Below are 230686 nucleotides of genomic sequence, written 5' to 3'. Positions count from 1 at the left end.
AAGATCACCGACGGTGACAAGCTCGCCGGCCGTCACGGCAACAAGGGCGTCATCTCGAAGATCCTGCCGATCGAGGACATGCCGTTCCTGGAGGACGGCACCCCGGTCGACATCATCCTCAACCCGCTGGGTGTCCCGTCCCGAATGAACCCGGGTCAGGTCCTGGAGATCCACCTCGGCTGGCTCGCCAGCCAGGGCTGGAAGGTCGAGGGCAGCGAGGACTGGATGGAGCGGCTGAAGGCCATCGGCGCCGACGAGGTCGCCTCCGGCACCAACGTCGCCACCCCGGTCTTCGACGGTGCCCGTGAGGACGAGATCTCGGGTCTCTTCGAGGCGACGATCCCGAACCGCGACGGCAACCGGATGGTCCAGCCGTCCGGCAAGGCGCACCTGTTCGACGGCCGCTCCGGTGAGCCGTTCCCGGACCCGATCTCGGTCGGGTACATGTACATCCTCAAGCTCCACCACCTGGTCGACGACAAGCTGCACGCGCGTTCGACCGGCCCGTACTCGATGATCACGCAGCAGCCGCTGGGTGGTAAGGCCCAGTTCGGCGGCCAGCGCTTCGGTGAGATGGAGGTGTGGGCGCTGGAGGCTTATGGCGCCGCGTACGCCCTCCAGGAGCTGCTGACGATCAAGTCCGACGACGTGACCGGCCGCGTGAAGGTCTACGAGGCCATCGTCAAGGGCGAGAACATCCCCGAGCCCGGCATTCCCGAGTCCTTCAAGGTGCTCATCAAGGAAATGCAGTCGCTCTGCCTCAACGTGGAGGTGCTGTCCTCGGACGGTATGTCCATCGAGATGCGTGACACGGACGAGGACGTCTTCCGCGCGGCGGAGGAGCTCGGTATCGACCTGTCCCGGCGCGAGCCGAGCAGCGTCGAAGAGGTCTGACGGGTTCGCCGGCCGGATCCCGTATCCGGCCGGCTCTCCCCGGACCCGTTCAGACCATTGCTGAAGTGCCCCATCTACTCGCTGACGCGAGGGGCTCGAACCCCCGAAAGAGGGATTGACGACAAGTGCTCGACGTCAACTTCTTCGACGAGCTGCGGATCGGCCTTGCCACCGCGGACGACATCCGGACCTGGTCGCACGGCGAAGTGAAGAAGCCGGAGACCATCAACTACCGCACGCTCAAGCCCGAGAAGGACGGACTCTTCTGCGAGAAGATCTTCGGTCCGACCCGGGACTGGGAGTGCTACTGCGGCAAGTACAAGCGTGTCCGCTTCAAGGGCATCATCTGTGAGCGCTGTGGCGTGGAAGTCACGCGCGCCAAGGTGCGCCGTGAGCGGATGGGCCACATTGAGCTGGCCGCTCCCGTGACCCACATCTGGTACTTCAAGGGCGTCCCGTCACGCCTCGGGTACCTGCTCGACCTCGCGCCGAAGGACCTGGAAAAGGTCATCTACTTCGCCGCGTACATGATCACGTTCGTGGACGAGGAGCGCCGCACGCGCGACCTCCCGTCGCTGGAGGCGCACGTCTCCGTCGAGCGCCAGCAGGTCGAGAACCGGCGTGACGCCGACCTCGAAGCCCGCGCCAAGAAGCTCGAGACCGACCTGGCCGAGCTGGAGGCCGAGGGCGCCAAGGCCGACGTGCGCCGCAAGGTGCGCGAAGGCGCCGAGCGTGAGATGAAGCAGCTGCGCGACCGCGCGCAGCGCGAGATCGACCGTCTCGACGAGGTGTGGAACCGCTTCAAGAACCTCAAGGTCCAGGACCTGGAGGGCGACGAGCTGCTCTACCGCGAGCTGCGTGACCGCTTCGGCACGTACTTCGACGGCTCGATGGGTGCCGCGGCGCTGCAGAAGCGCCTGGAGTCCTTCGACCTGGACGAGGAGGCCGAGCGCCTCCGCGAGATCATCCGTACCGGCAAGGGCCAGAAGAAGACCCGTGCGCTCAAGCGCCTCAAGGTCGTCTCCGCGTTCCTGCAGACCAGCAACAGCCCCAAGGGCATGGTGCTGGACTGCGTGCCGGTCATCCCGCCGGACCTGCGTCCGATGGTGCAGCTGGACGGTGGCCGCTTCGCGACCTCCGACCTGAACGACCTGTACCGCCGTGTGATCAACCGCAACAACCGCCTCAAGCGTCTCCTTGACCTCGGTGCCCCCGAGATCATCGTGAACAACGAGAAGCGGATGCTCCAGGAGGCCGTCGACGCGCTGTTCGACAACGGCCGCCGCGGTCGTCCGGTCACCGGTCCCGGCAACCGCCCGCTGAAGTCCCTGAGCGACATGCTCAAGGGCAAGCAGGGCCGTTTCCGTCAGAACCTGCTCGGCAAGCGCGTCGACTACTCGGCCCGTTCCGTGATCGTCGTCGGCCCGCAGCTCAAGCTGCACCAGTGCGGTCTGCCGAAGGCCATGGCGCTGGAGCTCTTCAAGCCGTTCGTGATGAAGCGCCTGGTGGACCTGAACCACGCGCAGAACATCAAGTCGGCGAAGCGCATGGTCGAGCGCGGCCGTACGGTCGTGTACGACGTGCTCGAAGAGGTCATCGCCGAGCACCCGGTGCTGCTGAACCGTGCGCCGACCCTGCACCGTCTGGGCATCCAGGCCTTCGAGCCGCAGCTGGTCGAGGGCAAGGCCATCCAGATCCACCCGCTCGTCTGCACCGCGTTCAACGCGGACTTCGACGGTGACCAGATGGCCGTTCACCTGCCGCTCTCCGCGGAGGCGCAGGCCGAGGCCCGCATCCTGATGCTGTCCTCGAACAACATCCTGAAGCCGGCCGACGGTCGTCCCGTCACCATGCCGACCCAGGACATGGTGCTCGGTCTCTTCTTCCTCACCACGGACGAGGAGGAGCGCGAGATCAAGGGCGCGGGCCGGTCCTTCGGCTCCACCGCCGAGGCGACCATGGCGTTCGACAACCGGGAGCTCTCGCTCCAGGCGAAGGTCGACATCCGCTTCCCGGTGGGCACCATCCCGCCGCGCGGCTGGACCCCGCCTGCCGCCGAGGAGGCCGACACGGACGGCACCGCCGTGCCGTGGCAGCAGGGCGACCCGTTCCGGCTGCGGACGACCCTGGGCCGGGCGCTCTTCAACGAGCTGCTGCCCGAGGACTACCCGTTCGTCGACTACCCGGTGGGCAAGAAGCAGCTCTCCGAGATCGTCAACGACCTGGCCGAGCGCTACCCCAAGGTCATCGTGGCGGCGACGCTCGACAACCTGAAGGCGGCGGGCTTCCACTGGGCGACCCGTTCCGGCGTCACCGTGGCGTTCTCCGACATCCTCGGTCCGCCGGAGAAGCCGCAGATCCTGGAGCGCTACGAGGGTGAGGCGCTCAAGGTCCAGAACCAGTTCGAGCGCGGTCTGATCACCAGGGACGAGCGCACGCAGGAAATGGTCGTCATCTGGAACAAGGCCACCAACGAGGTGTCCGAGGCCATGCAGGCCAACTTCCCGCGGACCAACTCGATCTTCGTCATGATCGAGTCCGGTGCGCGAGGAAACATGATGCAGATGCGTCAGATCGCCGGTATGCGTGGTCTGGTGGCCAACGCCAAGAACGAGACCATCCCGCGTCCGATCAAGGCGTCGTACCGTGACGGTCTGACCGTTCTGGAGTACTTCATCGCCACCCACGGCGCCCGTAAGGGTCTGGCCGACACCGCGCTGCGTACCGCCGACTCGGGTTACCTGACCCGTCGTCTGGTGGACGTCTCGCAGGACGTGATCATCCGCGAGGAGGACTGCGGCACCGACCGCGGTCTGAAGCTGCGGATCGCCGAACGCGGTGCCGACGGTGTGCTGCGCAAGGCGGAGGACGTCGAGACGTCCGTGTACGCGCGGATGCTCGCCGAGGACGTCGTCGTCGACGGCAAGGTCATCGCGCCGGCAAATGTCGACCTGGGCGATGTCCTGATCGACGCCGTCGTGGCCGCCGGGGTCGAGGAGGTCAAGACCCGCTCGGTCCTGACCTGCGAGTCCGCGGTCGGCACCTGTGCCTTCTGCTACGGCCGCTCGCTGGCCACCGGCAAGCTGGTCGACATCGGTGAGGCGGTCGGCATCATCGCCGCTCAGTCCATCGGTGAGCCCGGTACCCAGCTGACGATGCGTACCTTCCACACCGGTGGTGTGGCCGGTGACGACATCACCCAGGGTCTGCCCCGAGTCGTCGAGCTCTTCGAGGCCCGTACGCCGAAGGGTGTCGCCCCGATCTCCGAGGCCAAGGGCCGGGTGCGGATCGAGGAGACCGAGAAGACCAAGAAGCTCGTGGTCACCCCGGACGACGGCAGCGACGAGACGGCGTTCCCGATCTCGAAGCGTGCCCGTCTGCTCGTGGGCGAGGGCGACGCGGTCGAGGTGGGCCAGAAGCTCACCGTGGGTGCCACCAACCCGCACGACGTGCTGCGCATCCTCGGCCAGCGTGCGGTCCAGGTCCACCTGGTCGGCGAAGTCCAGAAGGTCTACAACTCGCAGGGCGTGTCGATCCACGACAAGCACATCGAGATCATCATCCGGCAGATGCTCCGCCGTGTGACGATCATCGAGTCCGGCGACGCGGAGCTGCTTCCGGGCGAGCTGGTCGAGCGGTCGAAGTTCGAGACCGAGAACCGTCGTGTGGTCACCGAGGGCGGTCACCCCGCCTCCGGCCGTCCGCAGCTGATGGGTATCACCAAGGCGTCGCTGGCCACCGAGTCGTGGCTGTCGGCGGCGTCCTTCCAGGAGACGACCAGGGTCCTGACCGACGCGGCGATCAACGCCAAGTCGGACTCCCTGATCGGCCTCAAGGAGAACGTCATCATCGGTAAGCTCATCCCGGCCGGTACGGGCCTGTCCCGCTACCGCAACATCCGGGTCGAGCCGACCGAGGAGGCCAAGGCCGCGATGTACTCGGCCGTCGGCTACGACGACATCGACTACTCGCCGTTCGGCACCGGCTCCGGCCAGGCCGTTCCGCTGGAGGACTACGACTACGGTCCGTACAACCAGTAGGCAGTACACGTCGAAGGGCGGTCACCTCACCGAGGTGGCCGCCCTTCGGGCGTTCCGGGACCGCTCAGGCGGCACCCAGGCGTTCGGTCACCATCGCGTGCAGCCGGTCGAGGCCGGTCTCGACGAGTTCCGGGGACAGGGAGCTGAACGACAGCCGCAGCCGGTTGCGGGCCTCCGGCCGCGGGTCGAAGTGGCTCATCGGTGACCACAGCACCCCGTGCCGCCGTGCGGAGTGCTCCAGCAGGGCGTCGTCGGCCGGGAACGGCACGTCGACGACGACGAAGAACCCGCCCGACGGCCGGTTCCAGCGGACCCCGGTGGCCGGCGGGAAGTGGCGGGCGAGACCGGCCAGCAGACGGGACAGGTTGTCCTGATAGACCTCGCGTTCGGCCCGGTTGGCCGCCACGAGGCTACAGCCGTGCTCCAGCAGCTTGCCGCCGATGACCGCCTGGGCCACCGGCGGGGTGTTCACCGTGACCATGCCCTTGATCTTGGCCAGCTCGTCGGCGAGCAGGCCCACCGAACCGTCCGCGCGCACCACCTCCTGGTCGGCCACCACAAAGCCGACCCGGGCCCCCGGCAGACCGGTCTTGGCGAACGAGCCCAGATAGACGACGCGCCGCTCGGTGTCGAGCGCCTTGAGGGTGGGCAGGCGGCTCCCGTCGTGGAAGAGGCCGTACGGGTTGTCCTCCAGCAGCAGGAGCCCGTGCTCCCGGGCAGCGTCCAGCAGGCTCCGGCGGGTGGCCAGGTCCATCCGCACCCCGGAGGGATTGGCGTAGTCCGGGATGACGTAGAGGGCGCGGGGCCGTCGTCCCTCGCCGCGCAGTGTGTCCACCGAACGGGCCAGGTCGTCGAGGTCCACGCCGAGCGGGCCGTCCGCCACCGGGACGGTCGGCAGCTCGGCCGTCCGGGCCGCGCCGACCGCCCCCACATACGTCGGGGCGACCGTGAGCAGGACATCCCGTTCGTCCACCCGCAGTGCCCGCATGACCAGGAACATCGCCTCCTGGCAGCCGACCGTGACCACCACTGATTCGAGGTCGTCGAGGTGGATGCCCTCGTCCACGGCCAGCGAGCGGGCGATCAGCTCGGGGATGATCCCCTTGGTCCTCCCGTACTGGAACAGGGTCCGGTTGACCTCCTCGGCCGACATGCCGCGCTCGGTCGCCAGATAGGTGCGGTAACGCTCCAGGTAGCGTGCTAGTGCGGCGGAGTCGAACGTCCCCTCGTACGGGCGGCCGGGGGCGAAGGACACCGCGTTCGGGTACCGGTTGGCGATCTCGTTGAGGAAGTTCATCGAGTCCATCAGCGGTTCGACCAGCGAGCCGTGCAGCTGCGACGCGTGCAGGCGCACTCCGGGTACCGCCACCGTGGCTCTGGTCATCGCGTTCCCTCGGTCATCGCGTTCCCTCCGTGCCGCGGGCCAGGCCAGGGGCGTGGGCCGGTGTCGGGCAGCCGGCCAGCAGCATCGCGTGTTCCAGCTCGTCCCTGACCTGGTCGAGCACCGCGCGGACGCCCGCTTCGCCGTCCGTCGCCAGCCCCCACAGCACGGGGCGCCCGAGCAGGACGCCGCGGGCGCCGAGGGCCAGGGCGCGCAGCACGTCCGTACCGCCGCGCACCCCGCTGTCCAGGAGCACCGGCAGTCTGCCCGCGACGGCGGACGCGACGGCGGGCAGTGCGTCGGCGCTGCCGATCGCCCCGTCGAGCTGCCTGCCGCCGTGGTTGGAGACCACCAGCAGGTCGACGCCCGCGTCGGCGGAGCGCCGGGCGTCGGCGGGGGAGAGGACGCCTTTCAGCGCCAGCGGCAGTGAGGTGAGCCCGCGCAGCCACTCCACGTCCTGCCAGCTCAGCGCCGGGTCGAAGACGGCGCTGGTGTGCCGGGCGACCGCGGAGCCGGTGTCATCCGCTGTGTGCGCGGTGGCGGAGTGCGGGCCGTCGCCCAGCAGGGCGGCCGACACGGAGCCGGGCAGCGCGAAGCCGTTGCGGGCGTCGCGCAGGCGCCGTCCCATCACGGGCACGTCGACCGTGAGCATCAGTGCCCCGCACCCTGCCCGCTCGGCGCGCCGGACCAGCTCCGCGGTGCGGGCGCGGTCCTTGAGCCAGTACAGCTGGAACCAGGTGCGGGCCCCGGTGGCGGTGATCTCCTCCAGCGGGCTGCTGCTCATGGTGCTGATCACGTACGTGACTCCGGCGGCCGCCGCCGCACGGGCGGCGGCCACCTCGCCCTCGGGGTGAAGGAGCCTCTGGTACGCCATCGGGGCCACGGCGGCCGGTATCGGCCACGGCTCACCGAGGACCGTGCAGCCGGGGTCGGCCGCCGCGCAGCCGGTCAGCGCGCGGGGCACCAGGGCCACCTGGTCCAGAGCGGTCCGGTTGCCCGCCAGGGTGAGTTCGTCGCCGCTGCCGCCCGCCACGAAGTCCCAGACGTCCGGGGCCAGAGCCTCGCGGGCCGCGCGCTCGATGTCCGCCAGGCTCCGGACGGCGGCCCCGGGGCCGGTCAACGGGACCGGCCCGCGGACTGTTCCGCCTCCACGGCCTCGTACAGGGCCTTGATGTTGCCGCTGCCGAAGGTGGTGGCGCCGCAGCGCTCGACGACCTCGTAGAAGAGGGTGTTCCGCGGGTGGGTGGAGCGGGTGAAGATCTGGAACAGCTGGCCGCCATGGTCCTCGTCGGCCAGTACGTGGGCGGCGCGCAGTTCCGCGAGGTCGTGCCGGGCCAGGGTGATGCGGTCGGCCAGCCGGTCGTAGTAGGCCCCGGGGGTGGTGAGGAACTCCACGCCCCGCTCGCGCAGCACGGCGGTGGCCCGCACGATGTCGCCGGTCGCGAACGCGACGTGCTGGACGCCGGAGCCGTCGTTGTCCTTGAGGAAGCGGTCGATCTGGCCGGGGGCCGCGGTGGCGTCCGGTTCGAGCAGGGTCAGGGTGACGTCCCGGGCGGCGTTCTGCACCACCTGGGAGTCCATGGCCTGGAGGCCGACGACGATGCGCTCGGTGAAGGTCTGCTCGAAGCCGAGGGCGGTGCGGTAGAAGCGCACGACCTCCTCCAGCGAACCGGAGTCCAGGCAGACGGCGAAGTGGTCGGCGCCGGTCAGGCCGGTCGTGGAGGCGGGGGTGCCGGGCAGCGCCCCGAACCCGGGGATCCAGCGGCCCTCGATGCCGGACGGCGGGGTCACGAAGGTGTGCCCGACATCCCCGAAGACCCGGACGGCGGCGTGTACGGCACCGTTCTCCTCGATGGGTGCGCTCCGGTCGCGCGCCCCGTGGGCGAGCGAGGAGGCGTGGGCGGCGCGCACGTGGCGGGTGCGCAGGGCGAGGTCGGCGACGCCGTCGCCGCGGGCGCGGACGAAGAGGGAAGCGGGGTGGTCGGCGGCCAGCCCCTGGGTGAGCACGATCGCGGTCCGGCCGATGCCGAGGGCGACGGAGCGGTGGGTGCCCTCGGCGGGCTCGTGGACGGCGAGCCGGTGGCCGCCGTACTGCTCGGTGAAGGCGGCCTCGGCCGCGGCCAGGTCGGCGACGTACCACTCGATGTGATTGAGGGTGATGTCGTCGAAGGCGGTGGTCAGGGGGCGTTCGGACACGGTCGGCCTCTTTCTGCGGTCTCGGCGGGCTGTTATTTCGCTTCCAGTACCGAGAAGGGGGAATCCGGTACGGCGGTGGTCGACGCCACGGAGAAGTCGGCTTGCCTGAGCAGAGCGGCGAACTCGCCGGCGGTGCGCTCGCGGCCCCCGGTGAGCACCATCATTCCGATGTCGCTCCAGGCGCTCGGGTGCCACCGGCCGTCCTCGGGGACGAGCATCTCGACGATGAGCAGACGGCCGCCGGGGCGCAGGGCCGCGCGGCTGTTGCGCAGGATGCGCAGGGTCTGCTCGTCGGTCCAGTCGTGCAGGACGCTGCACATGAGGTGGGTGTCGGCGTCGCCGGGAATCCGCTCGAAGAAGTCGCCCGCGATGACGCGGCAGCGGTCGCCCAGGGCCTGGATGCGCGGGGAGCCGCTGACCGCCGCGACGGTGGCGGGGCGTTCGAAGAGGAGTCCGGTCAGATGGGGCGCGGCGCGCAGGACCCCGTCCAGGACGAAGCCGTTGCCGCCCCCGATGTCCATGACGACGGAGCAGTCGGACCAGTTGGGGACGGTGGCGAGGCCCGGGTACAGCCGTCCGGCCCGCTCCTCCATGCGTTGCAGGAAGGCGCTGTTGGCCTCCGCGTGGTCGTTCTTGTGGTCGAAGAACGCCCCGCCGAGCGCTTCGTCGAAGACCGAGCGGCCGGTGCGCAGCGTGTCGGCGCCCCGCAGCCAGGCGCGCTGGGAATCGGTGTTCAGCAGCGAGGCGCGCACGCTGCCGGGGGCGTCGGCCCGCAGCCGGGCGCCCGTCGCGGTGAGACGGAAGACCCGCCGCGGCTCCTCCACGACGACGCCGACCGTGGCGAGGGCGCGCAGCAGCCGGTACAGGGCGTCGAGGTCGGTGCCCGCGGCATCGGAGAGGTCGGCGGCGGACCGGGCGCCGTCCGCCAGCAGGTCCGCCAGGCCCAGTTCGGCCGTGATGCGCAGGACGTGCGGGAGCACGGCGACGCAACTGTCGTCGGCCAGGCTCAGATAGTCGTCGAGGAGCGTCTCGGGCAGGCTTCGGGGGGAGGTGTGGTCGTCCGTCATCGGCCGGCGCTCTCCATGGCGGAGACGAGGCTCGCCGGGCGCATGTCCGTCCAGTTGGCCTCGATGAAGTTCAGGCATGCCTCGCGGGTGTCCTCGCCGTGCGCGGTGGTCCAGCCCGCGGGCACCTCGATGAAAGCGGGCCACAGGGAGTGCTGGTTCTCGTCGTTGACGAGCACCAGGAAGCGGCCGTCGGCGTCCTCGAAGGGGTTGGTCATGACGGGTTCCTCTCGTGTGTCGGACGGGGGGTGCGGGTGATGGTCAGCTGTGGCGGGCGGCGCGCCGGGCGGTGGTCTCGCGCAGCCGGTCCGCGAGGGCCCGGCCGATGACGCCCAGCGGTTCGGGCCGGGACATCGAGCCGTGGTCGCAGGCGACGTCGATGCCGGTGATGCGGCCCCCGATGTGCTCCCGCCAGTCGTGGACGGTGGGCCAGCCGGGGCCTCGGCCCTCGGTGGCGGTGAAGAACAGCAGGTCGCCGCCGAAGGGGCGTGGTGCGAGGGCGCGCTGGATACGGGTGTTGTTCCGGAAGACCCGGACGATCGCCGTCAGCCGGTCGCGGTCGAACTGGCCGAGGGCGGATTCGGCGGCGCGCAGGGCGGCCAGGGTCCGGTCCAGGTCGGGCGGCCCCTCCCCGAGGTCCTCGGGCCGTAGTCCGGCGTGGGCGAGGAGCCCGGTGAGGACGTCCTCCAACCCCGGGGTGTGGGCCTCGGCACCCTCGAAGCGGGGGTAGGCGTCCATGACGGCGAGCAGGCCGACCTCTTCGTCCCGCTCCTCCAGCAGACCCGCCATGGTGTGGGCGATCAGTCCGCCGAACGACCAGCCGAGCAGGTGATAGGGGCCGTGCGGCTGCACCGACCGGATGCGGTCCACGTACTCCTCGGCCATCTCCCGGGCGGTACCGGGCAGCGGTTCGGCGGAGGTGAGTCCGCGCGCCTGGAGGCCGTGGACCGGGTACTCCCGGCCGAGGTGGGTGAGGAGTCCGGCGTAGGGCCAGCTGAGTCCGGCGGCAGGGTGGACGCAGAACAGCGGCGGGCGTTTGCCCCCGGCGCGCAGCGGCAGCAGCGGGCCGAGCCCGTCGTCGTCGGCGTAGGCGGCGCCCAGCTGTTCGGCCAGGCGGGCCGGGGTGGGGGCCCGGAACAGCGCCTGGACGGTGGTGTCCGTGCCCAGTACCTCCCGGATGCGGCCGGTCAGGCGGGTGGCGAGCAGGGAGTGCCCGCCGAGTTCGAAGAAGTCGTCGTCGATGCCTGCCCGTTCCACTCCCAGCACCTCCGCGAACAGGCCGCACAGCACCTCCTCATGGGGCGAACGGGCGGCACGGCCCGGTCCGGCGGCGGGCCGCCCGGGGGCGGGCAGGGCGGCACGGTCCAGCTTCCCGTTGGGGGTCAACGGCAGAGAGGGGAGAGGGACGATGGCGGACGGGCGCAGTGGTTCCGGCAGGTGCGCGGCGCAGTGCGCCGCGAGGGCCGCCTCGTCGGGCGGGCCGCCGTCCGCGGTGACCGCGTAGCCCACGAGCCGGGGCCCGGCGGGCGGGTCGTCGCGGACGACGACGACGGCCTGGGCCACGGAGGGGTGGGCCGCCAGCACGGCCGCGGTCTCGCCCGGCTCGATGCGCTGCCCGCGCAGCTTCACCTGGTCGTCGGCGCGGCCGGCGAACTCCAGGGTGCCGTCCGGGCGGCGGCGGGCCAGATCGCCCGTGCGGTACAGCCGGTCGCCGGGCCTGCCGTAGGGGTCGGCCACGAACCGTTCGGCGGTCTGGCCGGGCCGGCGCAGATAGCCGCGGGCCAGCTGCACCCCGCCGAGGTACAGCTCACCGACCGCGCCGGGGGCGGCGGGCCGCAGTGCCGAGTCCAGGACGAGCGCCCGGGTGTTCCACACCGGCCGCCCGATCGGTACGGCCCCGGTGCCGATGCCGGGCGGGCAGGGCCAGGCGGTGACGTCGACGGATGCCTCGGTGGGCCCGTACAAGTTGTGCAGAGGGACGCCGAGCAGCCGGCCGGTGCGGTTGACGAGGTCGCGGGGCAGTTCCTCGCCGCTGGCGATGATCCGGCGCAGGACGGCGGTGCAGGCCGCGGCCCGGACGGGTGGCTCGCCGTCCGGGCCGGCGGGGCCCAGGGCATCGAGGAAGGCGCCGAGCATGGACGGGACGAAGTGGGCGGTGGTCACCCCGAGGCGCTCGATCAGGGCGGCCAGGTAGTGGGGGTCGCGGTGCCCGTCCGGTGCCGCCAGCACCAGCTGCGCGCCCTCCGCCAGCGGCCACAGGAACTCCCACACCGAGACGTCGAAGCCTGCCGGGGTCTTCTGGAGGACCCGGTCGTCGGCGGTGAGGCCGTAGGCGTGCTGCATCCAGCGGAGCCGGTTGACGATCCCCCGGTGCGGGACGAGGACGCCCTTGGGGCGGCCGGTCGACCCGGAGGTGTAGAGGAGGTAGGCCGGGTGGTCGGGGAGCAGCCCCGCCGTGCGCCAGGGGGCGGGGCCGTCGGCCGGGCCGTTCGCGTCCACCGGGATGCGGGGGAGGCCCGGGGGCAGGGTGTCGCCCCCGTCGCCGGGCGGGGTGACGACGGCGACGGGCCGGGCCTCGTCGAGGAGCAGGCCGAGGCGCTCGGCCGGGTGGCCCGGGTCCAGTGGCAGGTAGGCGGCACCGGTCTTGAGGACGGCGAGCAGCGCGACGACGAGTTCCGGGGAGCGGGGGAGCGCCAGGGCGACGATCTTCTCGGGCCCGGCGCCGCCGGCCGCCAGCACCCGGGCGAGCCGGTCGGCGCGCTCGTGCAGGGCGGCGTAGTCCAGCGTGCCGTCCTCGAAGCGGACGGCGATCGCGTCCGGGGTGCGGGCCGCCTGGCGCTCCAGGATCTCCGGCAGTGTCCCGGCGGGCAGGTCGCGGACGGTGCCAGTGCCGCCGGACAGTTCCCGGGCGCGCTGGTCCGCGCCGCCGGGGTCGGCCGCCGCCAGCGGGGCGTCGGCCCCGGCCGGGAGCGCGGTGAGCAGCCCGGCCAGCCGGTCCAGCACGGAGCGTGCGGTGTCGGTGGTGAACAGGTCGGTACGGTGGCCGAGGTTGAGCACCAGGCGGCGGCCGGGCAGCACCACCAGGGTCAGCGGGTAGTGGGTCGCGTCCTTGACGTCGATGGCGTGGACCGCGGCCCGGTCGCTCTCCGCGCGCAGCGCCGAGGCGTCCATCGGGTAGCTCTCGAACACCATGAGGGTGTCGAAGAGGGTGCGCAGCCCGGTCGTGCCGACGACCTCGCTCAGCGGCAGGTGCTGGTGGCCCGTGAGGGCCGCCTGTTCGGACTGGAGCCGGTTCAGCAGGGCGGCGACCGGCTCGGCGGGCCGCAGCCGCACCCGTACGGGCACGGCGTTGATGAACAGCCCGATCATGCCGTCCACGCCGGGCACCTCCGGGGGCCTGCCGGAGACGATGGCGCCGAACACCACGTCGTCCTGCCCGGTGAGATGCCCCAGCAGCACTCCCCACGCCGCCTGCACCAGGGTGTTGAAGGTCAGACCGCGCGAGCGGCACAGGGCGACCAGGGCGGTGGTCTCCTCCTCGGACAGCTCGGTGCTCACCGTCCCGGGCAGCGCGCGCTGCGCCGGGGGGTTCGCCGGGGCCAGCAGAGTGGCGGAGTCCACGCCGTCCAGCGCCTCACGCCACGCCGTGCGCGCGGCGTCCCGGTCGGCCGCGGCGAGCCACTGGAGGTAGCCGCGGTACGGGGCGGGCGCGGGCAGGCCGGTGTCCTCGCCGCCCGCCGCGTACAACGCGAGCAGTTCGCGCACCAGCAGCGACACCGACCAGCCGTCGACCAGCATGTGGTGGTACGTCAGGACGAAGCGGGCGCGCCCCTCGTCCAGCCGGACGAAGCGGCAGCGCAGCAGCGGGGCGTGGGCCGGGTCGAAGCGGCGTACGCGGTCCTCGTCGGCGAGGGCGCGCAGCCGCTTCTCCCGCTCCTGCGGGGGCGCCGCGCCCAGGTCGGTCTCGGTCCAGGGGACGGTGGCCGTGCGGGGCACGACGAGCACCGGCCGCCCGGACCTGCTGAGCCGGAACGCCCCGCGCAGCTGGGGGTGGCGGCGCAGCAGGGCGGCGACCGCCGCGTGCAGTGCGACGGGGTCTGCGGGGCCGTCCAGGTCCAGGGTGAGCTGGACGTTGTAGACGTCGGTCGTGGCGTCGGCGCCGCCGCTGCCGCCCGCGTAGAGGGCGTGGAAGAGCAGTCCCTCCTGGAGGGGGGACAGGGGCAGGATGTCCTCGACCCTGGACTTGCTCATCGGCTGGGCTCCTCGTCGTCGAGTCCGTCCTCGAAGAGGTCGAATTCGTCCTCGAACATGTCGATGTCGTCCTGGCTCAGCGATTCCAGGGTCAGATCGGAGGGGGTGGCGGAGACGGTTCCGTTCCGGTGCGCGTGGGTCAGCAGCCCTTCCAGGGCGCGGAACCAGCCGTCCGCCAGGTCCCGGGCGTCCGCCTCGGTCAGCAGTTCGCCGGGCCAGGCCAGCCCGATGTCCAGGACGGGCCCCTGTACGCCGTCGTGCACCAGGGCGGTGATCTCCAGGGCGTGGGCGGCCGGCTGCTCCGGGTCGGCGCCGCCGCCGAGCGCGTCGGCGTCCCCGGTGAGCTGCCAGGGGGCGGCGGGACCGGCGGGGCCGCCGGACGCGGCGGCGAACCGGCCGAGGTAGTTGAACCCCACTTGAGGGGCGGGGAACCGTGCCAGTTCCGTGCCCGGACCGGGGGCCAGATAGCGCAGGACGCCGTAGCCGACGCCGCTGTCCGGGACGGCCCGCAGTTGCTCCTTGACCCGGCTCAGGGCCCGGCCGAGGGTGAATCCGCCGGTGGCGATGTCGGCCGGGTCGAGATCACCGACGTCGAGCCGGACGGGGTAGATGCTGGTGAACCAGCCCACCGTCCGTGACAGGTCGGCGCCCGTGTCGCCCTCCTCGCGGCCGTGGCCCTCCAGATCCACGAGGACGGTGCCGGACCGCTCGCCGGTCAGCCGGGTGCGCCACTCGGTCAGCGCCACGGCCAGGCCGGCCAGCAGCACGTCGTTGACGCGGGCGCGGAAGGCGTCGGGCACGGTGGCCAGCAGCGGCTCGGTGATCCGGGCGGGCAGCCGGGCCGTCCAATGGCGGGTGGTGGCGGAGGTGTCGCGGCCGGGGTCGAGGGCGCGCCGGGTCAGCAGCGGGTCGCCGCCGGACACCTGCGTCCGCCAATAGGGGAGTTCGGCCAGGAGCGCGGGGTCCTCGGCGCGCCGCTTGAGCAGGTGCGCCCAGTGGCGTACCGGTGTGCCGGTGGGCAGCGGGCGCGGGGTCCGGCCCGCTTCCAGGTCCTCCCAGGCCGCGTTCAGGTCGGGCAGCAGGATGCGCCATGACACGGCGTCGACGACCAGGTGGTGGAGGACCAGGGCGAGCCTGCCCGTCCGGTCCGGTCCTGAGTCGAACCACACCGCCTGGAGCATCACGCGCCGGCGGGGCGCCAGCCGTCCGCACGCCTCCTCGACGTGCTCGCGGATCAGGGCCGCCGGGTCCGCGCCGGGGCCCCCGGGGACCGCCACGCGCCGGACGAGGCCGTCCGCGGCCACGCTGCCGGGCTCCGCGATGTCCAGGTGCCAGGTGCCGTCCGTGACACGCAGCCCGGTCCGCAGGGCGTCGTGCTGGTCCAGCAGGGAGCCCAGCATCGTGGTGAGCCGCGCCAGGTCCAGGCCGGGCGGGGTGTGCACGACGGCGTACTGGCTGAACCGGTCCACCGGGCCGCCGCGTTCGGCCAGCCAGTGCACGATGGGCGTCGCCGTGAGCGGGCCCGAGGCCGGGAAGGCGGGCAGGCCGGCGGCGCCGGGCGCGGCGGCGCCGGCCTCCGCGACCCTGGCCAGCCCGGCGATCGTCGGGTACGCGAAGACATCGCGCACCTGAAGGGGGAGTCCGGCGCGGCGGGCCGCGCCCACCAGCTGGATGGAGCTGATGCTGTCCCCGCCCAGTTCGAAGAAGTTCGCCTCGGCCCCGGCGTTCCGTACGCCGAGGACATCCGCGAACACCTCGGCCAGGGTCTGTTCGGCGGGGGTGCGGGGTGCCGTCGCCGCTTCGGCGGCCTCGGGGGCCGGGTCGGGCAGGGCGCGCTGGTCGAGCTTGCCGTTCGCGTTCAGAGGCAGGCTCTCCAGGACCACGACGGCGGCGGGCACCATGTAGTCGGGCAGCCGCTCCGCGAGCCGGGCCCGCACCTCGGCGGGGGCGGCCTCGGCACCGGGGCGCGGCACCACGTACGCCACGAGCCGCTGCTCGCGGACCACCACCGCCGCGCGGGCCAGCTCGGGGAGGCGGCCGAGGGCGGCCTCGATCTCCCCCAGCTCGATCCGGAAGCCCCGGATCTTGACCTGCTGGTCGGCGCGGCCCAGGTGCTCCAGCGTGCCGTCGCCGCGCCAGCGCCCCAGGTCGCCGGAGCGGTACATGCGCGTCCCCGGGGAGCCGTACGGGTCGGCGGTGAAGCGCTCGGCGGTGAGCGCCGCCCGCCGGAGGTAGCCGCGGGCGAGGCCCGCGCCGGAGACGTAGATCTCCCCGGTCACACCGGGCGCGGCGGGCCGCAGCCGGTCGTCCAGGACGTACAGCCCGAGGTCGCCCAGCGGGTGTCCGACCGGGCTGCCGACGACGGCCGGGGCGTCCTCGCGGCCCATCCGCAGGGCGGTGACGTGCACGGTGGTCTCGGTGATCCCGTACATGTTGACCAGGACCGGCGCGTCGTCGGGGTGCCGGGCGTACCACTCCGCCAGGCCGCGGGGATCCAGCGCCTCGCCACCGAAGACGATGTGGCGCAGCGCGAGGCGGCGGCCGGTGGCGGGGTCGTCGCGGTCGGCCCCCGCGAGCAGATGGAAGGCCGAGGGGGTCTGGCTGACCACCGTCACCCGCTCGTCGGCCAGCAGCCGCAGGAAGTCCTCGGGCGAGCGGGTGACCTCCGTGGGGACGACCACCAGGCGTCCGCCGTGCAGCAGGGCGCCCCACAGCTCCCAGACGGAGAAGTCGAAGGCGTAGGAGTGGAAGAGGGTCCACACGTCCGAGGGCCCGAAGTCCATCTCACGGCGGGCGGCGGTGAACAGCCGGACGGCGTTGGCATGGGTGACCACCACGCCCTTGGGGCGGCCGGTGGAACCCGACGTGTAGATCACGTACGCCGCGTGGCCGGGGAGCAGCGGCGTGCTCCGGTCGGCGTCCGTGACCGGGGTGTCCGGCCAGGGCGCGGCCGGGTGCGCCAGCTCCTCGACGAGCCGTACGTCCGGTGCCGGGGGCAGGACGGGCCGGGTCGCCGCGTCGGTCAGGACCAGCACGGGGGCACTGTCCTCGATCGAGGAGGCCAGCCGTTCCGCGGGGCTCGCCGGGGACAGCGGGAGGTAGGCGCTGCCGGACTTGAGTACCGCGAGGACCGCGACGACCAGGGCGGTCGACGGGGGCAGGGCGAGGGCGACGATCCGCTCGGGCCCGGCACCGTGGGCGATCAGCGCCCGAGCGAGCCGGCTGGAGCGGGCGTCCAGCTCGCGGTAGGTGAGCCGGTCCTCGCCCAGGGACACGGCCTCGGCGTCCGGGGTGCGCGCCGCCTGGGCGGCGAACCGGGACGCCAGGGTGGCGGACCCGGGCGCGGCGGCCGGGCGGCCCGCGCCGCCCCACCGGTCCAGGACGAGCGCCCGGTCGGCGTCGTCCAGCACGTCCAGAACGCCGATGGGCCGGTCCGGGGTGGCCACGGCGGCCGCCAGCAGACGGACCAGGGTGGCGGCGGCCCGGTGGGCGGTGGCCGCGTCGAACAGCTCCGTGCTGTATTCGAGGCTGCCCTCGATGCCCGCGGCCTCGCCGTCGCGGTCGCGGGTCTCGTGCAGATGGACGGTCAGGTCGAACCGGGCCACCTCTACCGGCACCGGCTCGGCGTCGATCTCCAGGCCGGGCAGCTCCAGCGCGGCCCCGGGGGTGTTCTGGAGCGCCAGCATCACCTGGAACAGCGGCTGCCGGGCGAGCGAGCGGCCCGGGTTGACCGCGTCCACCACCCGCTCGAAGGGCACGTCCTGGTGGGCGTAGGCGGCCAGGTCGGTTTCCCGCACCCGCGCCAGGAGCTGGGCGAACGACGGGTCGCCTGAGGTGTCGGTGCGCAGCACCAGCGTGTTGACGAAGAAGCCGATGAGGTCGTCGAGGCCCTCGTCGTTGCGGCCGGCCACCGGGGTGCCCAGCGGTACGTCGGTGCCCGCGCCCAGCCGGGTCAGGGTGGCCGCCAGTGCGGCGTGCGCCACCATGAACAGCGTCGCCCCGTGCCGCCGGGCCAGTGCGGACAGACCACGGTGCAGCTCGGCGTCGATGCGCAGGGGCACCCGGGCGCCGCTGCCGCCCGCCACCGCCGGACGGGCCCGGTCCACCGGGAGCGGGATCTCCTCGGGCAGGTCCGCGAGGGTGCGCCGCCAGAAGGCGAGCTGCTCACCTGCCGGGGTGTCCGGCTGTTCTGCGTCGCCCAGGAAGTCCCGCTGCCACAGGGCGTAGTCGGTGTACTGGACCGGCAGCGGCTGCCACGAGGGGGCGCGCCCGTCCCGCCGCGCGGCATAGGCGTGCGCCAGGTCCCGGGCCAGCGGGGCCAGGGACCAGCCGTCCCCGGCGATGTGGTGCAGCAACAGCACCAGAACGTGTTCGTCCTCGGCCACCGTGTGGAGGACCGAGCGCAGGGGTGCCTCGGTGGCCAGGTCGAACGGGTGGCGGACCAGATCCGCCAGCCGTCCGGACAGCTCCGCCTCCGGGATCCGTACGGTCTCGAAGGACGGGCGCACGTCCTGGAGGATCCGCTGCGCGGGCGTCCCGTCGGCCTGCCGGGGGAAGACCGTGCGCAGCGTCTCGTGGCGTTCCATCAGGTCGCCGACCGCCGCGCGCAGCGCCTCGGGCCGGACGTCGCCGCGCAGCCGCAGCGCCAGCGGGAAGTTGTACTCCGCGCTGGAGCCGGTCAGCTCCGCCAGGAACCACAGCCGCTGCTGGGCGAAGGAGAGCGGCAGCGTCGCGGGCCGGGGCATCGGGACGAGCGGGGCCCTGCCACCGCGCGACCGGTCCACCAGCCGCGCCAGGGCCGCCACGGTCGGCGCCTCGAACAGGTCGCGCACCTGGAGCTCGACGTCCAGGGCCGAACGCACCCGGCTGAGCAGCCGCACCGCGAGCAGGGAGTGCCCGCCGAGGTGGAAGAAGCCGTCGTCGATGCCGACCGAGGGCAGCCCGAGGACCTCCGCGAACAGCTCGCACAGGATCTCCTCGCGCGGGGTGCGCGGGGCGCGGTGGGTCAGCAGCGCGGCGAGGTCGGGCTCCGGCAGCGCCGCCCGGTCGATCTTGCCGTTGGCGGTGAGGGGGAGCGCGTCCAGTACGACGAACGCCGTGGGCACCAGGTGGGCCGGCAGCCGCGTCCGCAGCCGGGTGCGCAGGAGTTCGGTCAGCGATCCGGTGTCGCGGTTCCGGGCGGGGGAGTTGGCGAGCGGACCGGTGGCGCCTCCCGGCTCGTAGAGACCGTGCGGCGGGTCCGCGGTGTCCAGGACCAGGTCCAGGCTGCCGTCGGTGCCGGTGCCCGACCAGGTGAGCGCGGTGGCGTAGCCGTGCCGCGCGCCCAGCTCCCACAGCTGTTCGGGGTCGGGGGCGCTCTCGGTGTCGGCGGGCGCGTGCAGCAGGGCTCGGGCCTCGGCCGGGCTGCCGTCCGCCTCCAGCAGTCCGCGGGCCGCGTTCTCGCCGCGCAGGCGGCCGTTGGGGATGCCGGTGACGCGCAGCCGGGCCGGGCGCTCGGCGTCCAGGTGGCGGGCGAGCGCCCGGGTGCCGTCGAGGTCGGCACCCCAGGCGAGCCGCTGCTCCGGTGCCGGTTCCGGCGGGGGAGCGGTGTGCAGGACGACGTCGTAGCGGTGGCGGCTCAGCTCGTTGTGCCGGACGGCCCGCTTGATCCGGATGTCGGCGTGCCCGAACGGCCGCCCGCCGCCGCAGAGCCCGGCGAAGAAGTCGGGGTCGACGAGGAGTTCCTTCTCCGCCAGCACGCTCTGGTCGGTGAACTGGCGTACCTGTGCCGTGTCCTCGGCGTCGGTGAGCCGGGTCAGCGACACGGCGGTGCGCAGCGTGCGCATGGTCCGCAGGTTGCGGACGTCGCCCAGGAACAGCCGCCCGCCCGGAGCGAGCAGCGAGGCGGCCCCGGTGAGCACGTTGCGCAGATAGTCCGCGTCGGGGAAGTACTGGGCGACCGAGTTGATCACGATGGTGTCGAACAGGCCGGCGGGCAGCCCCTCGGTCACGTCGGCGGCCTGGGCCCGCAGGGTCACCTTCCCGGCCGTCGCGGGATCGGCGGCCAGCCGCTCGCGCAGCGTCGCGACGGCCGTGGGGGACAGGTCGGTGCCCCAGTAGCTCGCGCAGCCCGGCGCGACCTCGGACAGGATCAGCCCGCTGCCGACGCCGATCTCCAGCACGTGCCGGGGGCGCAGCGCGCGGATGCGGTCGGCGGTCGCCCGCTGCCACTCGCGCATGTCGTCCAGCGGGATGGGCGCGGCGTCGTAGCTGCTGTTCCACCCGGCGAAGCCGCCCTCGCCGCTTTCGGCGGCCCCGGTGTACTGGGTCTCGAAGGCCGAGCGCCAGTCGTCGAGCTGGCGGCGCGCGCTGTCGGCCCCGGTCGCCGCCTCCGTGCGCACCACATAGGCCACCACCCGCCCGGTGCGCGGCACCACGACAGCCCGGTCGACCTCCGGCAGCGCCGTCAGCGCGGCCTCGATCTCGCCGGGCTCGACGCGGAAGCCGTTCACCTTCATCTGGTGGTCGACGCGCCCCAGGAACTCCAGGCCGCCGTCCCGCCGCCAGGCGGCGAGATCCCCGGTGCGGTACATCCGTGTGCCGGGCGGGCCGTAGGGGTCGGCCACGAACCGGTCGGCGGTCTGCCCCGGGCGGCCCAGGTAGCCGCGCGCCAGTCCGGCCCCGGTCAGGTACAGCTCGCCCGGCACACCCGGCGGGACGGGGGAGAGCCGGTGGTCGAGGACGCGGACGCCCGCCCCGGCGACGGGGGTGCCCATCGGCGGTGTGACGGCTCCGGCGAGCGGGCCGGTGGCGGTGGCGCACACCGTCGCCTCGGTGGGGCCGTAGGCGTTCACCATGCGGTGCCGCGCGGACCAGGTGGCGACCAGATCCGGCGGGCACGCCTCACCGGCCACGACGAGGGTGCAGCCCTCGGGCAGCGAACCCGGCTCCAGCACGGCCAGCGCCGAGGGCGGCAGGGTCACGTGGGTGATGGCCCGCTCCGTGAGCAGCGCCGCCAACGGGGGCCCCGGCAGCAGCCGTTCGGCGGGGGCGAGGACCAGGGTGGCGCCGGACAGCAGCCCCATGCACACCTCCCAGAACGCGGCGTCGAAGCTGGGGGAGGCGAACTGGAGGACCCGGCTGCCGGGCCCCGCCCCCAGCCGCTCCCGCTGGGTGGCGAGCAGGCTGTGCACGCCCCGGTGGGTGACCAGCACACCCTTGGGGCGGCCGGTGGAGCCGGAGGTGTAGATGGCGTACGCCGTCCGGTCCGGCACGGCCGCCACGGCGGGCGCCGTGTCCGGGTAGGTGCCGAGGTCCGCCGGCAGCTCCGCCAGCACCACGGCCGGGCGGGCGTCCTCGATCATGTAGGCGATGCGGTCCCGCGGGTAGGCGGGGTCGACGGGCAGATAGGCCGCGCCGGCCTTCCACGCCGCGATGATGCCGACGACCAGTTCGACGGAGCGCGGCATCCGCAGCGCCACCAGCGACTCCGGTCCGACACCGCGTCCGGCCAGCCAGTGGGCCAGCCGGTTCGCGGCGGTGTCCAGCTGACGGTAGGTCAGCGTCCGGTCCTCGTGGACCAGGGCCACCGCCTCCGGGGTGCGGGCCGCCTGCTCCTCGAACAGCTCGGCGGCCGTGCGGGGCCGGGCCGCCACCGGGCCCGCGGCCCGGTCGCCGGTCAGCAGCTCGGCCCGCTCGGCGGCGGACAGGACATCCACGGAGCCGATCGGAAGGCCGGGGTCGGCGGCCACCGCCGCCAGCAGCCGCACCAGCCGCTCGACGAGAGTGTCGACCGTCGCCCGGTCGAACAGGTCGGTGCTGTACTCCACGACGCCGTCGATCCCGGCGGGCCGCCCCTCGGCGTCGCGGTGCTCCATCAGGCTGAGCGCGAGGTCGAACTTGGCCACCTTGGCGCCGGGCGCGTCCAGCGCCACGTCGATCCCCGGCAGCCGCAGCTCCTCCAGGGGGACGTTCTGGAGCGCCAGCAGCACCTGGAACAGCGGCTGCCGCGACAGCGAACGCTCCGGGTTGACGACCTCCACGAGCCGCTCGAACGGGATGTCCTGGTGGGCGTAGGCCGCCAGATCCGCTTCCCGGACCCGGGCCAGGAGCTGGGCGAACGACGGGTCGCCGGAGGTGTCGGTGCGCAGCACCAGCGTGTTGACGAAGAAGCCGACGAGATCGTCGAGGGCTTCGTCGGTGCGGCCCGCGATGGGGCTGCCGATCGGCAGGTCGGTGCCCGAGCCGAGCCGGGTCAGCAGGGCGGCCAGCCCGGCCTGGAGCACCATGAAGAGACTGGCCCGCTGCTCCTGGGCCAGCGCCGCGAGGCTGCCGTGCAGGTCCGGCGGAATGCTGACGGGCGCCTCGTCGCCCGCGAAGGAGACCTCTGCCGGGCGGGTGCGGTCGGCGGGCAGCGCGATCTGCTCCGGCATCCCGGCGAGCGCGGTCCGCCAGAAGTCGATCTCCCGTGCCGCGGTGCTCCGCGGGTCGTCCTCGGAGCCCAGCAGCGTGCGCTGCCACAGTGTGTAGTCGGCGTACTGGACGGGCAGCGGGGCCCAGGCGGGCGCCCGGCCCTCGACGCGCGCGGTGTAGGCCGCGGCGAGGTCCCGGTTGAGCGGGCCCATCGACCAGCCGTCCCCGGCGATGTGGTGCAGCAGCAGCATCAGCACGTGCTCCCGCGCGCCGAGCCGGAACAGCGTGGCGCGCAGCGGGGTGTCCGCGGCCAGGTCGAACGTGTGGCGGGCGGCCCGCGCGACGGCCTGCTCCAGCTCGCCGGGCGCCAGCGCCACCACGTCCAGCGGCGGCGCGGCCGCGTCCGGGTCGAGTATGCGCTGCTCGGGCACGCCCGCTCGCTGAGGGAAGACGGTCCGCAGCGACTCGTGCCGGGCCACCACGTCGGCCAGCGCGGCCCGCAGCGCCGCCTGGTCGAGGGCGCCGGTCAGCTGGACGCTGCGCACGATGTTGTACGTCGGGCTCGGCCCCTCCAGCTGGTGCAGGAACCACAGCCGGTTCTGGGCGAAGGAGAGCGGTACGGTCGCCGGGCGCTCCACGGGGGTCAGGGCGGGGCGGCCGGTGGTGCCGGGCTCCGTGTCCTCCAGGGCGGCGAGCGCGGCGGGGGTGCGGTGTTCGAACAGCGCGGCGATGGTCAGCTCGATGCCGTGGGTGGTGCGCACCCGGCTGACCAGACGGGTGGCCAGCAGCGAGTGCCCGCCCAGCGCGAAGAAGTCGTCGTCCGGGCCGGCCGAGGGCAGGCCGAGCACCTCGGCGAAGGCCGCGCAGAACCGCTCCTCCGCCCCGGTGCGCGGGGCGCGGGCGGCTGGGGCGGCCGCCGCGGGGGCGGGCAGCGCCTGCCGGTCGACCTTGCCGTTGGCCGTCAGCGGCAGCCGGTCCAGCACCAGGACGGCGGCCGGAACCATGTAGTCGGGGAGTGTCGCGGCCAGGGCGGTGCGCAGCGCGGCCGGGTCGAGTACGGCGCCGGGGGCCGGCACGGCGTATCCGACGAGCTGCTTGTCGCGGGCGCGCGGCTCGCGGACGACGACGCAGGAGCGGGCCACTCCGGGCAGCCGGGACAGGGCATGCTCGATCTCGCCCGGCTCGATGCGGAAGCCGCGGATCTTGACCTGCTGGTCGGCGCGGCCGACGAACTCCAGGGTGCCGTCGGGGCGGCGGCGGGCGAGGTCCCCGGTGCGGTACATCCGGGAGCCGGGCGGGCCGAACGGGTCGGCGGTGAACCGCTCGGCGGTCTGCGCCCGGCGGCCCGGATAGCCGCGGGCCAGGCCCGCCCCGGCGAGGTACAGCTCCCCGGTCACCCCGGCCGGGACGGGCAGCAGCCCGGCGCCGAGGACGTGGGCCCGGCCGCCGTCCAGCGGGTGGCCGATGGGCAGCGGGGAGGGGACGGGGACGGCCGCGTCGATGGCGTACCGCGTGGCGCCGAGGGTGGTCTCGGTGGGGCCGTAGAGGTGGCGCAGCGCGGTGTCCGGGCAGCGCAGCCGGACCCGCTCCAGGGCCGACGAGGAGACCAGGTCGCCGCCGGTCCACACCTCGCTCAGCCCGGCGAACGCCTCGGGCGCCTCGTCGGCCAGCAGCCCGAACAGGCCGGCGGTCACCATGAAGCAGGTGACGCCCTCCTCGGCGAGCAGCCCGCGGTAGGCGTGGACGTCCAGCTCGCCGGGGGGTGCGATGACGATCCGGCCGCCGGTCAGCAGCGGCATCCACAGCTCGTAGGTGGAGATGTCGAAGGCGTACGGGGAGTGCAGCAGCACGCTCTCCCCGGGGCCCGAGCGCCAGCAGTCGTCCAGCGCCAGGGCCAGCACGTCCTCGTGCGTGATCCCGATCGGCTTCGGCTCACCGGTCGAGCCCGAGGTGTGCATGACGTACGCCAGCCGGCCGCCGTGCCCCGGGGCGGCGGCGGGAGCGGTGCCCGGCGGCGCCGGCAGGTCCTCCCACGGCTCGTCCACGACGATCTCCGCCGCGTCGTGCGCGAGGGCGAAGCGGTCGCGCAGCACCCGGTCCGTCAGCAGCACCGCCGCGCCGCTCTCCTTGCAGACCAGCTCCATCCGCTCCACGGGGTACCCGGTGTGCAGGGGTACGTAGGCGCCCCCGGCCTTCAGGATCGCCAGGGTCGACACCACCAGCTCCACCGAGCGCTCCTGGAGGACCGCCACCGCGGTCTCCGGACCCACGCCCAGTGCGGTCAGCCGGCGGGCCAGCCGGTCGGCGCGGCGGTCCAGCTCGCCATAGCTGAGGTGCAGCCCGCCCAGGCTGACGGCGACGGCGTCGGGGCGGGCCGTCACCTGCCGGGCGAAGGCGTCCTGCACGGTCCCGGCCGGCGGGTGGTCCGGGCGGGCGGGGGCGGTGAACCGCTCCGCGAGCCGCGCGGACTCGCCGGGCGCCAGCAGGTCGAGCCGGGAGAACGGGCGGCGCGGGTCACGGCCCGCCTCCTCCAGCAGCCGTCGCAGCCACTCCATCAGGTCCGCCGCCCGGCCGGGCTCGACCAGGTCTGTCCGGTACACCAGCCGGAAGCCCAGCTCGGCGCCGGGGATCGCGGCCAGGGTGAGCGCGTAGTGCGTGGAGTCGCGGCTCTGCGCCCCCGCGATGCGCAGTCCTCCGGCGGCGGGCAGGCTCGCCCGGTCCAGCGGGTAGTTCTCGAAGACCAGCAGCGAGTCGAAGAGGTCGCCGACGCCCACCGCGCTCTGCACCTCGGCGAGGCTGACGTGCTGGTGCTCCATCAGCGCGGACTGCTCGGCCTGGAGCCGGGCGGACAGCTCCACCAGGCTCTCGGCGGGGCCGACGCGCAGCCTGACCGGCACGGTGTTGATGAACAGCCCGACCATCGACTCGATACCGGTCAGCTCCGGCGGGCGCCCGGAGACGGTCGCGCCGAACACCACATCGCCGCGGCCGGTGAGTCTGCTCAGCAGCCCGCCCCAGACGCCCTGGACCAGGGAGTTGAGGGTCAGGCCGTGGCGGCGGGCCTGGTCGGTGAGCGCGCTGGTCGCCTCCTGGGAGAGGCAGAACTCCAGGCTGCGGGGCAGCTCCCGCACGGGCCCCTGGGTACCCGTCGTGACCCGGGTCGGCTCGTCCACCCCCTCCAGCGCGGCCCGCCAGGCGTCCAGGGCCGCGCTCCGGTCCCGCCCCGCGAGCCAGGCCAGATAGGTGCGGTAGGGCACGGCGGGCGGCAGGGCCGCCCCGTCCGAGGGGTACAGCTCCATCAGTTCGCGCAGCAGCACCGACAGCGACCAGCCGTCCAGCAGGGCGTGGTGGTGCGTCAGGACGAAGAGGTGGCGGTCCGGGCCGAGCCGGGCCAGCGTCACCCGCATCAGCGGCGGGACGGCCGGGTCGAAGCGGCGGCCGTGGTCCTCCTCGGCCAGCTCCGCCACCGCACGCTCCTGCTCCCCGGGGGCGAGTGCCGAGAGGTCGGCCTCCCGCCAGGGCACCTCGACGGAGGCCGGGATCACCTGCACGGGGCGGCTCACCTCGCGCTGCCAGAAGCCCGCGCCCAGGTTGGGGTGGCGGGCCACCACCGCGTGCAGCGCCCGGCGCAGGGCGGCGGCGTCCAGCGGCCCGTCCAGATCGAACCGCAGCTGCACGTGGTACGCGTCGGCGGCGTCCTCGTCGTACATGCCGTGGAACAGCAGACCCTCCTGGAGCGGGGTCAGCGGCAGGATGTCCGAGATCGCCGGTCGCTGCGATTGCGTCATGGGGTCCTCCAAGCGGCCTCGAGGCGGTCGATCTCGTCCTGGCTGAGCGTCACCAGCTCCAGGTCGGACGGCGTACGGCCGCCCGCGTCGGCCTTTTCGGTGTGGCGCACGAGGGCGCCGAGTGCGGTGAACCACAGGCCGACGAGGTCGCGTGCCGCGTCCTCGGTGAACAGCTCCCCGGGCCAGGAGCAGGAGGCGAGCAGCCGGGGCCCGCCGGGTTCGTCGCGGGTCAGGCAGTTCACTTCCAGCGAGTGGGCGACGGGCATCGCGTCGTCCGCCCCGCCGGAGAAGGAGTCCCCTCCGGCCGCGAGCGACCAGTCGGCCCCGTCGCCCGCGCCGAAGCGCCCCAGGTAGTTGAAGCCGATGTCGGGCCGCTCGAAGCCGCGCAGTGCCGCGGACGCCGTCTCGTCGATGTACCGCAGCAGGCCGTAGCCGATGCCGTGGTCGGGCACCTGGCGCAGCTGCTCCTTGACCGCCTTCAGGGCCGTGCCGAGCGCCTGGCCCGCGGCGGTCACCTCGCTCCAGGTCACCGGGCCCGGGTCGAGGCGCACGGGGAAGACGCTGGTGAACCAGCCGACGGTGCGGGACAGGTCGGCGCCTTCGACGGCGTCCTGCTCGCGCCCGTGCCCCTCCAGTTCGAGCGTGGTGGCGCTGCCCCCGCCGCGGCCGTGCCGCCGCCGCCACTCCGCGACGGCCAGGCCGAACGCGGTGAGCAGGACGTCGTTGACGCCGGCGTGGAAGGCCGCGGGCACCGTGGTGAGGAGGGGGGCGACCACGTCCTCGCCGAGGGTCAGGGTCAGCGAGCGCAGCGTGCCGTGCGTGTCCCGTGCCGGGTCCGGGCGGCGCCCGGCCAGCGGCGGGCCCGCCTCGGCGAGCACGGCTTTCCAGTGAGGCAGTTCCGCGGCCCTGCCGGGGCCGCGCGCCTCGTCGGCCAGCAGCCGGGCCCAGCGCCGGAAGGAGGTGGTGGACGGCTGGAGGCGGACGGGCCGGCCCGCCGTCGCGTCCTGCCAGGCGTGCGCCAGGTCGGTGAGCAGGATGCGCCACGACACCCCGTCGACCACCAGGTGGTGCACGACCAGCAGCAGCCGTCCTGGCAGCAGTGGCCCGCTGTCGAACCAGACCGCCTCCACAAGCCGCCCGGACCAGGGGTCCAGCCGGTTCGGGGCCGCCGCGGTCCGCTCGGCCACCAGCACGTCCAGCTCCCGCGGTGTGCGTCCGCGCACGTCGACGTACTCCAGCAGCCGCCCGGCGGGCACGGCGGGCTCGTCCGTCACATGCCAGCGCCAGCCGTCCTCCGCGGCCGTGAGCCGGGAGCACAGCATCGGGTGCTGGGCGAACAGCGCGTCCAGTACGGCGGTGAGCCGTCCGGTGTCCGCACCGGCCGGGGTCGTCAGCAGCATCGACTGGTGGAACCCGTCCACCGGGCCGCCCTGCTCGTGCAGCCACGCCACGATCGGCGTCAGCGGCACCTGGCCGGTCGGCACGTCGTCGGCCCGCGCCTCGGTGGCGGTGCCCGTCCTCGCGACGGCGGCCAGACCCTCCACCGTGCGGTGCCGGAACACATCGCGCGGGCTGATCACCAGACCGGCCCGCTGGGCCCGGCTGACCAGCTGGATCGACATGATGCTGTCGCCGCCCAGGTCGAAGAAACCGATGTCGGCGCCGACCTGTTCCAGCCCCAGCACCTCCGCGAACAACGAGCAGAGCAGCTCCTCGGCCGGGGTGCGCGGCGCCCGGCCCGCGGCGGGCGACAGCTCGTCGGGCACCGGCAGCGCCCGCCGGTCGATCTTCCCGTTGGCGTTGAGCGGAAGCTCCGGCAGGACCAGCACGGTCGCGGGCACCATGTACTCGGGCAGCGTCTCCACCAGTCGGCCGCGCAGCGCCACCGGGTCCAGGACGGACCCCGCGGCCGGCACCGCGTAACCGGTGAGCGTCCGCACGCCGGGCCGGTCCTCGCGCAGGACGACCGTGGCACGGGCCACCGCCGGGTCGCGGATCAACGCGGCCTCGATCTCGCCCAGTTCGACCCGGAAGCCGCGCAGCTTGAGCTGGCCGTCCGCCCGGCCGAGGAAGACGAGGGATCCCTCGCCGTTCCAGTGGACCAGGTCGCCGGTCCGGTACATCCGGGAGCCCGGCACCCCGCGCGGGTCGGGGACGAACCGCTCGGCGGACAGGCCGGGCCGGTGCAGGTACCCCCGGGCCAGACCGGCCCCCGCGAGGTACAGCTCGCCGGTCACCCCGGGCGGCACCGGCCTCAGCCGCTCGTCCAGGACGTAGGCCCGGGTGCCGTCGAGGGGGCGGCCGATCGGCACCGCCTCCGCGCGCCGCGCGCCGAGGGCGCGCAGCGGCTGGGCGGTGGCGAAGGTGGTGGTCTCGGTGGGGCCGTAGACGTGCACGACCTCTGCCCCCGGGCAGGTGTCCAGCACCCGCCCGATGGCCGCGGCCGACGCGAACTCCCCGCCCGTCCACACCTCCCGGACCCCGCGCAGCGCGTCCGGGTACTCCTCGGCGAGCACGTTGAACAGGGCGGTGGTCAGGAACACCGAGGTGATGTGCTGCTCGACCAGGATGTTCCGCAGCACCTGCGCGTCCAGCTCGCCCGCCGGCGCGACGACGACCCGGCCGCCCTGGAGCAGCGGCACCCACAGCTCGTAGGTGAACGCGTCGAAGGCGTGCGGCGAGCGCAGCAGCACGTGCTGCTGGGCCCCGCCCTGCCAGGCATGGTCCGCGGTCAGCTCCAGCACGTTGCGGTGGGTGACGGCGACGCCCTTGGGCGTACCGGTGGAGCCGGAGGTGTACATGACGTAGATGAGCTGATCCGGGTCCGCGGCCGGGACGGCGGCGCCCGGCAGCGCCGGCTGCTCCTCCACCCCGGCCCGGGGGACGTCCAGTTCCCCGGCCGCCGCCCGGCACGCGCGGTCGGTCAGCACCAGCGCGGCCCCGCTCTCCGCGACGATCCCGCGCAGCCGCTCCGCCGGGGCGGTCTCCTGGAGCGGTACGCAGGTGCCGCCGGACAGCGCGACGGCCAGCGTGGCGACCACCAGATCGGTGGACCGCTCCATCAGCAGGGCGACCGGCGTCTCGGCCGCCACCCCGCGCTCCACCAGCAGCAGCGCCAGCCGCCGGGCCCGGTCGGCCAGTTGCCGGTACGTCAGGTCCGCGTCGCCCTCGGTCACCGCGATGGCGTCCGGGGTGCGGGCCGCCTGCTCCAGGAACCGGTCCGCCACCGTGGCGTCCGCGTCCCGGACGGGGGCGCCGCCCGTCCCCCAGTCGGACAGCAGCCGGTCCCGCTCCTCGGGCGCCAGGATCTCCAGCTCGGCCACGGGCCGGTGCACGGCGGTGGTCGCCGCGTCCAGGAGCCGTATCCAGCGGTCGGTGAACGTCCGCACGGTCGCCGCGTCGAACACGTCGGTGCTGAACTCCACGTGCCCGTCGAGCCCGGCCGGGCGCCGGTCCTCGTCGAACCGCTCGTACAGTGCGAGCGACAGGTCGAACTTGGCGCTCCCCGCGTCGACCGGCACCTCCGTGGCGGTCAGGCCGGGCAGGTCCAGGGCCTTTTCGGGCACGTTCTGGAGCGCCAGCATCACCTGGACGTAGGGCAGCCGGGACAGCGAGCGTTCGGGACCGGCCATGTCGATCAGCCGCTCGAAGGGGATGTCCTGGTGCTCGAAGGCGGCGAGATCCGCCTCCCGCACCCGGCCCAGCAGTTCGGCGAAGGTCGGGTCGCCGGACACATCGGTGCGCAGCACCAGGGTGTTGACGAAGAACCCGATCAGGTCCTCCAGCCCCTCCTCGGTGCGGCCGCCCACCGCGGTGCCCACGGAGACGTCGGTGCCGCCGCCGAGCCGGGACAGCAGGGCCGCGAGGCCCGCGTGCAGCACCATGAAGGGGGTCACCCGGTGCGTGCGGGCGGTCTCGGCCAGCCTCCGGTGCAGACCGGCGCCGATGCGGAAGGACGCCAGCTCGCCGCGGTGGCTCTGGGCGGCCGGGCGCGGCCGGTCGGTCGGCAGGTCCAGCTGCTCCGGCAGCCCGTCCAGGGCGCGGCGCCAGAAGTCCAGCTGGAGCGTGGCGGGGGCCTGCGGGTCGGGGTCGGCCAGCAGCTCGCGCTGCCACAGCGCGTAGTCGGCGTACTGCACCGGCAGCTCGTCCCAGTCCGGCGCCCGGCCCGCGGCCCGCGCCGCGTAGGCGGTGCTCAGATCGCGCGCCAGCGGCGCCAGCGACCAGCCGTCGCTGGCGATGTGGTGCAGCAGCACCAGGAGAACGTGGTCCGCCTCCCCGAGCGTGAACAGCGTGGCGCGCAGGGGAACGTCGGTGGCCAGGTCGAACGGATGGCGGGCGGCGGCGGTCAGCGCACCGGGCAGCCGCTCTTCGGTGGTACGGGCCCGGCGCAGCTCCACATGGACGGCGTCCGCCGCCAGGATGTGCTGGTACGGCAGCCCGTGGGTGTCCGGGAACAGCGTGCGCAGGCTCTCGTGCCGGGCCACCAGGTCGGCGAGGGCCGCGCCGAGCGCCGCCGCGTCCAGCGCTCCGCGCAGCCGTACGGCGTAGGGGACGTTGTACGTCGCGCCCGGCCCGTCCAGCCGGGACAGGAACCACAGGCGCTGCTGGGCGAAGGAGAGCGGCAGCCGCTCCTGCTCCGCCGGTGCGTTGCCGCCGGTCACCGCGTGCTCCCCTCGGACGCGTGGTCCTCCGTGCCGGTGCCGTCGAGCGCGCGCAGTGCCCCGGCGACGACGGCCCCGACCGCCCCGAGCGGTTCGGGCTGGCTCATGTGCTCGTGCCTGCTGGCGATCTCGTGGACGTCGACGGGCCCCTGGAGGTGGGCGAACCACAGCTCCTCGGCCGTGCGCTCCAGCGGCTTTCCGTCCGCGCCCAGCGTCGGGCGGAAGAAGAGGGTCCGGCCGTGGAAGGAGCGGGGCCGGTGCTCGATGAGCAGCTTGAGGTTGTTCTTGTAGATGTCGATGAGGGCCAGCAGGTTGTACTCGCCGAACAGGGCGAAGGGGCTGTTGCGCTCGCGCAGCACGGTGGCCACGAACTTCGCCTCCAGCGTCTTGCCCTGGAGGGTCGACATGTCGTAGCCGGTCGACTCCACCGCCGCCGCGAAGAACTCCTGGTCGGTCGGGATCGGGTGGTCGGCCGTGTCGATCGGGTAGTCGCCCATCACCGCCAGCAGCGCGACCTCCTCGCCCTGCTCCTCCAGCAGGACGGCCATGGCCTGGGCGACCACACCGCCGAAGGACCAGCCGAGGAAGTGGTAGGGGCCCTTGGGCTGCACGGCCCTGATCTGCTCCAGATAGTCGGCGGCCATCGCGTCGATCGTCGGCGGCATCTCCTCGGGCCGGGCCAGATTGCGGGGCTGGAGGCCGTAGATCGGGTGGGTGGCGTCCACGTGCTTCATCAGGCCGGAGTAGATCCAGCTCGGCCCGCCGATCGGATGCAGGCAGAACAGCGGGTCGCCCTCGCCGCGCGAGCGCAGCGGGATGAGCACGTCGAACGCCGACTCGGAGGTGTCGACCCCGGTGCGCTGGGTGATCCCGGCGACCGTGGGGTGATCCACCAGGGTGCGGAACGACAGCTCGATGCCGAGCGTTTCGCGGGCCCGCACGATCAGCTGGTTCGCCAGCAGCGAGTGGCCGCCCAGGTCGAAGAAGCCGTCGTCGATACCGACCGAGGGCAGCCCGATCAGCTCGGCGTACAGCTCGCAGAGGATCTCCTCCTGAGGGGTGCGCGGACCCCGGCCGCGCACCACGGCCTCCGGCTCCGGCTCGGGCAGCGCCCGCCGGTCCACCTTGCCGTTCGCCGTCAGCGGCAGTTCCGCCAGCGCCACCAGTGTCGTGGGCACCATGTGGTCGGGGAGCGTGGCCGCCAGTGCGCGGCGCACCGCCACCGGGTCGATGCCGTCCTCCCCGGCGGGTACGGCGTAGGCCACCAGCCGGTCGTCGCCGGCCGGACCGCGCCGTACGGCGGCGACCGCGGCGGCCACCGAGGGGAGGCGGGTCAGGGCCGCCTCCAGCTCGCCCAGCTCCACCCGGAAGCCGCGCACCTTGACCTGCTCATCGGTGCGCCCCAGGAACTCCAGGTCGCCGTCGGCGCGCCGGCGCACCAGGTCCCCGGTGCGGTACATCCGGCCGCCCGGTTCCCCGAAGAGCGCGCCGAAGGCGTCGGCCACGAACCGCGTCGCGGTGGTGGCGGGGGCTCCGTGGTAGCCGGAGGCCACTCCGCCGCCGCTGATGTACAGCTCGCCCGCGGTCCCGTCCGGCACCGGACGCAGCGCGCTGTCCAGGACCTGGACGCGGGTGTTCGCCAGCGGTCGCCCGATCGCCGGGGCCCGCTCCTCGCCCGCCCGCACCTCGTGGGCGGTGGACCAGATCGTCGTCTCGGTGGGCCCGTAGACATTGACCACCCGGCGGGCCGCCGCGGTGAGACGTCCGGCCAGGGGGCCGGGCAGCGCCTCGCCGCCGACCAGGACGGTCAGCCCGGCCAGGCAGCGGGGGTCCTCGGCCAGGATCTCCTGCCACAGGGTCGGCGTGGCCTGCATCGCGGTGATGCCGGACTCCCGCAGGGACCGCGCCAGCTCCGCGGGCCTGCGCACGTGGTCCTCGGGGGCCAGCACCACGGTGGCCCCGGCGAGCAGCGGCAGGAAGAGTTCCAGGCCGCTGATGTCGAAGGCGACGGTGGTCACGGCGAGCAGCCGGTCCGTGGGCCCCAGCGGCACCTGCGCGGCCATCGCCGCCAACAGGCTGTCCAGGTTGGCCCGGGAAACGGTGACGCCCTTGGGCTTCCCGGTGGAGCCCGAGGTGTACAGCACGTAGGCGGGCAGCGCCGGGTCGAAGGGGGCCGCGTCCGGCTCGGCGGCCGGGGCCGTGGCCAGTTCGGCGACGAGCGCCGGGTCGTCGAGCAGCAGCCGCGCCCCGCCGCCGGGGATCGCGCCCGCCACGCGGGAGACGGTGACCAGCAGGACGGGTTCGGCGTCGCTCAGTACGTCCGCGGTCCGGCCGGCCGGGAAGGTGGGGTCGACGGGCAGGTAGGCCGCCCCGGTCCGCAGGACGGCCAGCAGCGCCACCGGAAGGTCGGTGTCGCGCGGCAGGGCCAGGGCGACGGTCCGGCCGGGCCGGGCGCCCCGGGCACGCAACACCTGGGCCAGTCGGCCCGCCCGCTCCTCCAGCTGCGCATAGGTCAGCCGCTCGTCCCCGGCGGCTACGGCCACCGCGTCGGGCGTGACGGCCGCCCGCCGCCCGAGCTGCTCGGACAGCGGTACGGGGGCGGCCCCGGGGGCTCCGGCGTGCCCGGCCAGGACGGTCCGTTCCTCCTCGGCCGGGGTCAGCAGCCCGATGCTGCCCACCGGCCGGTCGGCGTCGAGCGCCGCGAAGGTCTCCAGGAAGTGGGCGAAGCGACGCGCGTGTTCGGTGATCTCGTCCTCGGAGTACGCGTCGGCGTTGCCGTCCACCTTGATCTCGATGACTCCGGCGCGGCTGAACACGTTGATCGCGAGGTCCTCGACGGGGCCGTTCGACAGGTTCCTGGTCTCGGCGGCGCACGGGCCCAGCCCGAGATGGCCGTCGAGTTCCTGGATGTTCACGACCGGGCCGAAGAAGCGGCGGTCCGTGCTTCCCAGGCCGAGGTCCCGGCGGAGTTCCTCGGAGCGGTAGCGATGGTGGCGCAGTACCGTGCGCATCTCGCGGGCGGTGGCCGTGACCACGGCGCCGACGGAGGCGCCGGGCGCGACCCGCAGCCGCAGCGGGACCATGTTGGTGAGCATTCCCGGGGTGCGCCGGGCGGTGTCGCTGGTGCGGCCGTGCACGGGGAGCGTGAGCAGCACCTCGTCACTGCCCGTCAGCCGCTGGACGTACGCCCCGGCGGCCGCGGCGACCACCTGCGCCCAGGAGGCGCCCAGCCGTTCGGCCGAGTCGTGCAGCAGGCGGGCGCGCTCGGCGCGCAGCGTGGCGCCGCCGCGGTGGAAGGCGCGGACGACGTCCGTGGGGCGGCGGGCGAGCACGGTCGGGGTGAAGCCGCCGGCGAAGTAACCGGCCCAGAACTCCCGGGCGGCCGTCCGGGAGTCCGACGCGTGGTAAGCCGCGTCCTCGGCCAGCAGCGGTTCGACGGCCAGCTCCGGCAGGGTGGTCCGCGGCCCGCCGGAGAGCAGCGCGGTATAGGTCTCGGCGACCCGGCGGGCCATCAGCCAGACGGCGAACCCGTCGAGGACGATGTGGTGGTAGAGGTGGCACCACAGGTGCCGGTCGTCCGCCGTCCGCAGCAGGGTGGAGCGCAACAGCGGCTCGTCCGAGGCGAGATCGAAGGGACGGGCCACCTCCGCGCGCAGCAGGGCCCGCGCGGCGGCCTCCGGATCGTCCTCGCCGCGCAGATCGATCACCCGCGTCACCGGCTCCCCGCCCGGCGGCCCGACGAACTGGCGCGGCCCCTCACCGGTCGCCACCACCCGGGTCCTGGCCGCCTGCGCCGAGGCCACGACGTGGTCCACGGCCCGCACGAACAGCGCCGCGTCGAGCGGCCCCTGGATGTCGACGCAGTCACCGGCGGTGTACGCCGGGCTGTCCACGTCGAGTTGCTGGGCGAACCACACGCCTGCCTGGGCGGCCGAAAGAGGCAGGGAGTTGGACATGCGACACCTCGGTCAGACGAATGGATGGGTGATGCGGCCCACCATAGGCAGGCAATTCATTTCCGATAACCCCCTACAGGGTCCACAGTGAGGTGACGAGTCAATCCCTTATGGGGCCCCTTAGGGGGGTGGGGAGAGGGGGTTCGGGGATGCGCCGGAATTGCGTTGGTAAATGACGTGACCGGACCGGGAAAAAGGCGCGATCGAGCCTGAGGAAAATCCTGTCCGGGCCTGCCGGAGGAAAATCAGGGGGGCGGCACAGGGGGGTTGACTGGGATGGAACGCCTTTGACATAAAAGCTTTTCCGGCCGACCTATTCAGCACAGGCCGGCCGTCCGCCCGGTGTGCTTCGATGAAGGGGCTGTCCCGCCATGACCGAACCCATAACCGACAGCGAGGTGCCGGCCTACCCGCTGTGCCCGATGGACCGTCTGGACGCCTACCCGGTCTACGACCGGCTGCGCGCCGAGGAGCCGCTCACCAAGGTGCGCCTCCCGTACGGCGAGCCGACCTGGCTCGCCACCCGCCACGCGGATGTCCGGGCACTCCTGATGGACCAGCGCTTCAGCCGCGAGGCAGGACTGAACAAGGACGCGCCGCGCTTCGCCCCGGGGCCGTACGCGTACAGCATCCCCTTCATGGACCAGCCGGTGCACACCAACGCGCGCAAGCTGGTGGCACGGGCGTTCACCAAGAAGCGGATCGAGGCCCTGCGGCCGCACGTCCAGCGGATCGCCGACGAACTCATCGACAGCCTGGTCGAGCAGGGCCCCGGCGCGGACATCGTCGACATCATCGCGCGCCCCCTGCCGGTGGCCGTGAACTGCGTGCTCTACGACGTCCCCGAGGAGGACCGCGCCGACTTCCTCGGCTGGTCGGTGGGGTTGCTGTCCACCACCAACGCGCCGGTCGAGGACTTCGTCGCGAACTTCACCAACCTGCTCGCCTACACCACCAAGCTGATCGACGAGCGCCGGGAGAAGCCGGGCGAGGACCTGGTCAGCTCCCTGGTACAGGTGTGGGACGCGCAGGACGACTTCCCGGCGGAGGAGCTGCCCAACCACGTGGTGGCCCTGCTGCTCGGCGGCCACGAACCCGTCGCCGCCCACCTGGCGAACTCCCTCTACACCCTGCTCGAACGGCCCGAGCACTACGCGCAGTTGCACGAGCGGCCGGAGATCATGCCGACCGCCGTCGAGGAACTGCTGCGGTTCGTCTCCATCGGGGACGTGTTCGGCTTCGGCAGCTACGCCACCGAGGACATCGAGCTGGAGGGCGGCACCGTGCGCGAGGGCGAGCCGATCCTCGCCCTGCTGGCCTCCGCCAACCGCGACGAGAGCGTCTTCGAACGTCCGGACGAACTGGACCTGACGCGTGAGGTCAACCCGCACGTCGCCTTCGGCCACGGCCCGCACTACTGCGTCGGCGCCTGGCTGGCCCGGCTCGAACTCCAGGTCGTCCTGAGCACGCTGGCCCGGCGGCTGCCCTCCCTGCGGCTCGCCGAGGGCGACCGCACGGACTGGTGGTACGACATCACCACCGTCATCCGCGGCCTGAAGAAGATCCCGGTCGAGTGGTGACGCGGGGCGCCCGGATCAGTGGCCTGGGCGGCTACCGGCCCGCCCGGTCGGTGACCAATGAGGAGATCGCGGCGCGGACCTCCCTCACCGCCGACTGGATCACCGACCGGACAGGACTGAGGACCCGGGGCCACGCCGACGAGGGCGAGACGATCGTCGCGATGGCCGCCGAGGCGTCCGCCGCCGCCCTGCGCGACGCCGGCGTGGCACCCGCCGGCATCGGTCTGGTCATCCTGGCCACCCAGACCCCGGAGAACCTCATCCCGGCCGGGGCGCCGGAGCTGGCGACCCGGCTGGGCTGCGAGGGGGCCGGGGCCTACGACCTCAACGCGGCCTGCGCGGGCTTCACCTACGCGCTGTCCTCCGCCGCCGACGCGGTCCGCCTCGGCCATGTGGAGCACGCCCTCGTGGTCGGCTCCGAACGGCTCACGGACTGGACGACCCCCGCCATCGAGGACGTCTACGCGATGCTCGCCGACGGGGCCGGGGCCGTGGTCGTCTCCCGCTCCGCCGAGGACACGATCGGACCTCCGGTCTGGGGCAGCGACGGAGCCCGCAAGGACGTCCTCGCCGTGCCGGACGGGGAGCGGTACATCACGATGCGGGGCCGGCTGGTCTTCAAGTGGGCCATCGACTGCCTGCCGCCCGCCGCCCGGCTCGCCTGCGAGCGGGCGGGCACCACCGTCGAGGAACTCGACTGGCTCGTCATGCACCAGGCCAACCGCAGAATCCTGGACGCCGTCGCCAAGGACCTCGGCATCGACCAGGACCGGGTGGCCCGCGACATCATCGACGCGGGCAACACCTCGGCGGCGTCCATTCCGCTGGCCCTGCTCGCCCTGCGGGAATCCGGCGCGACGAAATCCGGGGACAGCGCTCTATTCCTCGGTTTCGGCGCCGGACTCACCTACGCGGGCCAAGTCGTAAGAATGCCCTGAAGGGAAAGAAATGTCTTCTGACGAAATCCGCACCGGAATCGACGAACTCATCCGCGAACTCGGAACTCCCGCCGGGGAGATTACCTCCGCCACGAGGTTCCGCGAGGATCTCGCCATGGACTCGCTCACGACCATCGAACTGTTCACCGCGGCGGAGCGGCGTTTCGGCATGGTGATTCCGGACGAGGAGGTCGGCAACATTCACACGGTCGGCGAACTCCGGAGCTTCGTCGCACGGGAGGCCGCCGCCTGACACGGCCCCGCCGGCCGGGCCCGCCGCCGGAGCCTGCCGCCCGCCGGGGCCCGCCCGCCGGGGCGGGCTCCGGCGGGCGGGCCCTCAGCAGGAGAAGACCTCCGTCAGCTCCCCCCGGCGGGTGAGGGCCAGCTTGCGGTAGACCTTCGTCAGATGCTGCTCCACCGTGCTCGCCGTGACCCGCAGCTCCGAGGCGATCTCCCGGTTCGTCCGCCCCCGGGCGGCCAGCTTGGCGACCCGCTCCTCCGCACTGGTGAGCGCGGCTCGTACCTCGTGGCCCGGGGCCGTCCGGGCCGGGTACACGGACGGCACCGGCCGCGTCTTGGGCAGCAGCCTGTGCGGCGCCGGCCGCGTACCGCAGCGGGCGGCCGGCTCACGCGCCTGGTCCGCGGCGGGCTGCCCGTCCGCCGCGGCCCCCCGCGGCAGACCCTCCCCACTCAGTTCGGCCAGGGTCTTCGCCAGCTCGGCGCGGTCCCCACACGCCCCCAGCGCCGCCGCGGACTCCTCCAGCAGCCGTTCCCGCTGCTCGCCCGACGAGACCGCCGCCAGCATCCGCAGGGCGGTGCCCCGGGCCCGCGAGGGCCCCGGCCCCGCCAGGGCGAGCTGCTCCTCGGCCAGCCACCGGGCCTCGGCGGGACACCCGAGCGCGAGATACGCCTCGGCGGCGTCGCTGCGCCACGGCGCCAGCGCGGGCAGGTCGAACCGGCCCTTGCGCATGATCCGCCCGCAGGTCAGGAAGTCGTCCAGCGCCCCGTCCGGCCGCCCCGCCAGCAGCTCGAAGTGCCCGCGCGCGTGCAGGTACAGCGGCCCCAGCAGGGTGTCCATCAAGGTGTGCGGCACCGGTCGCCCGGCCAGCTCCGCCGCCGCGTCGAGGTTGCCCGCCGCGACCGCCGCCCGCAGCGCGAGGACCAGCGGAATGCTCGCCCCCAGCGGCCAGTACTGACCGGGGATCAGCCGCATCGCCTGCCGGGCCAGCCGGTCGGCAGGCACGAGATCGCCGTGGCGCAGCGCGATCTCCGCCCGGATCAGGGTCAGTACGAGCCGCCGCCCGGCCAGCCCGCTCTCGTCCTCCCCCTCCAGCAGCCGCTCGCACCAGTCGGCGGCCCGCTCCGTGCGGCCCGCCAGGATCAGCGTGACCAGCGCCGTACCGACCGCTTCGAGCGCCGGGACGCCTGTGCCCAGGCCGAACAGCGCCGCGTCCGCCTCCTCCGCCGCGGCCTGCCGGTCCCCCGGACCCAGCAGCGCGCGCAGCGCACCGACCGCCCGCAACCGAGGGTCGGGGTGCGTCTCCGTGCTCGACGCGACGTCCTCGCGGCCGTTCTCGTCGTCCGGGAGCGCCGGGTACCAGGTGCCCAGCGAGAGCCGGGAGAACCGCAGGCGCAGCGCGGTCTCCGGGTCGGCCACCGTGCGCGCCGCGTCCAGCGCGGGCAGCACCGCCGCCACCTCGTCCAGTCGCCCCGACATGAACAGGTGCCGCAGGATCAGCGGCAGGTGGGCGGGCGCGACCCGGTCGTGCCGCAGCGGCCGGGTCAGCCGGTGCACCCGCCGCGCGGTCGCGAACGGGTTCACCCACTGCTCGTGGTGGGCCAGCCGCATCACCAGCTCGTCGCGGCGCCGCGCGTCCCCGCACGCCCGCGACGCCAGGTCCAGGAAGGCCGCGGCGTGGTCCGGGCGGCCCAGGGCCGCGGCCTCGTCCGCCGCCTCGTCCAGCACCCGCTGGGCCCACTCCTCCTCGGCGTATCCCGAGGAGAGCAGGTGCAGCGCCACCGTCGTGGACGAGGCGCCGTCTTCGTCCAGGGCGCGGGCGGCCCGCCGCTGGAGGTCGGTGCGCTCCCGCTGGGTCAGATCGGCCAGCACCGCTTCCCGCGCCGCCGTGTGCCGGAACCGGGAGCCGGTGACCAGCCCCGTCCGCTCCAGTGAGGCGAGCGTCCGCTCCACCGCGTCGTCGCCCCGGTCCAGGATCCGGGCGATCAGCTCCGGCGAGGCCGAGTCGCCCATGACCGCCGCGACCCCGGCGACATCGCGGGTGGCGGGCTGGGCGCGGTGGACGCAGTAGCGCACCGCCTGCTGGTAGGCGCTGCCCACCGCGATGCCGCCCGGCCGGTGCGCCTCGGCACCCGCCGCCCGCGAGTCCTGGAGCAGCGCCCGGGTCAGCAGCGGGTTGCCCCCGGTGATCGCGTGCACGACCGCCGCCGAGGGCCGGGCGCCGTCCGCCGCCCACCCCGCCAGCAGCGCGTCGACCCCGGCCACCGAGAGCGGCCCGACCGACAACTGACGGTAGTGGGGCTGGCCGAGCAGCCCGGCGCGGAACAACGGGTGCACGGTCTCCGGCCCGGCCCGCTCCGCCAGCACGATCATCAGCCGCGCCGCCCGCGAGCGGTGCGCCAGGTGCAGCAGGAACTGGAGCGAGGGCACGTCCGCGAACTGCACGTCGTCCACGAGGAGCAGGACCGGCTCCTGCCGCGCCGGCCCGAGGACCACCTCGCACAGTCCGTCCAGGATCTGGCCCGGGATGTGGCCGATCGCCTCGGAGCGGAGGTCCGAGGAGTGTGCGGCCGCCGCGCGGCCCTCCGCGAGCAGCCGGTCCGCCTGCACATGCCGGGCCGGTGAACCGGCCTTGGCGAGCAGCTGCGAGAGCATGTCGAGCGGCGCGACCTCACTGGCCCGCAGGCACTGCGCCGTCAGCACCACGGCGCCCGCGTCCGCCGCGAAGTCAGCCATTTCGTAGAGGAGTTCGGTCTTCCCGGCGGTCGGCGGACCGGTGACCAGGACCAGCGCCCCAGCCCCTTCCAGGGAGCGGGTGAACAGCTCCCGCAGAACTTTCAGCTCGTCGTCCCGTTCGAACAGGTTCATGCGTGTGGACTCCCCCGGTTCAGCCAAAGAAGTGATTCGCCGGGGCGGCGGCCACGCGGGCCGCCGCCCCGACCGGCGTCAGCCGTTGTTGCGACCCGCGCGACCCCGCAGAGCGGGCCGTCTGGCCGGGGCGGTGCCGCCCAGCCGCTCGGCCAGCGCCGCCACGGTCGGAGCCTCGAACACCGTCCTGATCGTGATGTCGGTCTTCAGGTCCGCCCGGATGCGGCTCACCAGGCGGGTTGCCAGCAGCGAGTGGCCGCCGAGGTCGAAGAACGCGTCGTCGATGCCGACGCCCTCCACCCCCAGCAGCTCCGCGAACAGCCCGCAGAGCCTGCGCTCCCGCTCGTCGCGCGGTTCCCGCCCGGCCACCGGCAGATAGTCGGGCGCGGGCAGCGCCCGGGTGTCGAGCTTGCCGTTGGTGGTGAGCGGCACCCGCTCGATCACCATGACCGCCGAGGGGATCATGTACTCGGGCAGTCGCCCGCGCATCCCCTCGCGCAGCGCGGCCGGTTCGGGCCGGGCACCCGGGGCGGGCACCACGTACCCCACGAGTCTGCGGTCGCCCGGAGTCTCCTCGCGGACGCTCACCACCGCCTGTGCGACCTCGGGGAGGCCGGTGAGCACCGCCTCGATCTCACCCAGCTCGATACGGAAGCCGCGGATCTTCACCTGCTGGTCGGCCCGGCCGACGAACTCCAGTCCGCCCGCCCGGTTCCGGCGCACCACGTCGCCGGTCCGGTACATCCGGGTGCCCGGTGCGCCATAGGGGTCGGCCACGAAGCGGTGGGCGCTCAGGCCCGCCCGGTTCAGATAGCCCCGGGCGACCCCCGCCCCGGCGACGTACAGCTCCCCGGCCACGCCCGGCGGAACCGGGGTCAGCCGGTCGTCCAGGACGTAGCAGGCCAGGTCCGGGATGGCGCCGCCGACCGGGCCCGTGTGCCCGGCCGCCGCGGCCGACTCCCGGTCCAGCCGCAGGTGGGTCACGTGCACCGTGGTCTCGGTGGTGCCGTACATGTTCACCAGCTCCGGCGTGCGCGGATGCCGCTCGTACCAGCTCGTCAGCCGCGACGGGTCCAGCGCCTCACCGCCGAAGACCACCGTGCGCAGCGCCAGCCGGTCCCCGGCCTCCGGCCGCTCCCGGTCGGCCTCGGCCAGCTGGTAGAAGGCCGACGGTGTCTGGTTGAGCACCGTCACGCCCTCCTCGGCCAGCAGCTCCAGGAACTGCTCCGGCGCCCGGCTGACCTCGTGCGGCACCACGACCAGCCGGCCGCCCCACAGCAGCGCCCCCCAGATCTCCCAGACGGAGAAGTCGAAGGCCGCCGAGTGGAACATGGTCCACACGTCGTCGGGGCCGAAGGAGAACCAGTGCCGCGTCGCGTCCAGCAGCCGCACCACGTTGCGCTGCGGCACGGACACGCCCTTGGGCGCTCCCGTGGAGCCCGAGGTGTAGATGACGTACGCGGGGTGGTCCGGCAGCAGCGGGCCCGTACGGTCGGCGTCCACCGGATCGGTGGCCGGGCCGTCGTCCCACGGGCGCCCGCCCGGCGGCCCGTCGACCAGCACCACCTCGGCCGTGTCGCCCGCGGGAAGCCCCGCCGCCTCGTCCCGGCCCGCCAGCAGCAGGGCGAAGGCGGCGTCGGAACTCATGTGCGCGATCCGGTCCGCCGGATACGCCGGGTCGATCGGGACGTACGTGCCCCCGGCCTTCACCACCGCCAGCATCGCCACGGCCACCTCCGCCGTACGCGGCAGCAGCAGCCCCACCCGGACCTCGGGCCCGACCCCGCGGCCGATCAGCCAATGGGCGAGCCGGTTGGCCCGCGCGTTCAGCTCCGCGTAGGACAGGCGCTCGCCACCGCCGACCACCGCGACCGCGTCCGGAGCCCGCCGTACCCGCTCCTCGAACCGCTCGGCCATCGTCGCCGCCGGGGCCGGATCGCCCGGCGGCAGCACCAGCCGCTCGCGTTCGCCCGGCAGCAGCACGTCCACCGCTCCGATCGGGCGGCCCGGGTCGGCCGCCGCCGCCCGGAGGAACCGAATCCACCGGGCCACCAGCTCCCCGACGGTCTCCGGGTCGTACAGGTCGGTCGCGTACTCCGCCATGAGGGTCATACCGGCCGGCCGGCCCTGCTCGTCGCGGTTCTCGGTGAAGGAGAACCACAGGTCGTACCGGGCCCGGTCGGTGCCCCCGAACTCCGGGCGCACCTCCAGTCCCGGCAGGTCGAACACCGCCTGCGGGGCGCTCTGCCAGGCCAGGCAGACCTGGAACAGCGGGTGGTACGCGGTGGACCGCTGCGGGTTCAGCCGCCCCACCACATGGTCGAAGGGGACGTCCTGGTGGGCGAAGGCCGCCAGACCGGTCTCCCGCACCCGGGCCACCAGCTCCGCGAACGACGGGTCGCCCGATGTGTCGGTACGCAGCACCAGGGTGTTGACGAAGAGGCCCACCAGCTCCTCCAGCACCTCGTCGTCCCGGCCCGCCACCGGAGCCCCCAGCGGGATGTCCGTCCCGGCGCCCAGCCGGGTGAACAGGGCCGCGGCGGCCGCCTGCACGACCATGAACACGGTCGCGTCCAGCGTCCGGGCCAGCTCCACCAGATCACGGTGCAGCCCGGCGTCGAAGGCGAACCACGCGGTCCGGCCCGCCTGCGAGGCGACGGCGGGCCGCGGCCGGTCCACCGGCAGCGCCAGGCACTCCGGCAGCCCCGCCAGCCGCTGTTCCCAGTAGGCCAGCTGACGGGCGTGCGGGCTCCGCGGATCGTCCGCGTCACCGAGCAGGGAGCGCTGCCACACGGCGTAGTCGGCGTACTGCACGGGCATCGCGGGCCATGCCGGTGCACCTCCCGCGAGCCGCGCTCTGTAGGCCGCGGCCAGATCTCGCGACAGCGGCGCGAACGACCAGCCGTCCCCGGCCGTGTGGTGCACCAGGATCAGCAGCACCCGCTCCCGCGGTGCCCCCTCCACCTCGAACAGCACCGCGCGCAAGGGGAGTTCGGCGGCCAGATCGAACGCGTACGCCGACGACCCGCCCACTTCCCCGGTCAGCTCGTCCGCCGCCACCCGCCGGATCTCCAGCGACACCGGCACCGCACCGGCCGGCACGATCCGCTGGTGGGCCTCGCCACCGGCCGAGGAGAACACCGTGCGCAGCGACTCGTGGCGCGCGCTCACATCGTTCAGCGCCGCCTCCAGTGCCCGCGTGTCCAGCGTGCCGGTCAGCCGCAGCACCAGCGGCATGTTGTACGTCGACGAGGAGCCGTCCCGCTCGTGCAGGAACCACAGCGCCTGCTGGGCGTAGGAGAGCGGCAGCACCTCGGGGCGCTCCGCGGGCACCATGCGCGCCCGGCCCGGCCCCGCGGCGGCGCCGGCCATACCGGCGATCCGCCGCGCCAGACCGGCCGCCGTGGGCTCGTCGAACACCAGCCGCGTCGGCAGCTCCAGGTCCAGCAGGGCGCGAATCCGGCCGGTCAGCCTGCTCACCGACAGCGAGTGACCGCCGAGGTCGAAGAAGTCCTCGCCGATACCGACCCGGGCCAGCCCCAGCACTTCGGCGAAGAGGCCGCAGAGGATCTCCTCGTACGCGGTGCCCGGCCGCTGCCGCCCCACCGGCACGAGACCGGCACCGGGCAGCGCCGCCCCGTCCTCCTCGGACGCCGGAGGCAGGGGCACCACCACAGCCGGCACCAGCGCCGCGGGCAGCCCGCCCCCGGCCCCCGACCCGGCTTCCGCCCCGGCGCCCGGCGCCGGGACGACGTAGGCCACCACCCGGACATCGGTGTCGCCCACCTGCCGGGGGACGACGAGTGCCTGGTCCACGGACGGATCGTCCAGCAGCGCGGTCCGCACCCGTTCGAGGAGTTCCCGCACCTGCCCGTCCGGGCTCCCGGGCCCCAGCGGATGGGCCCGCCCGGCGCCCGGTGCCACGGCACCGGCGGCCACCGGGCGCGGGCGGGCCGCCAGCGAGCGCGCCACCGGCAGCACCGGGCCCGCGGCCAGCGCGACGGTGTCCAGATGCGCCAGCGTCGTCACCGGCAGCGGGCAGGCCAGCGCCGCGTCGAACAGCTCCAGTGCCCGCGCCGGCGCCATCGGGGTCAGCCCCGCCCCGCGCAGCGCCGCGCGCTCCGCCGCGCCCAGGTGTCCCGTCATCCCGCTGTCGTTCTCCCACAGCCCCCAGGCGAAGGAGGCGGAGGGCAGCCCGAGCGCGCTCCTGCGGTGGGTCAGCGCGTCCAGGAACGCGTTGGCCGCCGCGTAGTTGGCCTGACCGGCGCCGACCAGCACGCCCGCCACCGACGAGAACGACACGAACGCCGAGACCCCCAGGTCCCGGGTCAGGGAGTGCAGCAGCCACGCCGCGTCCGCCTTGGGCCGGAAGACCCGCTCCAGGTGGCCGGGGGTCAGCTCGGCCAGTACGGCGTCGTCGAGGACGCCCGCCGCGTGGACCACGGTCCGCAGCGGCCGGTCCGCCGGAATCGCCGCCAGCAGCGCGGCAAGCGCCGTCCGGTCGGCCACATCGCAGGCCGCCACCGTCACCCGCGCGCCGAGCCCGGTCAGCTCCGCGCGCAGCTCGGCCGCGCCCTCCGCCGCCGGACCGCGCCGGCCCGCCAGCACGAGGTCGCGCACCCCGTACTCCGTGACCAGGTGCCGCGCCACGATGCCGCCCAGCACTCCGGTGCCGCCCGTGACCAGCGCCGTGCCCGACGGGTCGATCACCAGCCCCGGGGACGCCTCGCGGGCGTCCGCCGCGACCCGGTGCAGCCGGGGTACCAGGAGCCGGTCCCCGTGCACGGCCAGCAGCGGCTGATCCTGCCGCAGGGCGACCGCGGCGGCCGTCGCCACCCGCTCCCCGGTCAGGTCCGCCGCGTCGGCCACGTCGACCAGGACGAACCGGTCCGGCTGCTCCATCTGCGCGGCCCGCAGGAAGCCCCAGCCGGCCGCTCCGGCCAGGTCCGCCACATCGTCCCCGGGGGCCGTGGCCACGGCTCCCCGGGTCAGGAACACCCAGCGGGTGCGGGCCAGCCGGGGCTCGGCGGCCTCCCCGTTCACCAGCTCCAGCAGCCGCCCGGTCAGCTCCCTCGCCGCGGCGGCCTCGTCCGTACGACCGGCGCCGCTCCCGTTCCCGGTACCGGCAGACGCCGGGGCCCCGTCCCCGAGAGACGATGAGGCCAGCGGCACGAGCACCGCCTCGGGCACATCGGCCCCGGCCGTGACCGCCGCGCGCAGCGCGCCGGGGTCCGGGTAGCGCACGGCCCCGGGCGGTACGGGCGCATCGCCCAGCACGGCCCACCGCACCTTGTCCGGTACGGGCGCCGGGGCCAGCGGCACCCAGCGCGTGTGGTGCAGCGGTCGCGTGCCACCACGCGGGCGCACCGGCCGGGCCGCCCGGACCGCCACCCGGTCGATGCTCAGCACCGGATCGCCCACCGCGTCGGCGGCCACCACCCGGAACGTGTCAGGACCGGCGGGGGAGACCCGCACCCGCAGGGTGGTCGCCCGGGTGGCGTACAGGCTCACCCCGTCCAGCCGGACGGCCTCCCGGAGGTGTCCGGTCGACACGACACCACCCCCCGGGGCCTCCGCGCACAGCCCCAGCACACCGGCCATGAGCGCCGGGTGCAGCCCGAACCCGTCGGCCTCCGCCTCCGCCTCCACGGCCAGCGTCAGCTGCGCGTACACCGTGTCGCCCACCCGCCACGGCCCGGACACCGAGACGGGCCCGTCCGCCGCGGCGTTCTCCGAGTTCTCCGTGATCTCCGTGATCTCCGTGATCTCCGGGTTCTCCGTGTTTCCCGTGTTCTCTGAGTTCTCCGTGTTCTTCAGGTTCTCCAGGGCGGGGGAGCGGTCCGCCGGGGGCCACTCGTCCAGCCCCGTGGCCGCCGGCCCGGCGGGCGGCTCGGCCAGGAGCGCCCGCGCGTGCCGGACCCAGCCGGTGGACGGCGGGGCCCCGGCGGGCCGCGCGTGCACCCGCACCCGCCAGTGGCCGTCACCGTCGAGCGACGAGGTGACCCGCAGGTCGAGAGGGGCGCCGGGGGCCGCGGCCAGGGGTGCTTCGAGAGCGAGGCGCGCCACGTGCCCGGGAACCGCCGGAGCGCCGTGCTCGGCGGCGGCCAGGACCAGTTCGACCAGGGCGGCGCGCTGCCCGGCGGCCCCGGGCAGCGCGTCCGCGTCCACCCGGCCCGTGTACACCCAGCCCTCCCCGCCCGGCAGGTCGACCGCCGCGCCCAGCAGCGGATGCGCGGCCTCGCGCAGGCCCAGGGCGGCCGCGTCCGGTGTGGCGGGCCGCGGCCGCAGCCAGTACGAGGAGCGCTGGAACGCATAGGTGGGCAGCGCGGTGCGGGTGGTTCCGCCGGACAGCTCCGCCCAGTCGACCCGCACGCCGTCGGCGTACAGCCGCGCCGCGTTCAGCAGGAACTGCTGCCAGGCGTCGTGATCGCGCCGCAGTGTCCCCACGACCGTGCCCGGAACGCCCGCCGCCGCGAGGGTGTCGCGCACCCCGGCCGAGACCACGGGATGCGGGCTGACCTCGACGAACGTGGTGGCACCCGACGCCGCCAGCTCCCGTACCGTCTGCTCGAACAGCACGGGACTGCGCAGATTCTCGTACCAGTAGGCGCCGTCGAGAGCGGTGCTGTCGATGAGCCCGCCCCGCACGCTCGAATGGAACGCGACCTCACCAGGACGCCCTGCCACATCCGCCAGAGCGGCGAGCAGCTCCTCGCGCACCGGCTCGACGTGCGCGGAGTGCGACGCGTAGTCCACGTCGACCCGGCGCGCCTCCACCCCGTCCCGGCGGCAGTCGGCGAGCACCGCCTCGACCGCGTCCTCGTGGCCCGCCACGACGACGCTGCCCGGACCGTTGTACGCCGCCGCCGTGACGGCGCCGCCCAGTCGGTCCAACCGGGCCAGCACCTCCTCGGCGGGCAGCGGAACGGACGCCATGGCCCCGCTCCCGGCCAGCCGCCCCAGCGCCCGGCACCGCAGCGCCACGACCTTCGCGGCGTCCTCCAGCGACAGCGCCCCGGACACGCAGGCCGCCGCGATCTCGCCCTGGGAGTGGCCGACCACCGCGTCCGGCCGCACCCCGCAGGACCGCCACACCTCGGCCAGCGCCACCATGACCGCCCACAGCGCGGGCTGCACCACGTCCACCCGCGCCAGCGACGGCGCACCGGTCACGCCCCGCAGCACGTCCAGAAGCGACCAGTCGGTGTACGGCTCCAGTGCCCGCGCGCACTCCTCGATCCGGTCCCGGAAGACGGGCGAGCCCTCCAGCAGCTCCCGGGCCATACCCGTCCACTGCGAGCCCTGCCCGGGGAAGACGAACACCGTGCGCCCCGGCCGGGCACTCCGGCCCTCGGACGGCAGCACCGCACCGGCCTGACGTTCACCCGCCGCGAGCGCCTCCAGCGCCGCGAGCAGCTCATCGCGCCCGGAGCCGACCACGGTGGCCCGGGAGGCGAAGACGGTACGGGTGGTGGCCAGCGAGTACGCCAGGTCGGCGGGGGCCGGCGCGGCCTCGGCCAGCAGGGCGGAGCGCAGCCGCCGCGCCTGCCCGGCGAGCGCCGCCGGGGTCTTCGCCGACAGCGCGAGCCCCACCGGCCCCCCGGCCGGTGCGGGCCGCCGGGTGCGGGCGGCCACCGGGGGCGCCGCCACCACGGGCGGGGCCTCCTCGACGATCAGGTGGGCGTTCGTCCCGCTGATCCCGAAGGACGACACCCCCGCGCGCCGGGGCGTGCCCGACTGCGGCCACGCCACCGGCTCGGAGAGCAGGGACACCGCCCCGGAGGTCCAGTCGACGTGCTCGGTGGGCCGCTCCGCGTGCAGGGTGCGCGGCAGCAGCCCGTGCCGCAGCGCCATCACCATCTTGATCACCCCGGCCACCCCCGCGGCGGCCTGGGCGTGTCCGATGTTGGACTTCACGGAGCCCAGCCGCAGCGGCCGGTCCGCCGGGCGGTCCTGCCCGTAGGCGGCGAGGAGCGCCTGCGCCTCGATCGGGTCGCCCAGCCTGGTCCCGGTCCCGTGGGCCTCCACGGCGTCCACGTCGCGCGCGGTGAGCCCCGCGTCCGCGAGGGCCGCCCGGATCACCCGCTCCTGGGAGGGGCCGTTCGGCGCGGTCAGTCCGTTGGAGGCGCCGTCCTGGTTGACGGCCGAACCCCGGATCACCGCCAGCACCGGGTGGCCCTCGCGCCGGGCTCGCGACAGCGGCATCAGCAGGAGCAGGCCCACGCCCTCGGCCAGCCCGAAGCCATCGGCTCCGTCCGCGAACGCCTTGCACCGGCCGTCCGGGGCCAGCCCGCCCAGCCTGCTGAATTCCTTGAACATGCCGAGACTGGACATCACGGTCACGCCGCCCGCGAGGGCGAGGTCGCACTCGCCCCGTCGCAGCGACTGGACGGCCAGGTGGAGCGCGACCAGAGAGGAGGAGCAGGCGGTGTCCACGGTCAGCGCGGGGCCCTCCAGCCCGAGCACGTAGGCGATCCGGCCGGAGAGGACGCTCGTGGCGTTTCCCGTGAGCACCTGGCCTTGGTGGGCGGACCCGCTGTCGAGCCCGGGACCGTAGTCCATGGCCATGGCTCCGACAAATACTCCGGCCCGCTCGCCGGCCCACTCGGAAGGCAGGATTCCGGATTGTTCGAAGGTCTGCCAGGCCGTTTCCAACAGCAGTCTCTGCTGCGGGTCCATTGACTCCGCTTCACGCGGACTGATACCGAAGAACTCCGCGTCGAATTGATCCGCGCCCTTGAGCAGACCGGCCCCGCGTTGATAGTAGCGATCTGATTCCGACGGGTCCATTGAATATTTACCGGCGACATCCCAGTACCGGTCGGTGGGGAATTCGGCTATCACGTCGGCACCCTCGGCGACCAGCCGCCAGAGATCCTCCGCGCTTTCCGCGTTTCCGTCCTTGCCGGGATAGCGGCAGGCCATGGACACGATCGCGACCGGATCGTCCGACGCGCCCCGGTCGGCCGCCGCGGACACGCGCCCGGCGGACCGGGAGGCGGTCCCCGGACGCGGTGCGGACAGCCGGTCCGTGAGGTGCTCCGCCAGGCGGTACGGCGTCGGATGGTCGAAGACGACGGTGATCGGCAACGGGATGCCGAGCGCCCGCGCCAGCCGGTTGCGCAGGGACACCGCGGCCACCGAGTCGAAGCCGAGATCCCGGAACGGCGTGTCCCCGTCCAGCAGCGACGGGTCCGCGAGTCCGGCGGCCGCCGCCGTCTCGCGGAGCACCGCGTCGGCCGGATCCGCCCGCAGCGCCTCCCCGGACGGCCCCGCCGGCCCGGCCGCCAGGGCCGCGGACCGAGGCTCGGCCCCGCTCTCCGGCGCGCTCTCCGGCGCCGGGAGTTCCAGCGCCGCCCCGCGCTCCGGGTACAGGACCTCCGGGTCCGGCTCCACCCCGTCCACGTACAGCTCACCGAGCGACAGCAGGAACCGCGCCGGCCCGTCCTGGCCGCGCTGGACCGAGGAGCGCACCACCGCGCCGGCGCCCGCGCTCTCGACGGTTTCCTGCATGGCGGCCGTGAGCACGGGATGGGGGCTGATCTCCAGCAGCACCTCGTGACCCGCCCCGAGGGCGGCCCGCACGGTCTCCTCGAACCGGACGGTGCCGCGCAGATTGGTGCACCAGTACTCCGCGTCCGGCCGGGCGTCCGCCCACTCCCGCGCGTACACCGAGGAGTAGAACGGCACCCGGGGCGCCTGCGGCCGAAGCCCCGCCAGATCGGCCCGCATACGCGGCACGATGCCGTCGATCTGCTCGGAGTGCGCGGCCAGGCCCACGTCGATGACCCGCGCGCGCACCCCTTCTCCGGCCAGCGCGGTGACCAGGTCGCGCGCCTCCCGCGGCGGGCCGGCGACGATCACGGAGGAGGGGCCGTTGACGGCGGCGACCACCAGGCGGCCTCCCCACCGGGCCAGCCGGTCGCGCACCAACTCCTCGGAGGCCAGCACGGAGACCATGTCCCCCCGGCCCACCAGCGTCGCCTGCGCCTGGCTCCAGCGCGCGGCCACCCGGGCGGCGTCCTCCAACGGCAGGGCTCCGCTCACCGCCGCCGCGGCCACCTCGCCCAGACTGTGTCCGATGACGGCGGCGGGCTCCACGCCGTGCGCCCGCCACAGCTCGGCCAGCGCCACCATGACCGCCCAGAGCGCGGGCTGCACCACATCGACCCTGTCCAGCGCCGGGGCCCCGGGCCGCTCGCGCAGCACGTCCGTCAGCGACCAGTCCACCACCGGGGCGAGCGCCCGCTCACAGTCGGCGATCCGCGCGCGGAACACCTCCGAGGACTCCAGCAGGTCCGCGGTCATCCCGGGCCACTGAGCACCCTGGCCGGGGAAGACGAAGACCGGCCGCCGACCCGGCCGGCCGGTGCCGCGCACCAGCCCGGCCGCCGCCCGGCCCGCGGCCAGGTCCCGCAGCCGCTCCAGCAGTTCCTCGCGCCCACGGGCCACCACGGCCGCGCGGTGCGGACCGTCCGAGGGCAGCAGCGCCAGCGCCCGGCCCACGTCCGCCGGGTCCCAGTCGGACAGCGTTGTCAGGTGCGCCGCGATCGCGTCGGCGTGTCTCGCTAATGTGGCGGAACCAGTCCCGGATATGAACCATGAGTGTAAAGAGCTGGGAGTCACAGTCATTATCATCCTGCATTCTCGCTCTGTGGGATGGGCGTAAAGAGTCGAGTGGCTCGCGGAGGACATCAGCGCGCGAAGGTGCGGTGAGAATGAACCTCAGGACCGTGGATCAGGGTGATTTCCTGTCCGAAATTTGCCACCTGGTCCGCTTTCCCTCCCCGTGATTCTGCCGCGCACCGCAGGAACGCTATCAGCCACATCACAGATGTGCGGGTGTGATCAAGTTAATGTTTAGGCCCGCTATTCCTTCGTCAATGCGTATCTGTGCATCTCGCCGCCGTTCTCATGGGAGGTCGCCGCCGATTCCCTTCCGGTCCGCTCCGGCGTCTCCCGGCCCGCCGGCGACGACCCGCTCCACTGAGCCGCGTCGCGCCCCCGTCGCCCGCCGTTCACCAGGGGGACGTCCGGCGTGTCGGGGGGCCCGGCATTTGTTTTGACCGGAGTCCATGAGGTAGGTACGCTCAGACCTTGTGCCTGGGGTGTGCCTGGGCTCCTGTGCGTGTCCTCAACCGCACGCGAGCTTGAGCACCGGCCACCGTGATCTGTCCCCTCCTCGCCCCCGGGCGAGGCTGTGCAGCATTCGACACACCCGACCGCGTGGGTCGGAGGTGTTCCAGGTTAGTTTCACTGACGGCACACAGAAACCGGAGAAGTAGTGCCTACGATCCAGCAGCTGGTCCGGAAGGGCCGGCAGGACAAGGTCGAGAAGAACAAGACGCCCGCACTCGAGGGATCCCCTCAGCGCCGCGGCGTCTGCACGCGTGTCTTCACGACCACCCCGAAGAAGCCGAACTCGGCCCTCCGCAAGGTCGCGCGTGTGCGTCTGACCTCCGGCATCGAGGTCACGGCCTACATTCCGGGTGAGGGACACAACCTGCAGGAGCACTCGATCGTGCTCGTGCGTGGTGGCCGTGTGAAGGACCTGCCGGGTGTTCGCTACAAGATCATCCGCGGCTCCCTTGACACCCAGGGCGTCAAGAACCGCAAGCAGGCCCGCAGCCGCTACGGCGCCAAGAAGGAGAAGTAAGAATGCCTCGTAAGGGCCCCGCCCCGAAGCGCCCGGTCATCATCGACCCGGTCTACGGTTCTCCTCTTGTCACGTCGCTGATCAACAAGCTTCTGCTCAACGGCAAGCGTTCCACCGCCGAGCGGATTGTGTACGGCGCCATGGAAGGCCTCCGCGAGAAGACCGGCAACGACCCGGTCATCACGCTGAAGCGCGCGCTTGAGAACGTCAAGCCCACGCTCGAGGTCAAGTCCCGCCGTGTCGGTGGCGCCACCTACCAGGTGCCGATCGAGGTCAAGCCCGGTCGCGCCGCCACCCTCGCTCTGCGCTGGGTCGTGGGTTACTCCCGCGCCCGTCGCGAGAAGACGATGACCGAACGCCTCATGAACGAGCTGCTCGACGCCTCCAACGGTCTCGGCGCCTCGGTCAAGAAGCGTGAGGACACGCACAAGATGGCCGAGTCCAACAAGGCCTTCGCGCACTACCGCTGGTAGTCGCTACCCACATCGAGACCGAGAGAAGATTGAGCCTTATGGCCACCACTTCGCTTGACCTGGCCAAGGTCCGCAACATCGGGATCATGGCCCACATCGACGCGGGCAAGACGACGACCACCGAGCGCATCCTGTTCTACACCGGTGTGAGCTACAAGATCGGTGAGGTCCACGACGGCGCTGCCACGATGGACTGGATGGAGCAGGAGCAGGAGCGCGGCATCACCATCACGTCCGCCGCGACGACCTGTCACTGGCCGCTCGACGACGTCGACCACACCATCAACATCATCGACACCCCGGGTCACGTGGACTTCACGGTCGAGGTGGAGCGTTCGCTCCGCGTCCTCGACGGTGCCGTCACCGTGTTCGACGGTGTCGCCGGTGTGGAGCCGCAGTCCGAGACGGTATGGCGGCAGGCCGACCGTTACGGCGTGCCCCGTATCTGCTTCGTGAACAAGCTCGACCGGACCGGTGCGGAGTTCCACCGCTGCGTCGACATGATCAAGGACCGCCTCGGCGCGGTTCCGATCGTCATGCAGCTTCCGATCGGTGCCGAGGCCGACTTCAAGGGCGTCGTCGACCTCGTGACGATGAAGGCCTTCGTCTGGTCCGCCGAGGCCGCCAAGGGCGAGATGTACGACGTCGTCGACATCCCGGCCACGCACGTCGAGGCGGCCGAGGAGTGGCGCGGGACGCTGCTGGAGACCGTCTCGGAGAACGACGACGAGCTGATGGAGCTGTACCTGGAGGGCACCGAGCCCACCGTGGAGCAGCTGTACGCGGCGATCCGCCGTATCACCATCGCCTCCGGCAAGTCGGACGGCACCACCGTCACCCCGGTGTTCTGCGGTACCGCGTTCAAGAACAAGGGTGTGCAGCCGCTGCTCGACGCGGTCGTGCGCTACCTGCCGACCCCGCTCGACGTCGAGGCCATCGAGGGCCACGACGTGAAGGACCCCGAGCTGGTCGTCAAGCGCAAGCCCTCCGTCGACGAGCCGCTGTCCGCGCTGGCCTTCAAGATCATGAGGGACCCGCACCTGGGCAAGCTCACCTTCGTCCGGGTGTACTCCGGCAGGCTGGAGTCCGGCACCGCGGTGCTGAACTCGGTGAAGGGCCGCAAGGAGCGCATCGGCAAGATCTACCGTATGCACGCGAACAAGCGTGAGGAGATCGAGTCGGTGGGCGCCGGCGACATCGTCGCCGTCATGGGCCTGAAGCAGACCACCACCGGTGAGACGCTGTGCGACGAGAAGAGCCCGGTCATCCTGGAGTCCATGGACTTCCCGGCGCCGGTCATCGAGGTCGCGATCGAGCCCAAGTCCAAGGGCGACCAGGAGAAGCTGGGTGTCGCCATCCAGAGTCTCGCGGAGGAGGACCCCTCCTTCCAGGTGCACAGCAACGAGGAGACCGGCCAGACCGTCATCGGCGGTATGGGCGAGCTTCACCTCGAGGTGCTGGTCGACCGTATGCGGCGTGAGTTCAAGGTCGAGGCGAACGTCGGCAAGCCGCAGGTCGCCTACCGTGAGACGATCCGCAAGACCGTCGAGCGTGTGGACTTCACGCACAAGAAGCAGACCGGTGGCACCGGGCAGTTCGCCAAGGTGCAGATCATGATCGAGCCCATCGAGGGTGGCGACACCTCGTACGAGTTCGTGAACAAGGTCACCGGTGGCCGTATCCCGAAGGAGTACATCCCTTCGGTGGACGCCGGCGCGCAGGAGGCCATGCAGTTCGGCATCCTCGCGGGCTACGAGATGACCGGTGTCCGCATCACGCTGCTCGACGGTGGCTACCACGAGGTCGACTCCTCGGAGCTGGCCTTCAAGATCGCCGGTTCGCAGGCGTTCAAGGAAGGTGCCCGCAGGGCGTCTCCGGTGCTCCTTGAGCCGATGATGTCCGTCGAGGTGACCACGCCCGAGGACTACATGGGCGATGTCATCGGTGACATCAACTCCCGGCGTGGCCAGATCCAGGCCATGGAGGACCGGGCCAACGCCAAGGTCGTCAAGGGCCTGGTGCCGCTGTCGGAGATGTTCGGCTACGTCGGAGACCTCCGCAGCAAGACCTCGGGTCGCGCAAGCTACTCGATGCAGTTCGACTCCTACGCCGAGGTTCCCCGGAACGTCGCCGAGGAGATCATCGCGAAGGCCAAGGGCGAGTAACTCTTCCGAGTCCACGCTTTAGGCTTGTCACCGGCACGTCCCAGGGCAGTTCCGCCGGATCCACCAGATCATGGCGGGGCCGCCCCGGGGGCCGGCATCCCAGCAAAGATCACCTGGCGCCGATGAGTAAGGCGTACAGAACCACTCCAGGAGGACCCCAGTGGCGAAGGCGAAGTTCGAGCGGACTAAGCCGCACGTCAACATCGGCACCATCGGTCACATCGACCACGGTAAGACGACCCTCACGGCCGCCATTACCAAGGTGCTGCATGACGCGTACCCGGACCTGAACGAGGCCTCGGCCTTCGACCAGATCGACAAGGCTCCTGAGGAGCGCCAGCGCGGTATCACCATCTCCATCGCGCACGTCGAGTACCAGACGGAGTCGCGTCACTACGCGCACGTCGACTGCCCCGGTCACGCGGACTACATCAAGAACATGATCACGGGTGCGGCGCAGATGGACGGCGCCATCCTCGTGGTCGCCGCCACCGACGGCCCGATGCCGCAGACCAAGGAGCACGTGCTCCTGGCCCGCCAGGTCGGCGTTCCGTACATCGTTGTCGCCCTGAACAAGGCCGACATGGTGGACGACGAGGAGATCCTCGAGCTCGTCGAGCTCGAGGTCCGCGAGCTGCTCTCCGAGTACGAGTTCCCGGGCGACGACCTGCCGGTCGTCAAGGTCTCGGCGCTCAAGGCCCTTGAGGGCGACGCCGAGTGGGGCAAGACCGTTCTCGACCTGATGAAGGCCGTTGACGAGTCCATCCCGCAGCCCGAGCGCGACGTCGACAAGCCGTTCCTGATGCCGATCGAGGACGTCTTCACGATCACCGGTCGTGGCACCGTCGTCACCGGTCGTATCGAGCGTGGTGTCCTGAAGGTCAACGAGACCGTCGACATCGTCGGTATCAAGACCGAGAAGACCACCACCACGGTCACCGGCATCGAGATGTTCCGCAAGCTGCTCGACGAGGGCCAGGCCGGTGAGAACGTCGGTCTGCTCCTCCGTGGCATCAAGCGCGAGGACGTCGAGCGCGGCCAGGTCATCATCAAGCCGGGTTCGGTCACGCCGCACACCAGCTTCGAGGCCCAGGCCTACATCCTGTCGAAGGACGAGGGTGGCCGTCACACCCCCTTCTTCAACAACTACCGCCCGCAGTTCTACTTCCGTACCACGGACGTGACCGGCGTGGTGACCCTCCCCGAGGGCACCGAGATGGTCATGCCGGGCGACAACACCGTCATGACGGTCGAGCTGATCCAGCCCGTCGCCATGGAGGAGGGCCTCAAGTTCGCCATCCGTGAGGGTGGCCGGACCGTCGGCGCCGGCCAGGTCACCAAGATCAACAAGTAGTCGCTGATCTGACCTGGTAGCTCCTCGGAGCATCCAACAGGGGCCCCGCACCCCGTCCGTGAGGACGGCGGCGCGGGGCCCCTGTGCTTTTCCCGCTCACTGGGCGACCGCGAAGACGCCCCGCCGCCAGGCCGGTTCACGCAAGCTTCATCGGGTGCGCTTCCCGTCGCACGGCCGGGTGGGGCTGGACTCGGGGGCCGTCACCGCTCTCGCGGTCAGTGAGCGCGGCGTACGACGCGAACGTGTCCGTGGACGAGGTCCGGGTCAACGGCGAGCGGCGGAACGCCTCGTGGGCCGGCGGCTCACCCGTACGGTCCGGCGGTTCGCTCTCCTTCGCGCTGAAGGATGAGCCGAGCACGGGCTGGGCCACCGCGCCCGGCGGGCTGCCCCGCCCATAGCGCCGCGCCTGCGGTGGTGCAGGGGGCCGGGGCCCGCACGCCCCGGCCCCCTCGTGCGATGCGGAGACGTCCGGCAGCGGCCCCGCAGGGCCCTTCCGGCGCCGTTCCGCGCGCCCCTTTCCGGAACGGCGGGCCGGGCCGCTGATTCATCCGTGCCGGGGTGGGGTACCCTTTCCGGCCGCGATTGGCCAGGGCCAGGGCCCCTATGGCACACTGTTCAGGTTGCTCGGTTGAGTGCCGATGCTGCGCGCCTCCCGCCGGGAGGACCGGAAGCGAGTCCCACAGTACTCGTCGTCCCAACTGCCCTCCGGGGCAGCGCTGGGACGGACGTACGGGAATCTTCCGGGAAGCGTGAGCGGGGCTCCGGCCAGGCGCCCGGTGGCTGATCGCGTATCGCGGTCCGGCCCTGGCTCGCGGTCTTACGACCGCACCCCTTGGCAGGGAAATTCCTTCGGGAGATTTTCATTGGCGAGGATGCGACACGCCCGACCGCGTGGGTCGGAGCGAGGAGCGGAGCTACCGGGTTCCAGAGCGTTACGAGAGACAGGACTACGAAGCAGCCATGGCGGGACAGAAGATCCGCATCCGGCTCAAGGCCTACGACCACGAGGTCATCGACTCCTCGGCGAAGAAGATCGTCGAGACGGTGACGCGTACTGGTGCGTCGGTCGCGGGCCCGGTGCCGCTGCCCACTGAGAAGAACGTGTACTGCGTCATCAAGTCGCCGCACAAGTACAAGGACTCGCGCGAGCACTTCGAGATGCGCACGCACAAGCGCCTGATCGACATTCTCGACCCGACGCCCAAGACCGTTGACTCGCTGATGCGCCTGGACCTTCCGGCCGGCGTTGACATCGAGATCAAGCTCTGAGAGGCGCGGAAGAGATGGCAAAGCAGATCAAGGGTGTCCTGGGCGAGAAGCTCGGCATGACCCAGGTCTGGGACGAGAACAACCGTGTCGTCCCGGTGACCGTCGTCAAGGCCGGGCCCTGCGTTGTTACCCAGGTCCGTACGAATGACTCCGACGGCTACGAGTCGGTCCAGATCGCCTTCGGCGAGATCGACCCGCGCAAGGTGAACAAGCCCCTCAAGGGCCACTTCGCCAAGGCCGACGTGACCCCCCGCCGCCACCTGGTGGAGCTCCGCACCTCCGACGCCGCCGAGTACACGCTCGGCCAGGAGATCACCGCCGCCACGTTCGAGTCCGGCGTCAAGGTCGACGTCACGGGCAAGAGCAAGGGCAAGGGCTTCGCCGGTGTCATGAAGCGTCACAACTTCAAGGGCCTCGGCGCCGGTCACGGCACCCAGCGCAAGCACCGCTCTCCCGGCTCCATCGGTGGCTGCGCCACCCCGGGCCGTGTGTTCAAGGGCCTCCGCATGGCGGGCCGTATGGGCAACGAGCGGGTCACCACCCAGAACCTGACCGTTCACGCCGTTGACGCGGAGAAGGGCCTGCTCCTGATCAAGGGCGCGGTTCCTGGTCCGAACGGCGGCCTCGTCCTGGTCCGTACCGCGGCCAAGGGGGCCTGAGGTAACTGATGAGCACCGTTGACATCCTTTCGCCGGCAGGCGACAAGGCCGGGACCGTCGAACTCCCCTCGGAGATCTTCGACGCGAAGGTCAGCATCCCGCTGATCCACCAGGTCGTCGTCGCCCAGCTGGCCGCTGCCCGACAGGGCACGCACAAGACCAAGACCCGCGGCGAAGTCCGTGGCGGTGGCAAGAAGCCGTACCGCCAGAAGGGCACCGGCCGCGCCCGTCAGGGTTCGACCCGCGCTCCGCAGTTCGCCGGTGGTGGCGTCGTCCACGGCCCCGTGCCGCGTGACTACTCGCAGCGGACCCCCAAGAAGATGAAGGCCGCCGCCCTGCGCGGTGCCCTCACCGACCGGGCCCGTCACTCTCGTATCCACGTCGTTTCCGGCCTGGTCGAGGACGCGGTGTCCACCAAGGCCGCCAGGACCCTGATCGGCAAGATCAGCGAGCGCAAGAACGTGCTCCTGGTCGCCGAGAGGTCCGACGAGGCCGCGTGGCTGTCCGCCCGCAACCTGCCCCAGGTGCACATCCTGGCGCCGGGCCAGCTGAACACGTACGACGTGCTCGTCTCCGACGACGTGGTCTTCACCAAGGCCGCCTTCGAGTCTTTCGTGTCTGGCCCCTCCAAGGCCGCTGAGACCGAAGGGAGCGAAGCCTGATGGCCGAGATCACCAGCAAGACCTTCGACGACCCGCGTGACGTTCTCGTCAAGCCCGTGGTGTCCGAGAAGAGCTACGCGCTGCTCGACGAGAACAAGTACACGTTCATCGTGTCGCCGACCGCCAACAAGACCCAGATCAAGCAGGCCGTGGAAGCGGTCTTCTCGGTCAAGGTCACCGGGGTCAACACGATCAACCGCCAGGGCAAGCGCAAGCGCACCCGCACCGGTTTCGGTAAGCGCGCGAACACCAAGCGCGCCATCGTGACCCTCGCTGAGGGCGACCGTATCGACATCTTCGGCGGCCCGACCTCCTGACGGAGGTCGAGACGTCCAGGATCCGGAATTCTTCCGAGGACTGAGAGACAATGGGTATCCGCAAGTACAAGCCGACGACCCCGGGCCGTCGTGGCTCCAGCGTCGCCGACTTTGTCGAGATCACGCGGTCCACGCCGGAGAAGTCGCTGGTCCGCCCGCTGCACAGCAAGGGCGGCCGTAACAACGCCGGTCGTGTGACCGTTCGCCACCAGGGTGGTGGACACAAGCGCGCCTACCGCGTGATCGACTTCCGTCGTCACGACAAGGACGGCGTGCCGGCCAAGGTCGCGCACATCGAGTACGACCCGAACCGCACCGCGCGCATCGCGCTGCTGCACTACGCGGACGGCGAGAAGCGCTACATCATCGCGCCGCGTGGCCTGGCTCAGGGCGCGCGTGTCGAGAACGGTCCGGCCGCCGACATCAAGCCCGGCAACAACCTGGCGCTGCGCAACATCCCGGTCGGTACGACCATCCACGCCATCGAGCTGCGGCCCGGCGGCGGCGCGAAGTTCGCCCGTTCCGCGGGTGCCTCCGTGCAGCTGCTGGCGAAGGAGGGCTCCATGGCCCACCTTCGTATGCCGTCCGGTGAGATCCGGCTGGTCGACGTCCGCTGCCGCGCCACCATCGGTGAGGTCGGCAACGCCGAGCAGTCGAACATCAACTGGGGCAAGGCCGGCCGTATGCGCTGGAAGGGCGTACGCCCGACCGTCCGCGGTGTCGCGATGAACCCGGTTGACCACCCGCACGGTGGTGGTGAGGGCAAGACCTCCGGTGGACGCCACCCGGTCAGCCCGTGGGGTCAGAAGGAGGGTCGTACTCGCTCGCCGAAGAAGGCAAGCAGCAAGTACATCGTCCGCCGCCGCAAGACGAACAAGAAGCGCTAGGAGCGGGTTTAGATGCCGCGCAGTCTCAAGAAGGGGCCCTTCGTCGACGACCACCTGATCAAGAAGGTGGACGTCCAGAACGAAGCAGGCACCAAGAACGTCATCAAGACCTGGTCCCGTCGCTCGATGATCGTCCCGGCCATGCTGGGCCACACGATCGCGGTGCACAACGGCAAGATCCATGTCCCGGTGTTCGTCACCGAGTCCATGGTCGGCCACAAGCTCGGCGAGTTCTCGCCGACTCGCACCTTCCGCGGCCACGTCAAGGACGACCGGAAGTCGAAGCGCCGCTAACGCGGGGTGACTGACTATGACTTACACCGAAGGGACAACCATGGAAGCCAGGGCCCAGGCGCGGTACATCCGCGTCACGCCCATGAAGGCCCGCCGCGTGGTGGACCTCATCCGTGGCATGGATGCCACGGAGGCTCAGGCGGTCCTGCGCTTCGCCCCGCAGGCCGCGAGCGTGCCGGTCGGCAAGGTGCTTGACAGCGCCATTGCCAACGCCGCGCACAACTACGACCACACCGACGCCTCTTCGCTGATCATCAGCGAGGCGTACGTGGACGAGGGCCCGACCCTGAAGCGGTTCCGTCCGCGTGCCCAGGGCCGTGCCTACCGGATCCGTAAGCGGACCAGCCACATCACCGTGGTCGTCAGCAGCAAGGAAGGAACCCGGTAATGGGCCAGAAGGTTAACCCGCATGGGTTCCGGCTCGGTATCACCACGGACTTCAAGTCCCGCTGGTATGCCGACAAGCTGTACAAGGACTACGTCAAGGAAGACGTCGCCATTCGTCGCATGATGACGAAGGGCATGGAGCGGGCCGGCATCTCCAAGGTGGAGATCGAGCGCACCCGCGACCGCGTCCGCGTCGACATCCACACCGCACGTCCGGGCATCGTCATCGGCCGCCGCGGCGCCGAGGCCGACCGCATCCGCGGCGAGCTGGAGAAGCTGACCGGCAAGCAGGTCCAGCTGAACATCCTCGAGGTCAAGAACCCCGAGGTGGACGCTCAGCTGGTGGCCCAGGCCGTCGCCGAGCAGCTGTCCTCGCGTGTCTCCTTCCGTCGCGCCATGCGTAAGAGCATGCAGTCGACGATGAAGGCCGGCGCCAAGGGCATCAAGATCCAGTGCGGTGGCCGTCTCGGCGGCGCCGAGATGTCCCGCTCGGAGTTCTACCGCGAGGGCCGCGTGCCCCTGCACACGCTCCGTGCGAACGTCGACTACGGCTTCTTCGAGGCCAAGACGACCTTCGGCCGTATCGGTGTGAAGGTCTGGATCTACAAGGGCGACGTCAAGAACATCGCCGAGGTGCGCGCCGAGAACGCCGCGGCCCGCGCCGGCAACCGTCCGGCCCGTGGTGGTGGCAACGACCGTCCCGCCGGCCGTGGTGGCCGCGGTGGCGAGCGTGGCGGCCGTGGCCGCAAGCCGCAGCAGAACCCGGCAGCCGAGGCCCCCAAGGCCGACGCCGCCGCTGCTCCGGCCGCTGAGGCGACGTCCTCTTCTACCGGCGGAACGGAGGCCTGACCGACATGCTGATCCCCCGTAGGGTCAAGCACCGCAAGCAGCACCACCCGAAGCGCAGCGGAATGTCCAAGGGTGGGACGCAGGTTGCGTTCGGCGAGTACGGCATCCAGGCGCTGACCCCCGCGTACGTGACGAACCGTCAGATCGAGGCCGCTCGTATCGCGATGACCCGTCACATCAAGCGTGGCGGCAAGGTCTGGATCAACATCTACCCGGACCGTCCGCTCACCAAGAAGCCCGCCGAGACCCGCATGGGTTCCGGTAAGGGTTCCCCGGAGTGGTGGATCGCGAACGTCAAGCCCGGCCGGGTGATGTTCGAGCTGTCCTACCCGAACGAGAAGATTGCGCGTGAGGCGCTTACCCGCGCTGCTCACAAGCTTCCGATGAAGTGCCGGATCGTTCGGCGCGAGGCAGGTGAGTCGTGATGGCGGCCGTGACCAAGGCGTCCGAACTGCGCGAACTGGGCAACGAGGAGCTTCTCGCGAAGCTTCGCGAGGCCAAGGAAGAGCTGTTCAACCTCCGCTTCCAGGCGGCGACGGGTCAGCTCGAAAACCACGGGCGGCTGAAGCTCGTGCGCAAGGACATCGCGCGGATCTACACCCTGATGCGTGAGCGCGAGCTGGGCATCGAGACGGTGGAGAGCGCCTGATGACTGAGAGCAACGTGACCGAGACCAACGCCACGACCGACCGCGGCTTCCGCAAGACCCGTGAGGGTCTGGTCGTCAGCGACAAGATGGACAAGACCGTCGTCGTCGCTGTCGAGGACCGCGTCAAGCACGCGCTGTACGGCAAGGTCATCCGCCGTACGAACAAGCTCAAGGCGCACGACGAGCAGAACGCCGCCGGCATCGGCGACCGCGTCCTCCTGATGGAGACCCGGCCGCTGTCCGCCACGAAGCGGTGGCGCATCGTCGAGATCCTCGAGAAGGCCAAGTAACCCCTCCGAGGGGGTTTCCCCTCGGAACAGTTCCGCCAGGCTCGGTGGGGCTCCATGAGCGACGTACGCAAGTCGACTTGCGGAGCCCCGCCGGGAACCGGCAGACGATCAGGAGATAGACGTGATCCAGCAGGAGTCGCGACTGCGTGTCGCCGACAACACGGGTGCGAAGGAAATTCTCACCATCCGTGTTCTCGGTGGCTCGGGTCGCCGCTACGCAGGCATCGGTGACGTCATCGTCGCCACCGTCAAGGACGCGATCCCCGGTGGCAACGTGAAGAAGGGTGACGTCGTCAAGGCGGTCATCGTTCGCACCGTCAAGGAGCGCCGCCGTCCGGACGGCTCGTACATCCGCTTCGACGAGAACGCCGCCGTCATTCTGAAGAACGACGGCGACCCTCGCGGCACCCGTATCTTCGGCCCGGTGGGCCGTGAGCTGCGCGAGAAGAAGTTCATGAAGATCATCTCGCTCGCGCCGGAGGTGCTGTAAGCATGAAGATCAAGAAGGGCGACCTGGTTCAGGTCATCACCGGTAAGGACAAGGGCAAGCAGGGCAAGGTCATCGTGGCCTACCCCACGCAGGACCGTGTTCTCGTCGAGGGTGTCAACCGGGTCAAGAAGCACACCAAGGCCGGCCAGACGGCTCGCGGTTCGCAGACCGGCGGCATCGTGACCACCGAAGCCCCCATCCACATCAGCAATGTTCAGCTGGTCGTGGAGAAGGACGGCAAGAAGGTCGTCACCCGCGTCGGCTACCGCTTTGACGACGAGGGCAACAAGATCCGCGTTGCCAAGCGGACCGGTGAGGACATCTGATGACTGCGACCACTACCGCGCCGCGTCTGAAGCTGCGCTACCGCGAGGAGATCGCCGGAAAGCTGCGTGAGGAGTTCTCGTACGAGAACGTCATGCAGATCCCCGGCCTCGTCAAGATCGTGGTCAACATGGGTGTGGGCGACGCCGCCCGCGACTCCAAGCTGATCGAGGGTGCCATCAAGGACCTCACCACGATCACCGGCCAGAAGCCGTCCGTCACCAAGGCCCGGAAGTCCATCGCGCAGTTCAAGCTGCGCGAGGGTCAGCCGATCGGCTGCCACGTCACCCTCCGCGGTGACCGCATGTGGGAGTTCCTGGACCGTACGCTGTCGCTCGCGCTGCCGCGTATCCGTGACTTCCGCGGTCTGTCCCCGAAGCAGTTCGACGGCCGTGGCAACTACACCTTCGGTCTCACGGAGCAGGTCATGTTCCACGAGATCGACCAGGACAAGATCGACCGGGTCCGGGGCATGGACATCACCGTGGTCACCACGGCGACCAACGACGACGAGGGTCGTGCCCTCCTTCGTCACCTCGGCTTCCCGTTCAAGGAGAACTGACCGTGGCGAAGAAGGCTCTGATCGCTAAGGCCGCCCGCAAGCCGAAGTTCGGTGTGCGCGGTTACACCCGCTGCCAGCGCTGCGGCCGTCCCCACTCCGTCTACCGCAAGTTCGGCCTGTGCCGTGTGTGCCTTCGTGAGATGGCCCACCGCGGCGAGCTGCCGGGCGTGACCAAGAGCTCCTGGTAGTCCTGCTTTTCTCAGGACCACCCGAAGCTCTCGGTAAGCAATGTGGTTGGTGGGAGCCCTCCTTCACATGCCGTAGGCTTGTGGGGTTGGGCGCCCGCCGTCCATTTAAGACTTACTACGCCGTAGGTCCCCGCACCGCACCCGTCCCGGCTCTGATCGGGGAGAGGGATGGCGCATACAGGAAACCCCGGCGAGAGAGGCCGAAGGCCAATTCATGACCATGACTGATCCCATCGCAGACATGCTCACGCGTCTGCGCAACGCGAACTCGGCGTACCACGACGACGTCGTGATGCCGCACAGCAAGATCAAGTCGCACATCGCGGAGATCCTCCAGCAGGAGGGCTTCATCACCGGCTGGAAGGTCGAGGACGCCGAGGTCGGCAAGAACCTCGTCCTGGAGCTGAAGTTCGGCCCGAACCGCGAGCGTTCGATCGCCGGCATCAAGCGCATCTCCAAGCCGGGTCTGCGTGTGTACGCGAAGTCCACCAATCTGCCGAAGGTTCTCGGCGGCCTGGGCGTGGCCATCATCTCCACGTCCCACGGTCTCCTGACCGGCCAGCAGGCCAGCAAGAAGGGCGTAGGTGGGGAAGTCCTCGCCTACGTCTGGTAGTCGGGAACGGAGGAATAGCTCATGTCGCGAATCGGCAAGCTCCCCATCCAGGTTCCCGCCGGTGTGGACGTCACCATCGATGGCCGTACGGTCGCGGTGAAGGGCCCCAAGGGTTCCCTCTCGCACACCGTTGCCGCGCCGATCGAGGTCACCAAGGGCGAGGACGGCATCCTTCAGGTGCTGCGCCCGAACGACGAGCGTCAGAACAAGGCCCTGCACGGCCTGTCCCGCACGCTGGTGGCGAACATGATCACCGGCGTGACCCAGGGATACGTCAAGGCGCTCGAAATCAGCGGAGTCGGCTACCGCGTCCAGGCGAAGGGCTCCAACCTGGAGTTCGCCCTGGGCTACAGCCACCCGATCCTCATCGAGGCCCCCGAGGGCATCACCTTCAAGGTCGAGTCGCCCACGAAGTTCACCGTCGAGGGCATCGACAAGCAGAAGGTCGGCGAGGTCGCCGCTAACATCCGCAAGCTGCGGAAGCCCGACCCGTACAAGGCCAAGGGCGTCAAGTACGCGGGCGAGGTCATCCGCCGCAAGGTCGGAAAGGCGGGTAAGTAAGCCATGGCATACGGTGTCAAGATTGCTAAGGGCAAGGCCTACAAGGCCGCTGCCATCAAGCGTCGTCACATCCGCGTTCGCAAGCGCATCTCCGGTTCGCCGGAGCGTCCGCGCCTGGTCGTGACGCGTTCCAACCGCCACATGGTCGCTCAGGTCATCGACGACATCGCGGGCCACACGCTCGCGTCGGCGTCGACCCTGGACACCTCGATCCGTGGTGCCGAGGGCGACAAGAGCGCCCAGGCCAAGCAGGTCGGATCCCTGGTCGCCGAGCGCGCCAAGGCCGCCGGCGTCGAGGCCGTCGTGTTCGACCGCGGTGGTAACCAGTACGCAGGGCGCATTGCCGCTCTGGCTGACGCCGCCCGCGAAGCCGGGCTGAAGTTCTAAGCCCCGGTTCCGGAGCTAGCGGACGTAACAGAGAGAGGTAAATCCAATGGCTGGACCCCAGCGCCGCGGAAGCGGTGCCGGTGGCGGCGAGCGGCGGGACCGGAAGGGTCGCGACGGTGGCGCTGCCGCCGAGAAGACCGCTTACGTTGAGCGCGTTGTCGCGATCAACCGCGTTGCCAAGGTTGTGAAGGGTGGTCGTCGCTTCAGCTTCACCGCGCTGGTCGTGGTGGGCGATGGTGACGGCACCGTGGGTGTCGGTTACGGCAAGGCCAAGGAGGTGCCGGCCGCCATCGCCAAGGGTGTTGAGGAGGCCAAGAAGCACTTCTTCAAGGTCCCCCGTATCCAGGGCACCATCCCGCACCCGATCCAGGGCGAGAAGGCCGCGGGCGTCGTCCTGCTCAAGCCGGCTTCCCCCGGTACCGGCGTGATCGCCGGTGGCCCGGTGCGTGCCGTGCTGGAGTGCGCGGGCGTGCACGACATCCTGTCGAAGTCGCTCGGCTCGGACAACGCGATCAACATCGTGCACGCGACCGTGGCGGCCCTCCAGGGCCTGCAGCGTCCCGAGGAGATCGCGGCCCGCCGCGGTCTGCCCCTCGAGGACGTCGCCCCCGCGGCTCTGCTCCGTGCGCGTGCGGGAGCGGGTGCGTAATGGCCCGTCTCAAGATCACGCAGACGAAGTCGTACATCGGCAGCAAGCAGAACCACCGCGACACCCTGCGTTCGCTCGGCCTCAAGCGGGTCAGCGACACGGTTGTCAAGGAGGACCGCCCCGAGTTCCGCGGCATGGTGCACACCGTCCGCCACCTCGTGACCGTTGAGGAGGTCGACTGACATGGCGGAGAACAACCCGCTGAAGGTCCACAACCTCCGTCCTGCCCCGGGCGCCAAGACCGCCAAGACCCGTGTGGGTCGTGGTGAGGCGTCCAAGGGTAAGACCGCAGGTCGTGGCACCAAGGGCACCAAGGCCCGCTACCAGGTTCCGGAGCGCTTCGAGGGTGGGCAGATGCCCCTCCACATGCGTCTCCCGAAGCTCAAGGGCTTCAAGAACCCGTTCCGCACCGAGTACCAGGTCGTGAACCTGGACAAGCTCTCCGCTCTCTACCCCGAGGGCGGCGAGGTCACGGTGGCCGATCTGGTCACCAAGGGCGCGGTGCGCAAGAACAGCCTCGTCAAGGTCCTGGGCCAGGGCGAGATCTCCGTGGCGCTGCAGGTTTCGGTTGACGCCGTCTCCGGCTCCGCCAAGGAGAAGATTGCCGCCGCCGGCGGCACCGTCACCGAGCTCGTCTGAGACAACTCGATGGCCTGAACATCCGACCGGGGATGCCTCTCAAAAGGGGCATCCCCGGTTGGTCGTTCCAAGGGGGGCACTGTCGCCGGTAAGGTGGCGTGCATTGTTGCTGTACTGAAGCCGGGGGCTCGCCCCCGGACCCCCGCCGCGCGGTGTGTCCGCAGGGGTGCCCCGCGCGGTTCCGCTTGTTCCGTATCCGTCGATCCTCAATACCGTCACCTCTGACGCAGTAGCGCGGGGGTCGCAGGAGGCACCGTGCTCACCGCGTTCGCCCGGGCGTTCAAGACGCCCGACCTGCGCAAGAAGCTGCTCTTCACACTCGCCATCATCGTGCTGTACCGGCTCGGGGCACATGTCCCGGTACCGGGCGTCAGTTACGAGAATGTCCAGACGTGTGTCGACGCGGCCCAGAAGGGCAATAACAGCCTGTTCGGTCTGGTGAACATGTTCAGCGGCGGGGCGCTGCTGCAGATCACGATCTTCGCGCTCGGCATCATGCCGTACATCACCGCGAGCATCATCCTGCAGCTGCTGACCGTGGTCATCCCCAGGCTGGAGGCCCTCAAGAAGGAAGGGCAGTCCGGTCAGGCCAAGATCACGCAGTACACCCGTTATCTGACGGTCGCCCTCGCCGTGCTGCAGGGCACCGGCCTGGTCGCCACCGCCCGTAGCGGCGCGCTCTTCAGCGGCTGCCCGGTCGCCTCGGAGATCGTGCCCGACCAGTCGATCTTCGTCACCGTCACCATGGTGATCACCATGACCGCGGGTACCGCGGCGGTCATGTGGCTCGGTGAGCTCATCACCGACCGGGGCATCGGCAACGGCATGTCCATCCTGATGTTCATCTCGATCGCCGCCGGCTTCCCCGGCGCGCTGTGGGCCATCAAGGAGAGCGGCACGCTCGCCAAGGGCTGGATCGAGTTCGGCACGGTCATTCTGATCGGCTTCGTGATGGTGGGCCTGGTCGTCTTCGTCGAGCAGGCGCAGCGCCGGATCCCCGTGCAGTACGCGAAGCGCATGATCGGCCGCAGGTCCTACGGCGGTACGTCCACGTACATCCCGCTGAAGGTGAATCAGGCGGGTGTGATCCCCGTCATCTTCGCGTCGTCGCTGCTGTACATCCCGGCGCTCGTCGCGCAGTTCTCCAGTGGGAACTCCGCGTGGAAGACCTGGATCGAGGCGCACTTCGTCAAGGGTGACCACCCGTACTACATCGCCACGTACTTCCTGCTGATCGTGTTCTTCGCCTTCTTCTATGTGGCCATCTCCTTCAACCCCGAAGAAGTCGCCGACAACATGAAGAAGTATGGTGGCTTCATCCCGGGTATCCGGGCAGGTCGACCTACAGCCGAGTATCTGAGCTACGTGCTCAACAGGATCACTTGGCCGGGCTCGCTGTATCTGGGTCTGATTGCTCTCGTCCCGACGATGGCGTTGGCAGGCTTCGGCGGTGCGAACCAGAACTTCCCGTTCGGCGGGACGAGCATCCTCATCATCGTGGGTGTGGGTCTGGAAACCGTGAAGCAGATCGAGAGCCAGCTTCAGCAGCGTAATTACGAAGGGTTCCTCCGCTGATGCGAATCGTCCTCGTCGGGCCGCCCGGTGCCGGCAAGGGAACGCAGGCCGCGTACCTCGCCAAGAACCTGAAGGTCCCGCACATCTCCACGGGCGACCTCTTCCGGGCCAACATCAGCCAGGGCACGACCCTCGGCAAGCTGGCGAAGTCGTACATGGACGCCGGGAACCTGGTACCCGACGAGGTCACCATCGCGATGGCCCAGGAGCGGATGGCCCAGCCGGACGCCACGGGCGGCTTCCTGCTGGACGGCTTTCCGCGCAACGTCTCGCAGGCGAAGGCGCTGGACAAGGCGCTGGAGACGGACGGCGTGAAGCTGGACGCGGTGCTGGACCTGGAGGTCCCGGAGGACGAGGTCGTCACGCGGATCGCGGGGCGCCGGGTCTGTCGCAACGACAGCGCGCATGTCTTCCACGTCACCTACAGCCCGCCGAAGAAGGAGGGTGTCTGTGACATCTGCGGCGGCGAGCTGTACCAGCGGGACGACGACTCCGAGGAAACGGTGCGGACCCGTCTCGAGGTCTACCACACACAGACCGAGCCGATCATCGACCACTACCGGGCCCAGGGCCTGGTGGTGACGATCTCCGCGCTCGGCAAGGTCACCGAAGTGACCGAGCGCGCGATGGCGGCGCTCGAGCGGGGCCGGGCCGCGTAGCTCCCGGGCCCCAGCAGTGCAGCACCACCAGTACGGCCGTGGCGTCCCTCGGGCACCACGGCCGTACTGTTGAGCGGTCCGCGTGCGGCGGACGTATCAAGCGGTGCGTATCAAGCAGTGCGTATCAAGCCGTACGTATCGAGCAGTGCGTAGCGAATCAGTCACAGTCAGGTGGAAGGCACAGGCATGGTGCAGATCAAGACCCCCGAGCAGATCGCGAAGATGCGCGAGGCGGGACTGGTCGTCGCCGCCGTGCACGCGGCCACCGGCGCGGCGGCGGTGCCCGGCGCCACCACCAGGGACCTCGACCAGGTCGCCCGCAAAGTACTGGCCGAGCACGGCGCCAAGCCGAACTTCCTCGGGTACGGCGGGTTCCCCGCGACGATCTGCACCTCGGTCAACGAGGTCGTCGTCCATGGCATCCCGGACGACACGACCGTCCTCAAGGACGGCGACATCATCTCCATCGACGCCGGCGCGATCATCGACGGCTGGCACGGCGACGCGGCCTTCACGGCGTTCGTCGGCACCGGTCACGCTCCGGAGCTGGTCGAGCTGTCCCGGGTGACCGAGGAGTCGATGTGGGCCGGGATCGCGGCCATGCGGGCCGGCAACCGGCTGGTGGACGTGTCCCGGGCGATCGAGACGTACATCCGGCGCCAGCCCCGCCCCGGTGGCGGCAAGTACGGGATCATCGAGGACTACGGCGGCCACGGCATCGGCACCGAGATGCACATGGACCCGCACCTGCTGAACTATGTCTCGCGCAAGCGCGGCAAGGGCCCGAAGCTGGTTCCCGGCTTCTGCCTGGCGATCGAGCCCATGGTCTCGCTCGGTACGCCGCGTACGGAGGTGCTGGAGGACGAGTGGACGGTCATCACGACCGACGGGACCTGGTCCTCGCACTGGGAGCACTCCGTGGCGCTGACCGAGGAGGGCCCGCTGGTCCTGACCGCCCCCGACGGAGGCAGGGCGAAGCTCGCCGAGCTGGGCATCACCGCGGCTCCCGATCCGCTGGCTTAAGAATCTCCCTCGGTGGGCAAACTCAACGGATTCGTCTTTTCGAGTGCGCTCCCGTAGACTGACGCGTCGGCTCTGGTGTACCCGTGTGTCTTCATGCGGCTGCCAGAATCGATCAAGGTAGCCGATTCGAAGGGCGAAGCGTGGCCAAGAAGCAAGGTGCCATCGAAATTGAGGGCACCGTGATCGAGTCCCTCCCGAACGCCATGTTCAAGGTGGAGCTGCAGAACGGTCACAAGGTCCTCGCGCACATCAGCGGCAAGATGCGGATGCACTACATCCGAATCCTCCCCGATGACCGGGTTGTGGTGGAGCTGTCTCCGTACGACCTGACGCGTGGCCGGATCGTCTACCGATACAAGTAGATCTTGCAGACATCCCTCACGGGGTGCCCGCACTGACCCGGAGAACCTCAATCCCATGAAGGTCAAGCCGAGCGTCAAGAAGATCTGCGACAAGTGCAAGGTGATCCGCCGTCACGGCCGGGTCATGGTCATCTGCGACAACCTGCGCCACAAGCAGCGCCAGGGCTGACGCAAGACCACCTGCCTCTCGCAGTACTTCGCGCGACGCGAGCAAACTCGTAATGACGCAGTGTCCGGCTCCCACACGGTGGGACCGACACCTCCGGCGGAGGCCGGGGACCTGGATGCGTGCGGTGTGTATGCCGTACGGCCGGGACGACGCTGTGGAAGACCTCCGACATCATCAGGAGCCATGAATGGCACGCCTCGCAGGCGTTGACCTCCCGCGCGAAAAGCGCGTCGAGGTCGCCCTCACCTACGTCTTCGGTATCGGGCGCACCCGGTCCAAGGAGACTCTCGCCGCCGTTGGCGTCGACCCGAACATCCGCGTCCGCGACCTCGCCGAGGAAGACCTCGTCAAGATCCGCGAGTACGTGGACGCCAACCTCAAGACCGAGGGTGACCTCCGTCGCGAGATCGCCGCCGACATCCGCCGCAAGGTCGAGATCGGCTGCTACCAGGGTCTGCGTCACCGCCGTGGCCTGCCGGTGCACGGACAGCGCACCAGCACGAACGCTCGTACCCGCAAGGGCCCGCGTCGCGCCATCGCCGGTAAGAAGAAGCCGGGCAAGAAGTAGTCCTCAGCGGACGCTCATCCGCGGTCTTCGCTGTAGGACCGACCACCTCCCTGTAGGAGAAATAGATGCCCCCCAAGGGTCGTCAGGGCGCTGCCAAGAAGGTGCGCCGCAAGGAAAAGAAGAACGTCGCTCACGGGCACGCCCACATCAAGAGCACGTTCAACAACACGATCGTCTCGATCACCGACCCCTCGGGCAACGTGATCTCCTGGGCCTCCGCCGGCCACGTCGGCTTCAAGGGCTCGCGCAAGTCCACCCCCTTCGCCGCGCAGATGGCCGCCGAGTCGGCCGCCCGCCGCGCGCAGGAGCACGGCATGCGCAAGGTCGACGTCTTCGTGAAGGGTCCCGGCTCCGGCCGTGAGACCGCGATCCGCTCGCTCCAGGCCACCGGCCTGGAGGTGGGCTCGATCCAGGACGTCACCCCCACCCCGCACAACGGCTGCCGCCCCCCGAAGCGCCGCCGCGTCTGACCCCTTCCCCCCTCGCCGGGGGAACGGCTCGCGGGCGGTACGGCGCTTCGGTGCCGTGCCGCCCGTACCCTTGTTCTGTTGGCATCAAATAGCGGGTGCCAAGACTGGAGGACCGAAACATGCTTATCGCTCAGCGTCCCTCGCTGACCGAAGAGGTCGTCGACGAATACCGCTCGCGGTTCGTGATCGAGCCGCTGGAGCCGGGCTTCGGCTACACGCTCGGCAACTCGCTCCGGCGTACGCTCCTCTCCTCGATCCCCGGCGCGGCGGTCACGTCGATCCGGATCGACGGTGTCCTGCACGAGTTCACCACCGTGCCGGGCGTCAAGGAGGACGTCACCGACCTCATCCTGAACATCAAGCAGCTGGTCGTCTCCTCGGAGCACGACGAGCCGGTCGTGATGTACCTGCGCAAGCAGGGTCCCGGCCTGGTCACGGCCGCTGACATCGCCCCGCCGGCCGGTGTCGAGGTGCACAACCCGGACCTCGTCCTCGCGACGCTGAACGGCAAGGGCAAGCTGGAGATGGAGCTGACCGTCGAGCGCGGTCGCGGCTATGTCTCCGCCGTCCAGAACAAGCAGGTGGGCCAGGAGATCGGCCGGATTCCGGTCGACTCCATCTACTCGCCGGTGCTCAAGGTCACGTACAAGGTCGAGGCGACCCGTGTCGAGCAGCGCACCGACTTCGACAAGCTGATCGTCGACGTCGAGACCAAGCAGGCCATGCGGCCGCGCGACGCCATGGCGTCCGCCGGCAAGACACTGGTCGAGCTGTTCGGTCTGGCGCGCGAGCTCAACATCGACGCCGAGGGCATCGACATGGGCCCGTCGCCGACGGACGCGGCGCTGGCCGCCGATCTCGCCCTGCCGATCGAGGAGCTCGAGCTCACCGTCCGGTCGTACAACTGCCTCAAGCGCGAGGGCATCCACTCCGTGGGTGAGCTCGTGGCGCGCTCCGAGGCCGATCTGCTCGACATCCGTAACTTCGGTGCGAAGTCGATCGACGAGGTCAAGGCGAAGCTGGCCGGCATGGGCCTGGCCCTCAAGGACAGCCCGCCCGGATTCGACCCGACCGCCGCGGCGGACGCCTTCGGCGCCGACGACGACGCGGACGCCGGGTTCGTGGAGACCGAACAGTACTGAGGTTCCGGGGCCGGGGCGGTACGGCCCGGACCCGGGTGATTGCGCTTCCGCGGGGCAGCCGCCCCGCGGGAACTGACACCGGTACCTGATACGGCCGGTGCAGACACAAGGAGATACACATGCCGAAGCCCGCCAAGGGTGCCCGTCTGGGCGGCGGCGCCGCGCACGAGAAGCTGCTCCTCGCGAACCTCGCGAAGTCGCTCTTCGAGCACGGCCGCATCACCACGACCGAGGCCAAGGCCCGCCGCCTGCGCCCGATCGCGGAGCGTTTCATCACCAAGGCGAAGAAGGGCGACATCCACAACCGTCGCCTGGTGCTGCAGTCGATCACGGACAAGAGCGTCGTCCACACGCTCTTCACCGAGATCGCCCCGCGGTACGAGAACCGCCCCGGTGGTTACACGCGTATCACCAAGATCGGCAACCGTCGCGGCGACAACGCCCCGATGGCGGTCATCGAGCTGGTCGAGGCCCTGACCGTGGCGCAGCAGGCCACCGGTGAGGCCGAGGCGGCGACGAAGCGCGCGGTCAAGGAAGACGCCCTCAAGAAGGACGAGGCTCCGGCCGAGACCGTCGAGGACGCCAAGCCGGCCGCCGAGGCCGAGTCGGAGTCCAAGGACGCCTGAGCGTTCTGACGACTGACGGACGGGTCCGCTCCCTGAGGGGGGCGGGCCCGTTCCGCGTGGAGAGGACGGACAGGTGGGTCAGGTGGGTGAGGTGGGCCAGGTGAGCGCCGGCAGCGCGGACGTCGAGGGCGCGGCGCCCGGACACGTACGGATACGGCTGGACCTGTCGTACGACGGCAAGGACTTCTCCGGCTGGGCGAGGCAGCGGACCCGGCGGACCGTCCAGGGCGAGATCGAGGACGCGCTGCGTACGGTGACGCGGTCCTCGCGTACGTACGAGCTGACCGTCGCGGGGCGTACGGACGCGGGCGTGCACGCGCGCGGGCAGGTCGCGCATGTCGATCTGCCGGACGACGTGTGGGCCGAGCACCGGGAGCGGCTGCTGAGGCGGCTCGCGGGGCGGCTGAGCCACGACGTACGGGTCTGGCGGGTCACCGAGGCGCCCCCGGGCTTCAACGCGCGGTTCTCGGCGGTCTGGCGGCGCTACGCGTACCGCGTGACCGATCATCCCGGGGGTGTGGATCCGCTGCTGCGCGGTCATGTGCTCTGGCACGACTGGCCGTTGGACGTGGCGGCGATGAACGCGGCGTCCGCCGGGCTGCTCGGCGAGCACGACTTCGCGGCGTACTGCAAGCGGCGCGAGGGCGCGACGACCATCCGTACGCTCCAGCGGCTGGAGTGGGAGCGCGACGCGCACGGAGTGATCACCGCGACCGTGCGGGCCGATGCCTTCTGCCACAACATGGTGCGCTCGCTGGTGGGCGCGCTGCTGTTCGTGGGCGACGGACACCGGCCCGTGGAGTGGCCGGCGAAGGTGCTCGCGACGGGGGTGCGGGACTCGGCGGTGCATGTCGTACGGCCGCACGGGCTCACCCTGGAGGAGGTCGGCTATCCGGCCGACGAACTGCTGGGCGAGCGGAACCGTGCGGCGCGCAACAAGCGGACGCTGGGCGCGAACCTGAACGGGTACGCGGACGGCGGCGGGGACGCGGGCTGCTGCTGAGGCCGGCCGCCGGACCGGCCGCCGGGGTCAGCTGCTCCGCAGCCGTCGGGCCAGGCGGCGCAGCGGTCCCGGTGTACGGGACTGCGGGGCCGGCGCGGGTGCGGGCTCCGGCGCGGGGACCGCGACGCGCAGGGACAGATCCTTCCGCGGATTCGTCCAGTACGGCGTGACGCGGCGGTCGGGCGCGGTGGGGTGCGGTACGGGCGTGAGGCGCTCGGGCACCTCGGGCCCGCGCCGCGAGCCGAGCCGCGCGGACTTCGTCCAGCCGAGCGCGGTGAGGCGCACGGACAGATCCCAGACGCCGTCGCCGAGCGGCGCGCCGTCCAGCGCCGTGGCGAGGTCGAGCCGGGCCGTCCCGGCGACGCTCAGCACGCCTTCGGGGCGGAAGACGGTGGTCTTCGTGGGCAGCCGGTACTCGGCGCCGCTGGCGCGCTCGCGCAGGACGAGCACGACGGACGCCTTGGCGGGGGAGGCGCCGCCGGTGAGCGGCTCCCGGGCGAGACGGTCCCGCAGGGCCGGGGAGAGACCGGCAGGGGCGAGGGCCTCCCGGTCCGTAGCGCCGCCGGTGCCGGTGCCCGTGCCGCCGCCCGTGCCCATGTCGGCGCCGGTGCCGGTGTCGGTGACGCCCAGAGGGCCGTCGGCGCCGTGCAGCTCGCCGGTGAAGGCGATCCGCAGACAGCCGCCGCCGTCCAGCCACGAGAGCGCGTCCAGCCGGGCGTGGCAGACGACCGAGGACTCCCACGCGGCGAGCGCCACCAGATCGTCGAGCCGGTCGTCGGTGATCAGCCCGACCGCCACCCGGCGCGCGGCGGGCAGACCTGCCACCGACGTCTCGGAGATCCCGTCCACGACGACCCCGCGGATCGCCCGGAACAGCTCGCGCCGGGCGTCCTCGTCCAGGTCCAGCAGGCGTGAGCCGCTCAGCCGGTCCAGGATCTCCACGCGCAGCCAGCGCCGGTGCAGCCGGTCGCGCGCCGCCCCGGGGCCGACGAGCCCGTCGACGGTCTTCAGCAGGGCGCGCAGCCCGGTGTAGAACTCCCCGGGCGGTACGGCGGGGCCCGCGCCGCCCGGACCGTAGTGGTAGCAGACGTAGCCGCCGAGGACGGCGGTACGGCCCGCCCGGAGGGTGGCCTCGGCGGTGAACGCCTGCTCCGCCAGCTGAGATCCGCCCGCGGCGAAGCGCAGCCCGTGCCTGTCGAGGAAGGCGCGGTGGAACAGCTTGTCGGCGGTGAGGCTGTCGGCCAGCGGGTCCTTGGCGAGGGTGGCGCGCGGCCGGTCCCGTACGAACAGCTCGCGGGGGACGGGCCGGCCCTTGCCCGCGAGCTTGCCGGCGACGATGTCGGCGTCGTGCTCGATGCCGTACGCGTACATCCGCTCCAGGGCTTCCGTGCCGAGCCGGTCGCCGGGCTCCATGTACAGCACGTACTCGCCGGTCGCGCCGTCGGTCCCGGCGTTACGGGGATCGGTGCCCGGCGCCGCGTCCGCCACGGTGATCACCTCGACGGCGTCCGCCGGAAGGGTCTGGGCGGCCAGTGAGGCGAGGGTGGCCTCGACGGCCTCCGGCGTGGCTCCGGCGGTCGGTACGACGACGCTGACCTTCGGCGGCCGGGGGCCGGGCTCCGCGTCGGTCGCCCGTACGGTCAGGGTCAGCCCGTCGTCGGTGAGGGCGCCGGTGATCTCGTGCCCGCCGAGGATCCCGGGGGCGGGCAGGGACACCTCCCCGGGGGCCGTGCTCCCGCCGAGGCGTGTGTACCGGTCGAAGCCCGCGCCCGTCAGCCTGATCCGCACCTCCCACACGCCCTCGGCCAGGGGCGCGCCGCCCGCGCCGCGCAGCGGGTCGATGGCGACGGTGCCGTGGACGACGGGCCGTACGAGCACGGTGCCCTCGGGCGAGGGTCCTGCGGGTCCTGCGGGTCCTGCGGGGCCGTCCGGGGCGGGTTCCGGGGCGGGTTCCTCCTCCAGGACGAGCGAGGTCTCGCACGCGGGGAGCCACACATGCGCGGTCTCCGCGTGGCGCAGCAGCACATCGGCCTTGAAGGACTTCAACTCGTCGGTCACGTCGACGGGTTCGGACAGGACCCCGTCGGTCAGGGCGGGCGCGAGGACGTACCGGTCCCCTCGCCGGGCCAGCAGCAGACCGGACCCGTCGTGGGCGCCGCCGGGGCCGGGTTCGCCCGCGAACCGGGCGGTGAACGACGCCGTGAACCGGTCGCGGCTCCAGCCCGCCCGCTCGATCGCGCACCGGGCGCTCAGATCCGTCTGTCTGCGGGTGAACTCGGTCAGTTCCGCCGGTCTGTTCTCCCGGAGCAGGCCCGATCGGGTCCGCTGTACGGCGGCCAGCCCCGTGTGCACGCCGTCCGTCATGAACTCCTCGGCCAGCTCGCGCACCACCTCGAACGGGTCGTCCCGGAACGGCGGGTCGACCAGCAGGCCGCGCGGCGGCTCGCCCAGCCGGTGCAGCATCTCCACCCGGTAGAAGCGGCGCAGCAGCCGGTCGCGCTCGGGCCCCGGCTCGGTGCCCGCGACGACGGTCGCCATGACCTCGCGGAGGTTCCCGTAGTAACGGCGCGGGTCCATGGCGGCCGTACCGGCGTTCTCGGCGTCCTCACGGGCCCAGTACGCGTAGCAGACGTAGTCGCCCAGTACGGAGACCACGGACGCCTTGAGATAGGCGCGGACCATGAAGAGCTGGTCCTCCAGGATCCAGGGCCCCTCGGGGTGCGCGATGCCGTGCTCGCGCAGGAACGCGGTGCGGAACATCTTGTGCGGGGTGAGGCTGTCGATCAGCGGCGCGTTCCGTACGGTGCAGCTCTCCCGGGTCCGGGTCATCAGACCGTACGGGACGCCCCGGCTGCGGAAGTTGCTGGCGACCTTGCCGATGACGATGTCGGAGTCGTTGCGCGCGGCCATGGCGTACAGCCGCTCCAGCGCCTCGGGCGCCAGCCGGTCGTCGTGGTCGGCGAACTGCACATAGCGACCGTTCGCCCGCTCCACGCCGATGTTGCGCGGCTTCCCCGGCCAGCCCGAGTTGGGGATGCGTTCCATCCGGAAGTGGCGGTGCTCGGCGACCAGGGCCGCCAGCCGCTCCGGGGTCGCGTCGGTCGAGCCGTCGTCGACGAAGAGCACCTCGAACTCGTCGCGGGGCAGGGTCTGCCCCAGCAGCGAGCCGACCAGTGGCTCGATGTGGATTCCCGAGTTGTACGTCGGTACCACCACGGTGACTTTGACCGCCATCCACCCCACGCCCTCTGAACGTTCACCAGCGCCACACAATCCGCGCTGACTGTACCCAGCGCGGAGCGCCCGCGAGACCGAAGCCGGTGCGGGCGACGCGGCGTACGGGCGGCGGTTACGGGGCGACGGAGAGGGTGTCGGGGGTGGTCCAGGGGGGGGCGACGGGCCCGGTTACGGGGCGACGGGCGCGGTGGCCGCGGCCGATGCCTGGGCCCTGCCCCGGGCGAGGATCTGGCGGAAGGCGAACTCCGCGATGTCGTCCCCGGTGGTGAAGACGTCCTTGTCCGAGGGGGTGACGTTCTTGCCCGAGGTGAAGCCGCCGACCGTGAAGTAGACGTACCTGCCGTACGAGTTGGTGGTCTTGCGGCAGATCGAGGGGGCCCGGCAGAAGGTCGGGACACCGGCGCCGGAGAGCGAGGCGATGCCGCCCTTCGCCTGGTCCTTGGCCTTCAGCGCCAGCGCCTCCGTCTCGAAGACCGCGACGCCGACGGTCACGGCGACCCCGCCCTTGCTGTACGTGGCGCGGATGACCTGGTCGCAGCTGTTCGAGGCGAGGATCGAGCCGAGCGCGCCCTGTGCCGCCGCAGCGCAGTTGGTGGTGCGGGCCGTGGCGCCCTTCGCGTAGGCGCGGTCGCTCATCGTGACCTTGTCGCCGGGGAAGAGGGTGTCCGCGCTCAGCGGCGCCTTGTCCTTGTCGGCGCTGGAGACGTAGTCCTTCGGGTTCGGCGGCGGCAGCGGCTCGACCGAGGAGAAGGTGGGCTCGGCCTCGGGACTGCGGTCCGGCAGATCGGTGGGGGTGGGCAGTTCGTTGGCGGTGTTCTGCGTACCGCGGTCGTTCCCGCCGTTCATGGAGACGACGGCGGTCGCCACGATCGCGGCTATCGCGCCGGTCGCGAGCACGCCGCCACCGATCATCAGCCAGCGTTTGCGGCGGGTACGCGCGGCGGAGGCGTCCGCGAGAGCGGCCCAGTCCGGTGTCTGTGTGCCGTGCGGGTCATGGTCCGGTGAACCGGGGCCGCCCCAGGAGGGCCCCCCTTGCCCAAAGCTCATGACGGGAGTTTAGACCGCCCGGCGACCGGGAAACCGCGCGGGAATCGGAAAAGGATTGGGCTCCGGCGCGACCTGCACGGACAATGCGGGACATGGGACATGTCGAGGCCGCGCATCTGGAGTACTACCTTCCCGACGGGCGGGTGCTGCTCGCCGACGCCTCGTTCCGGGTCGCCGAAGGGTCCGTCGTCGCTCTCGTCGGGGCCAACGGCGCCGGCAAGACCACGCTGCTGAGACTGATCGCGGGGGAGCTCCAGCCGCACGGCGGCACGGTCACGGTCAGCGGCGGGCTCGGGGTGATGTCACAGTTCGTGGGGTCGGTACGGGACGAGCGTACGGTCCGTGACCTGCTGGTCTCGGTCGCACAGCCGCGCCTGCGGGAGGCCGCGGCGGCCGTGGACGCGGCCGAGCACGGCATCATGACGGTCGACGACGAGGCCGCGCAGATGCGGTACGCGCAGGCGCTCAGCGACTGGGCGGAGGCACACGGCTACGAGGCCGAGACGGTCTGGGACATGTGCACGACGGCGGCGCTCGGCGTCCCGTACGAGAAGGCGCAGTGGCGCGAGCTGCGCACCCTGAGCGGCGGCGAGCAGAAGCGGCTCGTCCTGGAGGCCCTGCTGCGCGGGCCCGATCAGGTGCTGCTCCTCGACGAGCCGGACAACTATCTGGACGTGCCGGGCAAGCGGTGGCTGGAGGAGCGCCTGAAGGAGACCCGTAAGACGGTCCTCTTCATCTCCCACGACCGGGAGCTGCTGGCCAGGGCCGCCGAGAAGATCGTGAGCGTGGAGCCGAGCCCGGCCGGTTCCGACGTGTGGGTGCACGGCGGCGGGTTCGGTACGTACCACGAGGCACGCAAGGAGCGCTTCGCGCGCTTCGAGGAGCTGAAGCGGCGCTGGGACGAGGAACACGCCCGGCTGAAGGCGCTGGTGCACCGGCTGCGGCAGCAGGCGGCGATCAGCCCCGACATGGCCTCGCGCTACCGGGCGATGCAGACGCGCTTCAAGAAGTTCGAGGACGCGGGAGCGCCGCCGGAGCCGCCGCGTGAGCAGGAGATCTCCATGCGGCTGCGCGGCGGCCGTACCGGCGTACGGGCCGTGACCTGCGAGAACCTGGAGCTGACCGGGCTGATGAAGCCGTTCTCGCTGGAGATCTACTACGGCGAGCGGGTCGCGGTCCTCGGGTCGAACGGCTCCGGCAAGTCCCACTTCCTGCGGCTGCTGGCAGGCGAGGACGTACGGCACACCGGCCAGTGGAAGCTGGGCGCGCGCGTCGTACCGGGCCACTTCGCGCAGACCCACGCCCACCCCGAGCTGCTGGGCCGCACGCTGGTCGACATCCTGTGGACGGAGCACGCGAAGGACCGCGGCGGCGCAATGAGCGTGCTGCGCCGGTACGAGCTGGAGCGCCAGGGCGACCAGCCCTTCGACAAGCTCTCGGGCGGCCAGCAGGCGCGCTTCCAGATCCTGCTGCTCGAACTGCGCGGCACGACCGCGCTGCTGCTGGACGAGCCGACGGACAACCTGGACCTGGAGTCGGCGGAGGCCCTCCAGGACGGTCTTGAGGTGTACGACGGGACAGTGCTCGCGGTCACCCACGACCGCTGGTTCGCCCGCTCCTTCGACCGGTATCTGGTATTCGGCTCGGACGGGGTCGTACGGGAGACGCCGGAGCCGGTGTGGGACGAGCGCCGGGTGGTACGGGCGCGGTAGGCGCGGGGGCCGACGGCCGCGGGCCTCGCGGGCGCGGGCCCCCGTTTTGACCCGTACGGGGCAGCGACGGTATTCTTCTGGTTCGTTATGCGTATTGGCTTGGTCGTTCTCACGCGAGGGGCCCTTACGCCGGTCCACCGGGCCGATGGACAGCGGTAGGTGCGCGGGTTGCGTCCCCGAAGCACCACCAGGGCTGTCGTGATCGTCCGGGTGGTCCCTGTACAGGACCCGTCTCCTCACCCCTGAGGGGCTGGGGGAGACCCCATCACTGAAGAAGCGAAGGCATACGACCGTGCGTACGTACAGCCCCAAGCCCGGCGATGTGACGCGCCAGTGGCACATCATCGACGCGCAGGACATCGTCCTGGGCCGTCTGGCGACCACCGCCGCCAACCTTCTGCGTGGTAAGCACAAGCCGATCTACGCGCCCCACGTCGACACCGGTGACTTCGTCATCATCATCAACGCCGACAAGGTGCACCTGTCCGGCAACAAGCGGACCCAGAAGCTGGCGTACCGCCACTCCGGTTACCCGGGTGGTCTGCGTTCCGTCCGCTATGACGAGCTGCTCGCCAAGAACCCCGAGAAGGCCGTCGAGAAGGCCATCAAGGGCATGATCCCCAAGAACTCCCTGGGCCGTCAGATGATCTCGAAGCTGAAGGTCTACTCGGGCGACCAGCACCCGCACGCTGCGCAGCAGCCGGTGCCGTTCGAGATCACCCAGGTCGCGCAGTAGTTCCGGCCACCCCCTAAGACGAAAAGAAATCTGAGGAGCATCGTGGCCGAGACCACTGCAGAGACCCCCGTCGAAGCGCCTGAGGCGGAAGAGACGTACGCCGAGGTGACGACCTTCGAGTCGGAGACCCCGGTCGAGGGTGAGTACACCTCCGAGTCGCTGGCGTCCCGCTTCGGCGACCCGCAGCCGGCGGCCGGCCTGGGCCGTCGCAAGAACGCCATCGCCCGCGTCCGGATCGTCCCGGGCACCGGCAAGTGGAAGATCAACGGTCGCACCCTTGAGGAGTACTTCCCCAACAAGGTGCACCAGCAGGCTGTCAACGAGCCCTTCAAGGTGCTTGAGCTCGACAACCGCTACGACGTCATCGCCCGTATCTCCGGTGGCGGCGTCTCCGGTCAGGCCGGCGCCCTGCGTCTCGGTGTGGCCCGTTCGCTGAACGAGGCGGACGTGGACAACAACCGCGCCCCGCTGAAGAAGGCCGGCTTCCTGAGCCGCGACGACCGCGCGGTCGAGCGCAAGAAGGCCGGTCTCAAGAAGGCCCGCAAGGCGCCGCAGTACAGCAAGCGCTAAATCGCTCGCTTGCCGGTACCGGCATTACGGCCTCTCCGGCCGGTCTGTACGGCATTCGAACGCCCCGGCGGCACTCCGTGCTGCCGGGGCGTTCGTTTTATTGGTTACTCGGGCGTATAAAAGCATCAGGCGCTCAAAACTTTGCATGGGTTTGCGTTTTCGAAATCTTTTCGCTCGGGGCGATGTCGGTGATTGCCGGCTCCGGGTGTTCTCGGAGGGAGAGCTGTGGGACGACTCTTCGGCACGGACGGCGTGCGCGGTGTCGCCAACGCCGATCTGACGGCTGAGCTGGCGCTCGGCCTTTCGGTCGCGGCGGCGCATGTGCTCGCCGAGGTGGGGACGTTCGAGGGGCATCGGCCCACGGCGGTGGTCGGACGCGATCCTCGGGCGTCCGGTGAATTCCTGGAGGCCGCCGTCGTGGCGGGACTCGCGAGCGCGGGCGTGGACGTCCTGCGTGTCGGTGTGCTGCCCACCCCCGCGGTGGCGTATCTGACCGGGGTGCTCGGCGCCGACCTGGGCGTGATGCTCTCGGCGAGCCACAACGCCATGCCCGACAACGGCATCAAGTTCTTCGCGCGCGGCGGGCACAAACTCGCCGACGAGCTGGAGGACCGTATCGAGGCCGCCTACTACGAGAACACCGTGCACCGCACCGGCGCCCCCTGGGAGCGGCCGACGGGTGGCGGAGTCGGCCGGGTCCGCTCGTACGACGAAGGTTTCGATCAGTACGTGGCACATCTGATCGCGGTGCTGCCGAACCGGCTCGACGGGCTGAAGGTCGTCCTGGACGAGGCGCACGGCGCGGCGGCCCGGGTGTCGCCCGAGGCGTTCACCCGCGCCGGCGCCGAGGTCATCACGATCGGCGCCGAGCCGGACGGGCTGAACATCAACGACGGATGCGGCTCCACGCATCTCGGCCAGCTCAAGGCCGCGGTCGTCGAGCACGGCGCCGACTTCGGCATCGCGCACGACGGCGACGCGGACCGCTGCCTGGCCGTGGACGGCGCGGGCGAAGAGGTCGACGGCGACCAGATCCTCGCCGTGCTGGCCCTCGCGATGCGCGAGGCGGGCACACTGCGCGGCGACGCCGTGGTCGGGACGGTCATGTCCAACCTCGGGTTCAAGATCGCGATGGAGCGCGAGGGCATCCATCTGGTCGAGACCGCGGTCGGTGACCGCTACGTACTGGAGTCGATGAAGGAGCACGGCTACGCCCTCGGCGGCGAGCAGTCGGGCCATGTCATCGTCCTAGACCACGCCACCACCGGCGACGGCACCCTCACCGGCCTGATGCTCGCGGCCCGGGTCGCCGCGACGGGCCGTACGCTGGCTGACCTCGCGGGCGTCATGCGACGGCTGCCGCAGGTGCTCATCAACGTGCCCGACGTCGACAAGTCGCGGGTGACGACCTCCGCCGAACTGGCGTCGGCGGTCGCCGAGGCCGAACACGAACTGGGCTCCACGGGCCGCGTCCTGCTGCGCCCCTCGGGCACGGAGCCGCTGGTACGGGTGATGGTCGAGGCGGCGGACATCGACCAGGCGCGGTCGGTGGCGAGCCGGCTGGCGGACGCGGTGAAGTCGGCGCTCGGCTGAAGGCGCTGAGCCGATGCGGTGAGGTGCTCCGGCGGCCCGGACCCACGGCGGGTGCGGGCCGCCCGGTTCCGGGCCGCCTCGGTCCGGGGCGGGTCAGGACCGTACGCGGTGGTCCGGGGCCGGGTCAGGAACGTACGCGGTGGTCCGTGGCCGTACGCGGAGGTCCAGGGCCGGTCAGGGGCGTACGCGGCGGACGCCCGTACGCCGTATGCGTCCCCGCTGTGTCGCCCACAGCGCCTTCTGGGTGAGCAGCGTGAGCGTACCGGCGGCCACGATGCCCGCCAGGTTCAGCAGGAGCTGGCTGGTCGAGCCCCACACCTGGGTGAAGTCGCCGTAGCCGAGGGCGACCGCCGCGTTGGCCGCCGCCGGGACCGTCGTCACCGAGATGGCGACCCCCACCAGCGCGCCCGACTTCGCGGAGGTCAGCGAGAGCATCCCGGCCACGCCCGCGAGCGCCGCGACCACCAGTGAGAACAGGTCCGGGTTCCAGATGAACGAGGTGTTCGGCCGGTCGGCCTCCAGCATGGATTCCGTGAAGAGCCCGAAGCCGTCCATCACCAGCCCGAAGACGGTCGTCAGCCCCATCGCCACCGCGAACCCGGCGATCAGCGCGACCAGCGAACGCCACGCCAGCAGCGGGGCGCGCTGCACCAGCGCCGTACAGATCCCGGCCAGCGGGCCGAACTCCGGACCCACCGCCATCGCGCCGACGATCAGGATCGCGTTGTCCAGCACCACACCGCACGCCGCGATCATCGTCGCGAGGGAGAGGAACGCCAGATAGGTGAGGGAGAGCGAGGACTCCTCGTGGGTCACGTCCTCCAGCTGCTCCCACAGCACGGCGTCGGCGCCCTCGCCGGGCGCCTCCTCCTCCGCCTCGTCCGCCCGTTTCGACAGCGACAGATCGATGTTCTCCACCGAGATCGAACCGGACTCGTCGATCCCGAGGGCGCGCAGGTCCACGAGCAGTTCGTCACACGCCTCGCGCGCCACATCGCACATGACCAGATCGCCCCGCGGATCGCGGGAGGCCCCGGGCACGACGACGAGATGCGCGGTGCCGACGGTCCGCTCCACGGCCTGTACGACCTCGTCGGTGCGGCCGGCCGGTACGAGCAGACGCAGATGCAGCACGCTGACCGCCCCTCAGCTCTTCGGATCCTTCAGAGTTTGCGCAGTGACAGCCGCTGGACCTTGTGGTCGGGCCCCTTGCGCAGGACCAGTGTGGCGCGCCCGCGCGTGGGCGCCACATTCTCCAGGAGATTGGGCTTGTTGATGGTCCGCCACATCGTCCTGGCGTAGTCGAGCGACTCCTCCTCGGAGACCTGCGTGTACTTCCTGAAGTACGAGGCGGGGTCCTGGAAGGCCGTCTCGCGCAGCTTGCGGAAGCGGTGGAGGTACCAGGTCTCGATGTCCTCGGCGCGGGCGTCGACATACACGCTGAAGTCGAAGTAGTCGGCGAGACCGACCCTGGTCCTGCCGTCCTTGCCCGGCAGCGCGGGCTGGAGGACGTTGATGCCCTCGACGATGAGGATGTCGGGCTGCCGTACGGTGAGCAGTTCGCCGGGCACGATGTCGTAGATCAGATGCGAGTAGACCGGGGCCGTGACCTCGTCCTTGCCCGCCTTGATGTCCGCGACGAACCGGGTGAGCGCCCGGCGGTCGTACGACTCCGGGAAGCCCTTGCGCGACATCAGTCCACGGGCCTTCAGCTCCTTCATCGGGAGCAGGAAGCCGTCGGTGGTGACGCGTTCGACCCGCGGGTGCTCCGGCCAGCGCGCGAGCAGTGCCTGCAACAGCCGGGCCACGGTGGACTTCCCGACGGCGACACTGCCCGCCACGCCTATGACGAACGGCGTACCGCGCTGGGCGCCGTGCCCGTTGCCCGCGTCCCCGAGGAAGGTGTTCAGCGCGCCGCGCAGCCCCGCCGTGGCCTGCACATAGAGATTGAGCAGCCGGGAGAGCGGCAGATAGACGTCCCGCACCTCGTCGAGATCGATGACGTCGCCGAGCCCGCGCAGCCGCTCGACCTCCTCGGCGGAGAGGGGCAGCGGCGTCTTGTCGCGCAGCGCGCTCCACTCGGCCCGGCTGAGGTCGACGTAGGGGGTCGGCCCGTGCTCGGCCCGTCGTGGGGCGCTCGGTGGCGGCGAAGTGATCACCCCGCCATTGTCGGGGGTGCGGGGACCCCGTGGGTGGTGTGCTAGGTCACGTGGTCCGGGGGAGTACGAGGCGCATACGCCCGCGCACTGTCCGGTCCACGAAGATCGACCGGACAGCACCTAGGCTGCCGACATGTGCGGAATCGTGGGTTACGTCGGCGGACAGTCGGCGCTTGATGTGGTCATCGCGGGCCTCAAGCGGCTTGAGTACCGGGGGTACGACTCCGCCGGAGTCGCGGTACTCGCCGACGGCGGGCTGGCCGCGGCGAAGAAGGCGGGCAAGCTCGTCAACCTGGAGAAGACGCTGGTGGAACGGCCGTTGCCGAGCGGCACCACCGGGATCGGGCATACCCGGTGGGCCACGCACGGCGGCCCGACCGACGTCAACGCCCACCCTCATCTGGACAACGCGGGACGTGTCGCCGTCGTACACAACGGCATCATCGAGAACTTCGCCGCGCTCCGCGCCGAACTGGCCGGGCGCGGCCACGACCTGGAATCGGAGACCGACACCGAGGCCGTGGCCCATCTGCTCGCCGAGGCGTTCTCGTCGTGCGGCGATCTCGCGGAGTCGATGCGGCAGGTGTGCCGGCGGCTGGAGGGCGCCTTCACGCTCGTCGCCGTACACGCGGACGAGCCGGACGTGGTGGTCGGCGCGCGCCGTAACTCCCCGCTGGTGGTGGGCGTCGGGGACGGCGAGTCGTTCCTCGCCTCGGACGTCGCCGCGTTCATCGCCCATACGCGCTCCGCCATCGAACTCGGCCAGGACCAGGTCGTCGAGCTGCGCCGTGACGGCGTGGTGGTGACGGACTTCGACGGCGCGCCGGCCGAGGTCCGTGCGTACCACGTGGACTGGGACGCGTCCGCCGCCGAGAAGGGCGGCTACGACTACTTCATGCTGAAGGAGATCGCCGAGCAGCCCAAGGCGGTCGCGGACACCCTCCTCGGACGGATCGACGCCGAGGGCTCGCTGACGCTCGATGAGGTACGTATCCCGGCGGCCGTGCTGCGCGAGGCGGACAAGGTCGTCATCGTGGCGTGCGGGACGGCTTTCCACGCCGGGCTGATCGCGAAGTACGCCATCGAGCACTGGACGAGGATGCCCTGCGAGGTGGAGCTGGCCAGTGAGTTCCGCTACCGGGACCCGATCCTGGACCGGCGCACGCTGGTGATCGCGATCTCGCAGTCCGGCGAGACCATGGACACGCTGATGGCGCTGCGGCATGCCCGGGAGCAGGGCGCGAAGGTGCTGGCCATCTGCAATACGAACGGTTCGACCATCCCGCGGGAGTCGGACGCGGTCCTCTACACGCACGCGGGCCCCGAGGTCGCCGTCGCGTCGACCAAGGCGTTCCTGACCCAGCTCGTGGCCTGCTATCTGGTCGCGTTGTATCTGGGGCAGCGGCGCGGTACGAAGTGGGGCGACGAGATCAGGGCCGTCATCCGGGACCTGTCGCGGATCTCCTGCGAGGTGGAGCGGGTCCTGGAGACGATGGAGCCGGTACGGGCCCTGGCGCGCTCGCTCAAGGACAAGCGGACGGTGCTGTTCCTGGGCCGGCACGTGGGCTATCCGGTGGCCCTGGAGGGCGCGCTCAAGCTCAAGGAGCTGGCGTACATGCACGCCGAGGGGTTCGCGGCCGGTGAGCTGAAGCACGGCCCCATCGCGCTGATCGAGGAGGATCTGCCGGTGGTGGTGGTCGTACCCTCGCCGCGTGGCCGCTCGGTGCTGCACGACAAGATCGTGTCGAACATCCAGGAGATCCGGGCCAGGGGCGCGCGCACGATCGTGATCGCGGAGGAGGGGGACGACGCGGTGGTGCCGTACGCGGATCATCTGATCCGTATCCCGGCGACGCCGACGCTCCTTCAGCCGCTGGTCGCGACCGTGCCGTTGCAGGTGTTCGCGTGCGAGCTGGCGACGGCGCGCGGCAACGAGGTGGACCAGCCGAGGAACCTGGCGAAGTCCGTGACCGTGGAGTGAGCGTGGAGTGCATACGGCCGACGGCCGGACAAGGAGGATGAGTTGATCATCGGGGTGGGGATCGACGTCGCGGAGATCGACCGGTTCGCGGAGTCCCTGCGGCGGACACCGCAACTGGCCGGCCGGCTCTTCTCGGAGGAGGAGCTGCTGCTGCCGAGCGGCGAGCGGCGTGGAGTGGCCTCCCTGGCGGCGCGGTTCGCCGCCAAGGAGGCCGTGGCCAAGGCGCTGGGCGCGCCGGTCGGGCTGCGCTGGACGGACGCCGAGGTGTGCGTGGAGGACAGCGGGCAACCGCGGCTGCGGGTACGGGGGACGGTCGCGGCGCGCGCCGCGGAGCTGGGCGTACGGAGCTGGCATGTGTCGCTCAGCCACGATGCGGGGGTGGCGTCGGCCGTGGTGATCGCGGAGGGTTGAGGGTAGGCGGGCGCACGCCGGCGGGCAGCGGTGGGCGGCGACAGCGGGCGAGGGTGGAAGGGCTGGTCGAATGCGTACTGCGTACAGCGTCGAGACGGTACGGAACGCCGAACGGGAGCTGATGGCACGGCTCCCGGACGGCGCGCTCATGCAGCGCGCCGCCGCGGGTCTCGCCGCCGCCTGCGCGGGCCTGCTGCGGGATCTGCTGGGGCGGGTGTACGGGGCGCGGGTCGTCCTGCTCGCCGGCAGCGGGGACAACGGGGGTGACGCCCTCTACGCCGGGGCCCGGCTGGCCCGCCGGGGCGCCGCCGTCACCGTCGTGGAGCTGGCCCCCGGCCGGACCCACGAGGGCGGGCTGACGGCGCTGCTCGGCGCGGGCGGACGCGTCGCCGACGACCCCTTCGACGTACTGGCCGCCGCCGATCTCGTGCTGGACGGCATCACCGGCATCGGCGGACACGGCGGGCTGCGCGCCGACGCGGTGCCGGTGGCTCGGGCGGCCCGCGGCTCCGGCGCGGTGATCGTCGCCGTCGATCTGCCGAGCGGGGTCGAGGCGGACAGCGGGGAGGTGACGGGGGAGGCGCTGCGCGCGGATGTGACGGTGACGTTCGGTACGTACAAGCCGGGCCTGTTGATCGACCCGGCCAAAGAACACGCGGGCGCGGTACGGCTCGTGGACATCGGCCTCGCGCCGCATCTGCCGTCCGTGCCCGGACTGGAGGCGCTCCAGCACGAGGACGTGGCGCGGCTGCTGCCGGTGCCGACGGGCGAGAGCGACAAGTACCGGCGCGGTGTGGTCGGTGTCGTGGCCGGATCCGCGCGGTATCCGGGCGCGGCGGTGCTCGCGGTGGGGGGCGCGCTGCGGGGCGGCGCGGGCGCGGTCCGCTATGCCGGCCCCCGCGGCGACGCGGTGATCGCGCGCTACCCGGAGACGCTGGTGCACGACGGACCGCCGTCGAAGGCGGGCCGGGTCCAGGCGTGGGCGGTCGGCCCGGGGCTCGGGGACGCGCTGGGCGACGCCTCGGGCCCCGAGGCCGCCGTCGCGGACGTCCTGGCCTCGGACGTGCCGGTGCTGGTGGACGCGGACGGGCTGCGGCTGCTGGACGCGGAGACCGTACGGCGGCGTACGGCCCCGACCCTCCTCACCCCGCACGCGGGCGAGGCGGCGGCGCTGCTCGGGGTGGCCAGGGCGGAGGTGGAGTCGGGCCGGCTGACGGCGGTACGGGAGCTGGCGGCGCGGTACGGCGCGACGGTGCTGCTGAAGGGCTCGACGACGCTGGTCGCCGACCCGGACCCGGCCGTCCCCGTCCGGGTCAACCCGACGGGCACGTCCTGGCTGGCCACGGCGGGCAGCGGGGACGTCCTCACGGGCCTGTCGGGCTCCCTGCTCGCCGCCGGCCTGCCGGCCCGCGACGCCGCGTCGGCGGCGGCCTATCTGCACGGCCTCTCGGCCCGGCTGGCGTCGAGGAGCGCGCCGGTGGCGGCGGACGACGTGGCGGCGAACCTGCCGGAGGCGTGGCGGAACGTCGTGGGCTGAGCGGCGACGCGCCGCGCGGTGATGGGCCCGGCGGTGATGGGCCCGGCGGTGGTGCCGGTGGCGCCGTGCCGGGCGGCGACGGGCTGTGCCGTCGTGCCGTGCCGGGCGGCGGGGCGACGGCCCCGGCCCCGGACATCGCTCTGAGAGACTGGGCACGATGACCGAAAACACGCACACTTCGGCCGGCGTGCGCGCGCGGGCCGAAGTCGATCTCGCCGCCCTGCGGGGCAATGTACGCGCGCTGCGCTCCCGTGTGGGACCCGACGTCGCGCTGATGGCCGTCGTGAAGTCGGACGGATACGGGCACGGCATGGTGCCCACCGCGCGGGCCGCCCTCGACGCGGGCGCCACCTGGCTGGGTACGGCCACCCCGCATGAAGCGCTCGCCCTGCGCGCGGCGGGCATCGAGAGCCGGGTCATGTGCTGGCTCTGGACGCCGGGCGACCCGTGGCGGGAGGGCATCGAGGCCGATCTCGACATGTCCGTCAGCGCGCTGTGGGCCCTGCGCGAGGTGACCGCGGCGGCGCGCGAGGCGGCGCGCCCCGCCCGTATCCAGCTCAAGGCGGACACCGGCCTCGGCCGGAACGGCTGCCAGCCCGCCGACTGGCCGGAACTCGTGGCCGCCGCGCTCGACGCCCAGGCCGCCGGTCTGGTCCGGGTCACCGGGCTGTGGTCCCACTTCGCGTGCGCCGACGAGCCGGGCCATCCCTCCATCGCCGCGCAGCTCGACGCGTTCCACGAGATGGTCGCGTACGCCGAGAAGGAAGGCGTCGAACCCGAGGTCCGGCATATCGCCAACTCGGCGGCCACGCTCACGCTCCCCGAGGCGTCCTTCGATCTCGTTCGGGCCGGCATCGCCCTGTACGGGATCTCGCCGAGCCCGGAGCTGGGCACCTCCCGGGACTTCGGCCTGCGGCCCGCGATGACGCTCTCCGCCTCCGTCGCCCTGGTCAAGCGGGTGCCGGAGGGCCACGGCGTCAGTTACGGCCACCACTACGTCACGTCCCGGGAGACGACCCTCGGGCTCGTACCCCTCGGTTACGCCGATGGCATCCCGCGCCACGCCTCCGGCCGCGGGCCCGTCCTCGTCGGCGGGGTGCGGCGGCGGGTGGCCGGGCGCGTCGCGATGGACCAGTTCGTCGTCGACCTCGGCGGCGACACCCCCGAGCCGGGCGCGACCGCCATCCTGTTCGGTCCCGGCGACCGCGGCGAGCCCTCCGCGGAGGACTGGGCCGAGGCGGCGGACACCATCGCCTACGAGATCGTCACGCGCATCGGTTCACGCGTCCCGCGCGTCTATGTCAATGAGCGGTCCGTATGACCGCCCATATGACCGCCCGTATGAGCCCCCGTATGAGCGCCCGTATGACGATCCGCGGGGCGGCCCGCGCGACGGCCGGAACGAGGGGAACGAGTGGCCTGAATCGCCGCGTTGCCCGCATGAGTATGTTGAAGGGGCAACGGCCCGTGTGACCGCAGCCGGGTGGAGCTCAGTACGACGGGGAAGAATCCGGCGGGAACGACGAGGAGCGCACGGTGGGCGAGAGCAGCGCGGCGGGTGACGTGGCGGCCAGGGCGGCCGCCTCGGTGGCGTCGGTCACGGGCAACTGGCGCAAGGCCGGCGTCGCCGGAGCCGCGATAGGCGTGATCGCCGCTGGTGCGGCGGCCGGAGTGGCGATCGAGAGAATGACCGTCGGCCGCGGGATGCGCAGAAGGGCCCGGCTCGCGCTCGACGCGTCGGGACCGTACGGCGCGCTGCGCGGCACCCCGGGCAAGGCGCTCTCCGACGACGGTACGGAGCTGTACTACGAGACCGACGAGGTCGATCCCGAGACCGCGTCCGGCGCGGATCCGGCGGTCGCCCCGCGCCGCCGCAGGCTCTTCGGCCGGAAGACCCCCGCGCCGGTCACGGTCGTTTTCAGCCATGGCTACTGCCTGAGCCAGGACTCCTGGCACTTCCAGCGCGCCGCCCTGCGCGGACTCGTCCGTACCGTCCACTGGGACCAGCGCAGCCACGGCCGCTCCGCGCGCGGCGCCGCCCAGCAGGGCCCCGACGCGGTCCCGGTCACCATCGACCAGCTCGGCCGCGATCTGAAGACCGTCATCGACGCGGCGGCGCCCGAGGGCCCGCTGGTGCTGGTCGGCCACTCCATGGGCGGAATGACGATCATGGCCCTCGCCGACCAGTATCCGGAGCTGGTACGGGAGAGAGTCGTCGGCGTCGCCTTCATCGGTACGTCCAGCGGGAAGCTCGGCGAGGTCAACTACGGTCTGCCGGTCGCGGGCGTGAACGCCGTACGCCGCGTCCTGCCCGGCGTGCTCAAGGCGCTCGGCTCCCAGGCCGAGCTGGTCGAGCGCGGCCGGCGGGCCACGGCGGATCTCTTCGCGGGCCTCATCAAGCGGTACTCGTTCAGCTCGAAGGACGTGGACCCGGCGGTCGTGCGGTTCGCCGAGCGGCTCATCGAGTCGACCCCGATCGATGTGGTCGCGGAGTTCTACCCGGCCTTCACCGATCACGACAAGGTGCAGGCGCTCTCGGTCTTCCTGGACGTCCCGGCGCTGGTCCTGGCCGGGGAGAGCGATCTGGTGACCCCCAGCACGCACAGCGAGGCCATCGGCGATCTGCTGCCGGACGCGGAGCTGGTGCTCGTACCGGACGCCGGGCATCTGGTGATCCTGGAGCATCCGGAGGCCGTCACGGACCGGCTCGCCGACCTGCTGGCACGGGTGGGCGCGATGCCGGCAGCGGCTAACGTTGGCACGCATGGAAGCACCGCACAGCCCGGCGGCTGACGCCGCACCCGGCACCCGCCCCGCCCGCCCCACCGGTCCTGCCGCCGACCGTCCCGCCGTCCGCCTCACCGTCGAGAGCCCGGAGCGGATGCGGGAGCTGGGCCGCGGACTCGCCGCCCTCCTGCGCCCCGGCGATCTGGTGATGCTGACCGGCGAACTCGGCGCGGGCAAGACCACCCTCACGCGCGGCCTCGGCGAGGGCCTCGGCGTCCGCGGCGCCGTCACCTCCCCGACGTTCGTGATCGCCCGGGTCCATCCGTCGCTGGTCGGCGGCCCGGCGCTGGTCCATGTCGACGCGTACCGGCTGGGCGGGGGTCTCGACGAGATGGAGGATCTCGATCTGGATGTCTCGCTGCCGGACTCCGTGGTGGTCGTGGAGTGGGGCGACGGCAAGGTCGAGGAGCTGTCGGACGACCGGCTGCATGTGGTGATCCACCGGACCGTGGGCGGGGACACGAGCGTGCACACGGACGCGGATACGGACATGGATACGGAAGGCGACCCGGCCGCCGACGGCACTGACGAACGGCGCACGGTCACGCTGACCGGCTACGGCAGCCGCTGGTCGGACGCGGATCTGGCCGCGCTGGCCCCCTGAGCCGTCCCCGCTCCACCGCACTGAGCCGCCGCCACCGAGCAGCCCCGTCACCCCGCCGGGCCGCCCGCCACCCCACTGATCCGGCCAGCCGCTCCGTACATTCCGACAAGACGTCGGCAAAATGTTGCGCGTGCCGTGCCGTACGTGGTGACATGGTACGGAGAAGTGGTTAGGTCTGCCTAACTAGCCTGCCCCCGAACACCAGGAGGCATCCATGCCGGCGCCAGCACATGACCCGCGTCCGCGCTCCACTTCGTATCCGACGCGATCGCTCTCACCGTCGTCCGTGTCCATGAAGGATCTGCTGGCGTCCTGCGCGTCGGCGGCGGCCGTGTCCACGCCGCCGGGCGCGCCGTCGGCCGTGGCGGTCGCCGAAGCGGCGGCGGCCACGGAGGCCGAGGCCGGGGCTCTGGAATCGCTGCGCGAGCGGGAACGGAGACGCGACGCCGCACAGGAGCGCGACGCCGCGTAAGAGGCGCGAGAGGGCGGAGCGGCCGGGAAACCCCGGGGTGCGCGTCCCGGTCTACGGGACGACCACGACCTTGGAACCGACCGTCGCGAACGTCCACATCGCGTTTCCGTCCGCCACCTTCATCCTGACCCCGCCGGTCTTGAGCGTCGGGTCGGGGCTGGACAGCGTGCCGTCCACCGCCGCGCTGAAGCCGATCGCGACATCGCCGACGAGCGCGAACCGTACGACATGCTCGATCCGTACCCCGTCCGAGCCCGTGACCGATCCCGACCGCGAGGTCACCTGGTACGAGCCGGGTTCGGGGCTGACGGTGCTCGGCATGACCGCGAAGGTCCGCGTCACCCGCTCCTTCGCCTCCACCAGCCACACGCGCCGGTCGGCCAGCGCGTAGACGACCCGTACGCCCTCGCCCGACTCCGCGGGCAGGGCGTTCGGGTTCCTGGGCTTCTGCGCGGGGGCCCCGGCCGCGCCGGAGGGGGCGGTCCTGGGTGTCTTGGGCTTGGCGAGGGTGTCGGGGACATGCGCCGACGCCTGGTAGGCGAGGAAACCGACCACGGCGATGGCAGCCGCGGTGAGCCCGGCCACGATTCCCGAGCTGCTCCTGGACACCTTGATCCACCTCTCGTACGTATGACTCCGTGGTGACGTTAGCAGCAGGCGGCTGACGGGACGGGGCGCCGTGCCTTGGGGCCGGGAGCCGTAGGCTGTTTGCGTGCTTCTGCTCGCCGTTGATACCGCCACGCCCGCCGTCACCGTCGCCCTCCACGACGGCAGCTCCGTCCTGGCCGAGGAGAGTCAGGTCGACGCGCGCCGCCATGGGGAACTGCTGCTGCCCGCCGTCGACCGGGTCCTCGCCGTGGCCGGGCTGAAACCGGACGCGGTCACGGACGTGATCGTCGGCGTCGGCCCCGGACCGTACACAGGGCTGCGCGTCGGCCTGGTCACGGCGCTGACCCTCGGCTCGGCGCTCGGGGTGCCGGTGCGGGGGCTGTGCACGCTGGACGGGCTCGCGTACGCCTCCGGGGCCGAGAGCCCCTTCGTCGTCGCGACGGACGCGCGGCGCAAGGAGGTCTACTGGGCGCGCTACGCCGACGCCCGTACCCGGCTGACCGAACCGGCCGTCGACCGGCCCGCCGATATCGCGGAGGCGGTCGCGGGGCTGCCCGCCGTCGGCGCGGGGGCGCTGCTCTACCCCGGCACCTTCCCGGACGCCCGCGGCCCCGAGCACCAGTCGGCGGCGGCGCTCGCCTCGCTGGCGGCGGAGAGACTGGCCTCCGGCGGGGAGTTCCTGCCGGCGCTGCCGCTGTATCTGCGCCGGCCGGACGCGCAGGTGCCCAAGAACTACAAGGTGGTCACACCGAAGTGACGGACGCGACGGATGCGGCTGACGGGACCGCGGCCGACATGAACGCGGCTGACGTGAACGCGGCTGACGTGAACGCGGCGGGCGCGGCCGGGGCGGCCGGGGACGCGGATCGTGTCGTCGCCCTGCGCGAGATGCGCTGGTGGGACATCGAGCCGGTGCTCGCGCTCGAACGGGAACTCTTCCCCGAGGACGCCTGGTCCCCGGGCATGTTCTGGTCGGAACTGGCCCACGCGCGCGGCCCCCGGGCCACCCGCCGCTATGTGGTGGCCGAGACGGCGGAGCCCGGCGGCGCGCGGATCGTCGGCTACGCCGGCCTCGCCGCGGCCGGCGGACTCGGCGACGTACAGACCATCGCCGCCGCCCGTGACCAGTGGGGCACCGGCCTCGGCTCCCGGCTGCTCACCGATCTGCTTCAGCACGCCACCGCCTTCGAGTGCGAGGAGGTACTGCTCGAAGTGCGGGTGGACAACCTCCGCGCGCAGCGGCTGTACGAGCGGTTCGGCTTCGAGCCGATCGGGTTCCGGCGCGGCTACTACCAGCCGGGCAATGTCGACGCGCTCGTCATGCGCCACCACGTGAAGACCCATCAAGGAACTGAGACCCATGGCTGACGAACCCCTCGTCCTCGGTATCGAGACCTCCTGCGACGAGACCGGCGTCGGGATCGTACGCGGGACGACCCTGCTCGCCGACGCCATCGCGTCGAGCGTCGACGAGCACGCGCGCTACGGCGGTGTGGTGCCGGAGGTCGCCTCCCGCGCGCATCTGGAGGCGATGGTGCCGACGATCGAGCGCGCGCTGAAGGAGGCGGGGGTCTCCGCGCGCGATCTGGACGGGATCGCCGTGACCGCGGGGCCCGGTCTCGCGGGCGCGCTGCTGGTCGGGGTCTCGGCGGCGAAGACGTACGCGTACGCGCTGGGCAAGCCGCTGTACGGGGTGAACCACCTGGCCTCCCACATCTGCGTCGACCAGCTCGAACACGGCCGGCTGCCCGAGCCGACCATGGCGCTGCTGGTCAGCGGTGGCCACTCCTCGCTGCTGCTCGCGCCGGACATCACGGCCGATGTGCGGCCGATGGGCGCGACGATCGACGACGCGGCGGGCGAGGCGTTCGACAAGATCGCGCGGGTGCTCCAGCTCGGGTTCCCCGGCGGCCCGGTGATCGACCGGCTGGCGCGGGAGGGCGACCCGTCCGCGATCGCGTTCCCGCGCGGACTGACCGGACCGCGCGACGCGCCGTACGACTTCTCCTTCTCCGGCCTGAAGACCTCGGTGGCCCGCTGGATCGAGGCGAAGCGGAACGCGGGCGAGGAGGTGCCCGTACGGGATGTGGCGGCCTCGTTCCAGGAGGCGGTGGTCGACGTGCTGACCCGGAAGGCCGTCCGCGCCTGCAAGGACGAGGGCGTGGACCATCTGATGATCGGCGGCGGCGTCGCGGCCAACTCCCGGCTGCGCGCGCTCGCGCAGGAGCGCTGCGAGCGGGCGGGCATCCGGCTGCGGGTGCCGCGCCCGGGGCTGTGCACGGACAACGGCGCGATGGTGGCGGCGCTGGGCGCGGAGATGGTGGCGCGCAACCGGCCGGCGTCGGACTGGGAGCTGTCGGCGGACTCGTCGCTGCCGGTGACGGAACCGCATGTGCCGGGGGAGTCGCATGACCACCAGCACCAGCACCCGCACCGGCACGATCACGACCATGTGCATGAAGTGGCGAAGGACAACCTGTACTCATGACGGTCGCGCTGATGTGGGAGGCGAAAGCGGCACCCGGCCGGGGCGCGGAGCTGCTGGAGTGGGCGCGGTCGCGGTCGCGGGAGCTGCCGGACGCCCCCCTCCGCCGCGAACTCCTGCGCGCCCCCCAGGACCGTGTCCTGGTCATCACCTGGTGGGACGCCCCCTACGACGCGGATCTCCCGGAACTCCCGCCCCCGCCCCCTGACCTCCTCGCCCGTCCGCCCCACCGCTGGCGCTTCGAGTCGGTCGCGGCGGATTAGCGGTCCTGCGGGGGCGCGGGGCCGCCGCGGTCCGCGAGCAGGCGCTCCAGACGGTCGAAGCGTTCGTGGAGGGCGCGTGTCTCCTCCGAGACCCCCGCCCTCCCCTCGCGCTCCGCGTGTTCGACCGCCAGCGCCAGCTGACGCGCGTGCCGGGCGGCCCCGCCGACGAACCAGGTGGCGACGGACGCCGTCACGATGCTGAACACGGAGATCCCGGCCAGCATCACCACACTGGCGATGACGCGCCCCGGCGCGGTGACGGGATACAGGTCCCCGTACCCCACGGTGGTCGCCGTCTCGATCGACCACCACAGAGCGAGGGGGAAGGACGTGATGGTCGCGTGCGGCGCCGACACCTCGAACGGGACGATGATCCAGGAGCCGGCCAGCAGGATCACGACGACGGCCAGCGTGGCCCACGCCGCCGCTCTCACATGCAGCCGCTGCCAGCGCTCACTGCCCAGCAGCCGTCGCAGCAGGTACGCGAAGGACAGCGGTGGCATGGGCGGACCTCGTTCGGCTCGATCGCCCCGAAACTACCCGGCCGTGCCCTGCCCGGTCCGTCTGACACTCGCGGAAGCGTTCACGGGAACCGAAGGCGCGCCGAGGGAGCCGAGCAGCCGCAGCGACTGGGCCGAGGCCGAATCCGGCTCGGGGCTGAGGAGGTTGAGCAGCTGGTCGGGCTCGTCGGGGAAGGTCAGCGTCTCGCAGTGGAGGACCAGGTCACCGACCGCGGGGTGCCGTACATGCTTCGTCCTGTGCGTGGCGTACCGGACGTTGTAATCGGCCCACCAGCGCCGGAAGTCCGCGTCCTGGACGGACAACTCGCCGATCAGCGCGGCCAGTCGGGGATCGTGCGGGAAGAGGCCGCTGTAGCGGCGCAGATTGGCGACGCAGTCCTCCGCCATCTCCGCCCACTCCGCGTACCGCTCGCGCGCGGTGGGGTCGAGGAAGACATAGCGGGCGAAGTTGCGCTCACCGGCGGGCAGCGCGTCGAAATCGGTGAGCAGCGCGTGCGCCAGCTGGTTGGAGGCGAGGACGTCCATCCGGTGACCGATCAGGAACATCGGTACGTGGTCGAGGCTCGCCAGCAGGGCGAGCAGTCCTGGCCGGATCCGCTGCGTGGCGGGTGATCCGCGGCGGGAGTGACCCCGGGGCGGCCTGGCCAGCTCGATGAGATGGTCGCGCTCGATGGCGTTCAGCCGCAGGGCGCGCGCGACGGCGTCCAGGACGCTGTCGGAGATGTTGAGATGACGGCCCTGCTCCAGGCGTCCGTAGTAGTCGGCGCTGACGCCCGCCAGATAGGCCACTTCCTCGCGCCGCAGACCGGGCACCCGGCGCGGGCCCGGATGCGGTTGTACGCCGGCCTGCTCCGGGGTGATCCGGGCGCGCCTGGTGCGGAGGAAATCCCCCAGTTCCGCGTTGCGCTCCATTCGTACGACTGTAGCCGCACGAGGGGAACGGACAGCCGGGCGAAGGTGGGTCTGTCAGACCTGGTCGGGGAGTGCCCGGGTCCGGCCGTGTCCAGGTCCGGGCAGGGCGCGGCCGAGGTGGTGCGGGAGGCGATGCGCGGTGGTTGTGTGGAAGGAGCGGCGGCCGGCACCGTCCGGCCCTGCCGCCCCAGCCCGAGCCCCTCTTCGATCCTCAAGGAACACAGCGATGACGCACGTCCCCACCACCACACTCGGCGACGGGCTCGCGGTCAGCGCGCTCGGCTACGGAGCGATGGGCCTGTCCGATGTCTACGGCCCCGCCGAGCAGTCGGAGTCCCTGGCCACCCTGCACCACGCGCTCGACCGTGGCGTGACGTTCATCGACACGGCCGATGTGTACGGCGCGGGACAGAACGAACGCCTTGTCGGACGGCTCCTCGCCGAGCGGCGCGCGGAAGTGACCGTGGCCAGCAAGTTCGGCATCGTCCTCGGCGAGTCCGGCATGGGCACGGAGGGGATGACGACGCGCGGTGACGCCGCGTACGTACGGGCCGCCGCGGACGCGACGCTGGAGCGGCTGGGCGTCGGCGTCATCGACCTGTACTACCTGCACCGGCGCGATGTCTCCGTCCCCGTCGAGGAGACGGTCGGGGCCATGGCGGAGCTGGTCGCGCAGGGCAAGGTCCGGCATCTGGGACTGTCCGAGGTGACCGCCGGCGAACTGCGGCGGGCACACGCCACGCATCCGATCGCGGCCGTGCAGAGCGAGTGGTCGCTCTGGAGCCGCGATGTGGAGCGGGCGGTGGTGCCGACGGCGGCCGAGCTGGGCGTGGGGTTCGTCCCGTACTCCCCGCTGGGGCGCGGGTTCCTCACCGGCACGCTCACGGACCGGGCCGCGCTGGCCGGTGACTGGCGCGCGGGGCTGCCCCGCTTCTCGGAGGACGCCTTCGACCGTAACCAGGCCGTCGTCCGCGCGGTCCGGGGCCTCGCGGCCGAGCTGGGCGCCACCCCCGCGCAGGTGGCGCTGGCCTGGCTCCGTGCGCAGGGGGAGCGGTTCGGACTGCCGGTGGTGCCGATCCCGGGTACGCGGCGGGCCGCCCGGGTCGACGAGAACATCGGATCGCTGGACATCGTTCTCGACGGGGAGCAGCTGGGGCTGCTGAACGGGCTGGCCGAGGGCGTGGTGGGGCGCCGCTCGGACAACGACGACCCGAACTGGGTGTCGGACACCCGCGAATGACGACGACAGGCGCGCGACGACACGACCGGTACGACGGTCGCGGCGGGCGCGATGGACGCACGGACCGGCACGGGCCCAGAGGGAAAGAGAGCGGAACAGAACATGAGCGGACGCCTGGACGGAACGGTCGCGCTGGTCACCGGCGCGAGCAGCGGTATCGGTGAGGCGACGGCCCTGTCCCTGGCCGCCGAGGGCGCGTCGGTCGCCGTCGTGGCCCGCCGCGAGGACCGGCTCGACGCTCTCGTGGCCCGGATCCGGGACGCGGGCGGCAGCGCGCACGCGTTCGGCGCGGACATCACCGAGGCGGGCGAGGGCGAGGCGGTCGTCACCCGGGCCGTGGAGGAACTGGGCCGGCTGGACACCGTCGTGAACAACGCGGGCGTGATGCTGCTCGGGCCCGCGCTGGACACTCCGGTCACGGAGTGGCAGCGGATGGTCGACCTCAATCTGTCGGCGCTGCTCCGGGTGACGCACACCGCGCTGCCGCACCTGGTGTCGGCCGCGGCCGACGGGCCGCGCGGGGTCGCCGACCTGGTGAACATCAGCTCCGTCGCGGGACGGGTGGCCACCGCAGGAGCGGCGGTCTACAACCTGACGAAGTTCGGGGTGGCGGCGGTCAGCGAGGCGCTGCGCCAGGAGCTGGCGGGCAAGCACGTACGCGTGAGCGCGGTGGAGCCGGGCGCGGTGGTCACGGAGCTGACCCACCACCTCGGGGACGGGGTGCGCGACCACATCGAGGCCTGGTACGGCGGGATGGAGAGCCTGCGCCCTGAGGACATCGCGGAGGCGATCGAGTACATCGTGACCCGGCCGCGCCGGGTGGCGGTCAACGAGATGCTGATCAGGCCGACGGAACAGGTCTGACCTGACCGCCCGCGCGGGGGCAGCCGCGCGGGGCCCGGCCTCGCCGGGCTCCGCGTCCGACCCCGCTCCGTCGGCGCCGCTCCGCACCGCTAACCTCTGGCGAATGATCAGCCGCGCTCCGCTGCCGCCGCCCCCGCCCGAGGAGCCGGGCCCGTGGCCCGATCACGCCGCGTGGCTCGCCGAGCGGGCCGAGGCCATGGTGGAGCTGAGCAGACGCGGTCTCTCCCTCGCACGTCTGGTGGCGCTCTGGCTGACAGGGGCGCTCGCCGTGGTCGGCTGGGCGGCCGTCGGGGCGGCGATCCAGAGCTTCGAGGGCGGTGGGCTGGGCCTGATGACCGGAGTGGTCCTGCTGGGCCTCGCGGCGCTCCTCCTGGTCCCGGCGGCGGTCGCGGTCGGCTTCTGGCTGAGCCGGGGCCGTCTCATACGGGAGCGGCTGGCCGCCTGGGCGGAGTCCGTCCCGGAACGTGTGACGGACCTCCGTGTGGGCGCGCACCGGCGGTCCGTGATGTGGCTGCTGCCCTCGGTGCTGCTGTGTCTGGTGGGGGTGTGGGCGACGGGCCGGGCCCTGGCCGAGGCCGTGAGCGGGGGCGTGACAGGCCGCGAGCCGGTCACGCTGGGTGAGACGGCGTACGCGCTGGGGCTCGGCGGGACGCTCCTGATGACCGGTCTGCTCGGGCTGGTCCCGTCGGTCAGGCATCAGTACTGGTCAGAGCGGTTGATGAGGCCGACGCCGGTCCGCGGCGGCGGAGGCGCGCATCGCTGAGGCCGGTCTTACCGTGTCCGTCCTATCCTGAAGAGGGAACGCATGCGCCATTCAGGGTTAAGGGGCGGCGGATGGAATGGGTCTGGTGGATTTTCGTCTTCTTCCTCGTGGGCGGTTTCGGCTGGATGGCCGACACGGGTCGTACAGCGCTGCAGACCCGGCACGAACGAAGAATTGAGCGCCTCAAGCTCCAGGAGCACGAACGGCTGGCCATCGAGCAGGCCAACAAGCCCCCGGAGCCGGTGTGCGGCTGCTCGCACCATCTGGCGAAGCACGACCGGCAGGGCAAGTGCCACGAGGACGTGGAGGTGCCGATGGAGTGGGACGAGAACAAGAAGCCCCTGCGGTACGAGCGCCGGCAGTGCAACTGCCAGCAGTACATCGGCCCGCAGCCGCTGTCCCAGATCTACGCGGACGAGCTGACGGACCTGAACTGACGGACGCGAGCGGACCCGACGGGCCCGCGGGGCCGATGCGACCGGGCCCGGGGGGCCTATGCGACCGGGTGGCCGATGAGCATCGTCGGCGCGCCCGCGACCCTCGTGAGGAAGACGGTCGTCGCGTGCGGACCTCTGAGTTTGAGGCGGCGGCGCAACTCCTCGGGCTCCACCGCCGAGCCGCGCTTTTTCACGGTCAGCACGCCGACCTCGCGCTCGCGCAGCAGGGCCTTCAGCTTCTTGAGGCCGAAGGGGAGCTGGTCGGTGATCTCGTAGGCCGTGGCGAACGCGGTCGGGCGCGCTTCGTCGGCCGTGATGTACGCGATCGTCTCGTCGATCAGCCCGCCGTCCAGGTCCTCGGCGACCTCGGCGACCAGATGCGCGCGGATGACGGCGCCGTCCGGCTCGTACAGGAAACGGCCGACCGGCCGGACCGCCGGGTCGGGCAGACCGCGGCCGGTGAGGGTGGCGCCGGAGGGCAGGAGGGTGGCGCGGCGCGTACCGGGGACGATGCTCTCCTGGCCCCGGCTCCCGACTCCGGCTCCGTTCCCTTCATCCCTGTGGCCGTGCCCGTTCGCGTCCCCGCGCCCGCGTTCACCCTCGCGCCGGTGCCAGAGCACGGCTTCCTTCACGTCACCGCCGTCCGAGATCCACTCGGCCTCGAAGTCGTCCGGGATCAGTTCGTGCGGGATGCCGGGCGCGATCTTGACCGCGCCCGCGCCGGTCCCGCGTACCGCGTCGACCGCCCAGGACAGCGGCGGTGAGTACGCCTCCGGATCGAAGATCCTGCCCCGGCCGCCGCGCCGCGCGGGGTCGATGAAGAGGGCGTCGGCCCCGGTCGTGTCGTACTCCAGGACATCCGCCCGGGTCACCGCCACGGGCGGGCCGTCCGGCGCCAGGGTGCGCACGTTGGTGAGGGCGATCTCGCAGGTCAGCGGGTCGAGATCGACGCCGGTCACGGCGAGGCCCGCGCGGGCCAGCTCGATCGCGTCGCCGCCGATGCCGCAGCAGAGGTCCGTGACGCGTGCGTCGGGTGCGAGCGCGCGGAACCGGGCGGCCCGGTGGGCGGCGACGCTGCCGCGCGTGGCCTGCTCGACGCCGTTCGGCGTGAAGTACATGCGGTACGCGTCCTCCGCGCCGAACTTCGCCACCGCGCGCTGCCGCAGCCGCGCCTGCGCCAGCGCCGCCGACACCAGCTCGGCCGGGTGCTCACGGCGCAGCCGCGTGGCGAGGGCGAGTTCCTGGGCCGGGTCGTGGTCGCGCAGTTCGGCGAGCAGGGCCTGTCCCTCGGCGGAGAGGAGGGGCGCGAGGAGCGGCGTGGGAGGAGCCGGAACGGGAGGGGGCGAGGCGGCGGGAGAGGAGGCGCGGTCGGTCACCCGGTCCATTGTGGGCCAGCCGGGGGACGGTGCGCGCCGGGGCGGCGGTGTCGGGCGACCGGAGGCTCCGCGCGCTGACAGGATGCGACGCCATGCAGCTAGTACGACAAAAAGAAGAAACGATCATGCAAGCCGCATACCGTGCACCGGGATGCGGACGATGGCGCGGCCGTACGGTCCTGGTCACACTGCTGGTCGCCGCCCTCGGCTCGGGATGCGCCGCCGGATCCGGCGAACCTGCGAAGTCCTCGCACGGCGCGTCCGCCGCCGGGAAGCCGGGCCAGGCCGCCGGGGCGCCGCGCGAGCTGAAGGCGGCCGAACTGGACGCGCTCTACGCGCCCGAGAACGTACGCCGCACGCAGGCCGTGCGCGCGGTCGCGGCGAAGAAATGGGGGCTCGCGAGCACTCCCCTGCCCGCGCCCCGGCCGCCCGCCGTCAAGCCGGAGATCAGCACGCGCGAGGGCTTCGAGGTCGAGGGCGGCGAGGACCTGCCGCCGCTGTTCACCACCGTCCCGGTCGACGGCAAGAAGGTCGTCTTCCTGACGATGGACGACGGCTCGGAGAAGGACCCCGAACTGCTGCGGATGATGAGCGAGCTGAAGATCCCGTACACCGCTTTCCTCAGCGATTACGTCATCAATGACAACTACGGCTACTTCACGCAGATGCGGGACCGCGGGGTCGCCATCCAGAACCACACCCTCAACCACCCGTACATGCCCGGCCTGTCGTACGAGGAGCAGAAGCACGAGATCTGCGGCCAGCAGGACCTGCTGGAGAAGAACTACGGGAAGCGGCCCACGCTCTTCCGGCCGCCGTACGGCAATTACAACGCCGACACGCTGCGCGCCGCCAAGGAGTGCGGGATCAAGGCCGCGCCGATCTGGGCGTCCGAGGCGTATCCCGACCACATGGAGTGGCGCGAGTGGGACCGGGACATGCACCCCGGCGACATCATCCTGACCCACTTCCGCGGGCGGGACGAGTGGAAGGGCAGCATGCCCGACATGATCCGCCACGTGATGAAGGTCGTCACGGACAAGGGATACGCCGTCGGCAAGCTGGAGGACTACGTATGAGACCCGCGCACCGGCTGCTGGCCGGGGTGCTGGCCGCCGGTGCGCTCCTCGCGGCCGGCTGCGCGCAGTCGGCCGACGCGATGGACCCGATGGACCCGATCGAACGGCTCGGCCGCAAGGCGGCGCAGGGGGTGAGCCCGCACGACTCGGATCCGTCCCGGGTGCCCGTGCCGCTGCCGGGGCCGGGCCCGGGATCGATGACCCCGTCCACGGACCCGTCCTCGGACGCGCACATGGACCCGTCAGGGCCGGGCGCTCCCGTACGCCCCGTCTGCGGCCTGCACGAGATGTCGCCCCCGCCGCCGCCTGCACCGCCGCTCGCGCACCCGCTCGCGCCGCCGTCCCCGCTGCTGTCCACGTCCGAGCCGCCGTCGCCACCACTCCGGCACTGCCCCTCGGTCCTGCCGGGTTCGTACGGAACCCCTGCCCCCGGAGGTGCGTTTCCGTAGGTGGGAAAGATCCGCCACGACCGCGCTCATTGGCACTCCGCTTGACCGAGTGCTAATCGCAGTCATAGTCTCAGGTCTGGCACTCCCCACTGGAGAGTGCCAAAGCGCGACTGGCAGGTCCGGCACCCGCGACGACGGATCTATCTGGTCGCCACCCTCAGACAGTTAACCCCGTGAGATCTCCGAAGGGGGAGGTCGGATCGTGACGACCGCCAGCACCAAGGTTGCCATCAAGCCGCTCGAGGACCGCATTGTGGTCCAGCCGCTCGACGCCGAGCAGACCACGGCCTCTGGCCTGGTTATCCCGGACACCGCCAAGGAGAAGCCCCAGGAGGGCGTCGTCCTGGCTGTGGGACCGGGCCGATTCGAGAACGGCGAGCGGCTTCCGCTCGACGTCTCCGTCGGCGACGTCGTTCTGTACAGCAAGTACGGCGGCACCGAAGTGAAGTACAGCGGCGAGGAATACCTCGTCCTCTCGGCTCGCGACGTACTCGCGATCATCGAGAAGTAATTCACCTAATTGCTTTTGGACTGCGCCCCTGGCCCCCCTGCGATTGCCGGGCGGACAGGGGCGCAGTTCATTGAGAGGACAGAGAAGCTCCCATGGCGAAGATCCTGAAGTTCGACGAGGACGCCCGTCGCGCCCTCGAGCGCGGCGTCAACAAGCTTGCCGACACGGTGAAGGTGACGATCGGCCCCAAGGGCCGCAATGTCGTCATCGACAAGAAGTTCGGCGCCCCGACCATCACCAACGACGGTGTCACGATCGCCCGCGAGGTCGAGATCGACGACCCGTACGAGAACCTCGGCGCCCAGCTGGTGAAGGAGGTGGCGACCAAGACCAACGACATCGCGGGTGACGGCACCACCACCGCCACCGTGCTGGCCCAGGCGCTGGTCCGCGAGGGCCTGCGCAACGTCGCCGCGGGCGCTTCCCCGGCCGCCCTGAAGAAGGGCATCGACGCCGCGGTCAAGGCCGTGTCCGAGGAGCTCCTCGCGACCGCCCGCCCGATCGACGACAAGTCCGACATCGCCGCCGTCGCCGCGCTCTCCGCCCAGGACGAGCAGGTCGGCGAGCTGATCGCCGAGGCGATGGACAAGGTCGGCAAGGACGGTGTCATCACCGTCGAGGAGTCCAACACCTTCGGTCTGGAGCTGGACTTCACCGAGGGCATGGCCTTCGACAAGGGCTACCTGTCCCCGTACATGGTGACCGACCAGGAGCGGATGGAGGCCGTCCTCGACGACCCGTACATCCTGGTCCACCAGGGCAAGATCGCCAGCATCCAGGACCTGCTCCCGCTGCTGGAGAAGGTCATCCAGGCGGGTGGCTCCAAGCCGCTGCTGATCATCGCCGAGGATGTCGAGGGCGAGGCGCTCTCCACCCTCGTCGTCAACAAGATCCGCGGCACGTTCAACGCCGTCGCGGTGAAGGCCCCCGGCTTCGGTGACCGCCGCAAGGCCATGCTCGGCGACATCGCCACCCTCACCGGTGCGACCGTCATCGCCGAGGAGGTCGGCCTCAAGCTCGACCAGGCCGGTCTGGACGTGCTGGGCTCCGCCCGCCGCGTCACCATCTCCAAGGACGACACGACCATCGTCGACGGTGGCGGCAACTCCGCCGACGTCGCCGGGCGCGTCAACCAGATCAAGGCCGAGATCGAGTCCACGGACTCCGACTGGGACCGCGAGAAGCTCCAGGAGCGCCTCGCGAAGCTGGCCGGCGGCGTGTGCGTGATCAAGGTCGGCGCCGCCACCGAGGTGGAGCTGAAGGAGAAGAAGCACCGTCTGGAGGACGCCATCTCCGCGACCCGCGCCGCGGTCGAGGAGGGCATCGTCTCCGGTGGCGGCTCCGCTCTGGTGCACGCCGCCAAGGTGCTCGACGGCAACCTCGGCAAGGAGGGCGACGAGGCCACCGGTGTCGCGGTCGTCCGCCGCGCCGTGGTCGAGCCGCTGCGCTGGATCGCCGAGAACGCCGGCCTTGAGGGCTACGTCATCACCTCCAAGGTGTCGGAGCTGGACAAGGGCCACGGCTTCAACGCCGCGACCGGCGAGTACGTCGACCTGGTGAAGGCCGGCGTCATCGACCCGGTCAAGGTCACGCGCTCCGCCCTGGAGAACGCCGCGTCCATCGCCTCGCTGCTGCTCACGACCGAGACCCTGGTCGTCGAGAAGCCGGCCGAGGAAGAGGCCGACGCGGGTCACGGCGGCCACGGCCACAGCCACTGAGGCACAGAAGTCCTGCCGGACGAACGCACCGAGGCCCGGCACCCCTCCGCGGGGGTGCCGGGCCTCGGCGCGTTCCGCGCGCTCCGGCGGCGTCGACCGGCGGCGTCGACCGTCAGGCCGTCGACCGGCGGTGTCGACCGGCGGCGTCGACCCGGCGGTGTCGACCGGCGGAGCGAGCCGCTGGAGGCCGGCCGCGGTGGGGTCCGCCGGCGGCGCCTACGACGGGCCGTACTTGCGGCCCGTCTTCGAGCTGATCCCGCCCAGCAGCCCGCGCGGAGCCAGCTTCACCGCTCCCATCAGCGCCTTGTAGCGCGGATCCGGTACGGACACGGTCTTTCCGCGCGCCAGGTCCGCCAGCGCGGCGGCCACCAGCTTGTCCGCGTCCAGCCACATCCAGCCCGGGATGTTGTCCGTGCCCATCCCGGCCCGCTCGTGGAACTCGGTCCGCACGAAGCCGGGGCACAGCGCCATCAGCCGCACCCCCGTCCCGGCCAGATCCCGCGCCGCGCCCTGGGTGAACTGCACGACCCAGGCCTTCGAGGCGCCGTATGTCCCGCGCGGTACGAACGCCGCCACGGACGCCACATTGACGACTCCGCCCCGGCCGCGCGCCTTCATCCCCGGGACCGCCGCCGAGGTCAGCCGCAGCACGGCCTCGCAGTGCACCTTCAGCATGGTCAGTTCATCGGCCATCGAGACATCGAGGAACCGTCCCTTGTTGCCGAACCCCGCGTTGTTGACCAGCAGATCGACCGGCTGCTTCCGGTCCGAGAGCCTTCTCTCCACCGAGGCGATCCCGTCGTCGGTGGAGAGGTCGGCGGTCAGCACCTCGGCCTCGATGCCGTGCCGGTCGTGCAGTTCGGTGGCCTGGACACGCAAACGCTCGGTGTCGCGGGCCACGAGGACGAGATTGTGGCCGTCCGCGGCCAGCCGTCGAGCGAAGGCGGCGCCGATCCCCGCTGTCGCGCCGGTAATCAAAGCAGTCGTCATAGGCAGGCACGTTAGTGCCTGCGCGGGCGGACCCGGCGATGCCCGGGAAAGGGCTACTTCGCGGCGTTTCCCGCCGTGTCCCCCGCGCCGTACTTCTCGACGTACTCCCGCGCCGTCCTCAATTCCCCGGCGTGCAGGGCGTCACCGGCGGCGAGGACCAGGGGCAGCAGCTCCCGCTCGGTGGTGGCGGCGCGGAAGGCCAGGGCCACCGTCACGTCATGGTCCGGCCGGTGGACGATCTCGATCGGATCGCCCGCGCGGATCTCGCCAGGGGTGATGACCCGCAGATAGGCACCGGTCACGGCCTGCCCGGTGAACCGCCGCACCCAGCCCTTCTCGCCGAGCCAGCCCTGGAACGTACGGCACGGAATCCGCCCGCTCGTCGTCTCCAGCACCACATCGGCGCCGATCCGCCAGCGCTCGCCGATCCTGGCGCCCATGACGTCCAGACCGGACGTGGTGAGGTTCTCCCCGAAGGCACCGTTGGCCAGCGGTCGCCCCAACTCCCGCTCCCAGAAGTCCAGATCCTCCCGCGCGAACGCGTACACCGCCTGGTCGGAGCCGCCGTGGTGGCGCAGATCGCAGACCGTGTCACCGGCGACCCCGCTCGCGCCCTCGCCCCTGGGCCCGGGGTCCGCCACCCGTACGGGACCGTCCGTCGGACGCTTGTCGATGCCGGTGACCCCGCCCGGACTGTCCGTGTATTCCACGGCCGTCGGCCGCCCCACATTTACGGTCAGAAGCTTCATACGCGCCACGTTATCCGCCCCCATCCCAAACGTTCCACCCGTAATTGAGCATTACCCCAAAGCGTCGCTTATAGTCGAAGGGTGATCGAAGCCCGGCATCTCCGTGTCCTGCGCACCGTGGCCGCCACCGGCTCCTTCTCCGCGGCGGCGCGTGAGCTGGGCTGTACGCAGCCGGCCGTCAGCCAGCAGATGAAGGCGCTCGAATCGTCCGCGGGCACCCCCCTGATCGTGCGTACCGGCCGCGAGATGCGGTTGACGCAGGCCGGTGAGGCGCTCGTGCGGCACGCCACGGGCATCCTCGCCGGACTCACCGCGGCGGAGGAGGAGATCGCGGCCATCGCCGGGCTGCGGGCCGGCCGGGTCAGGCTGGTGTCCTTCCCCAGTGGCAGTTCCACGCTGGTGCCGACCGCCCTGGCCGCTCTGCGCGCGGCCCATCCGGGCACGCGGGTCTCGCTGGTCGAGGCCGAGCCGCCGAGTTCGGCGGCGATGCTGCGCGACGGCGAGTGCGATGTGGCGCTGGCGTTCCGCTACGGGGGCTCCGACGCCGAGTGGGACGACCTCGCCGTACGGCCGCTGCTCGTCGACCGGCTCGTCGGTCTGGTCCCCGAGGGGCACCGGCTCGCGGACGCGGGTACGGTCGCGATCGCCGAGCTGGCCGCCGAATCATGGATCGCGGGCTGTCCGCGCTGCCGTACCCAACTGGTCGACGCCTGCGAGGCGGCGGGATTCACGCCCCGGATCGACTTCGCGACGGATGACTATCCGGCCGTGATCGGCCTGGTCGCGGCGGGGCTGGGGGTGGCGGTGCTGCCGGAGCTGGCGATGGAGTCCGTACGCACCGAGGGCGTCCGTGTGCTGGCGGTCGAGCCGTGTGTCCACCGGGAGATCGTCGCGCTGACACTGCCCGATCTGGCGCGGGTCCCGGCCGTGGCGGCGACGCTGGATCAGCTGGTCCTGGCCGGCGCGCGGTGACGGAGCACGCGGGCGGGACGCGGGATGTGCGGTGTGGTGTTACCGGGATGTGCGAAGTGGCGTTACGCGGTGTGGTGTTACTTGGAGGAACGTTTCTTCTCTCAGGACGGAGGTCGCTCAGCCGTTCTCGTGGCCCCCGTGGCTGTGGCTGTGGCTGTGGCTCTGTCCGTGACCGTGGCCGTGGCCCGTTCCGGTGCCGCCGTGACCCGAGGTCGACGCTGTGATGAGCCGGGTCCGCGCCCGCCCCATCAGCTCCTCGCGCTCGTCCTCCGTCAGACCGCCCCACACGCCGTACGGCTCCCGCACCGCCAAGGCGTGGGCCGCGCACTCCGCGCGGACCGGGCACCTCATGCACACCTCTTTCGCCGAGTTCTCACGCGCGCTTCGCGCCGCGCCTCTTTCCCCCTCCGGGTGGAAGAAGAGCGAACTGTCGACACCCCGACATGCCGCGAGGAGCTGCCAGTCCCACAGGTCTGCGTTCGGTCCGGGAAGGCGGGAGAAATCTGCCATTGCTCATGTCCCCTTGAAACCGTGCTGAGGCGGATACGGGCCGCTTGGACGCCGGGTACGAGCCCGGCGCGTACTCACACCGGTGCTCACGACCGTACATCTACTATGTAAGTAGATGTAAATATGACTCATTGCGAATCTAGCCACAGACACCAGTAAAAGTGAAGAAAAGCCGCTAAATGGGGCATACCTCCGATTGGGTACCGGTCAACCCCATGCGCTCTGCTCTGTGTGCGACCCCTCACAGGGAGTGTCGAAGGGCCTCGTCGGACCCGTAACTCTTTCGAGTGACCGTCGTTGAATGTGCGAGGCGGTTGAAAGAATGAGCGCTCGGGCGCATGTCCGAGAGCGTCAATCGCACAGGTGACGATATGTACCCAGCCTGGAGGCTCAAGGTGACGCGCATCAGCTGCGGAGGACGGTCATGACATCCGTCCTCGTCTGCGACGACTCCCCGCTTGCCCGAGAGGCGCTCCGCCGCGCGGTCGCGACCGTGCCCGGTGTCGAGCGCGTGACGACCGCGGCCAACGGCGAGGAAGTCCTCCGCCGCTGGGGTGCCGACCGGTCCGATCTGATTCTGATGGATGTACGCATGCCGGGGCTGGGCGGTGTCGAGACCGTCCGCCGGCTGCTCTCGGCCGACCCCGGCGCCCGGATCATCATGCTCACGGTCGCCGAGGACCTGGACGGCGTCGCGCTCGCGGTCGCCGCCGGTGCCCGCGGCTATCTCCACAAGGACGCCTCGCGCGCCGAACTGCGCGCGACCGTCACCCAGGCGCTCGCCGACCCGACCTGGCGGCTCGCGCCGCGGCGGCTCCGCTCGGCCGAGATGGGCGCCGCGCCCACGCTCACCGCGCGCGAGATCCAGGTGCTCGAAGGCATGAGTCACGGCCGGTCGAACGCGGAGATCGGCCGTGAGCTGTTTCTCTCCGAGGACACGGTCAAGACGCACGCCCGGCGGCTCTTCAAGAAGCTCGGCGCCTCGGACCGTGCGCACGCGGTGGCGCTCGGTTTCCGCTGGGGCCTCGTCCGCTGACACGCCTCAGCGCTCCGCCCGTCGGCCGGTTCAGTCATTCCGGGGCCCGGCGGGCGGAGCAACGTACGCGCGTACACACCCGTTTCCCGCGCGATGCCGCATCCTTGAGATGTGGAGTTCCTCGGGGACGAGTCGGACGAGCGCGAGGGGAGAGCGCGGGAAATGAGTTCTGCCGCACCCGCTCATAACGCTTCGGTGCACAACTATGGACGCGGTGCCACCGATCAGCAGCCACCAAGGCACCATGGTCCGATGCGCGATGACGAGACCACGGTGATTGGTGCGCTCGTTCACCGTGCCGTCGACGGCGACGAACAGGCGACGCACGATCTGCTGGCCCGGGTCCATCCGCTCGCGCTGCGTTACTGCCGTACGCGGCTGAACCGGCTGCCCGGTGACGCGCGGCACTTCGTGGAGGATCTCGCCCAGGAAGTCTGTGTCGCGGTCCTCATGGCCCTGCCGCGCTACCGCGACACCGGCCGGCCCTTCGAGGCGTTCGTCTTCGCCATCGCCGGGCACAAGGTCGCCGATCTCCAGCGGGCCGCCATGCGGCACCCGGGATCCACGGCCGTACCGTCCGACGAGATGCCCGAGCGGCCGGACGATTCCCTGGGACCCGAGGAGCGCGCGCTGCTCAGCAGCGACGCGGAGTGGGCCAAGAAACTGCTCGCCAATCTGCCGGAGAACCAGCGCGAGCTGCTGGTACTGCGGGTCGCGGTCGGACTGACCGCCGAGGAGACCGGGCAGATGCTGGGGATGTCGCCGGGCGCCGTACGGGTCGCCCAGCACCGTGCGCTCAGCAGGCTGCGGGCGCTGGCCGAGCAGTGAGCCGGGGCGGTCGGACGGGTGTTTCCCGTCCGGTGGCTGCCCCGGGACCGGCCCCGCGGATGCCGTGAGCGGCATTCGGAGGCATCCAAACGTATGAACATACGAAGCCGATCGGTGATCTCGATCGTGGAATGAGCGGCCCGCGAAGCCCGTTAGCATGGACATCCGCACCGATCAAGGCCATTTGGGGAAGGTGTCATGACTGCAAACGTCGACGGAGTGCCCGAGAAATTCGCGACGCTCGGGCTGACATACGACGACGTACTGCTGCTTCCGGGGGCCTCGGAAGTGCTGCCGAACCAGGTGGACACCGCCTCTCTGGTCTCGCGGAACGTCAAGGTGAACATCCCGCTGCTGTCCGCGGCGATGGACAAGGTCACCGAGGCCCGGATGGCGATCGCCATGGCGCGGCAGGGCGGCGTCGGTGTGCTGCACCGCAATCTCTCCATCGCCGACCAGGCCAATCAGGTCGATCTGGTGAAGCGCTCCGAGTCCGGCATGGTCACCGATCCGATCACGGTGCACCCCGACGCGACGCTCGCCGAGGCCGACCAGCTCTGCGCCAAGTTCCGGATCAGCGGCGTCCCGGTCACCGACCGCGCGGGCAAGCTGCTCGGCATCGTCACCAACCGGGACATGGCCTTCGAGGCGGACCGTTCGCGCCAGGTGCGCGAGGTGATGACCCCGATGCCGCTGGTCACCGGCAAGGTAGGCATCTCCGGTGTGGACGCGATGGAGCTGCTGCGCCGTCACAAGATCGAGAAGCTTCCGCTGGTCGACGACGCGGGCATCCTCAAGGGCCTGATCACCGTCAAGGACTTCGTCAAGGCGGAGAAGTACCCGCACGCGGCGAAGGACGCGGAAGGCCGGCTGCTGGTCGGCGCCGCCGTGGGCGCCAGCCCGGAGGCGCTGGAGCGGGCCCAGGCGCTGGTCGCGGCGGGTGTGGACTTCCTCGTCGTGGACACCTCGCACGGCCACAACAGCAACGCGCTCAGCTGGATGTCCAAGATCAAGTCGAGTGTCGCGGTGGACATCATCGGCGGCAACGTCGCCACCCGCGACGGCGCCCAGGCGCTGATCGACGCGGGTGTGGACGGCGTCAAGGTCGGTGTGGGGCCCGGCTCGATCTGTACCACCCGCGTGGTCGCCGGTATCGGGGTCCCGCAGGTCACGGCGATCTACGAGGCGGCGGTGGCCTGTCAGGCGGCCGGTATCCCGGTGATCGGCGACGGCGGCCTCCAGTACTCCGGCGACATCGGCAAGGCGCTCGCCGCCGGAGCCAGCACGGTCATGCTGGGCAGCCTGCTCGCGGGGTGCGAGGAGTCGCCGGGCGAGCTCCAGTTCATCAACGGCAAGCAGTTCAAGTCGTACCGGGGCATGGGGTCGCTCGGCGCGATGCAGTCGCGCGGCCAGGGGCGTTCGTTCTCCAAGGACCGCTACTTCCAGGCCGAGGTCTCCTCGGACGACAAGCTGGTGCCCGAGGGCATCGAGGGCCAGGTCCCCTTCCGCGGTCCGCTCGCCGCCGTCCTGCACCAGCTGGTCGGCGGGCTGCGCCAGACCATGGGGTACGTGGGCGCCGCCTCCATCGACGAGATGGAGCGCAAGGGCCGGTTCGTACGGATCACGTCCGCGGGCCTCAAGGAGAGCCACCCGCACGACATCCAGATGACGGTCGAGGCACCGAACTACACCGCGAACTGAACGAGCGCTTCCGTGAGGGGCGGCCCCGGATTCCGGGACCGCCCCTCACGGGCGCGTCGGGGATACTGGACGGGCAGACGTAGAGGGAAAGGCCACACATCGTGACTGAGATCGAGATCGGGCGCGGCAAGCGCGGCCGCAGGGCGTACGCGTTCGACGACATCGCCGTCGTCCCGAGCCGGCGCACCCGGGACCCGAAGGAGGTCTCGATCGCCTGGCAGATCGACGCCTACCGGTTCGAGCTGCCGTTCCTGGCCGCCCCCATGGACTCCGTCGTCTCGCCGCGGACGGCGATCCGGATCGGTGAGATGGGCGGTCTGGGGGTGCTCAACCTGGAGGGTCTGTGGACCCGGTACGAGGACCCCGAGCCGCTGCTCGACGAGATCGCCGGTCTTGAGGAGGCGACCGCCAACCGCAGGCTCCAGGAGATCTACGCCGAGCCGATCAAGGAAGAGCTGATCGGGCAGCGGATCAAGGAGGTGCGGGACTCGGGCGTGGTCACGGCGGCCGCGCTCTCGCCGCAGCGCACCGCCCAGTTCTCCAAGGCCGTGGTGGACGCCGGGGTCGACATCTTCGTCATCCGGGGTACGACGGTCTCCGCCGAGCATGTGTCGGGTGCCGCCGAGCCGCTGAACCTGAAGCAGTTCATCTACGAGCTGGACGTGCCGGTCATCGTCGGCGGCTGCGCCACGTACACCGCGGCCCTGCATCTGATGCGTACGGGCGCGGCGGGCGTGCTCGTCGGCTTCGGCGGCGGCGCCGCGCACACCACCCGCAATGTGCTGGGCATCCAGGTCCCGATGGCGACCGCCGTCGCGGATGTGGCGGCGGCCCGCCGGGACTACATGGACGAGTCCGGCGGCCGGTACGTGCATGTCATCGCGGACGGCGGGGTCGGCTGGTCGGGCGATCTGCCCAAGGCGATCGCGTGCGGCGCGGACTCGGTGATGATCGGGTCGCCGCTGGCGCGGGCGACGGACGCGCCGGGCAAGGGGCGCCACTGGGGCATGGAGGCGGTCCACGAGGACGTGCCGCGCGGCAAGCTGGTGGATCTGGGCATCGTCGGGACGACGGAGGAGGTCCTCACGGGTCCCTCGTACATCCCGGACGGGTCGATGAACTTCTTCGGCGCGCTGCGGCGGGCCATGGCGACGACGGGCTACAGCGAGCTGAAGGAGTTCCAGCGCGTCGAGGTGACGGTGGCGGACTCGCAGCACCGCCGCTGAGGAGCGCCGGGCGCGTGAAGCGGAAGTGCCCCGGGCCGCGTCGCGCGGTCCGGGGCATCTCGCTGTCCCGTGCTGTGCCGTGAGGGGCCGGCCGGTCGTGGCCGACCGTCGTGGCCGACCGCCTTGTCCGGCTGCTTTGGCCGGCTGCCTTGTCCGGCTGCTTTGGCCGGCTGCCTTATTCGGCGGCCTTCTTGGCGCCCGAGAAGGCCGCGAAGGCGGCGAGCGCGAAGAACAGGAACGTCATCACGTCCTTGCCCTCGTTCCACGCCTCGGTCAGCAGACCGAAGTTGTCGAGGAAGACGTCCGTCGTGGACACGTTCAGTTCCTTGGCGACGATGATCGCGATGCCGAGGAGCTGGCCCAGGTAGACCGCGCCCAGGGACAGGACCGCGCCGACCACCGGCAGCACGGGGTGGGACCCGCCGGCCTTGCCCGCGGCGAACCCGGTCAGGAAGCCGACGCCGATGGCGGCGAACCCGATCTCGCGCTCGATGGCCCCGGCGATCCCGCCGTAGACCCCGCCGGCGACGAGTGCGGCGACCAGGGCCGCCACCAGACCGAGCGCGAGGTTGTCGCGCGCGGGTGCGGGCGGCGGGGGCGGGGTGTACGGGCCGGGCGGGACGGCGCCATTGGCGAAGGGATTGCCGGGTGGTGGAACGGACTGACTCATGCTGAAGATCCCCCCAGGGAAAGTGTCGTGCGCATGACCTGCGCTCGATGGCCCTGGACAGTAGCAGTCAGGTCGGACATTCCCGTACCGGATTCACAGGCGGTACGCGGCGCCCGCCGGGCTCGCTCCCCGGGTGTCCAGCAGCAACTGCGCCTTGACCGCCAGACCTTGGAGGTCGTAGGTGCGGTGGTGCTGGAGCAGCACCGTCAGGTCCGCGTCGGCCGCGGCCTCGTAGAGCGAGTCCGCGCGCGGCACGGGGAGGTCGCGTACCCGCCAGTCCGGGACGTACGGATCGTGGTAGCTGACGACGGCGCCCAGATCCATCAGCCGGCAGGCGATCTCGGTGGCCGGTGAACTCTCCTGGTCGGCGAGGTCGGGCTTGTAGGTGACACCGAGGAGCAGCACGCGGGCGCCGCGGGCGGACTTGCCGTGCTCGTTGAGGAGGGTGGCGCCGCGCTGGATGACGTACTGCGGCATCCGGGAGTTGATCTCCTGGGCGAGGCCGACCATCCGCAGCGGATGGCCCGGGGTGCGGCCCGCGTGCGGCAGATAGCTGGGGTCCAGCGGTACGCCGTGGCCGCCGACGCCGGGGCCCGGCCGGAAGGCCTGGAAGCCGAAGGGCTTGGTCTCGGCGCAGCGGATGACGTCCCAGAGGTCGACGCCGAGGTCGTGGCAGAGCACGGCCATCTCGTTGACCAGGGCGATGTTGACGTGCCGGAAGTTGGTTTCGAGGAGCTTGACGGTCTCGGCCTCGCGCGGGCCGCGCGCCCGCACGACCTTGTCGGTGAGGCGGCTGTAGAAGGCCGCCGCCGATTCGGTGCAGGCGGGGGTGAGACCGCCGATCACCTTGGGGGTGTTGGCGATGCCGTGGGTGCGGTTGCCGGGGTCGAGCCGGCCGGGGGAGTACGCGAGATGGAAGTCGCGTCCGGCGCGCAGTCCGGAGCCCTCTTCCAGGAGGGTGCGGAGGTAGCCCTCGGTGGTGCCGGGCGCGACGGGTGATTCCAGCAGGACGGTGGTGTGCGGGCGCAGCCGGGCGGCCAGCGCGCGGGCCGCGTCGCCGATCGCGGTCAGATCGGGCGTGCGGTCGGCGCCGAGTGGGGAGGGCGCGCAGATCACGGCGGTACGGACCCGGCCGAGCTCGGTCGAGTTGGTGGTCGGCCGGAAGCCCCCCGAGAGCATCCGGCGTACGTCCGAGGCGGTGAGCGGTCCGTCGACCGGGGAATGGCCGGCGGCCAGCTCCGCGACGGGCCGGGGGTCGGTGTCGTAGCCGATGGTGTCGATACCGGCGGCCACGGCGGCCTGGGCGAGGGGCAGGCCGAGATGACCGAGTCCGATGACGGCGAGATCTGCGGGCACGGCGATGACCGCCCTTCCCATAGCCGGAGTGGACAGAGAGCGCAAGCCCTGTGGACAGAATGGGCACGCGCAATGTCAGACTAGGCGTAAATATGACCGTTATGTGGCATGGCGTGGCCGGGGAAGTCCGTTTCGCGTGAGGGATGGCGCCATTCGTCGACAGCTGTGTGACCGGTGTTATCCACAGGCGGTGGCTGAAGTCGTGGAGTGCGGACAGAATCGATGGTGTGAGCCCGACCACACGGGGGACGACGGGAGGCAGCGGTGAGAACAGCGAGACTGGGACCTGCGGAGCGCGGCCAGGCGCTCGCGGCGATGGCCGAGCGTGAACTGGACGTACTGGTGGTGGGCGCCGGCGTGGTCGGCGCGGGGACCGCCCTCGATGCCGTGACCCGAGGTCTCGCGACGGGCCTCGTCGAGGCGCGGGACTGGGCGTCCGGCACCTCCAGCCGGTCGAGCAAGCTGATCCACGGCGGCTTGCGCTATCTGGAGATGCTCGACTTCGCGCTCGTACGCGAAGCCCTCAAGGAACGCGGGCTGCTGCTGGAGAAGCTGGCTCCCCATCTGGTGAAGCCGGTGCCGTTCCTCTACCCCTTGCGGCACAAGGGCTGGGAGCGGCTGTACGCCGGTTCGGGCGTCGCGCTGTACGACGCGATGTCCGTCTCGTCCGGGCATGGACGCGGGCTGCCGGTCCACCGCCATCTCTCCCGGCGCAACGCGCTGCGGGTGGCGCCCTGCCTCAAGAAGGACGCGCTGGTCGGGGCGTTGCAGTACTACGACGCACAGATGGACGACGCGCGCTATGTGGCGACGCTGGTGCGCACGGCCGCGACCTACGGCGCGCATGTGGCCGGCCGGGCGCGGGTCATAGGCTTCCTGCGCGAGGGGGAGCGGGTCGTCGGGGCGCGGGTGCGGGACGTGGAGAGCGCGCACGGGGAAGGGGCCGGGGAGTACGAGATCCGGGCCAAGCAGGTCGTCAACGCCACCGGGGTCTGGACGGACGACACCCAGGCCCTCATCGCCGAGCGCGGGCAGTTCCATGTCCGGGCCTCCAAGGGCATCCATCTGGTCGTGCCCAAGGACCGGATCCACTCGTCGACGGGGCTGATCCTGCGGACCGAGAAGTCGGTGCTGTTCGTCATCCCCTGGGGCCGGCACTGGATCGTGGGCACCACGGACACGGACTGGGATCTGGACAAGGCCCATCCGGCGGCCTCCAGCGCCGATATCGACTATCTGCTCGAACACGTGAACTCGGTGCTGCACACGCCGCTGAGCAGGGACGACGTACAGGGCGTCTACGCGGGGCTGCGCCCGCTGCTCGCCGGGGAGTCGGACGCCACGAGCAAGCTGTCCCGCGAGCACACGGTCGCCCATCCGGTGCCCGGCATGGTGGTCGTCGCCGGCGGCAAGTACACGACGTACCGGGTGATGGCCAAGGACGCGGTGGACGAGGCGGTGCACGGCCTCGACCAGCGGGTCGCGGAGTGCGTCACCGAGGATGTGCCGCTGCTCGGTGCCGAGGGCTACCACGCGCTGTGGAACGCGCGGGCGAGGATGGCCGCGCGGACCGGGATCCATGTCGCCCGTGTGGAGCATCTGCTGAACAGGTACGGGACGCTCGTCGAGGAACTGCTCGAACTGATCGCCGCGGACCCGGGCCTCGGCCGGCCGCTGGCCGCCGCCGAGGACTATCTGCGCGCCGAGATCGTCTACGCGGCCTCGCACGAAGGAGCGCGCCATCTCGACGACGTACTGACCCGGCGTACGCGGATCTCCATCGAGACGTTCGACCGGGGCACCCGCAGCGCCCGGGAGTGCGCGGAGCTGATGGCGCCGGTCCTCGGCTGGGACAAGGACCGGATCGAGCGGGAGGTCGAGCACTACGAGAAGCGGGTGGAGGCGGAGCGGGAGTCGCAGCGGCAGCCGGACGACCAGACGGCGGACGCGGCGCGGCTCGGCGCGCCGGACATCGTGCCGATCTGACGCGCCGTGGCCGGTGCGCGGCCGGAGGGGCCCTCAGGGGCGAGTGCGAGGGGCCTCTCCGGAACGGCAGAACTCCGCGTCCAGCAGGGTCTGTTCGATCGATTCGAGTGATGCGTCAGGGATCGCGTCCGTGTTGACGCGGAAGGTGAGGGTGTGTCGGCCGTCGGCGGTGGTGGCCGTACGGACGTAACTGCCGGGGATCCGGCCGTTGTGGCCCCAGACGGTGAGACCGCAGGAGAGCCGCCACGGGTAGATGCCGAGGCCGTAGGCGCCGTGCGCGGCGGTGGTGTCGAGCAGCTCGCGCGACTGGGGCCCGGCGAGCAGCCGGCCGCCGAGCAGGGCGGAGTAGAAGCGGTCGAGGTCGTCGAGCGTGGAGATCAGCTCACCGGCCGCGCCCGCCGGACGCGGGTCGAGTTCGGTGACATCGCGCCGGGGGCCGCCGGAGTCCGGATCCCAGGTGTACGCGCGGCCGTGCGGGGAGGGAAGCGCGGTGCGCTCGCCGGGGAAGGAGGTGCCGGTGAGACCGAGGGGAACGATGATGCGGTCCGTGGCCTCGTCCGCGTACGAACGGCCCGTCACCTTCTTGACGACGAGGCCGAGCAGGACGTAATCCGTATTGGAGTACCGATACGAGCCGAGCGGTGCCGGTGCGCGCGCGAGCGCGATACGGAGCGCCGCCCGGGGGGTGGTGGGAGCGGGCGCCGAGACGGCGGCGGTGTAGTCGTACAGCCCGCTGGTGTGGCTCAGCAGCATGCGCAGGGTGAGCAGCCGGCCGTTGTTGCCGTGGCCGCGGACCAGCCCCGGCAGATGGTGTTCGACGGTGTCGGACAGGCGCAGCCGCCCCTCGGCGGCGAGTTGGAGGACGACCGTCGCCACCAGCGTCTTGGTGATGCTGCCGGCCCGGAACCGGTCGGTGCGGCGGATTCCGGGGCCGGCGGACTCGAAGCGGGAGGAGGAGGGCGTGCGGGAGACCAGGGCGGCGCCGGGCGCGCGGGCGTCGGAGACCAGCAGGGAGAGGGCAGCGGAGGTACGTGAGGGCTGAGACGAAGCGGGCGGTCTCGCCGTAAGGGAGGGGGCGGGACGGGCTGCTTCGGTACGGGCCACATCCGCCCCGCCGGGCACATCCGTCACATCGGTGTCTGAGACACATGTGCCCAAACCGAACAGGCTCATGACCAGCAGGGTGGTCAACCGGGTCCGGAGTAGTGGCATGGTGGGGATCCCTTCCTCCGGCACCATCCTGGCGGACGCCGGACCCGGGAGCGGTGACGGTCCCGGAGTGAGGGACAATGAAGCCTCTGCCAGGGCGCGTTACGGCACCGTGCGGGCGGGTGGAGTCGCGGGCCAGGATCAGGGATCGCAGAGGGGACGCATGTCGCAGTCGGAGCAGTCGCGGGACACGGCGCAGGAGCCCCAGCAGGACGCGAGGAAGAGCGCCGACGGCACTCCGGAAGGGCGCCTGCTCGCGGGCAGGTACCGGCTCGACGGGGTGCTCGGGCGCGGTGGCATGGGCACGGTCTGGCGGGCGCTCGACGAGACGCTCGGCCGTACGGTCGCGGTGAAGGAACTGCGCTTTCCCTCCAGCATCGACGAGGACGAGAAGCGCAGGCTGATCACGCGCACGCTGCGCGAGGCCAAGGCGATCGCGCGGATCCGCAACAGCGGCGCGGTGACGGTCTATGACGTCGTGGACGAGGACGACCGGCCCTGGATCGTCATGGAACTGGTCGAGGGCAAGTCGCTCGCCGAGGCCGTCCGGGAGGACGGGCTGCTGACGCCCCGGCGGGCGGCCGAGGTCGGGCTGGCGGTCCTCGACGTGCTGCGCTCCGCGCACCGCGAGGGCATCCTGCACCGCGATGTGAAACCGTCCAATGTGCTGATCGCCGAGGACGGGCGCGTGGTCCTCACCGACTTCGGTATCGCCCAGGTCGAGGGCGACCCATCGGTCACCTCGACGGGCATGCTCGTCGGCGCCCCCTCGTACATCTCGCCGGAGCGCGCCCGCGGCCACAAGCCGGGACCCGCGGCCGACCTCTGGTCGCTCGGCGGGCTGCTGTACGCGTCGGTGGAGGGCTGCCCTCCGTACGACAAGGGCTCCGCCATCGCCACGCTGACCGCCGTGATGACCGAGCCGGTCGATCCGCCCAAGAACGCGGGCCCGCTGGAAGAGGTCATCTACGGGCTGCTCGCCAAGGACCCCGAGCAGCGGCTCGACGACGCGGGCGCGCGTGCGCTCCTCCAGGACATCATCGACGCGCCCGAGCAGCCCCGGCGCGCTCCGGAACCGGAGCCGGACGCGACCCGCGTCGTGCCGCTGCCGCCGGTACCGGGCGACGCTCCGGCGGCGCGGTCGGCGCGCGGTTCCGCCGGGGAGGCGGGCGCGGACCGGGTGCGCGGCGCGCTGCGCTCGGTAAGGAACGCGGCGGCCGGCGCGTCCGACACCCGGCCGGCCCCGGAGCCCGGGGTGCCGCCGCGGCCCGCGCCGCCGCGCGCCTCGCTCACCGATGTGGTGCCCCGGCGCACGCTGGTCATCATCGCGGTCGTCGCCGCGCTCGCGCTCATCTCCACGGTCCTGATCGTCGCGCTGAACGGGAACTCCGACGACGCGTCAGGGGACGGCCAGGGCAAGGACACCTCGGCCGCCGCGGCCGGGGCCACCGCCGGTCAGGACGGATCGGGCGACGGCAAGGGGCAGAGCCCGGCGCCGGGCACGAGCGCGGCGGGGAACGGCAAGGGCGACGGCAAGGGGGACCCCGCCGCCACGAACGGGCAGGGGACCGACCCCGGTTCCGGTTCCGATTCGTCCGGCACCTCGGACAAGGGCAAGGAGGGCGGCGGGCAGAAGGGCGGCGCGCTGCCCGACGGCTATGCCACGGTCACCGACGACCGGTTCCACTTCTCGATGGCGATGCCCGAGGGGTTCCACAGAACCGGCATAGCGGGAGCCAACTCCGGCGGTATCTACAGCGAGGACGGGGACTTCCCCAGGGTCCAGATCGACTTCAACGACAGCCCGACCGATGACGCGGTGGCCGCCTGGCAGGGGCTCCAGTCGGCGGTCAGGGGCAGCAGCGACAACTACAAGCTGCGCGGCATCAAGAAGGTCGACTACAACGGCTACAAGACCGTCGCCGACTGGGAGTTCGAGCGCGATCAGAGCGGCGAGCGGATCAGGGTCCTCAACCGGGGCTTCAAGATCGACTCCAAGCGCGGCTACTCGATCATGGTCAGCTGCGAGGCGGGCGAGTGGAGCGACGAGGAGTGCGTGACGCTGCGCGAGACGGCGTTCGCGACGTTCAAGCCGACGGCCTGAGCGGAATGCCTGATCGGAACGGTTGCCCGCCCGCTTGAACCGGCCGGCGATCCAGTGGGCGGAGGGATGAGTTCCGGCCGCTGTGGTGGGTAGTTCGGCGTACGAGAAGGGAACGTTACGCAGTGGGTTGCCGCGACCCGGCGGCATGTTGGCCCGCGGCCACGTATCGTGAGAGCTCGCGAACCGTACGCATCCACAATGAGCCGGTAAACGACCGGAATTGGCGGTTTCGCGAGTCTCCGGTACCGGGAGACGGCGTGTGGTGGGGAGGCGTTGTGGACGACTACGCGGGACGGGTGCTCGCCGACCGCTATCGCCTGCCGTTGCCACCCTCCGATGAGTACGAACTTGCCGAGACCCGGGCCTTCGATACGTACAGCGGGCAGGAAGTCCTCGTCAGGCAGGTGCCGTTGCCGGAGGTCGTGGACGCGGAGGTGGTGGACGCGGACGGCGCCGCGGCGCCGCGCCGGGCCCCGGGGCGTTCGGCACGCAGGCATACGGATCCGGCGGTGCGGCGGGCCATCGAGGCCGCGCAGAGCGCCGCCCAGATCCCCGATCACCCCCGGCTCGACCAGGTCTTCGACGTGTTCGCGGAGGCCGGTTCGCTGTGGATAGTGAGTGAACTGGTCGCGGCCAGACCGCTCGCCGCGCTGCTCGCCGAGCGCCCGCTGAACCCCTTCCGGGCCGCCGAGATCGCCTCCGACGTGCTCACCGCAGTGCGGGTGGTCCACGCGCACGGCTGGACCCACCGGAACATCACCATCCGTACGGTGCTCGTCTGCGACGACGGGCGCGTGGTGCTGACCGGGCTCGCCGCGGGCGCGGCGGAGGAGGCGCTGTGCGGATACGCGCCGGTGCCCGAACCGCCGGACCGGTTCGAGGAGCCGGACCACCAGGAAGCGCCGGAGCGGCACGGACTCCATGACCCCCACGCGCCGCACGAGGAACTGGGGGCGCGGGGACAGCAGGAGGCCTACGAGCAGCTCGGGCCGCCCGGACAGTACGCGCCCACGGAAGGGCTGTCCGGCTCGCCGACGACCGCCCTGCCGTACGACCCCGGGCCGACGGCGGGGGTGCCCGGTGCGCCGGGCCGCGCCGCGCTGGGGACGGGCCGGGGCGCGGACAGTCCGTACGACGACGGCACCTCGTCCGGTACGTCCGGCGCGATGCCGCGTCCGCACCACGGCACCCCCGGTATCCCGGCGCCGTACGGCGGCCGGCCGGCGCTGCCGGGCGGCAACGCCTCGGGCGACATCCGCGCCGCGCGCGCCGGAGCCATCGCCGCGTACCGCGCGGGAGCGCGCGCCGCAGCGCGCGCCAGCGAGGACCAGGGCTCCGGTACGGCCGGTACAACCGGTACGGGCACCACGAGCAGCACGGGCGTCCCGGCCGTCCCGGGAGCCCCGGGCGGTACGACGGGTACGGGCGGCCCGGCGGGTACGGGCGGCCCGACCACCGGGGCGGGCGCGCAGGAGCCGCCCCGGAGCGGTCCCGGCGGCGGCCCGCAGGGCGCGAGCCCCGACCCGGACTGGTGGGCACGGCCGCGCACCTTCGCGGAAGCGGAAGCCGACGCCGACATCGACGAGGACGACGACCCGCCGCCCTACCGCGCCCATCTGGCCGGTATCTGGCGCGACGGACCGGCGCCCTGGAACGACTCCTCGGGCTCCGTACCGGCGGGCGGCAGCCCGTACGGCCCGGACTCGGCGGGCCCCTTCGGCGGCGGCTCCGGCGGCGGCTCCGGCGCGAGCGGCGGCGGGACATCCGCCGGTGGTACGTCCGCCGGTGGCACGGCGGGCATTCCCGCGCTGCCCTCCGGCCGTTCGGATTCCGGTTCAGGTGCCGGTTCCGGTTCAGGTTCCACGGCTGGTTCCGGGACTGGGGCCGGTTCCGGTTCGGGGTTCGGGTTCGGATCCGACGCCGATTCCGGTGCCCTCGTCGCCCGTGGCGGCGACACCCCGTACTCCGGGCCCGGCAGCGGCAGCGCCGGAGGAAGCGGCAACTGGCAGGCCGGCGGCGCGCGCGACGCGTTCCGCGCCGACTCGCAGCGCCAGTCCGCCCAGCTGCCCGCCGTCACCGGGCAGGGCGCGGGCGCCGGGCGCTGGGACGAGATAGTCGCGAGCGGCGCCCTGCCCGCGTACCGAGGCCCCGCCACCCCGCTCGCCGCCGAGCGCGCCCGGCAGGCCCGTATCGCGGTCGTCGGCGCCGTCACCGAGCGCTGGGCGCCCGAACAGGCCGGTCCCGTCCACGAGAACTGGCAGCTGGCGCCGCCCATCGGGCCCGCCACCGACCTCTGGGCCCTCGGGGCGCTGCTGTACCGCGCGGTACAGGGCCATGCCCCGTACCCCGAGGACAGCGCCATCGAGCTGGTGCAGCTCGTCTGCGCCGAGCCGCCCGCCTTCGCCGAGGAGTGCGGACCGCTGCGCCCCGTCGTGGAGTCGCTGCTGCGTCAGGACCCCACCGAGCGGCCGGACTTCGAGGAGCTGCGCGGCTGGCTGCGCTCGCTCGTACGGTCCGCGCCCGAGCCCGAGGCCGGTCTGGACGTCGTACCGCTCCCGGCGGACGAGACCCGGCTGCCGATCGTGCGCCGCCGGGGCGAGCTGGTGCGCAGGCGCCGCTGGCGTGGCCGCGACCTGGGCGGACGCCACCGCCACAAGAAGGGCAAGGAGCGCAAGGAGAAGGGCGGCCGGGCCGGTCTCGACGAGCGACGGCAGTACGAGCAGGAGCGGGAGCACGAGCGCGAGAACGAGAACGAGTACGCGCTCCGGGCCGACGCGCCCCACGAGCGTACGGAACGCCTGGACCGGCTGCTGGACGGCCCCGAACGGGCGGCCGGGCCGGAGCGGTTCGACAGGCGGGACAGGCCGGACAGGTCCGACGAGTTCGATGGGTTCGACGGCCCGGACAGGTTCGACAGGGGCGGGCAGCGGGGGAAGGGCGGGAAGAGCGGGAAGGGTGCCGGCCGCGGCCCCCGTTCCCTCGGCCGCAACCTGCTGATCCTGATACTGCTGCTGCTCGTGGCGGCCATCGTCTACGCCGTGATGTTCCTGCCCAAGGCGACGACGCAGCAGGGCCAGAGTGTCGGTGAGGCGAGCCCCAGCGCGACCGGGGCGCCGGAATCACCGGCTCCGGACAACTCCGGATCGGCGCCGCCCCATGCCTCGGCGCCCCAGACCTCGGGATCCGACGTCGATCTCGCCGAGGGCTATGCCCTGCGCACGGACCCCGAGGGCTTCCGGATCGCGGTCGACAAGAGCTGGCAGCGCCGCCCCATCAACGACAGCGGCCAAGTCCGCTACGCCGGGGGCGACTTCACGCTGATCGCCGTTCCCGGACGGGACAGTGTGGCGGAGAACGGCGGCGACCCGGTCGCCTACCAGCGCGACAAGGAGCGGGAACTCCAGCCGTTCCGCGACTCGTCCTGGTCCAGCGCCTCCGGCGTACGCCGGATCGACGTGGGCCGCCAGGCCATGGCGGAGGGTCAGTACACCTGGACGGACAGCAGCGAGCGCCCGGTCTTCGTACGGAACCTCGCGATGATCATCGACGGCCGCTACCACGTCATCCAGGTCATCGGCCCGGACGGACAGCGGGACAAGGTCGACGAGATCTACCAGCAGGCGATCAAGGCCTACCGGGTCACCGACTGAGGCATGAGTCCCAACTTGTGCCCCGCGCAACGCTGGTCACGCATCACAGTGCGGTTTCCGTGACCGACCCGAGGTTCCGTGTCCCCAGGTCCCCTCCGTAATCTGTGACCCCAAGGAAGCGGGGCTGGGACGTGGAGCAGACACAGGGCACGGGAACGAGCACGGGCGCGGGCAGGGACACGGTGGCCGCGGGGCCCCTGCTCGCCGGGCGTTACCGGCTGGCCGAATCCATCGGCAGCGGCGGCATGGGCAAGGTGTGGCGGGCACATGACGAGGTGCTCCACCGGGTCGTCGCCATCAAGGAGTTGACCGCAGGGCGCTATGTTTCCGAGGCCGACCGGGCCGTACTGCACCAACGGACGCAGAAGGAGGCGCGGGCCGCCGCCCGGATCAGCCACCCGGGTGTCGTCACCGTCCACGATGTGCTGGAGCACGACGGCCGGCCGTGGATCGTCATGCAGTACGTCGACGGCCCCTCGCTCGCCGACGCCGCGAAGGAATCCGGCCGGATGGACTACCGCGAGGCCGCCAGAATCGGTCTCGCGGTCCTCGACGCGCTGCGCGCGGCACACGCGGCCGGGGTGCTGCACCGCGATGTGAAGCCCGGCAACGTCCTGCTCGCGCGCGACGGCCGGGTGCTGCTCACCGACTTCGGGATCGCGGCGATAGAGGGCGACTCGACCATCACCAGGACCGGCGAACTCGTCGGCTCCATCGACTATCTGGCTCCCGAACGGGTACGGGGCGGCGATCCCGGCCCCGCCTCCGACCTCTGGTCGCTCGGGGTGACGCTGTACCTGGCGGTGCAGGGGGTCTCGCCGTTCCGCCGCGGTTCGCCGCTGTCCACCATGCAGGCCGTGGTGACGGACGAGCCGGACCACCCCGACCAGGCGGGTCCCCTCGCGCCCGTCATCGCCGCGCTGCTGCGCAAGGACCCGGACGGACGGCCCGACGCGGAGCAGAGCGAACGCATGCTGCGCGAGGTGGCGCGGGGCCGGACGTCGGACGGGGCCGAGGAGCACACGCCGACGCGTCAGCTGCCGTACGGGGAGCGGCAGTCGACCGCCTCGCAGCCCCAGCCGCTGCCGTCGGCTTCCCAGCCGATGCCGCTTGCCTCCCAGCCGCAGCCGCAGCCGCAGCCGCAGCCGCAGCCGCAGCAACAGCAGCAGCCGCAGCCGCAGCCGCAGCAACAGCAGCCCGCGGGGCCGCCCTTCGCGTCGGCGGGCCCCGCGACCGCCGCCACCGGTCCGGTACCGGCCACCGGCCCGCCGTTCGTCGGCGGGCCCGCGACCCTTCCCGGGGCGGGCTCCCCGACCGTTCCGGCAGCGCAGGGCACCACGGCGGGCCGCGCCCGCCGGGGCCGGTGGCGTACGACGCTCATCGCCGTGGTCGCCGCGGCGGTCCTCGGCGGCGGCGCGGGCTTCGCCGCCCTGAAGTACGCCGACGACGGTGCCTCCGCCGACAACACGGGCAGCCCCTCCGTGAGCGGCGGCCCGGCAGAGGGCAGCGGCGGCGCGCCGGGTGACGGTACGGCGGATGACACCACGACAGGCGACGGCACGACGGACGACGGCGCGGCGGACGGCGCCACGACCGACGGCGCGGCGGACGGGGAGGACGCCGGCAGCGGGACCGCGCCCGAGGGCTGGACGCGTGTCGAGGCCGAGGAGGGCTTCAGCCTCAACGTCCCCGAGGGCTGGGAACGCCAGATGGACGGCAACCAGATCGACTTCACGCCGGACAACGGCCGTCATCTCATACGGATCAGCGTCGGCACCCCCGATTTCGAGAATCCGTACATGCACATGCTGAGCATGGAGAAGTCCGTCCAGAAGTTCCCGGAGTACGCCAGGGTGAAGCTGGCCCCGAACAACTACCGCGATCAGGCGAAGGCCGCGCTCTGGGAGTTCACCTGGACCGAGAACACCGGAAACCCCGGCAAGCGGCACGCGATCGACCAGATCTACTACTCCGAGGACAGCGGTACGGAGTACGCGATCTACATGGCCGGTCCCGAGGAGACCTGGGCGACGACACGCAAGCAGTTCGACGCCGTGCTGCGCAGCTGGCAGGCGCCACCGATCGAGAACAGCCGGTGAAACGGCCGCGCGCCCGCGCTCGCGGGCGCGCCCGCGCTTCGTGAGGACGCGCGGAGGACACGTACATGAGCAATGACGGGGGACGGGTGGACGAGCCCACTAGTTATGAACTCAGGCCGCCGGACGCACCGCGGGTGCCGCCGCCGCACGCGGGGCCGGGGGACGCGGCCGGATATCCGCCCACGCAGGCCGTCCGGGCCCCGCAATCACCCGGACCCGGACCCGGACCCGTACCCGGAGCCGCGCCCATACCCGCGCCGGTACCCGGCCCCGCGTCCCCCGTGGCGCCCGCGCCCGCCGCCGACCCGGTCGCCAGGCGCGCGCTCGGTGGCCGCTACCGGCTGGTCTCCCGGCTCGGGCACGGCGGGATGGGCACGGTCTGGCTGGCACACGACGAGGTCGTGGACCGCGACGTGGCGATCAAGGAGCCGCGGGTTCCGGACAACGTGGGCGAGCGCGACCGGGAGCGCGTGTATCTGCGGATGCAGCGAGAGGCCCGCGCCGCCGCCAGGATCGACCACCCCGCCGTCGTCACCATGCACGACGTGGTGATCGAGGACGCCAAGCCGTGGATCGTGATGGAGCTGGTGCGCGGTCAGTCGCTCGCCGACCGGCTCCAGGAGGGCACGCTCGACCCGCGCGAGGCGGCCCGTATCGGCCTTGCCGTACTGGACGCGCTCACGGCCGCCCACGAGAAGGGCGTACTGCACCGTGACGTCAAGCCGGACAACGTGCTCCTCGGGCGCGGCGACCGGGTCGTCCTCAGCGACTTCGGGATCGCCCAGGTGGAGGGCGAGCAGGGGCTGACCGAGACCGGCGCGTTCGTCGGCTCGCCCGAGTTCATCGCGCCCGAGCGGGTGCTCGGCCGGCAGCCGGGGCCCGAGTCGGACCTGTGGTCGCTCGGCGTGGTGCTGTACGCGGCGGTCGAGGGCATGTCGCCGTACCGCCGCTCCAACGTTCCCGCCACGCTCCAGGCCGTACTGTCCGCCGAGCCGCAGATGCCCGCGCGCGGCTCGGGGGCGTTCGGCACGCTCGTGATGCGGCTGCTGGGCAAGGATCCGGCGGCCCGGCCGGACGCGGCGGAGATCCGGGCGGTCCTGGAGTCGGTGGCGCGCCCGCCGGCCACCACCCGGCCGTACTCCGACGCCGGTCCCGAGCCCGCTGCCACGGGCCTGGGCGGCTGGGTGCCGCCGGTGCTCCGGCGGAGCCGTCCCGCGCGGTACGGGCTGGGCGCGGGTGTGCTGGCCGTGGCCGTCGCCCTCGTCCTGCTTCTCGCCAACCCGTTCGGCGGCGGCGGGCTCCCCGAGGGCTGGGGGATCCGCCCGGAGAACGAGATCCTCCGCGCCAAGGTCGGGGTCCCCGACGACTACCGGCGTGAGCAGCTGACCGATGACACCGGTGTCACCTACAACGACCCCAGCGGCGTCTTCCGCATCTTCTTCGAGCGGAAACAGAAGCTGCCGGACGACGATCTCCTGGAGCCGAAGGCGGACGCCTGGACGACGTACTACGAGGGCGGGGGCGACAACGGTACGGAGATCAAGGACGCGAAGGTCACCAGCAAGGACGTCGAGCACCAGGGCAGGCGCGGCTTCGAGCTGGTCGTCGACCACACCGACTACAGCGATTCGGACGACTTTCCCGTCCGCTACCGCTGGCACGAACTCATCATCCCCGGTGCGAACGACACCTATCTGCGGCTGAGGGTGTCCATGCCCGCGCAGGGTGCGGCGGTGAAGGACGGCGAGGAGCTGTACGCGACGGTCGCCGGCCATCTCGACCTCGGAGGGGAGTCGTAGCCGCCTCCCGCGGTCGGTCGTAGCCGCCCCTGGAAGCCTGTCGTGGCCGCCGTGAACCCCTGATCAGGGGTTATGTGCCAGTGATCGCTGGCGCGGTGAGGGTGCCCGGCGAAAAGCTGTTACCGACGGGTACCCAAAGCCGGGATCGCCGCATACGCTCGGCCTCATGACGGACTCGCAGGCCCCCGCCGCCACCCCCACCACCGGCCACGACACCACCGGGACCAACGGGACCGCCGGGAGTCCCGGGACCAACCCGGTGGCCGCCTCCCCGGCCGGCGCGCGCACCGCGGCCGACGTGGTCACCCCCGAGGTGGTCGCCCGGCTCATCCGCGGCGTCGTCGGCTCGGGCCGTACCGCCAACCACACCCCCTTCACCGGGGAACGGCTGGCGGAGCTGCCCGAGTCCACGCCCGAGGACGTGGCGACGGCCTTCGAGCGCGCCCGCGCGGCCCAGCCCCTCTGGGCGGCGCTGCCCGTCCGGCAGCGGGCCGCGGTGCTGCTCCGCTTCCACGATCTCCTGCTGGAGCGCCAGGCCGAGGTGCTCGACCTGATCCAGCTGGAGACCGGCAAGGCCAGGCTGCACGCGCACGAGGAGGTGCAGGGGCTGGCCGTCGAGGCCCGGCACTACGGCCGCGCCGCCGCGTCGTATCTGCGGCCGAAGCGCCACACCGGCGTCGTACCGGCCCTGACGAAGGTCACCGAGCTGCGTCAGCCGCGCGGGGTCATCGGCCAGATCGCGCCCTGGAACTACCCCCTGGAGCTGTCCGCGGGCGACGCGCTGCCCGCGTTCGTGGCGGGCAACGCCGTCGTGATGAAGCCCGACACCGAGACCGCTCTCACCGCGCTGTGGGCCCGCGATCTGCTGATCGAGGCCGGGCTGCCGCCCGAGGTCTTCCTCGTCGTCCTCGGCGAGGGACCGGTCGTCGGCCCGGAGGTCGTCAGGCACGCCGACTACGTGTCCTTCACCGGCTCGACCCGTACCGGCCGCGAGGTCGCCAGGGGAGCCGCCGACCGGCTCGTCGGCGTCTCGCTCGAACTCGGCGGCAAGAACGCCATGCTGGTCCTCGCGGACGCCGATGTGGAGAAGGCGGCGGCGGGCGCGGTGCGCGCCTGCTTCTCCTCCGCCGGACAGCTCTGCATCTCCATCGAGCGGCTGTACGTCCACGACTCGGTCGCCGACGCGTTCCTGGAGCGGTTCGCCGCCCGTACGAAGGCGATGCGGCTCGGCAACTCCCTCGCGTACGGCGCCGACATGGGCTGCCTGGTGGGCGCACGCCAGCTGGAGACGGTCACCCGCCATGTCGAGGAGGCCGTCGCCAAGGGCGCCACGGTCATCGCGGGCGGGGTCGCACGCCCCGACATCGGGCCGCTCTTCTACGAGCCGACCATCCTGGACGGGGTCGAGGCGCCAATGGCGGTGTGCGCGGAGGAGACGTTCGGCCCGGTCGTCTCCGTCTACCGGTTCAGCGACGAGGACGAGGTGATCGGCCTCGCCAACGCCACTCCGTACGGCCTCAACGCGAGCGTGTGGACGAAGGACTCCCGGCGCGGCCACGCGGTCGCGGCCCGGCTGCGCACCGGCACGGTCAACATCAACGAGGGATACGCGCCGACGTACGGCAGCGTGCGGTCGCCTATGGGCGGCATGAAGGACTCCGGTCTCGGCAGGAGGCACGGCTCCGAGGGGATCCTCAAGTTCACCGAGGCCCAGACGGTCGCGCAGCAGCGGATCCTGCCCATGGCGCCGTTCCTGGGGATGGACGACGAGAAGTACGCGACGTTGATGAGCCACAGTCTGCGGGTCATGAAGGCGCTGCGGCTGCGGTAGTCCATGACACGCCTGTTCGCGACGCGGTGGTTCAGCACACGGTCTCAATGAGGAGAGCCAGTGGCACAGGACAGCCATGCCCAGCATCAGGACGCGGTGCGCGACGGCCGCGACGGACCGCGCGACGACGCAACGTACGACGCCGCAACGTACGACGACGCAACGTACGACGACGCCGCCTACGACTATGACGTGATCGTCGTCGGCTCCGGCTTCGGCGGCTCGGTCTCCGCGCTGCGGCTGACCGAGAAGGGGTACCGCGTCGGCGTCCTGGAGGCGGGCCGCCGCTTCACCCGCGCCACCCTCCCCAAGAACTCCTGGGACCTCAAGAACTACCTGTGGGCCCCCGCCCTCGGGCTGTACGGCATCCAGCGCGTCCATCTCCTCGGCAATGTGATGGTGCTGGCGGGCGCCGGGGTCGGCGGCGGCTCCCTCAACTACGCCAACACGCTGTACGTGCCGCCCGCCGCGTTCTTCGAGGACCCGCAGTGGGCGGCCATCACCGACTGGCGGCGGGAGCTGAAACCGTACTACGACCAGGCGCGCCGCATGCTCGGCGTACGGCTCAACCCGACCATGACCCCCTCGGACGTCCATCTGAAGGCGGCGGCCGAGGCGATGGGCGTCGGCGACAGCTTCCATCTCGCGCCGGTCGGGGTCTTCTTCGGGGACGGCGAGGACGCGGACGGTACGGCGAGGACCCGGCCCGGGGCGGCCGTGGACGACCCGTACTTCGGCGGGGCGGGCCCCGCGCGCACCGCCTGCAAGCAGTGCGGCGAGTGCATGACGGGCTGCCGGCACGGCGCCAAGAACACCCTCAACGAGAACTACCTGTATCTGGCCGAGCGCGCCGGGGCGGTCGTCCACCCGATGACCTCGGTGGTCGCGGTGACGGAGGACGGGGAGGGCGGCTTCCGCGTCACGACGGTGCCCACGCGCGTGCGCGGGAAGGGCCGCCAGAAGGGCCGGGCGCGCGTCCTGCGCGCCCGCCGGGTCGTGATCGCGGCCGGTACGTACGGCACCCAGACCCTGCTGCACACCATGCGGGACCGCGGACTGCTGCCGCGCCTCTCGGCCCGGCTCGGCGAGCTGACCCGCACCAACTCCGAGGCCCTGGTGGGCGCGCAGACCGACGACCGGCGCTACCGCGCGCGGCACGGGGCGCCGAAGGTGGACTTCACCCGGGGCGTCGCCATCACCTCCTCGATCCACCCGGACGACACCACCCATATCGAGCCGGTGCGCTACGGCAAGCGCTCCAACGCGATGGGCGTGCTGACGCTCCTTCAGGTGCCGTACGGCGAGCGGCGGGTGCGGGGCTGGCTCGGGAACGCGGCCAGGCATCCCATGCTGGTGCTCCGTTCGCTCTCCAACCGCCGCTGGTCGGAGCGGACCATCATCGGTCTCGTCATGCAGTCGCTGGACAACTCCCTGACGACCTACCGGAAACCGGGCGGCGTGGGAAAGGGGCTGCTCACCGCGCGCCAGGGGCACGGCGCCCCCAACCCGAAGCAGATACCCGAGGCGACCCGGGCCGCGACGCTGATCGCGGAGGAGATCAACGGCTTCGCGGGCAGCAATGTGGGCGAGCTGATGGGTACGCCGCTGACCGCGCACTTCCTGGGCGGCTGCGTCATCGGGGCCTCCGCGGAGGAGGGCGTGATCGATCCGTACCACCGGCTGTACGGACATCCCGGCATCTCGGTGGTCGACGGCTCCGCGGTCTCGGCGAACCTGGGGGTGAACCCGTCCCTGACGATCACGGCCCAGGCCGAACGCGCGATGTCGCTCTGGCCGAACAAGGGCGAGCCCGACCCGCGCCCCGGGCAGGGGGCCGCGTACGTCAGGCAGGATCCGGTCGCGCCGGTGTCCCCGGCCGTGCCGGAGGAGGCGTTCGGGGCGCTGAGGCTGCCGTTCGTGGCGATGCCGGAGGTCCCGCCGAAGCGGGCGTAGAGGGCGGGCGTAGCGGAGCGGGCGTAGGGGAGGCGCGGAGGGGGCATGGAGCCGGGCCGGCGGGAGCGGCACGAAGGACGGCCGGTTCCGGGCGTCCCCGGAACCGGCCGCCCCTGGGGTGACCGGGCTGCTGTCCCCTGCCGACCGGTCACGAACGCCGGGGCGAGGTCCCACGGCGCACCTGCGGTACGCCGCACGCCCCGGGCGGAGCCACGCGTGGCTTTCCTCTGCTTTTCCTCTGTTCTTTCTGCACGCTCACCGCCCCTGGCTGGGCGCGGACGCACGGTCCAACGAAGCCTCGCCGGACCCGGTCACGCGCCGTACGGGTGAGAGCGGCATCCGAACTCAGATGCGGCCCCGGCTCAGCTCCAGCAGGGTCATCGCCAGCGCCGTACCCGGTTTGCCGAGGGCTTCCCGGTAGCGGCCGAGGATCTCCATCTCACGGGAGAGATGGACCCGGCGGCCACCGGAGGCCAGCCGCGCGTCCTGGACGACGGCCGAGACCGCCATCCGTTCCTGGACCAGACCGATGATCCGGTCGTCCAGCGCGTCGATGCGCTCGCGCGCGTCTCCGATGAGCGCGGCGGCCCCTTCGGTACGGGCGCCGGTGTTCTCCGTGACAGTCATTCGGGGTTCCTTCTCGGGAGGCTCGGGGGATGAACGGCCCCGGCGGCCACACGGCCCCGAACGCGACAGACGCCCCGGGCCTTGTCGGCCCGGGGCGCCTGGGAAGTCGCTTGTCAGCTCAAGCAGCACGACCATGGCAGCCGGACGGGCCGGTGCCATAGGTAAAGACGAAGGTCAGCTGCGTGTGCATACGGACAGTATGCACCCCGCCCACCCGCACGGGGCACAGCGGGTTCGGATGGTGAGACGAGCGGCCGTCCCCGGCCGGTGTCCGCCCGCCGTTAGAATTGGCACCGCGACATCCCACGTTCCATCACCGCCGGAAGGCCGCCCCCGTGCCAGCAGCACCCCCCGCCGCCGCTCCCGACGTCGTACTCGTCGTCGACTTCGGCGCGCAGTACGCCCAGCTCATCGCCCGCCGCGTCCGTGAGGCACGGGTCTACAGCGAGATCGTGCCGTCCTCCATGCCGGTGGCCGAGATGCTGGCCAAGAACCCCCGGGCGATCATCCTCTCCGGCGGCCCGTCCTCCGTGTACGCGGAGAGCGCCCCGAGCGTCGACCGCGCGCTCTTCGAGGCCGGCGTCCCCGTCTTCGGCATGTGCTACGGCTTCCAGCTGATGGCGACCTCGCTCGGCGGCACCGTCGACAACACGGGAGCGCGGGAGTACGGCCGTACGGAACTGCGGGTCTCCAAGACCGGCTCCACCCTCTTCGAGGGCACCCCGGCCGAGCAGTCCGTCTGGATGTCGCACGGCGACGCCTGCTCCGCCGCGCCCGCCGGGTTCACCGTCACGGCCTCCACCGATGTCGTACCCGTCGCCGCGTTCGAGAACGACGAGAAGAAGCTGTACGGGGTGCAGCACCACCCCGAGGTCATGCACTCCACCTACGGCCAGCAGGTCCTGGAGCACTTCCTCTACCGGGGCGCCGGGATCGAGCCGACCTGGACCACCGCCAATGTGGTGGACGAGCAGGTCGCCCTCATCCGTGAGCAGGTCGGCACCAAGCGCGCGATCTGCGGGCTGTCGGGCGGGGTGGACTCGGCCGTGGCCGCCGCCCTTGTCCAGAAGGCCATCGGATCCCAGCTGACCTGCGTGTATGTCGACCACGGGCTGATGCGCAAGGGCGAGACCGAGCAGGTCGAGAAGGACTTCGTCGCCGCCACCGGAGTGCAGCTCAGGGTCGTCGACGCGGAGGAGCGTTTCCTCACCGCGCTGGCCGGGGTCTCCGACCCCGAGCAGAAGCGGAAGATCATCGGCCGGGAGTTCATCCGGGTCTTCGAGCAGGCGCAGGCCGAGATCGTCGCGGAGGCGGGCGCGGAGGGCGAGGACGTCGCGTTCCTCGTCCAGGGCACGCTGTACCCGGACGTGGTCGAGTCCGGCGGCGGCACCGGCACCGCCAACATCAAGTCCCACCACAATGTCGGCGGGCTCCCCGACGACATCGAGTTCGAGCTCGTCGAGCCGCTGCGCAAGCTGTTCAAGGACGAGGTCAGGATGGTCGGCCAGGAGCTGGGGCTGCCGGACGAGATCGTCCAGCGCCAGCCCTTCCCCGGACCGGGCCTCGGCATTCGGATCGTCGGCGAGGTCACGCGCGAGCGGCTCGACCTGCTGCGCGAGGCCGACGCGATCGCCCGCGAGGAGCTGACCGCGGCCGGGCTCGACCGGGACATCTGGCAGTGCCCGGTGGTCCTCCTCGCCGATGTGCGGTCCGTGGGTGTGCAGGGTGACGGGCGTACGTACGGCCATCCGATCGTGCTCAGGCCCGTCTCGTCCGAGGACGCGATGACCGCCGACTGGACGCGGATGCCGTACGACGTGCTGGCGCGGATCTCCACGCGGATCACCAACGAGGTCGCGGAGGTCAACCGCGTGGTCCTCGATGTGACGAGCAAGCCGCCGGGCACCATCGAGTGGGAGTGACGCGCGGCGCGCCTCCGGCGTCAACACCGTAACGCTGTTGTCACCCGTTCCGACCGCCTCTACGGCGCGCGGGTTGCCCTCCGTACGGCAGAATTTTCCTTGCGTTGCAAGGAAGTTCGGTGGGCGGGGCGGGAAAGGCGGCGTTCGGCGTGGCGGTGCAAGAGGCGAGGCAGGGCGCGCACGGCGGAGGCTGTATGTGCGGGGACTGCCCGCACGGGGCGCGGGAGGGGCACCGGCGAGCGGTGGCCGCGTTCCTGGTGAAGCGGGACGAACTGGCCGCGGGACAGGGGCTGCCCGCCGCGGTGGCGTACTCGGCGGCGGCCTCCCGCCAGTGGGTCTCCGACGAGCTCACCCAGTCCGCCAACGTGGTGGCCGACCGCAGCCGTGAGGCGGGCGACGCCTGGCTGTACGCCGTCCGGCGGCGGACGCTGCTGGTGGTGTGGGGCGGGGTCGTCCTGCTCGCGCTGGTCCAGTCCGTGACCGCGATAGGGGCCGGCTGGACGCTCGCGCGTACGGCCGGACTGCTCGCCGCGCTCGTCGTCGCGGGGCTGCTGACCGCCGCCGCCTGGCTGCACCGGAGCCGCGGCGGCCTGCTCGCGCCCATGATCGGCGAGGACAACCGGCTGTCGACCTCACGGACCGTCGCCTCCGCCTGGGTCCTGCTCGCCGTCTTCTCCGTGCTCGTCCTCGCCCTCCAGCTCGCGGGCGCCTCCGGGCCCGGCCGGCGCGACGAGCTGATCGCCGGGCTCGAACTGGCCCGGGGCGCGGGCCTGGTGACCGTCCTGGCCGTGGCGTGCGCCATCGCCGTCGTCGTACGCCGGGTGGTGGCCGTACGGGTCCTGGGCCAGCGGCTCCAGAAGGTCCGGGCGGACCGGCCGCGGCTGGCCGATCTGCTCTGCGACGACGCCGGGCGCGGCAGCTTCACGGATGTGCAGTACACGCTGGTGAGCGCCGTCGCGGTGGTCTTCTCCGCGGTCCGGCTGGCCCGCAGGCCCGAGCAACTGCCCGATCTGCCCTGGGCGCTGGCGCTGCTGGTCGCGGTCTCCGCCGCCACCTACTTCGCGGGCAAGTACGCGGAGGGCGGCCGGCCCGTCGTCCTGTCGGTGGTACGGGCCAGGGAGGCGGGCGATCTCGACGCCCCGATCCGTACCGGCGACGACATCGAGATCCGCGGGGCCGGATTCGTGCCGCCGGGGGCGGGCACCCCGGACCGGCTGGCCCGGATGGTCGTCAGGATCGGCGCGGTCCATGTCCATGTCCCGCTGGTGCCGGTCCCCGGCGGCTTCGCCAATCCGTCGGACACCTCGCTCACCGTGCCCGTACCGGTGGACGTGGAGCCGGGCCCCGTCGAGGTGCAGGTCGTGACGGCGGCCGGAATCGAGACCAATCGGGTGATCGTCGAGGTCATGGATTAGGACGGTCACGTCGGACGTCGGACGTCGGACGTCGGGAGGCGGGAGGCGGACGTCGGGCCGGCGGGCGGGGCCCGTTCATGTCTGAGGTCGGACCTGACGTCAGGTGTGAACGGTCGGGTCAGGTGGTGAACGTATCCGGCCGCTTACCGTTCAGAGTCTGTTGATGACTGTCCGATTCCGACAGGCTGTTGGCTGGTTCACTGAGTGCCGGACGTGTCCTGATGCGTATGCATGGACAAGGCACGCGGGGACAGTCGCCCCCGCGGCAGCGGCGTGGGACAGGAGAGGCGGACCAGCGATGACGCATGGCTACCGGACGGACACCTACGGGCGGCTCGGTGACGAGCGGACGGGGTGGCGCGAGAACGCCTCGCGCTACGCGCTCCTGCCGCTGCGGATCTTCCTCGGCGTCACCTTCATCTACGCGGGGATCGACAAACTCACCCAGAACGGCTTCTTCTCGGCGACCGGCACGGGGTCCGTCGGCGAGATGATGCGGGCCGTCCGGGACAGCTCGGCCATCCCCGCGCTGGTGGATCTGGCGCTCAAGAGCCCCTCGGGGTTCGGATACGCCATCGCCCTCGGCGAACTCGCCGTGGGGCTGGGCACGCTGTTCGGGGTGCTCGCCCGGCTCGCCGCGTTCGGCGGCGCCCTGATCTCGCTGAGCCTGTGGCTGACGGTCAGCTGGCAGAGCACCCCGTACTACTACGGCAACGACCTCGCCTATCTCATGGCCTGGCTGCCGCTCGTGCTGGCCGGTGCGCCGGTGTTCTCGCTGGATGCCGTCCTGGCCGGCCGGCGGCGGCGTATCCGGTAGTGCGTCCAGGCGACGACGGACGCCAGGAAGAGGCCGCAGAAGACCAGCGGGAAGGCCACGAACCACGGCGTGTGCCAGGTGCCCGCGCCGTCGCCCGCGTACAGCACGGCCGTGCCGAGCATCGTCAGCCCCACGAACAGCCGGCCCGGTCTGAAGTCATGACGCAGCACGGGTCACCTCCACCTGGCCGACGCCGATTTCGAGCCGCAGCTCCAGCGCCCCCGCCGGGGCGGACCCGGCGCGCGGCGACAGTGTGCGCTGCCGCGACTGGTCCGGGGAGATGTTCACCTCGTCGGGCGGCTCCCCGGGGAGGCTGATGTCCCCGAAGCCGGCCGTGGCCCGCACCTTCACCGTCACTCCTTCCGGTACGACGACCTTGAGCTGCCCGGCGCCCACCTCGGCGGACGTACGGACCGTCTGCCCCCTGGGGACGGCGAGGCCGGTCAGATCGAGGGTGGCGATGCCCGAACCCAGCTCGTACCGGGGCTCCACGGACGCGACGGCGGCCGGGGTCCACTGCCGGCGGCCCCACTCCGTCGTGATGTCCTTGGGCACCGCCGCGCTCGCCGCCAGCAGCCCGGCCGTGACCATCGCCAGAAAGATCGTGCCCAGGCCCGTACGGCCCAGGAAGCTGCTGACCACCAGCCCCAGCCCGAGAACCGCGAGCGCGGCGGCCAGACCGATCTCCAGGCTCGTGCCGAACGGCCGGCTGTCCCACGTCAGGCCCATGCCGAGTCCGCCCGCCAGCAGCGCGAACAGGAACACGGTGCCGCTGATCCCGCGCGGGCCCCGGGGGCGTGGCGTCCGTATCGACAGCGGGGTCGCGCCGTCGCGCCGCTCCCGGCGCCCCTCGGCGACTTCCGGCGGACCCCACAGGTAGTCCGCCTCGGCCGGGCGGCCCGGCACCCGGCCCGTGGTGCCGTCCTTGACGATCGGGTCACGCCACCAGGAGGGGGCGCCGCCCGGCGTCGGCGGCGCCTGGGTCTCGGGAGGCGCCTCCGCCGTGGCGTGCGCCGTCGCCGAGTCGGGGGACATACCGGCGGGCGCGGTGAGGCGGCGGCGCTGCGACCAGACGGCCGAGCCCACGACCGCGATCGACAGCATCGTGGCGAAGTACAGCGTGCCGTCGTCGCCCAGCATGGACAGAAGCAGTCCGCAGCCGACCAGCGCGAGCAGGACGGCGATCAGCGACGAGCCGTCGACCCGGCCCGACAGCAGCCTGCGCAGCTCGTTCTCGTCCTCGCCGTCCAGCGGGATCAGCAGCCAGGCGAAGCCGTAGAAGATCAGCCCGATGCCGCCGGTGACCGTGAGCACCCCGATCACGATCCGGAAGATCACCGGATCGATGTCGCAGTACCGCCCGAGACCGCCGCACACCCCGGCGACCATCTTCTGCCGGTGGCTGCGCCGCAGGTCCGGGGTAGGAGGACGGGACGGCGCGGTGCCCGTACCGGCGCCGGGGGCCGGTGCCGGGGGCGGCGCGGCGGGCGGCGCGGGGGACGGCTGGGTCATACGTCCATGGTGACGGCGCGCGGGCGTGGGCTCCAGCGCCGCCGACCCCGGTCTGTCCCTGATATTGCCCCAGGCCACGCCCCTAGGTATCCGCCTCAGCCCGCCCCAGGAGCGGCCTGAGAGCGCCTGGGAGCACTCCCCGGGCATCTCCCCGCACCCTCAGTGACCCCTCAGGTATCCCCAGGTCTCAGGGTCGCCTCAGGGGTCCGACCCTGATGTCCCCCACACCGCGCCATGTGACCATCAATGACATGCCAGCCGCCCCGCCACGCGCCGCGACCTCAGCCTCCCGCGCCCCCCTGTCCGAGGAACCGGCTCCGCGCAAGCTCTACCGCAGCGTGGACGGGCGGATGCTCGGCGGGGTCGCGCGCGGGCTGGCCGGGCATCTCGGGCTGCCGATCGTCTGGGTACGGCTGGTCTTCCTCGGTCTCCTCTTCGCGCAGGGCCTCGGCGCGCTGCTCTACGCCGTCTTCTGGATCGTCGTACCGCTCGGTGTCGGCGGTACGACGGCCGAACCGCGCACCCTCTTCGAGACCCGCCCGGACGGCCGGCGGCGGCTCCGCACACCCGACGCGGGCCAGATCTTCGCGCTCGTCGCGCTGCTGATCGGCGCGTCCGTCTTCGTCGGCAACGTCAATCTGGGCGGCAACAACGCCGACCGCTACATATGGCCCACCCTGCTGATCGGCGCGGGCGTCGTCCTGGTCTGGCGGCAGGCGGACAACGCGCGCCGCGCCCGCTGGACCGAGGTCGGCAGGCGCCCCCGGATCTTCCAGCTCGCCCGCGGTCTCGCGGGCGTCGCGCTGGTCGGCCTCGGCCTGACCGTCTTCATGGTGGTGCGCGGCGCGGCGGCCCAGTTCGGCAACATCCTGACCGGGGCGATCGCCGTCATGGCCGGGGTCGCCCTGCTCGCCGGTCCCTGGCTCGTACGGATGACGCAGGACCTCTCCGAGGAACGGCTGATGCGTATCCGCGCGCAAGAACGGGCCGAGGTCGCCGCGCACGTCCATGACTCCGTGCTGCACACCCTCACGCTCATCCAGCGCAACGCCGACGACGGGGGCGAGGTCCGCCGGCTCGCCCGCGCCCAGGAGCGGGAGCTGCGCGCCTGGCTCTACAAACCCGAGGGCACGGGCAAGGACGAGGAGGACGAACCCACCACCCTCGCCGAGGCGGTGAAGCGCACGGCGGCGGAGGTCGAGGACTATCACGGGGTCCCGATCGAGGTCGTGGTCGTGGGCGACTGCCCGCTCGACGAGCGGCTGGCCGCGCAGATGCAGGCCGCGCGCGAGGCGATGGTCAACGCCGCCAAGTACGGTGGCGAGGGCGGTGCCGTACAGGTCTTCGCGGAGGTGGAGGGCCGTACGGTCTTCCTCTCCGTACGGGACCGGGGCCCCGGCTTCGACCCGGACGCGGTCCCGGCCGACCGGATGGGCGTACGGGAATCGATCATCGGCCGGATGCAGCGCAACGGCGGCACGGCGCGGCTGCGTTCGGTGCCCGGCGGCGGCACGGAGGTCGAGTTGGAGATGGAACGGGCAGACTGAGGGCGGGTGCCGGGGCCCGGCCCGTGCGAGCGGCCCGCACCACCGGTGTGTATCAGCGGCGAACGACTAGGGCGAGGGACAGAGAGCATGAGCGAGGGCGCACAGGCCGGGGCCACCGGTGCGGAGAGCGGCGGCCGGGCGGCGGACGGCCGGCGCGTACGGGTCGTGCTCGTCGACGACCACCGGATGTTCCGTACCGGAGTGCAGGCCGAGATCGGCCGTACGGAGGAGACGGGCGTCGAGGTCGTCGGCGAGGCCGCCGATGTCGACCAGGCGGTCACCGTCATCACGGCGACCCGGCCCGAGGTCGTGCTCCTCGATGTCCATCTCCCGGGCGGCGGCGGTGTGGAGGTGCTGCGCCGCTGCGCGCCGATGATGGGCGCCGTCGAGCGTCCCGTGCGCTTCCTGGCGCTGTCGGTCTCGGACGCGGCCGAGGACGTGATCGGGGTCATCAGGGGCGGCGCCCGTGGTTATGTCACCAAGACGATCACCGGCACGGACCTGGTCGACTCGATCTTCCGGGTGCAGGAGGGCGACGCGGTCTTCTCGCCCCGGCTGGCCGGCTTCGTCCTGGACGCCTTCGCCTCGACGGACGCGCCGCCGGTGGACGAGGACCTGGACCGGCTGACGCAGCGCGAGCGCGAGGTGCTGCGGCTCATCGCGCGCGGGTACGCGTACAAGGAGATCGCGAAGCAGCTCTTCATCTCGGTGAAGACCGTCGAGTCCCATGTCTCGGCGGTGCTGAGGAAGCTCCAGCTCTCCAACCGGCACGAGCTGACGCGCTGGGCGACGGCGCGCAGGCTGGTCTGAGCCTCCGCGCCGTCCGGTCCGGGACCGCGTGCTGTCCGGTCCGCGTGCTGTCGGGTGTACGTGCTGTCGGTGTGCGTGCCGTCCGGTGTACGTGCTGTCGGGTGTACGCGCCGTCCGGTGTGCGTGCTGTCCGGGCCACGCGGTCTACGAGCAGTGCCACTCGGTGACGTATGTCCGGTCCCGGTACTCCATCACGCCGCGGATGCACTCGCCCGGCGCGGTGTTGAGCCTGCCGGTCCGTTCGGCGCGGCCGTGCCAGGTCTGCTGGGTGCCCAGCCAGCCGGGGAACGCGGTGATCCGGTCGTCCTTGCGCTGGTAGCCGAGGCGTACGGCGACACCGGGCCGGCCCTGGTACTGCTCGTAGCGCACGGTGAACGGTCCCACGCCGCCCACCGGGCCCTCGATACAGAGCCGGCCGCCGGAGAGATCGCCGCACCCCCGCGGAGTGAGGCCGACCGGCGCCAGGACGAAAAGTGCGCCGACGGCGAGAACCGTTCCTCTGACGGCGTTGGCTCGTCTCACGGCTCCCCCTTCAGGGCAGACGGGATGCTGCGCCCATCGTGACCCGGGGAGGGGCAACCGGCACTCCGGTGTGGGCCGTTCGGCGACTCCGGAGTTGCGGGACTCTGAGGACAGGGCCTAGGTCCTGTCCGGTCGATCTTCGTGGATCAGCCCGGGACGTCTGGCGCGGTGGATCGCAAGGCGGAGGATCGGCCTCGTACTGGACGTACTTGGCCGACTCCGACAACGCGGCGAGGCGCCGTGCCAGGCGTTCCGGGCCCACGAAGATCGGCCGGACAGGGCCTAGGCCGGCCTGCTGGCGCCGGCGAACGGCATCTGGTCGAGCGGCGCCAGCCGGACCGCCGAGCCCGGCCGGGGGGCGTGGATCATCTGCCCGCCGCCGACATAGATCCCGACATGGCTGATGCCGGAGAAGAAGAACACCAGGTCACCGGGGGCGAGATCGCCGCGTGAGACCCGCTGGCCCGTGCTGATCTGGGTGTAGCTGGTGCGGGGGAGGGAGACACCCGCGGAGCGCCAGGCGGCCTGGGTGAGCCCGGAGCAGTCGAAGGCACCGGGTCCGGTCGCGCCCCAGACGTACGGCTTGCCGATCGCCCCGTAGGCGTAGGCGACGGCCGCGGCGGCACGGGGGTTCGGCGCCCGCACCGCGCCGGGTGCGAGGGACGCGGCGTCCTGCCGGCCCTGGCCGCCCCGCTGGTCGTACTGGGCGCGCTGCGGCGCGGTGAGGCGGTCGAGCAGCCGCTGGGCGGAGCCGATCTTCTCCTGGACGGCGGACTTGTGCCGGGCCAGCTCGGACTGGGAGGCCCTCAGCTCCGTGAGCCGGCCGTCGGCGCGGGCGCGCAGTTCGGCGATGCGGGCGAGTTCCCTGCGGATCGCGGCGATCCTGGCGGCCTGCCGGGAACCGGCCCGTTCGGCGAGCGAGGCCCCTTCCAGGTACTCCTCGGGGGAGGAGCTGAGCGCGAGCTGTACGGCGGGGTCGAGGCCGCCGGCCCGGTACTGCGCGGAGGCGATCGAACCGAGCGCGTTGCGCGCGTTGTTGAGCCGTTCCGTCCTGCGCGTGGCCTCGTCCCGCAGATGCGTGAGCGCGGTACGGGCCTTGTCCGCCTTCACCTTCGTCCCGTTGTACCGCTCGGTGGCGGTCTCGGCCTGCTCGTACAGCGCGTCGACCTTGGCCTTGACCTGGGCCGGGGTGAGCTGGGGCTCGGCGTGTGCGGGGCCGTCGAAGGCGGTGACGGTCGCGGCCCCGGCGAGTGCGAGAGTGGCGGCGGTACGGCCGGCGGGGCCGGTGAGCGTGCGCTGTCTGGGCTTTCGGTGCGCTGCCACGGGGGTGGATCCTCTTCCCTAGTCGGTCACGGTGGGTCATGGCCGGTCGCCAGGAGAAGGACGCTAGGGCGCAAGGTCACAGTCCGGCCTCGGCATGGCCGGTATTGGCGAGAGGTGGCAGAACAGGGCCGGGTTGTGACCGGCATGATCGCGGTCTCGGAAGCCCTTTCCGTCCGGACCCGACCGATATCGGAACAGAGCCCCACCTCGCCGCTCGGTGGTGCTATGGCCCTCGATAGGGTCCGGACATGGACGTACTCATCAATGTCTTCGTCGCGCTTCACATCATCGGCATAGCCTCGCTGCTCGGCGGCTTCCTCACTCAGATGAAGTCGATGAGCACGGGGACGGCCCGCTTCAACAAGGCGATGCTGCACGGCGCGCTGACGATGCTCGTCACGGGCGTGGCCCTGGTGGGCCTCAACCAGGCCGACGACCAGACGGTGAACAACATCAAGGTCGGCATCAAGCTCGCGGTGCTGGTCGTGATCCTGGCCGTGGTGTACGTGAAGCGCGACGACGAGACCGCCCCGAAGCCGCTGTTCGGCGCGGTGGGCGGGCTGACGATGGTCAACATCTTCATCGCCACGCTCTGGACCTGACAGGGCCCCGGGGCCCTGTCAGGCGGGGCGGACGCTTCCGTAGATCGGCATGTAGTAGATCGACTCCTCGCGGACGTTCGCGCCCGGCTTGGGGGCGTGGATCATCATGCCGTCGCCGATGTAGATCCCGACGTGGCTGATGTCGTCGTAGAAGAAGACCAGGTCACCGGGGAGCAGATCCTCGGTCGCGACGCGCGTGCCGGCCTTCACCTGGTCCCAGGTGGTGCGCGGCAGCTCCACGCCCGCCTCCTTCCAGGCGGCCTGGGTCAGGCCCGAGCAGTCGTACGAGCTGGGTCCCGTGGCGCCCCAGACGTACGGCTTGCCTTTCTGGGCGCGGGCGAAGGAGAGGACCTTGGCGGCCTTGGTGGCGTAGCTGCCGTCCGAGGCTCCGGTGCCGCCGCTCGTGCCGGTACCGGTCCCGGTGCCCGTACTGCCCGAGCCCGTACCTGTACCCGAGCCGCTGCCCGTACCCGTGCCCGAGCCGCTGCCCGAGCCCGTACCGGCCGCCGGGGCCTGAGCCTGCCGCTCCTCGCGCTTGCGCTCGGCCTCCTGCTTCGCGCGGGCCTCCTGCTTCGCCCGTGCCTCCGCCTTGCGGCGGGCCTCCTCTTCCTTCTTGCGCTCCAGCGCGGCCAGCCGCGCCTTCTCCTCCGTGGTCAGCTTCGACAGCAGCGCACGCGCCGCGCCGAGCTTCTGCTGCACGTTCTGCTTGCTGGTTCGCAGCGCGGCCTGCGAGGCGGTGAGCGACTCCAGGTCCTTCGACGCCTGCTGCCGCTTCTTCGCGGCGTCGGCCTGCTGCGTCTGGTAGTCGGTGAGGACGCCGCGCTGGCGCTCCGTCAGCCGGTCCGTCACCTGCTTCTGCTCGAAGAACGACTGCGGGCTGTCCGCGAACAGCAGGGCGGCGGTCGGGGTGACCGCGCCTTCCCGGTACTGCGCGGCCGCGAACGAGCCGAGCGTACGCCGGGCCTCGTTCAGCTTGTCCGCGCGCTTGGCGACCTCGTCGAGCACCCGGTCGACCGCGCGCTTCTGCTTCTGCGTGGCCTCTTTCGCCCGGTTGTACTTCTGCGTCTCACTGCCGGCCTGGCGGTACAGATCGTCGACCTTCTTCTGTACCTCTTCCATGGACGGCTTCGGATCGACGGGCGCGGCACTCGCGCTCTGCGCCGAGAGCAACGTGACCGAGGCGAGCGCGGCTGTCGTGATCCCGACGGCGGGAGAAGCGGTACGTACTCCGCTGAGACTGCGCGGCTTGCGATGCGACGCCAAGGTCGGCATCTCCTTCCGTGGACCGCCTACCGGGTTAGCTGTCGGGTTCGGGCGGAACGGAAGGCTGCCCTACGGACCTTGAGCGAAAGGCCCGATTCACCCCGGTTGTGCACTGTGGGTCCCCGGTTCCGAACTTCCTTCAGGAAAGTCCGAATTCGACGTGGGCCGCCCGCTTGGCGTGGATCGCCGTTGGGGGTACGGGCTGCCTGATCGAGCACGCTAGCCAAAGTGTGGCGCTGGTGTGAAGGTCGATGGCCGATATGCCCGATACATTTTCGTGACTATTTGCGGGTGCGATGAGTGAAACCGGCCGGTGACGTCCGTTCGTCACGATGGGTGAGCGCGGGGCCGCCTGTGGTGATGGCGACGGCGGCCGGGGAATTCCGAAGGCGGGCGCGGGGTGTCAGTGCGGCGGCCTAGACTCGGATAGCGATGAGCAGCCTCTTTGACGACAGTTTCCTGGCGGACCTCCAGCCCTCCGGCGACGAGCATCCTCCGCCGCCCGAGGACGACGCCGAGCACGCGGCGGAGCAGGTGCCCGACGACCTCTTCCAGGGTGCCTACGACGCGCCCCCGGCGCGGGACCAGTACCACCGCGACGGCGCCCCGCGCACGGTCGTGGACCCCGCCGCGCTGCTCGAAGGGCTGAACGAGGAGCAGCGCGCGGCCGTCGTGCACACCGGCTCGCCCCTGCTCATCGTGGCCGGGGCCGGGTCGGGCAAGACCAGGGTGCTGACCCACCGGATCGCGCATCTGCTGGGCACCCGCAGCGTCCACCCCGGTCAGATACTGGCGATCACGTTCACCAACAAGGCCGCGGGCGAGATGAAGGAGCGCGTCGGCCAGCTCGTCGGCCCGCGCGCCAACGCCATGTGGGTCATGACGTTCCACAGCGCCTGCGTGCGGATCCTGCGGCGCGAGTCGAAGCGGCTCGGCTTCACCTCGTCGTTCTCCATCTACGACGCCGCCGACTCGAAGCGTCTGATGGCCCTGGTCTGCCGCGATCTGGACCTCGACCCCAAGCGGTACCCGCCCAAGTCCTTCAGCGCCAAGATCTCGAATCTGAAGAACGAGCTGATCGACGAGGAGACCTTCGCCGGCCAGGCCGCCGACGGCTTCGAGAAGACACTCGCCGAGGCGTACCGGATGTACCAGGCGCGGCTGCGCGAGGCCAACGCGCTGGACTTCGACGACATCATCATGACCACCGTCCATCTGCTCCAGGCGTTCCCCGATGTCGCCGAGCACTACCGGCGGCGCTTCCGGCACGTCCTGGTGGATGAGTACCAGGACACCAACCACGCGCAGTACACACTCGTACGCGAGCTGGTGGGCCCCTCGGGCGAGGAGAACGACCCGGCCGAGCTGTGCGTCGTCGGTGACGCCGACCAGTCGATCTACGCCTTCCGGGGCGCCACGATCCGTAACATCCTCCAGTTCGAGGAGGACTACCCGGACGCGACGACCATTTTGCTGGAGCAGAACTACCGCTCCACGCAGACGATCCTCAGCGCCGCCAACGCGGTCATCGAGCGGAACGAGAGCCGCCGGCCGAAGAACCTGTGGACGAAGGCCGGCGCGGGCGCCCAGATCACCGGCTACGTCGCGGACACGGAGCACGACGAGGCGCAGTTCGTCGCCGACGAGATCGACCGGCTGACGGACGCGGGCGAGGCCAAGGCGGGCGATGTCGCGGTCTTCTACCGTACGAACGCGCAGTCCCGTGTCTTCGAGGAGATCTTCATCCGGGTCGGCCTGCCCTACAAGGTCGTCGGCGGAGTGCGCTTCTACGAGCGCAAGGAGGTCCGGGACGTGCTGGCCTATCTGCGCGTGCTGGCCAACCCGGAGGACAACGTCCCGTTGCGCCGGATCCTGAACGTGCCCAAGCGCGGCATCGGGGACCGCGCGGAGGCGATGATCGACGCGCTCGCGCTGCGCGAGAGGATCACCTTCCCGCAGGCGCTGCGGCGGGTGGACGAGGCGTACGGAATGGCCGCCCGGTCGGCCAACGCCGTCAAGCGGTTCAACACGCTGATGGAAGAGCTGCGTACGGTCGTCGAGTCCGGCGCCGGGCCCGCGACGGTCCTGGAGGCCGTGCTCGAACGGACCGGCTATCTGGCGGAGTTGCAGGCCTCGACCGACCCGCAGGACGAGACGCGGATCGAGAACCTCCAGGAACTGGCCGCGGTGGCGCTGGAGTTCGAGCAGGAGCGCGGCCAGGCCGCCGCGGAGGCGGCGGGCGACGGCGGGGCCGCTGCCGCTGCCGAAGGCACGGGCGCTGCCGACGCCACCGCCGGTGCGGCCGGTGCGGTCGCCACGACCGGTACGCTCGCCGAATTCCTGGAGAAGGTGGCGCTCGTCGCCGACTCCGACCAGATCCCCGACGAGGACGAGGACGGCTCCGGTGTCATCACGCTGATGACGCTGCACACCGCCAAGGGCCTCGAATTCCCCGTCGTGTTCCTGTCGGGCATGGAGGACGGCGTCTTCCCGCACATGCGCGCCCTCGGCCAGACGAAGGAGCTGGAGGAGGAACGGCGGCTGGCGTACGTCGGCATCACCCGTGCCCGCGAGCGCCTCTATCTGACCCGGTCGTCGATGCGGAGCGCGTGGGGCCAGCCCTCGTACAACCCGCCGTCGAGGTTCCTGGAGGAGATCCCCGGACACCACCTGGAGTGGAAGCGGACCGGCGCGCAGATCCCCGCGGGGCCCACGTCCGGGATCGCGTCCTCGCTGTCCTCGTCCTCCGCGCGGTCGAGGGCGGGCGGCGGCCCTTCGGGCTTCGCCACGCGGCGCACCACCGACAAGCCGGTGATCGCACTGGCGGTCGGGGACCGCGTCACGCACGACCAGTTCGGCCTCGGCACGGTCATGGCGGTGACGGGTACGGGCGCGGACACGCAGGCGACGGTCGACTTCGGGGACACGAAGCCCAAGCGGCTGCTGCTGCGGTACGCGCCGGTCGAGAAGCTGTAGGGGGACGGGACGACGTAACGGGCCCCGGTGGGGCGCCCGTTACGTCGGACGTCGGTTCGTACTCGGCCGGACGCGGACCTCGGCCCGATCCGGTCGGCGCGGGGCAGCCGCTACGTCGGGTCGACGCCGTGGCTGCGGAGCCAGGCGAGCGGGTCGATCGCGGCGCCGCCGCCGGGCCGTACCTCGAAGTGCAGGTGCGGTCCCGTGGAGTTGCCCGAGTTCCCCGAATACGCGATCACGTCACCGGCCTTGACCGAACCGGAGCGGATCTTCGTGGTGCTGAGATGGCAGTACCAGGTCTCGGTGCCGTCGGGCGCGGTCACGATCGCCATGTTCCCGTAGGCGCTGTTGTACTGCGTGCGTACGGTGCCGTCGGTCGCGGCCATCACCGGCGTGCCGTACGACACGGGGAAGTCGATCCCGGTGTGGATGGACATCCAGTTGACGCCGGCCTGGCCGTAGCGCGCGCTGAGTCCGTGCTGCGAGACGGGGAGGACGAACTTGGGGCGCTCGGCCTCCTTGCGGGCCGCCTCCGCGGCGCGCCTCTTCTTCTCCGCTTCCTGCCGGGCCTGGAGGTCGATGCGCTCCTGCGTACGGCTGGCTCGGTCACCGAAGTCGCGGGCGTCGGCGTTGAGTGCGGCGAGCTGGGTGTCCAGCTTGTTGTTCGCGGCCACGGGCTTCACGGAGCCGGGATCGGCGGCCGAGGCGGTCGTGGTCTTGTCGGCCTGGGGCTCCTCGCCCGCGCCGAGGCCGCTGACCGAGGCGGCGGCGACACCCGCGACGCCCATCACGCAGGCGGAGGGGACGGCGACCGTGAGGAGCGCGGAGCGCTTGGCGGGGGTGCGGCGACGGCCCCGGCCGCCCGCCGGGCCGCTCCCGGCCCGGCGCTCACCGCGGGGCGGGAGGCTCACGGCGGGAGCGGTCATCGTCTCCGCCATGTGCAGCGGCTCGGCCTCGGGCGCGGCGTCCGTCTCCGTGTCGCCGCCGAGTCCGGCCTCGCCGGTCCCGGACCCCGCGGGCTCTCCGGTCCCTGGGGCCTCGGCGTGCGCGTCGGTTCCCGTGCCCGTCCCGGTCCCGTAGCCGGGCTCCGCGTCGAAGGCGTGTTCAGGCTCCGGCCCGGGGGCGCCGTACTCCGCGCCCGGGGCGGGGTCGTACTGCTCGTACGCGCCGCTGTCCTGGCCGTACTGCTCATGCGCGCTGTCGTACGGGGCGTCGGCCGTCGTGCCGGGCGAGTTCCAGGCGGTGGCGTCGTACGCGCCGGTGTCGAACGCGGGCGCCGCCCACTGCGCGGTCGCCTCGTACCCGAACTGCCCCGCGTCGAACCGCGTCTCCTCGAACGGTGCGGTCTCGAACTGCGCCGCGTCGAACCGCGCGGTCTCGAACTGTGCGCCTGCGAACGGAACGGCAGGGTCGAACGGTGCGGCGATGGTGTGGTCCGAGACGCCGTACGCGAACTGCGTGGCGTCGAACTGACCTGTTCCGTCAGTCCCGTTCAGCGGGTCACCCTGGTGCGCCTGATGCGACAGGTTCGCCTGATTCGCCTGGTTCCAGGCATCCGCGTCCCACTGGCCCGTGACGTCCGGCTCCGCCGACTGGCCCGGGATGCCCGGGGTCTGCTGATAGCCGTTGTCGGGCGCGGTGGTGACGGTGGCCCACTGGCCGCTGGTGTCGTACTGCTCGTACTGCGGCGCGGCGTAGGTGTCGTACGCGGTCGCGGTCGTCTGATGGGCGCCGGTGTCCCACTGTGCGCCGTCGTACTGGCCGGACGTGGCCTGGGGGCTGTCATAGCCGGCCGAGCCGTCCGGGAGGGAGCCGAAGAGTGGGTCGGTCTCGAAGCTGCCGTTCTGGTAGCCGTCATATGCGGCGTACCCGGCGTGGGCGTGCTGGTCGTTCACCAACTTCTCTCTCGCCTCGGCAGCAGAACCAGGGTTTCCTCCGGGAGCCTGTCCGATGGACCGGTCCCCTGAGTGAAAGCAGTGGCCGCGACTGTACCCGGCGGTATAGGACGGCGACAATCTTCGGCAGGTTTTGCGTTCCGTTGAAACGGGCATTCGGCCGTGTTTCGGCGGACGACGGGCGCAGACTTGGCCGTACGTTCGATAAATGTTCGAGACGGGAGAGGGATTTCGAAGAGTCTCGCGCGTCAGGCGACGGACGCCGGCCCGTCGAAACGGGGGTCGTCCTCCGCGGATTCCTCGGGCGCGAGGCCGGAGTTGACGGCGTCCAGGCTGGACTCGCCTATGAGTCCGGGGGATTCGAGCGCGTGCCGGATACCGGCGGCGACTCCGGGGTGCACCGTCATGGCGAGATGTCCGACCCCGCTCACCAGCACGTTCTCCGCCTGAAGGTCCGGATGTGTGATGCGCGCGGTGAGGGCCGGCGCCATCAGCTGGTCGAGATCGCTCCAGAAGCTCACGAACCGCGTACGGCAGCCGGGCGCGGGCAGCCGCAACTCCTCGATGAGATCCGACCCCGGCCGCATCTGCCGCACGACGGGGTGGGCGTCCGCCAGCGGGACGACGGCCGTGCCCTCGTGCGGCGTGGCGATCGTGACCAGCGTACGTACCTGTGAGTCACCGCCCAGACGCTGTACGTAGTACCGCGCGATCAGCCCGCCCAGGCTGTGTCCGATCACATCGACCCGGCGGTGGCCGGTGCGGGCGCGGATCTCCTCGATATGGCGGCCCAGCTCCTCGGCGGCCGTACGGATGTCGCAGGTCAGCGGCGAGTAGTTGAGCGATACGAGACGGGTCCAGCCGTGCCGGGCCAGGGAGCGGCGCAGCAGGACGAAGACGGACCGGTTGTCGACGAGGCCGTGGAGCAGGACGACGGGGGGATGGGCGCGGCCCTCGGTGGGCAACTGGGCGGTCTCCGGCGGCAGGGGCTCGGCACGGCGCTCCTGGATGATTCCGGCCGGGTAGAGGACGAGATGGCCGGTGAGCACCGCCAGGTCGAGCGCGTTGGCCCGGAGCGCGTCGAGCGCGTCGTCGGGAAGCGTGGCGTGCCACACACGGCCGGCCTGGCGCAGGAGCGGCGGAACGAAGGGAAAAAGCGGCAAGAACGGCGAAACCTTCATGGCCGACCTCCGAACGGCACCCGGGGGGCGGCTCTGGCCCCCGCGTGCCCTCACGGGGCGCCGCCCGGCGGGCCGGATGGCTTCCGGCGCGCCGAAGTGCCCGGGGCCGCTGCACGCGAGCCGTGCCACCGCGCCGCGCGGCTGGCGGCACGGTGGAACGGCGCCCGTGTGGCGGCTCCTCTTGCGGCTCCCCTCGCGGTCGTCCCCTGCCCGGCCGGGTGGGCCGAGTCATGCCGGAACGACGCAAAGCGAACATGTCCCACGTGTGATTTCCCCCTCGCGGGCCTCCGCGAAACGGCCATGTGCGGGATGCTGTGGATAACGTTCGTTCACTTCCGTGCGCCCGGTCCCGACCGGACCGGGGCGCGGGGACCCGTGCCAATGACAGTGCGGTCGGTATGTGGAGGCAGTAATGGGTGTGGCTTGGCATCCGGAGAACCAGGATCCGGGGAATCAGTCGCGGAGCCAGGACGGGACGACGAGCGGAGCGCGGGCGGCCGGCGGCCCGATCCGGGTGGTGGTGGCGAAGCCGGGACTCGACGGGCACGACCGCGGAGCCAAGGTGATCGCGCGTGCGCTGCGGGACGCGGGGATGGAGGTCATCTACACGGGGCTCCATCAGACACCCGAGCAGATCGTGGACACCGCGATCCAGGAGGACGCCGAGGCGATCGGCCTCTCGATCCTCTCCGGGGCGCACAACACGCTCTTCGCGAAGGTCATCGCGCTGCTCAAGGAGCGGGACGCGGCGGACATCAAGGTCTTCGGCGGCGGCATCATCCCGGAGGCGGACATCGCCCCGCTCAAGGAGCTGGGCGTGGCCGAGATCTTCACCCCGGGGGCGACGACGACCTCCATCGTCGCGTGGATCAACGCCCACGTCCGCCAGCCCGCGGGCGCGTGAGGCGCGGCGCCGCTCACGGCGCCGTCGGTCCGGTGGACTGGTCGGGGTCGTCGGGATCGTCGGGGTGGCCGAGGCCGGTGAGCGCGGTGCGCCCGTCGAGTTCGGCCAGCATCGACGCGCGCAGACGCAGCGTGGAGACCAGCCGCCGGAAGGCCTCCGACCAGTAGCCGCCCGCGCCCGGTGACGCGTCTTCCGGCTCGTCCCGGGTCGCGGTGAGCAGCTCCAGCCGGCCCGCCTCCACGGGGTCGAGGCATCGCTCGGCGAGCCCCATGACCCCGCTGAAGCTCCAGGGGTAGCTTCCCGCGTCCCGGGCGATGTCCAGCGCGTCCACGACCGCCCGGCCGAGCGGCTCCGCCCAGGGCACCGCGCAGACGCCGAGCAGCTGGAACGCCTCGGAGAGACCATGGGCGGCGATGAACGAGGCCACCCAGGAGGCCCGTTCGGCGGGCGGCAGCGTGGCGAGAAGCTTCGCCCGTTCCGCCAGCGAGGAGGTGCCGGAGGTGCCGGGACCGGCGGCCGGGGAGGCGGCGGGGGCGCCCAGCAGGGCGGCGGACCACCGCGCGTCCCGCTGCCGTACGGCCGCCCGGCACCACGCGGCGTGCAGTTCGTCGGCCCAGTCGTCCAGGACGGGCAGCGCGACGATCTCCTCCGGGGTACGGCCGCCGAGCCTGGCGGGCCACGTGGCCAGCGGGGCCGCCTCGACCAACTGGCCCAGCCACCAGGACCGTTCGCCCCGGCCGGCGGGCGGGGCCGGGACCACGCCGTCACGCTGCATGTCCGCGTCGCATTCGTGCGGCGCCTCGACCGTGATGACCTGCCCGCCGCCCGTACGGTCCATGCTCACGCATGTCGCCGCGCGGGCCGCCATCCTTCCGGCCAGGGCCGAGCCGGGCAGCGCGGAGAGCAACTCGGCGGCGGTGTGGCGGACATTGCGGCTGCGGTCCGACAGGGCCCGCTCCAGAAACGGCTCGTCCGTCCCGGACAGCCCCGTACGCAGCGAGTCGAGGAACATCAGCCGGTCCTCGGCCCGCTCCGTGGACCAGGTCGAGGCGAGCAGCGCCCGGGAAGCCTCCGCGTCCTGGGCGCGTACGGAGGCGAGCAGCGCCACCCGCTCGGCGAACAGGCCCTCCTCCCAGAGCAGTCGGACAGCGTCGCCGTCCTCTGGGTCGGGCAGCAGGGCGCCGCCGGACGCGCCCCGCAGCGCGAACTTCCACTCCGGGTTGAACCGCGCGAGCCAGAGCCCGCGCGGCCCCGCGAACGTCAGCGCCTGCGGTCGCAGATCGGTACGCGCGCGGGCCGCGTCGAGCAGCGCGGGCAGTACGGCGGCGGGCGCGCGATAGCCGTGCTCATTGGCGGCGGCGAGCCACTGCGGGAGCAGTTCGGTGAGGTCGGGGGCCGCGCCGCGCCGTCCTCCGCCGCCCGAGGACGTCGTCCGGTCGGCCAGCAACTGGCCGAGCCGTCTTCCGGCCGCTTCCGGCAACGGTGCGCGGCCGTCGTGGGGCGCGGGCTCCGGGCGGGCCGCGGCGTGCGCCGGAAGGAGCCCCGCCCTGCGCCGTACGGTGTGCAGCGCGGCGGCGTCCAGCAGGGCCACCGGCGCCTCCTTGCCCGGGGTCAGGATCTCCGCGGGCGGGGTGCGGCGCTCCGTTCCGAGCAGTGCGGAGGTGACGAGCCCTTCCCAGGGCGTCGTGACGCGGGTCGTGCCGGTGGGGCCGGCCGGGTCGATGGTGCGAGTCGTGTCCGTCATGAAGCCCTCCGTTGTCGGCGCGGGTCGGCCAGGTCCTGTCGAGACCGTCGGGTGAGCGGGATCTCCGGGTGAGCGGGGCCGGTGAGCGGGGCCGTCGGGTGAGCGGCCGGTGGGTGAGCGGCCGGCGGGTGAGCGGCCGGTGGGACCGTCAGGTGAGCGGGACCGGTCCGCGTATGTCCTCGGACCAGGCCGCGAGCGGCAGGAAGCCGCGATGGCCGCACTCGCCGAACACCGTCACAGGACCGCCGCCGGACAGCGCGGCCAGCTTCCACAGACCGGGCCGGGCGAGAGCCGAGCCCGTGATCGGCAGCGCGGATTCCCCGTCCGCGTCGGCCAGTTGCCAGCCGCCGCCCGGCGTCGGCACGGGTATGACGTCCGTCAGCGTCACCGGCCACGCGTCCAGCCAGGGATCCGCGCGCAGTGCCGCGCCGTACGCCTCGATCGCCGCCGTCGTGGAGCCGCCGGGCGGCGGTCCCGGTATCGGGGCCGGGGTGCCGAACTGCTGTCCCCAGTCGGCCCGTAGCTGCCCCCCGCCCCCGTGCGGGGTGATCTCCGCCTCCATCATCAGGCCCACCGGCAGCCCCAGCTGCGGGGAGCGCCCCGCCGCGCCGAAGGCGAGCACCAGCGCGGAACGCCCCGAGTCCCGTCCGTACAGCCGGATCCGGCGGGTGACGAGCTTGCCGTCCGAGGAGTCGTACTGGGCGAGGACCAGCCAGTGGTCCCTGACCGGCGGGCCGTCGGCCGGTGACGGGAGGCCGATCCTCGTACGGACCGTCGTCGCCAGCGGCTCCGGCAGCCGGTCGCGGCCGAGCCACGCCGTGGTCAGCAGATGCACCAGCGCGGACTCCTCCAGCAGCCGCACCGGCCAGCCGGGCCCCGAGCCGGGGATCGCCCCCAGCTCCCGCACCCGGCCCGCGAGGCCCGGTGCCTGAGCGTCGACCATCCGGGCCGCCGTCTCCTCCCACAGCCCGTATCCCGACTGCTCCGCCGAGGCCAGCCCGCCGCGCAGCAGATCCGTCAGCCGCTGTTCTAGCTCCGTGGCGCCCGCGCTGATCCTGGTGGCCCTGCGCTCCGCCCTGCGCCGCGCGGCCTCGGGATCGGCCGGTTTCCCGGATCCGGCCGCGCCGGCTTCCCCCGCGGGCCGCTCCTCGGCCCGATTCCGGCGCCCCGCGAGCCAATCCGCGGTCCAGCCCGGCTCCTCCGCCGTCTCCGGCACGCTCCGCTCGTCCACCGCCCAGAGCAGCAGCAGCCCCAGCGCGTGCTTGCACGGAAACTTCCTGCTCGGGCAACTGCACTTGTAAGCGGGGCCCGTTGTGTCCACAATGGTCTGATACGGCTTACTGCCGCTGCCCTTGCACAGGCCCCACACGGCCCCCGCGGAGCCGCAGCCCGCCTCCGACCACGGCCCGGCCGTGCCCAGTTTGTTGCCCGCTTTCCGTGACGCGTCGTCAGGAGCCAGAGCGAGCACCTGTTCCGTCGTCCAGCGCACCCCCGTTTGATTCATGTCCACGACGTTAGAACGCCCCACTGACAATCGCTCTGACCTGCGTATTCAACGAGCGGCAGGCAGAATGACTTTGCCTTGCCTTTGCTATATCGTGCGAGCTTCCTATGCCACGAACCGGGGGATCACTCATGAACCGCACCGTCCGCGCCGCCCTCACCACCCTCGCCGTCACCGGCCTCGCACTGGGCCTCGGCGCCTGCTCCGAGGCCGCGGAGCGGGTCGACAAGGCCGTGACCGACGAGGTCGACAAGGCCGTCAACGAGACCTACGAGGTCACCTACGAGGTCACGGGCAAGAACATCGACACGATCGACTACCACGGCGGGGGCGGCGAGGCCATGGAGCCCAAGATCGAGACGGTCGAGAAGCCCACGCTGCCCTGGAAGAAGACGGTCACGCTGCGCGGCATCATGCCGCCCGGCGTCATGCCGACCGCCCTGGACGCGTCCGGCGCCGAGGTCACCTGCAAGATCATCTACAAGGGCGAGGTCATCAAGGAGGAGACCGACGCGGGCAAGGCCGCGGCGGGCGGCTGCATCGCGGTCTCCCCGATCGCCGGCTGACGGTCGCGGGGTCGCGGGCGCCGGGCAGCGACCGCCGGGCAGCCGGCGCCGGGTAGCGATCGCCGGGCGTCGTGGGCCGGGCAACTCCCCTCGTACGCGGGCGCGTCCGCGTAGGCGCCCCGCCCCCGCCCCCGACCGGCCCGCGACGCCCGCCCGGCCCCCGCGACGACGGCCGATTGTCAGTGGCGTGGTGCACCGTGGATCTCACATCCGGTCGACCGATCTGGAGGGGGATCCATGACCATGCCCGAAACCACCGCGCCCGCCGGGACCGAGGAGGCGCTGCGCCCGCACGCCGAGGACGCGTTCGCGGACGAGCTGAAGGCGCTGGCCGCGGCCGACGACCGGCAGCGGCCCGTCAGGTGGCGGCTGTCGCCGTGGGCCGTGGCCACGTATCTGCTCGGTGGCACGCTCCCCGACGGGACGGTGATCACACCGAAGTACGTGGGGCCGCGCCGGATCGTCGAAGTCGCGGTCACCACGCTCGCCACCGACCGGGCGCTGCTGCTCCTCGGCGTGCCGGGCACCGCCAAGACCTGGGTCTCGGAGCATCTGGCGGCGGCCGTCAGCGGTGACTCGACCCTGCTCGTGCAGGGCACGGCCGGCACGCCCGAGGAGGCGATCCGCTACGGCTGGAACTACGCGCAGCTGCTCGCCCACGGCCCCAGCCGCGACGCGCTGGTGCCCAGCCCGGTGATGCGGGCCATGTCGGAGGGCATGACCGCGCGCGTCGAGGAACTGACCCGTATCCCCGCCGATGTGCAGGACTCGCTGATCACGATCCTGTCCGAGAAGACCCTGCCGGTCCCCGAGCTGGGCCAAGAGGTGCAGGCCGTCCGGGGGTTCAATCTGATCGCCACGGCCAACGACCGCGACCGGGGGGTCAACGACCTCTCCAGCGCGCTGCGCCGCCGCTTCAACACCGTCGTCCTGCCGCTGCCCGCCACCCCGGAGGCCGAGGTCGACATCGTCTCCCGGCGCGTCGACCAGATGGGGCGTTCGCTCGATCTGCCGACCGGACCCGAGGGCATCGACGAGATCCGCCGGGTCGTCACGGTCTTCCGGGAACTGCGCGACGGCGTCACGACCGACGGCCGGACGAAACTCAAGTCCCCCTCGGGGACGCTCTCCACGGCCGAGGCGATCTCCGTGGTCACCAACGGCCTCGCACTCGCCGCCCACTTCGGGGACGGCGTGCTGCGGCCGGGCGATGTCGCGGCGGGCATTCTCGGCGCCGTCGTCCGCGACCCGGCGGCGGACCGGGTGATCTGGCAGGAGTACGTCGAGACGGTGGTCCGCGAGCGCGACGGCTGGAAGGACTTCTACCGTGCCTGCCGCGAGGTGAGCGCGTGACCACGACGCGCGCGCCGGGCGCGGCGAGCGGGGGCGCGGGCGCGGGTACGGGTACGGCGGTCAGGAGCGGATCCGGCGCGGGCGGACCGCTGTTGCTCGGGGTCCGGCATCACGGGCCGGGGTCCGCGCGCGCGGTACGGGCGGCGCTCGACGCGGCGGCGCCCCGCGTCGTCCTGATCGAAGGCCCGCCCGAGGGGGACGCGCTGCTGGCGCTCGCCGCCGACGAGGCGATGCGACCGCCCGTCGCGCTCCTGGCGCACGCGGTGGACGATCCGGGGCGCGCGGCCTTCTGGCCGCTGGCCGAGTTCTCCCCGGAGTGGGTCGCGATCCGCTGGGCGCTGGCGCATGACGTACCGGCCCGGTTCATCGACCTGCCGGCGGCGCACTCCCTGGCGCTCGCCGCCGCGGACGACGGACCCGTCGATGTCGGCGTCCATGCCGACGAGGCCGAGTCCGAGTCCGAGGCCGGGTCCGTGCCCGCATCCGGGCGCGGGGGCGAGGGCGACGGATCCCGGGACGACGAGAGCGTGCGGATCGATCCGCTCGCCGTCCTCGCCGAGGCCGCCGGGTACGACGACCCCGAGCGGTGGTGGGAGGACGTCATCGAGCACCGGGGGCCCGACCGCGCGGACGACCCCTTCGCACCGTTCGCGGCGGTCGCCGAGGCCATGGGCGCGCTGCGCGAGGAGTACGGCGACGGCGGACCCCGGCGCGATCTCGTCCGCGAAGCCCATATGCGGCTCCAGTTCAGGGCCGCCCGCAAGGAGTTCGGGGACGACGGCGTCGCCGTGGTCTGCGGCGCCTGGCATGTGCCCGCGCTCGGCCGGAAGACCACCGTCGCCGCGGACCGCGCGCTGCTGAAGGGGCTGCCCAAGGTCAAAACCGGCATGACGTGGGTGCCCTGGACCCACCGCAGGCTCGCCCGGGACAGCGGCTACGGCGCGGGCATCGACTCGCCCGGCTGGTACGGACATCTCTTCGGCGTGCCCGACCGTCCCGTGGAGCGCTGGCTCACCAAGGTCGCCGGCCTGCTCCGGGAGGAGGACAGGACCGTCTCCTCCGCTCATGTCATCGAGGCGGTACGGCTCGCCGGGACGCTGGCCGCCATGCGCGGGCGTCCGCTCGCCGGTCTGACCGAGACCACCGACGCGGTCCGTGCGGTGATGTGCGAGGGATCGGATGTGCCGCTCGGCCTCATCCACGACCGGCTCATCGTCGGCGAGGTGCTCGGCGAGGTCCCCGACACGGCCCCCGCCGTGCCGCTCCAGCGCGATCTCACCGCGCTCCAGCGCACACTGCGGCTCAAGCCGGAGGCGCTGGAGCGCGAGCTGGATCTGGACCTCCGCAAGGAGCTGGACGCCGAGCGCGGCAGGCTCCTGCACCGGCTGCGGCTGCTCGGTATCGACTGGGGCGAACCGCTCGTCGCGCGGCCGAGCACCGGCACGTTCCGGGAGAGCTGGCGGCTGCGCTGGGAGCCCGAGCTGTACGTACGGGTCGCCGAGGCCGGCGTATGGGGCACGACCGTCCTCTCCGCCGCCACCGCCAAGGCCGAGTCACGGGCCCTCGCGGCGACCGCCCTCGCCGAGATCACGGCGCTGGCCGAGCGCTGTCTGCTGGCCGCGCTTCCCGACGCCCTGCCCGTGGTGATGCGGGCCCTCGCCGACCGCGCCGCGCTCGACGCGGATGTCGGCCGGCTCGCCCAGGCGCTGCCCGCGCTGGCCCGCTCGCTGCGCTACGGCGACGTGCGCTCCACCGACACCGGGGCGCTCGGCGATGTGGCGGCGGGGCTCGCCGAGCGGATCTGCGTCGGGCTGCCGCCCGCCTGCGCCGGGCTCGACGCGGACGGAGCGGCCGAGATGCGCGGCCATCTCGACGGCGTCCACACGGCGATCGGCCTCCTCCCGGACGGTCACGGCCGGGATCTGGCCGGGCGCTGGGGGGCGGTCCTCCGCACGCTCGCGGGACGGGACACCGTCCCCGGAGTGATCAGGGGCCGGGCCGCCCGGCTGCTGCTGGACGACGGACGGCTCGCCGAGGACGAGGCCGCGCGCCTCATGGGCCTCGCGCTGTCGCCCGGCACCCCGCCGACCGACGCCGCGGCCTGGATCGAGGGCTTCGTCGGCGGAGCGTCCGGGGCCGGGCGGCAGCAGGCGGCGAGCAGCGCGGGAGGCATGCTCCTGGTCCATGACGAACGCCTCCTCGGCCTGGTGGACGCCTGGCTGACCGGGGTGTCGGCCGAGGCGTTCACGGACGTGCTGCCGCTGCTGCGCCGCACGTTCTCCGCGTACGAGCCGGGCGTCCGGCGCACGCTGGGCGAGCTGGTCGCACGCGGGCCCGCGAACGGCGGCCCGGCGGCGCCCGAGGCCACCGCGCCCGGCTTCGGCCCCGGGCTCGACGAGGCGCGCGCGGACGCCGTACTGCCGGTGCTCCGTCTGCTGCTGGGAGCCGAGGGCAGCGGCGGCGCCAACAGCGACGATCTTCTGGAGGCGACGGGATGAGCGGCGGTATCGGCATCGACGGCATCGACATCGGCACCGCGGCCGACAGCACCGCCCCCGACGAGCGGCTGCGCCGCTGGCGGATGGTGCTCGGCGGGGAGAGCGCCGACGGGACGGGATGCGCGCTCGGCGGCCGGGACGCGGCGATGGACGGCGCGCTGTCCGCCCTCTACGGCACGGGCAAGGAGAAGGGCGGCGCGGGCGGCACCAACCGCTCCGCCGGCCTCGGCGCCTCCGCGCCCTCCGTCGCCCGCTGGCTGGGGGACATCCGTACGTACTTCCCCAGCTCCGTCGTCCAGATCATGCAGCGCGACGCGATCGACCGGCTCGGGCTCGCCGCGCTGCTCCTGGAGCCGGAGATGCTGGAGGCCGTCGAGGCCGACGTCCATCTCGTCGGCACACTGCTGTCGCTCAACAAGGCGATGCCCGAGACGACCAAGGAAACAGCGCGTGCCGTCGTGCGCAAGGTGGTCGCGGACATAGAGAAGCGGCTCGCCACCCGCACCCGCGCGACACTGACCGGCGCGCTCGACCGCTCCGCGCGCCTGAGCCGGCCGCGCCACCGGGACATCGACTGGGACCGTACGATCCGCGCCAACCTCAAGAACTACCTGCCGGAACACGGCACGGTCGTCCCGGAGCGGCTCATCGGTTACGGCCGCGCCGCGCAGTCCGTGAAGAAGGAGGTCATCCTCTGTATCGACCAGTCCGGTTCGATGGCGGCCTCCGTCGTCTACGCCTCCGTCTTCGGCGCGGTTCTGGCCTCCATGCGCTCCCTCGCCACCCGGCTCGTGGTCTTCGACACCGCCGTCGTCGATCTCACCGACCAGCTCGACGACCCCGTCGATGTCCTGTTCGGCACCCAGCTCGGCGGCGGCACCGACATCAACCGCGCGCTCAGTTACTGCCAGTCGCGGATCACCCGGCCCGCCGACACCGTGGTCGTACTGATCAGCGACCTCTACGAGGGCGGGATACGCGACGGGATGCTCAAGCGGGTCGCGGCGATGAAGGCGTCGGGCGTGCAGTTCGTGACGCTGCTCGCCCTGTCCGACGAGGGAGCGCCCGCGTACGACCGCGAGCACGCGGCGGCCCTCGCCGCGCTCGGTGCGCCCGCCTTCGCCTGCACCCCCGATCTCTTCCCCGAGGTGATGGCGGCGGCGATCGAGAAGCGCCCCCTTCCCATACCGGACAAGGAGCTGCCGAACGGGGCGATCTCCCGGTGACGCGGAAGGCTTCCGGGGTGGGTGTGACGGGTATCACCGCTCTGTGACAGGTATCACCGCTCATCTGTGATCTGCGATTTAGGGACCTACCGCCCACGGGGATAACCTGCGAGACGGACATGCCGCGTACCGGACAGCGAGTACGCCTCCCTCTGTGACAGCGCAGTCACGTTGCCCTTCGCGGCACGCCCACGCAGACAACGAACCCGCGATCACCAGGCTGCGGTTTAAAAGACAAAGGGACGGACACGCGTGGACCTGTTCGAGTATCAGGCGAGGGACCTCTTCGCCAAGCACGGTGTACCGGTGCTGGCCGGTGAAGTCATCACGACGCCTGACGCGGCTCGCGAGGTGACCGAGCGGCTGGGCGGCAAGGCCGTCGTCAAGGCGCAGGTCAAGGTCGGCGGGCGCGGCAAGGCGGGCGGCGTGAAGCTGGCCGCCGACCCGGCGGACGCCGTCGAGAAGGCTGGTCAGATCCTGGGCATGGACATCAAGGGCCACACGGTCCACAAGGTGATGCTGGCCCAGACCGCGGACATCGCGGAGGAGTACTACGTCTCCTTCCTGCTGGACCGCACCAACCGCACCTTCCTGGCCATGGCCTCCGTCGAGGGCGGCGTGGAGATCGAGGTCGTCGCGGAGGAGAACCCCGACGCGCTCGCCAAGATCCCGGTCGACGCCAACGAGGGCTGTACGCCCGAGAAGGCCGCCGAGATCGTCGCCGCCGCGAAGTTCCCGGCCGAGATCGCCGACCAGGTCGCCGATGTCCTGCAGAAGCTGTGGACCGTCTTCATCAAGGAAGACGCCCTCCTCGTCGAGGTCAACCCGCTGATCAAGTCCGGTGACGGCAAGATCATCGCGCTCGACGGCAAGGTCTCGCTCGACGAGAACGCCGACTTCCGCCAGCCCGAGCACGAGGCGCTGGAGGACAAGGCCGCCGCCAACCCGCTGGAGGCCGCGGCCAAGGCCAAGAACCTCAACTACGTCAAGCTCGACGGCGAGGTCGGGATCATCGGCAACGGCGCGGGTCTGGTCATGTCGACCCTCGACGTCGTCGCGTACGCCGGTGAGAACCACGGCGGCGTGAAGCCCGCCAACTTCCTCGACATCGGCGGCGGCGCCTCCGCCGAGGTCATGGCGAACGGACTGGAGATCATCCTCGGCGACCCGGACGTCAAGTCCGTGTTCGTCAATGTCTTCGGTGGCATCACCGCGTGCGACGAGGTCGCCAACGGCATCGTCCAGGCCCTCGAACTGCTCAGGACCAAGGGCGAGGACGTCACGAAGCCGCTGGTCGTGCGTCTGGACGGCAACAACGCGGAGCTGGGTCGCAAGATCCTGTCCGACGCCAACCACCCGCTCGTGCAGCGCGTGGACACCATGGACGGCGCGGCCGACAAGGCCGCCGAGCTCGCGGCTGCGAAGTAAGGGACAGGGACTCCAACACCATGGCTATTTTCCTGACCAAGGAAAGCAAGGTCATCGTCCAGGGGATGACCGGCGCCACCGGCATGAAGCACACCAAGCTCATGCTCGCTGACGGCACCAACATCGTCGGCGGTGTGAACCCGCGCAAGGCCGGCACGTCCGTCGACTTCGACGGCACGGCCGTACCGGTCTTCGGCTCCGTCGCCGAGGCCATCGAGAAGACCGGCGCCGACGTGTCCGTCGTCTTCGTGCCGCCGGCCTTCGCCAAGGCCGCCGTCGTCGAGGCGATCGACGCCGAGATCGGTCTGGCCGTCGTGATCACCGAGGGCATCGCGGTGCACGACTCCGCCGCCTTCTGGGCGTACGCGGGCAGCAAGGGCAACAAGACCCGAATCATCGGCCCGAACTGTCCCGGTCTGATCACCCCCGGCCAGTCCAACGCGGGCATCATCCCGGGCGACATCACCAAGCCCGGCCGGATCGGTCTCGTGTCCAAGTCCGGCACGCTGACCTACCAGATGATGTACGAGCTCCGTGACATCGGCTTCTCCTCGGCCGTCGGCATCGGTGGCGACCCGGTCATCGGTACGACGCACATCGACGCGCTCGCCGCGTTCGAGGCCGACCCCGAGACCGACCTGATCGTGATGATCGGCGAGATCGGCGGCGACGCCGAGGAGCGCGCGGCGGACTTCATCGCCAAGAACGTCTCCAAGCCGGTCGTCGGCTACGTCGCGGGCTTCACCGCGCCCGAGGGCAAGACCATGGGCCACGCCGGCGCCATCGTCTCCGGCTCCTCCGGCACCGCCCAGGCGAAGAAGGAGGCCCTGGAGGCCGCCGGCGTGAAGGTCGGCAAGACGCCCACCGAGACGGCCGGGCTCGCCCGCGCCATCCTCGCGGGCTGAGGATCCGCCTCCCGTAGGGCGGTCCGCCGAGGCCGGTCTCCCGCAGGCCCGCTTCCGTAGGCCGTCCTCCGCAGGCGTCTTCCGCAGGCTGTACGGCACCACGCGCGTGGGCCCGCACCCTCTCCCGGGTGCGGGCCCACGCGCGTTCCCGGCCGGCCGCCGGTCAGAGCGGCTGCGGTACGAGCCGGTGGGGGCCGGTCGCCGGTGCGCGGCGGAGCTTGTCGCGCAGCATCATGTCCTGCTTGCTCAGCCGGGGCGGACCGCCGGTCACCGGAACACCGCCGACCCGCTCGCCCGGCGACGGCTTCGGCTCGTACCGCGTCGGCGCGGTGGCCAGGGTGAACCCCGTCGCCCCGACGATCAGCACGGTGAACGCGATGGCGGCCCGCGTCCAGAACCGGGCCCGCCGCTCGCAGCCGGACCTCATGGCGGGCGCCTCCCCGAGCGGCGGTGGCGTCGTCACCCGGACGAGTGTGCCGAGCCGCTCCTGAAGCAGCCGCGTGTCGGCCAGTTCGGGCAACCGCACGGCGACCGCCTTGCGCGCGTTCAGCAGCCGGTTGGCGGTGGCCGGGGTGCTCGCCTCGGTCTCGGCCGCCGTCTCCGGCAGATCGAGGCCGAGCCCGTCGTAGAGGAGCAGCGTGCGGCGGTACGACGCGGGAAGACTCAGCAGCGTCTCGCGCAGCGCCCGCTCATCGGGCTCCTCCTGCGCGCGCGCGACCGGATCGGGGCGCTCCCGGGGGCTGCGCAGCCGGTGCCAGGGCGACATCGCGTACTCGTACGCGGCGGCCCGCAGCCAGCCCGCCGGGTCCCGGTCGACCGCGACCTCGGGCCAGCGCGCCCACGCGAGATGGAAGGCGCGCTCGACGGACCTCTGGGACAGGACCCGCCGCCCGGTGAGCAGATACGCCTGGCGTACGAGGACGGGCGCGGTGAACGCGTACAGGGCGTCGAAGGCCTCGTCGGGCGTGCGGGGCTCGATCCCGATGGCGGGTGGGTTGGGCCAGTCGGTGTTGCGCACATCAGGGGCGGGCGCACCCGATCCGGTCATATTCGCTGTCGCGGCGCCCGTCGGCACCGGGTTCGCCGTCGCCGCGTTCGTGTTCGTGTTCGCGTTCGTGGTCGTGGTCGTCTTCGCCCTGCGGCCGCGCCCGGCGGCTGTGCCGGGCGAGAGCGGCGGTGCGACACCGGCCGCGGGCGCCGGGGCGGCCCTTGCCGTACCCGCGATTCTCGACGCACCCGCGGCCCTCGCCGCCCCGGCGGTTCTCGCCGTCCCGGCGGCCCGCGCCGCACCCGTGGTCCTCCGGGGCGTGGAGGGACTCCTGCTCCGCGCCGCGGACCGCTGCGCGGCGGCTCTCGCGGCCTCCCTCCTGGCCCGTTCCTCCTGCTCCGCGTTCTCCCGGAGCTCCGCCGCGATCCCGGCCAGCAGCCTCGCGTACCGCTCCCCTTTGCGTCCGCGCGGAGCAGTGCGCCCGGTTTCCCAGGACCTGAGCGTCGACCGTGTGACGCCCACCGCGGCGGCGGCCTGTTTCTCGGTCATCGGCTTCGACTCGCGCAGTCTTCGCCGCTCTTCGGGGGCGGGCAGCGACGGGGCGCCGGCCCTGGTGCCTCGTGCGGTGCTCTGCGTGGTCTTCTGCGTCATGTGGGACTCCCCGCAGCACGGTTCTGGGCAATAAAGCGCATAAACGTATATTGGGCGACACGGCGACTATTCGCCTGTTGCGCGAATTAGATGCGCGTCATGGGCAGCATGACGTCGTGACCCAATTGACCGAACACAGTGCGCCGTTGTCCTCGGCCGCGGCCCTTGAGCGTGGTAGGGCCGCGACGCTCACCTCCGCCGTTCTCCGTGGAGCCTTCGCCGCGGGCCTGGGGCTCGGCGCGATCGCCGTGCTGGTGATGGCGATGTGGATCACTTCACCGTTCCCCGACAGCGGTGCGGGCGGCGCTCTGCGGATCGCGGCCGGGCTCTGGCTGCTGGGCCATGGCGTCGAGCTGGTGCGCCCGGACACCCTCTCCGGGACCCCCGCGCCCATCGGAGTCGTACCGCTGCTCCTAATGGGTCTGCCGGCCTGGCTGGCGTACCGCGCCGCGCGGGACGCCCTCGAACCCGACGAGGGACGGCCCCAGCTCACCGGGCTCGGCGCCGTGTGCACCGTGTCGGGGGGATATCTGCTGGTCGGCGCCTCGGCCGTGCTCTACGTCGGGGACGGCGCGCTCACCGCGCATCCGCTGCGCGCGGCGCTCACGCTGCCCGTGCTGACGGTGCTCTCGGCGGCGGCCGGGGCATGGACGGCGCACGGATGCCCGCGCCTCCCCCTGCCACAGGGGCTGCCCGGGGCGGTACGAAGAGCGCTGGCCCGCACGTTCTGGGCGCCGGCCGGACGGCGCCGGGTCGCCGTCGCGGGGCGCTCGGGCGCGGCGGCCTGCCTGCTGCTGGTGGGTGGCGGCGCGCTCCTGGTCGGGGCCTCGCTGGTTTGGCACGGCGATCCGGCACACACCTCGTTCGTCCAGCTCGCGGGGGACTGGTCGGGGCGGGTCGCCGTACTGCTGCTGGGGCTGGCGCTGGTGCCGAACGCGGCGGTCTGGGGCGCCGCGTACGGCCTGGGGCCCGGCTTCGCGCTCGGTACGACGGCGACGGCCACGCCCCTCGGGGTCGTGGGCACCCCCGCGCTGCCGTCCTTCCCGTTGCTCGCCGCCGTGCCGGACGGTCCCGGCACTCCGCTGAACTGGGCCGCGGCCGGGGTCCCGGCCGTCGCGGGGCTGGCTGTCGCCTGGTTCACGGTACGGGTGGCCGCGCCGCCGTTCGCCCTGCGGGAAGAGGCGTGGAGCGCGCGGGGGACGGCGCTCACGGCGGCGCTCGGGGGCGTGGTGTGCGCGGGGCTGACGGCGGTCCTGGCGGGGCTCGCGGGCGGACCGCTGGGGAGCGGCAGGCTGGCGGCCTTCGGCCCCGTGTGGTGGCTGACGGGCGCCGCGGCGCTGGCGTGGACGGTGGCGCTCGGCGTACCGGCGGCGCTGCTGCTGCGGCTCTGGCGGCTCCGGGAGCGGCGCCCGAAGGACCTGCCGGCGGCCGAACCGCTCCCCGCGACCGGGGCGGGTGAGCGGGGCGCGACCGCGACTGCGACCGGGGCGGGGTCCGGGGGCGCGGAATCCGGTGCTCCGGAGGGGGCGTGGTGGCGGGCGCTCTGGCGGCGACCGGTGGGACGGCGTGGTGCGGGCGCGGCGCCGGGTCCACGCGCCGCGTCGGAGGGGGGAGAGGCGATCGGCGGCCTGGACATCCTGGACGCGCTGGACGTGGCGGAGGCCGGGGCGGGCGCGGGCGCGGGAGGTACGACAGGTGCGGGCGCGGGCGGTACGAGCGGCACCGGCGGTACAAGTGGCGCGGGCGGTACGGGCGGTACGGGCGGTACGGGGGCCGGCGCGAAGGAAGCGTTCGATCCCGGCTTCGAGCCGTACGACTTCCTGCCGGCCGAGTCCTGGCACGAGCGCGGTGCGCGGGAGGCGCGATGGGCGGCGTTCAAGGAGGCGTCGGGTGGTCTGATGGCCGACTTCCCGGCCACGCCGGGGCCGCTCGCGCCGGAGCCGCCCTCCCTCAGGAAAGGCGGCTCCGATACGGACGAGAATCCGGGAGGGACTACTCCTTGACGCCGAAGACCGGCACCAGCGAGTCGGGCAGCAGATCGTTGCAGGAGAGCTGGCCCGTCGTCGTCAGGGCGTCGTTCACGCACGTGTAGTAGTCGCGGTAGACCAGCTGCACGGTGAAGGTCGTGGCCACGATCGCCAGTGCGATCACGGCCGTCACCAGCCCGCTCACCGCCGCGGAGGTCTGCGGCCTGCTCGACGTCGCGACGGGCGCCCCGGCCTGTCCCGTCTGTGCCGCCTGTCCCGGCTGCGTCAGCTGTCCCTGCTGTCCCGTCGTGGTCCCGCCCGCCCGCGGCGCCGCCGGGGACGAGCCGTCGGCCGCCGTGCCGTCGGTGTCCGACGACGGCCGCCTGGTCTTGTTGCGCAGCGAGCTGATGCCCCAGTACAGCGCCAGCGCCCCGAGCAGCAGCGCGATCTCCGGGAAGTCGAAGAGCGCGAAGAAGAAGGCCCACATCCCGGCGAGCAGCGCGTAGCGGGCGCGGCGCTGGGCCGGGTCCGTCGGGTCCCAGCGCAGTCCGCCCCGGCCTCCGTCGGGCCCGTCCTTGCCGGAGCCCTGGCCGTTCTGCCCGTTCTGGCTGCCCGGCCGGCTGCCGAAGCCGCCCTGGGAGCGACCGGGCTGACGGCTGCTCCACTGGCTGCCCCAGCCGCCTCGCCCCGAGCCGGAGCCGTCGTTCGACGCGTCACCGCCGTGCTCGGGACGGCGGGGCTGCCACGGCTGGTCGGGCCTGCCCTCGGGCGGCGGCGCGAACGGATTGTCCTCGCCAGAGCCCGGCGCGGACGAGCCCGGCGCGGACGAGCCCGGCGCGGACGAGCCCGGCGCGGACGAGCCCGGTGAGGAGGACCCGGGGGAGGACGAGCCCGGCGAACCGGCGCCCGAGGACTCCGGCCCCGCCGTCCCGGAGGTCCCAGGGGCGTCCGTCCCGGAGTGCCCGGAGGTACCAGAAGGGCCGGTGGAAGAGGACTGGCGTTCCCGCGGCAGCAGCACCGGCCCAGAAGGCTGCGGGAGGTGGAGTGCCGTGCGGCGGCGTCGGTCCGGCATCAGGTGAACGTCTTCCCCTCAGACCCAGTGCGCGGGGGTCTTGTCTCGTATGGTCCGTCCCGGAGACGAACCCTGTCCCCAGACGCTACCTCCCGGCCAAGCCCCCGTCCCGTGGGGGCCGCTCGGTGTGCCGGTATCGTTGCTGACGGTCGGCTTCTTCGTAGAGTTCCCCGTATCGGGGGACGTGATTCGTTTGTACGACCACACAAAACCGTACGACGACTCAAGCAGCCGCTCGCACAGGCTGTGCTCGCTCCAGAAAGGCGCCCCGCCGTGGCCTCCCCGCCCTCCTCCGCCCGCCCGGCCCGGCTCGTGGTCCTGGTCTCCGGATCCGGTACGAATCTTCAGGCCCTGCTCGACGCGATCGGTGACGACCCGGTGGCCTTCGGCGCGCGGATCGTGGCCGTGGGCGCGGACCGCGGTTCCATCGCGGGTCTGGAGCGTGCCGAGCGCGCCGGGCTTCCCACGTTCGTGTGCCGGGTGAAGGACCACCCGAGCCGTGACGACTGGGACGCGGCGCTCGCCGAGGCGACCGCGGCGTACGAACCGGATCTGGTGGTCTCGGCCGGCTTCATGAAGATCGTGGGCAAGGAGTTCCTCGCGCGCTTCGGCGGGCGGTTCGTCAACACCCACCCCGCCCTGCTCCCCAGCTTTCCCGGTGCCCACGGCGTGCGCGAGGCGCTCGCCTACGGAGCGAAGGTCACCGGCTGCACAGTCCACTTCGTCGACGACGGTGTCGACACCGGCCCGATCATCGCGCAGGGCGTGGTCGAGGTACGGGACGAGGACGATGAAGACGCTCTCCATGAGCGCATCAAGGAAGTCGAGCGACGCCTGCTCGTCGAGGTCGTGGGGCGTCTCGCCCGGCACGGCTATCGCATTGAGGGACGAAAGGTAACGATCCAGTGAGCGCCGAAGGTACGAAGCGCCCCATTCGCAGAGCGCTGGTCAGCGTCTACGACAAGACGGGTCTGGAAGAGCTGGCCCGCGGGCTGCACGAGGCGGGCGTCACCCTGGTCTCGACCGGTTCCACCGCCGCGAAGATCGCCGCCGCAGGGGTGCCGGTCACGAAGGTCGAGGAGCTGACCGGCTTCCCCGAGTGCCTGGACGGCCGGGTCAAGACGCTGCACCCGCGCGTCCACGCCGGCATCCTCGCCGACCTGCGGCTCGACTCGCACCGCGAGCAGCTCGCCGAGCTGGACATCGAGCCGTTCGACCTGGTCGTGGTGAACCTCTACCCGTTCCGCGCGACCGTCGCCTCCGGCGCCACCCCCGACGAGTGCGTGGAGCAGATCGACATCGGCGGGCCCTCGATGGTCCGCGCCGCGGCCAAGAACCACCCCTCGGTCGCGGTCGTCACCAGCCCGGAGCGGTACGGGGACGTCCTCGGCGCCGTACGGGACGGCGGGTTCGACCTGACGACCCGCAAGCGGCTCGCGGGTGAGGCGTTCCAGCACACGGCCGCGTACGACGTGGCCGTGGCCTCCTGGTTCGCCGACGGCTACGCGGCGGCGGACACCGGGTCCGGCAGCGGCTCCGCCGCGGGGGGCCTCCCGGAGTTCCTGGGCGCCACGTACGCGCGCAAGAACGTGCTGCGCTACGGCGAGAACCCGCACCAGCCCGCCGCGCTCTACACCAGCGCCGAGGGCGGCCTCGCCGAGGCCGAGCAGCTGCACGGCAAGGAGATGTCGTACAACAACTACACGGACACGGACGCCGCGCGCCGTGCCGCGTACGACCACGCCGAGCCCTGTGTCGCGATCATCAAGCACGCCAATCCGTGCGGCATCGCGATCGGCGACGATGTCGCCGAGGCGCACCGCAAGGCGCACGCCTGCGACCCGCTGTCCGCGTTCGGCGGGGTGATCGCCGTCAACCGGCCGGTCTCCGTGGCGCTGGCCGAGCAGGTCGCCGAGATCTTCACCGAGGTCATCGTGGCGCCCGGCTACGAGGACGGCGCGGTCGAGGTGCTCGCCCGCAAGAAGAACATCCGCGTGCTGCGCTGTCCCGAGGCCCCGTCCGCGCCCGTCGAGGTCAAGCCGATCGACGGCGGCGCGCTGCTCCAGGTCACCGACCGGCTCCAGGCCGACGGCGACGACCCGGCGAACTGGACCCTCGCGACCGGCGAGGCGCTGTCCGAGGCCGAGCTGCGTGAACTGGCCTTCGCCTGGAAGGCGTCCCGCGCGGTCAAGTCCAACGCGATCCTGCTCGCCAAGGACGGGGCGTCGGTGGGGGTCGGTATGGGCCAGGTCAACCGCGTCGACTCCGCGAAGCTCGCGGTGGAGCGGGCGGGCGAGGAGCGGGCGCGCGGTTCGTACGCCGCGTCCGACGCGTTCTTCCCGTTCCCCGACGGGCTGGAGATCCTGCTGAACGCGGGCGTCAAGGCGGTGGTGCAGCCGGGCGGTTCGGTCCGTGACGAAATGGTCGTTGAGGCGGCGCGGAAGGCGGGCGCGACGATGTACTTCACGGGGACGCGCCACTTCTTCCACTGAGCCCTTCACTGAGCCCTGCACTGAGCCCTTCCGCCGGGCCGTTCCGCTGAGCCGTTTCGGCGGCGGACGGACAGGCAGGTCACGGGCAAGCAGGCAAGCAGGCAAGCAGGCAAGCAGGTCGGCGGAAACGCAGGAAGGCCGTAAAACCCGCTGGGGGACGGGTATTACGGCCTTCATTCCTGCCGGTGCGCTGCTCGGTGCGGCGAGCCAGGAGCCGCACGGGCGTGGCGTCAGTAACGCGGGCGGTTGAACCACGCGGCGCCGTCGGACTTCCCGGCGAAGACGGCGATCAGGATGGCGAGCACGAGGTGCACGATCCCGAACACCGTGAACGGGTAGATGGCGATCAGCGCGGTCACGACGCCGTAGACGATGAGGGCGGTACGGAAGCCGCTCCCGCCGGTCTTGACCTTGATGGCGAGGAAGGCCGACAGAACGAGCCACACCAGCGCCAGCGCGCCGAGGCCGTAGAGGAAGCCGCTCGAACCATCCACGAGGTCCTGGAACTGCGAGTCGTTCTGGAGCGTCGTGCTGTCCTTCGCCGCGTTGAGCGACGCGGCGGAGCCGAAGAAGATGAACGTGCCGATCAGGCAGAGACCGGAGATCACCCACAGCATCACGCGGGCCGCCTTGACGCCGCCCGGCATCTCCTGCGGGCCGCCGGGACCGCCCGGGAAGCCACCGCCGTACGGCTGGACCGGCGGCGCCTGCGGATAGCCGTAGCCGGGCTGCTGCGGCTGGCCCTGCGGGTAGCCGTAGCCCGGCTGACCCTGGGGCTGGCCGGATCCGGGCTGAGGCTGCTGGCCGTACGGGTTGTTGGGGTCGCCGAAGCTCATGGCGGGGTTCCTCCGTTGGTAATGCGGGGACGGTGCGACCCACGTGGAGGAGGAACTTCTCAGAAGTGAGCGGTCTGCCCCCCGTCGACGGCCGCGTACTGCGCCCGCAATCGTGTTATCTACCTCTTATTTTGTCCAGTCGCCATGGGCGGGCGTTGTGCAAGCGCAACCTCGCCCGGCGCCCGCGACAGGGCGGGCGAACTCCCAGGTCGTCTCAGGATGGGCAGCGAATTGGAACCGGGGAGGGGTCATCCGCGAGGATGGGGGTATGAGCGCCCAGATTCTCGATGGCAAGGCCACCGCAGCCGCGATCAAGTCCGATCTGACCGCCCGCGTGGCGGCCCTCAAGGAGCGGGGTGTCACACCCGGCCTCGGCACGCTGCTGGTCGGTGACGACCCCGGCAGCCGCTGGTACGTGAACGGCAAGCACCGCGACTGCGCCCAGGTCGGTATCGCCTCGATCCAGCGCGAACTGCCCGACACCGCGTCCCAGGCGGAGATCGAGGCCGTGGTCGCGGAGCTGAACGCCAACCCCGAGTGCACCGGCTACATCGTGCAGCTGCCGCTGCCCAAGGGCATCGACACCAACCGGGTGCTCGAGCTGATGGATCCGCTCAAGGACGCCGACGGGCTGCACCCCATGAGCCTCGGCCGGCTGGTGCTCAACGAGACGGGTCCGCTGCCCTGCACCCCGTACGGCATCATCCAGCTGCTCCGTCACCACGGCGTCGAGATCAAGGGCGCGCATGTCGTGGTCGTGGGCCGCGGGATCACCGTCGGGCGTTCGATCCCGCTGCTGCTGACCCGCAAGTCCGAGAACGCGACGGTCACGCAGTGCCACACCGGCACGCGCGATCTGTCGGCGCACCTCAAGCAGGCCGACATCATCGTGGCCGCCGCCGGGGTGCCGCACATCATCAAGCCCGAGGACGTGAAGCCGGGCGCGGCCGTCCTCGATGTCGGGGTCAGCCGGGACGGTGACGGCAAGATCGTCGGCGATGTCCACCCGGATGTCGCGGAGGTGGCGGGCTGGATCTCGCCGAACCCGGGCGGCGTCGGTCCGATGACGCGAGCCCAGCTGCTCGTCAATGTGGTCGAGGCGGCCGAACGCGCCGTCGCGGACGCGGGCTGAACGCGAGCCGAACCGGAAAGGGGCGCCACTGATGGGTGCTGGTACGAGCGCGGGCGACGCGGCCCGGTCGCGGCGCGGGACACGGCAGGCGCCGGAGACCGACGGGCAGGCGGTCGGGGACCCGGGGCCGGTGGTGGCCGCGAGCGCTCTTGGCGCCGACACCGTGACGAAGAGCACGGTGGCGGCGGAGGGTAACGGGGCCGCCGAGAGGGCGACGGGCGCGGAGCGCACGGACGCCTCGGCCCCGGACGTGACCGGTGCCCGGGACACGGCCGACGCCCCGGACGTGACCGTTGACCCCGGCACGGCCGGCGCCCCGGGCACGGCAGACGCCCCGGGTGCTTCGGACGGGACCGGGGCCTCGGAGCAGCACGACCGGCGGTTCTCGCTCACCCGGGACACCGCACGGCCCGAGGGCGGCGGCCGGGCCGCGCCCTCGGACGCCCCGGCACCCGCCCGGCAGTGGCCCCTGCTCAGCGTCCTCGGGACGACCGGTCTGGGACTGCTGATCGTCGGTACGCACCCCTTCGCGGAGGCGTTCCGGATCGGCACCATCCTGATCGGCGTGGCCCTGATCGGTGGCGCTGTCCTGCGGCGCGTGCTGCCCTCCGTGGGCATGCTGGCCGTACGGTCACGCTTCACCGACATGCTCACGTACGGCCTGCTGGGTCTCGCGATCGTGCTGCTCAGCCTGATGACGCAGCCCAAGCCGTGGCTGGAGATCCCGTTCCTTGAGGATGTCGTCCACTCGACGGTTCCGTAGCGCGTCCACGGCCCGTGGCGTCGGCCTGTGACGTCGGTCCGTGACGGCGGCCCGTGGCGTCGGTCGGTCCGTGGCGCCGGTCCGTGACAGCCGCCCGTGACGGCGGCCCGTCCTCTCCCCCGAGGAGGACGGACCACCGTCCGTGTGCGCGCCCGTTCCGTGACCACGTAAGGGCGGCGCGGGGTGGACCGCGCCGCCCGGTGTGCACCACAGACTGTTCCGCGTCACCTCGTACCGCCGCCAGGCAAGCTCGTCGAACCGGGCATCTGTGGGACGCGGGCGACCCTGACCAGCGGGAACGCCACACCCCGTGGGACGTCGTGGGACGCCGCCGACCCGGTGCGGCGGCGTGGCGGCCTGGCCGGATGGCGGCGGGTCGGTGCCGCCCGCGGAACCGGGTGTTGCGGGGCCGTCGTTCGCGGGGAGTAAAGGGGACGTGGAACCCGAAGGGGCCCGATCACGCATGAGGTGGACATGCCGCGTTGGAAATCGCTCCCGTCAGAACTGCCCGAGAGAGACCGCCAACTGATCGTTCAGTTGAGACGGTTGAAGGATCACTCCGGCCTCGGACTCGCCGCGCTCGCGGCGAAGACGGGATACAGCCGCTCCTCCTGGGAGCGCTATCTCAACGGAAAACAGCCGGTGCCCCGGAAGGCCGTCGAGGAACTGGCCAAGGTCTGCGGAACGGATCCGACGAAGCTGCTCGTCCTGCACGAAGTGGCCGAACGGCAACCGCCCGAGCCCGCTGCCGAGCCCGTCACCGAGCCCGTCACCGAGCCCGTCGCCGGGACGGGTGCGGTGGGCGAGAGCGAGAGCGAGGGGCAGGGGGAGGAGGCGGGCGCGGCGGCGGTCGCGGACGAGCCGTCCGGGACACGAACCTCCGTTGTCCCGGAGCCCGGTGTCCCGGAGCCGGGGTCGCGTCCGTCCGGTCGGCGGGTGCCGTTACGGTACGCGCTCGCCGGTGCGCTCGTGGCCGCGGCCGTGGCCTTCGCGGCGGGGCTGCTGGTGGCCGGCGGCGACGGGGGCGGGAGCGACGAGACCGCGCAGCAGGTGACGTACGGTCCCGGGCGTACGTACGACTGCGACCACGAGGGACGCAAGGACGGCGCGGCCTACGCCGGGCACAGCACCACCGTCGAAGCGCTGGTCGGCATCAACGGCAGTGGACCCGATGTGGTCGAGGTGCAGTGCCATTTGCAGCGCCACGGTTTCGACCCGGGGGAGATCGACGGGCTGTACGGTCCGGGCGTGGAGTCCGCCGTACAGGAGTTCCAGAAGGCGCGGAGGCTGGTCAGCGACGGCATCGTGGGGCCTGACACCTGGGCGGAGTTGCGCCGGTGAGCGGCGCGTTGGAGAACGCGGCGGAGAAGCCGGGGGCGGAGAAGCGGACGGCGGAGAAGCCGTCGGTCGAGAAAACGGCGGTCGAGAAGCCAGTGGTCGAGAAGCCGGTGGTCGAGAAGCCGGTGGTCGAGAAGCCGGCGGCGGAGTGCGAGCGGCTCGCGGGCGAGCTGAGCGCGCTCCGCGCCCGTACGGGGCTGAGCCTGGTCGCGCTCGCCGGGCGTACGCCGTACAGCAAGTCGTCCTGGCAGCGCTATCTCAACGGTACGAAGCCCCTGCCGCGGCAGGCGGTGACGGCCCTGTGCGCGCTGGCGGGCGAGCCACCGGGGCGGCTGCTCGCGCTCTGGGAGCTGGCGGACGCGGCGTGGAGCGGCCGGGCCGCCGCGGACACCAAAGCCGGGGCGAAAGCCGGAGCCGGGGCCGGAGTCGGGGCTGCGCGAGGGCCCTCCCCGCCGCCACCCGTACCCGCGCGGACGGGCCAAGGGGGACCGGCGGAATCGGCGGGACCGGCGGCACTGGCAGGACAGGCGGGCTCGGCGACGCCGAAGACGCCGTCCGCATCACCGGCATCGTCCGCATCACTGGCATCACTGGCATCACCCGCATCACCGACGTCACCGCCGCCGGGAGGGCCGCGCGGCAGACGCCGTACCGCGGTGCTCGCCGCGACGGCCGTGGTGGCTGTCGTCACCGTGGCGACGATGCTCGCGGCCTGGCTGTCGGGCGACGACGGACTACGGCGGGACGTCCCCGAGGACGTGGTGTGGAGCACGGCCGGCCCGCTGCGGCCCGGCTGCACCGGTCCGGCGTGCGAAGGCGAGGCTCCGGCGCCCATGGAGTGCGGCGTCGAAGGCGCGATGACCACGCTCGGCTCACTCACCGCAACGGGCGGCCAGCGGCTGCAACTGCGGTACGGCGAAACGTGCCGCACGGTGTGGGTGCGGGCGACCGGGCTGCGCGTGGGGGACCGGGTCGTGCTGACCGTACCGGGCCGGCGGGAACAGCAGATCGCGGCGGTCGCCCGGCGGGACACCGGACGTTATCTCGTGACGCCGATGGTGCCGGCCGACGATCCGTCCGAGGCGCGGGCCTGTCTCCTGCCCGAAGGCGGCGGCGAACAGGAGTGTCTGGGCCTGGCGCCCCGGGTGCCCGCGCCGTGAACACCCGCCGTCCGCTTGCGCGTCGACCGTCGTACGGGTGGCACGGAAGTGACCATTCCGCCGTGGTGTGATCAACCGACAACGGATGCGAGACTGTGCGGGGTTCGGTACGGGGGCGCGCAACGGGGCGCGAGGACCGTCCCGAATGCTCCTGCGCGCTGTCGACTGCCGGGGAGGGCAGCGGCGGCGGGGGATGACAGCGCGGGGCACATCCAGCACGTGCGGGGGGACAAGGGGGAGGCACAGATGCCTCGTTGGAAGGCGCTACCGGAGGAGCTCGATCCGGAGGTCAGCGAGTTCACGAGCCAGTTGCGCGGGCTTGTCGACCGCAGTGGTCTGAGCATCGCCGCCGTGTCCGACAGGACCGGCTACAGCAAGACGTCGTGGGAGCGCTATCTGAACGGGCGGCTGCTCGCGCCCAAGGGCGCGATCGTCGCGCTGGCCGAGGTGACCGGCACGCATCAGGGGCATCTGACCACGATGTGGGAGCTGGCGGAGCGCGCCTGGAGCCGGTCCGAGATGCGCCACGACATGACGATGGAGGCGATACGGATCTCCCAGGCGCGTTCGGCGCTCGGGGAGTTCGGCCAGAATCCGGTCGGCGGGTCCGGCAAGTCGGCCCGGTCGGCGGGGTCGGCCGGGCCGGGCGGACCCGGCGGACCCGGCGGACCCGGCGGATCGGGCAGGTCGGGCAGGTCGGGCGGGGCCGTCGGCACCAGTGGCCCGGGAGGTCCCGGGGGCCACTCCGCCGGTGCGACCATCGACTTCGGCGTCATGCGCGGGCCCGGCGCGCCCTCCGTACCGCAGCAGCGGGGTCCCGGCGGTCCGCCGCGACCGGGAGGCCCGTCTCCCGCCGGACCGCCGTCGGCGGGCCCGAAGCGCGGCCGGCGGAAGATGACGGTCGTCGTCGCGAGTGCCGTGGGCGCGGCGCTGGTGACAGCCGCCGCGGTGCTGCTGACCGGCATCGGCGGTGACAGCGGTGAGCGGACCGTCGCCGAGTCCCCGTCGCCCTCGCCCTCGCCGTCCAGCAGCGCCCCCGTACTGCCGGCCGGGGTGAAGTGCGGCGGCGACGCCTGCACCGGGAAGGACCCCGAAGAGATGGGCTGCGGCGGCGAGTTCGTCGAGACCGTCTCCCGCGCGACCGTCGGTACGACCCTGATCGAGGTCCGCTACAGCAAGACGTGCTCGGCGGCCTGGGCCCGGATCACCCAGGCGGTCACGGGCGACGAGGTGCGGATCACCGCGGGCGGGGAGACGAGCGGTCAGACCGGCGAGGTCGAGACGGCCACGAACGCCTACACCCCGATGGTCGCCGCACCGGAGGCCAAGGGCGCCAAGGCATGCGCGACGCTCGCCTCGGGCGAGACGGGCTGTACCCCGGTACGGTGACCGGCGCCCGGCCCGCGCCCGGCGCCCGCCCCGTTCCTCTGGGCGCCCGCACCCCCCGGGCGCTCGCCCCCCAGCGCCCGCCCCTCCCTCGTACGTCCCGCGTGCCACGGCGCCGCCGCGCCGCGCCACGCCGTCCCGCCCCCTTCGTGAGCCGCGCCACAAGGGTGCGTGGGTGTGGGGTCTCCCGGGTCGGATAGCCTGACCGCTGGATATCTCTTCACGTCAAGATTCAGTTCAGCGATGGGGAGATGTCCCGCACCAGGGGCAGGGACCCCCACCGCCAGCTGTCTTACGGAGATCGCCATGACCCGCACTCCCGTGAATGTCACCGTCACCGGCGCGGCCGGCCAGATCGGCTACGCGCTGCTCTTCCGCATCGCCTCCGGTCATCTGCTCGGCTCGGACGTGCCGGTCAAGCTGCGTCTTCTTGAGATCCCGCAGGGCCTCAAGGCCGCCGAGGGCACCGCGATGGAACTGGATGACTGCGCCTTCCCGCTGCTCAGCGGCATCGAGATCACGGACGACCCGAACGTCGCCTTCGACGGTGCCAACGTGGCGCTGCTGGTCGGCGCCCGTCCCCGTACCAAGGGCATGGAGCGCGGCGACCTGCTCGCGGCCAACGGCGGCATCTTCAAGCCGCAGGGCAAGGCCATCAACGACCACGCCGCTGACGACATCAAGGTCCTCGTCGTCGGCAACCCGGCCAACACCAACGCGCTGATCGCACGCGCCGCCGCGCCCGACGTACCGGCCGAGCGCTTCACCGCGATGACCCGCCTCGACCACAACCGCGCCATCTCGCAGCTCGCCGCGAAGACCGGCGCCGCCGTCTCCGACATCAAGCGGCTGACGATCTGGGGCAACCACTCCGCCACGCAGTACCCGGACATCTTCCACGCGGAGATCGCCGGCAAGAACGCCGCGGAGACCGTCAACGACGAGGCGTGGCTGGCCGACACCTTCATCCCGACCGTCGCCAAGCGCGGCGCGGCGATCATCGAGGCCCGTGGCGCCTCCTCGGCCGCCTCCGCCGCCAACGCCGCCATCGACCACATCCACACCTGGGTCAACGGCACGGCCGAGGGCGACTGGACCTCCATGGGTATCCCGTCGGACGGTTCCTACGGTGTCGAGGAGGGGCTCATCTCCTCCTTCCCCGTCACCACCAAGAACGGTGTGTACGAGATCGTCCAGGGCCTGGAGATCAACGACTTCTCGCGGACCCGGATCGACGCGTCGGTGCGGGAACTGGCCGAGGAGCGCGACGCGGTGCGCGAGCTGGGTCTCATCTGACCCCACCCGCCCCTCTCCGATCTTCCGAAAGGCCCTGGACCGCGTACACCGCGGTCCAGGGCCTTTCGCAACTCCGCAACTCCGCAACTCCGCAACTCCGCAACTCCTCGACTCCTCAACTTCTCAGCCCCCGCGTGCGAGTTGTTGCGCACCTGCCCTCGAATGTAGTACTTCTTATACATGAGCGAGCAGGTGCACAACAGGCTGGCAGTCGTCAGGGCCGAACGGAAAGTGTCCAGGCAGCAGTTGGCCGAGGCGGTAGGGGCCCACTACCAGACCGTGGGCTATATCGAACGGGGTCAGTACAACCCCAGCCTCGACCTGGCGCTGAGGATCGCGGAGTTCTTCCGCCTCCCCGTGGAGGCGTTGTTCTCCCTCGAACCCTTCAGCCCGCTCACGGACGAGGTCTACGGGAGGAAACAGTGATGACCACAGGACTGACGAAGCGCGACCAGCGGATGTACGCGCTGATGAACAGGCGTGACGGGCGGCCGTTCTACGCGACGCCCGCGCGCAGGCGCGCCGTCGTCTGCGCGCATATCGCCCTGACCGCGGTGGGTGTCTCGGGCTGGACCCTCATGGTCTTCTCCGAGCGGATGTGGCCCGTGTTCGTCCTCCTCGGAGTGCTGCTGCCGTGGTGCCTCGCGACCGGCGTGATCAATGGCGCCACGCGCGGACTGCTGGAGCTGCGCGGCCGTGCGCTGGACGAGCGTCAGCTCAGGGAGCGTGACCGCGTCCTCGCGCGCGCCCACCGGCTGACCTCGGTCCTGCTGCTGATTGCCGCCGTCGGCATCGGTTTCCTCGGCTGGCTCGGGGACGTACGGGTCGAGGCGCTGGTCAGTCCCGTACTGATCGGGGTCCTGGTCCCGCACTGGCTGATGCCGCTGTGGGTGGCCGGACTGACCGTACGGGACGAGCCCGACGAGGAGTGACCCGGCGGATCGCCGGTCCGGCGCGGGGGTGCGGACCGGCGGACATGCCCCGGCCGGGTGACCCGGAGCACTTTCGGTCACCCGGCACGCATGCTTTCCGCGCCGTGGGGCAGGCGCCCGGATCGCCAGTTCTTGCTGGTGGTGAATGCTCCGGGATGGAAGGCGATACGCGACGTGTCGGCACAACAGACGATTCATGTGGACGGAAAGTGGCGTGAAGCCGCCTCCGGTGCCACACGGGACATCCTCGACCCCGCCGACGGGACGGTCCTCGCCGTCGTGTCCGAGGGCGGCGCCCAGGATGCCGACGCCGCGATCGCCGCCGCGCGTACGGCCTTCGACGAGGGCCCGTGGCCCCGTACCCCGGTCGCCGAGCGGGCCCGGCTGCTGCGGACGACCGCCGACCTGCTGATCCGCAACCGCGAGAAGATAGCCCTGCTGGAGAGCAGGGACGCGGGCAAGACGCTGGAGGAGGGGCGCGTCGACGTCGACTGCGTCGCCGACGCCTTCCGCTACTTCGCGGATCTCGTGATGAACGAGAGCGGCGGCCGGGTCGTCGACGCCGGCTCGGACACCGTCCACAGCGTGGTCGTCCACGAACCGGTCGGCGTCTGCGCGCTGATCACCCCCTGGAACTACCCGCTGTTGCAGGCGAGTTGGAAGATCGCCCCGGCCCTCGCCGCGGGCAACACCTTCGTCGTCAAACCGAGCGAGCTGACCCCGCTCACCACGGTCGACCTCATCGACCTGCTCGCCGAGGCGGGCCTGCCGCCCGGCGTCGCCAATCTGGTGACCGGCGCGGGCGATCCGGTGGGCGCCCGGATGTCCGAACACCCGGACGTCGACCTCGTCTCGTTCACCGGCGGGCTCAGCAGCGGTACGCGGGTCATGCGCGCCGCCGCGCCCGGCGTGAAGAAGGTCGCCCTCGAACTCGGCGGCAAGAACCCGAACGTCGTCTTCGCGGACGCCTGCGCCACCGACGAGGGCTTCGACACCGCCGTCGACCAGGCGCTGAACGCCGCGTTCATCCACAGCGGCCAGGTCTGCTCCGCCGGTGCGCGGCTGATCATCGAGGAGTCCGTACGCGAGCGCTTCGTCGGTGAACTCGCCCGCCGCGCCACGCGGATCCGGCTCGGACGCGGTACGGAGCAGGGCGTGGAGTGCGGACCGCTCGTCTCCGCGCGGCAGCTGGCGAAGACCGAGGAGTACGTCGCCTCCGCGCTGGCCGAGGGAGCCGTGCTGCGCTCCGGCGGCAAGCGGCCCGAGCCGTCGGACGTCCGGCCCGCCGAGGGCTACTTCTACGAGCCGACCGTGCTCGACCAGTGCCACCGGGAGATGCGGGTCGTACGGGAAGAGGTCTTCGGACCCGTGCTGACGGTGGAGACCTTCCGTACGGAGGACGAAGCCGTGGCCCTCGCCAACGACACCGAGTACGGGCTCGCGGGCGGCGTCTGGAGCGCGGACCCGGGGCGCGCGCGGCGCGTGGCGGGACGACTGCGGCACGGCACGGTCTGGATCAACGACTTCCACCCGTATCTGCCGCAGGCGGAGTGGGGCGGCTTCGGCAAGTCCGGCATCGGACGGGAGCTGGGGCCGGCGGGGCTCGCCGAGTACCGCGAGGCCAAGCACATCTACCAGAACTTGGCGCCGCACCCGGTCCGCTGGTTCTCGGGCTGACAGCCGGACAGCCGGACCATCTCGCGCCCCGCACCCCCGCACCACCGCAAGCAGAGGAGCAGATCCAGCCATGGGATCAACGGTCGCCCCTGACCCGAAGCCCGAGTCCGAGTCCGAGTCCGTGCGCGATGTCGTGAACGACGAGGCGCGCGACGACGCGCACGATGACGCGCACGATGACGTGTACGACTACGTCGTCGTCGGCGGCGGCACCGCCGGATCGGTGATCGCCTCCCGCCTCACCGAGGACCCGGACATCACCGTCGCCGTCATCGAGGGCGGCCCCTCCGACGTCGACCGCCAGGACGTGCTGACGCTGCGGCGCTGGATGGGACTGCTCGGCGGTGAGCTGGACTACGACTACCCGACGACCGAACAGCCGCGCGGCAACTCGCACATCCGGCACAGCAGGGCCCGGGTACTGGGCGGCTGCTCCTCGCACAACACGCTCATCGCCTTCAAGCCGCTGCCGTCCGACTGGGACGAGTGGGCGGCGGCCGGGGCCGAGGGCTGGGACTCCGCCGCGATGGACCCGTACTTCGGCCGACTGCGGAACAACATCGTGCCGGTGGACGAGCGGGACCGTAACCCCATCGCCCGTGACTTCGTGGACGCGGCGCGCGCGGCGCTGGACGTTCCGCGCGTCGAGGGCTTCAACAAGAAGCCCTTCCATGAGGGCGCCGGCTTCTTCGACCTCGCGTACCACCCGGAGAACAACAAGCGGTCGTCCGCGTCCGTCGCGTATCTGCACCCCTTCCTCGACCGGCCGAACCTCCGTCTGCTGCTGGAGACCTGGGCGTTCCGGCTGGAGCTGGCGGGCACGCGGGCGCGGGGTGTGCGCGTACGGACGGCGGACGGCGCGGAGCGGCTGATCGAGGCCCGGCGTGAGGTCCTCGTCTGCGCGGGGGCCGTGGACACCCCCCGGCTGCTGCTGCACTCCGGCATCGGGCCGCGCGCCGACCTGGAGAAGCTCGGCATCCCCGTCGTCCACGATCTGCCGGGCGTCGGGGAGAACCTCCTCGACCACCCCGAGTCGGTGATCGTCTGGGAGACCGACGGGCCGATCCCGGAGAACTCGGCGATGGACTCCGACGCGGGGCTGTTCGTCCGGCGCGATCCGGCGGCCGAGGGGCCCGACCTGATGTTCCACTTCTACCAGATCCCGTTCACGGACAATCCGGAGCGGCTCGGGTACGAGCGCCCCGCGCACGGCGTGTCGATGACCCCGAACATCCCCAAGCCGCGCAGCCGCGGCCGGCTCTACCTCACGAGCGCGGATCCGGAGGTCAAACCGGCCCTGGACTTCCGTTACTTCACCGACGAGGACGACTACGACGGCCGGACCCTCGTCGACGGCATCAGGATCGCGCGCCGGGTCGCCGCCGCCGAGCCGCTGGCGGGCTGGCTGAAACGGGAGGTCTGTCCGGGACCCGAGGTCACCTCGGACGAGGAGCTGAGCGAGTACGCCCGTAAGTGCGCGCACACGGTGTACCACCCGGCGGGCACCTGCCGGATGGGCGCCGTCGGCGATGAACAGGCCGTGGTGGCACCCGACTTGAGGATCCGGGGGCTGGAGGCCATCCGTATCGCCGACGCCTCCGTCTTCCCGACGATGCCGGCGGTGAATCCCATGATCGGGGTCCTGATGGTCGGCGAGAAGTGCGCCCAGCTGCTGACCGAGGGCCGTGACGAGGCTCATGACGACCAGAAGGGCCCGAAGCGATGAGCGACGCGCAGCCGACGAACGACGCGCAACCGACGAACGACACGCAACCGACGAACGACACGCAGCCGACGAACGACACGCAGCCGATGAGTGACACGCAGCCGATGAGTGACGTGCAACCGATGAGCGACGCGGCGGCAGCGGCGGAGACGGCACACGGAGACGACCCGGCGGGCATGGACCTCACGCCGCCCGGCACGGAGAGCGAGGTGTCGGAACGGCCGCCGGTCTTCGCCGTCCGCGGCCTCTGGAAGGTCTTCGGCCCCAAGGCCGAGCGAGTGCCCGGCGACCCGGAACTCGCCTCACTCACCGCCGCCGAGCTGCGCGAACGTACCGGCTGCACCGCCGCCGTACGCGACGTCTCCTTCGACGTCCGCAAGGGCGAGGTGTTCGTCGTCATGGGGCTGTCGGGCTCCGGCAAGTCCACGCTCGTCCGCTGTCTGACGCGGCTCATCGAGCCGACGGCCGGCGCGGTCGCCATCGACGGCGAGGATGTCCTGTCGATGGACAGGGCCCGGCTGCGCGAACTGCGGCGCCACCGGGCCGCGATGGTCTTCCAGCACTTCGGGCTGCTGCCGCACCGCTCGGTCCTCGACAACGTCGCCTACGGCCTGGAGATCCAGGGCATGGGCAAGGCCCAGCGCCGCGAGAAGGCCGCCGAGGTCATCGGCAAGGTCGGCCTCGACGGGATGGAGGACCGCCGTCCCGGCCAGCTCTCCGGTGGTCAGCAGCAGCGCGTCGGGCTGGCCCGCGCGCTCGCCGTGGATCCCCAGGTGCTGCTGTTCGACGAGCCGTTCAGCGCGCTGGACCCGCTGATCCGCCGTGACATGCAGGAGGAGGTCATCCGGCTGCACCACGAGGAGCACCGCACGATGGTCTTCATCACGCACGATCTGACCGAGGCGCTGCGGCTCGGCGACCGGATCGCGCTGATGCGTGACGGCCGTGTCGTGCAGCTGGGCACGCCGGAGGAGATCGTGGGCCGGCCGGCCGACGCGTACGTACGGGACTTCGTCCGTGACGTACCGCGCGAGCAGGTCATCACCGTCGGGGCCGCCATGCGGCGCCCGCTGGCGGGCGACGCCGACTCCGGGCCCGCGCTGGCGCCGACCGCGACCGTTTCCGAGGCGATCGAGGCCGTGGCGCGTTCCGGGGACGCGGCGGCGCGTGTGGTCGACGGGGGCAGGCTGCTCGGTGTCGTGGACCGCGAGCGTCTGCTGAACGTGGTGGCGGGTACGACGGAAGAGGGGGGAAGCGCGGGCCCGGCGGGTCCAGGGGCGTCAGGGGAGCGACCCGGAGCCCATGGATCACCTGGAGCCCACGGATCCCCCGGAGCCCATGGATCACCTGGAGCCCATGGATCACCCGGATCTCCCGGAGCGAGGGCGGAGGCCGGGAAGGCGGCGCTCCGATGACCGCCGCGACCACCGTGCCCGTCGAGCGCGGGGGCCCGTCCGCCGTGCTCTCCTCGCCCCTCGGCCGCACGCTCACCAGACTGCTGCCGCTCGCCGTGTTCGCGGCGGTCCTCGTACCCCTGGCCCTCACCCGCTGGCCGGGCACCGCCTGGCCCGCCGCGCTGACCGTGGATCTGTCGGCCCCGCTCGGCGGCGCCAGCGACTGGATCATCGACAACCGCGACAGCCACCCGCTCTTCCTCTACTTCTTCGGGCACATCAGCAACGCGGTCGTGCTCGCCGTGCGCGGCGTGTATCTGCTGCTGCTCGCGGCCGGCTGGGCCGGGGTCACCGCGGCGGCCGGGCTGATCGCCTGGCGGGTCGCGGGCGTACGGCTCGCCCTCACCGCCGCCGTGTCGTTCGCCGTCTGCGGCGTGCTCGGTATGTGGGTGCCCACCATGCAGACGCTTGCTCTCATGGTGGTCGCCGTCACCGCGTCCGTGGTGCTGGGCGCCCTGCTCGGCCTCGCCGCCGGGCTCTCCGACCGGCTGTACCGGGCGCTGCGCCCGCTGCTCGACACGATGCAGGTCCTGCCCGCCTTCGCGTATCTGCTGCCCGTGGTGCTGGTCTTCGGCATCGGCGTCCCGGCGGCGGTCCTCGCGACCGTCGTCTACGCGGCTCCGCCGATGGCCAGGCTGACCGCGCTCGGGCTGCGCGAGGCTGACCGCGGGGTGATGGAGGCCGTCGCCTCGCTCGGTGCGACCGCCCGGCAGCGGCTGCTGACCGCACGGCTGCCGCTCGCCCGCAAGCAACTGCTGCTCGGCCTCAACCAGACGATCATGATGGCGCTCTCGATGGCCGTGATCGCGTCCGTGATCGGCGCCGGGGGACTCGGCGACCGCGTGTACCAGGCGCTGGCCTCGGTCGATGTGGGCGCGGCGCTGGCGGCGGGGCTGCCGATCGTCCTGCTGGCGGTGGTCCTGGACCGTACGACGGCGGCGGCGGGTTCCGGTACGGCGAGTTCCGGTACGGCCGGTTCCCGTACGGCCGGCTCCGGTGCGGGTGCCGGTCCGGGTGCCGGTCCGGGCGCCGGGCACCGCGGTGGGCGCGGCCGGCTCGGCTGGGCCGTCGCGGCCCTGGCGACCGTCCTCGTGGCGATCGCCGGACGTCTCACGGACCGGCTCGACTGGCCCGGGACCTGGACCGTCCACATCGCCGAGCCCGTCAACCGGGCCGTCGACTGGATGACCGCCCATCTCTACTCCGGCGTCCCCGTCATCGGCGGCACCGCCGACTGGGCAGGTCACTTCACCACCTGGGTGCTCGACCCGCTGCGCGGCGGCCTCCAGGCCCTGCCCTGGTGGGCGGTGCTGCTGCTCGTCGCCGCGCTCGCGCTGCTGATCGGCACCTGGCAGACCGCGCTGACCGCCGTACTCGCCATGGCCGCGATCGGTGTCCTCGGGGTGTGGAAGCCGTCGCTGGACACGCTCTCGCAGGTGCTGGCGGCCGTCGCCGTCACACTCGTCATCGGTTTCGCCGCGGGTATCACGGCCGCCCGCAGCTCACGGGTGGAAGCGCTGCTCAGGCCCGTACTGGACGTCTTCCAGACCCTGCCGCAGTTCGTGTATCTGATCCCGGTGGTCGCGCTCTTCGGCGTCGGGCGCGCGCCCGCGGTCGCCGCCGCCGTCGTGTACGCGCTGCCGGCCGTCGTCCGTATCACCACCCAGGGCCTGCGCCAGGTCGACCCCGCCGCCATGGAGTCGGCGCGCTCGCTCGGCGCGACCGGCGGTCAGCAGCTGCGCCAGGTCCAACTGCCGCTCGCGGGGCCCGCGCTGCGTCTCGCGCTCAACCAGGGCGTCGTCCTCGTCCTCGCCGTCGTCATCATCGGCGGTCTGGTGGGCGGCGGGGCGCTCGGGTACGACGTCGTGTTCGGCCTCGCCCAGGGCGACTTGGCGACCGGGCTGGTCGCGGGCGCGGCCATCGTCTGTCTCGGTCTGATGCTCGACCGGGTGACCCAGCCCACGGAGCGCCGTGCGCGAGGCGGTGCGCAACGCCGTACGCAACGCCGTACCGGCCGGACCAGGAAGGCGGCCTGACATGGCTCGTACCCGTACACACGCCGCTCTGGCCCTCGTCTCGGCGGGCGCCCTGCTCGCCGTCACCGGCTGCGGCGCGGCCGACATGACCAAGCAGGCGTCCCCGTACGCCAACGCGCAGGGCGCGAAGACCGTCACGCTCTCCGTGCAGTCCTGGGTCGGCGCGCAGGCCAATGTGGCCGTGGCCTCGTATCTGCTCGAACACGAACTGGGCTACCGCGTGGACACCGTCCAGATCGACGAGGTCCCCGCCTGGGACGCCCTCAGCCAGGGCCGCGTCGACGCCATCCTGGAGGACTGGGGCCACCCGGATCAGGAAGCCCGGTACGTCGACGAGAAGAAGACGATCGCGCCGGGCGGCGGCCTCGGGGTCACCGGCCACATCGGCTGGTTCGTACCGACGTACTTCGCCGAGCGGCACCCGGACGTCACGGACTGGCGCAACCTCGACACCTACGCCTCCCAGCTCCGCACCGCGGAGAGCGGCGGCAAGGGGCAACTGCTCGACGGCTCACCGTCGTACGTCACCAACGACAAGGCGCTGGTGAACAATCTGGATCTGGACTACCAGGTCGTCTTCGCGGGCTCGGAGGCGGCGCAGATCACCCAGATCAAGCAGTTCGCCAAGGAGAAGAAGCCCTTCCTCACCTACTGGTACAAGCCGCAGTGGCTGTTCCAGAAGGTGCCGATGACGGAGGTGAAGCTCCCGGCGTACAAGGAGGGCTGCGACGCCGACCCCGAGAAGGTCGCCTGCGCCTACCCGCACACCCCGCTCCAGAAGTTCCTCAACGCGGACTTCGCGAAGAAGGGCGGAAGCGCGGCACGGTTCCTGGAGAACTTCACCTGGACGACCGAGCAGCAGAACGAGGTCGCCCTGATGATCGCGGAGCAGAAGCTGTCGCCGGAGGAAGCGGCCGCGAAGTGGGTCGCGACGAATGGCCCGACCTGGAAGAAGTGGCTCACGAAGAAGTAGCGGGACTGGCGGCCCGACGACGGACCGGCACGTCGTCGGGCGCGCCCCGCCCAATACCGGCAACCCGGTCCGGCTGTCGGGGGCGGGCGCCGGGGCTCAGTCCGGCGTCTCAGTCCAGCGTCTCAGTCCGGCGTTTCAGCCGGCCGGGCGCGGGAGGTGGTCCGTGATCTCCCTGAGCGCCGTCATCGCGCGTCGTTGCAGGAGCGGGCCGAAGGTGACGCGGGTCGCGCCCAGTCGGCCCAGCTCGTCCGGGGGCGGGCCCGTCGGGAGGGCGAGCGTGTTGAGCGGGCCCTCGATGCCCGTCCGGAGCGCGGGGAGTGTCCCGGGCGGCGCGGCGATCGGGTAGACGCAGTCCGCGCCCGCCGCCACATAGAGCCGGGCCCGCGCCACCGCCTCCGCCGGGTCGTCGACGCCCCGGATGAAGGTGTCCACGCGCGCGTTGATGAACAGGGCGTCGCCCGCCGCGGCCCGTACCTCCGCCAGCCAGTCCGCGTGCCGGTGCGGGTCCTTGAGGGCGCCGTCCGAGGAGTCCTCCAGATTGCAGCCGACCGCGCCCGCGTCCAGCAGGCGGCCGGTCAGTTCGCGGGGGGAGAGGCCGTAGCCGTCCTCCACGTCCGCCGATACGGGTACGGAGACGGCGCGGGCGATGCGCGCGATCGCGGCGAACATCTCGTCGGGCGGGGTCGCGCCGTCCTCGTAACCGAGCGAGGCCGCGACCCCCGCGCTCGGCGTGGCGAGGGCGGGGAAGCCCGCGTCGGCGAAGACGCGGGCGCTGGCCGCGTCCCACGGGCCCGGCAGGACCAGCGGGTCGGCGGCGGCGCGGCCGTGGTGCAGGGCGCGGAAGGCCGGGGCCGTCATCAGTGCTTGAACTGGCCGGGCGTGTAGTGGCCCGGGGCCATCCGGGTGGTCACCCCGAACCGGTTCCAGGCGTTGATCACCGTGATCGCGGAGATCAGATGGGCCAGCTCGGTCTCGTCGAAGTGGGCCGCGGCCTTCGCGTACACCTCGTCCGGCACGAAACCGTCGGTCAGCACGGTGACCGCCTCGGTCAGCTCGATCGCCGCGATCTCCTTCGGCGTGTAGAAGTGCCGCGACTCCTCCCACGCGCTGAGCTGAATGATCCGCTCCACCGACTCGCCGGCCGCCAGCGCGTCCTTCGAGTGCATGTCGAGGCAGAACGCGCAGTGGTTGAGCTGGGAGGCGCGGATCTTGACCAGTTCGAGCAGGGTCGGATCCACGCCCCGCCGCGCCGCCGCGTCCAGCCGGACCATGGCCTTGTAGACCTCGGGGGCGAGCTTGGCCATGTCCAGACGGGGGCTGTGCTCCGGGGCGTACCCCTTGGCCCCGTCGGCTCCCGTGGCCCCGTTCGCCGTGTCCGTCGCCGTGTCCGTCGTCGCCGTGTCCGTCGTGGTCGTGTCCGTCGTCGTCTCTGTCGTCGTCATGAGTACGACGCTACGCGCCCAGTGGCACACCGGTATGGTCCACTTCCATGACGGATTCCTGGGCCAATACGCGGATCGCCGGTGTCGATCTGCATCTGGAGCTGCACGGTTCCGGACCGCGGTCCGGATCACGCTCCGGACCGCGGTCCGGACCGGGCTCCGGGCTGCGCGCAGGGCTCATGGACGCCCTGCGCGACGCCGTCCGCACGGGCCGTCTCGCGCCCGGCACCCGCCTGCCGTCCTCCCGCTCGCTCGCCGCCGACCTGGGCATCGCACGCAACACCGTCGCCGACGCGTACGCCGAGCTGGTCGCCGAGGGCTGGCTCACCGCGCGGCAGGGCTCCGGGACCCTGGTGGCCAGGCGCGCCGCGCCCCGCAGACCCGCGCCCGCCGCGCCCAGAACGCGGCCGGTCCGCCGTGGGCCCGCGTACAGCCTGCTGCCGGGCACCCCCGACCTCGCCTCGTTCCCCCGGGCGCAGTGGCTCACGGCCGCCCGCCGCGCGCTGACGGCCGCGCCGCACGAAGCCTTCGGGTACGGCGACCCGCGGGGCCGGACCGAACTGCGTACCGTCCTCGCCGACTACCTGGCGCGGGCGCGCGGTGTGTACGCCGACCCCGGGCGGATCGTGGTCTGCGCGGGCTTCCTCCACGGGCTGACGCTCCTCGGGAAGGTCCTGACCGCGCGCCGGGTGCGGGCGGTGGCCACCGAGTCGTACGGCCTCGACATACACCGGGACCTGCTGACCGGAGCCGGGCTGCGGACCCCCGCCCTCGCCCTGGACGCGCTCGGCACGCGCACCGAGGACCTGGCCGACCCGCCGGACCCGGCGGGCGCCCGTGGCGTCGGCGCGGTGCTGCTGACGCCCGCGCACCAGTTCCCGACCGGCGTGGCGCTCCACCCCGACCGGCGCGCGGCGGCCGTCGACTGGGCGCGCGGTACGGGCGGGCTGATCCTGGAGGACGACTACGACGGGGAGTTCCGGTTCGACCGCCAGCCCGTCGGCGCCCTTCAAGGGCTCGACCCCGAGCGGGTCGTGTACTGCGGCACGGCGAGCAAGTCCCTGGCGCCGGGGTTGCGGCTCGGCTGGCTGGTGCTGCCGGACGAACTGGTCGGCGAGGTGGCGGCGGCGAAGGGCGAGGCCGAGTGGGCGACGAGCGCGCTGGACCAGCTCACGCTCGCGGAGTTCATCGCCTCGGGCGCGTACGACCGTCATGTCCGCTCCATGCGGCTGCGCTACCGGCGCCGCCGCGACCAGCTCGTGGCGGCGCTGGCGGACCGGGCGCCCGGTATCAGCGTGACCGGCATCGCGGCCGGCCTGCACGCCGTCCTCGAACTGCCGCCCGGCACCGAGCGCTCGGTGGTCGAGGCCGCGGCCTGGCAGGGGCTCGCGGTGGAGGGCCTGTCCCGCTTCGCCCACCCCTCGGCGCCGCCGGGGCGCGACGCCCTGGTGGTCGGCTACGCCACCCCGCCGGACAGCGCGTGGACGGGCGCGCTGGACGCACTGTGCCGGGTGCTGCCGTGAGCCGGACGGCGCCGTCACTCCCGTACCTCTCGTAACTCGCGTATCGGACGTGACAGTTCCCCGAAAGCGGCCCGCGAGGACCGGAGTTATACAATCCCACTGCGAAATCTTGATCGCGGCACCGCAAACCGGGGGGTTACGGATGGCATTCGAGCAGGGCTGGGCTCCGGCACAGGGCGGTACCGCCGCCTCCATGCAGCTCAACAGAGTCCCCGACGCGGACCGTCCCGCCGCACCGCTGCCGGGTCTCGGCGCCCCCAACCTCGCCTCGACGCCCGCCCAGAAGCGCGCGGCGGCGAACACCATCGAGACGGAACTCCAGCCGAACACCAAGAAGGCCGGCGACTGGGCCGATACCTCGATGACCTCCGCGGTCAGCGCCTTCTCCGGCTGGGCCACCGCCACCGGGCTGAAGACGGTGCAGACCACCTGGGAGAGCCAGGTGAAGACTCTCGTGGGACGGCTGAACACGGAGAAGGGCGCCCTGCGGTCGACGGTGACCATCCTCACCCAGACCGATGTCGACCGCCGCGGCACCATCAGCGGCATCCCGTCGAACTTCGAGAAGTACTGATTGACGTTCTGATGTACCGACGTACCGTCACGCCGTGCCCCGACGCCCGGACTCCTGACGTCCGGACTCCTGAGGCCCGGACCGCGTGACGCGTCCGCGTCGTCTCACGGGGGAAATCCAGCATGCTGACGTATCACGATGTCATGACCACCGACTTCGGTGGGCTGAGCACGGCCGCCGACAAGTGGCAGGAGATGGCCGACGAGTTCCACAAGGTCGAGAAGCGCTACCGCGACAGCGTGCAGAAGATCACGATGGACGGCACCTGGCTCGGCGACAGCTCCGTCCGGGCGGAGACCAACTTCGCCGCGACCCGCTACGAGTACCAGGCCGCGCAGACCCAGGCGAAGGCGACCGCGACCCTGCTGCGCAACGCGCACCAGCAGTTCACCGAGCTGAAGAAACAGCTGGAGAACGCCCGCGCGGACGCGGTCAAGGCCGGTATGAAGGTCTCGGAACAGGGCAACGTCGCGTTCGACTACGCGTCGCTCACCGAGGCCGAGCGCGCGGCGACCCGGCACGACCCCGACTACGCCACGAGCATCCGGGCGAGCGAGCAGTCCTGGGCGGAGTACATCAAGGGGTGCGTCAAGGCGGTCGACGACGCCGACGCGGACCTGAAGAAGGACCTGGAGGCCGTGGTCAAGGACGGCCAGGGCAACAAGAACGACGCGACGGCCGGTACCGGCTTCAACGGCGACGCCGGCAAGGTGGCGGCGTCCGACGACCAGCAGAAGCAGGACCGCCTCGACCTCGCGTGGCTCGAGAAGCGCGACAACGAGACCCTCGACGACTACATCAAGCGCCTCCAGCGCGACGGCATGACCCGTCTCACCGGCAATCCCGAGCTGGCGAAGCTGGTGTCGCAGGTGTCGAACGGCGCGATCACGGTGGGCGCGTTCACCGGTGCCCTCACCGCGGCCGGCCTGTACTCGTACAAGCTGGTCAAGGTGTTGAAGGGGGACATACCCAACGCCCCGGGCACCTTCCTCAGCCGCATGGTCAACACCCGGCTCGCGGGCGCGGCTCCCGGCAGTCTGCTCACCCGTGTCCCGCCCGGCATGATCACGGCCCTGACCGGATCGGACGAGGCCGCCATGTTCGGCGGCTTCATGCGCAACGGCGCCTACTTCATGCCGACCGCCTCCGAGGCCAACCTGGCCCGGGTGGCCTCGCAGGGCGGCCTGGCGAACGCCGCGAAGGCGGCCGGCTGGATGCGCGGGGCGGGCGTGGTGGGCGGTGTCGCGTCGACGGCGTACGGCGTCGCGAACCTCGCGACGTACGACACCGACATGATCAAGGCCGACCCGTCGAAGTTCGCGACCGACCTCACCGGGACCGCGTTCAGCGCCTCGATGACGGCTCTGACCGTCGCGCCCAACCCGGTGACGCTCGGCCTGGCCGTCGGCACCGGCGCGGCCTACGCGGGCGCCCTGATCTGGGACAACCACGAGGCCATCGGCAAGGGAATCGAGAAGGCCGGGGACTGGGTCGGCGACAAGGCGTCCGACATCGGGGACGGTATCGCCGGCGGGGCGAAGAAGCTCGGCAGCGCCCTCAACCCGTTCGACTGAAGGAGACCGAAGACCGATGCATACCGCCACCGCCCCGATCACGCTGGAGTTCTGGAAGGAGGGCCGCACGCACGAGCGGCGCGCGGGCTACCGGGGCTCCTCCCCGGAGTTCGGCGAGATCGTGCTGACCTGCCCGCTGCCCAGGAAGACGACCCCGGGCAGCGTGGTCTCGGAGGTGCGCGGCACGCTCATCCCCACCGCGACGTTCGAGACCCGCGGCATCCACACCGAGGCGGCGGACCTGCCGACGCTCAACCGGTCCACCCTCAGGGTCGGCGACGCGATGGTGTACCTGCGGCGCAACCGGTTCGGGCTCACGCACAAGGCCCGTGCCCTGCACTTCCGTTACGGCGGGGACCACTACCGGCTGTGGGCGGTCAACCGGAAGCAGTACGTCCTGCGCCGGGAGGCCGACAACGAGGACCCGGGCGTCTCCCTCACGGCCAAGCAGTCCGGCATCGGCGCGAGCAAGAAGCTGGTGGTGCGGGTGACGGGCCGGGCCGTCGCCGCGGACATCGCGATCGTCTCGCTCTTCGCCGGTGTGGACCGGGCCCCGCTGACCAGGGGCGGTGCCGTACGGGCCTCCTTCGCGCGGTCCACCCGGCTCTTCGCGGAGAGCCAGTCCTGAGCGTGTTCCGGCCGGCACACGGCACCTGACGACCCATCCGCCCTTCCCGCCCTGTCCGCCCTGTCCGCCCTTCTCGCCCTGACCGACCACCGGCGCCCAGTAGTGAAGCGAGTGTTCCGCCATGCCTTCGTACGACATCACCCGGCCCCGTTTCCGGCTGAGCGACGAGCACGTCATCGTCCTCACCGAACTGGCGACCGACCGGCCCGTGCCCGACGAGTACACCGCGGCCAGGGACGAACTGCGGCGGTGCGGCCTGCTCGGCCAGGATGGTGAGCTGTCCGTTCTGCTGCTGCCCGTGCTGAAGACGCTCGTCAACCCCGTCGTGGTCGTCTCACTGGAGGCCACGGGCCGTCAGGGCACCCTGAACCACGGGCTGATCATCGGGGAGGACCATGTGGTCGCCCACCAGTCCTGGCCCGGGGAGCGCGAGGCCGAGTACACGACGGTCGAGCCGAAAACGCTGGTCTGGGCGATGGCGGGCATGGTGAACCTCCAGCAGTCCGCCGCCGTGCGCGACGCGGGGCTCGCCGTCGTCGAGACCACCGTCGCGACGCTCGAAGCGGGGGTCGGGAGCGTGGCGGACGTCCCCGCCGCCGCGTCCGGCAGCGCGGAACGGGACCACATCCGCGCCGCCCTGGAATCGGCCGCCGCCGCCCTGGAGCCGTCCGGCACGATGGAGCCGTCCGGAACCCTGGACGAGCCCGCGCTCACGCTCCTCGCCGACATGATCGGTGAGCTGCGGTCCAGCTGGCGCATGACCGCGGCCTGGCGGGGCCGCGACGGCGGCCAGGACGGCGTGGCGGTCCGTGGCTTCGGCGTCTGGGACTGCGGCCCGCTGGGCTACTGGCACCGTGAACTGCCCGCGGAACCGGTCGCCCCGGGGCAGGTCGGCCCCGACAGCGCGGTACGGCTGGTGCGGACGGACGCGAAGCGGGTCTGGGAGATGATCACGGATCTGCTGCCCGAGGAGGGCGAGATCCGGCGCGTCGCGGGACGGTAGCGGCCCCGGGCGGAGTTCGGCATCGAGCAGAGGCCGGCCCCCAGCCCCGGACAGAGGCCGGCCCCGGACAGAGGCCGACGCCAGACAGAGGTCGGCCCCGGGCAGCGGCCGGTCCCGGGCAGCGGCCAGGAAAGACCGCCCGGCCGCCTTTACGGCAGGGCGGTGGGGCCGCCTATGGTGGTTGACAACAACGGGGGAAGGGGCGGGCACATGGCCGCTACGCGTCAACGGAGGCTGAGGTCGAGCACAGTCGTGCTCGGGAGCATGGGGGTCCTCGCCGTCACGATCACCTCCTGCGGTTCGGACCCGGACAAACGGTGCGCCGACCGGACGACCCGGCAGACCCTGCCCAGCTCCGAATGCAAGAGCGGCGGCAGCGGCTCGTACTACTACGGCGGCAAGAGCAGCAAGGGCAAGGTCGACGGCGGCAGCTTCGACAAGTCGGCCGTCGACCGGGGCGGTTTCGGCTGCTCCTCCTCCGGCTCCGGCGGCGGCTGAGTGATGCCCCGGACCGACAGAGTGATGCCCCGGACCGGCAGAGTGCTCCGCTGATGAAACGTCACACCATGGAGCCCCGTCCCGACTGGCAGCGGATCGTCGAGGAGCAGGGCGTCATCTACCCGCTCACCCGCTACCCGGACGACTCGCTGCGGCCGTACTGGGACGAGAGCGCCTACTACTCCTTCACGCTGCCCGAGGTCGAGGCACTCGAAGAGGTCGTCGAAGAGCTGCACGCGCTGTGTCTGGGCGCCGCCGCGCATATCGTCGAGCACGACCGCTTCGCCGACCTCGGCATCACCGACCCCCGGCTCGCCGCCCTGATCGCCGAGTCCTGGCGGCGCCGCGCCGAACTGCCCTCCATCTACGGACGGTTCGACCTGCACTACGACGGCACGGGCCCGGCCAAGATGCTGGAGTACAACGCCGACACCCCCACCTCACTGGTCGAGGCCGCGAGCGCCCAGTGGTTCTGGATGGAGGACCGGTTCCCCCACGCCGACCAGTGGAACTCCCTGCACGAACGCCTGGTCGCCGCCTGGAAACGGCAGTCCGGCCTCCTGCCGCCCGGCCCGGTGCACTTCGCGCACTCCGACGGCGACGAACTGGGCGAGGACCTGATGACGGTCGCGTATCTGCGCGAGACCGCCCAGCAGGCGGGCCTGGACACGGAGGCGCTCTCCGTCGAACAGATCGGCTGGGACCGGTTGTCGGGCCGCTTCGTCGACGACCGGCTGCGCTTCATCCGCAGCTGCTTCAAGCTCTACCCCTGGGAGTGGCTGACCACCGACCGCTTCGGCCCGCATGTCCAGGACACCCTGGACAACGGCGGCGGTACGGGCACCACCTGCTGGATCGAACCCGCCTGGAAGATGCTCCTCTCCAACAAGGCACTCCTGGCGATCCTCTGGGAACTCCACCCCGGCCACCCCAACCTGCTGCCCTCCCACCTCGACGGCCCCCGCGAACTGGCCGCGTCCCGCGGCTATGTGGCCAAGCCGCTCCTCGGCAGGGAAGGCGCCGGAGTCACCGTCCACGAGCCGGGGGCGCCCCCGGTGCTACGGGACGAGCCGTGCTGCTACCAGGAGCTGGCGCCGCTGCCCGACTTCGACGGCAACCGCGTGGTGCTCGGCGCGTGGGTCGTCGAGGACGAGGCGGCGGGCCTCGGCATCCGTGAGTCCGCGGGCCTGATCACCGACGAGTACGCCCGCTTCCTGCCGCACGTGATCCTCTAGGGCACGTGATCCTCTCGGGCGTGTTGCGAAAGTAGCGTCGTCCGCCCGGGGGACGCCCCCGGGCGGACACCACATACCGGACAGGACCTACTCGGCCAGCACCGCCCTGAGCTGGTCCAGCCCCCAGTCCAGGTCCTCCTTGCTGATCACCAGCGGCGGGGCGAGCCGGATCGTGGAGCCGTGCGTGTCCTTCACCAGCACGCCGCGGTCCATCAGCCGCTCCGAGATCTCCCGGCCCGTTCCGTGCGAGGGCACGATGTCCAGCCCCGCCCACAGACCCCGGCCACGTACCGTCTCCACGGCGCCACCGCCCGCCAGCACGCCCAGTTCATGGTGGAGATGGTCGCCCAGCTCCGCCGCGCGCTGCTGGAACTCGCCCGTCCGCAGCATCGCGATGACCTCCAGCGCCACCGCGCAGGCGAGCGGATTGCCGCCGAAGGTCGAGCCGTGCTCGCCGGGGCGGTACACGCCGAGGATCCCGGCCGAGGACACCACCGCCGACACCGGCACCACCCCGCCGCCCAGCGCCTTGCCCAGGACGTACATGTCGGGCACCACGCCCTCGTGCTCACAGGCGAAGGTCTTCCCCGTCCGGCCCAGACCCGACTGGATCTCGTCCGCGATGAAGAGCACGTTCCGCTGCCGGGTCAGCTCCCGCACCCCGGCGAGATAGCCCGCCGGCGGCATCAGCACCCCGGCCTCGCCCTGGATCGGCTCCAGCAGCACGGCCACGGTGTTCTCGGTCATCGCCGCGTCCATCGCGGTGAGGTCCCCGAACGGAACGATCTCGAAGCCGGGCGTGTACGGGCCGAAGTCCGCCCGCGCCTCCGCGTCCGTCGAGAAGCTGACGATCGTGGTCGTACGGCCGTGGAAGTTGTTGGCCGCGACGATGATCTTCGCCATGCCGTCCGGCACGCCCTTGACCTGGTAGCCCCACTTCCTGGCGGTCTTCACGGCGGTCTCCACCGCCTCCGCGCCGGTGTTCATGGGCAGCACCATCTCCATGCCGCACAGCTCGGCCAGCCGCGTACAGAAGTCGGCGAACCGGTCGTGGTGGAACGCCCGGGAGGTGAGCGTCACCCTCTCCAGCTGCGCCTTCGCGGCGTCGATGAGCCTCCTGTTGGCATGGCCGAAGTTGAGCGCCGAGTACCCGGCGAGCATGTCGAGGTAGCGCCGCCCCTCGACATCGGTCATCCACGCGCCGTCCGCGGAGGCGACCACGATGGGCAGCGGGTGGTAGTTGTGCGCACTGTGCGCCTCCGCCGAGGCGATGGCACTCTCCGTTGTCGACACGGGTTTCTCCGATCGGTCAGGACCAGCTGTGCGGGACAAGCCGTGCGGGCTGCGCGGGACAAGCTGTGCGGTACGGGCGGGGTGCAGCCCCACTTTCTATCGTCGCTCGCGGCGAGGACGAGGAAACCTTGCCCGGCCGTGTCTCCGTCCCGTCCCCGGTCCGTATCCGCTCCGTATCCGTTCCGGCTCCCCTCCCGTCTCCGTTCCCGACCTGTCGGTCATACCTGAGAGAATGGTGAGCATGGCCTCTGATCGTCCCCGCGCGCTCTCCGGAATCCAGCCCACCGCAGGCTCGTTCCATCTCGGGAACTACCTCGGTGCGGTGCGCCAGTACGTCGCGCTGCAAGAAACCCACGACGCCTTCTACATGGTCGTGGACCTGCACGCGATCACTGTTCCCCAGGACCCCGCCGAGCTGCGCGCCAATACCCGTCTCGCCGCGGCGCAGCTGCTCGCCGCCGGTCTCGACCCGCGGCGGTGCACGCTCTTCATCCAGAGTCATGTGCCCGAGCACGCCCAGCTCGCCTGGGTCATGAACTGCATCACCGGCTTCGGCGAGGCCTCCCGGATGACGCAGTTCAAGGACAAGTCCGCGAAGCAGGGCGCGGACCGCGCCACGGTCGGTCTCTTCACGTACCCGATCCTCCAGGTCGCCGACATCCTGCTGTACCAGGCGAACGCGGTCCCGGTCGGTGAGGACCAGCGGCAGCACGTCGAGCTGACCCGCGATCTCGCCGAGCGCTTCAACAGCCGCTTCGGCCAGACGTTCACGGTCCCGGCGCCGCACATCGTCAAGGAGGTCGCGAAGATCTACGACCTCCAGGAGCCGGCGGCCAAGATGAGCAAGTCGGCGTCCACGCCCAAGGGCCTGATCAATCTGCTCGACGAGCCGAAGGCCACCGCGAAGAAGATCAAGAGCGCGGTCACCGACACCGGCACGGAGATCCGGTTCGACACCGCGGACAAGCCGGGGGTGAGCAACCTCCTCACGATCTACTCCACGCTCACGGGCACCACCGTCGCGGAGCTGGAGGACAAATACACTGGTAAGGGCTACGGTGCGCTGAAGACGGACCTGGCGGACGCGATGGTCGAGTTCGTCACCCCGTTCAGGTCACGCACCCAGGAATATCTGGACGATCCGGAGACGCTGGACTCGATCCTGGCCGAGGGCGCGGAGAAGGCCCGTGCGGTCGCGGCCGAGACCCTGGCGCAGACCTACGACAGAGTCGGCTTCCTCCCCGCCAAGCACTGACGGCGCGGGCCACGCACCGACGGAGTACGGGCCGCGCACCGACGGAGTACTGGCGCGGTACGGAGGAGTACCGGCGGCGCACCGGCGCGGAAGTGGCGCCGGGCGCCGTCGCGGAGCGAAGACACCGGAGGTCAGTGGGGTGCACCGGTACGGAAGACCGCCGCGCCGGACGGCTCGGGCCGCCGCTGGCGGGCCGGGCGGTGCGACCGTCACACTGGCGGGCGGCGGCGAAGACGCAGACCATCGACACATGGACCACGGGACTGAGGAGATCGATGTGGGGACCGTAACGCTCGGCGTTTCGATCGCGGTCCCGGAGCCGTACGGGAGCCTGATCCAGGACCGGCGTGCGGGCTTCGGTGACCCCGCCGCACACGGCATTCCCACGCATGTCACGCTGCTGCCGCCCACCGAGGTCGACGCGTCGGCGCTGCCCGCGATCGAGGCGCATCTCGCCGCGGTCGCGTCGGCCGGCAGGCCGTTCCCGATGCGGCTGTCCGGCACCGGTACGTTCCGCCCGCTCTCGCCCGTGGTCTTCATCCAGGTGGTCGAGGGCGCGTCGGCCTGCACCTGGCTTCAGAAGCGGGTCAGGGACTCGTCGGGACCGCTCGTACGCGAGCTCCAGTTCCCGTACCACCCCCATGTGACGGTGGCGCACGGTATCGCCGAGGAGGCGATGGACCGGGCCTACGAGGAGCTGTCCGAGTACGGCGCGGCCTGGAGCTGCACGTCCTTCGCGCTGTACGAGCAGGGCGCGGACGCCGTATGGCGCAAGCTGCACGAGTACGCGTTCGGCGGTGGCGGAGAGGTCTCGGGGGTGCCCTCGCAGAGCACCCCCGTCGACACACCCCCGGCGGGCGGCCAGCCTCCCTGCGCGGAGTCACGGCTCCTGCGCTGAGTCCCGGCTCCGGAGTCCTTACTCCGCTGACCCCCCCTGCCTCAGCCCGGCAGCCTGCGGAACAGCGGGCGCGGCAGATGACGCACCGCCGCCATCACCACCCGTAGCGCCCCCGGCACCCAGACGGTCTCCGAGCGCCGCCGCAGCCCCAGCTCGATGGCCGCCGCCACCGCCTCCGGTGTGGTGGCCAGCGCCGTCTCCGGCCGGCCGGTCGTCACCCTCGACCGTACGAATCCGGGCCGTACGACCATGACCTGCACCCCCGTGCCGTACATGGCGTCCCCGAGCCCCTGCGCGAACGCGTCCAGGCCCGCCTTGCTCGACCCGTAGATGAAGTCCGCGCGGCGGGCCCGCTCGCCGGCCACGGACGACAGCACCACCAGCGAACCGTGCCCCTGCGTCTGCATCGCGCCCGCGCACACCAGACCCGCCGAGACCGCGCCGGTGTAGTTGGTCTGCGCCACCCGGACCGCCGCGAGCGGCTCCGCCTCGTCGTTCGCCTGGTCGCCGAGGACTCCGAAGGCGAGCAGCACCATATCGATGTCGCCCTCCGCGAAGACCTTGCCGAGGATCTCCTCGTGTGAGCCCGGGTCCAGGGCGTCGAAGGCGACGGTACGGACGTCCGCGCCCAGGGCCCGCAGCCGGGCGGCGGCGGTGTCCAGGTCGGCGGAGGGGCGGCCGGCCAGCCAGACCGTACGGGTCCGGCGGGCGATCAGCCGGCGCGCGGTGGCGAGCCCGATCTCCGACGTACCGCCGAGGATGAGCAGGGACTGCGGGGTGCCGAAGGCGTCCTTCATCGTGAATCGCTCCTCAGGGGGCAGCAGGGCAGACAAGGGAAGTGGGGGGGAAGGGGGAGAGGCGGGCCGGAGAGGGCCTAGAGCGACAGCCGGCGTGACAGGTCCGAGGTGAAGACCGCGCGCGGATCCAGCTCGGCGCGCAGCGCGCGGAACTCGTCCAGCCGCGGATACATCGCGGCCAGCAGGTCCGGCCGCAGCCGGGCGTCCTTCGCGAGACAGACCCGGCCCCCGGCCGCCGCGACGTCCTGGTCCAGCTCGTCCAGGAACGGGCCGAGCCCGGTCAGCCCCGCGGGCAGGTCCAGGGCCAGCGCCCACCCGGCCATCGGGAACGACAGCCACCCCGGATCCGCCTCTCCGAAACGTCTGAGCTCGGCGTGGAAGGACGGGCAGCCCCGGCGCGCCATCCGCTCCACGATCCGCCGCAGGGCCTCCTCCTGCCCGTGCCCGATGACGAACTGGTACCGGACGAAGCCGTCGCGCCCGTAGATCCGGTTCCGGTGCGGCACGCGGTCCAGCGGATGGAAGAACGCCGCGAGCCGCCGCAGCTCCCCGGTCCTGCGCGGCGGCGCCGCGCGGTAGCCGAGCGCGTTGACGAGCCCGGCCGCGGTCCGTCCGAGCAGCCCCGGCGGTACGGGCAGCCCCGGCGGTACGAGCGCGGGCGCGGCCGTGAGATCTCCCGGCCGGAAGGGGAGCGGGCGCCGAGCCAGTGGGCGCCGCCGGGCGCGCGCGGGGAGGGCGTCCAGCGGCGCGTGCTCCCCGCGGATCAGCACCGCGCGCCCCAGAGCCGCCCCCCGGGCCAGCAGATCGATCCGGGCGACCGCGTACCGGTGGCGAGGGCGGGAGGTGGCGAGCCGGGCGAGCAGATCGTCCAGATCCCCGGCCCGTTCGGTGTCGACGGACATCAGGGAGGTCGCCACGCGGTGCAGCCGTACGGTCGCCGAGAGGATCACGCCCGTCAGGCCGAGCCCGCCCGTCGTCGCGTCGAAGAGCGGGGTGCCGCGGGGGACCGTACGCACTTCACCGTCGGCGGTCAGCAGCTCCACCGACAGCACATGGCGGGCGAAGGAACCGGCCACGGGGTGGTTCATGCCGTGGATGTCGGCGGCGATGGCCCCGCCGACCGTCACATAGCGCGTCCCGGGCATCACCGGCACGAACCATCCCAGCGGCAGCAGCACCTCGACCAGCCGGTGCAGACTCACGCCCGCGCCGCACACGACGACGCCCGTGTCCGCGTCGATGGCGTGGATCCCGTCCAGCGCGGTCGTGTCGAGGATCGCGCCGCCCGCGTTCCGTGCCGCGTCGCCATGGGCCCGGCCGAGGCCGCGGGCGATGGCGCCACGGCTTCCGGTCGCGCGTACGGCGGCGACCGCCTCCTCGTACGAACGGGGGCGGACCAGCAGGGCGGTCGTCGGGGCGGTACGGCCCCAGCCGGTGAGGGAGACGAACGGGTCGACGTCGTCGTCCACGAGGGCGGCGTCAAGGGCGGAGGCCTCAAGAGCGGCGGAGTCAAGAGCGGCGTCAAGGGCGGAGGCGTCAAGACCGGTGGCGGCGTCGGTGTCGAGGGTGGTGTCGGCAGACATGGTGGTGACCGTATCGCCCCCTACAGCATTCTTTGCGGCCTTTGTCGTGCCGCTCGCGCTTGTTTTCCGATCAGCGGGTACACGTCATTCATGGACTGGCTGAAGAAACTGCCCCTTGTCGGCCCGTTCGTGGCCAGGCTGATGCGAACGCACGCCTGGCGTTCCTACGAGACGCTCGACCGCGTCCACTGGACCAGGCTGGCCGCCGCCATCACCTTCATCAGCTTCATCGCGCTCTTCCCGCTGATCACCGTCGGCGCCGCGATCGGCGCCGCGCTGCTCAGCCGGAGTCAGCTCGACAAGGTGCAGGACACCATCGCCGAGCAGGTCCCCGGCATCTCCCAACAGCTGGACATCAACGGACTGGTGGCCAACGCGGGCACGGTCGGGGTGGTGGCCGGCGCGCTGCTGCTCCTCACCGGGATCGGCTGGGTCGGCTCCATGCGGGAGTGCCTGCGCGCCGTCTGGGAACTGGACGAAGCGGAAGAGGGAAATCCGTTCCTGCTCAAGGGCAAGGACGCGGTGGCGCTCCTCGGTCTGGGAGCGGTCGGGCTGGCCTCACTGGGCGCCTCGGGCTTCGGCTCCACCGCCGTCGGCTGGACCGCCGACCGGCTGGGCATCCCCGGGAACGGCGCGGGCGGGGTGCTGCTCCAGACCGCCGCCCTCGTCGTGGCGGTCCTCGCCGACTTCCTCCTGCTGCTGTACGTACTGACGCTGCTGCCGCGCGTCCACCCGCCGCGCCGCCGCCTCATCGTCGCCGCGCTCATCGGCGCCGTCGGCTTCGAACTGCTCAAGCTGCTGCTCGGCGGCTATATGAGCGGCGTGGCGGCGAAGAGCATGTACGGCGCGTTCGGGGTGCCGGTGGCGCTGCTGCTGTGGATCAACTTCACGGCGAAGCTGCTGCTGTTCTGCGCCGCCTGGACGGCGACGCGCAGCAAGAAGGACCTGGCGGACGAGGGGGACACCGGACAGGACACCGGGCCGGGGGCCGCCCCGGGGGCCGACGCGGAATCCGGCCCGCAGTCCGGCCCGCAGTCCGGCCCGCAGTCCGGCCCGGAGACCGAGCAGCGGCGGGGCGACGGCAACCGCGCGGGCGGGTCTACTCGCGCGGACGGCGCCGGACCAGGTCGGGCAGCGGCCAGCGCCGGTTGACGAGGAACACCGCGCCTCCCAGCACGACCAGCACCCCGCCCGCGACCGCGAGAGCCGTTCCGACACCGCCCGTGCCCTCGCCGTTCGCGGCCGCGAACTTGGCGGGCTCGGTGGCCTTACCGGCCCCGGCCGAGTCCGCTCCCACGGCGGTGGGGTTCGGCGAGGCCTTCGTACGGGCGGACTTGGGCGGCACCAGCTCACCGACCGGCTTCACCTTCCCGGCAGCCGAGAAGCCCCAGTCCAGCAGCCGCGCCGTCTCCTGGTAGACCGCCTGGCCCTCCGTGGAGGACGGGTTCATGACCGTGACGAGCAGCACCCGGCCGTTGCGCTCCGCGACCCCGGTGAAGGTCGCGCCCGCGTGGGTGGTGTTGCCGTTCTTCACTCCGGCGATGCCCTTGTACGTGGTGACGCCGGGGGCGCCGGTCAGCAGCCGGTTGGTGTTCTGGATCTCGAACGAGTCGCGCTTCGGGTCCCCGTTCTTGTCCTTCTCGGCCTTCTCGCCCTCCTTCGGCTTCTGCACGTCGCCGGGGAACTTGGCCGACACCGTCGAGCAGTACTCCCGGAAGTCCTTCTTCTGGAGTCCGGAGCGGGCGATCAGCGTGAGGTCGTACGCGCTGGAGACCTGGTTCTTCTCGTCGTAGCCGTCGGGCGTCACGACATGCGTGTCCAGCGCCTGGAGCTCTTCGGCGTGCTTCTGCATGTCCTTGACGGTCTTGGGGATCCCGCCGTTCATCTTGGAGAGCACGTGGACGGCGTCGTTGCCGGAGCGCAGGAAGACCCCCAGCCACAGATCGTGGACGGAGTAGGTGAGGTTCTCCTTGACGCCGACCAGGCTGCTGCCCGCGCCCACCTCCGCGAGGTCGGTGGGCGCCACCTTGTACACCTCGTTCTTGGACAGCTTGGGCAGCACCGTGTCCGCGAAGAGCATCTTGAGGGTGGACGCCGGCGGCAGCCGCCAGTGGGCGTTGTGCGAGGCCAGCACCGCACCCGACTCGGCGTCCGCGACGATCCAGGACCGGCCGCTCAGCTGCTTGGGCAGGACCGGCGCGCCGGCCCCGAGGTTGACCTGCGTACCCGCCCGGCCGAGCTTGGCACCGCCGACCGTGGACATGGAGACGGGCGGCTTCGGCCCGTTGGTGTCGGGCCCGTCGATCTTGCCGTCGGCCGACGCGGGCACGGCGGTCATCACGGGAAGCACTGCGGCGGCGGCGACCGTCAACACGGTCTTTTTCAGAGCGGACACGATCGAAAACGTACATGGCGTGGACACCGACGCCGACCCGGGTGGGCTGATCGGCCCCGTACGCGGCGCGTACAGCCCCACTGGCTCTACCGCGTACGACCGTACCGCGTTCCGATCCGGCCGCCTGCCCTCCGGACCCGGATTCACCGGCCCCGGATTCACCGGACCCGGCTGCCGTTGTGCGGACGGCGCCGGTGATACTGAAGTCATGAAGCTCAACCGCCCCGTGTCCTGGTTCCTGCTCGCCTTCGGGGTGTGGAGCTGGTTCATCTGGATCACTTTCGTCAAGAACCTGTGGCAGGACGGCAGTGGACTCGCGTTTGACGACGCCGGTGATCCGACGGGGTACTTCTGGGTGCACCTGACGCTCGCCATCGTGTCCTTTCTTCTGGGGACGGCCGTTGGCGTCATCGGGTTCCGGTCGGTGCGCGCGCTCCGGCGCGAGCAGAGCGAACAGCACCTGACGCCGTGAACAACTGGGACAAAGGGATAGGGGCCTGTTCGTGGTCGTCGTGACCGTTCTGGCGGCGCTCGCCGCCATATCGCTGGTGGCAGCGGCGCACTGGTACCTGTGGCGGCGCCTGGTGCGCGACACGACCAGCCCCGGCGGCCTCGCCCGCAGGCTGGGCACCGTCGCCGTGATCGTGCTGCCGTTACTGTCGGTCGGCGCCGTGGCCTCTGGGCGCTCGGGGATGCCCTTCTGGGCGCAGCAGACGCTGGCCTGGCCGGGCTTCCTGTGGCTGGCGGCGCTGCTCTACCTGCTGCTGGCGCTGCTGGTGGGCGAGGCCGTACGGCCGCTGCTGCGGCGGCTGCTGGAGCGCCGGGACGCGTCGGGCGTCGCGGACGCGCCGGCCGGGGCCGAGGCCCCGGCGGGGGCTGAGGTCCCGGCGGAGGCCGTCGCGCGTACGCCGGTGGGTACGGGGTCGGGCACGGGCCCTGGTGCTCGTCCTGATGCGGACATATCCGACGGACGTCCGGACCTGCCGGAACCGTCCGCTCCGGCCACCTCACCCGCTTCCGCTCCCGCCCCTGCCGTCGCTCCCGGCCCCGGGCCCTCCCGCCGCCTGTTCGTCTCGCGTGTCGTCGGCGGCGCTGCCGCCACCGCCGCGCTCGCCACCGTCGGATACGGCACGTACGGCGTCCTGCGCGGCCCCCGCGTCAAGCGCGTCACCGTCCCGCTCGCCAAGCTGGCGCGCGGCGCCCATGGCTTCCGTATCGCCGTGGTCAGCGACATCCACCTCGGACCGATCCTGGGCCGCGCTCACACCCAGCGCATCGTGGACACCATCAACTCCACCCAGCCCGATCTGATCGCCGTCGTCGGTGACCTGGTGGATGGCAGCGTCGAGGACCTGGGTCCGGCGGCCGAGCCCCTCGCGGGTCTCAAGGCCCGGCACGGTTCCTTCTTCGTGACCGGGAACCACGAGTACTTCTCGGGCGCCGACGCCTGGGTCGACCACGTCCGTGAACTGGGCCTCCGGCCCCTGGAGAACGAGCGCGTGGAGATCCCCGGCTTCGACCTCGCCGGGGTCAACGATGTCGCGGGCGAGAGCGAGGGCGCGGGCCCCGACTTCGCGAAGGCGCTCGACGACCGCGACCGGACCAGAGCGTCCGTACTCCTCGCCCACCAGCCCGTCGTCATCGACGACGCCGTGCGCTACGGCGTCGACCTCCAGCTCTCGGGACACACCCACGGCGGTCAGCTGTGGCCGGGCAATCTCCTCGCGGGCCTGGCCAATCCGACCGTGGCCGGCCTGGAGCGGTACGGCGACACCCAGCTGTACGTATCGCGCGGCGCGGGCGCCTGGGGCCCGCCGGTCCGGGTCGGCGCCCCCTCCGACATCACGCTCGTGGAGCTGGCCTCGCGGCAGGCGTAGGGGCCTGTCCGGCAGACCTTCGCCGGGACCTTCGCCGGGACGTGCGCCGGGACGTGCGCCGGGACCTTCGCCGGGCAGGGTCCAGACCCTGTCCGGCACGGTTAACACGACCGTTTCCTGTATGTCCCGGCATTCCTCTTCCGCCCATGAACCCCTTGTGGTTGGGTGAGCGCCATCACGGTCAGGGGTGGGCGTGATAGAGGGGCACAGCACATGCGGCCGATCCGTCTGCGGATACTCATCACATCTCTTGTGCTGGTGGTCGCGGGGGTGGGCGGCTGGCAGCTGCTCCCGTCCCGCGACGCCGACCAGAAAGCGATCACCGTCGGTACGACCGACGTGGTCACCTCGCTCGATCCGGCCGGTGCGTACGACGCCGGATCCTGGGCGTTGTTCGGGAACATCTACCAGTCATTGCTGACGTTCAAACCCAGTTCGGTCACACCGGTTCCGGACGCCGCCCGCACCTGCGGCTTCATCGGCGGCGAACTGCGCACCTACCGCTGCGAGTTGCGGGACGATCTCCATTTCTCCAACGGCAACAGCATCACGGCGGAAGACGTCAAGTACTCCTTCGACCGCGTGCTCGCCATCAAGGCGGACGTCGGCCCGCAGTCGCTCTTCGCCACGCTCAAGTCGGTCGAGGCGGACGGCCTGACCGTCACCTTCCGGCTCGCCTCGCGCGACGCGACGTTCCCGCTGAAGGTCGCCACCGGGGCCGGTTCGATCGTCGACCACACCCGCTACCCGGCGAACGGGCTGCGCACGGGCCCGGAGACCGACGGATCGGGGCCGTACGTCCTCAAGACGTACACCCCCGGCTCCACGGCGCGTCTGGAGCCCAATCCGCGGTACCGGGGCGCGATCGGCGAGGTCGGCGGGCCCGTGGACATCAGCTACTTCAAGAAGTCCGCCGACCTGGCCGCCGCCTGGAAGGCCCGTACGGTCGATGTCACCCACCGCCAGCTGCCGCCGTCGCTGATCGCCGGACTGGACGCGAGCAAGGACGACATCCGGATGAACGAGGCCGACAGCGCCGAGATCCGGAATCTCGTCTTCAATGTGCGCAAGGGGTCGGCGATGGCCGACACGGCGGTACGCCAGGCGGTCGCCGCGATCGTCGACCGGTCCAAGATCGCCTTCAATGTCTACGCCTCGACGGTCGATCCGCTCTACTCGCCCATCCCGCAGGGCATCACCTCGCACACCACACCGTTCTTCGACACCTATCCGGAGCCGGATCCGGAGCGGGCCGCGGAACTGCTGGCGGACGCGGGCGTGGAGACCCCGGTGACGTTCACGCTCGCGCACGCGGAGGGCGGTTCGGCCGCGCCGGAGGCGGCGGAGCTGCGCAAGCAGCTGGAGGCCACCGGACTGTTCAAGGTGAAGATCGTCGAGCGGGAATGGACGGCGTTCCAGAAGGGCTACAGCAGCGGTCAGTTCGACGCGTACACCGTCGGCTGGCTGCCGGACTTCCCGGATCCGGACAACTTCGTCCAGCCCCTGGTCGGCCGGGACTCCACGCTGCACACGGGGTACGCGAGCGACCGCGTCGACCGGCTGATCGAGTCCACCCAGCAGTACGGCGAACGCGCCCGTGCCTCGCAGGACTTCAGGTCCATCCAGAAGGTGGTGGCCGAGGACGTGCCGCTGCTGCCGCTGTGGCAGAAGAAGGACTACGTGCTGAGCAGTGACGATGTCACGGGGGCGCAGTATCTGTCGGACGGGACCGGGATCTGGCGGCTGTGGCAGCTGGGCCGGCTCTGAGGGCGGTGCCGGTGGGTGGTGCCTGTGGGGACGGTACCTGTGGACGGTGCTTGTGGGCTGACGGCGGGCTGTTCGGGCCGGCGGTGGCCTGATGGCGGGCGCGGTTCAGAAGGCGGCCGGCTCGGCGGGGCCGGTTCGGGGCCGGGCCGGGTCAGCTCTCGCCGTCCGGCCTCCGCGAGGCGCGGGTCGCGGCCACCTCCGCCATCCCCGGCAGGAAGTCCGCGAACAGCTCGTGCACTTCCCGTACGAGCGGTCGCAGCACCCGGAACCGCGAGAGGGCGATGCCCCTGCTGGTCAGCCGGGAGCCGCGCTCCGCGAGCCGGCGCGACCGCTCGCTGCTGTCGGAGCGGTCGAACACCCAGTACAGGACCAGCCCCATCTGAGCGAGCCACATCAACTCCGGCAGCAGGTCGGCCAGTTCGTCAGGAACCTTCGCCTTGGAACCGGCCAGTACCTCGCGGTGGACGGCGATGGCCGCGTCCCGCGCGTGCTCCGATTCGGGGGAGAAGGGGCTCAGCGGGCTCTCGGGGTCGGCGGCGTTCTTGAAGAACTGGGCGGCGAACTCGTGGTACGGCGCGGCGACATCGATCCAGACGGTCAGCACGCCGGCCATGCGCGCCTCCAGGTCGGTCTCCCGGTCGAGCACGGCCCGCGCCGCCAGCCGGTGTTCGGCGCCGATCCGGTCGTAGAAGCCCTGGACCAGGTGTTCCTTGGACGAGAAGTAGTAGTACGCGTTCCCGACGGAGACCCCGGCCTCCGCGGCGATGGCCCGCATGGTCGTCTTGTCGAAACCGCGCTCCTGGAAGAGCCGGAGCGCGGTTTCGAGGATGAGCGTGCGGGTCTGCTCGCTCTTGGGGACCGGGGCCTTGGGCGCCTTCGGCGCCGTTGGTGCCGTTGGTGCCTTGGAGCGCCGCACTGCGCCCGCGTCCTTCGGGTCCCGCTGGTCTTTCTCGTCCTTCACGTCCCTCTGGTCCTTCACACCGACCGAGCCTAATGCGAAGAAGCGGGTGCTTCGCACACTCCTTCGCAGGGCGCCGCGAAGACGGGAGCCGACGGCCGAGGGCCGTAACCGGCCTTGCCTGCGGGCCTGTTCCGGCCAATGCCCCCGTGTGGCCGGAGCGTGTGATGGGGTGCGAGGGACGCATCCCATTCCTCGGAAGGACGTTCGTCATGCGACATTCCTTCGCACGCCGGAGTTTGTTCGGAGCCGCGGCGGCCATCGGCGGCGCGGCGCTCCTGGCCCCGCTCGGCGGCACGGCAGCCGCCATGGAAACCACCGGAAGGCGCTGGCCCGCCGGCTTCCCCCTGCCCGCCGGCTTCCGGCCCGAGGGGATCGCCATCGGCTCGGAGCCGTACGCCTACATCGGATCGATCGCGCGCGGCGACGTGTACCGCGCGAGTCTCGCGACGGGCAGCGGCCGGGTCGTCGTCCAGGGGCTGGGCCCCGACCATCCCGTCATCGGGCTCAAGACCGACGGTCGGGGCCGGCTGTTCCTGTGCGGCGGGGTGAGCGGCGAGATCCGGATCGCCGATCTCCGTACGGGCGGGATCACCAAGACCTTCACCGTGGGCACGGACGCCACGATGGTCAACGACGTCATCCTGACCCCCGACGCCGCCTGGTTCACCGACTCGTACGAGCCGCAGCTCTACAAACTCCCGCTCGGCCGGCACGGTGAGCCGGCGGACCGGATCGTGACCGTCCCGCTGTCCGGCGACTGGGTCCAGGGGACGGCCATCACCGCCAACGGCATCACCACGACCCCGGACGGCCGTGCGCTGCTGGTGGTCAACAGCTTCGCCAACGGCGGCGGTCTGATGCGGGTCGACCCCCGCACGGGAGTGGCGCGCGCCGTGGACCTCGGCCCGACCCGGCTCCCGAACGGCGACGGCCTGCTCCTCCTCGGCCACACGCTCTACGCCGTTCAGCAGCGGCAGAACGCCATCGATGTGCTGAGGATCAACGACGCGGGTACGAAGGGCACGGCGATCACCCGGCTCACCGACCCCGACAACTTCCGGGTCCCGACGACCGCGGCCGTCTACGGGGACCGCATCTATCTGCCCAACGCCCGCTTCGACGTGGTGGAGCCGACGCCGGAGACGGACTACGACGTGGTCTCGGTGGCACGCGTACGGACTTGAGCGGCGCGGGCCTGAGGGGTACGGGCCCGAGAGGCACGCGACGGCCGCCGGACGGGCAGAGGGGGAGCCGGTTCGGCGGCCGGGTCAGACGGTGGCGGCCTTGGCGAAGGCGACGAAGGCGGTCCACGAGGTGGGGGATGCGATGAGGATGGGGCCGGTGGGGTTCTTGGAGTCGCGGATGGGGACGGTGTCGGCGATGCCGTCGGCCACCTCGATGCACTCGCCGCCGTTGCTGCCGCTATAGCTGGACTTCCGCCACGCCTGTTCCGGTACGCGGATCGGCTCGGTCATGAATAGCATTCCTTCAAGATGGAGCCGATCTTAGAAGCCGACTCGTCTGGCGGCAGAGCTGTTGCCTTAAGCAGATCATAGGCATCGGAGGCCGTAGCCACATCGTCTGGATCGGCCAGAACGTAGCCCTTTGGGAAGCCGTCCACATGCACCACGTCCGAGCCTTCGCTGAAGGACAAAAGACCGAACGGAGAACCCGATCCGGGATACGCCGCGATGGTCTTGGGGATGATCTGGATGACATGGCGCGGTGTCTCCGCCAGAGTCCGCAGCTGTTCGAGCTGTTCTCTCATGACGCGCTTCCCGCCGGTAGCGCGCCGGAGAACGCCCTCGTCCAGAATGATCCACAGCCTGGTCGGATTCTCACGTGCGAGGATGCGCTGCCGCTCCATGCGAGCAGTCACCAGGTCATCTAGGTTGCTTGGGCGTCCGGTTCGTAGCACAGCTCGCGCGTACTCCTCGGTCTGTACGAGCCCAGGCACCAGCTGGGGGTGAAACATGGAGATCGCGGTGGCCGTCCACTCCAGTTCGACATACCTGCGGAACCACGGTGGGAAAGCCCACCGCAGGGCAAGCGGCCAGAGCCGCGCAAAGCGTCCGTTGGAGTGGGGGAACATCCGGTCGCACGCCTCGGCGAAGTCCAGCGGTGGTACCCGCTTCCCGGCTTCGATCTTTGCCACGAGCGAGTAGCTACAGCACGCCGCGTTGCCCAACTCCGCGCGTGAGATGTCCAGTCGCTCACGCTCCAGTCGTACCTCGGCTCCGAAGTGAGCGAGGGGCGAGACAGCGGGGTCGGTTGTTTCCGTGGTCTCGTTTTCGACAGTCACTCAAACCCCCGAATGGTCATTGGACACCTTCCAGAGTCCAAGTCGCCTACCTGTTGGGCGCGCTCGGCTGCGCCGAAGCTTGAGCACACAAAGCAAGCGCGCGATAACGGAAGGTACATCTCTCATGACCGAACAAGCCACCGATCCGAGGTTGGACGACCCGGACGAGTTGGCCGCGAGGGCGGAGGCGGGGGGCTTCTGGCGGTTGGTGCCGGGGTGGGTGCCACGGGACTTTACCGAACCGACGCCCGCACTGCTGGAGCATGTGGAGAGCGGGCTCAGGCGGTTGGTCGTATGACGGGGAGTGAGGCGCGGCGGCGACTGTCCGTGTTGATCGCCACGTTCGGGACGGATGGCGTCCTCGTCGTACGGAAGGGCGTGCCCGGTGCGGAAGGTGCGGACCTGGCCCCGGCGTCGGCGCTCACGTGGCCGCCGTGCGAGTGCGGCCATCCCATGTGCCCGGACTACGAGCCGCCGCCGTCGGGGCCGCCGTCCGACGGTGACGGTGGTGGGCTGTGAGGCGAAGGTCGCGCTGGTGGTCCGGCGCTGTCGCGCGGCTGGTGGAACGACGGAGGCAGCGCCGCGCGTACCGGCGACTCCATCGTGCGCTGCTCAGTGCGTTCCAGGAACAGGATGAGGCCGTCCTGTTCGAGAGGATCTTCGGCCACCCGCCGCCGGAGCAGAAGCGCATGCCGTGAGGTCGGGTGCGGGTGAGGGCCGAGGGTAGTCGGGGTGGGCCGGGGAGTTCCGTGGCGGGTGGGGGCCGCCCCTGGGGTTTAGTTTCGCGGCTCCGGGTTGGGCGTCAAGGGCGCTCCTTCGTCGCGTCGGCAAGCCGATGACCTTCGGTCACCCTTGACTCCCAACCCTCCACCGCAAGTGCGGCTTCGTGGCGGGGCGGCCCCGGGGGAGGGGGCCCCGGAGGGGATCCGTGGACGGGGGCCGGTCCGTTGCCGACCGCAGGGCGGTGGGTGGTCCGCGCGGCGGTGGAGTGGGGCGGCCCGGCACCGGCCCGGCGTCTTACCCCCGTGGAGGGCCAGGATTCATGCCCCGCTGGTGGGGGTGCGTGGGTGGTGGGGTGGGTGTGACTCAGGGGGCGGCAAGTGGGCCGGTCGGAGGTCTCGGTGAAGCAGCGAGAGCAGCGTGAGCAGCCGCGGGGGCGTTTTATGCGGGTCGGTTGTTCCTTGGCAGTAGAGGACACACCCTGTCCTCTCCTACCGGCATCGTGGCCTACGAGCCGTTCGGGAAGCTCGCCCCCGGATCGTGGGCGGCCGGCGGCGTATGCGTCACATGGAGCAAGGAGCAGGTCATGTCTGTCAGGACCACCACTCACCTGAACTTCCGGGGCACCGCGCGGGAGGCGCTGGACTTCTACCAGTCGGTCTTCGGCGGACGTACGGTCGCGGTCACCTACAAGGACGCGGGCGCCGTGCAGGACGAGAGCGAGGCGGACTGGGTGATGTGGGGCGAGGTGGCCGGTGACAACGGGTTCCACGTCATGGCCTACGACGTGCCCTCGCAACTGCCCTGGAACCAGGGCGAGAACCCGTTCTTCGTCTCCGTGCGTGGAGACGAAGCCGAGGAGATCAGCGCCCTGTGGGGCAAGCTCGCCGAGGGATCGGCCATCGTGCGCCCGCTGGAGGCCGCGCAGTGGGCGCCGCTGTACGGCATGCTCACCGACCGCTTCGGCGTCACCTGGGTCCTGGACGTCACCGCTCCGTACAGCGGCTGAACCCGAGCGACCGGCCGCACAGTCACCAGAATCAGTTCGGAACACTCCGAGGATGTCCATGAAACTGCTGTTCAGCGCGACCCCTGCCTTTGGCCACATATTGCCCCTGGTTCCGCTCATGCGGGCGGCGGTCAATGCCGGCCATACCGTGGGGCTGCTGTCGAGTGCGGGATTCCGGGACGCGGTCGCCGAGGAGTTTCCTCCGGAGGTGGAGTTCCTCGCCGCGGGCGTGATGCCGGAGGTGTTCTCCGCGGAGGCGGGCCGCCGCACCGGTGCCGACGTGTTCCGTCCGACGCCCTCGACCATCGGTGAGATCTTCGGCGGCGCCCGTGTCGACCTCGCTGTCGAGGAGAGCGTCGGGCAGGCCACCGAATGGGCTCCGGACCTGGTCGTCGCCGAACCGTTCGACGCGGTCGGTCCGCTCGTGGCCGCCCGGCTCGGCGTCGGATGGCACAGAGCCGGCATCGGACCGTCGTTGCCCGCTGTGATCACCGATGAGATCGAGCGCGTGGCCGAGGCGAGGTACGAGCGGCCGCACCTTCGCCCGGTCGCCGCCTTGAGCTACATCGACCCGTGTCCGCGGCAACTCCAGGAACCGGACTGGTCCCCCGGCATCCCGGTGCGGGCCGTCCGGCCCCAGGCCCACCGCCGGCCGAAGGAGGTCGCACTCGACCTGCCCGGCTTCGACGATCGCGGCAAGCCGACGGTGCTCGTCACCCTGGGCACGATCTTCTCCGACCCGGACACCCTTTCCGCGGCGGTGGCGGCGGTCGCGGGGACCGGGGTCAACGTGATCGCCACGCTGGGCTCGTCCCTGAGGCACTCCGCCGCGGGCCGGACGGTCCGAGCCGACTCGGCGAATGTGCGGTACGTGCCTTTTGTCCCGCTGGACCAGTTGCTCGAAAGGGCCGATCTGGTGGTGGGCGCCGGAGGCGTCGGCACAGTTGTCGGCACCCTCGCGCACGGTCTCCCGATGGTGCTCTGGCCCCAAGGTGCCGACCAGCCCATCAACGCCGCCCGCGCCGCCGCGTCAGGGGCCTCGATCACGGTCGACTCGGCAGCTGGTATTGCTCCGGCCGTGGCGGCGGTGCTCGGGCAGGACGCGTACCGCCACCGCGCCCAGGAAATCGCGGCCGATATCGCCGGGCGTCCCCCGGCGGCCACCGTGATCGCGGAGATCACGCATCCGTAGCCGGTAGCCCGTAGCCGGTAGCCCGTAGCCGTAGTGGTCACTCGGCCGGACCGCCTGGGGTCGCGCGCGGCCCTGGCCCCTCCACGAAGCCGCTCAGGGGCTGCCGCGCACCGCGTGCTCTCTCACATCGCGCTGAGCGACCGCGCGTAGCTGATCTGGCCCATGACCATCTGGAACGTGCCCGCGTGGTTCGCCGGGATCATCGTCGAGTGGTGCCTGCCGCCGCTGGTGACCGTGACCTGGATGAAGCCCGTCGTCGTCTTCTCCTTCATCAGGAGGAAGAGCAGCCCGAGCAGACAGAAGATGAAGAAGACGACGGCCAGGATGATGGCGTGCGTCGGGATCTTCTCCTCCGTACGGGACATGTCCGTCGCGTTCCAGACCGCGCCCCTCAGCGGCAGCGTGCCCGACGGGGTGATGATCGAGTCGCCCACGACCGTGATGTCACCGATCGACACCAGCGGCGCTCCGGGACCGCCGGTCGGTACCGGGTACGGGGCGCCGGACTGCGGATAGCCGTAGCCCGGGGCGGGGTGGGCGCCGGGGTAGCCGTACCCGGCGGTGGCGCCCGGTGCTCCGTCGGCCGGCGTCGGGTTGGGGAAGTCGTACTCCGGGGCCCCCGGCGCACCGGTCGGCGGAGTGCCCGGTGTCGGCCCCCATGTGTACTCCCCGTCCGCGTACGGATTGGGCTCAGTCATCTCGTCATCTCCCCGTTCCCCTGGGCCTGTCGACAGGATCGATCCTGACACAGGAAGGGCCCGTTTCCGTATGACGTACCTACAGAAACGAGCCCTTCGGAACCCAGCGCTCAGAAGCGGCGCGTGATCAGCGCGCGCTTGACTTCCTGGATCGCCTTCGTGACCTCGATACCGCGCGGGCAGGCGTCCGTGCAGTTGAACGTGGTGCGGCAACGCCACACGCCGTCCTTGTCGTTGAGGATCTCCAGCCGCTGCTCCCCGGCCTCGTCACGCGAGTCGAAGATGAAGCGGTGCGCGTTCACGATCGCGGCGGGGCCGAAGTACTGCCCGTCGTTCCAGAAGACCGGGCAGGACGACGTGCACGCCGCGCACAGGATGCACTTGGTGGTGTCGTCGAAGCGCTCGCGGTCCTCGGCGGACTGGAGCCGCTCACGTGTCGGCTCGTTGCCGCTGGTGACGAGGAAGGGCATCACATCGCGGTACGCCTGGAAGAACGGGTCCATGTCCACGATCAGGTCCTTGAGGACCGTGAGCCCTTTTATGGCCTCGATCGTGACCGGCTTGCTGACGGCCCCGGTCTTGTCCGTGGAGATGATGTCCTTGATCAGCGTCTTGCACGCCAGCCGGTTGCGGCCGTTGATGCGCATCGCGTCGGAGCCGCAGATGCCGTGCGCGCAGGAGCGCCGGAAGGTGAGCGTGCCGTCGACATCCCACTTGATCTTGTGGAGGGCGTCGAGCACACGCTCCTTCGGATCGATGTCGATCCGGAAGTCCTCCCACACGGCGTCGGCGGAGACCTCCGGGTTGAACCGGCGGATCCGGAACGTGACCGCGATGAGGTGCGAGGAGGTGGAGTCCGCCTCCAGCGCCTCCAGCTTGTCCATGGTCGGGGTAGCCATCAGTACTTACGCTCCATCGGCTGGTAGCGGGTCTGGACGACCGGCTTGTAGTCGAGCCTGATCGACTCGGTGCCGTCGTCGCCCACCTCGCGGTACGCCATGGTGTGGCGCATGAAGTTGACGTCGTCGCGGTTCGGGTAGTCCTCGCGGTAGTGACCGCCGCGCGATTCCTTGCGCGCCAGGGCCGAGGTCGCCATCACCTCGGCGAGGTCGAGCAGGTTGCCCAGCTCGATGGCCTCCAGGAGGTCCGTGTTGAACCGCTTGCCCTTGTCCTGGACGGACACGTTCAGGTAGCGCTCGCGCAGCTCGGCGATCTTGGCGACCGCCGTCTTGATCGTCTGCTCGGTGCGGAACACCATCACATTGGCGTCCATGCACTCCTGGAGCTCCAGGCGCAGGGTGGCGACCCGCTCCTTGCCCGTGGAGTTCCGCAGCCGCTCGACCTGGGCCTCGACCAGCGACGCCGGGTCCTCGGGAAGCTCGACGTAGTCGTTCTTCGCCGCGTACTCGGCGGCGGCGATGCCCGAACGGCGTCCGAAGACGTTGATGTCGAGCAGCGAGTTGGTGCCCAGCCGGTTGGCGCCGTGCACCGAGACGCAGGCGACCTCGCCGGCCGCGTACAGCCCCGGAACGACCGTGGTGTTGTCCGCGAGGACCTCACCCTGGACGTTGGTGGGGATGCCGCCCATGGCGTAGTGCGCGGTCGGCTGGATCGGGATCGGGTCCGTGTACGGCTCGATGCCCAGGTACGTACGGGCGAACTCGGTGATGTCGGGCAGCTTGGCGTCCAGCTGCTCCGGCGGGAGGTGCGTCAGGTCCAGGTAGACGTGGTCGCCCTCGGGACCGCAGCCGCGGCCCTCGCGGATCTCCGTGTAGATGGAGCGCGAGACGACGTCGCGCGAGGCGAGGTCCTTCATGACGGGCGCGTACTTCTCCATGAAGCGCTCGCCGTCCTTGTTGCGCAGGATGCCGCCCTCACCGCGGGCGCCCTCCGTGAGCAGGATGCCCATGCGCCAGATGCCCGTCGGGTGGAACTGGAAGAACTCCATGTCCTCCAGCGGCAGTCCGCGCCGGTAGCAGGCGGCCTGGCCGTCACCGGTCAGGGTGTGCGCGTTGGAGGTCACCTTGAAGAACTTGCCGGTGCCGCCGGACGCGTAGATGACCGACTTCGCCTGGAAGACATGGATCTCGCCGGTGGCCAGCTCGTACGCCACGACTCCGGCGGACACCTTGACGCCGTCGACCTCGGTCAGCAGCTGGTCCAGGACGTAGAACTCGTTGAAGAACTCCACGCCCTCCTTGACGCAGTTCTGGTACAGCGTCTGGAGGATCATGTGGCCCGTACGGTCCGCGGCGTAGCAGGACCGGCGGACCGGCGCCTCGCCGTGGTTACGGGAGTGGCCGCCGAAGCGGCGCTGGTCGATCGTGCCGTCCGGGGTCCGGTTGAACGGCAGGCCCATCTTCTCCAGGTCGAGGACCGCGTCGATGGCCTCCTTCGCCAGGATCTCGGCGGCGTCCTGGTCGACCAGGTAGTCGCCGCCCTTGATCGTGTCGAAGGTGTGCCACTCCCAGTTGTCCTCCTCCACATTGGCGAGCGCGGCGGCCATGCCGCCCTGCGCGGCGCCCGTGTGGGACCGGGTCGGGTACAGCTTCGTCAGCACGGCGGTACGGCTGCGCTTGGTCGACTCGATGGCCGCGCGCATACCGGCGCCACCGGCGCCGACGATGACGGTGTCGTACTTATGGATCTTCATTGTCTCGTCAGCCCCGGCTTTAGCGGATGTTCGGGTCGAAGGTGAAGATCACCAGCGAGCCCAGAAGGATGGTGAACACCGTGGCGGTGTACAGCAGGCCCTTGAGCCACAGGCGCGTGTTCGCGCGCTCCGCGTAGTCGTTGATGATCGTACGGAGGCCATTCGCCCCGTGAAGCATCGCCAGCCACAGCATCAGCAGGTCCCAGACCTGCCAGAACGGGGAGGCCCAGCGGCCGGCCACGAAGGCGAAGCCGATCTTGGACACGCCGCCGTCCAGCACCAGCTGGATCAACAGGTGGCCGATGACCAGCACGACCAGCACGACGCCGGACAGCCGCATGAAGAGCCACGCGGCCATCTCGAAGTTGCCGCGGGTCGCCTTCGGGGTCTTGTTGGTCCGCTGGCGCGGCGCCTCGATGACGGGCGCCGGGTGGTCGACGTCGTACAGGCTCTCGCCCTCGACGACGCCGATCGCGGAAGAGGTCTCGGTGACTGCGTTGTTGGAAGACATCGGCGGACTCTCAGCTCCCGAAGACTTCGCGCACGGCGTGGCCGAGCACGGGGTAGAGGGCGCCGACCATCAGGATGAACCAGATGCCCACGGCGGTCCACAGCATCTGCTTCTGGTAGCGCGGGCCCTTGGACCAGAAGTCCACGGCGATGACGCGCAGGCCGTTGAGCGCGTGGAAGAGGATGGCGGCCACAAGGCCGTACTCGAGCAGCGCCACGACCGGCGTCTTGTAGATGGCGACGGTGTCGTCGTATGCCTCGGGCGAGACACGGACGAGAGCGGTGTCCAGCACGTGTACGAACAGGAAGAAGAAGATGAGCACGCCGGTGACTCGATGAGCCACCCACGACCACATTCCTTCCCGGCCGCGGTACAGCGTTCCAGCCGGCACGGAAAAGCCCTCCGGGAGCGGGGATCGGGGCCGGCCGCCATCTTCTACTCAATCAAGCACAGTGGTGTCGGTCGCGCCCGGCCGGGTACGGTCCACCGGCCCCGGCCATCGTAGCGACGACTTGTCGGTTCGTTCGCCCGGGGGCCCATAGGTGTGATCAAACAGGCAATCAAACAGCCACGGACGGGCTATCGGGGCGGTCTGAATGCCCGTCTCGGGCTAGGGCGTGTTGCGAAAGTAGCGCCGTCCGCCCGCAGGGCGGGGCCTGCGGCGTCCGGTGCACTACGTTCGCTGCGCTCTCTCCGTCTCGGCGCCTGGTTCCTCCTTCGGATGCCGAGCGGCGATCGCAAGGCGGAGGATCGTCCTCGTACTGGACGTACTTGGACGACTCCGACAACGCGGCGAGTGTGCGTGCCGGGCGTCGCGGGCCAGGCGGGACTTTCGCAACACGCCCTAGGCGGCGGAGCCGGCGGCGGGGGAGCCGGGCGCTCCGGTGGTGAGGCCGGTCGCCCCCGGGGTGAGGTCGGCCACTCCCGCGGTGGGGCCCGTCGGCCCGGCGGCGGCGCGGTGGGCCGCTCCGTCCGGCCCGGAAGTGAGCAGCCGGGCCAGCCGGCCCCGGGCGAGTCGGCGCAGCTCGTCGGCGGAGACGGATCTCTCGTGGTCCGGTTCGTGGGCGAGCCGGGCGCGGATACCGGCGAGGACCTGGTCGAGGTACTCCTCCGGGCGGTGCTCGTCGAGGCTGATCACGAAGGCGTGTCCGAAGCTGCTCTCGTACGCGGCGTGCGCGGCGCGCAGCGCCGTCCTGGCCGCGGCCGGCGCGCTGTGGGGCGGCCCCGAGGACGCCTCGGCGGCGAGCGCCTCGGCGAGGTCGGCGTGGGAGAGGTCGTAGCTCGCCTCGTCGGAGGCCGCGAGCAGCGAGTCGACATCGTGGTACGGGCGGTGCGCGGCCATCCGCTGGGCCCACCGGCGGCTGCCGCAGCAGACGAGCAGCGCGGCCTCCGCGATGTCCGGCGGGAGGGCGTTGAAACGGCGGAGGCCGTTCGTGCGGCCGTCCACGACCGCGCCGGGGCCGTTCGCGCGGGCGTCGGTACCGTGAACGGTCCCGTTCGCGCGGGCGTCGGCGGGGTCATGTGCAGGGGCGGTCATAGGGTCGTTCGTCGGGCAGGTCATGTGGCCGGTCGTATGACCGGTCGTATGGCCGGTGTGGGACGCGCGGGACAGCGTGGGCTCCTCGAACGCGGCGGGACGGCTGCGGTGTGACGGCTGCGGTGCGACAGAAGTGATGCGACATGCGCAGTGCGTGAGGCACGCGATGGGCGGACGAGACGACAGACGTACGGGCACAGGCGTACTGGCAGACGTGCTCACGCACGGTGCGGTTGAGCACGGAGTGGCAAATGCGTCGTAAACGTTATCGACACCCCGCGGAAGACGTCCGACGGATGCGCGATTTTCACCCGGATGGGAGAGTTTCGACGCGCGAGATGGACGTCGCCGTGCGACCTTCGCCGTAATCATGTCGCACTTTCGCTGGACAGCCGCACACAGGAGGTTTGAGTGATGTCGCCATCAAAGGGTGCCCGAGCCGCCGGAGCGGTCGTCGCGCTGGCCGCCGCCGTCTCGGTGTCGGCGTGTGGCTCCACGGGCACGGGTTCCGGTTCACCGGGGGACGCGCGGTCGCGCTCGGCGGCCGCCTCGGGCCAGGCGGACCGTTCCGCCGCGAGCGCCACGCCGTCACCCACACGGTCGTATCCGCTCTCCTCCTCGCCGCGCGGAATACCCTCCGTACGGAAGCACGAGGCGGCGCGCGGTCCCGGCTGGAGACCCGCCTCGAACAGCGGGGTCGTCATAGCCAAGGGCAGTGAGGGCCTCGCCGACGAGGGCAAGCTGCTCGCCAAGGAGCTGAAGATCGGCTACCGGGGCGCGGTCGAGGCGCGGGCCGGCGATGTCGAGCTGGCGCTGAAGAGCGGCAGCGGCTCCGCCGAGTCGTACACGCTCACCACGAGCGGCGGCCGGGTGCGGATCACCGGACCCGGCCAGGCCGGGGTCTTCTACGGCACCCGCACGCTCAAGCAGTCCATACGCGCCGACGGCGTGATGCCGGAGGGCGTCGTCCAGGACAGTCCCGCCCGTGCGCAGCGCGGGCTGAACCTCGACATCGCCCGCAAGTACTACACGCCGGGCTGGATCGAGGCCCGGATGCGCGAGATGGCCGACCTCAAGCTCAACCAGTTGGGTCTGCACTTCTCCGACGACCAGGGCTTCCGCATCGAGTCCAGGACCCACCCGGAGATCGTCTCCGCGCAGCATCTCTCCCGGGCCGACGTCAAGAAGATCCTGGAGCTGGGCGAACAGCTGCACATCACCGTCGTCCCGGAGATCGACTCTCCGGGACATCTGGGAGCGGTCCTGCGCGCCTACCCCTCGCTCCAGCTGCGCAACGTGAACGGGGTGCCCACGAAGGGCGCGATCGACATCTCGCAGCCCGCGGCGGGGAAGCTCATCGACGAACTGGACCGCGAGTTCGCCCAGCTGTTCAACGGGCCGTACTGGAACCTCGGCGCGGACGAGTACCAGGCGCTGGTGGTGCCGAATCCCGAGGCGTCGTACCCGAAGCTGGCGAAGCTCGCCGTCCAGAAGTACGGGCCGAACGCCAAGGTCCAGGATCTGACGACCGCCTGGACGAACGACCGTGCCGCGGCGCTCGCTCCGTACAAGAAGACGCTCAAGGTCTGGAACGACGGCCTCTTCAGGGGCGGCGTCGTGAAGGCCGATCCCGCCCTGGAGGTCCAGTACTGGACGGGCCGGGAGATCGGGGCCCGGCCTCCCGTGGAGTACCTGAACGAGGGCCGCAAGGTCGTGAACTTCAACGACGAGTACCTGTACTACGTGCTCGGCCAGCCGAACAACTTCGTCTACCCGACCGGGAAGCGGATCTACGAGGAGTGGACCCCGCTGGTCCTGCGCGGGACGACGCCGGTGCCCGAGCGGTACTCGAAGCAGATCCAGGGCGGTCTGTTCGCGGTCTGGGGCGACTTCCCGAACGCGCAGACCCAGGACCAGGTGGCGAACGGGATCAGGCTGCCGCTGGCGGCCACGTCCCAGAAGCTGTGGAACCCGGCCAGACCGACGCTGAGCTGGAGCGCGTTCCAGTCGCTGGCGGCGAAGGTGTCCAGCGCCGGATGACCAGCCGGGACGGCGCCGGGGCGGGGCGCGGCAGGCGCGGGAGTGACGGCGCCTGCCGCGCCGCGTTGTGGACGAGAAGTGGCGGCCTTGTGGTGGATCCGTGCCGCCCGAGGCCGGTGCCTGATGGACCGGGTGAGGCTGTAGCCCACATATGCGTGGGTACGTACGGGGGAGCGGAACATGGGTTTCTGGGGCTATTTCGTGCTGGGCCGGAGCGAGCGTCCGCTCGCCGAGCAGCCGGCGCTGGCGGCCGTACGCCACAATCTGACGCTCCATCAGCAACGGTCGGACGGCTGGCAGGTGTGGCGGCACCCCAGCGAGCCCGACATCGGTGACATGGGCGGGCTGGCCAGGGCCATGGGATCGCCGGTGCTCTTCGGCTTCGTCATGGGCAGCGCATGCGTGGCGGTGGAGGCGGCGGCTCCCGAGAGCGGGTCCTGGTACGCCTGTCTGGCGCGGGAGCCGATGGCCCGCCATCTCGCCGTGAACGACATGCTTCTCGAAGAACTCTTCCTGTCGGCGGAGGACGCGACGCGCCGGGCCGTCGCCTGGTCCACGGAGGCGGGCAGCGCGGTGAGCGCCGCCGTGGAGCCCGGGACGCTCCTCGAAGTACTGCGCCTGGAGCGGCCGGAATCATTCGCCGAGGAGTTGTTCTTCCGCCTTCTCGACGGGCTCGGAATCCCGGGCTTACCGGAAAAACCGCGCGTTTAGCCCGGGTTCAGCCGGTCCGGAGCGAGCCGAGGGCGCGTTCCGGACGATCTACGAGTGACGTATTCCAGCCGTTCGACGCAGTAGGGGGCAAGGGGGCAGTACTGCGTCCGTGACGGGAGACGTGAATGAGCCTGGTGAAGCTGATCGCAGAGGCGGACGAGCGCGGCCTCGCCGCGAGCGGGCTCGCCTGCCTCGACCGGTGCCTGCCGCTGCTCGCCGAGGAGACCGAGGTCCTGCGACCGCTGTGGGCAGGGGTCGTCAGCGGCGAAGGGGACTGGACGGAGCGGCTGTCGGCGTCGAGGGACGCCCTGGACGCCGTGTGCGGCCCGGCCCCCGACGTCACCACCGCGCTCGTACGGACCATGCTCGGTGCCGCGCCCTCGGAATGGGCGGCCGGTCCGCTGAGGACCTGGGCGGACACCTGCTCCGTCGTCGCGCTGGAGATCCACCAGCAGTTCGACCCGGTGGGCGAGGACGGGCCCGCCGCCGCGGCGGAACGGCTCGCGCGGTGCCGCGAGGACAGCGGCGCGGTGACGGACGCGGCGGACGGCGCGGAGAGCACGGACGGGATCGGGCCGCTGGCCGCCGGTGAACTGCGGCGCCAGATCGCGATCCTGGAGATCCTCGCCGAGACGGCGGGGGCCGCCGGGGTGCGCCGGGCCCTGGACCTGTCGACCGAGGGGCAGCGGGTGCTGCGCGCGGTGGTCTCGCGCCGCGCACGGGCAGGGAGCTGAGCGGACGGCGGGGAGCCGTGAAAGCGGAGGGGCCGGAGCGCCCGGGGGGCCGGAGTGCCGGAGGGCACGGACCGCCGTCGGCAGGCCCGGCATGCGGGATGACCGGATCCATTCGCCCGCATGTGCGTGGTTCGTACGGGGCGAGGGGAGGACGACCGGGGCCGCCACCCCCCACAGGAGAGGCCCCGGTCGCCGTCCGGCGGAGCCGCGTTACGGCCCCGTACTCCTATCAGCGCCACCGATGCGTTTTCTGTCACACCGCAGAACGTCAGCGGGTTGTTGCAGGTTGTACAAGTCATGGACGCGGGCCCGGGAAGGCCGTAGCGTGCAGATTCGCGTGGGGCGGCGCGGCCAGTGACCAGCCGCGATTTCAGGACAGGTTGTGGGAGTGCTGGGGGACGACGCGGAGCTGACCGCCGCGGTGCTCGCGGCACAGGACGGGGACGAGGACGCGTTCCGTACTGTGTACCGCGCGGTGCACCCGCGGCTGTTGGGCTATCTACGGACTCTCGTCGGTGAGCCGGACGCCGAGGACGTGGCCTCCGAGGCCTGGTTGCAGATCGCCCGCGATCTCGACCGCTTCACCGGGGACGCCGACCGCTTCCGCGGCTGGGCCGCCCGGATCGCGCGGAACCGCGCCCTCGACCACATACGGATGCGCGGCAGGCGCCCCGCGATCGGCGCCGACGAGACCGAGCTGACCGGGAAAGCGGCCGACTCGGACACGGCGGACGAGGCGATGGAAGCACTCGCCACCGGCCGGACGATGGCGCTGATCGCGCGGTTGCCGCAGGACCAGGCCGAGGCCGTCGTCCTGCGGGTGGTGGTCGGACTCGACGCGAAGAGCGCGGCCAAGACGCTGGGCAAACGGCCCGGCGCGGTACGGACGGCCGCGCACCGCGGACTCAAACGTCTCGCCGAACTGCTCGACGCCGACGACGGCCCTGAGCACCCCGGCGCTTCCGGCACTTCTCCCGGCGCGTCCCCGGGTACCCCAGGTCGGGATGGCGGACTCGGCGGCGTACCGCCTCAGCGCACCGTGCGGCCCGGAGCCGGTGCCTCCGCGGGTGTGACGGATTCGCGCCTGCGGACGCAGAAGGACATGTGATGGCTGACGAGCGAGACCCGTGGCTCGACAGGGACGCGGCGGAGAGATTGCTGCGCGGTGAGCCTGTCGAGACGGGGGACGAACACGTCCGGGCACGGTCGGAACAGCTCGCCCAGGCCCTGCGGGACATGAGCGCCGTCACATACGCGAACGAAACATACGCGAACGAAACCTCCGAAGAGGAACTTCCCGGCGAAGCCGCCGCCTTGGCCGCTTTCCGTAAAGCGGTGGCCGAGGGCGGTGGCGCGCGCGAGGCCGTCCGGGGCGGCGAGACGGTCCGGGGCGGCGAGGCCGTCCGGGACCGCGGGGCCGTGAGCGCGGGCGCCGGGGATCTGCTCGGTACGGTGCGTATCGCGCTGGCGCCCCGGGCCGTCGGCGTGCCGCGGTTCGCCCGCCCCATGCGCAGGGGACTCGCGGCGGCGGTGGCCGGCTGTGCGCTCGGCGGCATCGTGGTCGCGGCGGGCGTCGGCGTACTGCCCCCGATCTTCGGCGACGGACACGACCCGGTCCCCGCCAACTCCGTTTCCTCGGTGGCCTCTCCGGATCCGCTCGTCTCCGGATCGTCCGACCGGAGCCGGGACCCGGCCACCCCCTCGGAGACCCCGGGCGGGACCGTGACGGAACGGTCCTCGCCGCCTCCGCCGCCCTCGCCCTCGCACACCTCCGGGGGCGGTGGCGCGCTCAAGGGCGACCACCGCGGTGAGACGGACGGAAACGGTACGGACGGAAACGGTGGCGACGGCGGCAAGAACGGGCCGGGCATGGACCAGTGGCCCGGTCGTACCTCGGATACCGCGTCCGGCGAGTGGTTCAGGAAGACCGTCAAGGCCTGCCGCGCCTACCGCGACGGCGTGCTGGACCCGCAGCGCAAGAAGGCCCTGGAGTCGGCGGCCAAGGGGCCGGAAGGGGCCGCGCGGTTCTGCGCACGGCTGCTGGACGGTGACCTGCGCGACCACCTCGACAACGACAAGGGTGGCAAGGGCGACAAGGGCGGGCAGCTCGGCAACGGAGGCCGGGGCGAGGACGACGGGGGCGACGACGGCGAGGGCGACAGCGGGAAGGGGGGCGGCGGAGGGTTCGTGGGATCGCCGGGCGTGCCCACGCACCAAGCACCCCCGCCGCCCCCCAACTGGACGCCCGCGCCGTTCGAGCCCCCGACGCAGACCCCGGTCCCGACTCCGACCCCGACCTCGGTCCCGACCCCGGTCCCGACTCCGACCCCGACGTCGGCTCCGAGCGGGACGCCGGTCCCGTCACCGAGCACCACCACCGCGCCGGACCAGGGGTAGCCCGACCGCGTGCCGGACCAGGGACCGGATCCGGCCATGATCGCGGTCCGTCCGGGCGTGGACACGAGATCTGACGAATAGCTCCCCACACGCTCCTGAACTGGAGCTTTACGGTTCCGGGAGATCTGGTGTGACGTTTTTGCGGGCCGCGGCGCAGTACAGAGTGAGCCGACTGGTCATCGGCCGCGCATAGAGCCGGGGTTCCCCCCGTACCTGCGGCTCAGCGCACTCGGCGCGGGCGGGACACGTTCCCCCGGTCCCGTCCGCGCCACCTCTCGTTCCGTACAGCGGGCCCGGTCACCAGTAGATGACCACTTTGTCGCCCGTACGGACCTGGTCGAAGAGCGCGGCGACCCTCTTCTCGTCCCGGACATTGACGCAGCCGTGCGAGGCACCCTCGTAACCGCGGGCCGCGAAGTCGGCGGAGAAGTGCACCGCTTGGCCGCCGCTGAAGAACATCGCGTACGGCATCGGGGTGTCGTACAGCGTCGAGACATGGTCCCGTGACTTCCAGCCCACCGAGAACGCGCCCTCACGGGTCGGGGTGTACTGCGAGCCGAAGCGCACGTCCATCGACGACTTGACCTTGCCGTCGATCATCCACGAGAGCGTGCGGCTGCTCTTGCTGATGCACATCACCCGGCCCTTCAGACACTCCGGATCGGGCTTGGCGACCGGCCTGCTGGTGGACGGGTGGAGTTCGGCACGGGTCGGATTCCTGGTCAGCCCGACCAGCCGCTGCCAGGTGAGCCCGTCCGTCGCGCCGGTGGCGGTCAGCCCGCGGTCCTCCTGGAAGGAGGAGACGGCGTCGACCGTGATGGAGCCGTAGTAGCCGGTCGGGTTGAGCTCGAAGTGACCGGTCTGCTGGAGCCTGGCCTGGAGCTCCCGTACCCGCTCGCTCTCCGAGCCGTTCGCCATCAGCGCCCTGGGCCGCGACGGGGTCCGGCTCGGCGTCGGGTCCGGGGCCGGCGTGAAGGTCCGGGGCGGCCGGGGAGTCGGCGTCGGGGCCGTCGTGGTCGCGTCGGCGGGGGGCGTCGGCGGTGTGGGCGACGGCCAGGGTGACGGTACGGGTGGGGGCGTGAACTCCGTCGTCAGGGGAAACGTGCCCGGCTTGCCGTCGGCGGCCCCTCCGCCGGCGACCGGCTGCACCGTACAGCCGACGCCCGCGGCCAGCACGGCGGCTGTGGCGAGCCCTCTGCGAAGGGCGGATGTGCTGAGCATCTTCGGCGTCCCCCGGTTTCTCCCGTGATCCATGGCATGTGTTCCTCAGTGTTCCCTCAGACGGTCCTCCGCAGGGGGCGATTGCCCAAGCGGGCGAGGAATCGTGCACCCGAGTCATCTTCCCTTGCCGGGAGATGAATTCCAGTAGGCGATTCCCCGAAATGAAAGTACTTCCGGCCATGCTGCCCGTTCGGACTGACATGATCCCGCGCATGGCTGCCCGGCGGTGATCCGTGTCTGCCGAAGTCCGCCAGTGCGTCTGTGCGCCGGCGGGTCAGTGCGCTGGTGTGTCAGTGCGCTCGCGCGTTCGTGTGCTTTTCGGTAATTCCCGATCATCCGTGATTCCTGATGATTCCTCGTGAAGGTTCTCTCATGACGACCCCGTACGAAGACAAGCCGCGCCCCAACGAACTCAACGATGTCCGGGGCTGGTTTCCCCCGCTCGACCAGGTGCTCTTCGAGAAACTGCTCACCCGGCAGGAGGAGCGGGACGAGCGCGGAGATCTGCTGGAACTCGGCGTCTTCATGGGCAAGAGCGCGATCTTCCTCGGCCACCATCTCCGGGACGGCGAGAAGTTCACCGTCTGTGACCTGTTCGAGTCCGAGGCGCCCGACCAGGCCAATGGCGCCGAGACCGCGAAGTCGTACGCGACGCTGACCCGGGAGGCGTTCGAGCGGAACTATCTCTCGTTCCACGACGATCTGCCGCGGGTGCTCCAGGCCCCCAGTTCGGTGATCTCCGACGAAGTCGAGCCGAAGTCGGCCCGGTTCGTCCATATCGACGCCTCGCACCTCTACGAGCATGTGTACGGCGACATCGGCGCGGCGCGGGACATCCTGCTGCCCGGCGGCATCGTCGTCCTCGACGACTTCCGCTCGGAGCACACCCCCGGCGTCTCCATCGCGGCCTGGGAGGCGGTGCTCAACCGCGGTCTGCGCCCGATCTGTCTGAGCACCCAGAAGCTGTACGCCACCTGGGACGACCCGGAGCCGATCCAGGACGAACTGATCGCCATGGCGCAGGAGCGCGCGGACTGCGATCTGAGCCTCCAGCAGGCGGCCGGGCACCGGATCGTGCGGCTCAGGTCGCGCGGTATGAAGGCTCCGGACTTCCCCTTCTCCAAGTACTACGTGGAGCCGAAGCCGGAGCCCGAGCCGGAGAAGCCGGCCGCGTCGGCGGCCCCGTCCACCCCGGCCCCCGCCGCGCCCCGGCGCAGGTCGACCAGGTCCAAGGTGCGGCGCGTCGCGATCGACGTGCTGCCGCCCGTGATCACCCGCGCGGTGCAGCGCAGCCGGGCCCGGAGCAGGGCCCGGCTCCAGGGCTGACAGCCGGTACGACGGTCCGTCCCGTACTGGTACGACCGGTACGGGACGCCGGGCCGCCGGGACGCCGGGTTCCCCGCGTGTGCCCCGTTCCCGCGTGTGCCCCCCGTCCCCGACTGGGTGTGCCCCGTTCCCGCGTGTGCCCCGTTCCCTCCGTACGCCCGCCGCTACAGTCCGTCATGACCGGCCCGGTCATGACGGACCGTCAGCGGAGGCAGGGAGCAGAGCAGATGGCACGCGAACCCGTCCGGCGGGAACGGCTGACCGAGAGCGGTCTGCCCATCGAACCGGTCTACGGCCCCGGCGCGCTGGCGGGATGGGACCCGGCGGAGAAGCTCGGCGAGCCCGGCGCGTACCCCTTCACCCGCGGGGTCCACCCGTCGATGTACACCGGCCGGCCGTGGACGATGCGCCAGTACGCCGGGTTCGGTACCGCCGCCGAGTCCAACGCCCGCTACCGGGAGTTGATCGCCCACGGCACGACGGGCCTGTCCGTCGCCTTCGATCTGCCGACCCAGATGGGGTACGACAGCGACGCGCCGCTCGCGAGCGGCGAGGTCGGCAAGGTCGGGGTCGCGATCGACTCGGTCGACGACATGCGCGTGCTGTTCGACGGGATCCCGCTCGACCAGGTCTCCACGTCGATGACGATCAACGCGCCCGCGGCGCTGCTGCTCCTGCTCCACCAGCTGGTGGCGGAGGAGCAGGGCGCGCCGGGCACCGCCCTGACCGGCACCGTCCAGAACGATGTGCTCAAGGAGTACATCGCCCGCGGCACGTACATCTTCCCGCCCCAGCCGTCGCTGCGGCTGACGGCGGACATCTTCCAGTACTGCCGCACGCGGCTGCCCCGCTGGAACACCATCTCGATCTCCGGTTACCACATGGCCGAGGCCGGGGCCACGCCCGCACAGGAGATCGCGTTCACGCTGGCCAACGGGATCGCGTACGTACGGACGGCCGTCGCCGCCGGCATGGACGTCGACGACTTCGCGCCCCGGCTCTCCTTCTTCTTCGTCTCCCGTACGACGCTGCTCGAAGAGGTCGCCAAGTTCCGCGCCGCGCGGCGTATCTGGGCCCGCGTCATGCGCGACGAGTTCGGCGCGCGCGACCCCAAGTCCCAGATGCTGCGCTTCCACACCCAGACCGCGGGCGTCCAGCTGACCGCGCAGCAGCCCGAGGTCAATCTCGTCCGGGTGGCGGTCCAGGGGCTGGCGGCGGTGCTGGGCGGTACGCAGTCGCTGCACACCAACTCCTTCGACGAGGCCATCGCCCTGCCGACGGCCACCTCGGCCCGGCTCGCGCTGCGGACGCAGCAGGTGCTGGCGTACGAGACGGACCTCACCGCCACCGTCGACCCGTTCGCCGGCTCCTACGCCGTCGAGCGCATGACGGACGACGTCGAGGACGCGGCGGTCGCGCTGATGGCGCGGGTCGAGGAGATGGGCGGCGCGGTCGACGCGATCGAGCGCGGCTTCCAGAAGAGCGAGATCGAGCGCAGCGCGTACGCCGTCACCCGCGAGACGGAGAGCGGGGAGCGGGTGGTCGTCGGCGTCAACCGCTTCACCATGGACGAGAAGGAACCGTACGAGCCGCTCCGCGTCGACCCGGCGATCGAGGCCCGGCAGGCGGCCGGGCTGGCGCGGCTGCGGTTGGAACGGGACCGGTCCGCGGTGGACCGTGCGCTGGCGGAACTGCGCGCGGCGGCGGAGGGGACCGCGAACGTGCTGCCTCCGATGAAGACGGCGCTGGCGGCGCGGGCGACGGTGGGGGAGGTCTGTGACGCGCTGCGGGAGGTGTGGGGGACGTACGTGCCGGCGGACGCGCGCTGACCTTTCGCCGCCGCAGTGTCTTCTCGCGCCGGGGAACGGGGACTACGCACCGTCGTTGCCGTCGCGCGGGGAACGGATCATGCTCCGCGGGCTCCGGAACGCGTCTGACCGCTCCTGCGGCTTCGGAACCCGACCGCACCCGCTTCCGCGATAAGCCACTTGACCTCGCGTGCGCCGGTGAAGAGTGTTCCTTCGATGAGACGAGTACTGGTCGCCGGGAGCACGGGTGCGGGCAAGACCACGCTGGCCCGCGCGATCGCCGAGCGCGCCGCGATCCCCTTTCACGAGATGGACGCGCTGGCCATCGCCGGCCCCCGCTGGGAGGAGAACCCACGCCTGTTCGAGGACGTGGCGCGGATCAGCTCCGGCCCCTCATGGATCTTCGACTCCTTCGGTTACCCGCAGGTCCGCGACCTGTTGTGGTCCCGAGCCGACACCATCGTCTGGCTCGACCACTCCCGCCCGGTGATCATGCGCCGCGTACTGCGCCGGTCAGTGGCCCGCACCCTGTTCCGCCGTCGGATCTTCGGTGGAAACGTCGAAACCGTGGGCGACTGGTTCAAGCCCGAGCACCCCGCCTGGTGGGCCTGGTCGCAGCACGCGAATCGCAGGGCCGATATCGCCACCCGCTGCGCCGACCCCCGGTTCGCCCCCCTCGACGTCATCCACCTCGCCACGCCGCGGGCGGCGCGGGAGTGGCTCAACGCCACCACGACGACCGGCGACACGACGAGGGCGGATCCCACGAGAGCGGGGAGACGATTGCCTCGCTGGTGACAGCCCGTCCTGGACGGTCGGTGACCCGGCGCGGCGCCAGGAGTCCATGGGATGGGACGCATGTGCGGGTGGTTGGTCCGTATGTGCGACACTCCGGTCATGCTGGGTGTGACTGATCTGCCGACCTATCTGGTGGGCCTCGTACTGATCGTTCTTCTGCCGGGACCGAACTCGCTCTATGTGCTCTCGGTCGCGGCCCGACGGGGGATACGCGCGGGCTATTCCGCGGCGGCGGGCGTCTGGTGCGGCGACACCATACTGATGGTGCTCTCCGCCGCCGGTGTCGCGTCGCTGCTCCAGGCCAATGAGCTGGCGTTCGGCATCGTGAAGTTCGCCGGTGCCGGCTATCTGACCTGGCTCGCGATCGGGATGATGCGCGCGGCCTGGTCGCTGTGGCG

186 protein-coding genes and 1 riboswitch (2 of these 187 running past the window's edge) are annotated in these 230686 nt (G+C 71.7%); of the genes, 132 read left to right on the top strand and 54 right to left on the bottom strand.

Annotated features, from left to right (window positions below; genetic code table 11):
• Positions 1-894, top strand: partial view of a DNA-directed RNA polymerase subunit beta gene (rpoB, locus tag ACIOGX_RS26060; RefSeq protein WP_356515628.1) — the end only. Its footprint begins 2589 nt before the window's first position; 894 of the gene's 3483 nt are visible here — the last part of the coding sequence; the start codon falls outside the window, past its left edge; its stop codon occupies positions 892-894.
• A 125-nt stretch (positions 895-1019) separates the two neighbouring features.
• The gene (locus ACIOGX_RS26055; protein WP_356515630.1) at positions 1020-4934 is read left to right on the top strand and encodes a DNA-directed RNA polymerase subunit beta'; all 3915 of its coding nucleotides are present in this window, start codon (positions 1020-1022) and stop codon (positions 4932-4934) included.
• Between the two features lie 64 nt (positions 4935-4998).
• Here ACIOGX_RS26055 and ACIOGX_RS26050 read toward each other — a convergent pair whose 3' ends face one another.
• The 9 genes from ACIOGX_RS26050 to ACIOGX_RS26010 are packed head-to-tail and all read right to left on the bottom strand — an operon-like array spanning position 4999 to position 34622.
• Positions 4999-6318 (bottom strand): PLP-dependent aminotransferase family protein, encoded by a 1320-nt coding sequence (locus ACIOGX_RS26050; RefSeq protein ID WP_356515632.1) that lies wholly within the window; start codon positions 6316-6318, stop codon positions 4999-5001.
• Positions 6319-6331: 13 nt separating this feature from the next.
• On the bottom strand, positions 6332-7435 hold the full coding sequence (locus ACIOGX_RS26045) for an alpha-hydroxy acid oxidase (protein WP_401916613.1): 1104 nt from the start codon (positions 7433-7435) through the stop codon (positions 6332-6334).
• Positions 7432-8511 carry a 4-hydroxyphenylpyruvate dioxygenase gene (gene hppD / locus ACIOGX_RS26040; protein WP_384765424.1) on the bottom strand — a complete coding sequence of 360 codons (1080 nt, stop codon included), beginning with the start codon at positions 8509-8511 and terminating at the stop codon, positions 7432-7434. The genes ACIOGX_RS26045 and hppD overlap by 4 nt, the downstream gene beginning before the upstream one ends.
• A 32-nt stretch (positions 8512-8543) precedes the next feature.
• Positions 8544-9578, bottom strand: a complete 1035-nt coding sequence (locus ACIOGX_RS26035; protein ID WP_401916609.1) for a methyltransferase — start codon at positions 9576-9578, stop codon at positions 8544-8546.
• Positions 9575-9793: an MbtH family protein gene (locus ACIOGX_RS26030; protein WP_356515640.1), complete on the bottom strand. Its 219-nt coding sequence runs from the start codon at positions 9791-9793 to the stop codon at positions 9575-9577. The genes ACIOGX_RS26035 and ACIOGX_RS26030 overlap by 4 nt, the downstream gene beginning before the upstream one ends.
• 43 nt (positions 9794-9836) lie before the next feature.
• Positions 9837-13826 carry an amino acid adenylation domain-containing protein gene (locus ACIOGX_RS26025; protein ID WP_401916606.1) on the bottom strand — a complete coding sequence of 1330 codons (3990 nt, stop codon included), beginning with the start codon at positions 13824-13826 and terminating at the stop codon, positions 9837-9839.
• Positions 13823-26005 carry an amino acid adenylation domain-containing protein gene (locus tag ACIOGX_RS26020; RefSeq protein ID WP_401916603.1) on the bottom strand — a complete coding sequence of 4061 codons (12183 nt, stop codon included), beginning with the start codon at positions 26003-26005 and terminating at the stop codon, positions 13823-13825. Before ACIOGX_RS26020 ends, ACIOGX_RS26025 begins: the two co-directional genes overlap by 4 nt.
• The gene (locus tag ACIOGX_RS26015; RefSeq protein WP_401916600.1) at positions 26002-30666 is read right to left on the bottom strand and encodes an amino acid adenylation domain-containing protein; all 4665 of its coding nucleotides are present in this window, start codon (positions 30664-30666) and stop codon (positions 26002-26004) included. The genes ACIOGX_RS26020 and ACIOGX_RS26015 overlap by 4 nt, the downstream gene beginning before the upstream one ends.
• Complete coding sequence (locus ACIOGX_RS26010) at positions 30663-34622, bottom strand: amino acid adenylation domain-containing protein (protein WP_401916597.1); 3960 nt, start codon at positions 34620-34622, stop codon at positions 30663-30665. Before ACIOGX_RS26010 ends, ACIOGX_RS26015 begins: the two co-directional genes overlap by 4 nt.
• Before the next feature lie 371 nt (positions 34623-34993).
• Between ACIOGX_RS26010 and ACIOGX_RS26005 the strand changes: the two genes are divergently transcribed.
• The 3 genes from ACIOGX_RS26005 to ACIOGX_RS25995 are packed head-to-tail and all read left to right on the top strand — an operon-like array spanning position 34994 to position 37393.
• A complete protein-coding gene (locus ACIOGX_RS26005; RefSeq protein ID WP_384765437.1) occupies positions 34994-36202 on the top strand; it encodes a cytochrome P450 in 1209 nt (402 codons plus the stop codon).
• Complete coding sequence (locus ACIOGX_RS26000) at positions 36196-37140, top strand: beta-ketoacyl-ACP synthase 3 (RefSeq protein WP_356515652.1); 945 nt, start codon at positions 36196-36198, stop codon at positions 37138-37140. Before ACIOGX_RS26005 ends, ACIOGX_RS26000 begins: the two co-directional genes overlap by 7 nt.
• A gap of 10 nt (positions 37141-37150) precedes the next feature.
• The gene (locus tag ACIOGX_RS25995) at positions 37151-37393 is read left to right on the top strand and encodes an acyl carrier protein (RefSeq protein ID WP_356515653.1); all 243 of its coding nucleotides are present in this window, start codon (positions 37151-37153) and stop codon (positions 37391-37393) included.
• 84 nt (positions 37394-37477) lie between these two features.
• On the opposite strand, the gene ACIOGX_RS25990 is transcribed toward ACIOGX_RS25995, so the two are convergent.
• Together ACIOGX_RS25990 and ACIOGX_RS25985 are read right to left on the bottom strand one after the other, a co-directional pair.
• On the bottom strand, positions 37478-40246 hold the full coding sequence (locus ACIOGX_RS25990; protein ID WP_401916592.1) for an ATP-binding protein: 2769 nt from the start codon (positions 40244-40246) through the stop codon (positions 37478-37480).
• A gap of 78 nt (positions 40247-40324) precedes the next feature.
• Positions 40325-50752, bottom strand: coding sequence for an amino acid adenylation domain-containing protein (locus ACIOGX_RS25985; RefSeq protein WP_401916589.1), 10428 nt, complete (start codon positions 50750-50752; stop codon positions 40325-40327).
• Between the two features lie 778 nt (positions 50753-51530).
• On the opposite strand from ACIOGX_RS25985, the gene rpsL reads away from it, so the two are divergent.
• The 36 genes from rpsL (at position 51531) to truA (ending at position 74167) form a co-directional block, all read left to right on the top strand.
• The gene (rpsL, locus tag ACIOGX_RS25980; RefSeq protein WP_003948652.1) at positions 51531-51902 is read left to right on the top strand and encodes a 30S ribosomal protein S12; all 372 of its coding nucleotides are present in this window, start codon (positions 51531-51533) and stop codon (positions 51900-51902) included.
• A gap of 2 nt (positions 51903-51904) precedes the next feature.
• Positions 51905-52375, top strand: a complete 471-nt coding sequence (gene rpsG / locus ACIOGX_RS25975) for a 30S ribosomal protein S7 (protein WP_030351427.1) — start codon at positions 51905-51907, stop codon at positions 52373-52375.
• 38 nt (positions 52376-52413) lie between these two features.
• Positions 52414-54540, top strand: a complete 2127-nt coding sequence (gene fusA, locus ACIOGX_RS25970; RefSeq protein ID WP_356515659.1) for an elongation factor G — start codon at positions 52414-52416, stop codon at positions 54538-54540.
• A gap of 160 nt (positions 54541-54700) precedes the next feature.
• Positions 54701-55894: an elongation factor Tu gene (tuf, locus tag ACIOGX_RS25965; protein ID WP_129770864.1), complete on the top strand. Its 1194-nt coding sequence runs from the start codon at positions 54701-54703 to the stop codon at positions 55892-55894.
• A 242-nt stretch (positions 55895-56136) separates the two neighbouring features.
• Positions 56137-56292, top strand: a complete 156-nt coding sequence (locus tag ACIOGX_RS25960) for a hypothetical protein (protein ID WP_401916585.1) — start codon at positions 56137-56139, stop codon at positions 56290-56292.
• A 562-nt stretch (positions 56293-56854) separates the two neighbouring features.
• The gene (gene rpsJ, locus ACIOGX_RS25955; RefSeq protein WP_003948644.1) at positions 56855-57163 is read left to right on the top strand and encodes a 30S ribosomal protein S10; all 309 of its coding nucleotides are present in this window, start codon (positions 56855-56857) and stop codon (positions 57161-57163) included.
• 14 nt (positions 57164-57177) lie between these two features.
• Positions 57178-57822: a 50S ribosomal protein L3 gene (gene rplC, locus ACIOGX_RS25950; RefSeq protein WP_030351433.1), complete on the top strand. Its 645-nt coding sequence runs from the start codon at positions 57178-57180 to the stop codon at positions 57820-57822.
• Between the two features lie 8 nt (positions 57823-57830).
• Positions 57831-58484: a 50S ribosomal protein L4 gene (gene rplD / locus ACIOGX_RS25945; protein WP_129770861.1), complete on the top strand. Its 654-nt coding sequence runs from the start codon at positions 57831-57833 to the stop codon at positions 58482-58484.
• Positions 58484-58801, top strand: a complete 318-nt coding sequence (rplW, locus tag ACIOGX_RS25940) for a 50S ribosomal protein L23 (protein WP_129770860.1) — start codon at positions 58484-58486, stop codon at positions 58799-58801. Before rplD ends, rplW begins: the two co-directional genes overlap by 1 nt.
• A gap of 50 nt (positions 58802-58851) precedes the next feature.
• Complete coding sequence (gene rplB / locus ACIOGX_RS25935; RefSeq protein WP_129770859.1) at positions 58852-59688, top strand: 50S ribosomal protein L2; 837 nt, start codon at positions 58852-58854, stop codon at positions 59686-59688.
• Between the two features lie 12 nt (positions 59689-59700).
• Positions 59701-59982, top strand: coding sequence for a 30S ribosomal protein S19 (rpsS, locus tag ACIOGX_RS25930; protein ID WP_030351437.1), 282 nt, complete (start codon positions 59701-59703; stop codon positions 59980-59982).
• Between the two features lie 40 nt (positions 59983-60022).
• Positions 60023-60370 (top strand): 50S ribosomal protein L22, encoded by a 348-nt coding sequence (rplV, locus tag ACIOGX_RS25925; protein ID WP_030351438.1) that lies wholly within the window; start codon positions 60023-60025, stop codon positions 60368-60370.
• Positions 60370-61218: a 30S ribosomal protein S3 gene (gene rpsC / locus ACIOGX_RS25920; RefSeq protein ID WP_030351439.1), complete on the top strand. Its 849-nt coding sequence runs from the start codon at positions 60370-60372 to the stop codon at positions 61216-61218. Before rplV ends, rpsC begins: the two co-directional genes overlap by 1 nt.
• 5 nt (positions 61219-61223) lie before the next feature.
• Positions 61224-61643 (top strand): 50S ribosomal protein L16, encoded by a 420-nt coding sequence (gene rplP, locus ACIOGX_RS25915; protein WP_014047785.1) that lies wholly within the window; start codon positions 61224-61226, stop codon positions 61641-61643.
• Positions 61643-61867 (top strand): 50S ribosomal protein L29, encoded by a 225-nt coding sequence (rpmC, locus tag ACIOGX_RS25910; protein ID WP_129770858.1) that lies wholly within the window; start codon positions 61643-61645, stop codon positions 61865-61867. Before rplP ends, rpmC begins: the two co-directional genes overlap by 1 nt.
• Positions 61867-62157 carry a 30S ribosomal protein S17 gene (gene rpsQ, locus ACIOGX_RS25905; protein WP_249948331.1) on the top strand — a complete coding sequence of 97 codons (291 nt, stop codon included), beginning with the start codon at positions 61867-61869 and terminating at the stop codon, positions 62155-62157. The genes rpmC and rpsQ overlap by 1 nt, the downstream gene beginning before the upstream one ends.
• 121 nt (positions 62158-62278) lie before the next feature.
• Positions 62279-62647 (top strand): 50S ribosomal protein L14, encoded by a 369-nt coding sequence (gene rplN, locus ACIOGX_RS25900; protein WP_003974257.1) that lies wholly within the window; start codon positions 62279-62281, stop codon positions 62645-62647.
• A 2-nt stretch (positions 62648-62649) separates the two neighbouring features.
• A complete protein-coding gene (gene rplX, locus ACIOGX_RS25895; protein ID WP_030351442.1) occupies positions 62650-62973 on the top strand; it encodes a 50S ribosomal protein L24 in 324 nt (107 codons plus the stop codon).
• Positions 62973-63533 (top strand): 50S ribosomal protein L5, encoded by a 561-nt coding sequence (gene rplE, locus ACIOGX_RS25890; RefSeq protein WP_030351443.1) that lies wholly within the window; start codon positions 62973-62975, stop codon positions 63531-63533. The genes rplX and rplE overlap by 1 nt, the downstream gene beginning before the upstream one ends.
• A 2-nt stretch (positions 63534-63535) precedes the next feature.
• Positions 63536-63721: a type Z 30S ribosomal protein S14 gene (locus ACIOGX_RS25885; protein ID WP_003948630.1), complete on the top strand. Its 186-nt coding sequence runs from the start codon at positions 63536-63538 to the stop codon at positions 63719-63721.
• Between the two features lie 214 nt (positions 63722-63935).
• Positions 63936-64334: a 30S ribosomal protein S8 gene (gene rpsH / locus ACIOGX_RS25880; protein ID WP_030351444.1), complete on the top strand. Its 399-nt coding sequence runs from the start codon at positions 63936-63938 to the stop codon at positions 64332-64334.
• A gap of 21 nt (positions 64335-64355) precedes the next feature.
• Positions 64356-64895, top strand: coding sequence for a 50S ribosomal protein L6 (gene rplF / locus ACIOGX_RS25875; protein ID WP_129770855.1), 540 nt, complete (start codon positions 64356-64358; stop codon positions 64893-64895).
• Positions 64896-64898: 3 nt separating this feature from the next.
• On the top strand, positions 64899-65282 hold the full coding sequence (gene rplR / locus ACIOGX_RS25870) for a 50S ribosomal protein L18 (protein ID WP_030351446.1): 384 nt from the start codon (positions 64899-64901) through the stop codon (positions 65280-65282).
• Positions 65283-65328: 46 nt separating this feature from the next.
• Entirely contained in the window at positions 65329-65931 is a 603-nt protein-coding gene (rpsE, locus tag ACIOGX_RS25865) for a 30S ribosomal protein S5 (RefSeq protein WP_030351447.1), read from the top strand.
• A complete protein-coding gene (rpmD, locus tag ACIOGX_RS25860) occupies positions 65931-66113 on the top strand; it encodes a 50S ribosomal protein L30 (protein WP_066943591.1) in 183 nt (60 codons plus the stop codon). Before rpsE ends, rpmD begins: the two co-directional genes overlap by 1 nt.
• A gap of 1 nt (position 66114) precedes the next feature.
• Positions 66115-66570, top strand: coding sequence for a 50S ribosomal protein L15 (rplO, locus tag ACIOGX_RS25855; RefSeq protein ID WP_030351448.1), 456 nt, complete (start codon positions 66115-66117; stop codon positions 66568-66570).
• A 255-nt stretch (positions 66571-66825) separates the two neighbouring features.
• Positions 66826-68145 (top strand): preprotein translocase subunit SecY, encoded by a 1320-nt coding sequence (gene secY, locus ACIOGX_RS25850; RefSeq protein WP_030351449.1) that lies wholly within the window; start codon positions 66826-66828, stop codon positions 68143-68145.
• The gene (locus tag ACIOGX_RS25845; RefSeq protein WP_356515671.1) at positions 68145-68804 is read left to right on the top strand and encodes an adenylate kinase; all 660 of its coding nucleotides are present in this window, start codon (positions 68145-68147) and stop codon (positions 68802-68804) included. Before secY ends, ACIOGX_RS25845 begins: the two co-directional genes overlap by 1 nt.
• Before the next feature lie 186 nt (positions 68805-68990).
• Positions 68991-69827 carry a type I methionyl aminopeptidase gene (gene map / locus ACIOGX_RS25840; protein WP_401760385.1) on the top strand — a complete coding sequence of 279 codons (837 nt, stop codon included), beginning with the start codon at positions 68991-68993 and terminating at the stop codon, positions 69825-69827.
• A 140-nt stretch (positions 69828-69967) separates the two neighbouring features.
• Entirely contained in the window at positions 69968-70189 is a 222-nt protein-coding gene (infA, locus tag ACIOGX_RS25835; RefSeq protein ID WP_003956442.1) for a translation initiation factor IF-1, read from the top strand.
• A gap of 55 nt (positions 70190-70244) precedes the next feature.
• Positions 70245-70358: a 50S ribosomal protein L36 gene (gene rpmJ, locus ACIOGX_RS25830; protein ID WP_003956441.1), complete on the top strand. Its 114-nt coding sequence runs from the start codon at positions 70245-70247 to the stop codon at positions 70356-70358.
• A 187-nt stretch (positions 70359-70545) separates the two neighbouring features.
• Positions 70546-70926 carry a 30S ribosomal protein S13 gene (gene rpsM / locus ACIOGX_RS25825; protein ID WP_129770852.1) on the top strand — a complete coding sequence of 127 codons (381 nt, stop codon included), beginning with the start codon at positions 70546-70548 and terminating at the stop codon, positions 70924-70926.
• Between the two features lie 65 nt (positions 70927-70991).
• Positions 70992-71396, top strand: a complete 405-nt coding sequence (rpsK, locus tag ACIOGX_RS25820; protein WP_003956432.1) for a 30S ribosomal protein S11 — start codon at positions 70992-70994, stop codon at positions 71394-71396.
• A 119-nt stretch (positions 71397-71515) separates the two neighbouring features.
• Complete coding sequence (locus ACIOGX_RS25815) at positions 71516-72538, top strand: DNA-directed RNA polymerase subunit alpha (RefSeq protein WP_003956430.1); 1023 nt, start codon at positions 71516-71518, stop codon at positions 72536-72538.
• Positions 72539-72657: 119 nt separating this feature from the next.
• Positions 72658-73164: a 50S ribosomal protein L17 gene (gene rplQ / locus ACIOGX_RS25810; RefSeq protein WP_129770851.1), complete on the top strand. Its 507-nt coding sequence runs from the start codon at positions 72658-72660 to the stop codon at positions 73162-73164.
• A gap of 100 nt (positions 73165-73264) precedes the next feature.
• Complete coding sequence (gene truA, locus ACIOGX_RS25805) at positions 73265-74167, top strand: tRNA pseudouridine(38-40) synthase TruA (RefSeq protein WP_401916573.1); 903 nt, start codon at positions 73265-73267, stop codon at positions 74165-74167.
• Between the two features lie 27 nt (positions 74168-74194).
• Here the strand turns inward: truA and ACIOGX_RS25800 are convergent, their stop codons facing one another.
• Together ACIOGX_RS25800 and ACIOGX_RS25795 are read right to left on the bottom strand one after the other, a co-directional pair.
• Entirely contained in the window at positions 74195-77401 is a 3207-nt protein-coding gene (locus tag ACIOGX_RS25800; protein ID WP_401916570.1) for a glycosyltransferase, read from the bottom strand.
• Between the two features lie 171 nt (positions 77402-77572).
• Positions 77573-78451, bottom strand: a complete 879-nt coding sequence (locus ACIOGX_RS25795) for a hypothetical protein (protein WP_401760396.1) — start codon at positions 78449-78451, stop codon at positions 77573-77575.
• Between the two features lie 92 nt (positions 78452-78543).
• On the opposite strand from ACIOGX_RS25795, the gene ACIOGX_RS25790 reads away from it, so the two are divergent.
• The 4 genes from ACIOGX_RS25790 to glmM all read left to right on the top strand — a co-directional run bounded on the left by ACIOGX_RS25790 (position 78544) and on the right by glmM (position 83062).
• Positions 78544-80163: an ATP-binding cassette domain-containing protein gene (locus ACIOGX_RS25790; RefSeq protein ID WP_356515683.1), complete on the top strand. Its 1620-nt coding sequence runs from the start codon at positions 78544-78546 to the stop codon at positions 80161-80163.
• A gap of 292 nt (positions 80164-80455) precedes the next feature.
• Entirely contained in the window at positions 80456-80899 is a 444-nt protein-coding gene (rplM, locus tag ACIOGX_RS25785; protein WP_356515685.1) for a 50S ribosomal protein L13, read from the top strand.
• A gap of 42 nt (positions 80900-80941) precedes the next feature.
• Positions 80942-81469, top strand: coding sequence for a 30S ribosomal protein S9 (gene rpsI / locus ACIOGX_RS25780; protein WP_030351459.1), 528 nt, complete (start codon positions 80942-80944; stop codon positions 81467-81469).
• Between the two features lie 225 nt (positions 81470-81694).
• On the top strand, positions 81695-83062 hold the full coding sequence (gene glmM / locus ACIOGX_RS25775; RefSeq protein ID WP_129770845.1) for a phosphoglucosamine mutase: 1368 nt from the start codon (positions 81695-81697) through the stop codon (positions 83060-83062).
• A 174-nt stretch (positions 83063-83236) separates the two neighbouring features.
• Here glmM and ACIOGX_RS25770 read toward each other — a convergent pair whose 3' ends face one another.
• On the bottom strand, positions 83237-84196 hold the full coding sequence (locus ACIOGX_RS25770; RefSeq protein ID WP_356515687.1) for a DUF389 domain-containing protein: 960 nt from the start codon (positions 84194-84196) through the stop codon (positions 83237-83239).
• Between the two features lie 29 nt (positions 84197-84225).
• A complete protein-coding gene (gene coaA, locus ACIOGX_RS25765; RefSeq protein ID WP_129770843.1) occupies positions 84226-85221 on the bottom strand; it encodes a type I pantothenate kinase in 996 nt (331 codons plus the stop codon).
• Between the two features lie 133 nt (positions 85222-85354).
• Here coaA and glmS point away from each other — a divergent pair, with 133 nt between their 5' ends.
• From glmS to ACIOGX_RS25730, 7 genes are all read left to right on the top strand, one after another.
• The gene (glmS, locus tag ACIOGX_RS25760) at positions 85355-87202 is read left to right on the top strand and encodes a glutamine--fructose-6-phosphate transaminase (isomerizing) (protein WP_356515689.1); all 1848 of its coding nucleotides are present in this window, start codon (positions 85355-85357) and stop codon (positions 87200-87202) included.
• Positions 87203-87244: 42 nt separating this feature from the next.
• Positions 87245-87613, top strand: a complete 369-nt coding sequence (locus ACIOGX_RS25755) for a holo-ACP synthase (protein WP_129770841.1) — start codon at positions 87245-87247, stop codon at positions 87611-87613.
• Positions 87614-87683: 70 nt separating this feature from the next.
• On the top strand, positions 87684-89150 hold the full coding sequence (locus tag ACIOGX_RS25750; RefSeq protein WP_401916562.1) for an NAD(P)H-hydrate dehydratase: 1467 nt from the start codon (positions 87684-87686) through the stop codon (positions 89148-89150).
• A 157-nt stretch (positions 89151-89307) separates the two neighbouring features.
• Positions 89308-90471, top strand: coding sequence for an alanine racemase (gene alr / locus ACIOGX_RS25745; RefSeq protein WP_401916560.1), 1164 nt, complete (start codon positions 89308-89310; stop codon positions 90469-90471).
• 215 nt (positions 90472-90686) lie between these two features.
• Positions 90687-91943, top strand: coding sequence for an alpha/beta hydrolase (locus ACIOGX_RS25740; protein WP_356515696.1), 1257 nt, complete (start codon positions 90687-90689; stop codon positions 91941-91943).
• Positions 91915-92541 (top strand): tRNA (adenosine(37)-N6)-threonylcarbamoyltransferase complex ATPase subunit type 1 TsaE, encoded by a 627-nt coding sequence (gene tsaE, locus ACIOGX_RS25735; protein ID WP_401760412.1) that lies wholly within the window; start codon positions 91915-91917, stop codon positions 92539-92541. The genes ACIOGX_RS25740 and tsaE overlap by 29 nt, the downstream gene beginning before the upstream one ends.
• A gap of 214 nt (positions 92542-92755) precedes the next feature.
• On the top strand, positions 92756-93013 hold the full coding sequence (locus tag ACIOGX_RS25730; protein WP_356515700.1) for a hypothetical protein: 258 nt from the start codon (positions 92756-92758) through the stop codon (positions 93011-93013).
• A 51-nt stretch (positions 93014-93064) separates the two neighbouring features.
• Here the strand turns inward: ACIOGX_RS25730 and ACIOGX_RS25725 are convergent, their stop codons facing one another.
• Positions 93065-93622, bottom strand: a complete 558-nt coding sequence (locus ACIOGX_RS25725) for a L,D-transpeptidase (protein WP_356515702.1) — start codon at positions 93620-93622, stop codon at positions 93065-93067.
• 103 nt (positions 93623-93725) lie between these two features.
• Here ACIOGX_RS25725 and tsaB point away from each other — a divergent pair, with 103 nt between their 5' ends.
• The 4 genes from tsaB to ACIOGX_RS25705 all read left to right on the top strand — a co-directional run bounded on the left by tsaB (position 93726) and on the right by ACIOGX_RS25705 (position 96370).
• Positions 93726-94379 carry a tRNA (adenosine(37)-N6)-threonylcarbamoyltransferase complex dimerization subunit type 1 TsaB gene (tsaB, locus tag ACIOGX_RS25720; RefSeq protein ID WP_401916555.1) on the top strand — a complete coding sequence of 218 codons (654 nt, stop codon included), beginning with the start codon at positions 93726-93728 and terminating at the stop codon, positions 94377-94379.
• 131 nt (positions 94380-94510) lie between these two features.
• Positions 94511-94990: a ribosomal protein S18-alanine N-acetyltransferase gene (rimI, locus tag ACIOGX_RS25715; RefSeq protein WP_383964772.1), complete on the top strand. Its 480-nt coding sequence runs from the start codon at positions 94511-94513 to the stop codon at positions 94988-94990.
• The gene (gene tsaD / locus ACIOGX_RS25710) at positions 94983-96110 is read left to right on the top strand and encodes a tRNA (adenosine(37)-N6)-threonylcarbamoyltransferase complex transferase subunit TsaD (protein WP_401916552.1); all 1128 of its coding nucleotides are present in this window, start codon (positions 94983-94985) and stop codon (positions 96108-96110) included. The genes rimI and tsaD overlap by 8 nt, the downstream gene beginning before the upstream one ends.
• Positions 96107-96370, top strand: coding sequence for a hypothetical protein (locus ACIOGX_RS25705; protein WP_356515708.1), 264 nt, complete (start codon positions 96107-96109; stop codon positions 96368-96370). Before tsaD ends, ACIOGX_RS25705 begins: the two co-directional genes overlap by 4 nt.
• Here ACIOGX_RS25705 and ACIOGX_RS25700 read toward each other — a convergent pair.
• A complete protein-coding gene (locus tag ACIOGX_RS25700) occupies positions 96367-96873 on the bottom strand; it encodes a potassium channel family protein (RefSeq protein WP_356515710.1) in 507 nt (168 codons plus the stop codon). The two genes, ACIOGX_RS25705 and ACIOGX_RS25700, sit on opposite strands and share 4 nt — an antisense overlap.
• Before the next feature lie 33 nt (positions 96874-96906).
• Positions 96907-97803 (bottom strand): helix-turn-helix transcriptional regulator, encoded by an 897-nt coding sequence (locus ACIOGX_RS25695; RefSeq protein ID WP_401916548.1) that lies wholly within the window; start codon positions 97801-97803, stop codon positions 96907-96909.
• A gap of 226 nt (positions 97804-98029) precedes the next feature.
• Here ACIOGX_RS25695 and ACIOGX_RS25690 point away from each other — a divergent pair, with 226 nt between their 5' ends.
• The 4 genes from ACIOGX_RS25690 to ACIOGX_RS25675 all read left to right on the top strand — a co-directional run bounded on the left by ACIOGX_RS25690 (position 98030) and on the right by ACIOGX_RS25675 (position 101107).
• Positions 98030-99043, top strand: a complete 1014-nt coding sequence (locus ACIOGX_RS25690) for an aldo/keto reductase (RefSeq protein WP_356515714.1) — start codon at positions 98030-98032, stop codon at positions 99041-99043.
• A gap of 102 nt (positions 99044-99145) precedes the next feature.
• Positions 99146-99907 carry an SDR family NAD(P)-dependent oxidoreductase gene (locus ACIOGX_RS25685; protein WP_356515716.1) on the top strand — a complete coding sequence of 254 codons (762 nt, stop codon included), beginning with the start codon at positions 99146-99148 and terminating at the stop codon, positions 99905-99907.
• A gap of 103 nt (positions 99908-100010) precedes the next feature.
• The gene (locus tag ACIOGX_RS25680; protein ID WP_401916545.1) at positions 100011-100670 is read left to right on the top strand and encodes a hypothetical protein; all 660 of its coding nucleotides are present in this window, start codon (positions 100011-100013) and stop codon (positions 100668-100670) included.
• A 71-nt stretch (positions 100671-100741) separates the two neighbouring features.
• Complete coding sequence (locus ACIOGX_RS25675; protein ID WP_356515720.1) at positions 100742-101107, top strand: hypothetical protein; 366 nt, start codon at positions 100742-100744, stop codon at positions 101105-101107.
• 56 nt (positions 101108-101163) lie between these two features.
• On the opposite strand, the gene ACIOGX_RS25670 is transcribed toward ACIOGX_RS25675, so the two are convergent.
• On the bottom strand, positions 101164-102492 hold the full coding sequence (locus ACIOGX_RS25670) for an SAM-dependent methyltransferase (protein WP_401916541.1): 1329 nt from the start codon (positions 102490-102492) through the stop codon (positions 101164-101166).
• An 83-nt stretch (positions 102493-102575) separates the two neighbouring features.
• On the opposite strand from ACIOGX_RS25670, the gene ACIOGX_RS25665 reads away from it, so the two are divergent.
• The 4 genes from ACIOGX_RS25665 to groL all read left to right on the top strand — a co-directional run bounded on the left by ACIOGX_RS25665 (position 102576) and on the right by groL (position 106240).
• Positions 102576-103562, top strand: coding sequence for a polysaccharide deacetylase family protein (locus ACIOGX_RS25665; protein ID WP_401916538.1), 987 nt, complete (start codon positions 102576-102578; stop codon positions 103560-103562).
• Complete coding sequence (locus ACIOGX_RS25660) at positions 103559-104011, top strand: hypothetical protein (RefSeq protein ID WP_401916535.1); 453 nt, start codon at positions 103559-103561, stop codon at positions 104009-104011. Before ACIOGX_RS25665 ends, ACIOGX_RS25660 begins: the two co-directional genes overlap by 4 nt.
• Positions 104012-104213: 202 nt before the next feature.
• Positions 104214-104522 (top strand): co-chaperone GroES, encoded by a 309-nt coding sequence (groES, locus tag ACIOGX_RS25655; RefSeq protein WP_023539274.1) that lies wholly within the window; start codon positions 104214-104216, stop codon positions 104520-104522.
• Between the two features lie 92 nt (positions 104523-104614).
• Positions 104615-106240, top strand: a complete 1626-nt coding sequence (groL, locus tag ACIOGX_RS25650) for a chaperonin GroEL (RefSeq protein ID WP_129770822.1) — start codon at positions 104615-104617, stop codon at positions 106238-106240.
• A 216-nt stretch (positions 106241-106456) separates the two neighbouring features.
• Here groL and ACIOGX_RS25645 read toward each other — a convergent pair whose 3' ends face one another.
• Both ACIOGX_RS25645 and ACIOGX_RS25640 read right to left on the bottom strand, forming a co-directional pair.
• A complete protein-coding gene (locus tag ACIOGX_RS25645; protein ID WP_356515729.1) occupies positions 106457-107230 on the bottom strand; it encodes an SDR family oxidoreductase in 774 nt (257 codons plus the stop codon).
• Between the two features lie 53 nt (positions 107231-107283).
• Positions 107284-107979, bottom strand: a complete 696-nt coding sequence (locus tag ACIOGX_RS25640; protein ID WP_383964686.1) for an MOSC domain-containing protein — start codon at positions 107977-107979, stop codon at positions 107284-107286.
• Between the two features lie 81 nt (positions 107980-108060).
• On the opposite strand from ACIOGX_RS25640, the gene ACIOGX_RS25635 reads away from it, so the two are divergent.
• Positions 108061-108951, top strand: a complete 891-nt coding sequence (locus ACIOGX_RS25635; RefSeq protein ID WP_129770819.1) for a LysR family transcriptional regulator — start codon at positions 108061-108063, stop codon at positions 108949-108951.
• A gap of 117 nt (positions 108952-109068) precedes the next feature.
• Here ACIOGX_RS25635 and ACIOGX_RS25630 read toward each other — a convergent pair whose 3' ends face one another.
• Entirely contained in the window at positions 109069-109461 is a 393-nt protein-coding gene (locus ACIOGX_RS25630; protein ID WP_401916530.1) for a WhiB family transcriptional regulator, read from the bottom strand.
• 424 nt (positions 109462-109885) lie between these two features.
• Between ACIOGX_RS25630 and ACIOGX_RS25625 the strand changes: the two genes are divergently transcribed.
• The 4 genes from ACIOGX_RS25625 (at position 109886) to ACIOGX_RS25610 (ending at position 114252) form a co-directional block, all read left to right on the top strand.
• A complete protein-coding gene (locus tag ACIOGX_RS25625; RefSeq protein WP_003948568.1) occupies positions 109886-110497 on the top strand; it encodes a response regulator transcription factor in 612 nt (203 codons plus the stop codon).
• 252 nt (positions 110498-110749) lie between these two features.
• Complete coding sequence (locus tag ACIOGX_RS25620) at positions 110750-111325, top strand: sigma-70 family RNA polymerase sigma factor (RefSeq protein ID WP_030351487.1); 576 nt, start codon at positions 110750-110752, stop codon at positions 111323-111325.
• Between the two features lie 198 nt (positions 111326-111523).
• On the top strand, positions 111524-113026 hold the full coding sequence (guaB, locus tag ACIOGX_RS25615) for an IMP dehydrogenase (RefSeq protein WP_356515735.1): 1503 nt from the start codon (positions 111524-111526) through the stop codon (positions 113024-113026).
• 101 nt (positions 113027-113127) lie between these two features.
• Positions 113128-114252, top strand: coding sequence for a GuaB3 family IMP dehydrogenase-related protein (locus tag ACIOGX_RS25610; RefSeq protein WP_356515737.1), 1125 nt, complete (start codon positions 113128-113130; stop codon positions 114250-114252).
• A gap of 175 nt (positions 114253-114427) precedes the next feature.
• Here ACIOGX_RS25610 and ACIOGX_RS25605 read toward each other — a convergent pair whose 3' ends face one another.
• Positions 114428-114922, bottom strand: coding sequence for a hypothetical protein (locus tag ACIOGX_RS25605; RefSeq protein ID WP_356515739.1), 495 nt, complete (start codon positions 114920-114922; stop codon positions 114428-114430).
• A gap of 93 nt (positions 114923-115015) precedes the next feature.
• Entirely contained in the window at positions 115016-116278 is a 1263-nt protein-coding gene (locus tag ACIOGX_RS25600; RefSeq protein WP_401916692.1) for a nucleotide sugar dehydrogenase, read from the bottom strand.
• A gap of 264 nt (positions 116279-116542) precedes the next feature.
• Here ACIOGX_RS25600 and ACIOGX_RS25595 point away from each other — a divergent pair, with 264 nt between their 5' ends.
• Complete coding sequence (locus ACIOGX_RS25595) at positions 116543-118264, top strand: glycerol-3-phosphate dehydrogenase/oxidase (RefSeq protein WP_401916525.1); 1722 nt, start codon at positions 116543-116545, stop codon at positions 118262-118264.
• A gap of 33 nt (positions 118265-118297) precedes the next feature.
• Here ACIOGX_RS25595 and ACIOGX_RS25590 read toward each other — a convergent pair whose 3' ends face one another.
• Positions 118298-119476 (bottom strand): serine hydrolase domain-containing protein, encoded by a 1179-nt coding sequence (locus tag ACIOGX_RS25590; protein WP_401916522.1) that lies wholly within the window; start codon positions 119474-119476, stop codon positions 118298-118300.
• A 160-nt stretch (positions 119477-119636) separates the two neighbouring features.
• Between ACIOGX_RS25590 and ACIOGX_RS25585 the strand changes: the two genes are divergently transcribed.
• The 6 genes from ACIOGX_RS25585 (at position 119637) to ACIOGX_RS25560 (ending at position 132909) form a co-directional block, all read left to right on the top strand.
• Complete coding sequence (locus tag ACIOGX_RS25585; protein ID WP_401916519.1) at positions 119637-121577, top strand: protein kinase; 1941 nt, start codon at positions 119637-119639, stop codon at positions 121575-121577.
• Between the two features lie 275 nt (positions 121578-121852).
• A complete protein-coding gene (locus ACIOGX_RS25580) occupies positions 121853-125227 on the top strand; it encodes a serine/threonine protein kinase (protein WP_401916516.1) in 3375 nt (1124 codons plus the stop codon).
• Between the two features lie 131 nt (positions 125228-125358).
• Positions 125359-127326 (top strand): serine/threonine-protein kinase, encoded by a 1968-nt coding sequence (locus ACIOGX_RS25575; protein ID WP_401916513.1) that lies wholly within the window; start codon positions 125359-125361, stop codon positions 127324-127326.
• A gap of 65 nt (positions 127327-127391) precedes the next feature.
• Positions 127392-129125: a serine/threonine-protein kinase gene (locus tag ACIOGX_RS25570; RefSeq protein ID WP_401916510.1), complete on the top strand. Its 1734-nt coding sequence runs from the start codon at positions 127392-127394 to the stop codon at positions 129123-129125.
• Positions 129126-129291: 166 nt separating this feature from the next.
• Positions 129292-130956: a succinic semialdehyde dehydrogenase gene (locus tag ACIOGX_RS25565; RefSeq protein ID WP_383964715.1), complete on the top strand. Its 1665-nt coding sequence runs from the start codon at positions 129292-129294 to the stop codon at positions 130954-130956.
• Positions 130957-131148: 192 nt separating this feature from the next.
• Positions 131149-132909 (top strand): GMC oxidoreductase, encoded by a 1761-nt coding sequence (locus ACIOGX_RS25560; RefSeq protein WP_401916690.1) that lies wholly within the window; start codon positions 131149-131151, stop codon positions 132907-132909.
• Between the two features lie 345 nt (positions 132910-133254).
• Here the strand turns inward: ACIOGX_RS25560 and ACIOGX_RS25555 are convergent, their stop codons facing one another.
• Positions 133255-133671, bottom strand: coding sequence for a chorismate mutase (locus ACIOGX_RS25555; protein WP_401916687.1), 417 nt, complete (start codon positions 133669-133671; stop codon positions 133255-133257).
• A 200-nt stretch (positions 133672-133871) separates the two neighbouring features.
• Here ACIOGX_RS25555 and guaA point away from each other — a divergent pair, with 200 nt between their 5' ends.
• The 3 genes from guaA (at position 133872) to ACIOGX_RS25540 (ending at position 137690) form a co-directional block, all read left to right on the top strand.
• Positions 133872-135458, top strand: a complete 1587-nt coding sequence (guaA, locus tag ACIOGX_RS25550; RefSeq protein ID WP_401916507.1) for a glutamine-hydrolyzing GMP synthase — start codon at positions 133872-133874, stop codon at positions 135456-135458.
• Positions 135459-135652: 194 nt separating this feature from the next.
• A complete protein-coding gene (locus ACIOGX_RS25545; protein ID WP_401761371.1) occupies positions 135653-136873 on the top strand; it encodes a hypothetical protein in 1221 nt (406 codons plus the stop codon).
• A 298-nt stretch (positions 136874-137171) separates the two neighbouring features.
• On the top strand, positions 137172-137690 hold the full coding sequence (locus ACIOGX_RS25540; protein ID WP_356515761.1) for a DoxX family protein: 519 nt from the start codon (positions 137172-137174) through the stop codon (positions 137688-137690).
• Here the strand turns inward: ACIOGX_RS25540 and ACIOGX_RS25535 are convergent.
• Both ACIOGX_RS25535 and ACIOGX_RS25530 read right to left on the bottom strand, forming a co-directional pair.
• Positions 137597-137860 carry a hypothetical protein gene (locus ACIOGX_RS25535; protein ID WP_401916504.1) on the bottom strand — a complete coding sequence of 88 codons (264 nt, stop codon included), beginning with the start codon at positions 137858-137860 and terminating at the stop codon, positions 137597-137599. The two genes, ACIOGX_RS25540 and ACIOGX_RS25535, sit on opposite strands and share 94 nt — an antisense overlap.
• Positions 137847-139202, bottom strand: coding sequence for a PspC domain-containing protein (locus tag ACIOGX_RS25530; RefSeq protein ID WP_401760482.1), 1356 nt, complete (start codon positions 139200-139202; stop codon positions 137847-137849). The genes ACIOGX_RS25535 and ACIOGX_RS25530 overlap by 14 nt, the downstream gene beginning before the upstream one ends.
• Before the next feature lie 251 nt (positions 139203-139453).
• On the opposite strand from ACIOGX_RS25530, the gene ACIOGX_RS25525 reads away from it, so the two are divergent.
• Complete coding sequence (locus ACIOGX_RS25525; protein WP_356515765.1) at positions 139454-140749, top strand: PspC domain-containing protein; 1296 nt, start codon at positions 139454-139456, stop codon at positions 140747-140749.
• An 87-nt stretch (positions 140750-140836) separates the two neighbouring features.
• A complete protein-coding gene (locus ACIOGX_RS25520; RefSeq protein WP_383964734.1) occupies positions 140837-141559 on the top strand; it encodes a LuxR C-terminal-related transcriptional regulator in 723 nt (240 codons plus the stop codon).
• Between the two features lie 144 nt (positions 141560-141703).
• Here the strand turns inward: ACIOGX_RS25520 and ACIOGX_RS25515 are convergent, their stop codons facing one another.
• Together ACIOGX_RS25515 and ACIOGX_RS25510 are read right to left on the bottom strand one after the other, a co-directional pair.
• A complete protein-coding gene (locus tag ACIOGX_RS25515; RefSeq protein ID WP_356515769.1) occupies positions 141704-142081 on the bottom strand; it encodes a hypothetical protein in 378 nt (125 codons plus the stop codon).
• 282 nt (positions 142082-142363) lie between these two features.
• Positions 142364-143404 (bottom strand): NlpC/P60 family protein, encoded by a 1041-nt coding sequence (locus ACIOGX_RS25510; RefSeq protein WP_384765522.1) that lies wholly within the window; start codon positions 143402-143404, stop codon positions 142364-142366.
• 248 nt (positions 143405-143652) lie between these two features.
• Here ACIOGX_RS25510 and ACIOGX_RS25505 point away from each other — a divergent pair, with 248 nt between their 5' ends.
• A complete protein-coding gene (locus ACIOGX_RS25505) occupies positions 143653-144006 on the top strand; it encodes a hypothetical protein (RefSeq protein ID WP_401916499.1) in 354 nt (117 codons plus the stop codon).
• An 18-nt stretch (positions 144007-144024) separates the two neighbouring features.
• Here the strand turns inward: ACIOGX_RS25505 and ACIOGX_RS25500 are convergent, their stop codons facing one another.
• Positions 144025-145269, bottom strand: a complete 1245-nt coding sequence (locus tag ACIOGX_RS25500) for an NlpC/P60 family protein (protein WP_401916496.1) — start codon at positions 145267-145269, stop codon at positions 144025-144027.
• A 7-nt stretch (positions 145270-145276) separates the two neighbouring features.
• Positions 145277-145440, bottom strand: a riboswitch (cyclic di-AMP (ydaO/yuaA leader).
• Between the two features lie 261 nt (positions 145441-145701).
• Here ACIOGX_RS25500 and ACIOGX_RS25495 point away from each other — a divergent pair.
• The gene (locus ACIOGX_RS25495; protein ID WP_401916493.1) at positions 145702-148245 is read left to right on the top strand and encodes an ATP-dependent DNA helicase; all 2544 of its coding nucleotides are present in this window, start codon (positions 145702-145704) and stop codon (positions 148243-148245) included.
• A 110-nt stretch (positions 148246-148355) separates the two neighbouring features.
• Here ACIOGX_RS25495 and ACIOGX_RS25490 read toward each other — a convergent pair whose 3' ends face one another.
• Both ACIOGX_RS25490 and ACIOGX_RS25485 read right to left on the bottom strand, forming a co-directional pair.
• Positions 148356-150140 (bottom strand): M23 family metallopeptidase, encoded by a 1785-nt coding sequence (locus ACIOGX_RS25490; protein ID WP_401916490.1) that lies wholly within the window; start codon positions 150138-150140, stop codon positions 148356-148358.
• A 248-nt stretch (positions 150141-150388) separates the two neighbouring features.
• Complete coding sequence (locus ACIOGX_RS25485; protein WP_356515781.1) at positions 150389-151321, bottom strand: alpha/beta fold hydrolase; 933 nt, start codon at positions 151319-151321, stop codon at positions 150389-150391.
• Positions 151322-151733: 412 nt separating this feature from the next.
• Here ACIOGX_RS25485 and ACIOGX_RS25480 point away from each other — a divergent pair, with 412 nt between their 5' ends.
• The gene (locus tag ACIOGX_RS25480; RefSeq protein ID WP_356515783.1) at positions 151734-152225 is read left to right on the top strand and encodes a cobalamin B12-binding domain-containing protein; all 492 of its coding nucleotides are present in this window, start codon (positions 151734-151736) and stop codon (positions 152223-152225) included.
• Between the two features lie 13 nt (positions 152226-152238).
• Here ACIOGX_RS25480 and ACIOGX_RS25475 read toward each other — a convergent pair whose 3' ends face one another.
• Positions 152239-153969 (bottom strand): DUF5691 domain-containing protein, encoded by a 1731-nt coding sequence (locus ACIOGX_RS25475; protein ID WP_401916486.1) that lies wholly within the window; start codon positions 153967-153969, stop codon positions 152239-152241.
• Between the two features lie 148 nt (positions 153970-154117).
• Entirely contained in the window at positions 154118-155473 is a 1356-nt protein-coding gene (locus ACIOGX_RS25470; protein WP_401916483.1) for an SWIM zinc finger family protein, read from the bottom strand.
• Between the two features lie 131 nt (positions 155474-155604).
• On the opposite strand from ACIOGX_RS25470, the gene ACIOGX_RS25465 reads away from it, so the two are divergent.
• The 6 genes from ACIOGX_RS25465 to sucD all read left to right on the top strand — a co-directional run bounded on the left by ACIOGX_RS25465 (position 155605) and on the right by sucD (position 163449).
• Positions 155605-156039, top strand: a complete 435-nt coding sequence (locus ACIOGX_RS25465; RefSeq protein WP_356515789.1) for an MmpS family transport accessory protein — start codon at positions 155605-155607, stop codon at positions 156037-156039.
• Between the two features lie 237 nt (positions 156040-156276).
• Complete coding sequence (locus tag ACIOGX_RS25460) at positions 156277-157392, top strand: AAA family ATPase (protein WP_129770791.1); 1116 nt, start codon at positions 156277-156279, stop codon at positions 157390-157392.
• Entirely contained in the window at positions 157389-159890 is a 2502-nt protein-coding gene (locus ACIOGX_RS25455; RefSeq protein ID WP_401916481.1) for a DUF5682 family protein, read from the top strand. The genes ACIOGX_RS25460 and ACIOGX_RS25455 overlap by 4 nt, the downstream gene beginning before the upstream one ends.
• Positions 159887-161116, top strand: coding sequence for a VWA domain-containing protein (locus ACIOGX_RS25450; RefSeq protein WP_401916478.1), 1230 nt, complete (start codon positions 159887-159889; stop codon positions 161114-161116). The genes ACIOGX_RS25455 and ACIOGX_RS25450 overlap by 4 nt, the downstream gene beginning before the upstream one ends.
• 252 nt (positions 161117-161368) lie before the next feature.
• Positions 161369-162544: an ADP-forming succinate--CoA ligase subunit beta gene (sucC, locus tag ACIOGX_RS25445; RefSeq protein WP_129770790.1), complete on the top strand. Its 1176-nt coding sequence runs from the start codon at positions 161369-161371 to the stop codon at positions 162542-162544.
• A gap of 20 nt (positions 162545-162564) precedes the next feature.
• The gene (sucD, locus tag ACIOGX_RS25440) at positions 162565-163449 is read left to right on the top strand and encodes a succinate--CoA ligase subunit alpha (RefSeq protein WP_356515793.1); all 885 of its coding nucleotides are present in this window, start codon (positions 162565-162567) and stop codon (positions 163447-163449) included.
• A 163-nt stretch (positions 163450-163612) separates the two neighbouring features.
• Here sucD and ACIOGX_RS25435 read toward each other — a convergent pair whose 3' ends face one another.
• Entirely contained in the window at positions 163613-165088 is a 1476-nt protein-coding gene (locus ACIOGX_RS25435) for a helix-turn-helix domain-containing protein (protein ID WP_401916474.1), read from the bottom strand.
• A gap of 116 nt (positions 165089-165204) precedes the next feature.
• Between ACIOGX_RS25435 and ACIOGX_RS25430 the strand changes: the two genes are divergently transcribed.
• Positions 165205-167091 (top strand): DUF6350 family protein, encoded by a 1887-nt coding sequence (locus tag ACIOGX_RS25430; protein WP_401916471.1) that lies wholly within the window; start codon positions 165205-165207, stop codon positions 167089-167091.
• Here ACIOGX_RS25430 and ACIOGX_RS25425 read toward each other — a convergent pair.
• Positions 167081-168127, bottom strand: coding sequence for a hypothetical protein (locus ACIOGX_RS25425; RefSeq protein WP_401916468.1), 1047 nt, complete (start codon positions 168125-168127; stop codon positions 167081-167083). The two genes, ACIOGX_RS25430 and ACIOGX_RS25425, sit on opposite strands and share 11 nt — an antisense overlap.
• 273 nt (positions 168128-168400) lie before the next feature.
• Between ACIOGX_RS25425 and purN the strand changes: the two genes are divergently transcribed.
• Together purN and purH are read left to right on the top strand one after the other, a co-directional pair.
• Positions 168401-169036: a phosphoribosylglycinamide formyltransferase gene (gene purN / locus ACIOGX_RS25420; protein WP_356515799.1), complete on the top strand. Its 636-nt coding sequence runs from the start codon at positions 168401-168403 to the stop codon at positions 169034-169036.
• Positions 169033-170619, top strand: a complete 1587-nt coding sequence (gene purH / locus ACIOGX_RS25415; protein WP_401916465.1) for a bifunctional phosphoribosylaminoimidazolecarboxamide formyltransferase/IMP cyclohydrolase — start codon at positions 169033-169035, stop codon at positions 170617-170619. Before purN ends, purH begins: the two co-directional genes overlap by 4 nt.
• 230 nt (positions 170620-170849) lie before the next feature.
• Here purH and ACIOGX_RS25410 read toward each other — a convergent pair whose 3' ends face one another.
• Positions 170850-171455: a proline-rich domain-containing protein gene (locus ACIOGX_RS25410; RefSeq protein WP_356515803.1), complete on the bottom strand. Its 606-nt coding sequence runs from the start codon at positions 171453-171455 to the stop codon at positions 170850-170852.
• Between the two features lie 268 nt (positions 171456-171723).
• Between ACIOGX_RS25410 and ACIOGX_RS25405 the strand changes: the two genes are divergently transcribed.
• The 13 genes from ACIOGX_RS25405 to ACIOGX_RS25345 all read left to right on the top strand — a co-directional run bounded on the left by ACIOGX_RS25405 (position 171724) and on the right by ACIOGX_RS25345 (position 187328).
• Positions 171724-172587 carry a bifunctional methylenetetrahydrofolate dehydrogenase/methenyltetrahydrofolate cyclohydrolase gene (locus ACIOGX_RS25405; protein ID WP_383965694.1) on the top strand — a complete coding sequence of 288 codons (864 nt, stop codon included), beginning with the start codon at positions 171724-171726 and terminating at the stop codon, positions 172585-172587.
• Positions 172588-172618: 31 nt separating this feature from the next.
• Complete coding sequence (locus ACIOGX_RS25400; RefSeq protein ID WP_401916461.1) at positions 172619-173350, top strand: DUF3017 domain-containing protein; 732 nt, start codon at positions 172619-172621, stop codon at positions 173348-173350.
• 474 nt (positions 173351-173824) lie between these two features.
• Positions 173825-174691, top strand: a complete 867-nt coding sequence (locus ACIOGX_RS25395) for a peptidoglycan-binding protein (protein WP_401916458.1) — start codon at positions 173825-173827, stop codon at positions 174689-174691.
• Positions 174688-175848, top strand: coding sequence for a helix-turn-helix domain-containing protein (locus ACIOGX_RS25390; RefSeq protein WP_401916455.1), 1161 nt, complete (start codon positions 174688-174690; stop codon positions 175846-175848). The genes ACIOGX_RS25395 and ACIOGX_RS25390 overlap by 4 nt, the downstream gene beginning before the upstream one ends.
• A 246-nt stretch (positions 175849-176094) precedes the next feature.
• Complete coding sequence (locus ACIOGX_RS25385) at positions 176095-177237, top strand: DUF2690 domain-containing protein (RefSeq protein WP_401916453.1); 1143 nt, start codon at positions 176095-176097, stop codon at positions 177235-177237.
• 303 nt (positions 177238-177540) lie between these two features.
• Positions 177541-178530: a malate dehydrogenase gene (locus ACIOGX_RS25380; RefSeq protein ID WP_129770777.1), complete on the top strand. Its 990-nt coding sequence runs from the start codon at positions 177541-177543 to the stop codon at positions 178528-178530.
• 180 nt (positions 178531-178710) lie between these two features.
• Positions 178711-178956: a helix-turn-helix transcriptional regulator gene (locus ACIOGX_RS25375; protein WP_356515817.1), complete on the top strand. Its 246-nt coding sequence runs from the start codon at positions 178711-178713 to the stop codon at positions 178954-178956.
• Positions 178956-179462 (top strand): hypothetical protein, encoded by a 507-nt coding sequence (locus tag ACIOGX_RS25370; protein WP_356515819.1) that lies wholly within the window; start codon positions 178956-178958, stop codon positions 179460-179462. Before ACIOGX_RS25375 ends, ACIOGX_RS25370 begins: the two co-directional genes overlap by 1 nt.
• A gap of 174 nt (positions 179463-179636) precedes the next feature.
• Positions 179637-181139: an aldehyde dehydrogenase family protein gene (locus ACIOGX_RS25365; protein ID WP_401916448.1), complete on the top strand. Its 1503-nt coding sequence runs from the start codon at positions 179637-179639 to the stop codon at positions 181137-181139.
• Between the two features lie 70 nt (positions 181140-181209).
• A complete protein-coding gene (locus tag ACIOGX_RS25360) occupies positions 181210-182865 on the top strand; it encodes a GMC family oxidoreductase (protein WP_401916445.1) in 1656 nt (551 codons plus the stop codon).
• A 176-nt stretch (positions 182866-183041) separates the two neighbouring features.
• Positions 183042-184280, top strand: a complete 1239-nt coding sequence (locus ACIOGX_RS25355; RefSeq protein ID WP_383965998.1) for a betaine/proline/choline family ABC transporter ATP-binding protein — start codon at positions 183042-183044, stop codon at positions 184278-184280.
• Positions 184277-186355: an ABC transporter permease gene (locus tag ACIOGX_RS25350; protein ID WP_401916442.1), complete on the top strand. Its 2079-nt coding sequence runs from the start codon at positions 184277-184279 to the stop codon at positions 186353-186355. Before ACIOGX_RS25355 ends, ACIOGX_RS25350 begins: the two co-directional genes overlap by 4 nt.
• 1 nt (position 186356) lies before the next feature.
• Entirely contained in the window at positions 186357-187328 is a 972-nt protein-coding gene (locus ACIOGX_RS25345; RefSeq protein WP_401916439.1) for an ABC transporter substrate-binding protein, read from the top strand.
• A gap of 135 nt (positions 187329-187463) precedes the next feature.
• On the opposite strand, the gene ACIOGX_RS25340 is transcribed toward ACIOGX_RS25345, so the two are convergent.
• Both ACIOGX_RS25340 and ACIOGX_RS25335 read right to left on the bottom strand, forming a co-directional pair.
• On the bottom strand, positions 187464-188186 hold the full coding sequence (locus tag ACIOGX_RS25340) for an isocitrate lyase/phosphoenolpyruvate mutase family protein (RefSeq protein WP_401916436.1): 723 nt from the start codon (positions 188184-188186) through the stop codon (positions 187464-187466).
• A complete protein-coding gene (locus ACIOGX_RS25335) occupies positions 188186-188770 on the bottom strand; it encodes a carboxymuconolactone decarboxylase family protein (RefSeq protein WP_401916433.1) in 585 nt (194 codons plus the stop codon). Before ACIOGX_RS25335 ends, ACIOGX_RS25340 begins: the two co-directional genes overlap by 1 nt.
• Positions 188771-188817: 47 nt before the next feature.
• On the opposite strand from ACIOGX_RS25335, the gene ACIOGX_RS25330 reads away from it, so the two are divergent.
• The 7 genes from ACIOGX_RS25330 to ACIOGX_RS25300 all read left to right on the top strand — a co-directional run bounded on the left by ACIOGX_RS25330 (position 188818) and on the right by ACIOGX_RS25300 (position 195805).
• Complete coding sequence (locus ACIOGX_RS25330; protein ID WP_356515836.1) at positions 188818-190293, top strand: PLP-dependent aminotransferase family protein; 1476 nt, start codon at positions 188818-188820, stop codon at positions 190291-190293.
• A gap of 142 nt (positions 190294-190435) precedes the next feature.
• A complete protein-coding gene (locus ACIOGX_RS25325; protein ID WP_129770766.1) occupies positions 190436-190867 on the top strand; it encodes a hypothetical protein in 432 nt (143 codons plus the stop codon).
• Positions 190868-190989: 122 nt separating this feature from the next.
• The gene (locus ACIOGX_RS25320) at positions 190990-192441 is read left to right on the top strand and encodes a hypothetical protein (RefSeq protein WP_356515838.1); all 1452 of its coding nucleotides are present in this window, start codon (positions 190990-190992) and stop codon (positions 192439-192441) included.
• A gap of 16 nt (positions 192442-192457) precedes the next feature.
• Positions 192458-193069 (top strand): hypothetical protein, encoded by a 612-nt coding sequence (locus ACIOGX_RS25315; protein WP_401916428.1) that lies wholly within the window; start codon positions 192458-192460, stop codon positions 193067-193069.
• A 121-nt stretch (positions 193070-193190) separates the two neighbouring features.
• Positions 193191-194072 carry a histidine kinase gene (locus ACIOGX_RS25310; protein ID WP_401916425.1) on the top strand — a complete coding sequence of 294 codons (882 nt, stop codon included), beginning with the start codon at positions 193191-193193 and terminating at the stop codon, positions 194070-194072.
• A 210-nt stretch (positions 194073-194282) separates the two neighbouring features.
• On the top strand, positions 194283-194570 hold the full coding sequence (locus tag ACIOGX_RS25305) for a hypothetical protein (protein ID WP_129770762.1): 288 nt from the start codon (positions 194283-194285) through the stop codon (positions 194568-194570).
• 53 nt (positions 194571-194623) lie between these two features.
• Positions 194624-195805, top strand: coding sequence for a glutathionylspermidine synthase family protein (locus tag ACIOGX_RS25300; RefSeq protein WP_356515842.1), 1182 nt, complete (start codon positions 194624-194626; stop codon positions 195803-195805).
• An 87-nt stretch (positions 195806-195892) separates the two neighbouring features.
• Here ACIOGX_RS25300 and rocD read toward each other — a convergent pair whose 3' ends face one another.
• On the bottom strand, positions 195893-197098 hold the full coding sequence (gene rocD / locus ACIOGX_RS25295) for an ornithine--oxo-acid transaminase (RefSeq protein ID WP_401916420.1): 1206 nt from the start codon (positions 197096-197098) through the stop codon (positions 195893-195895).
• 241 nt (positions 197099-197339) lie between these two features.
• On the opposite strand from rocD, the gene trpS reads away from it, so the two are divergent.
• Both trpS and ACIOGX_RS25285 read left to right on the top strand, forming a co-directional pair.
• Entirely contained in the window at positions 197340-198353 is a 1014-nt protein-coding gene (gene trpS, locus ACIOGX_RS25290) for a tryptophan--tRNA ligase (RefSeq protein ID WP_383965755.1), read from the top strand.
• A 277-nt stretch (positions 198354-198630) separates the two neighbouring features.
• Positions 198631-199251 (top strand): 2'-5' RNA ligase family protein, encoded by a 621-nt coding sequence (locus tag ACIOGX_RS25285; protein WP_401761374.1) that lies wholly within the window; start codon positions 198631-198633, stop codon positions 199249-199251.
• Between the two features lie 41 nt (positions 199252-199292).
• Here the strand turns inward: ACIOGX_RS25285 and ACIOGX_RS25280 are convergent, their stop codons facing one another.
• Both ACIOGX_RS25280 and ACIOGX_RS25275 read right to left on the bottom strand, forming a co-directional pair.
• Positions 199293-200048: a decaprenylphospho-beta-D-erythro-pentofuranosid-2-ulose 2-reductase gene (locus tag ACIOGX_RS25280; RefSeq protein WP_356515848.1), complete on the bottom strand. Its 756-nt coding sequence runs from the start codon at positions 200046-200048 to the stop codon at positions 199293-199295.
• A 77-nt stretch (positions 200049-200125) separates the two neighbouring features.
• Positions 200126-201631, bottom strand: coding sequence for an FAD-binding protein (locus tag ACIOGX_RS25275; protein WP_401916417.1), 1506 nt, complete (start codon positions 201629-201631; stop codon positions 200126-200128).
• A 90-nt stretch (positions 201632-201721) separates the two neighbouring features.
• Here ACIOGX_RS25275 and ACIOGX_RS25270 point away from each other — a divergent pair, with 90 nt between their 5' ends.
• Positions 201722-202783, top strand: coding sequence for a YihY/virulence factor BrkB family protein (locus ACIOGX_RS25270; protein WP_401916414.1), 1062 nt, complete (start codon positions 201722-201724; stop codon positions 202781-202783).
• On the opposite strand, the gene ACIOGX_RS25265 is transcribed toward ACIOGX_RS25270, so the two are convergent.
• Complete coding sequence (locus ACIOGX_RS25265; RefSeq protein WP_383966001.1) at positions 202731-203969, bottom strand: D-alanyl-D-alanine carboxypeptidase family protein; 1239 nt, start codon at positions 203967-203969, stop codon at positions 202731-202733. The two genes, ACIOGX_RS25270 and ACIOGX_RS25265, sit on opposite strands and share 53 nt — an antisense overlap.
• A 265-nt stretch (positions 203970-204234) precedes the next feature.
• On the opposite strand from ACIOGX_RS25265, the gene ACIOGX_RS25260 reads away from it, so the two are divergent.
• From ACIOGX_RS25260 to ACIOGX_RS25250, 3 genes are all read left to right on the top strand, one after another.
• On the top strand, positions 204235-204498 hold the full coding sequence (locus ACIOGX_RS25260) for an SCO4848 family membrane protein (RefSeq protein WP_356515854.1): 264 nt from the start codon (positions 204235-204237) through the stop codon (positions 204496-204498).
• A 31-nt stretch (positions 204499-204529) separates the two neighbouring features.
• The gene (locus ACIOGX_RS25255; RefSeq protein ID WP_401916411.1) at positions 204530-205903 is read left to right on the top strand and encodes a metallophosphoesterase; all 1374 of its coding nucleotides are present in this window, start codon (positions 204530-204532) and stop codon (positions 205901-205903) included.
• A gap of 213 nt (positions 205904-206116) precedes the next feature.
• Positions 206117-207670, top strand: a complete 1554-nt coding sequence (locus ACIOGX_RS25250; protein WP_401916408.1) for an ABC transporter substrate-binding protein — start codon at positions 206117-206119, stop codon at positions 207668-207670.
• 151 nt (positions 207671-207821) lie between these two features.
• Here the strand turns inward: ACIOGX_RS25250 and ACIOGX_RS25245 are convergent, their stop codons facing one another.
• Complete coding sequence (locus ACIOGX_RS25245) at positions 207822-208586, bottom strand: TetR family transcriptional regulator (RefSeq protein WP_401916682.1); 765 nt, start codon at positions 208584-208586, stop codon at positions 207822-207824.
• Positions 208587-208840: 254 nt separating this feature from the next.
• Here ACIOGX_RS25245 and ACIOGX_RS25240 point away from each other — a divergent pair, with 254 nt between their 5' ends.
• Positions 208841-209815: an SMP-30/gluconolactonase/LRE family protein gene (locus ACIOGX_RS25240; protein WP_401916405.1), complete on the top strand. Its 975-nt coding sequence runs from the start codon at positions 208841-208843 to the stop codon at positions 209813-209815.
• 84 nt (positions 209816-209899) lie between these two features.
• Here the strand turns inward: ACIOGX_RS25240 and ACIOGX_RS25235 are convergent, their stop codons facing one another.
• Entirely contained in the window at positions 209900-210106 is a 207-nt protein-coding gene (locus ACIOGX_RS25235; protein ID WP_401916402.1) for a DUF397 domain-containing protein, read from the bottom strand.
• The gene (locus tag ACIOGX_RS25230; RefSeq protein WP_401916400.1) at positions 210103-210933 is read right to left on the bottom strand and encodes a Scr1 family TA system antitoxin-like transcriptional regulator; all 831 of its coding nucleotides are present in this window, start codon (positions 210931-210933) and stop codon (positions 210103-210105) included. Before ACIOGX_RS25230 ends, ACIOGX_RS25235 begins: the two co-directional genes overlap by 4 nt.
• A gap of 124 nt (positions 210934-211057) precedes the next feature.
• On the opposite strand from ACIOGX_RS25230, the gene ACIOGX_RS25225 reads away from it, so the two are divergent.
• From ACIOGX_RS25225 to ACIOGX_RS25215, 3 genes are all read left to right on the top strand, one after another.
• The gene (locus ACIOGX_RS25225; RefSeq protein ID WP_401760581.1) at positions 211058-211231 is read left to right on the top strand and encodes a hypothetical protein; all 174 of its coding nucleotides are present in this window, start codon (positions 211058-211060) and stop codon (positions 211229-211231) included.
• Positions 211232-212239: 1008 nt separating this feature from the next.
• The gene (locus ACIOGX_RS25220) at positions 212240-212662 is read left to right on the top strand and encodes a VOC family protein (protein ID WP_401916397.1); all 423 of its coding nucleotides are present in this window, start codon (positions 212240-212242) and stop codon (positions 212660-212662) included.
• 52 nt (positions 212663-212714) lie between these two features.
• Positions 212715-213854, top strand: coding sequence for a glycosyltransferase (locus ACIOGX_RS25215; RefSeq protein ID WP_401916394.1), 1140 nt, complete (start codon positions 212715-212717; stop codon positions 213852-213854).
• Positions 213855-213976: 122 nt separating this feature from the next.
• Here the strand turns inward: ACIOGX_RS25215 and ACIOGX_RS25210 are convergent, their stop codons facing one another.
• The 6 genes from ACIOGX_RS25210 to ACIOGX_RS25185 all read right to left on the bottom strand — a co-directional run bounded on the left by ACIOGX_RS25210 (position 213977) and on the right by ACIOGX_RS25185 (position 219277).
• The gene (locus ACIOGX_RS25210) at positions 213977-214552 is read right to left on the bottom strand and encodes a hypothetical protein (RefSeq protein WP_401916391.1); all 576 of its coding nucleotides are present in this window, start codon (positions 214550-214552) and stop codon (positions 213977-213979) included.
• 110 nt (positions 214553-214662) lie between these two features.
• Positions 214663-215451 (bottom strand): succinate dehydrogenase iron-sulfur subunit, encoded by a 789-nt coding sequence (locus ACIOGX_RS25205; protein ID WP_129770744.1) that lies wholly within the window; start codon positions 215449-215451, stop codon positions 214663-214665.
• A complete protein-coding gene (gene sdhA, locus ACIOGX_RS25200) occupies positions 215451-217205 on the bottom strand; it encodes a succinate dehydrogenase flavoprotein subunit (protein WP_129770743.1) in 1755 nt (584 codons plus the stop codon). The genes ACIOGX_RS25205 and sdhA overlap by 1 nt, the downstream gene beginning before the upstream one ends.
• A gap of 19 nt (positions 217206-217224) precedes the next feature.
• Positions 217225-217716: a succinate dehydrogenase hydrophobic membrane anchor subunit gene (locus tag ACIOGX_RS25195; RefSeq protein ID WP_030351578.1), complete on the bottom strand. Its 492-nt coding sequence runs from the start codon at positions 217714-217716 to the stop codon at positions 217225-217227.
• Positions 217717-217726: 10 nt separating this feature from the next.
• On the bottom strand, positions 217727-218107 hold the full coding sequence (sdhC, locus tag ACIOGX_RS25190) for a succinate dehydrogenase, cytochrome b556 subunit (RefSeq protein WP_356515869.1): 381 nt from the start codon (positions 218105-218107) through the stop codon (positions 217727-217729).
• 453 nt (positions 218108-218560) lie between these two features.
• On the bottom strand, positions 218561-219277 hold the full coding sequence (locus ACIOGX_RS25185; RefSeq protein ID WP_401916387.1) for a 2-oxo-4-hydroxy-4-carboxy-5-ureidoimidazoline decarboxylase: 717 nt from the start codon (positions 219275-219277) through the stop codon (positions 218561-218563).
• A 390-nt stretch (positions 219278-219667) separates the two neighbouring features.
• Here ACIOGX_RS25185 and ACIOGX_RS25180 point away from each other — a divergent pair, with 390 nt between their 5' ends.
• The 5 genes from ACIOGX_RS25180 (at position 219668) to ACIOGX_RS25160 (ending at position 225135) form a co-directional block, all read left to right on the top strand.
• A complete protein-coding gene (locus tag ACIOGX_RS25180; protein ID WP_384773551.1) occupies positions 219668-221293 on the top strand; it encodes a glycoside hydrolase family 20 protein in 1626 nt (541 codons plus the stop codon).
• Between the two features lie 180 nt (positions 221294-221473).
• Positions 221474-222004 carry a hypothetical protein gene (locus tag ACIOGX_RS25175; protein ID WP_401916384.1) on the top strand — a complete coding sequence of 177 codons (531 nt, stop codon included), beginning with the start codon at positions 221474-221476 and terminating at the stop codon, positions 222002-222004.
• A 125-nt stretch (positions 222005-222129) separates the two neighbouring features.
• Positions 222130-222738 (top strand): hypothetical protein, encoded by a 609-nt coding sequence (locus ACIOGX_RS25170; RefSeq protein ID WP_356515877.1) that lies wholly within the window; start codon positions 222130-222132, stop codon positions 222736-222738.
• 388 nt (positions 222739-223126) lie between these two features.
• On the top strand, positions 223127-223846 hold the full coding sequence (locus tag ACIOGX_RS25165; protein WP_356515960.1) for an RNA polymerase sigma factor: 720 nt from the start codon (positions 223127-223129) through the stop codon (positions 223844-223846).
• Positions 223846-225135, top strand: coding sequence for a hypothetical protein (locus ACIOGX_RS25160; RefSeq protein WP_401916381.1), 1290 nt, complete (start codon positions 223846-223848; stop codon positions 225133-225135). Before ACIOGX_RS25165 ends, ACIOGX_RS25160 begins: the two co-directional genes overlap by 1 nt.
• 297 nt (positions 225136-225432) lie before the next feature.
• On the opposite strand, the gene ACIOGX_RS25155 is transcribed toward ACIOGX_RS25160, so the two are convergent.
• A complete protein-coding gene (locus ACIOGX_RS25155; protein WP_401916378.1) occupies positions 225433-226356 on the bottom strand; it encodes a peptidoglycan-binding protein in 924 nt (307 codons plus the stop codon).
• A gap of 372 nt (positions 226357-226728) precedes the next feature.
• Between ACIOGX_RS25155 and ACIOGX_RS25150 the strand changes: the two genes are divergently transcribed.
• From ACIOGX_RS25150 to leuE, 4 genes are all read left to right on the top strand, one after another.
• Complete coding sequence (locus ACIOGX_RS25150) at positions 226729-227682, top strand: class I SAM-dependent methyltransferase (protein WP_387017424.1); 954 nt, start codon at positions 226729-226731, stop codon at positions 227680-227682.
• 227 nt (positions 227683-227909) lie between these two features.
• Positions 227910-229511 carry a methylmalonyl-CoA mutase gene (locus ACIOGX_RS25145; protein ID WP_401916375.1) on the top strand — a complete coding sequence of 534 codons (1602 nt, stop codon included), beginning with the start codon at positions 227910-227912 and terminating at the stop codon, positions 229509-229511.
• A gap of 195 nt (positions 229512-229706) precedes the next feature.
• On the top strand, positions 229707-230288 hold the full coding sequence (locus ACIOGX_RS25140; RefSeq protein ID WP_356515887.1) for an AAA family ATPase: 582 nt from the start codon (positions 229707-229709) through the stop codon (positions 230286-230288).
• Between the two features lie 99 nt (positions 230289-230387).
• On the top strand, positions 230388-230686 hold the 5' portion of the coding sequence (leuE, locus tag ACIOGX_RS25135; protein ID WP_401916372.1) for a leucine efflux protein LeuE. Its footprint extends 379 nt past the window's final position; the window shows 299 of its 678 coding nt (coding positions 1-299); its start codon is at positions 230388-230390; its stop codon lies beyond the right edge, outside the window.

This window comes from Streptomyces sp. NPDC088147, from assembly GCF_044741565.1.
Lineage (GTDB): Bacteria > Actinomycetota > Actinomycetes > Streptomycetales > Streptomycetaceae > Streptomyces.
The sequence above is the reverse complement of the archived record's forward strand: the minus strand, read 5'-3'. Positions and strand labels throughout refer to the sequence as shown.

Excerpts from the sequence above, each read along its gene's own strand:
- ACIOGX_RS26050 (WP_356515632.1), bottom strand. The coding sequence starts at position 6,318 with ATGACCAGAGCCACGGTGGCGGTACCCGGAGTGCGCCTGCACGCGTCG.
- ACIOGX_RS26035 (WP_401916609.1), bottom strand. The coding sequence starts at position 9,578 with ATGACGGACGACCACACCTCCCCCCGAAGCCTGCCCGAGACGCTCCTC.
- ACIOGX_RS26030 (WP_356515640.1), bottom strand. The coding sequence starts at position 9,793 with ATGACCAACCCCTTCGAGGACGCCGACGGCCGCTTCCTGGTGCTCGTC.
- ACIOGX_RS26025 (WP_401916606.1), bottom strand. The coding sequence starts at position 13,826 with ATGAGCAAGTCCAGGGTCGAGGACATCCTGCCCCTGTCCCCCCTCCAG.
- ACIOGX_RS26020 (WP_401916603.1), bottom strand. The coding sequence starts at position 26,005 with ATGACGCAATCGCAGCGACCGGCGATCTCGGACATCCTGCCGCTGACC.
- ACIOGX_RS26010 (WP_401916597.1), bottom strand. The coding sequence starts at position 34,622 with ATGTCCAACTCCCTGCCTCTTTCGGCCGCCCAGGCAGGCGTGTGGTTC.
- ACIOGX_RS26005 (WP_384765437.1), top strand. The coding sequence starts at position 34,994 with ATGACCGAACCCATAACCGACAGCGAGGTGCCGGCCTACCCGCTGTGC.
- ACIOGX_RS25995 (WP_356515653.1), top strand. The coding sequence starts at position 37,151 with ATGTCTTCTGACGAAATCCGCACCGGAATCGACGAACTCATCCGCGAA.
- ACIOGX_RS25990 (WP_401916592.1), bottom strand. The coding sequence starts at position 40,246 with ATGAACCTGTTCGAACGGGACGACGAGCTGAAAGTTCTGCGGGAGCTG.
- rpsG (WP_030351427.1), top strand. The coding sequence starts at position 51,905 with ATGCCTCGTAAGGGCCCCGCCCCGAAGCGCCCGGTCATCATCGACCCG.
- fusA (WP_356515659.1), top strand. The coding sequence starts at position 52,414 with ATGGCCACCACTTCGCTTGACCTGGCCAAGGTCCGCAACATCGGGATC.
- rpsJ (WP_003948644.1), top strand. The coding sequence starts at position 56,855 with ATGGCGGGACAGAAGATCCGCATCCGGCTCAAGGCCTACGACCACGAG.
- rplC (WP_030351433.1), top strand. The coding sequence starts at position 57,178 with ATGGCAAAGCAGATCAAGGGTGTCCTGGGCGAGAAGCTCGGCATGACC.
- rplD (WP_129770861.1), top strand. The coding sequence starts at position 57,831 with ATGAGCACCGTTGACATCCTTTCGCCGGCAGGCGACAAGGCCGGGACC.
- rplW (WP_129770860.1), top strand. The coding sequence starts at position 58,484 with ATGGCCGAGATCACCAGCAAGACCTTCGACGACCCGCGTGACGTTCTC.
- rplB (WP_129770859.1), top strand. The coding sequence starts at position 58,852 with ATGGGTATCCGCAAGTACAAGCCGACGACCCCGGGCCGTCGTGGCTCC.
- rpsS (WP_030351437.1), top strand. The coding sequence starts at position 59,701 with ATGCCGCGCAGTCTCAAGAAGGGGCCCTTCGTCGACGACCACCTGATC.
- rplV (WP_030351438.1), top strand. The coding sequence starts at position 60,023 with ATGGAAGCCAGGGCCCAGGCGCGGTACATCCGCGTCACGCCCATGAAG.
- rpsC (WP_030351439.1), top strand. The coding sequence starts at position 60,370 with ATGGGCCAGAAGGTTAACCCGCATGGGTTCCGGCTCGGTATCACCACG.
- rplP (WP_014047785.1), top strand. The coding sequence starts at position 61,224 with ATGCTGATCCCCCGTAGGGTCAAGCACCGCAAGCAGCACCACCCGAAG.
- rpmC (WP_129770858.1), top strand. The coding sequence starts at position 61,643 with ATGGCGGCCGTGACCAAGGCGTCCGAACTGCGCGAACTGGGCAACGAG.
- rpsQ (WP_249948331.1), top strand. The coding sequence starts at position 61,867 with ATGACTGAGAGCAACGTGACCGAGACCAACGCCACGACCGACCGCGGC.
- rplX (WP_030351442.1), top strand. The coding sequence starts at position 62,650 with ATGAAGATCAAGAAGGGCGACCTGGTTCAGGTCATCACCGGTAAGGAC.
- rplE (WP_030351443.1), top strand. The coding sequence starts at position 62,973 with ATGACTGCGACCACTACCGCGCCGCGTCTGAAGCTGCGCTACCGCGAG.
- rpsH (WP_030351444.1), top strand. The coding sequence starts at position 63,936 with ATGACCATGACTGATCCCATCGCAGACATGCTCACGCGTCTGCGCAAC.
- rplF (WP_129770855.1), top strand. The coding sequence starts at position 64,356 with ATGTCGCGAATCGGCAAGCTCCCCATCCAGGTTCCCGCCGGTGTGGAC.
- rplR (WP_030351446.1), top strand. The coding sequence starts at position 64,899 with ATGGCATACGGTGTCAAGATTGCTAAGGGCAAGGCCTACAAGGCCGCT.
- rpsE (WP_030351447.1), top strand. The coding sequence starts at position 65,329 with ATGGCTGGACCCCAGCGCCGCGGAAGCGGTGCCGGTGGCGGCGAGCGG.
- rpmD (WP_066943591.1), top strand. The coding sequence starts at position 65,931 with ATGGCCCGTCTCAAGATCACGCAGACGAAGTCGTACATCGGCAGCAAG.
- rplO (WP_030351448.1), top strand. The coding sequence starts at position 66,115 with ATGGCGGAGAACAACCCGCTGAAGGTCCACAACCTCCGTCCTGCCCCG.
- ACIOGX_RS25845 (WP_356515671.1), top strand. The coding sequence starts at position 68,145 with ATGCGAATCGTCCTCGTCGGGCCGCCCGGTGCCGGCAAGGGAACGCAG.
- map (WP_401760385.1), top strand. The coding sequence starts at position 68,991 with ATGGTGCAGATCAAGACCCCCGAGCAGATCGCGAAGATGCGCGAGGCG.
- rpmJ (WP_003956441.1), top strand. The coding sequence starts at position 70,245 with ATGAAGGTCAAGCCGAGCGTCAAGAAGATCTGCGACAAGTGCAAGGTG.
- rpsM (WP_129770852.1), top strand. The coding sequence starts at position 70,546 with ATGGCACGCCTCGCAGGCGTTGACCTCCCGCGCGAAAAGCGCGTCGAG.
- rpsK (WP_003956432.1), top strand. The coding sequence starts at position 70,992 with ATGCCCCCCAAGGGTCGTCAGGGCGCTGCCAAGAAGGTGCGCCGCAAG.
- ACIOGX_RS25815 (WP_003956430.1), top strand. The coding sequence starts at position 71,516 with ATGCTTATCGCTCAGCGTCCCTCGCTGACCGAAGAGGTCGTCGACGAA.
- rplQ (WP_129770851.1), top strand. The coding sequence starts at position 72,658 with ATGCCGAAGCCCGCCAAGGGTGCCCGTCTGGGCGGCGGCGCCGCGCAC.
- ACIOGX_RS25800 (WP_401916570.1), bottom strand. The coding sequence starts at position 77,401 with ATGGCGGTCAAAGTCACCGTGGTGGTACCGACGTACAACTCGGGAATC.
- ACIOGX_RS25795 (WP_401760396.1), bottom strand. The coding sequence starts at position 78,451 with ATGAGCTTTGGGCAAGGGGGGCCCTCCTGGGGCGGCCCCGGTTCACCG.
- ACIOGX_RS25790 (WP_356515683.1), top strand. The coding sequence starts at position 78,544 with ATGGGACATGTCGAGGCCGCGCATCTGGAGTACTACCTTCCCGACGGG.
- glmS (WP_356515689.1), top strand. The coding sequence starts at position 85,355 with ATGTGCGGAATCGTGGGTTACGTCGGCGGACAGTCGGCGCTTGATGTG.
- ACIOGX_RS25750 (WP_401916562.1), top strand. The coding sequence starts at position 87,684 with ATGCGTACTGCGTACAGCGTCGAGACGGTACGGAACGCCGAACGGGAG.
- alr (WP_401916560.1), top strand. The coding sequence starts at position 89,308 with ATGACCGAAAACACGCACACTTCGGCCGGCGTGCGCGCGCGGGCCGAA.
- tsaE (WP_401760412.1), top strand. The coding sequence starts at position 91,915 with ATGGAAGCACCGCACAGCCCGGCGGCTGACGCCGCACCCGGCACCCGC.
- ACIOGX_RS25730 (WP_356515700.1), top strand. The coding sequence starts at position 92,756 with ATGCCGGCGCCAGCACATGACCCGCGTCCGCGCTCCACTTCGTATCCG.
- rimI (WP_383964772.1), top strand. The coding sequence starts at position 94,511 with ATGCGCTGGTGGGACATCGAGCCGGTGCTCGCGCTCGAACGGGAACTC.
- tsaD (WP_401916552.1), top strand. The coding sequence starts at position 94,983 with ATGGCTGACGAACCCCTCGTCCTCGGTATCGAGACCTCCTGCGACGAG.
- ACIOGX_RS25705 (WP_356515708.1), top strand. The coding sequence starts at position 96,107 with ATGACGGTCGCGCTGATGTGGGAGGCGAAAGCGGCACCCGGCCGGGGC.
- ACIOGX_RS25700 (WP_356515710.1), bottom strand. The coding sequence starts at position 96,873 with ATGCCACCGCTGTCCTTCGCGTACCTGCTGCGACGGCTGCTGGGCAGT.
- ACIOGX_RS25695 (WP_401916548.1), bottom strand. The coding sequence starts at position 97,803 with ATGGAGCGCAACGCGGAACTGGGGGATTTCCTCCGCACCAGGCGCGCC.
- ACIOGX_RS25690 (WP_356515714.1), top strand. The coding sequence starts at position 98,030 with ATGACGCACGTCCCCACCACCACACTCGGCGACGGGCTCGCGGTCAGC.
- ACIOGX_RS25685 (WP_356515716.1), top strand. The coding sequence starts at position 99,146 with ATGAGCGGACGCCTGGACGGAACGGTCGCGCTGGTCACCGGCGCGAGC.
- ACIOGX_RS25680 (WP_401916545.1), top strand. The coding sequence starts at position 100,011 with ATGATCAGCCGCGCTCCGCTGCCGCCGCCCCCGCCCGAGGAGCCGGGC.
- ACIOGX_RS25675 (WP_356515720.1), top strand. The coding sequence starts at position 100,742 with ATGGAATGGGTCTGGTGGATTTTCGTCTTCTTCCTCGTGGGCGGTTTC.
- ACIOGX_RS25670 (WP_401916541.1), bottom strand. The coding sequence starts at position 102,492 with ATGGACCGGGTGACCGACCGCGCCTCCTCTCCCGCCGCCTCGCCCCCT.
- ACIOGX_RS25665 (WP_401916538.1), top strand. The coding sequence starts at position 102,576 with ATGCAGCTAGTACGACAAAAAGAAGAAACGATCATGCAAGCCGCATAC.
- ACIOGX_RS25660 (WP_401916535.1), top strand. The coding sequence starts at position 103,559 with ATGAGACCCGCGCACCGGCTGCTGGCCGGGGTGCTGGCCGCCGGTGCG.
- groL (WP_129770822.1), top strand. The coding sequence starts at position 104,615 with ATGGCGAAGATCCTGAAGTTCGACGAGGACGCCCGTCGCGCCCTCGAG.
- ACIOGX_RS25645 (WP_356515729.1), bottom strand. The coding sequence starts at position 107,230 with ATGACGACTGCTTTGATTACCGGCGCGACAGCGGGGATCGGCGCCGCC.
- ACIOGX_RS25640 (WP_383964686.1), bottom strand. The coding sequence starts at position 107,979 with ATGAAGCTTCTGACCGTAAATGTGGGGCGGCCGACGGCCGTGGAATAC.
- ACIOGX_RS25630 (WP_401916530.1), bottom strand. The coding sequence starts at position 109,461 with ATGGCAGATTTCTCCCGCCTTCCCGGACCGAACGCAGACCTGTGGGAC.
- ACIOGX_RS25625 (WP_003948568.1), top strand. The coding sequence starts at position 109,886 with ATGACATCCGTCCTCGTCTGCGACGACTCCCCGCTTGCCCGAGAGGCG.
- ACIOGX_RS25620 (WP_030351487.1), top strand. The coding sequence starts at position 110,750 with ATGCGCGATGACGAGACCACGGTGATTGGTGCGCTCGTTCACCGTGCC.
- guaB (WP_356515735.1), top strand. The coding sequence starts at position 111,524 with ATGACTGCAAACGTCGACGGAGTGCCCGAGAAATTCGCGACGCTCGGG.
- ACIOGX_RS25605 (WP_356515739.1), bottom strand. The coding sequence starts at position 114,922 with ATGAGTCAGTCCGTTCCACCACCCGGCAATCCCTTCGCCAATGGCGCC.
- ACIOGX_RS25590 (WP_401916522.1), bottom strand. The coding sequence starts at position 119,476 with ATGCCACTACTCCGGACCCGGTTGACCACCCTGCTGGTCATGAGCCTG.
- ACIOGX_RS25585 (WP_401916519.1), top strand. The coding sequence starts at position 119,637 with ATGTCGCAGTCGGAGCAGTCGCGGGACACGGCGCAGGAGCCCCAGCAG.
- ACIOGX_RS25570 (WP_401916510.1), top strand. The coding sequence starts at position 127,392 with ATGAGCAATGACGGGGGACGGGTGGACGAGCCCACTAGTTATGAACTC.
- ACIOGX_RS25565 (WP_383964715.1), top strand. The coding sequence starts at position 129,292 with ATGACGGACTCGCAGGCCCCCGCCGCCACCCCCACCACCGGCCACGAC.
- ACIOGX_RS25555 (WP_401916687.1), bottom strand. The coding sequence starts at position 133,671 with ATGGTCGTGCTGCTTGAGCTGACAAGCGACTTCCCAGGCGCCCCGGGC.
- ACIOGX_RS25545 (WP_401761371.1), top strand. The coding sequence starts at position 135,653 with ATGTGCGGGGACTGCCCGCACGGGGCGCGGGAGGGGCACCGGCGAGCG.
- ACIOGX_RS25540 (WP_356515761.1), top strand. The coding sequence starts at position 137,172 with ATGACGCATGGCTACCGGACGGACACCTACGGGCGGCTCGGTGACGAG.
- ACIOGX_RS25530 (WP_401760482.1), bottom strand. The coding sequence starts at position 139,202 with ATGACCCAGCCGTCCCCCGCGCCGCCCGCCGCGCCGCCCCCGGCACCG.
- ACIOGX_RS25525 (WP_356515765.1), top strand. The coding sequence starts at position 139,454 with ATGCCAGCCGCCCCGCCACGCGCCGCGACCTCAGCCTCCCGCGCCCCC.
- ACIOGX_RS25520 (WP_383964734.1), top strand. The coding sequence starts at position 140,837 with ATGAGCGAGGGCGCACAGGCCGGGGCCACCGGTGCGGAGAGCGGCGGC.
- ACIOGX_RS25505 (WP_401916499.1), top strand. The coding sequence starts at position 143,653 with ATGGACGTACTCATCAATGTCTTCGTCGCGCTTCACATCATCGGCATA.
- ACIOGX_RS25495 (WP_401916493.1), top strand. The coding sequence starts at position 145,702 with ATGAGCAGCCTCTTTGACGACAGTTTCCTGGCGGACCTCCAGCCCTCC.
- ACIOGX_RS25485 (WP_356515781.1), bottom strand. The coding sequence starts at position 151,321 with ATGAAGGTTTCGCCGTTCTTGCCGCTTTTTCCCTTCGTTCCGCCGCTC.
- ACIOGX_RS25480 (WP_356515783.1), top strand. The coding sequence starts at position 151,734 with ATGGGTGTGGCTTGGCATCCGGAGAACCAGGATCCGGGGAATCAGTCG.
- ACIOGX_RS25475 (WP_401916486.1), bottom strand. The coding sequence starts at position 153,969 with ATGACGGACACGACTCGCACCATCGACCCGGCCGGCCCCACCGGCACG.
- ACIOGX_RS25470 (WP_401916483.1), bottom strand. The coding sequence starts at position 155,473 with ATGAATCAAACGGGGGTGCGCTGGACGACGGAACAGGTGCTCGCTCTG.
- ACIOGX_RS25465 (WP_356515789.1), top strand. The coding sequence starts at position 155,605 with ATGAACCGCACCGTCCGCGCCGCCCTCACCACCCTCGCCGTCACCGGC.
- ACIOGX_RS25460 (WP_129770791.1), top strand. The coding sequence starts at position 156,277 with ATGACCATGCCCGAAACCACCGCGCCCGCCGGGACCGAGGAGGCGCTG.
- ACIOGX_RS25450 (WP_401916478.1), top strand. The coding sequence starts at position 159,887 with ATGAGCGGCGGTATCGGCATCGACGGCATCGACATCGGCACCGCGGCC.
- sucD (WP_356515793.1), top strand. The coding sequence starts at position 162,565 with ATGGCTATTTTCCTGACCAAGGAAAGCAAGGTCATCGTCCAGGGGATG.
- ACIOGX_RS25435 (WP_401916474.1), bottom strand. The coding sequence starts at position 165,088 with ATGACGCAGAAGACCACGCAGAGCACCGCACGAGGCACCAGGGCCGGC.
- ACIOGX_RS25425 (WP_401916468.1), bottom strand. The coding sequence starts at position 168,127 with ATGCCGGACCGACGCCGCCGCACGGCACTCCACCTCCCGCAGCCTTCT.
- ACIOGX_RS25410 (WP_356515803.1), bottom strand. The coding sequence starts at position 171,455 with ATGAGCTTCGGCGACCCCAACAACCCGTACGGCCAGCAGCCTCAGCCC.
- ACIOGX_RS25405 (WP_383965694.1), top strand. The coding sequence starts at position 171,724 with ATGAGCGCCCAGATTCTCGATGGCAAGGCCACCGCAGCCGCGATCAAG.
- ACIOGX_RS25400 (WP_401916461.1), top strand. The coding sequence starts at position 172,619 with ATGGGTGCTGGTACGAGCGCGGGCGACGCGGCCCGGTCGCGGCGCGGG.
- ACIOGX_RS25395 (WP_401916458.1), top strand. The coding sequence starts at position 173,825 with ATGCCGCGTTGGAAATCGCTCCCGTCAGAACTGCCCGAGAGAGACCGC.
- ACIOGX_RS25385 (WP_401916453.1), top strand. The coding sequence starts at position 176,095 with ATGCCTCGTTGGAAGGCGCTACCGGAGGAGCTCGATCCGGAGGTCAGC.
- ACIOGX_RS25380 (WP_129770777.1), top strand. The coding sequence starts at position 177,541 with ATGACCCGCACTCCCGTGAATGTCACCGTCACCGGCGCGGCCGGCCAG.
- ACIOGX_RS25375 (WP_356515817.1), top strand. The coding sequence starts at position 178,711 with ATGAGCGAGCAGGTGCACAACAGGCTGGCAGTCGTCAGGGCCGAACGG.
- ACIOGX_RS25370 (WP_356515819.1), top strand. The coding sequence starts at position 178,956 with ATGACCACAGGACTGACGAAGCGCGACCAGCGGATGTACGCGCTGATG.
- ACIOGX_RS25360 (WP_401916445.1), top strand. The coding sequence starts at position 181,210 with ATGGGATCAACGGTCGCCCCTGACCCGAAGCCCGAGTCCGAGTCCGAG.
- ACIOGX_RS25355 (WP_383965998.1), top strand. The coding sequence starts at position 183,042 with ATGGACCTCACGCCGCCCGGCACGGAGAGCGAGGTGTCGGAACGGCCG.
- ACIOGX_RS25350 (WP_401916442.1), top strand. The coding sequence starts at position 184,277 with ATGACCGCCGCGACCACCGTGCCCGTCGAGCGCGGGGGCCCGTCCGCC.
- ACIOGX_RS25345 (WP_401916439.1), top strand. The coding sequence starts at position 186,357 with ATGGCTCGTACCCGTACACACGCCGCTCTGGCCCTCGTCTCGGCGGGC.
- ACIOGX_RS25340 (WP_401916436.1), bottom strand. The coding sequence starts at position 188,186 with ATGACGGCCCCGGCCTTCCGCGCCCTGCACCACGGCCGCGCCGCCGCC.
- ACIOGX_RS25335 (WP_401916433.1), bottom strand. The coding sequence starts at position 188,770 with ATGACGACGACAGAGACGACGACGGACACGACCACGACGGACACGGCG.
- ACIOGX_RS25330 (WP_356515836.1), top strand. The coding sequence starts at position 188,818 with ATGACGGATTCCTGGGCCAATACGCGGATCGCCGGTGTCGATCTGCAT.
- ACIOGX_RS25325 (WP_129770766.1), top strand. The coding sequence starts at position 190,436 with ATGGCATTCGAGCAGGGCTGGGCTCCGGCACAGGGCGGTACCGCCGCC.
- ACIOGX_RS25320 (WP_356515838.1), top strand. The coding sequence starts at position 190,990 with ATGCTGACGTATCACGATGTCATGACCACCGACTTCGGTGGGCTGAGC.
- ACIOGX_RS25315 (WP_401916428.1), top strand. The coding sequence starts at position 192,458 with ATGCATACCGCCACCGCCCCGATCACGCTGGAGTTCTGGAAGGAGGGC.
- ACIOGX_RS25310 (WP_401916425.1), top strand. The coding sequence starts at position 193,191 with ATGCCTTCGTACGACATCACCCGGCCCCGTTTCCGGCTGAGCGACGAG.
- ACIOGX_RS25305 (WP_129770762.1), top strand. The coding sequence starts at position 194,283 with ATGGCCGCTACGCGTCAACGGAGGCTGAGGTCGAGCACAGTCGTGCTC.
- ACIOGX_RS25300 (WP_356515842.1), top strand. The coding sequence starts at position 194,624 with ATGAAACGTCACACCATGGAGCCCCGTCCCGACTGGCAGCGGATCGTC.
- trpS (WP_383965755.1), top strand. The coding sequence starts at position 197,340 with ATGGCCTCTGATCGTCCCCGCGCGCTCTCCGGAATCCAGCCCACCGCA.
- ACIOGX_RS25280 (WP_356515848.1), bottom strand. The coding sequence starts at position 200,048 with ATGAAGGACGCCTTCGGCACCCCGCAGTCCCTGCTCATCCTCGGCGGT.
- ACIOGX_RS25275 (WP_401916417.1), bottom strand. The coding sequence starts at position 201,631 with ATGTCTGCCGACACCACCCTCGACACCGACGCCGCCACCGGTCTTGAC.
- ACIOGX_RS25270 (WP_401916414.1), top strand. The coding sequence starts at position 201,722 with ATGGACTGGCTGAAGAAACTGCCCCTTGTCGGCCCGTTCGTGGCCAGG.
- ACIOGX_RS25265 (WP_383966001.1), bottom strand. The coding sequence starts at position 203,969 with ATGACCGCCGTGCCCGCGTCGGCCGACGGCAAGATCGACGGGCCCGAC.
- ACIOGX_RS25260 (WP_356515854.1), top strand. The coding sequence starts at position 204,235 with ATGAAGCTCAACCGCCCCGTGTCCTGGTTCCTGCTCGCCTTCGGGGTG.
- ACIOGX_RS25250 (WP_401916408.1), top strand. The coding sequence starts at position 206,117 with ATGCGGCCGATCCGTCTGCGGATACTCATCACATCTCTTGTGCTGGTG.
- ACIOGX_RS25240 (WP_401916405.1), top strand. The coding sequence starts at position 208,841 with ATGCGACATTCCTTCGCACGCCGGAGTTTGTTCGGAGCCGCGGCGGCC.
- ACIOGX_RS25235 (WP_401916402.1), bottom strand. The coding sequence starts at position 210,106 with ATGACCGAGCCGATCCGCGTACCGGAACAGGCGTGGCGGAAGTCCAGC.
- ACIOGX_RS25225 (WP_401760581.1), top strand. The coding sequence starts at position 211,058 with ATGACCGAACAAGCCACCGATCCGAGGTTGGACGACCCGGACGAGTTG.
- ACIOGX_RS25220 (WP_401916397.1), top strand. The coding sequence starts at position 212,240 with ATGTCTGTCAGGACCACCACTCACCTGAACTTCCGGGGCACCGCGCGG.
- ACIOGX_RS25215 (WP_401916394.1), top strand. The coding sequence starts at position 212,715 with ATGTCCATGAAACTGCTGTTCAGCGCGACCCCTGCCTTTGGCCACATA.
- ACIOGX_RS25210 (WP_401916391.1), bottom strand. The coding sequence starts at position 214,552 with ATGACTGAGCCCAATCCGTACGCGGACGGGGAGTACACATGGGGGCCG.
- ACIOGX_RS25205 (WP_129770744.1), bottom strand. The coding sequence starts at position 215,451 with ATGGCTACCCCGACCATGGACAAGCTGGAGGCGCTGGAGGCGGACTCC.
- sdhA (WP_129770743.1), bottom strand. The coding sequence starts at position 217,205 with ATGAAGATCCATAAGTACGACACCGTCATCGTCGGCGCCGGTGGCGCC.
- ACIOGX_RS25195 (WP_030351578.1), bottom strand. The coding sequence starts at position 217,716 with ATGTCTTCCAACAACGCAGTCACCGAGACCTCTTCCGCGATCGGCGTC.
- ACIOGX_RS25185 (WP_401916387.1), bottom strand. The coding sequence starts at position 219,277 with ATGACCTGCCCGACGAACGACCCTATGACCGCCCCTGCACATGACCCC.
- ACIOGX_RS25180 (WP_384773551.1), top strand. The coding sequence starts at position 219,668 with ATGTCGCCATCAAAGGGTGCCCGAGCCGCCGGAGCGGTCGTCGCGCTG.
- ACIOGX_RS25175 (WP_401916384.1), top strand. The coding sequence starts at position 221,474 with ATGGGTTTCTGGGGCTATTTCGTGCTGGGCCGGAGCGAGCGTCCGCTC.
- ACIOGX_RS25170 (WP_356515877.1), top strand. The coding sequence starts at position 222,130 with ATGAGCCTGGTGAAGCTGATCGCAGAGGCGGACGAGCGCGGCCTCGCC.
- ACIOGX_RS25160 (WP_401916381.1), top strand. The coding sequence starts at position 223,846 with ATGGCTGACGAGCGAGACCCGTGGCTCGACAGGGACGCGGCGGAGAGA.
- ACIOGX_RS25155 (WP_401916378.1), bottom strand. The coding sequence starts at position 226,356 with ATGCTCAGCACATCCGCCCTTCGCAGAGGGCTCGCCACAGCCGCCGTG.
- ACIOGX_RS25150 (WP_387017424.1), top strand. The coding sequence starts at position 226,729 with ATGACGACCCCGTACGAAGACAAGCCGCGCCCCAACGAACTCAACGAT.
- ACIOGX_RS25145 (WP_401916375.1), top strand. The coding sequence starts at position 227,910 with ATGGCACGCGAACCCGTCCGGCGGGAACGGCTGACCGAGAGCGGTCTG.
- ACIOGX_RS25140 (WP_356515887.1), top strand. The coding sequence starts at position 229,707 with ATGAGACGAGTACTGGTCGCCGGGAGCACGGGTGCGGGCAAGACCACG.